Genomic DNA, 163,984 nt, shown 5'->3' on the forward strand with positions numbered 1-163,984 from the left:
GCTGCCCCCCCACCCCCCGCCCGCCGGCCGGGCCCCTCGGCGTCCGGGCCGACCTGCCGGGCGTCCGAGGGACCACGGAAAGCGGGGAACATGAACGGGAAGCGGTGTGTGGGGACGGTCGCCGCGGCGGCGGCCGCGATGGTGGCGGTGTCCGCGCCGGCGGGCGCCGAGCCGGCCGGCCTGACGTACGGCACCAGCACGTCCGTGGGCGTCCACAACGCCTACGACAAGGAGAAGTACCCCTACTTCGCGGACGCGCTGGACTCCGGCGCCGCACTGCTCGAACTCGACCTCTGGACCAACGGTTTCGGCCGGTCCTGGCGGGTCAGCCACAGCAACCCGATCGGCAACAACAGCAACTGCGAGGGCGCGGCGAACGCCTCCGAGCTGCGCACCAAGGACGTCAACAAGGACTTCGCCGGCTGCCTCGCCGACATGAAGGCCTGGCACGACGCGCACCCCGGCCACCGCCCCATCCTCGTCAAGGTCGAGCTGAAGGACGGCTTCAACGCCAAGGGCGGCCGCGGCCCGGCCGAGTTCGACGCGCTGGTGCGCCAGAAGCTCGGCGACGCCGTCTACGGCCCCGGTGACCTCACCGCCGGCCACGCCACGCCCGACGAGGCGGTCCGGGCCGGCGGCTGGCCCGCACGCGACGCCCTGGCCGGAAAGTTCCTGTTCGAGCTGATACCGGGCACGCTCGAGGAGAGCAACCCGCTCGACAAGCTCTGGACCGACGTCGAGTACGCCACCCACCTCAAGGACCTCGCCGCGCAGGGGAAGCTCGCACAGTCGGTGGCCTTCCCCGCGGTGCACGGCGCGACCGCCGGCGACCCCCGCGACCGCTACCAGGACCCGGCGCTGCGGCCGTACTTCGTGGTCTTCGACGGCGACGCCGCGACCTATCTGAACGGCACCATCGACACCGCCTGGTACGACCGCCGGCACTACCTCCTCATCATGACCGACGCGCACAACGTGCCGCCGGCCATCGACGCCACCCACCCCACCGAGGCACAGGCGCTGGCCCGGGTCGGCCAACTGGCCGCCGCGCACGCCAGTTTCGCCACCGCCGACTGGTACCCGCTGCCGTCCGTGCTCAAGGCCGTGGTGTCGCGCGGGGCCTGACGCCCGGCGTGGGGCCCGGCTCCGCGGTGGCCCGCCGGTAGAGCGCGGCCACGTCCGCACCGAACCGGCTGCTGTACGAGACGAAGTCGTCGCCGCCCTCGTCGAGCCCGCCGATCACCCCGATCAGCGCCCCGGTGCCGGTGGCCGGATCGACGTCGGTGAGCAGCGGCCCGCCGCTGGTGCCGTTCGGGAACCCCGGGCAGGGGAAACGCAGTTGGGCCGGGCCCTGCGCCTCGGTGGTGTGCCGGCAGCTGACCGGGGCGTCCCGGTCGGCGGGATAGCCGGTCAGCAGCGCCGGGAGCCCGGCCGGCGCACCGAACCGGATCCGTTCGGCGCCGGTGAGGTCCGCTATCCGCCCGCCGCCCTGCCCGGCCCTGCGCACCCGCAGGAACGCCACGTCGTGGTCCGGGTCCCGGTCGCTGATCCACCGGGGATCGACATGGATGCGGGTGGGCACCCACAGCCCGTACGGCGCGATCCCGTCGTGCAGCCCGGGCACGAACACCAGCCGGGTGCGGAACCCGCCGTCGTGCACACAGTGCGCGGCGGTGGCGACCAGGTCGGCGGCGGGGGAGCGCACCACGCTCGCCGTGCAGTGGTGCGCCGGATCGCCGTCGTCGCCGGGTGAGAACAGCGCACCGATCGCCGGGGACGGGGCCGCCGGGGCGGCCACCAGCGGCCGGGACGCCGGCAGGGCGGCCGTCGCCCCGCCGCCCGTCCGGCCGCCGCGCGGGACGGTCACCGGCGGCCCCGGCCGCTCCCGGTACGGTCCGGCGAGCAGCGCGGCGGCGGCCTGGTCCCCGTCCGCGCGGGTGGCCAGGTACGAGCCGGTGGCGCTGTCCCCGGCGGCCAGGAACGGGTCGCGGGTGGGCAGGCCCAGCGTCAGCGCCGTACTGCCCACGACCACCGTGAGCAGCCCGAGAGCCACCGGCAGCCGCTGGGGGACACCGGGCCGTCCGGAAGGGGACATGTCCCTCAGTCTGCGGCAGGACGGCCGGCGGGACGCCTACCGCTGGGCCGGTCGGGTGAACCGCAGGCCAGGGTTGTGCCGGATCAGCGTCTCGGCCAGGCCGAACTCGTTCGGGAAGTCCATCGGGACGATGCCCAGGCCCGTCCAGCCGCTGCCGTCCGCACCCTCCAGCAGCGTCTTGACCTGCGGGTTGAGGCGGTCCGCGGTGGACCGGGGCGGGAGCAGCGCGGCGGTGCTGACGTAGTTGACGAAGAGCTTGCCCGGCTGGCTGACGGCCTTGCGGAACTGCGCCTCGACCTTCGGGTACTTCCCGAACGGCTCCGCCATGTAGTCGTCCTGGATGTCGAACAGCTGCGGATCGCCGTAGCGGACCCCGCCGAGCCCGTCGGAGTCCGCCAGCAGCACGACCCTGCCCCGGGCCTCGCCCAGTGCGGGCAGCCCGGCGTCCAGCCGGAACAGCGAGCGGTAGCCCTTGTCGTCCAGGTAGACGGCGAAGATCCGGCGGAACTCCTCGGCGGAGACCTCCGAGTACTCCTGCTTGACCCGCATCAGCACCGTCTCGGACGGATGGGCGGCGAGGAACGCCCGGCAGGCGTTGAGCACGTCACCGAACATCAGCTGCTGGTAGAACGCGCCGTGATGGATGGCGAAAACGTTGTCAACGGCCCGGCAGCGGATGTCCAGGAAGCGGATCCCGCCGGCCAGCTGGGCGTCGATCGGAGTGTTCTGGCAGGCCACCCAGGGGCCGCCGAACCGGGACCCGGAGTCGTGCGTGCCGGGGATCGTCAGACGGGTCAGCGGTGTGGCGTCCGGGAGCGTGGACATCCAGTCCGGCACGGAGAGCGCGCGGCGCCCGGCCGTCCTGCGCCCGGCCGCACCGGCCGTGAACTGTCCGCTGCCGGCGCCCGCCAGCACCCCGGCGGCCGACAGTCCGGCCGCGCCCCGGAGGAACCCCCGCCGGTCGATTCCCAGCCCCATGCCGCCACCCCTGCCCGTCGAACGGAACGTGCGTCCGGGGCATGGAACCACACCGCCCGCGCGGACGGCACCCGGCCGGCGCACCCCAGGGGCACACCGGCCGGAACCGTCCTCGTACGTACCCGCCCCTACCGGGCCGTATCAGGCGCGGAACGCGAGCGACAGCGCGAAGCGGTCCGCGCTGTCCGTCCACCAGTTGGTCAACTCCAGCCGGGCAGCGGCCAGTTCGGCCCGCACACCCTCCTGGCGGAACTTGGCCGAGACCTCGGTGCGGATGTCCTCACCGGCCGTGAAGGGCACGGCCAGGTCCACGCCGGGGATCTTCACGGTCAGGTCCCGGCGTGCCCGCAGCCGCATCTCGATCCACTCCTCCGCGGCGTTCCACCGGGCGACGTGGTCGAAGTCCGCCGGATCGAAATCGCCGTCCAGCTCGCGGTCGATGACCTCCAGGACGTTCTTGTTGAAGGCGGCCGTGACGCCCTGCGGATCGTCGTACGCGGCGACCAGCGTCGCCTCGTCCTTGACCAGGTCGGTGCCGAGCAGCAGGGCGTCGCCCGGGGACAGCAGGTCGTGCACGGAGGAGAGGAACGCGGCCCGCTCCTCGGGGAGGAGGTTGCCGATGGTGCCGCCGAGGAAGGCCAGCAGCCGCGGGCCGGGCGTCTCGGGCAGCGTCATGTCCTGCTGGAAGTCGGCGACCAGGGCGTGCACGGTCAGGCCGGGGTGCCCGTCGAGCAGCGCCTCGCCGGCCGCGCGCAGCGCGGACTCGCTGACGTCGACCGGCACATAGGTGTGCAGCCCGGTCAGTGCGCCGATGAGGTGGCGGGTCTTGTCGGACGACCCGGAGCCCAGCTCGATCAGGGTGCGGGCGTGGGTGGCCGCGGCGATGTGGTCGGCGCGGGTGAGCAGGATCTCCCGTTCGGCGCGGGTCGGGTAGTAGTCGGGCAGTTTGGTGATCTCTTCGAAGAGTTCGCTGCCGCGGGCGTCGTAGAACCACTTGGGCGGCAGGTGTTTGGGGGTGTCGGACAGGCCCTGGATGACGTCGGCGCGCAGCGCGGCCGCGGTGGCGTCGGCAGGGAGGATGCGGGTGATGTTGAGCGGGCTCACGTGGCGGGCTCCTTGAGCGGGGTGAGGTGGACGTCGGTCCGGGTGGCGCGCAGCAGGGTGCGGTCGGGGACCTCGGTCCAGTGGGGGGAATCGTCGTAGGGCTCGGCGGCGACCACCCGGCCGCCGCCCGGAAGGGCCAGGTGGTAGAGGGTGTCGCCCCAGGAGGTGGCGGCGATGGTGGTGCCGTCGGTCAGCAGCAGGTTGAGCCGGGAGCCCGGCGCGGCACCGGCGACCGACGCGACGGTGTCGGCCAGCGCGTCGCCGAGTTCGTCGCCGCGGGTCAGCCGGTGCCGCACCAGCGCCCAGACGAACGCCGCGTCGCAGCGCGCCTGGAGGCGCAGCAGCTCCTCCGGGGCCAGCCCGGCGGCCAGCGGTGCGACCGAGTCCGGCCAGCCGGCCACCGCACCGTTGTGGCTGAACAGATGGCCGTCCCCGGCGAACGGCGCGGCCGCCGCCTCGGCGTCCGGCCCGGCGACGGTGGCGTCCCGTACGGCCGCCAGCAGCGCGCCGGTGCGCACCACCCGGGCCAGGTCGGGGAGTTGGTCGTCGGCCCAGATCGGGCCGGCCCGCCGGTAGCGCGCCGGGACCGGGTCGCCCGGCGCGTACCAGCCGACGCCGAACCCGTCCGCGTTGACCGTGCCGTGCTTCTGGTGGCGCGGCGCCCACGACTGCCGGTACAGGCCGTGCGGCGGGTCCAAAACGATCTCGCCGAACGGCACCGGAGGCCCCACGTAAGCGATATGACGGCACATCAGGACACCGCCTCCCCGGCCGCCCGTCCCGCCGGCCTCATGCGTCCCCCTCCGGGCCGGCGTCCCGGGCGGTGCGGAACCCGGAGAAGATCTGCCGCCGGACCGGCAGGTCCCAGTTGCGGAAGGTGCCCCGGCAGGCGACCGGGTCGACCGCGAAGGAACCGCCGCGCAGCACCTTGTGCCCGTCGCCGAAGAACACCTCCGAGTACTCCCGGTAGGGGAAGGCGGCGAAGCCCGGGTACGGCAGGAAGTCGCTGGCCGTCCACTCCCACACGTCGCCGATCAGCTGCCGGACGCCGAGCGGTGACGCGCCCTCGGGATAGCTGCCGACGGCGGCGGGCCGCAGATGCCGCTGGCCGAGGTTGGCGCGCTCCGGTGTGGGGTCCTCGTCACCCCAGGGGTAGCGCATCGACCGGCCGGTGGCCGGGTCGAACCGGGCGGCCTTCTCCCACTCCGCCTCGGTCGGCAGTCGCCGGCCGGCCCAGCGGGCGTAGGCGTCCGCCTCGTACCAGCTGACGTGCAGCACCGGCTCGTCCGGCGGGACCGGCTCGGTCACCCCGAATCGGCGGCGCAGCCACTGGCCGCCGTCCCGCTTCCAGAACAGCGGGGCGCGCAGCCGGTGTTCCTGGACCTGCGCCCAGCCCTCGGGCGCCCACCAGCGCGGCTCCCGATAGCCGCCGTCCTCGATGAACCGCTGGTAGGCGCCGTTGCTGACCGGTGTGGTGTCGATCAGGAACGCCGGCACGAGACGGTGGTGCGCGGGCCGTTCGTTGTCCAGCGCCCAGGGCTCGGCGGAGGTGCCCATGGTGAACCGACCGCCGGGGACCAGGACTTCGGACGGCAGCAGGTCATCGGGGGCGGGCGGCGGCTCGGGCGCGGTGAGCACGGCGGGGCCGCGGCGCAGCTGGTGGGTGATGAGCATGGTCTCGTCGTGCTGCTGCTCGTGCTGGGCGATCATGCCGAAGGCGAAGCCGGCGTCCAGCAGCGGACCGCCGTGCAGCGGGGTGTGCTCCAGGACGTCCAGCACCCGGCCGCGGACCTCGGCGACATAGCCGTGCGCCTCGTCGGGCGGCAGCAGCGGCAGGGCGGGGCGTGCGGCCCGCGGATGCTCGAAGGCGTCGTAGACGGAGTCGATGTCCGGCCGCAGCGCCTCCCGGCCGCCGACGGTCCGCAGCAGCCACTGCTCCTCCTGGTTGCCGATGTGGGCCAGGTCCCACACCAGCGGGGACATCAGCGGGGAGTGCTGGGCGACGAGGTCGGGGTGCTCGACGCAGGTGGTGAGCAGACGGGTGCGGTCGCGGGCGGCGAGCAGCGCCGAGGCCGCCCGTTCGCGCAGGAGTTCGGGATCGGTGGTCACTGCCGGCCTTCCTTCCCCTGGAGGAGCTCGCCCTCCGTGGCGTACAGGGCGTCGAGATGGTCGTCCGCGGGGCAGCGCCCGCGTGCCACGTACCGCTCGGTGAACGCCGCGACCGCGGCACACACCTCGGGCGGGGCACCGATCCGGGGCAGCGCCTCCTGCGCGGCGGCGAAGCAGGCCACCGCGGCGGCGTGCAGCTCCGGGTCGGTCAGTCCGGCGCGGGCGGCCCGCCGCCACAGCGGATTGCGCGGCGCGGGGCGCGAACCGGCCGTCTCCGCGAGTGGTTTGACGATGCGGTAGGCGCGCTCGGCGGCCTCCGGATCGTCGAACAGCGCGACCGTGACGGCCAGCGGCACGGTCCACCCGGTCTCCCCGGGCTGGGCGTCGATCATGCGCAGTTCCAGGTGGCCGCGCGGTCGGACGGGCGGGAAGAGGGTGGTGACGTGGTAGTCGAGGTCTTCCCGGGTCGGGGGTCTGGGCACGCCGGTGCGGACCCATTCGCGGAAGGTGAGCCCCGCCGGCGCGTCCCAGGGCCCGTCGTCGGCGCGGATGCACATCACCGGCGCGTCCAGGACGTACGCCGCCCAGGCGGTGCGCGGGTCGAGGTCCGGCGGCGGGGCGAGGGTGCGGGCCGGGTCGAGCTGGGACCACACGACCTGGCGGGTGGTGCGGTAGCCGGTCGGACACCCTTCGCTGGTCGGCGAGTTGGCGAACGCCGCGGTCAGCACGGCGCCCAGCAGATGGGCCAGCAGCCAGCGCCGGCCGAGCCCGAGCGGGCCCGGCTCCTCGTAACCGGCGTCCACGCACACCTGCACGGAGGCGGTGCCGCACATCATGGACCGGCCGGCCGGGCCCCAGCGGTCGAAGTACGCCTCCATGGCGTCGTAGCGGGGGTCGGTCAGGATCCGGCGCGGCGGGTGCCAGGGGTTGTGGCCGTGGCCGGCCAGCCCCAGGCCCAGGGCCCGTACGGCCGGGCGGACCAGTGCGAGATCGGCCGACACGGCCTCGATGCAGGCGCCGAGGGAGGTGGCGGGCAGCGAGCTGAGCTCCAGCTGTCCGCCGGGTTCGAAGGTGAGGAGGGAGGTGAGGGGGAGCTGTCGCAGGGTGGCGGCCGCGTGCCGCAGCCGGTCGGGTTCGACCGGACATCGGGGGCGGTACGCGTCGTGGACCAGCCATTCCAGCTCGACGCCTATGCGGCGCGGTGGACCGGTCTTGAAGCAGATGCCGTGCAGATGCGCTTCGAGCTCCGCTTCCGAGAGCGCGGGACGAACGGGCATGGAATCCCCTCCCTTGTCGGGTGGCGGCACGATTGCCGCCCTCCACCTAATCGGCTGCGGCCGACGGGCTCAAGAGCGCGTTCGATTCCGTGCGCCGGTGCCGCGGGGCAGGACGGCCCGTCACCGGGCGTCCGGGCCGTCCGGACCGACGGCCTGCCGGACGGTGCCGGGCCGCCCGAGCGGCGCCGGGAGGCCCTTCCCGCCGCTGGCCACGGCCCCGGCCCGGACCGGCGGGCGGTGGACGGCGGCGGGGGAGGGGTGCCGCCGTTCGGGTGAACCGGGGGCCGCTCGCCGGCCCCCGGCGTCACTGGCGGTATCCGGCCAGGAAGCGGCCGATCCGGCGGATCGCGGCGTCGAGGTCGTCGGCGTGCGGCAGGGTGAGGATGCGGAAGTGGTCCGGGCGCGGCCAGTTGAAGCCGGTGCCCTGGACGACCTGGATCTTCTCCCGCAGCAGGAGGTCCAGCACGAACTTCTCGTCGTCGTGGATCTGGTGGACGGCCGGGTCGAGGCGCGGGAAGGCGTAGAGCGCGCCCCGGGGTTTGACGCAGGAGACGCCCGGGATCTCGTTGAGCCGCTCCCAGGCCACATCGCGCTGTTCGCGCAGCCGGCCGCCGGGCAGCACCAGGTCCTTGATGGTCTGCCGGCCGCCCAGCGCCGCCTGGACGGCGTACTGCGCGGGAGCGTTCGGGCACAGCCGCATCGAGGCGAGGGTGCCCAGGCCCTCCAGGTAGTCGGCGGCGTGCTGGGTGGGGCCGGAGACCACCAGCCAGCCGGAGCGGAAGCCGGCCACCCGGTAGGACTTGGACAGCCCGCTGAAGGTCAGACAGACCAGGTCGGGGGCGAGCGCCGCGGCGTGGTGGTGGACCTCGTCGTCGTAGAGGATCCGGTCGTAGATCTCGTCGGCGAAGACCATCAGCTGGTGGCGCCGGGCGAGGTCGAGCATGCCCTCCAGCAGTTCGCGCGGATAGACCGCGCCGGTCGGGTTGTTGGGGTTGATGATGACCATCGCCCGGGTCCGGTCGGTGATCTTCGAGGCGAGGTCGTCGAGGTCCGGCAGCCAGTCCGCCGATTCGTCGCAGAGGTAGTGCACGGCCTTGCCGCCGGCGAGGGTGGTGACGGCCGTCCACAGCGGGAAGTCGGGGGCCGGGATGAGCACCTCGTCACCGTCGTCGAGCAGCGCCTGGACCGCCATCGACACCAGCTCCGAGACGCCGTTGCCGAGGTAGATGTCGTCGACGTCGACGTCCGGCAGGCCGCTTTGCTGGTAGTGCTGGGCCACCGCGCGGCGGGCCGAGAGGATGCCCCGGGACTCGGTGTAGCCGTGTGCGCGGGAGAGGTTGCGCATCACGTCCTGCAGGATCTCCTCGGGGCACTCGAAGCCGAACAGCGCGGGATTGCCGGTGTTCAGCCGCAGCACGCTGTGCCCGGCCTCCTCCAGCGCGTCCGCGTGCTCGATCACCGGTCCGCGGATCTCGTAGCAGACGTCGGCCATCTTGCTGGACTGCTTGAACTGCATGCGGCGGCCTCCCGGTCCTCGCCCGCCGCGCGGTGCGGCAGCACTCGTCGTCATCAACCGTACTTGGTTTTACCAAGTGGCGACTTGGAAAGTCCAACTTCTGTCTATGCTGGAGCCATGCCGCGCCGAAGCTATGACCAGTACTGTGCCGTCGCCCGGGCCCTGGACGCCGTGGGTGACCGCTGGACGCTCCTGATCGTCCGGGAACTCCTCGGCGGCTCCCGGCGCTACACCGACCTGCACGCCGACCTGCCGGGCGTCAGCACGGACATGCTCGCCTCCCGCCTGAAGGACATGGAACGCGACGGCCTGGTCACCCGCCGCCGGCTCGCCCCGCCCGGCGCCGCCTCCGTCTACGCCCTCACCGACCGCGGCCGCGCCCTGCTGCCCGCCCTCACCGCCCTCGCCGCATGGGGCGCCCCCGCCCTCGACGAGAAGCGGCCGACCGACGCCGTGCGCGCCCACTGGTTCGCGGTCCCCCTCCTCACCCGCCTCGCCGCGCACTTCACCGACGGCACCGACGTCATCGACATCACCCTCGACGAGGGCCGGTTCCACGTCCTGCTGTCCGGCGACACCGGCCCCGGCTACGCCGACGGCCCCGCCGAACACCCCGACGTCCGGCTCCGGATGGACGCCGCCACCTGCGCCGACCTCGCCCACGATCGCCTCTCCGTCGCCCAGGCCATCGCCTCCGGCCGGATCGCGCTCACCCGCCCCGGAGCCGGCGCGGCCGACGGCACCGACCCGGCCCCCCGGCAGGAGGCGACCACGGCATGACACCAAGCCCCCTGGCCCACTTCGCCCTCGACCACACCTCCCTCAGCTGGCCGGGATGCCCCCACGCCGACACCGCCCATCGGCAGCACCGGCCGCGACGCGCCTGAACGGCGGGCCGGGGGGCTTGACCGCCGCCGCGGCGAACCCAACCGGAGCCCGCCCCGCGCCCGTTCGCCACCAGGGCCGGCCCGGCCCGTCCCGGCTCCGCTCCCGTTCGGCCGCGCTGACGGTGCGTCAGTGAAGCCGCCGGGTGAGGCTCGGGGCATGGACCATGTCTCCGGAAACCGGGCCCGCGGCTGGCTCGCGCTCCTGCTCGCGGCCGTGACACTCACCGGACCGCTCACCCCCGCGGCCGCCGCCACCCCGTCGGACGCCACCGAGGCCCGCGGCCGCACCGTCTCGGCCTGGCTGCCGTACTGGGGCGACACCGACGCCGCCTACCGCGACGCGCTCCGGCACGCCTCCCAACTCCACACCGTCAGCCCGTTCTGGTACCAGGCGTCCGACGACACCACCGTCACCGGACACGAGGGCGCCGGCCGCCGCGGCGTCATCGACGGACTGCACCGCGTCGGCATCAAGGTCGTCCCCACGGTCACCGAAACCCTCGACGCCGACCGGATGTCCGCCCTGCTGCACGACCCCGAGCGGCGGAGGGCGCACCTCACCACCCTGCTCGACCTCGTGGCCAGCCGCCGGTACGACGGGATCGACCTGGACTACGAGACCATGGCGGTCACCGGCGACCGGCAGGCCCGGGAAGAGGTGCGCACCGGATACCGCACCCTGGTACGGGAGTTGTGCGCGCGACTGCACGCCCGCGACAAGGAGTGCGTGGTCACCGTCCTCGCCCGGGCCAACGGCACCGGCACCGCCTTCGACTACGCGCACCTCGGCCGCTCCGCCGACCGCATCCGCATCATGGGCTACGACCTGCACTGGTCGGGCGGCGAAGCCGGACCGCTGTCCTCCACCGACTGGTACGACGCGTTCCTGCGCTACGCCACCGACACCGTCCCGCGCGACAAGATCGAGGTCGCCTTCCCCGGCTACGGCTGGGACTGGGTCACCGGCACCACCGGCCACGCCGCCCACCTGACCTGGAAGGAGGCCGAGGCGCTGCGCACCCGCGAGGACGCCGACTACCTCTTCGACACCGCCTCCGGCACCCCGCACTTCACCTACCGCAAGGACGGCACCGAGCACCAGGTCTGGTACCAGGACGCCCGCGGCGTCCGGGCCCATCTGCCGCTGCTGCGCAAGTACGGCGTGCGCGGCACCGGCCTATGGGCGCTCGGGTTCGAGGACCCGGACGTCTGGGCCGCGCTCCGCGGCGAGTAGCCGCAGCGCCGCCTCGGACGGCGACCCCTCCTCCGCCGTATACATCAGCACGCCCTGCCCCGAACCGTCCGGCGTCCGCATCATCTCGAAGTCCAGCACCATCTCACCCACCAGCGGATGGTGGAACCGCTTGGAACCGAAGGTGCAGTTGCTCACCCCGTGCCGGGACCACAGCGCGCTGAACTCCGTACTCTTCATCGACAACTCACCGATCAGCGCGGTCAGTTGCGGATCGTCCGGCCGCTGCCCGGCGGCCACCCGCAGCGCGCACACCGCGCGCCGCAGCTCCGCCTCGCGGTCCGGGTACAGCTCCCGGGTGTGCGGATCGAGGAAGAGCATCCGCTGCGTGTTGGGGCGGTCCAGCGGACGGCCGGGACTGTCGACGTCCAGATGCCCGGCGATCAGCGCATGCCCGAGGCGGTTCCAGGCCAGGACCTCGAAACGCGGCCCGACCGCCACCGCCGGTACGTCCGCCATGGCCGCGAGCAGCCGCCGCACCCCGGAACGGGCCTTGTCGTGGCGGACCGCCGGCCGCCGGCGTGCCCGGGCCGGCCGGGCCAGCTCCCGCAGATACGCCTGCTCGTCGGGGGACAGCCGCAGCGCCCGGGCCAGCGCGTCCAGCACCCCCTCCGAGGCCTGGTGGCTCTGCCCCTGCTCCAGCCGCGTGTAGTACGCGACGCTGACCCCGGCCAGCTGCGCCAGCTCCTCCCGGCGCAGGCCCGGGACCCGTCGCCGCCCTCCGTAGGAGACCAGCCCGACGTCCTCGGGGCGGAGCCGGGCACGGCGGGTGCGCAGGAAATCGCCCAGCTCGGCGGGCTGGTCCAGGGCGGGTACGTCGATCGCGGGTACGTCCATGCCCGCCAGTCTCCGCCATCTCGCGGGCCGCAGCCTGTCCCTGTGGGTACCAGGCTGAGACCGTTCCCTCACCGGGCCGATTTCCTGTTCCCACGGGGTATACCGACCGCTTAGTATGCCCCTGGCGAGGGCGCCGGTGCGTCCCCCCGCCCCACCCGCGTACCCACATCTCTGGAGGCCCCAGGTGAAGGCATGGCGCGTACACGCGAACGGCGAGCCGCGTGAAGTGATGCGGCTGGAGGAGGTGCCGGACCCCCAGCCGGGACCGGGGCAGCTGCTGCTGCGGGTACGGGCCGCCAACGTCAACTTCCCCGACGCACTGCTCTGCCGCGGCCAGTACCAGGTCCGGCCACCGCTGCCGTTCACCCCCGGCGTGGAGATCTGCGGCGAGGTGCTCGCCGCAGGGGAGGGGGCCGACGCCAAGCCCGGCACCCGGGTGCTGGCCCAGCCGCCGCTGCCGGCCGGCGGCTTCGCCGAACTCGCGGTGGCCGACGCCGCGACCGTCCGCCCCGCACCCGAGGCACTGGACGACGCCGAGGCCGCCGCACTGCACATCGGCTACCAGACCGGCTGGTTCGGCCTGCACCGCCGGGCCCGCCTCCAGGCCGGCGAAACCCTGCTGGTGCACGCCGCGGCCGGCGGCGTCGGCAGCGCCGCCGTACAGCTCGGCAAGGCCGCCGGCGCCCGGGTCATCGGCGTCGTCGGCGGCGCCGACAAGGCCCGCACCGCCCGGGCACTCGGCTGCGACCTGGTCCTCGACCGGCACACCGACGACATCGTCGCCGCCGTGAAGGACGCCACCGGCGGCCGCGGCGCCGACGTCGTCTACGACCCCGTCGGCGGCGACGCCTACACCAAGTCCACCAAGTGCATCGCCTTCGAGGGCCGCATCCTCGTCGTCGGCTTCGCCGGCGGCACCATCCCCGCCCCCGCCCTCAACCACGCCCTGGTGAAGAACTACGCCATCCTCGGCCTCCACTGGGGCCTCTACAACACCAAGGACCCGGCCGCAGTCGACGCCTGCCACAAGGAACTCACCGAACTCGCCGCCCAGGGCGCGATCAAGCCACTGATCGGCGACCGGGTCCGGCTGAGGGAGGCCGCCGACGCCGTCCAGCGGGTCGCCGACGGCACCTCCGTCGGCCGCCTCGTCGTCGTCCCCACCCCCGAGGAGGCACGATGACCGACGCCGCGGACCTCCGCCGCCGCACCGCCACCCTGCTCGCCGCACACCCTCCCGCCACCACCGACCGGCTGGACTTCCTGCGCGCCCGCTTCGACGCCGGACTCGCCTGGGTGCACTTCCCCGAGGGCCTCGGCGGACTGGACGCCCCCCGCGCCCTGCAGGCCGTCGTGGACGCCGAACTGGCCGCCGCCGGCGCCCCCGGCAACGACCCCGGCCGGATCGGCATCGGCCTGGGCATGGCCGCACCGACCATCCTCCGCTTCGGCACCGACGCACAGAAACAGCGCTTCCTGCGCCCCCTGTGGACCGGCGAGGAAGTCTGGTGCCAGCTGTTCAGCGAACCCGGCGCCGGCTCCGACCTCGCGGCACTCGCCACCCGCGCCGTCCGGGACGGCGAGGACTGGGTGGTCGACGGCCAGAAGGTGTGGACCTCCAGCGCCCACCTGGCCCGCTGGGCGATCCTCATCGCCCGCACCGACCCCGACGTGCCCAAACACCGCGGCATCACGTACTTCGTCTGCGATATGACCGACCCCGGCGTCGAGGTGCGGCCACTGCGCCAGATCACCGGCGAGGCCGAGTTCAACGAGGTCTTCCTCACCGGCGTCCGCATCCCCGACGCGCACCGCCTCGGCGAGGTGGGAGAGGGCTGGAAGGTCGCCCAGACCACGCTGATGAACGAACGGGTCGCCATCGGCGGCAACCGCATCCCCCGCGAAGGCGGCATGATCGGCGTCGCCGCCGCCGACTGGCGCGCCCACCCCGAACTGCGCACCCACGACCTGCACCAGCGGCTGCTCACGCTGTGGGTGGACGCCGAGGTCGCCCGGCTCACCGGCGAACGGCTGCGCCAGCAGCTCACCAAGGGCCAGCCCGGCCCCGAGGGCAGCGGCATGAAACTGGCCTTCGCCCGGCTCGCCCAGGAGATCAGCGGCTGGGAGGTGGAGTTCCTCCGCGAGGCCGGACTGACCTACGACGACTGGACGATGCGCCGCCCCGACGGCGTCGACTTCACCGGACGCGAGGCCGGCTACCGCTATCTGCGCGCCAAGGGGAACTCCATCGAAGGAGGCACCTCCGAAGTGCTGCTCAACATCGTCGCCGAACGCGTACTGGGCCTGCCGCCCGAGCCGCGCACCGACAAGGACGTCGCGTGGAAGGACCTCCCCCGATGACCACCGAGACCCGCTCCGCCACCGCCCCGGCACCCGACCCCGACCTCCTCTACTCCGAGGACGAGGACGCCCTGCGCGACGCCGTACGGGCCCTGCTCACCGACCGCTGCGATCCGGCCACCGTGCTCGCCGCCATCGAGTCGGACACGCCGTACGACGCCTCGCTGTGGCGGTCGCTCGCCACGGAGATCGGTACCGCCGGGCTGCTGGTCCCCGAGAAGCTCGGCGGCGCGGGCGCGAGCGCCCGGGAGGCCGCCGTCGTCCTGGAGGAACTGGGCCGCGCCGTCGCCCCCGTCCCCTATCTGACCAGCGCGGTCATCGCGGTGACCGCCCTGCTCGGCGCCGACCACGAGGACGCGGAGGTGGCCGGGGCCCTCACCGCACTCGCCGCCGGCACCACCGTCGGCGCGCTCGCCGTCCCGCTGACCACCGCGCCGGCCGGGCCGGCCGACCTGCCCGAGCCGTCCGTACGCGCCACCGCGGACGGCACGCTGACCGGCCGGGTCACCTCGGTCGCCGACGCCGCGGCCGCCGACCTGCTGCTGGTCCCCGCCCAGGGGCCCGACGGCCCGGCCCTGTTCGCGGTCGAGGCCGCGGCGGACGGCGTACGCACCGAACGCGTCACCCCGCTCGACCTCACCCGGCCGCTGGCCCACCTCACCCTCGACGGCGCCCGCGGCCGCCTGCTGGCCGGCGGCGACCGGGCCCGGGAGGCCGTCGCACGAGCCCTGCTCGCCGGGGCCGGACTGCTCGCCTCCGAACAGCTCGGCGTCGCCGAGTGGTGCCTGGCCGAAACCGTGCGGCATACGGCCGAGCGCACCCAGTTCGGCCGCCCGGTGGGCTCGTTCCAGGCGCTCAAGCACCGCATGGCCGCCCTCTGGCTGGACGTCGCCTCGGCCCGCGCCGCGGCCCGCAACGCCGCGGACGCCCTGGCCACCGGCAGCCCGGACGCCCCGGTCGCGGTGGCCGTGGCCCAGGCGTACTGCGCCCCGGTCGCGGTCCGCGCCGCCGAGGCATGCATCCAGCTGCACGGCGGGATCGGCATGACCTGGGAACACCCGGCCCACCTCTTCCTCAAGCGGGCCAAGACCGACGAACTCGCCCTGGGCACCCCGGGCCGCCACCGGGAGACGCTGGCGGGTCTGGTCGATCTGGGGGCGCCGTAGGGGAGGGGTGGGAAGGGACGGGGCTGCCCTTGGGGTGCGGGGCTTGTGTTCGTTGGGGGACCGTGTCTGGGGTGCGGGGCTTGTGTCCGTTGGGGGCCGTGTCGGTGGGGGCCGTGTCCGTGGGGCCCGTGTCCGTGGGGCACATGTCCGTGGGGCACGTGTCCGTGGAGCCCGTAGGGGGCGGGCGAACAGATCCCGTAGGGGACGCACGCCCCCCTTTGGGGCCCGCAACGCCGGGTGGGTGGGGGAAATTCCCGGTCAGCCGGTGATGGCGAACGTCTTGCTGTAGGCATGGACCGCGCCGTCACCGGCGGTGGTCACCTCCAGGAAGTAGTGCGGCCCCGGCGGCACTTGCGGCAGCGTCACCAGCGCCTCGCCCGTCGGCCCGTCGCCCGCCTTGGGCGCCACCACAGCCAGTCGCTGCGGAGGCCGGCCGTGGCCCATTCCGGCGTTGAGCCAGACGTCCACCTGTCGGCCGGTGCTGTTCTTCCAGGCGACCGGGAGGCTGCCGTGGGGGCGGTAACTGAGGCCGGCCGGCGGCGCGGTGACCTCGATCCGCCCGGTCACGACCCCCGCATCCGCCCCGAGCCCCGCATCCGCCTCGGCCGCCTCATCCGTCCCGGCCGGCCTGGTCGCTTCATCCGGCCCGGCCGGCCCGGAGGTGCCCGGGTGACCGGTGCGCATGCCGAGGGCGGAGGTGGCGGCCCGCGCCGCCGAACCGCTCGCCCCGGCCGCGACGGCCTGTCTGCCCACGGACCGGAACCGGCTCGTTCCGTCGTCCGGCTGCCCCGGCGCCAGCGTGACCACTGTCATGCAGCCGACGGCGGTGGCGGCAACGGCGACGGCGAGGTTCGTGGCTATCGAGATCGCCCTGGACATCGTCTCCTCGTTTCCTCGGGGGAGGGACGAGCCGGAGCATCCCCGGCACTCCGACCGCCAAAAACGACGCGCGGAGCGACCACCCCGATGGCCATTCCCGGCGCGACAGACCCCCGGCGGCACAGGAGAATCCCCCCGACCGGACCCGATCCCGGCACCTCGACCGGCCCTGATCCGGCACCTCGACCGGACGCGATCCCGGTACCTCGACCGGACCCGACCACCGCCCCTCGACCGGACCCGATCACCGCCCTTCGCTCGGACCGATCACCGCACCCTGACCGGTGACGTCGGGAACCCGGCGAGTGACGTCCGAGACCCGGCGGGCGACGACCGGGACCCGACGGGCGACGTCCCGAACCTGACGGGCGACGTCCCGAACCCGGCCGGCGATGTCTTGAACCCAACCGGTGATGTCCTGAAAGTGCGGTTCGGGTAGCGTCGAACCCATGAACACCGCAACTCGTCGTGCGCTGATCGGACCCGTTCTGCTGCTGGTGGCCGCGCTGCTGGCGGTGGCCGCCGTGCTGGCGCCCGGCGCGCATGCCGCGGGCGGTCTGGACGAGGCCGCGACCGCCCTGAGGAAGGGCCCGGTCTACGTCGATCCGCGCGCCGCGGGACAGTTCTCCGCGGCCGACGCGGACGCCCTGGCCAAGAAGATCAAGGACGCCGACAAGCCGGTCTTCGTGGCCGTGCTGCCGCGCACCGCGGACTACCCGCCCAGCACCCTGCTCCGTGATCTGCGGACCAAGGTCGGCATCGCCGGGGTCTACGCCGTCGAGCTCGGCAACGGCTTCAACGCCGGCGCCGACCCGCGGGTGATGTCCCGCAGTGCGGTGCAGAACCTCGTCGGGTCGGTGAAGCGCACCACCTACCCGACCGTCGGCGAGCGGCTGAACAGCTTCGTCGACACCGCGAACCAGTCCGCCCGCGGCCACGCCCCCGACTCCTGGGGCGGCACCGGCGGCGCCGGCTTCGACTCAGGGACCGCGATCGGCCTCGGCGTGCTGCTGGTCGTCGGCGGCGGAGGCGCGTACGCCATCACCCGCCGCAACCGCCGGCGGCGCCAGGAGGAGGAGCGGGCCGCGCTGGAGCAGCTGCGGACCGTCGTCGACGAGGACATCACCGCCTTCGGCGAGGAACTCGACCGGCTCGACTTCCGGCCCGACGAGCCCGGCGCCGACGACGCGATGCGCGCGGACTACAGCCATGCGCTGGACGCCTACGAGAACGCCAAATCGGCGATGGCGGCGGCCCAGCACCCCGGCGACGTACAGGGCGTGACCCAGGCCCTGGAGGACGGCCGGTTCGCGCTGGCCACACTCGCCGCGCGCCGCGAGGGCCGGCCGCTGCCCGAGCGCCGGCTGCCCTGCTTCTTCGACCCGCGGCACGGCCCGTCCGTCGTCGACGTCGCCTGGGCCCCGGCCGGCGGTACCGAGCGCATCGTCCCGGTCTGCGCCGCGGACAAGAGCCGGCTGGACGACGGCCGCGAGCCGCTGACCCGCACGGTCCGCACCGAGAGCGGCGACCGCCCGTACTGGGACGCGGGCCCGGCCTACGCCCCCTGGGCCGGCGGCTACTTCGGCAGCGGCCTGCTGCCCGGCCTGCTCGTCGGCACGCTGCTCGGCAACGTCATGATGTCGTCCCCCGCCTACGGCGCCGACTTCGGCGGCCCCGCGGGCGTCGAGGGCGGCGACTACTCCGGCGCCGACTTCAACCCCGACGACTTCGGCGGCGGGTTCGGCGACGGCGGTGGCTTCGACGGGGGTGGCGGGTTCGACGGCGGCGGCTTCTGACGGACGTGGCGCGGAGCGGGTCCCGACCCGCTCCGCCGAGTTTGCAGCGGCGGCCAGGCGGCGGCCGTATGCTCGCGCGCGGCCCGCGCCAGATTGCCCGACCGGCCCGCCCCCTGCTGCCCGGCCCGCCCCCTGCTGCCCGACCCGCCTGGTGTACGAGCCCGATCCCCGCGCCGCTCACCCGTCCGTCGCCGGGCCGCGTGTCCGTATCCGTTTGACCCCCAGGAACCGCGCGTACCGCGCCCGTGCCGCGAAGTCCGCATAGCGCCAGACCGCGGGCCGGCCCACCTCCCGGCACAGGTGCAGCACCGCATCGGGACCCAGATGTACGCCCACATGGGCTCCGTACCCCTCGGGCCGTTCCTCGACCGGCCCGGCGTCGAACAGCACCAGGTCCAGCGGCCGCGGACGCCCGGCCCGCCGCGTCGCCCGGACGTCCGCCCACAACTCCGCCGAGCGCAACGGCGGGACCCACAGCCCGAAGTGACGCAGCACGGCGTAGGCGTAGCGCTGACAGTTGGCGCCCCCTGCCAATTCGGCGAAACCGCCCGAGCCATCCGTGCCGCCGGAGCTGCCGGAGTCGCCAGGCCCGCCGGAGCCGCCAAGTCCGCGGCCGCCACGACCGCCCGAGCCGCCAGGACCGTCCGAGCCGCCCGAGCCATCCGTGCCGCCGGAGCCGCCAAGTCCGCCGGAGTCGCCAGGACCGCCCGAGCCGCCAAAGCCGCCCGAGCCGCCAAAGCCGCCCGAGCCGCCACGATCACCGGAGCCGCCCGCACCGCGCCCTCCACCCGCCCCCCACCACTCCCTGTATGACGGACATTCAGGTGTCGCGGCTCCCGGATGGCGGGCGCCCGAGTAGGTCACGTTGCGCAGCGCGGGCGGCAGGTCCCCGAACGTCACCGGGCCGTGAACAGCGGGGACTTGGCGGCTGGGGTCGGTGGTCATCCGACCATGATGCGGGCGATCTCCTCGTGCCGCCCGCGCCGGTGTCCCGCACGCTCGCCCCATCGGATCCGACGTGCACCCGACACCGCGAGGAGACCCCCGATGGAGCCCCGCTTTCGCAAGGCAGCACTACGGTGCGCGGCCGTCGCCGCCGTCATGGCGGCCATCGGCCCGCTCGGCCCGGCGCACTCCGTACCGCTCCCCACGCCCACGCCCCGGCCCGCCCCGCGCGGCCTGCTCGACGCGATGCGCCGGGACCTCCGGCTGACCGCGGGAGAGGTACGTACCCGGCTCGCGCAGGAGGCCGACGCGCACCGTGCCGCGGCCGCGGTCCGCCGGGCGCTCGCCACGCCGCCCGCCGGGATGTGGTTCGACAAGGCGAGCGGCAAACTCGTCGTCGCGGTGACCGCCCCTGCCGACGCCCAACGGGTACGGGCGGCCGGTGCGATCCCCAAGACGGTGCGGCACAGCCGCGCCGTGCTGACCGCGCTGGTGCGGAAGATCGCCGTCCGGGTCGGCAAGGGCGTTCCCGGGGTCACCGGCTGGGGCGTGGACGAGCGGGCCAACGGTCTGGTGATCCGCATCGACCGCACCAAGCACACCGCCCGGACCGACGCGTTCGAGAAGAGCGTCCGTGCCCTCGGCACCCGCGCGAAGACCACGGTCACCGTCGAACGCAGCAACCAGACGCCGCGCCAGCAGGGCGGCACGGTCGTCGGCGGCGAGCGCTGGATGCCCGGCAACGAGGGCATCTGCTCGATCGGCTTCTCGGTGACCGGCCCGCAGGGCTTCGAGGGCTTCCTGACGGCCGGCCACTGCACCCTGACGCCCGATCAGGCCGCGTACGGCAAGGACGGCACCCGGATGGGCACCTCCAACCCGGGCGGCAACCACAGCGTCAACGGCCACGAGGGCGACTTCGGACTGGTCCGGGTCGACCAGCCGGGGTGGACCGTCGGCTCGGCGGTGGCCGGGCAGGGCGGCGCACCCGTCGCCGTGACCGGCTCGCAGGAGGGCCTGGCCGGCATGTCGATCTGCCACTCCGGGCAGTCGAGCGGCTGGCACTGCGGGGAGATCACCCGGATCGACCAGACCGTGGACTACGGCACCACGATCATCGACGGGCTGGCCTACACCAACGCCTGTTCCGCGGCCGGGGATTCGGGCGGCTCCTACGTCACCCAGCCCAACGCCCCGATGGCGGTCGGCGTCCACTCCGGCGGCGGCGCCGCGACCTGCGGCAACTTCGGCGGCGACACCGTCACCATCTTCCAGCCCATCTCCAAGCCACTCGCCAAATGGAACCTCCGACTGAAGACGGGCAGCCCCTGACGCCCCCGCCCCACCCCACGGCCCCCATGCCCCCCGACCCCACCGCACGGCCCCGCAACCTCGCCCCGCCGCACGGCCCCGACGCCCAAGCCGCACCGCACGGTTCCGACGCACGGCCCGCCGCCCCGCCCCGCCGCACGGCACCGCCTCCCAAGCCTCGCCGCACTGTCCCGACGCACGGCAGCAGCCGCCGCGGCCCCGGGCGGATCCGTTGGCGCATCGGCCGCGGCCCCTCGTCCGTCGGCGCGGAGAAAGGCCCGTGACGTCCGTCGGTGCGAGAAGAGGTCTGGGACGTTCGCCGGCGCAGGAAGAGGTCCCCGACGGCCGTCGGTGCCGGACAGAAAAGCCCTTCGGGGCCGATCACCCGCACCTACGATGGGACACCGATGGCCATAGCCATGGCCACGGTATCGCGGGGAGTGGCAATGGCCGTGGGAGTGGAAGTGGGAGCAACGGCGACGGGAGCGGGGGAGCCGGTGGGCGGCGCGGAGGCGGCGGAGCCGTTCGCGGTGCGGATCACCGTACGGGGGTACGAGACGGACACCCAGGGCCATCTCAACCAGAGCGTCTACCTCCAATACGCCGAGCACGCCCGCTGGTCGCTGCTCCAGGCGAGCGGCATCCAGCAGAGCGCCATGGTGGACCGCCGCATCGGGCCGGTCACCCTCGAAACGACCATCCGCTACCGGCGGGAGCTGCGGGCCGGTGACGAGGTCGACGTGACCTGCGCGTTCGTATGGGGCGAGGGCCGGACCTTCCGGATCGAGCAGACCGTCCGCAGGACGGACGGAACGGTGGCCGCCGAGGTGAGCGCGGTCGGCGGAGTCCTGGACCTCACCGAGCGCAAGCTGCTGACGGACCCGCGGGCGGCCCTGCGCGAGCTGGCCGAGGACCCGTCGCTGATGGGCCTGGCCGGGTAAGGATCCGGTCCGCCGGGGGCGCGGCTTGCCACGCGGGTGGCGGGGCCTGCCTGCCACGCGGATGGCGGGGCCGCGGCCCGTAGGGGTGAGCCGAACAGATCCCGTAAGGGTTACGCGCGCCCCCTGCTGGGGCCACAACGCGGGGAGTTGGGGAGGTATTCCCTGGACAGCGGGAAGTCGGGAAGGTCTTCCCGGACCGGGGAGGTCTTCCTGGGTCGGGGAGGTACTCCCCGCACGGGGAGGCACCCCTGAACAGGCGCCCACCCGTAGCGAGGCCCCTGAACAGGCGCCCACCCGTAGCGAGGGCTCTCCGGAGCGAGGGACATGACGGGCTCCCTACCCCCTCCCCGCCACCACCATCACCTCCGTACCCCCCGCCCGCACACGCTGTATCTGCTCCGGCGGCAAGCCGTCGTCGACGATGAGCAGGTCGAAGTCGGTCAGGGGGGCGAGGGCGTACAGGCCGCCCTTGGCGAACTTGGTGTGGTCGGCGACCAGGATGCGGCGGCCGGCGCTCTCCATCATGGCGCGCTTGACCTGCACGGTCTCCGGTGAGGTGTGGTAGCAGCGGCCGTTGGTGACCGCCGTGGTCGACAGGAAGAGCACATCGGCGCGGAACGCCCGTACCGCGTCGGCCGTGTACGGGCCCATGAAGGCGTCGTAGGCGGGGAAGTAGGCGCCGCCCAGGGTGATCAGGGAGATCCCGGGTTCCTTGGCCAGGGTGGTGATGGCCGGCAGGGAGTTGGTGATCACGGTCAGCGGGGTGTGCTCGGCGAGCTGATGGGCCAGCAGCAGACACGTCGTGCTGTCGTCGAGCAGCACCGTCTGCCCGGGCACCAGCAGCGTCGCGGCGGCCCGCGCCAGCTGCTGTTTGGTCTGCGCCATGGTCGCCATCCGCTCCGCGACGCTGCCGTGGAACTGCGCGGACGGCAGCCCGGTCGCCCCGCCGCGGACCTTGCGCAGCCAGCCCTGCGCCTGCAGCGCGTCCAGATCGCGGTGCGCGGTCATCAGGCTGATGCCGTACTCCTCGGCGAGGTCCGCGGTGCGCACGAATCCGCGGGCGATGACGGTGTCGCGCATCCGGCGGCGCCGCTCCTCCTGGGCCTCGACCCGGTCCATGGCTCCGCTCCCTTTCATGCCAGCTGCGTACCCGCGGCACCCGCCCGGTTGCCTACCCGCCGCACCCGCCCGGTTGCCTAAACGCGGCGCCCGCCCGGCTACGTACCCGCCGCACCCGCCCGGTTGCCTATCCGCCGCCCCCCGGCTACGTACCCGTGCCCCCGCCCGACTGCCTACCCGCCGCCCCCGCCCGGCCGCGTCCCCGCCGTCCCCGCCCGGCCGCGTCCCCGCCGCCCCCGCCGGGTGAAAAGCGCCGCGTTATGTTCGCACGGATTTCACACTGCACGCGCGCCGGGCGCGGTGTCCACATGCGGTTCCGCGAGGACGCAACATGGCTGGTCGGGGCGGTGATGCGAAGATTCCGGCGGCCATTGACGGCCCTTTCCGCACGGCGGTTCCATCGCTGCGTCCACCCCCCTTCGCCCTTCTGAGCCGCCGCAGAAAGGGAGATTCGATGACGAACTCTCCGTCGCGTTCACTGATCACCCGCCTGGGCATTCCGCCGACCCTCGCCTGGGGCTACCTCGGGCTGCTGCTCTTCATGATCGGGGACGGCGTCGAGTCCGGGTACCTCTCGCCGTACCTCCTGGACCAGCATCTCTCCGAGTCCCGGGTGGCCCTGCTGTTCACCGTCTACGGGATCGCGGCCGGCATCGCCGCCTGGCTCTCCGGAGTGCTCTCCGACCTGTGGGGCCCGCGCCGGGTGATGTGGGCCGGTCTGGGCATCTGGGGTGTCTTCCAGCTCCTGTTCCTCGCCGTCGCCCTCCCGACGGGCAGCTACCCGCTGATGATGTTCGGCTACGGCCTGCGCGGGCTGGGCTATCCGCTGTTCGCGTACGGCTTCCTGGTCTGGATCGCCGGGGTGGCACCGCGGGCCCGGCTCGGCACCGCCATGGGCTGGTTCTGGTTCGCCTTCACCGGCGGGCTGCCCACCCTCGGCTCGCTCGTCGCCAGCGGTCTCATCCCGTACATCGGCGCCTACGCCACGCTGTGGGCCGCGCTGGCGCTGGTCGCCGTGGGCGGACTGATCGCGCTGCTGCTGGTCCGGGACGACCACGGCGGCAGACGGCCGCGCGGGGACGGCGAGGGGCCGGTGGCCACCCTCGTCGGCAGTGTCACGGTCCTGTGGCGCAACCCCCGGGTCGGGGTCGGCTCGGTCGTCCGGGTCATCAACACCGCGTCCCAGTTCGGCTTCTTCGTGATCCTGCCGATCCACTTCACCCGGACCGTCGGCTTCACCCTCACCCAGTGGCTGCACCTGCTCAGCGCGATGTTCGCCACCAACATCTTCGCCAACCTGCTGTTCGGCGTGATCGGGGACCGCTTCGGCTGGCGCCGCACCATCGCCTGGTTCGGCGGCGCCGGCTGCACGCTCAGTACCCTGCTGCTCTTCTACGTCCCGCACGCCGCCGGCGCGAACTTCCCGCTGGCCCTCCTGGTCGCCGCGTTCTACGGCGCTACGCTGGCGGGTTATGTACCACTTTCGGCGCTCGTGCCCACTCTGGAGCCGCGGCACCAGGGCCAGGCACTGGCCGCCCTGAACCTCGGCGCGGGCGCCAGCACCTTCGTCGGCCCGGCGGTCGTCGCGGCCTTCGTCGGCCCGCTCGGCGTCGAAGGGGTGGTCTGGATCTTCGCGGGGATGTACGCGGTGAGCTGGGCGCTGGCCCACTTCCTGAAGCTGCCGGACGAGCCGGGTACCGCGGACGCCGCGCGGCGGGGCCCCGAGCCCGCCGCCGCCCCGGCCCCGGCATGAGAGGGACGCACTGATGTCCGTACTGACCATCGACGTCGGGACCACGGTGATCAAGTCCGTGGTCTTCGACGACCAGGGCACCGAGATCGCCGTCGCCCGCCGGGCCACCGAGGTCCTGCGCCCGCACCCCGGCTGGGCCGAACAGGACATGGACGCCGTCTGGAGCGCGGTCGTCGACACCGTCCGCATCGTGCTGGACGGCCTGGCCGACCCGGTGTGGCTGGTGTCCTTCACCGCACAGGGCGACGGCGCCTGGCTCGTCGACGACCGCGGCCGCCCCACCGGCTCCGCCATCCTGTGGTCCGACGGCCGGGCCGGCGACCAGCTCACCGCCTGGCAGCGGGACGGCGTCCTGGAGGCCGCCTTCCGCCGCAACGGCTCGCTGACCTGCGCGGGCATGCCCAACGCGATCTTCAGCTGGCTCGCCGCCCACGACCCGGACCGCCTCGCCCGCTCGGCCACCTCGCTCACCGCCGCCGGCTGGCTCTTCCTCCGCTTCACCGGCGTCCGCGCCAGCGACGAGTCCGACGCCTCCGCCCCCTTCCTCGACCACGCCACCGGCACCTACGACCCGCGGATCATCGACCTGTTCGGCCTCGGCGCGTACGAACGGCTGCTGCCCACCGTGCTGGCCGAGGACCGGCGGATCGCCGAGCTCACCACCACGGCCGCCGACGAACTCGGGCTGCCGGCCGGCCTGCCGGTGGTGATGGCGCCGTACGACATCGCCGCCACCGCCCGCGGGGTCGGGGTGGTCAACCCCGGCCAGGCCTGCAGCATCCTCGGCACCACCCTGTGCACCGAGATCGTCACCACCGGCATCGACACCACCGGGGAGCCGTCCGGCATCCACATCGCCTACCGCGGCCGGGAGCGGGTGCTGCGCGCCTTCCCCACCCTCAACGGCGCCGAGGTCCTCGGCTGGGCGGCCCGGCTGCTCCACCTGCCGGGCCCGCCGGAACTGGCCCAGCTCGCCTTCGAGTCGCAGCCGGGGGCGCGCGGGCTGATGTTCCTGCCCTACCTGTCCCCGGCGGGCGAGCGCGCCCCGTTCCTCGACCCGGCCGCCCGTGGCTCGTTCTGGGGCCTGTCCCTGGAACACACTCCCGCCGACCTGGCCCGCGCGGTCTTCGACGGGCTCTCGCTGGTCCTGCGGGACTCGCTCGCCGCCGCCCGCACGGACATCAGCGAACTGCGGCTGTGCGGCGGCGGCGCCAACAGCGACGCCTGGTGCGCCCTGATCGCCGACGCCACCGGGGTGCCCACCGCCCGCTCCGGTGACACCGAACTCGGCGCCAAGGGCGCCTTCCTCACCGGCCTGGTCCGCACCGGCGCCGAGACCAGCATGCACAGCGCCGCCGCCAAGTACGTCCGGATGCAACGGAGTTGGGAACCCGAACCGGAACGCGCGGAGTTCTACGCCGCGCTGTACGAGGACTTCCTGCGCTGGCGCGAGCTGGCCCGCGACGCCGGCTGGCGCGGCACCGCGGCCTGGCACGGCAGCACCACCCGCCCCGCCGAGGCCCCCGGCCGCCCGACCGAGGCCCCCGCCCGTCCCGCCGGCACGACCGGAGCCGCCCCCGGAGGCACCCTTGTCTGACCCGCACCACCCCGCCCCGGCCACCGCCCCCCACCCCGACGGCGTGTGGCTCGGCCTCGACCTCGGTACCCAGAGCGCCCGCTGCGCCGCGGTCGACGGCACCGGACGGGTCCTCGCCACCGCCGCCCGCCCGCTGACCAGCCGGCGCGACGGCAACCGGCACGAACAGGACCCCGAGGAATGGTGGCAGGCGCTCGCCGCGGCCTGCCGGGAGGCACTCACCCGCCTCGACCCGCGCCGGATCCGCGGCCTGGCGATCGACGGCACCTCAGGCACCCTCCTGCTCGCCGACGCCCACGGCCGGCCGCTCACCCCGGCCCTGATGTACGACGACGGCCGCGCCGCCGCGCAGGCCACCGCCGTCAACACCGCCGGCGCCGCGGTCTGGCAGGAACTCGGCTACCGCAGCATGCAGCCCTCCTGGGCGCTGCCCAAACTCGTCGCCCTGCTGGAGCACGGCCCCGCCCTGCCGCCCGGCGCCCGGCTGCTGCACCAGGTCGACCTGATCACCTGGCGGCTGGCCGGCCACCAGGTCGCCAGCGACGCCAGCCACGCCCTCAAGACCGGCTACCATCTCGTCGAGGAACGCTGGCCGGACCAAGTGATGCAGCAACTCGGCGTCCCCACCGGGCTGTTGCCGCAGGTCGTGCGCCCCGGCACGGTGCTCGGCACGGTCTGCGCCCGGGCCGCCGCGGCCACCGGCATCCCCGAAGGCACCCCGCTCGTCGCCGGGATGACCGACGGCTGCGCCGCACAGATCGGCGCCGGGGCGCTGGCCCCGGGCGCCTGGAACTCCGTCCTGGGCACCACCCTCGTCCTCAAGGGCACCAGCCCGCACCTCGTCCGTGACCCGGCCGGCGTCGTCTACTGCCACCGCGGCCCGGACGACACCTGGCTGCCGGGCGGCGCCTCCAGCAGCGGCGCCGGCGTCCTCACCCGGCACTTCCCCGGCGAGGACCTCGACGCCCTCACCGCACAGGCCGCCGCCCTGGACCCGGACACCGCGGACGCGGTCGCCTACCCCCTGGTCTCCACCGGCGGTGAACGCTTCCCCTTCCGCGCACCGGACGCCCGGCCCTTCGTCCTCGGCGAACCCGCCACCCGCGCCGAGGAGTTCCACGCCCACCTGCTCGGCGTGGCCTGCCTCGAACGGCTCTGCTTCGACTACCTCGACCACCTCGGCGCACCGGTCGACGGGCCGCTCACCCTCACCGGCGGCGGCGCCCGCAACGCCTACTGGTGCCAACTGCGCGCCGACGTCCTCGGCCGCCCCGTACGGCTGCCGCAGCAGGCCGAGGGCGCCGTCGGGATGGCCGTCCTCGCCGCCACCGCCGACGGCATCCGCCTGGCGGACGCGGCCGCCGCGATGGTCCGGATCGACCGCGAGCTCCGCCCGGACCCCGCCCGCACCGCCCGCCACCTCCCCGTCTACCTCCGCTTCGTCGACGCACTCACCCGCCGTGGCTGGCTCGGCCAGACCGTGGCCGACCACGCCCGCAGGAGGGCCGCACCGTGACCCACTTCATCCTCGTACGCCACGGTGAAACCGTCTGGCACGCGGAGAACCGCTACGCCGGCCGCACCGACGTGCCGCTCACCGACCTCGGCCGCGAACAGGCCGCCACCCTCGCCACCTGGGCCGCCGCCGCCCACCTGACCGGCATCTGGAGCTCCCCGCTCTCCCGCGCCCGGCTGACCGCCGCCCCCGCCGCCGCGGCCTGCGGGCTCACCCCGCACCTCGACGAACGGCTCTCCGAGCTCGACTTCGGCCAGGGCGAGGGCCTGACCCGCGACGAGATGCGCACCCGCTTCCCCGACCGGGTCGCCGCCTTCCTCGCCGACCCGGTCGCCCACCACCTGCCCGACGGCGAACACCCGCGGCAGGCCGCCGAACGCGCCGCCGACTGTCTGGCCGACCTCGCCCGGACCCACCCCGACGGCCGCATCCTGGTCGTCGCCCACTCCACGCTGCTGCGGATCCTCCTGTGCCACCTGCTGGGCATCCCGCTCGCCGACTACCGCCGGGTCTTCCCCCGGCTCCACAACGGCGCCCTCACCGAGATCCGCCACGGCCACGGCCGCACCGCGCTGCTGAGCCTCAACGCCCCGGCGCTCGCCCAGGCCCCCGCCCTCCACTGACCACCCGCCGTACGCACATTCGCCCGGCACGCATCCCGCCCGGCACGCACCCCGCCCCAGGAGAAGAAGACCCATGAGCACCACCGTCCTCGCCGCCGGCAACCACTTCATCCGCCCGGGCCTGTTCGCCGAGGCCGTGCGCGCGGCCGCCGGGGACACCCCGCTGGACATCCGCGAACTCCGCTACGACTGGCCGCACACCCCCTTCGGCCCGGTCGGCGAGGTCATCGAGGCCTCCGGCACCGAGGACGAGATGATCGAGGCGCTGCGCGGCGTCGAGATCTGCGTCACCGAGCACGGCCCGCTCACCGAGCGGATCCTCGCCCACTGCCCCGACCTCAAGCTGTTCTGCACCAGCCGCGGCGGCCCGGTCAACGTCAACCTCGCGGCCGCCACCCGGCACCGCGTCCCGGTCTGCCACGCCCCCGGCCGCAACGCCACCGCCACCGCCGAGCACACCCTCACCCTGCTGCTGGCCGCCGCCCGCGGCGTCGGCGACACCCACACCGATCTGCGCCGGGGCGTGTGGCGCGGCGACTACTACGACTACGACCGGTGCGGCATCGAGATCGACGGCGCCACCGTCGGCCTGGTCGGCTACGGCGCCATCGGCAGCCGGGTCGCCAAGGTCCTCGCCGCGATGGGCGCCCACGTGCTGGTCCACGACCCGTACGTCCGCCCCGAGGCGCTGGCCGGCATCGCCGAACAGGTCACCCTCGACGAACTGCTCGACCGCTCCCGCATCGTCTCCCTGCACGCCCGGGTCACCGACGAGACCCGCGGGATGATCGGCCGTCAGCAGATCGCCGCGATGCGCCGCGGCGCGATCCTGGTCAACTGCGCCCGCGGCGCGCTCCTCGACTACGACGCGGTGTGTGACGCCCTGGACGCCGGGCAGCTGGCCGGCGCCGCGTTCGACGTCTTCCCCGAGGAGCCGCTGCCGGCCGGCTCCCGGCTGCTGACCGCCCCCGGTGTGGTGCTCACCCCGCACATCGCGGGCGGCAGCCAGGAGGTCGCGCACAAGGCGGCCCGGATCGTCGCCGAGGAGGTCGGCCGCCACCTGCGCGGCGAACCACTACTGCACTGCGCCAACCCCGAGGTTTTCCAGGCGAGTTGAGCCCGCCCCGCGGTGTGCGAGAAGGCCACCACCCCGAGGGTGGTGGCCTTCTTGCGCTTCCCGCGCCGGATCCGGCTCAGCGCCGCCGGACCAGCGGGAACGGCAGCGTCTCACGGATCGACAGCCCGGTCAGGAACATCACCAGCCGGTCCACGCCGATGCCCAGACCACCGGTCGGCGGCATCGCGTACTCCAGGGCCTGGAGGAAGTCCTCGTCCAGCTCCATCGCCTCCGGGTCACCGCCGGCCGCCAGCAGCGACTGCGCGGTCAGCCGCCGCCGCTGCTCGACCGGGTCGGTCAACTCCGAGTAGGCGGTGCCCAGTTCGGTGCCGAACGCGACCAGGTCCCAGCGCTCGGCGAGCCGCGGGTCCTTGCGGTGCTGCCGGGTCAGCGGCGAGACGTCGGTGGGGAAGTCCTTGTAGAACGTGGGGAGCTGGGTCTTCTCCTCCACCAGGCGCTCGTACATCTCCAGCACGATGTCCCCGCGGCCCATCTCCGGCTTCACCGGCACCGCCGCGGCAGCGCACAGCCGGCGCAGCCGGTCCGCCTCGGTGTCCGCGTCGACCTCCTCGCCGAGCGCCTCGGAGATCGCGCCGTAGACGGTCTTGACCGGCCAGATCCCCGAGATGTCGTGCTCGACGAGCTTGCCGTCGGCGTCCGCCTTGCGGGCGGTGGCGCTGCCGAACGCGGCGATCGCGGCGCCCTGGATCAGCTCCCGGGTCAGGTCGAGCATCACGTCGTAGTCGGCGAACGCCTGGTACGCCTCCAGCATCGTGAACTCGGGGTTGTGCTTGTAGGAGATGCCCTCGTTGCGGAACGTCCGCCCCATCTCGAAGACCTTCTCCATACCGCCCACGCACAGCCGCTTGAGGTACAGCTCCGGTGCGATGCGCAGGTACAGGTCGAGGTCGTAGGCGTTGATGTGGGTGTGGAACGGGCGGGCGTTGGCGCCGCCGTGGATCTGCTGGAGCATCGGGGTCTCGACCTCCAGGTAGCCGCGGTCGATCAGCCCCTGGCGCAGCGCCTGCACGGCCGTGCTCCGGGCCCGTACGGTCTCCCGGGCGTCCGGCGAGACGACCAGGTCCACATAGCGCTGGCGGACCTTGGCCTCCGGGTCGGACAGTCCGCGCCGCTTGTCCGGCAGCGGCCGCAGGCACTTGGCGGTCAGCCGCCACTGCGTGACGAACACGGTCAGCTCACCGCGGTCGCTGGCGCCGATCTCGCCCTCGGCCTCGATGTGGTCGCCGAGGTCGATGTCCGACCCGAAGCGGTCCAGCAGTTCCTTGCCGGTGCCGTCCCGGGTCAGCGCGATCTGCAGATCGCCGGACCAGTCGCGCAGCTCGGCGAAGAGCACACCGCCGTGGTCACGGGTGCGCAGCACCCGGCCGGCGATCCGGACCGACTTGCCGGTCCGGGTCCCGGCCGCCGGGTCCGGGTGCTCGGTACGGACCTCGCCCAGGGTGTGCGTGCGCGTGACGCCCACCGGGTACGGGTCGGTGCCGTCCGCGCGCAGCCGCTCCAGCTTGCGGTGGCGCACCCGCACCTGCTCGGGCAGCGCGGCCAGCTCCCGCTCGTGCAGCTCCTCCTCGGTGGCCGGCGGCGCCTGGACCAGACCGAGCTCGTCCAGCGACGGCAGGCCGGCGGTGCTCGCCGGGGCCAGCATCCGCTTCTTGTGGCCCTTGCCCCACAGCTTGCCCAGGCTCGGTACGGCCACGAAGCCCTCGGCGATACCGGAGGCCAGACCGATCCGGGCCAGCGCACCGGTGTCCGCGTAGCACAGGAACCGCGGGTACCACTCGGGGTTGTACTTGGCGTTGGAGCGGTAGAGCGCCTCCAGCTGCCACCACTTGGAGAAGAACAGCAGCAGCCGGCGCCAGAACTTCAGCACCGGGCCGGCGCCGATCCGCGCGCCCTCCTCGAAGGCGGAACGGAACACCGCGAAGTTCAGCGAGATCCGGCGCACCCCGAACGACCCGGCCTGGGCGCACAGCCGGGCCACCATGAATTCCATGACGCCGTTGGGCGCGGTGCGGTCGCGGCGCATCACGTCCAGCGAGATGCCGTCCGGGCCCCAGGGGACGAAGGACAGCAGCGCGATCATGTTGCCGTCGCCGTCGAACGCCTCGGCCAGCAGGCAGTCCCCGTCCTCCGGGTCGCCGAGCCGGTCCAGCGCCATCGAGAAGCCGCGCTCGGTCTCGGTGTCCCGCCAGGCGTCCGCCCGGTGGATGACCTCCTGCATCTCCTCGTCGGTCAGTGCGGAGTGCCGGCGCACCCGGAAGGTCGCGCCGGTCCGCTCGACGCGGTTGACGGCCTGGCGGGTCACCCGCATCTCCCGGCCGTCCAGGTCGAAGTCCTTCACGTGCAGGATCGCCTCGTCGCCGAGCTGCAGCGCGCCCAGCCCGCTGCGGGCGAACGCCTTGGCGCCGCTCTCGCTCGCGCCCATCACGGCCGGCTGCCAGCCGTACCGTCCGGCGACCTCCAGCCAGGCCTCGATCGCCTGCGTCCACGCCTCCCGGTCGCCGACCGGGTCACCGCTGGCCAGGCAGACGCCGGCCTCCACCCGGTAGGTGACGGCGGCCTTGCCGCTGGGGGAGAAGACGACGGCCTTGTCGCGGCGGGTGGCGAAGTAGCCGAGCGAGTCCTGGCTGCCGTAACGGTCCAGCAGCGCCCGGATCCGGGCCTCCTCGTCACCGTGCAGCGCGGCCTCCATGCGTTGCGAACGGAACAGCGCGGCCGCGGCGTTGAGCAGGGCCAGCGCGCCCAGCAGCCCCAGCACGGTGCTGGTCCAGTGCGGCGGATGGCCCTCGACCAGCCGGCCGCCGACCAGCCCGCCGCAGACCCGGTTCGCCGCCCACAGCAGGCGGTTGCCGCCGCCGGCCTCCAGCGTGCCGGGCGCCAGCGTCACCAGCCCCCAGCCGAGCAGCACCGCCACCGCGAGCCCGCCGATCAGCACCCCGATGGCGCGCAGGAACGCACCGCGCCGGGTGATGGCGTAGAACTCGCGGTGCGAGACGAGCAGCAGCACCAGTGCGCCGGCGCACAGCACCAGCGAGATGGCGAACTCCCAGTAACCCGCGGCCAGGAACAGCGCGTCGGCGAGGGTGACCAGCACCATGTAGGCGACGACGAACCACAGTGCGACGCGTTTGCGCGCGGTCATCGCCGCGCCCAGGAGGAAGAGGAACGCCGCGTAGGCGAAGTTCGGCGCCACCGGGATCGTGAGCGTGTCCAGCCAGTAGATCACCGGATGGAGTCCGCGCCGGAGGGGCCCGATCAGCGCGGTCAGGGCGCAGAAGAGCCCCAGCACGCTGAAGATGATGGCGAAGCCGTTCGGGACGCGGCGCCGGAAGCGCCGCCACCCCGTGAGTTGATCCTGGTCCTGCACGGTGCTCATTCCGTCACACTAGGCTCTGAAAGGGGTCAGCTGCTCGACGCGAGGGCGCGGATTCCCGCCCACCGGGAAGGGGCTCGGCATACCGGTCTCCGATCCCGATGGTCGTATCGTCTTTCCCTCGTACGGAGGATGCGGTGACTGTAGCGGGTTCACCCACCCGGACCCTGCCACAATCCCGCGCCGGAGCCGAGTCGGTGCATGTCCGTCCGGTCGGGAAGTCCGGGGCATCGTCCTCCGCGCCGTAACGGCCGCCGCCGGGGTCCGCCCCGTTCGGCTCGGCCACCGGTCCGTCGGGCCGGGCCGCCGTCGCCGCGGTCGGTGACTCCTGGGCCCTGCGCCGCGGCGTCCCCGGCCCCGGTGGGCGTGCCCGCGCCGGCGACCCCGGCCGGGGCGAGGGCGGCGCGCCACGGCCTGCGGCGGCGGGAGGGGCGAAGGGGCATGGGGGTCCGTCTGGGGTCAGGGAGGGTGGTGATGTCGGCCGCTAAGACGGCCGGGGCCGCGACTCCGTTGCGGGGAGTGAAGTGATCCACGTCACGATCGCCGGGCGTCCTTCCCGGCCGGTGACCCGTAGTGAACACCCGAATGGAGCATCGGGCCTCGAACCGGACATACCCCGAAATACGCCAAACTGGCCACCCATTGCCGCCCGTTCGGGCGGCGGTTGAGGAGGTGTGCGTCCCATGGCTATTTCCATCTCGGTCGTGCTGCTGCTGCTGGTCCTGACCGTGATCTTCCTGCGCAGCGGAAAGCTCAAGTTCTCGCACGCCCTCGTGTGCGCCCTGCTCGGCTTCTACCTCGCCAGCAGCAGCCTGGCCCCCGACATCCACCAGGGGCTGGCCGGCGCCGCCGACGTGGTGAGCAGCGTGCGCCCGTGACCCTGGCGGCCTACCGGAACCTCGCGGTCGCCACCCTCGGTTTCACTGCCACCTTCTGGGCGTGGAACCTCATCTCCCCGCTCGGCAACGCCTTCAAGAGCAGCCTCGACCTGACCGACCTCCAGGTGTCGGCCCTGGTGGCGGTGCCGGTGCTGGTCGGCTCCCTGGGGCAGGTCCCGGTCGGTGCGCTCACCGACCGCTATGGCGCCCGGGTGATGTTCCCGCTGGTCTCGACGCTGACCATCGTGCCGGTGCTGCTGCTGATCCCCGCCAAGCACTCCTACGCCGCGCTGCTCGGCACCGGCTTCCTGCTCGGCCTGGGCGGCACCGCCTTCGCCATCGGCATCCCCCTCGTCAACGCCTGGTTCCCGCCCCGCAAGCGCGGCCTCGCCCTGGGGATCTTCGGCATGGGCATGGGCGGCATCGCCCTCTCCGGCTATCTGACCCCCCGCATCCACGACTACGACGAGAACCTGCCCTACCTCGTCGTCGCCGCGGCGCTCGCCCTCTTCGCCGTCGTCGGCGCCCTGATGATCAGCGACCATCCGGCCCGGCCGCTGCCCGAGGCCTCGCTCGCCACCCGGCTGGGCCGGGCCGGCCGGCTGCGCGTCACCTGGGAGCTGGCCGCGCTGTACGCGATCGGCTTCGGCGGCATCGTCGCGTTCAGCGTCTACCTCCCGACGTACCTGGGGACCTGGTACCACCTCGACGCCGCCGACGCGGGCACCAAGGCGGCCGGCTTCGCGCTGGTCACGGTGGCCTTCCGGCCGGTCGGCGGCTGGTGCTCGGACCGGGTGCACCCGGCCGTCGTCACCGCCTGGGCGCTCGGCACGGTCGCCGTGCTCGCCGTCGTCCAGGCCTTCGACCCGCCGCTCGCCCCGCTCGGCACCGTCGACTTCCTCGTCATGGCGGCCGGCCTCGGCGCGGCCAGCGGCTCGGTCCTGGCGCTGGTCTCCCGGGTGACGCCGCAGGCCAGGGTCGGCAGCGTCACCGGCATCGTCGGCGCCACCGGCGGTCTCGGCGGCTTCCTCCCGCCGCTGGTCATGGGCGCCGTCCACAGCGCCAAGGGCAGCTACTCGATCGGCTTCATGCTGCTCTCCGACCTGGCGCTGGCCGGCTGTGTGTACGCCGTCGGCCGGATGCGCACCGCGGGGCCGGCACCCGCCCGGAGGACATGACCGCCCGGGAGGCGTGACCGGTGGCGGACCCGGCGCGGGGCGCGGCGCCCGCGTCCGCCCGCCCCGCCCGCCGCTCAGCCGAAGGAGAAGATTCCCACGCCGTTCGCCACCGGGCGCTCCGCCCCGCCCGACGGATGGTTGCGCACCACCACCCCGTCGCCGGTGCCATCGTCGGTGACCAGCGTCGAGGACCCGCCGCCGTCCAGGTTCATCGCCTCTTCCGACCCCAACTCGGCCATCAGCACCGCGAGTTCACTGACCGTCAGGCCCGTCTGACCGCGCGCGCCGTCCAGCGCCATCAGCTGCAGCACCCGCCCGCCGGGCGCGATCCCCGCGGCGGTCCGCACCGCCACCGCGACGGTGTCCAGCCCGGCCACCGGCCGCGCGTCCCGGACGATGGGGAAGCCGCCGACCGCGAACCGCAACGGCACCGGCCCCTCGCCGGACAGCCGGTAGCCCACCCGCACCGGCTCGCCCAGGTGCAGCTTGCGCAACTGCCGCGCGCCCTCCTCCCGGCCCACCAGCACCACGCTCCCCGCAGCCACCCCACCGGCGCCCGGCTCGTCCTCGACCGCCGTCACCCGGCCGTACCGGACCGTGACCTCCGCGGTGTCCGTGCTGCACGGCGCCGCCCGCTCGGTGTCCGTCCCGCAGACCGCCCGCTCCCGGGACGCGGGGCCCCACTGCGCGGTGTACGCGCCGATGCCGTCCACCGGCAGCGCGTACTGGTTGAGCCCGCGCAGCGGCAGCGTGCCCTCGGGGGTCAGCACCACACCGTGCAGGGCGAGCCGGTCCAGCCGCGCCCGGCGGTCGTAGCCCACGCCGAGGACGTCCTCGGTGGTGGCGCCGGGCGGCAGTACGGGCCCGAAGCGCTGCCCGTCGGGCACCGCCGCCTTCAGCTGCCGGCCGGAGACCACGGCCGGGCCGTCCGGGGCGCCGGTGGCCTCCACGCCCGGATGCTGGGTCTCGGTGATGTGGAAGAAGTCGCCGTTGACGGCCGCCACCGCACCCCGCGCCGCGGCCAGCCGGGACACCGGCGCCCGGGCACCGACCACCCCCGGGTACAGCAGGTCCACCGACACCCGCGGATCGCCCAGATCCACCGTCAGCAGATGCCCGTGCACCACCCCGCGCGGCAGCGTCATCCGGAATTCGCCGTACGCCACACCGGGCGCCACCGCCAGGGCATCGGAGCGGCGCAGGGTGGTGACCGCGGCGGTGGCCGGGGCCCCGCCCGCCATCCCGCCGCCGGCCAGCACGCCCCACACCACCAGCACCGTCAGTACCGCGCGAACCCGACCGAATCGCTGCTTCACGATTGCCCCTGACGTCACGTCAACTGCACCGGGTACCGGAGACGTTCACCGCGCCACGTGCACGCGGCACGCCCCACTATGGACCGCTCACTATGACCTGGAGATGTCATGAATCCGTACACCCGCAGAACGGCCGTCGTGTCGCTGGGCGCCGCCCTGCTGACGGGTCTGACCGGACCCGCCGCCGCCCGTGACACCACCTCCCGCGGTCCCGCCGTACGCCCCGCCGCCACGGTGCCGCTGCCGCGCGCCCACGCCCACAACGACTACGCGCATCCGCGGCCGCTCCTCGACGCCCTGGACCACGGTTTCGGCAGCGTGGAGGCGGACATCTGGCTGGTCGACGGCCGGCTGCTGGTCGGGCACGAGGAGGGCGACCTCGATCCGGCCCGCACCCTCCGGTCGCTCTACCTCGACCCGCTGCGCCGACGGATCCGCGCCCAGGGCGGCACGGTCTACCGCGGCTCCGCCCTCTCGCTCCAGCTGCTGATCGACATCAAGACCGCGGGCGATCCCACCTACCGGGCGTTGGCCCGGGTGCTGTACCGCTATCGCGATCTGCTGAGCGTGTGCCGGGACGGCCGGGTGCGGCGCGGCCCGGTCACCGCGGTGATCTCCGGGGACCGTGCCGCGCGGGCGCCCATGGAAGCCGAACGGGTGCGCCACGCCTTCTACGACGGGCGGCCCGAGGACCTCGGCACCACCGTCCCGGCGTCCTTCGCCCCGCTGGTGTCCGCGTCCTGGACGGACACCTTCGGCTGGCAGGGCGTGGGGCCGATGCCCGCTCATGAGCGCGAACTGCTGCGGCGGTTGGTGGCCGCGGCGCACGCCGAGCGGCGCCGGCTGCGCTTCTGGGCCACGCCGGACGCCCCCGGGCCGGCGCGCGAGGCGGTCTGGGCGGCGCTGCTGCGGGCCGGTGTGGACCATCTCAACTCGGACGACCTGGCCGGTCTGGAGCGCTTCCTGCGGACCGCGTAGCGCGCGCCGGGTCATCTGCGGTGCCGCCAGGACGCCTCGGTGACCAGCTGCAGGTAACGCGCCCAGTCCCAGAACTCCCCGGGGTCGGTGTGGTCGGAGCCGGGGACCTCGATGTGGCCGATGATGTGCTCGCGGTCCTTGGGGATCCCGTAGCGGTCGCAGACGGCGGCGGTGAGCCGGGCGGAGCGCTCGTAGAGCGTGTCGGTGAACCACGTCGGGTCGTCGATCCAGCCCTCGTGCTCGATGCCGATGCTGCGGGTGTTGAAGTCCCAGTTGCCGGCGTGCCAGGCGACGTCGCGCTCGCTGACGCACTGGGCGAGGTGGCCGTCGGCGGAGCGGACGACGTAGTGGGCCGCGGCCTTGTGCCGGGGGTCCTGGAACAGCCGGAGGGTGTCCTTGTAGGTCTCCTGCGTCACATGGATCACGATCATCTCGATCGGGTACTGGTCCGGGCGGTCCGCGGCGGTGAAGTTGGACCTGCTGGCCGGCACCCATTCGACCGGGGGGTAGCCGTCGCCGCCGTGCGGTGTCCGGCGGCGCGGGCCGGCCAGTGCGGCGGACGCGGTGAGCGGGGCGAGGGCGGCGGATGCGGCGAGTGCGGCCGCGCCGGTGATCAGACGTCGGCGGGCGGTGCGGGGGTGGCGGGGCTCCATGTGGACTCCTGACAAGGACCGAGGGTGGTCGCGTACATGTCACGCACATGCGATGCGTTCATCATGCGCAACCGGACAGGTCCTGCCAAGGGCATGGCCGGGCCGCCAATGGCTCGACCAAAGACGACAACGGTGCAGGTCACGAGCCGGGACATACCTGATCGGTCGTCACCCGGGTGCCGCGTCCGGGCCCCTGGAGGGACGGGCCCGGACGCGGCACCGGACGGCGGCACACCGCAGGTCAGTGACCGATCTCGACGTCCTCCAGGATGCCCAGTGCGTCCGGCACCAGCACGGCCGCCGAGAAGTAGGAACTGACCAGGTAGTTGATGACCGCCTGGTCGTTGATGCCCATGAAGCGCACGGACAGGCCCGGCCGGTACTCGTCCGGGATGCCGGTCTGGTGCAGCCCGATCACGCCCTGGTTCTCCTCGCCGACCCGCAGCGCCAGGATCGAGCTGGTCCGGTCCCGGGTGATCGGGATCTTGTTGCACGGCAGCAGCGGAATGCCCCGCCAGGCCCGGACCTCCCCGCCCTCGAACGGGACCGTGCTCGGATAGATCCCCCGGGCGTTCCACTCCCGCCCGATGGCGGCGATGGTCCGCGGATGCGCCAGCAGGAACTGCGTCTTGCGGCGCCGGGAGATCAGTTCGTCGAGGTCGTCGGGGGTGGGCGGTCCGGTGCGGGTGTGGAGGCGCTGCTTGAGGTCGGCGTTGTGCAGCAGTCCGAACTCGCGGTTGTTGATCATCTCGTGCTCCTGGCGCTCGCGCAGCGCCTCCACGGTCAGCCGCAGCTGCTGGTCCAGCTGGTTCATCGGCCCGTTGTAGAGGTCGGCGACCCGCGAGTGCACCTTCAACACCGTCTGCGCCACGCTGAGTTCGTACTCCCGCGGCGTCAGTTCGTAGTCCGCGAAGGTGCCCGGCAGCACCGGCTCGCCGACATGGCCGGCGGCCAGCTCGATGGCCGCCTCCCCGTGCTTGTTCTGCGCCGGCACCAGCGCCGTACGGAACGCCTCGATATGCGCCCGCAGGGAATCCGCATCGCCCAGCACCGCCTCGAAGTCGCTGCGGTACAGGGTCAGTGCGGTCACCCGGGTCACCGCACGCACCGAGTGCTCCCACTCCGCGTCCGCGGACAGCAGCGCCGCGGCGCCGATGGCGTCACCGTCGGCCAGCGTGCCCAGGGACGTCTCCTCGCCGTACTTGCCGGTGGCGAGGCGGTCCAGCTTGCCGTGCGCGATCAGGATGACCCGGTCGGTCGGGGCGCCCTCGCGGGCCAGTACGTCACCGGGGGCGAACTCCCGCTGTACGAAGCGGCCGGCCAGCGCCTCCAGGGTCGCGGCGTCGGTATAGCCGCGCAGCGGCGCCAGTTCGCGCAGCTCGGCCGGGATCACCCGGACGTCGGTGCCGGTCGAGACGAACTCGATCCGCCCGTCGCCGAGGGTGTGCGTCAGCCGGCGGTTGACGCGGTAGGTGCCGCCGGAGACCTGGGTCCACGGCAGGATGCGCAGCAGCCAGCGGGAGGAGATCCCCTGCATCTGCGGCACGGTCTTGGTCGTCGTCGCCAGATTGCGGGCCGCGGCGGTGCCCAGGCTGGACGGATGCTGCTCGACCTCGGAGGGCTGCGGGCCGGACGTCGGGTCCACCGATGTGGTCATGGAAGAAGCTCACCTGTTCTGTCGGTGCTGGCTGTGCCGATTGCTGCCGGGGCGTGCGGTGACGCGTACTGCCCGGCTGTTCCTGCGGCGGCCGTTCACTGGCCGATCTGCACGTCCTCCAGCACGCCCAGCGCATCGGGCACGAGAATGGCCGCGGAATAGTAGGCGCTCACCAGATACTTGAGGACCGCCCGGTCGTCGATACCCATATAACGCACCGACAGGCCCGGCTCGTATTCATCGGGAATTCCGGTCTGATGCAGACCGACCACACCCTGCTTCTCCTCACCGGTACGCAGCAGCAGAATCGAGCTGGTGCGTTCCCTGGTGACCGGAATCTTGTTGCACGGGAAGATCGGCACCCCGCGCCAGGACGGCAGCGAATGCCCCATGAAATCCACCGCGGTCGGATACAGGCCGCGGGCACTGCATTCCCGGCCGATGGCGGCGATGGTCTGCGGGTGGGCGAGCAGGAAACCCGGGTCCTTCCACACCGTCGCGAGCAGTTCGTCGAGGTCGTCGGGGGTCGGCGGTCCGGTGCGGGTGTGGAGGCGCTGCTTGAGGTCGGCGTTGTGCAGCAGCCCGAACTCGCGGTTGTTGATCATCTCGTGTTCCTGGCGCTCGCGCAGCGCCTGGATCGTGAGCTTCAGCTGCTCCTCGACCTGGTTCATCGGGTCGCTGTAGAGGTCGCCGACCCGGCTGTGCGTGCGCAACACCGTCTGGGCCACGCTCAGTTCGTACTCCCGCGGCGTGGCGTCGTAGTCGACGAAGGTGCCGGGCAGGGCCGGCTCGCCCTGGTGGCCGGACGCCACGGACACCGCCGACTCGCCGCTGGCGTTCGTCGGCCGGGCGGCGGACCGGTCGGCCGTCGCCAGGTGCTCGCGCAGCCCGGGGGAGCGGTCGATCACCTCCAGGCCCGCCTGGCGCGGCAGGGTCATGACCGTCACCCGGGTCACCGCGCGGTAGCTGAACTCCCAGCTCCCCTCGTCGGCCTCGAGCGGACCGGCCCCGAAATGGTCACCCCCCGCCAGGGCTTCCAGCACCGTCGAGTCGCCGTATTTGCCGGTGCCGATGCGGTCCACCCGGCCGTGCGCGATCAGCACCAGCCGGTCGTCCGGAGTGCCGGCCTCCGCGATCAGCTCGCCCGGCGCGTACTCGACCTGGGTGAACCGCTCGCCGAGCGCGGCCAGCACCTCCTGGTCGGTGAACTCCCGCAGGGCGGGCAGTTCCCGCAGCTCCTCCGGGATGACCGAGACGTCGCCGCCGTTGATGTCGAAGTCGATGCGCCCGTCGCCGACGGTGTAGGCCAGCCGGCGGTTCACGCGGTACGTGCCACCCGACACCTGCACCCAGGGCAACAATCGCAGCAGCCAGCGGGAAGTGATTCCCTGCATCTGCGGCGCGGTTTTGGTGGTGGTCGCCAAATTCCGTGCGGCGGTGGTACTCAGACTGGAATTCTGGGATTCTTCCGCACTGCTGGGAAGCGATTCGTCGGCAATCGTCACAAGGCCACCTGTCTCCTGGGAGGGTGCGATGCGGTACTGCCCCGGAACCGATTTCACGGCGGTTTCGCGGCAGCCCGCCGAACCGACGGTAGTGGTGCGCTTTTTATCGGCACAATCGCTCAATGGGGTGGCATGGAAATCTCTTTCCATGGAAAGGTTTAGCGGGTTCGGTCCGGGGGAGGGTCAGCCGGGGCGCGGGAAGGGAGGGGATCGTCGAGGACGCCCCGCAGCGCCGCGTGCGCCGCCCCCAGCAGCGGCCCGTCCGCCCCCAGCCGCGACACCGTCACGGACGGCCCGCCGGCCCGCCCCGGATCCGCCGCCACGGCCGTCCGCAGCGTCAACTCCCGTTCCAGCGACGGCAGTACCCACGGCGCGAGTCCGGCCAGCGCACCCCCCAGGACGACCGCCCGGGGGTCGAGCAGGTTCACCGCCCCGGCCAGCGCGATACCGAGCGCCGTCCCCGCCTCCGCAAGGGCCCGTACGGTGGCCGGGTCGCCGTCGGCCGCGCGGCGCGCCAGCCACGCGATCCGGGCCCCCGGGCCCGCCTCCCCGGCCGCCGCCCCGCTCGCCCGCAGCACGGCCGCTTCCCCCGCGTACTGCTCCAGGCACCCGCGCCCGCCGCAGTCGCACCGGCGGCCGTCCGGATACACCGGCACATGGCCCAGCTCCCCGGCGAACCCCCGGGCGCCGCGCAGCAGTTGGCCGTCCACCACGACGGCCGCGCCGATCCCGGCCTCGGCCGAGACATGCACGAAGTCCGGCGGCGGCCCCGGCCGTTCGCCGTCCCCAGCGGCCATCCGCAGTTCGGCCAGCGCCCCCAGGTTCGCCTCGTTCTCCACGGTCAGCGGCACGGCCGGGGAGTCCGGCGGGGCGGTCACCGGGGCCAGGCCGGGCGCCAGATCCGCCGCCCGCCAGCCGAGGTTGGGCGCGTGCACCACGGTCGTCCCGCCGCGGGCCACCAGCCCCGGCACCGCCACCGTGAGCCCGGCGGGCCGCAGCCCCTCCGCGCCGATCCGCCCGGTCACCTCCGCGAGCAGCTTCCCGAGCCGCTCCAGTACGGGCCCGGGCGCGCTGTTCCGGTTCGCCGCGCCGACCGCCGCCCGGGCGCGTATCCGGCCGCGCAGATCGACCGCGCACACCGCCAGATGGTCCACGCCTATCTCCGCCCCGATCCCCGCCGGGCCGCGGTCGCTGACCACCAGTTCGCTCCCGGGCCGGCCCCGGCCACGGGGCGCCGCCGGCCCGGACTCGGCCAGCAGCCCGGCCCGCAGCAGCTCGTCCACCAGCGGTGCCACACCCGCCCGGGTCAGCCCGATCCGCGCCGCCACCGCCGGCCGCGACAGCGGCCCGTGCGCCGCCACGGCCCGCAGCACCCGGGCGAGGTTGCGCCGCCGGATGCCGGCCTGGGTGTCGTTGCCGGGCGGGGTCACGGGTCTCCTCGGAGATGCCGGGCCAGGGGGGGTGTCCCTGGCGGGTGATTGGCTGATGGGTGATGTCCCGTCGCGGGCGGTGCCGGGTTACGGGGGGCGTCCGGGTGGCCGTGGGGCGGCCGCGCCGGTCCGTACGGGCGGGCCCGTACGGGCGGTTCGTGTGGACGGGTTCGTGTGGACGGGGGCGTGCGGACGGGGGTGTGCGGACCGCGGCGTACGGACCGGACCGGGCCTCAGCGTCGCAGCAGGGCCTCCGCGTCGGTGAGGGTCGCCGCCAGGCGCTCCAGGGCGGCGTCGTCCCGGGGCTGGGCCTCCCACTCCGCGCCGCGTGCGGTGCCCCAGCGGCGGGCCACCGCCGCCGGGTCCTCGCCCAGCAGCAGCCCGGCCGCCTGCGCCGCCGCGCCGAGCGCGACCAGCTCCTGGGCCTCGGGTACCACCACCGGGCGGCCGGAGAGCCGGCGGACCGTCTCCCGCCAGGCCCGGCCCTTCGCGCCGCCGCCGATCAGCAGCAGCGGCGCCCCGGCCGCGGCGTCCGCGTCCAGCACCTGCTCCAGCGCCTGCAGCAGCGCGAACACCGCACCGTCGTAGGCGGCCTGGAGCAGCTGGCCGGCCGTGGTGGCGTGCCGCAGCCCGTGCACCAGGCCGGACGCCCCGGGCAGGTTCGGCGTGCGCTCCCCGTCGAGGAACGGCAGCATCACCACCTCACCGCCCGCCTCCACGGCCTCCCGGTCGCGGCCCAGCAGCGCCGCCACCCGGTCCACGGCGAGCGTGCAGTTCAGGGTGCAGGCCAGCGGCAGCCAGTCGCCCCGGGCGTCGGCGAAACCGGCGACCGTGCCGGTCGGATCGGCCGGGCGGTGGGCGGAGACCGCGTAGACCGTCCCCGAGGTGCCCAGGCTCAGTACCGGCTGTCCGGGGCGCAGGCCCAGCCCGAGCGCGGCCGCCATGTTGTCGCCGGTGCCCGCGGCCACCAGGGCGCCCCGGGGCAGCGGCAGCTCGGCGGCGTGCACCGTCCCGGCGGCCTCGCCCGGCCCGGCCACCCGGGGCAGCGCCTCCGGCGGCAGCCCGACGTGCGCCAGGATCTCGGTGTCGTACGCCCCGGTGGCCGAGGCCCACCAGCCCGTACCGGAGGCGTCCCCGCGATCGGTGACCGCCTCGCCGGTCAGCCGCCCGGTGAGGTAGTCGTGCGGCAGCCGCACCGCGGCGGTGGCGGCGGCCGCGGTCGGCTCGGTCTCCCGCAGCCAGGCCCACTTGGCCACCGTGAACGCCGGCCCCGGCACGCTCCCCACCCGGTCGGCCCAGGCCCGGGCACCGCCCCGCTCGGCGATCAGCCGCTCGCTGTGGCCCGCCGCGCGGACGTCGTTCCACAACAGCGCCGGACGCACCGGCTCGCCCGCCGCGTCCAGCGTGACCAGTCCGTGCTGCTGCCCGGCGACCGACACCGCCGAGACCTGCCGGGCGGCGTCCCCGCACTGCGCCAGCGCCTCGCCCAGCGCCCGCCACCACTGCCGGGGGTCGCTCTGCTTGCCGGGGCCGCCGACCGTGTGCGGCGCCTGCCCACGCGCGACGACCACGCCGGTCTCCGCGTCCACGACCAGCGTCTTCGTGGACTGCGTCGAGCTGTCCACGCCGAGGACGAGCGGTCCCGCTGCCTGTGCGCCCATCGTGCTCTCTCCCTTGGCGGCCCGCTGCCACACGGGTGCGGAACCTTCTCGCACGGTCTGCTTCCAGGGGGTTCCCCGGTGTGCCGCCGCATATTAGTTTGGCCACCGCGGAATTTGTAAAGAGCCTTGACGAAATGACTGAGGGAGTTGCGATGCGCTGCCGGCCGGTGCCCGAGGACAAATTCAGCTTCGGTCTGTGGACCGTCGGCTGGCAGGGCCGCGACCCCTTCGGGGACGCCACCCGCCGCGCCCTGGACCCGGTCGAGACCGTCCACGCACTCGCCGAGCTCGGCGCGTACGGGGTCACCTTCCACGACGACGACCTGATCCCGTTCGGCGCCGACGACATCCAGCGGGAGACGGCCGTCAAACGCTTCCGCCGGGCACTGGACGCCACCGGCCTGGTCGTCCCGATGGCGACCACCAACCTCTTCACCCACCCGGTGTTCAAGGACGGCGCCTTCACCGCCAACGACCGCGACGTCCGCCGCTACGCACTGCGCAAGACGCTGCGCAACATCGACCTCGCCGCCGACCTGGGCGCCCGTACCTACGTGGCCTGGGGCGGCCGGGAGGGCGCCGAGTCCGGCGCGGCCAAGGACGTCCGTGCCGCCCTCGACCGGCTCAAGGAAGCCTTCGACCTGCTCGCCCAGTACGTCGTCGAGCAGGGCTACGACCTGCGGTTCGCCCTCGAACCCAAGCCCAACGAGCCGCGTGGCGACATCCTGCTGCCCACCGTCGGCCACGCCCTGGCCTTCATCGAGCGCCTCGAACGCCCCGACCTGTTCGGCGTCAACCCGGAGGTCGGCCACGAGCAGATGGCCGGCCTGAACTTCCCGCACGGCATCGCCCAGGCCCTGTGGCAGGGCAAGCTCTTCCACATCGACCTCAACGGCCAGAGCGGCGTCAAGTACGACCAGGACCTGCGCTTCGGCGCCGGCGATCTGCGTGCCGCGTTCTGGCTCGTCGACCTGCTGGAGACGGCCGGCTACGACGGGCCCCGGCACTTCGACTTCAAACCGCCGCGCACCGAGGACCTCGACGGTGTCTGGGCCTCCGCCGCCGGCTGTATGCGCAACTACCTGATCCTCAAGGAGCGCGCCGCGGCCTTCCGGGCCGACCCGGCCGTCCAGGACGCGCTGCGCGCCGCCCGCCTGCACGAGCTGGCCCGCCCCACCGCCGAGGACGGCCTGGCCGGGCTGCTCGCCGACCCCACCGCCTACGAGACCTTCCGCCCGGAGGCGGCCGCCGCCCGCGGGATGGCCTTCGAGCAACTGGACCAGCTGGCCCTGGACCATCTGCTCGGCGCGTCCTGAACCGGCCCGGGCGGCCGGCCGGCCCGGTCAGCCCAAGAGCCGCCGGACGAAGCGGAGTTCGGCGGCCCGCTGGTCGGTACCGCCGGTTTCGTGGGCGTTGAAGCGCCACACCTTGAGTTCCTTCTCGCCGGCGTAGTGGTGGTACGCGGCGAAGCCGGTGGACGGCGGCACCACGTCGTCGCGCAGTGCGGTCGCGAAGAGCGCCGGAGCGGTGGCGCGGACCGCGAAGTTCAGCCCGTCGAAGTGGTCCAGGGTGTCCAGCGCGGTGTCGACGTGGTCCCGGGCGCCCGCGAAGTAGCGGCCGAGCTCGCCGTACGGGCCGGCGTCGGTGATCTCGACCGCGCGGCGGACATGGGTCAGGAATGGTGCGTCGATCAGCGCCCCGGCGAGCCCCCGGACCAGGCCGGTCATGGCCAGGGCGAGCGCCCCGCCCTGGCTGTGGCCGGCGACCACTATCCGCTCCTCGTCCACCTCGGCGTGGCCGCGGGCGGTCTCCACGGCCCGTACGGCATCGGTGAACAGCCGCCGGTAGTAGTGGTCGTCGGGATCGAGCAGGCCCTGGGTCAGCCGGCCGGGGACGCCCGGATTGCGGTAGCCGGCCGGGTCGGGGGTGTCACCGGGGCGGTTCGGACCGCTCTGGCCGCGGGCGTCCATGACCAGGGTGGCGTACCCCGCCGCGGGCCACAGCAGCCAGTCGTGCGGCCGCAGCCGGCCGCCGCCGTAACCGAGGTACTGCACGATGCACGGCAGTGGCCCGGCCGCCGCCCGCGGGATCAGGAACCAGCCACGGATCCGGTGCCCGCCGAAGCCGGAGAACTCCACGTCGTAGGTGCGCAGCAGGGTCAGCCCGGCGTCGAGTGCGGTGAACCGCGCGGCCAGGTCATGGGTGCGGGCCTCGGCGAGGGTGCGCTCCCAGAACGCGTCAAATCCGGGCGGCTCGGGCAACGGGGGGCGATAGGTGCGCAGTTCGTCCAGGGGCAGGTCGGTGAACACGCGGAACCTCCGGGCCGTAGGGTGGCTTGCTGCCTGTCGCCAACGGTGCCCAGCGGACGGACATATCAGACCCGACGTGTTCCAGCTTGGTCACCGCGTCCCGTGAAACCCAGTAAAGAAGCGATCATTTCCGTTATGAGTTTTCCGCCGCCGCCCGGCCAGCCGCACCCGCCCAACCAGCCGCCCCCCGACAACCCGAGCGGCTTCGGCCCGCCGGCCGGCGGCTACGGCCCCGGCGGCCAGGCCGGCTACGGCTCCGGCGGCCAGGCCGGATACGGCTCCGGCGGCTACGGCCCGCCCCCCGGCGGCAACCAGCCCCCCGGCGGCTTCGGCCCGCCCGCGGGCGGCTACGGCCCTCCGGGACCGGGCGGCCCGGGCGGCCCCGGCGGCTGGCAGCAGCCGCCCGGCCCGCCCAACGGCGGCGGCAACGGCAAGCTCATCGCCGCCATCATCGGCGGCGGCGCGGTCGTGCTGGCCGCCGTCATCGCCGTCGTCGTGATCGCCAACAGCGACGACGGCAGCACCAACCGCGCCCGCCCGTCGGCCAATTCGAGCACCTCCGCCACCCCGTCCGAGAGCGCCTCCGCCACGCCCTCCGACGACCCCTACGCCTCGCCCAGCAGCGACTCCGGGAGCACGACCTCGCCCTCCTCCGGCAAGATCCCCTTCTACCTGCAGAAGGTCGGCGACTGCTACGACCTGGGCCCGGACGGCGACGGTATGAACGAGGTGGCCTCCTGCAACGGCCCGCACGACGCCGAGGTCGTCGCCACCCACCGCCTCGGCGCGGGCCTGACCAGCGAATCCGACATCCAGGACAAGGCGTCGTCGCTGTGCCGGGACGAGCTGGAGCGCAAGGCGTCCCGGCAGCCCGCCGGCACCGCCGAGGGCACCTACGTGCAGTATCCCAACCCCAAGGGCTACAAGCTCGGCTACAAGACCGTCAGTTGCAGCCTGATGGGCAACCGCAGCAACACCAGGAAGCTCACCAAACCGCTGTCCTGAGCAGCCCCGACCGGTGTCAGTGGCCGAGGCCGGCCGCCAGCTCCGCGATGGCGTCCGGCCCCACCCGGCAGCAGCCGCCGATCAGCCGGGCGCCGTCCGCGACCCAGCCGGCGACCCGGTCGGCGCTGAACTCCGCTATGCCGCACCAGGTCCGCGCCTCGGCGTCCCAGCGCTCCCCGCTGTTCGGATACACCACCACCGGCTTGCCGGTGACCCGCGCGGCCAGCGGCACCGCCCGGTCCGCGTCGTCCGGCGCGCAGCAGTTCACCCCCACGGCGATCACCTCGTCCGCCTCCGCCGCGAGGGCGAACGCCTCCGCCAGCGGCTGCCCGGCACGGGTCGTGTCCCCGGCGACGCTGTACGACAGATACGCCGGCACGCCCAGCCCGCGCACCGCCCGCAGCAGCGCCCGGGCCTCGTCGGCGTCCGGCACCGTCTCCAGCGCCAGCACATCGGGCCCGGCCGCCGCCAGCACCTCCAGCCGCGGCCGGTGGAATCGCTCCAGCTCCGCCACCGACCGGCCGTACCGGCCGCGGTACTCGGAACCGTCCGCCAGCATCGCGCCGTACGGACCCGCCGAAGCGGCCACGTACAACGGCCCGGTGGCGCCGCCCGCCCGTGCCCGGCCGGCCGCCTCGCGGGCCAGTGCCACGCTCCGGCCGAGCAGCTCCGCGGCCTCCTCGGCGCCGATGCCGCGCCGCGCGAACCCCTCGAACGTCGCCTGGTAGCTGGCGGTGATCGCGACCTGCGCCCCGGCTTGGTAGTACTCCAGATGCGCCCGCAGCACCGCCTCCGGCTCCTCGGCCAGCAGCCGCGCCGACCACAGCTCGTCGCTCAGGTCGTGCCCGGCGGCCTCCAGTTGGTTGGACAGCCCGCCGTCGAGGACCACCGGCCCCGCGGCGAGGGCGTCGGCGAGCGTCGGGGCCGTGCTGACCATGGTGCGAACCCTCCTCGTGTGCTGCCGGGCGGATCTTTTCCCAGCTCCTTCGGATCGTAGCTCCGCCCACTGACAACGCCCCTGACACCGCCGCCGACAATGCCTCTGACCAGGCCCCCGGCCGGCGAATGGACGGCGAGGCCGCCGGCCGCTCAGGGCAGTGACGCGAAGACGAACGAGAACCGCGCCGGGGCGGCCGTCAGTCGGTACCGCGGCAGCACGCCCGGCCCGCACGACTGGCTGCCGATGCCGTGCTGTGCATGGTCGAGATGCAGCCACAGGTGATCGCCCGGCCGCAGGTCCGGGGTGTGCCGGGCCGCGGTCAGCTCCTCGTCGGACCAGCGGCGGGCGGCGAAGGCGAAGTCCGGGTCCCCCTCGACCCGGAGGCCGGAACCGTCCGACCGGGTCAGCCGCAGCCAGCGCACCCCGGGCCGGGAACCGTTCTCCTGCGGCCGGACGTAGGGCGTCTGCAGCTCCTCCACCGACCGCGACCAGCGGCCGGTGCGGGCGGCCGCCCGGGTGTCCGGATAGCCCTCGCCCGGCCCGTCGCCGTACCACTCCGCCCGCCCCAGGCTCCCGCACACCGCCATCCGCACCCCCAGCCGGGGCAGCGGAACCGGCCAGTCGCCCTCCGGATCCACCGCCAACTCCAGCCGCAGCAGGTCGCGTCGGGCCGTCCAGCGGTAGACCGCGCGCAGCGCGAGCGGGGAACCGGCCGCGGCCATCCGGGTCCGCACCACCAGCGCGGGCCCGTCCGGTTCGACGGCGTCCACACGGTGGTGCATCCGGTGCAGACCGAGCCTGCGCCACTCGGTGGCCGGCCGCGGCCCGGGCTGCCAGGGCGCGGCCTCGTCGTTGTCGGTCGGCGCCCGCCAGACGTGCAGCCGGGGGCCGCCGATCCGCACCCCGTCCAGATAGCCCAGCGTCCCGGTCGTGGCGTCGAACGTGCCCGGCCCGAGCACGATCACATTGCCCTCGCCGCGGCGCGGGGTGGCGGTGGGCTCCGGAGGCACATACGCCGGACGCGGTACGGCCGGGAACTGGCCCCACGCGACCTCGTGCCCGGCCGGCGCCCAGGCGGTGTCCCTCGCCAGTACGGCCTGCACCGTCCAGAGGGCCTCCCGGCCCTCGTACCGCTCCTCCGCCATCTCCGGCAGCGTCGTCACGACCGACCCGCCCGGTGGCGGTGTGGGCATCTCCAGCCACCCGCTGCCGCACGGGACGCCCTCCACCTCGTAGGTCCACAGGAACGACAGATGCCCGAGCCCGGAGAAGTCGTACAGATTGCTGATCCGGACCGTCCGTCCGCCGTCGTCACCGACCGGCCCGGCCTCGATCCGCACCGGCTCGACGACCTTCTTCAGCTCGGCCAGTCCCGGCGACGGTGTCCGGTCCGGCAGCACCAGGCCGTCACAGACGAAGTTCCCGTCGTGCAGCTCCTCACCGAAGTCGCCGCCGTAGGCGTGGTACACCTCGCCTTCCGGTGTCCGCTGCCGCAGCCCGTGGTCGATCCACTCCCACACGAAGCCGCCCTGGCAGCGCTCGTACGTCTCGAACAGCCGCTGGTACTCACGAAGGCCGCCCGGCCCGTTGCCCATCGCGTGTGCGTACTCGCAAAGGATGAAGGGGAGTTGACGGCGCCGGGCGTCCAGTGCGGGATCGTCCAGCGGGCCCTCGGTGCGCCGCCCGATCCGCTCCACCTCGGCGTGATCGGCGTACATCCGGGAGTAGACGTCGGTGTCGGCGCAGCTGCGGTCGCCCTCGTAGTGCAGCGGACGGGACGGATCGCGCCGGCGCATCCACGCGGCCATGGCGGACAGTCCGCGGCCGGTCCCGCACTCGTTGCCCAGCGACCACAGCACGATGCTGGGGTGGTTCTTGTCCCGCTCGACCATCCGGCGGGCCCGGTCCAGCAGCGCCGGTTCCCAGCGCGGGTCGTCGACCGGATTGTCCCGCCAGTCCTGCTGCCCGAACCCGTGCGTCTCCAGATCGCACTCGTCGACGACCCACAGCCCCAGCTCGTCACAGAGGTCCAGGAACGCCGGGTGCGGCGGATAGTGGCTGGTGCGCACGGCGTTGATGTTGTGCTGCTTCATCATCAGCAGGTCCTGGCGCATCACCTCGGGCCCGACGGTCCGCCCGTACCGCGGATGGAATTCATGGCGGTTGACGCCGCGCAGCAGGATCCGGCGGCCGTTGGCCTTCAGCAGTCCGTCCTCGACGCACACCGTACGGAACCCGATCCGCAGCGGGACGGTCTCCCCGGCGGTGACCAACTCCCCTGTATAGAGCCGGGGTTCCTCGGCCGTCCAGGGCTGCACCGGCACCGTCGCGCTCTCCCCGGTCGCCAGGTCCAGCCCGAGCTCCGGTACGGTCACCCGCCCGGCCGGAGTGCACTCCACGCGCAGCGTGCCCCGGCCCGTACGGTGATCGAAGCCGGCATGGACGAAGTGGTCGGTGACCGACCCTTCCGGGCGCCGGTGGACCGAGACGTTCCGGAAGATCCCGGGCAGCCACCACTGGTCCTGGTCCTCCAGATAGCTGCCGGACGACCACTGGTGGACCCGCACCGCCAGCACATTGCGGTGCCGCCGTAACAGCTGCCCGACCTCGAACTCGTGCGGCAGCCGGCTGCCCTTGAAGTGCCCCAGCTCCTGCCCGTTGAGCCAGACCCGGGCACAGGACTCCACCCCGCCGAAGTGCAGCACGGCCGGCCCCTCGCCCCAGCCCTCGGGCAGATCGAAGACGTGCCGGTGGTCACCGGTCGGGTTCTCGTCCGGCACCCGCGGCGGGTCCACCGGAAAGGGATAGGCGGTGTTGGTGTAACCGGGGGCGCCGAATCCCTTGAGCACCCAGGTGCCGGGCACCCTCAGCTCGTGCCACTCCGTGTCGTCGAAGTCCGGCCGGGCGAACGCCTCGTCCTCGGCGTCGGCGCGCGGCGAGAGACGGAACCGCCAGGTGCCGTGCAGCGAGATCCGGGGCGCGTCCGAGGACGGGTACCAGGCGCGCGGCGGCAGCGCGCCCCGGCCCGGCGAGCGGTCCTCGTAGTACGGGAGCCGGGTCTCCGACGGGTCCGGGCGGCCCGGCGCGGGCACCGCCCGGCCGGAGATCGGGGGCGGGTCGTGCGGCGCGTGCGGTGGCGGCTGCGGGGACGTCCCGGTCACTGGTCCTCCTGCTGCGGGCGACGTGCCTGGCGTTGGGGGGATCGCCCTCAGCGAATCACGCGCGGGGGCCCGGCGCAGCCGGATGACCGGATTCGGGCGGCCGGGTGCTCCGCGCGCGCCCGGCCGCCCGCGGATCAGTCCTCCGCCGCCTCCGCCGACGCCTCCGCCAGCGCCGCCGCCGGGTCGTCCGAGGCCGGGCCGGCCGGCACCCACTGCCCGCGCTCCTTGCGGTACGGCCACCAGCGGCCGTCGCGCCCGTACCGTAGTTGGGCGGCGCCGCCGGTCACCGTCCAGCGGTTGCCGGTGACCCGCAGCCGGGGCCGGGTCCCGTCGTCGTCCCAGGCGGCCGCGAGCCGGTCGGTGGCCCGGGCCAGCTCCGCCGGATCCGGGGCCCACTCCTCCTCCAGCACCGCCAGCCCCGCCGTACCGCCCAGTTCCCAGGCCCGTACGGCCCGCGCCAGGCCGCGGGCGTCCCGCCCCGAACCGGCCGCCAGCCGCGCCGATATGGCCCGGTCCGGACCGGCCGCCGCCAGCCGTACCGCGTCCTGTCGGGGCGTCAGCGCGGGCGGCGGCGGGGCGTCCGCATGCCAGGGGGAGAGCGCCTCCGCCAGCAACCGCTGGGCGCGCGCCGCCGCGTCGGCGATCAGGAACTCCAGCGCTGCCACGTCCACCCCCGGCTCGGGCGGGACGCCGCCGCCGAGCACCGGCGCGGCGCCCGGCCCGTCGACCGGCGGGGGCGGCGCGGGCAGCGGCGGCAGGATGTCCCGTGCCGCGTACGCCTCGGCGGCCGCCACGCCCGCGCCGGGCCCCGCCACCGGATCCCCGCCCGCCGCGGGCCCGGCCGCCCGGGCCGCACTGCGCGCCTGCAACTCCCCGAGCAGCTCCCGCTCACCGCGGCCGCGCACCAGCAGCAGCACGAACGGGTCCTGGTCCAGCAACCGCGCCACCTGATAGCACAGCGCCGCCGAATGCGCGCAGTGGTCCCAGGCGCCGCAGCTGCACTCCGCCTCCAGATCACCGATGCCCGGCAGCAGTTCGACGCCCGCCGCGGCCGCGTCCTCCACCAGCACCGGCGGCATGTCCCGGTCGAGCAGCGCGGCGATGTGCCCGGCCCGGTCCGCGACGAGATCCAGGAAGCGGTCCCATGCGGCGTCGTCCAGCTGCTGCAGCAGCACATCGGACCGGTGCCGGGTGTGGTCCCGGTCCTGGACGATGGCGGTCAGCCGGCCCGGGCGCACCGACACCGCACCGACCGCACCGGCCCGGGCGTGCCGCCGTCCGAGCTTCAGCTGTTGCAGGTCCAGCGCGGTGTCCTCCAGCGCCTTGAGCCATGCCTGCCCCCACCACGTACGGGCGAAGCCCCGGCCGCGGGCGGGCGGCAGCGCGGCGAAGGTCCGCTCGGCGTCCGGGCCGTCCCCGTGAGTGCCTGCCCCGTGAGTGCGTATCCCGTGGGCGCCGTCCTCGTAGGCGCCGTCGCCGTCCTCGTCCCGTCCGGTCATCGTTCGCTCCCTCGCAGTGCCACCAGGTCCGCCAGTTCGGCGTCGGTGAGTTCGGTCAGTGCGGCCTCGCCGGCGCCGAGCACCGCGTCCGCCAGCTGCTGTTTGCGGGAGAGCAGATCGGCGATCCGGTCCTCGATCGTGCCCTCCGTGATCATGCGGTGGACCTGCACCGGCCGGGTCTGCCCGATGCGGTACGCGCGGTCGGTGGCCTGCGCCTCGACGGCCGGGTTCCACCAGCGGTCGAAGTGCACGACATGGCCGGCGCGGGTGAGGTTCAGCCCGGTGCCGGCCGCCTTCAACGACAGCAGGAACACCGGGACCTCGCCGTCCTGGAAGCGGCGCACCATCTCCTCCCGGCGGGCCACCGGCGTACCGCCGTGCAGGAGTTGTGACGTCACGCCGCGCGCCGCCAGATGCCCCTCCAGCAGCCGCGCCATCCGCACGTACTGGGTGAACACCAGCACGCTCGCCCCCTCGGCGAGGATCGTGTCCAGCAGCTCGTCGAGCAGCTCGACCTTCCCCGAGCGGCCGCCGATCCGCGGCTGCTCCTCCTTGAGGAACTGCGCGGGATGGTTGCAGATCTGCTTGAGGGAGGTGAGCAGCTTGACCACCAGCCCACGGCGGGCGAAGCCGTCCGTGCCGGCGATCTCGTCGAGCCCCTCGCGCACCACCGCCTCGTAGAGCCCGGCCTGTTCCGTGGTCAGCGCCACCGCACGGTCGGTCTCCGTCTTGGGCGGCAGCTCCGGCGCGATGCCCGGATCGGATTTACGCCGGCGCAGCAGGAACGGCCGCACCAGCCTGGCCAGCCGGTCGGCCGCCGCGGCCGCCTCGGGGGAGGCCGCCGGACCGCCCTCGACGGGCCGCGCGTACCGGGTGCGGAACCGCCCCAGCGTCCCCAGCAGCCCGGGCGTCGTCCAGTCCAGGATCGCCCACAGCTCGGTCAGGTTGTTCTCCACCGGGGTACCGGACAGCGCCACCCGGGCCCGGCCCGGCACGGTCCGCAGGGCCCTGGCGGTCGCCGAGAACGGGTTCTTGACGTGCTGCGCCTCGTCCGCGACGACCAGCCCCCACGCCACCTCCGCCAGCTTCCCGGCGTCCAGCCGCATCGTCCCGTAGGTGGTGAGGACGACTTCGCCGTCCACCAGGTCGGCCAGGTTGCGGTGCCCGCCGTGGAAGCGGCGCACCGGTGTGCCCGGCGCGAACCTCTCGATCTCCCGCTGCCAGTTGCCCATCAACGACGTCGGGCAGACCACCAGCGTCGGGCCGGCCGACGCGGAGTCGGTCTGCCGGTGCAGATGCAGCGCGATGAGGGTGATCGTCTTGCCCAGTCCCATGTCGTCGGCGAGACAGGCACCGAGCCCCAGCGACGTCATCCGGTGCAGCCAGCCCAGACCGCGCAGCTGATAGTCGCGCAGTGTCGCGCGGAGCGCGGGCGGCTGGACGACGGGGCCGGTGGCGGTGCCCTCCGGGTCCGCGAGCCGGTCGCGCAGTCCGGCCAGCCACCCGGTCGCCTGCACCGCCACCCGGTCGCCGTCGCCGTCCTCGGCGCTCCCGGTGAGCGCGGCACCGAGCGCGTCGAGCGGGGTGACCTTGCGGTCCCGCCGGTCCCGGGCGGCCCGTACGGCCTCCGGGTCGATCAGCACCCACCGGTCGCGCAGCCGGACCAGCGGCCGCCCCGCCTCGGCCAGCCGGTCCAGCTCGGCCCGGTCCACCTCCTGGCCGCCCACCGCGAACCGCCAGCTGAAGGAGAGCAGGGCGTCCGCGGACAACAAGGAGGGCGGCCCGGACTCCCGCCCGTCCACGGGGCCTTCGGCATCGGGCGGCCCCACCACGGCGCGGCTGGTCAGCGTGCGCGCCAGCTGCTTCGGCCAGTGCACCTGCACCCCGGCCGCGGCCAGCGCCCGGGAGGCCGGGCCGAGCAGTTCGGCGACCTCCTCGTCGGCGAGGTCCAGCGCGCCGGGCACCGCCGCCGACAGCAACGGGCCGAGCGGCGCCCAGACCTCGGCCGCCCGGCGCAGCGTGCGCAGGGTGTCCATCCGCGCCCGCGGACCGAACGCCTGCCCCGCCGTCGACGCCCCCGCCCACACCTCGGCGGCATCCGCCACCAGGGCGGGGTCGGTGAGGCTGTGCACCTGGAGGACCGCGCGGAAGGTCACCTCGCTCCCGGGGGAGGACGGCGCGGCAGCGTCCACCGGAACGTCCACCGCCGTGTCCGCGTCCAGGCCGGGCACCTCCACCCGCAAGGAGATCCGTACGCCCGCGTCATGGCCGGCGGCGACGTCCGCGGCCCAGTCCCGCTGTTCAGGGATGTGCTGCGGCGCGGCCGCCGCGAAGGCCGGCGCCCCGGTGGCCAGCGCCGCGGCGGGGGAGCGCGGCAGACCGTCCGCCACGGCGTCGAGGAACGCCCGTAGGTGCCGCTCCGGTTCGGGCAGCTCCACCGGGTCCGTCCCCGGCAGCGGGGTGGCGTGCGCGTACGGCGGCATCGCGGCGGCGAGTTCCCGCAGCCGCTCGACGTCCGCCGCGTCGAGCGGGCCGATCCGCCAGGCGTCGTACCCCTCGGGGCTCACGCCGGGCAGCAGCCGTCCGCGGGCCGCCAGCTGCAGCGCGAGGACCGCCGCGGCGCCCCAGAAGGCCGCCGCCGGATGGGTGGACCGGCCGGCCCGCAACCGGGTGAGGACGGGCATCGCGCCGGCCACCGGCAGCACCAGCGCCGGCACCTCGCCGACCTCGACGCCGCCGTCCTCCGCCGGCAGTACGACGTCCAGCCGCTCCACCACGGGCCCGCGCCCGTCCGCTGCGCCCTCCTCGGTGAGGGTCGCCGCCACCGGCTCACCATCGGGCCGCCAGAAGGCGATCCGGCCGGCCCGGGGCGGATCCGACGGCAGGAAGACCGCCGGACAGCGGGCGAGCCCGGTGAGCTGAGCGGGGGTGACGGTTGGCGTGAAGGTCACGGGTTCCCGAACTCCTCAAGTTTGACTACTGGCGCCTGGAGCGCCCGAGGGTACCGGACACCGGGCCCGGACCAAGAACGCGCGCACCCCTTGGGCGGCACCCGGCCGCACCCGGCAACCCGGGCGGCACCGGAGGGAACCCACGGCGCGAAAACGGCGTTCAATGGAGTACGACAGAGCGCGGCACCGGCCGCGGAAGGGGCGTGAAGGATGTCCACACAGGCGAAGGTCGCGATCGGCGGCGTCGCGGTGGGAGTGGTCCTGCTGTGGCTGCTGCCCCTCTGGGCGGCCCTCTTGGTCATGGTCGGAGTCCCGGCCGTCGCATATCTGGCCCTCGACTCCTCCCAGCGCCGCCGCCTCCGCAGGGCCGGCCGCAAACAGCTGGGACGCTGACACCGGCAGGCGGGGCCGGGACGGCCCGCCCGGAGCCCGGCCGGCTCAGACCGGCCGGGCCGCCAGCTCGTCCAGCGAGGAGAGCAGCCCGGGCAGTTCGGGCCCCCGGCCCACCGGATGCACCTCGCCGGGCTCCTCGTCCAGCAGCACGAACGCGATGTCGTCCGTCCGCGCCACCATGCTCCAGCCCGGCCCGTCGACCCGCAGCGTGCGCGCCTCACCCGCCGCGAACGACGACCGCACCCGCCCGGGCGGCGGAGGATCCGCCAGATAGCCGCGGGCCTCCTTCAGCACCCGGCGCACCCCCTCGTGCGCCTCGTCCCCCGGCTCCGCGAACGTCACCTCACCGTCCACCTGCTCGCGCCACAGCGCCCACTGCAGCGCGATCTCGTCCGCGCCCAGCCGCCGTTGGGCCGGCCCCCACTCCTCCGCGTCCGGAGGACACAGCGGCACCGGCTCGCCCTCCTGCCGCTCCGGATCATGCGGCGCCGGCACCCCCGGCGCGGATACGGCGAGCGCCAGCGGCCAGCCCGGGAGCGCCGCGACGATGCTGCTCTCCCCGGGCGAGAGGTCGTACTCCATCCCGCAGTCCCACGCCGCGATGGCACAGGCCACCAGCGACACGTCCTCGGTCACCACGGTCCAGCGGGCGCCACCGCCGTCCTGCCCGAGGACCAGCCCGTAGCCTTCGGCGTACGGTTCGAGCCCGAGGCCCGCGCACACCTCGGGGTAGTCGTCGCCGAGCACGCTCGGGAACTGCCCGGGCGTCAGCAGCACCGCCGTCAGCACGAACAACTGGTCGTTGTCGGCGCTCTCGGTCGTGGGCACGCGGACCTCCCCTTCCCAACTTCGCGGAGTATGTCGGCGCACCTTAATTGCCCCGTCGGGAGCTTGTCACCACTCCTACGCTGCGCTTATGCCTTCCTACAGTGTCCGGATCACGTGGTGTGCCCGGTCTGCCGGGCCGCCGGGCCCGCTCCTAGACTGGGCGCTCCGGCGAGGGAAGGACGTTGTCACGTGCGGCGCTACGACTGGCTCAAGGAGATCCGCAGGCTCGACCCCGAGCGCGACTTCTTGACGATCTACCGCATCATCGCGACCCACGAATTCCCCTGGGACCTCACCCGGGCCCTGGAACTGGCGCTCTACCGCACCTACGCCGTGCCGAGCATCGGCCGGCTGCTCGCAGAGACCGCCGAGCTGACCGACCGTACGCAGAAGCGCTACGACGACACCGCCCTCCTCCTGGACGCCGTACTGGAGCACGGCTTCGACGGCGAGGACGGCCGGACGGCCATCCGCCGCATCAACCAGATGCACCGCAGCTACGACATCTCCGACGAGGACATGCGCTATGTCCTGTGCACCTTCGTGGTGATGCCCAAGCGCTGGCTCGACACCTACGGCTGGCGGCGGCTGACCCCGCACGAACAGCATGCCGTCGCCGCCTACTACCGCACCCTCGGCCGCCACATGGGCATCCCCGAACTCCCCGAGACCTACGAGGACTTCGAGCAGTACCTCGACGCCTACGAGGCGGCGCACTTCGGCTGGGACGAGGGCGCACGACGGGTCTCCGACGCCACCTTGGACCTGATGGCCGGCTGGTACGGCCCGCTCGCCCCGGTGGTGCGCCGCGCGAGCATGGCCCTCCTGGACGACTCGCTGCTGGATGCCTTCCGCTACGACCGGCCCGCCCCGGCGCTGACAAAGACGGTGCGCGGCGCCCTGAAGCTGCGCGCGAAGGCCGTCCGGCTGCTGCCGCCCCGCCGCACCCCGCACTACGCCCGCCAGAACCCCGAGATCAAGGGCTACCCGAACGGCTACCGGGTGGCCGAGCTCGGCACCTTCCCGGCCGCCCGGCGCCTCGGCGGCTGCCCGGTCCCGCACGGGGAGGACCCGGTGGCCTCCTGACCCGGATCCCGCGGGGCGGGCCGCGCCGTCAATCCTGGCGGACCGCCAACGCCAGATAGCGCGCGTCCCGGTCCTCGTACCGGATCAGCTCCCAACCGCAACGGGCCAGCAGAGGCCGTAGGTTCGGCTCCGCCCTGAGGTCGTCGGAGGTGACGGCTCGCCCCTTGCGCGCGGCGAGGGCGGCCCGCCCGATGGGGTGGAAGAGCGCGAGCCGGCCACCGGGGCGCACGACCCTGGCCAGCTCGGCGAACCCCGCCTGTGGATCCGGCAGATGGGAGATCAGCCCGGCCGCGAAGACCGCGTCCAGCGCGGCGTCCGGCAGCGGCAGCCGGGTCACGTCCGCGAGCAGCAGCGGCGCACAGCGGTCCCGCCCGGCCCGTACGGCGGCCGTCAGCATCTCGGGCGTCAGATCGGCCCCCAGCACCGTCCCCTGCGGCCCCACGGCCTCCCGCAGCGCGGGCAGCGCCCGTCCCGTGCCGCAGCCGGCGTCCAGGACCGTCTCGCCCCGCCGCAGCCCCAGCTCGGCGACCCCGGCGGCGTAGGCGGGGCCGTCGTCGGGGAACTTGGCGTCCCAGCCGGCGGCACGCGGCGCGAAGAACGCCCGTGCCTCGTGCGGCCGTTCACCGTGGTGGTCGGTCATCGGTCTCCTCCAGAGGTGTGACGACGGGCGCCGAGCGACGCGGTGCAGGCGTACAGCACCCCGGCGACGGGCAGGGCCACCACGACGCCGAGGTTCATCGCACCCAGCGGGCCCCGCGCGGCGGTGTCGGTCAGCAGGAAGCCCACCACCTCGGCGATGTGCGGGTCGGCGGAGGTGATCAGCCCCAGCCCCACGACGGTGCCCACGACGAGCGAGAACCCGGCCGGCCGGCCCAGGGCCGCCACCCGCACCAGGTCGAAGCCGGTGTGGCGGCGGCGCCACTGTTCCACCAGGAACACCGCCGACCAGGCGGACATCGCCACCCCGATGATGGCCAGGAACGCCTGGAACGTCGCGAAGAAACTGGGCGACACGAACAGCACGTACCAGCCGCCGACGGCCATCAGCACGCCGTCCACCAGCACGGCGAGATGCCGCCGGACCGGAATGCCCAGGGCCAGCATCGACATGCCCGAACTGTAGATGTCCATGATCGCCCCGGAGGCGAAGCCCCCGATGGCGGTGAGCAGGTACGGCACCAGGAACCAGGTGGGCAGCTCGGCCGCGAGCGCCCCCACCGGGTCGGCGGCCGCCGCCCCGGCCAGCTTCGGATCCCCGGCGTTCAGCACCACCCCGAACACCAGCAGCACCAGCGGCGGCAGCACCCCGCCGAGCGTGGTCCAGCCGGTGATCGCCCGGCCGCTGCTCGCCCGCGGCAGGTAACGGCTGTAATCGGCCCCGCAGTTGACCCACCCCAGGCCCAGCAGCGTCATCGCGAACACGATGCCGCCGACGAACGTGCCGAGGCCGCCCGCCCGTCCGTGGCCCAGGGCGGACAGGTCGACGCGGTCGGCCATCAGCACCAGGTACACCAAGGTCAGCGCGGTGATCGCGGCGGTCAGGTACTTCTGCACCCGCATGATCAGCGCATGCCCGTAGATGCCGACGACCACGACCACCACGGCGGTCACCGCAAAGCACAGTGCCTGCGCCGTAGTTGTCGGCGTCCGCGCGTCGGACCGGGCGAAGACGCCGGGCGCGACGCGCGCCAGGATCGCCGCGCCGCCCAGCGAGGACAGCGCGACCAGGACGGTCTCCCAGCCGACGTTGGAGACGTAACTGAACAGCGTGGGCAGTTTGTTGCCCTGCAGCCCGAAGGCGGCCCGGCCGATCGCCATGGTGGGCGCGCCGGTGCGGGCCCCGGCTATCGAGATCAGCCCGACCAGGAGGAACGAGAGCACATAGCCGAGCGCCCCGGAGGCGACCGCCTGCCAGGGGCTGAGGCCCAGTCCCATGAGGTAGACGCCGTAGGCGATGGACAACAGGGAGAGCCCGGACGCGGCCCAGGGCCAGTACAACGACCGGGGGCTGCCGTGCCGCTCGGCGTCCGGCACCGGATCGATGCCATGGCGTTCGACGGTGCGGGCCGAGACGTCCGCCGCGACGGACGGTACGGTCCGCTCCTCCGACTGCTGCTGCGTCATACGGACATGATCCCGCACCGGCCCCCACGGTGGCGGCCCGGTCCGTCTATCACGAATACGGGGGCCGCCGGGCTTCCTGATCGCAAGACTGAGCGGCTTTGGCAATTTCGGGGACAGCCCGATCAACGGGCGGTACGGTCCTCGCCATGGATTTCGGACGGCGCTCTGCCGCCGAAGGCTCCCCTCGTCGAGCCGTGCATCCGCATTCCCCGTGACGCGCAGGACCCGCATCCCTAAGGAGACGGCCGATGAACGCCGCACCAGGGGCCCCGGAGGGCGCAGCCCCGGACCCCGGCCCCGAACTGGCCCTGAAGATCTTAGTCGCGGGCGGTTTCGGGGTGGGCAAGACCACCCTGGTGGGCTCGGTCAGTGAGATCCGCCCGCTGCGCACCGAGGAAGGGCTCAGCGAGGCCGGGGAGGGGGTGGACGACACCGGGGGAGTGGTCACCAAGGCCACCACCACCGTGGCGATGGACTTCGGCCGCATCACCATCCGGGAGGGGCTCTCCCTCTACCTCTTCGGCACCCCGGGACAGGACCGCTTCTGGTTCCTGTGGGACGACCTCTCCGAGGGCGCGCTGGGTGCCGTGATCCTCGCCGACACCCGCCGGCTGCAGGACTGCTTCCCGGCGGTCGACTACTTCGAGCGCCGCGCGATCCCGTTCCTGGTCGCCGTCAACTGCTTCGCGGAGGCGCGGTCCTACGGGGCGGACGAGGTGGCCCGCGCACTGGATCTGGACCGCGGCACCCCGGTCGTCCTCTGTGACGCGCGGGACCGTGACTCCGGCAAGGAGGTCCTGGTCCGGCTCGTCGAGCACGCCGGCCGGCAGCGCTCCCCCCGGACACCGGCCCCGGTGGGATGACCTGCCGACGACCGGCCCCGGTGGGATGACCTGCGGACGGGCGAGGCGCGGACGCCGGACGGCCCGCGCCCCGCACCGGGTCAGTCCGCGACCGCCGCGAGGCCGATGACCTTGTCGATCCTGACCCGCACCACCACCTCGCCCGGTACGCCGTTGCGCGCACCGTATTCCTCCGCGCGGTCCTCGCCCATGTAACGGGCCGCGATCCGCGTCGCCCAGTGCCGTACGTCGGACAGTTCGTCGCTGATCTCCGCCGAGCCCTGCACGGTCACGAAGGAGAACGGTGGCCGGTCGTCGTCCACGCACAGGGCGAGCCTGCCGTCCCGGGCCAGATTGCGGCCCTTGACCGTGTCCGTACCGGTATTGAACACCACCTCGTCGCCGTCCAGGAGGAACCAGATCGGGGCGAGGTGCGGACTGCCGTCCGCCCGTACGGTCGCCAGCTTTCCGGTCCGGGTGCCTTCGGAGAGGAACCTGCGCCACTCGTCCTTCGTCATCTTGTGTGCCATGCCGACATCCTCTCCGCGCGTCGGCGCGGGCGCCGCCTGGCACGCCGGGCCGCGGGCCGCTTGCCGAGACGGCGGAGGTGGGACAGGCTGGCACGGCAGTCCGCGGAGGGACCATGGGCTGCCGTCCGGCCAGGACCACGGCCGGGGACACGGGGAGGAAGCGTCACATGGCATTGAGCAGCGGACTGGACTGGCTGCTGGACGACCTGACCAAGCGGGTGGAGAAGGTACGGCACGCGTTGGTGCTCTCCAGCGACGGGCTGGTGACCGGCGCGAGCGAGGGACTGGGCCGCGAGGACGCCGAGCATCTCGCGGCGGTCGCCTCGGGACTGCACAGCCTCGCGAAGGGATCCGCGCTGCACTTCCGCGGCGGGCAGGTCCGGCAGACCATGGTCGAGTTCGACGAGGGCGTGCTGTTCGTGACGTCGGCGGGGGACGGCAGTTGCCTGTGCGTGCTGGCCGGCGCGGACGCCGACCTGGGACAGATCGCCTACGAGATGTCGCTGTTGGTCAATCGCGTCGGTGAGCACCTGGGCGTCGCGGTGCGCCGGCCGGAGAGTTATCCACAGGCCTGAGGCGGGGGTTGACGCACTGTCACCGCCTGCGGCTATGGTCGTGACTGTCAGTGATCGACGCTGACCGACCGAGTTGCGGGGGAACGACATGACAGTGATGTGCGACGGGCAGCAGACGCTCCCGAAGGGCCGGGCGGCCCGCCAACTGGAGCTGCGCACCGGCGAGTTCGAGCTCGCCGTCCAGCTCGGAGAAGTACGTACGGTACCGCCCGGCGGCGCCGACCGCCCACCGGGCGCCGGAGTCCTCGGCGGACGCCGGGTCCCGGCGGAAGAGATCGCCCGGCTCCAGGCCGAGCCCGGCTTCCCGGAGGCGCTCCGCGAGCGCATCCGCACGGTCGGCACGACCGAGGCCGCCCGGCTGATGGGCGTCGGACCGGGCCGGGTGCTCCGCCTGACCCGCGCCGGCTGCTTCCCGCCCTGCCGGTTCTACGTGAACCGCTACGGCGCCGTGGTTTGGCTCTACCTCGCGGCGGAGGTCACCGACTTCGCCGACCGCGAACCCGACCTGCTCCAGGGCAACACCCCGGCGGCGATGCGGGTGATGCTCGACGGCGGACAGGACTGGCGGGCCCGCCAGTGGCGCAGCCGCCGGGTCGCGCAGCTCCTGGGGCAGACCGACGACCCCTGGGAGTCGGCCGCGGTGATCGCCGCGGTACTGCCCCCGGAGGAGCTGGCCTCGGTGGCCGGCAACCCCCTGGAGCGGTCCGTGTTGCGCCGCCTCCGGCCCACCCTCGCGACCGTGATCACCGCCACCCCGGCGGCCCGGGAAGCCTACGAACGGGTCCTGACGGCCGACGAGTTCGACGAGGTCCTGTGGTACCGCGTCCATCTCGCCCGGGCCCTCGAAGAGGCCCGCCGGGAAGATCCCGGACGGGTCCGCCGGATGTCCCCCATGGAGTTGGCCGTCCGGCCGGGTCAGCCACCGAGCTTGCGGAACAACCCCTCCTGGACGACCGAGACCAGCATCCTGCCCTCCCGGTCGTAGATCCGCCCGCGAGCCAGGCCCCGGCCACCGGTGGCGATCGGGGACTCCTGGTCGTAGAGGAACCACTCGTCCGCGCGGAACGGACGGTGGAACCACATCGCATGGTCCAACGAGGCCATGTCGAAGCCGCGCGGACCCCAGAGCGGCTCGATCGGGATGCGGACCGCGTCCAGCAGCGTCATATCGCTGGCGTAGGTCAGCGCGCAGGTGTGGACCAGTGGATCGTCGCCCAGCGGACCGACCGCCCGCATCCACACCGCGCTGCGCGGTTCCGCGCCCTCGATCTCGTCCGGTGTCCAGCGCAGCCGGTCGACATATCGGATGTCGAACGGCTGCCTGCGGGCCATTCGCTCCAGCGCCTCGGGCAGCCCGCCCAGATGCTCACGGACCTCCTCCACGACCGTCGGGAGGTCCTCCGGGTCGGGCACCGCGCGGCGCATCGGCAATTGATGTTCGAAGCCGGGTTCCGGCTTGTGGAAGGAGGCGGTCAGATTGAAGATCGTGCGTCCCTCTTGGACCGCGACCACCCGGCGCGTGGTGAAGGAACGCCCGTCCCGCACCCGCTCGACCTGGTACACGATCGGCACCCCGGGCCGGCCCGGGCGCAGGAAGTACGCATGGAGCGAGTGCACCGGGCGGTCACCGTCGGTGGTCCGTCCGGCGGCGACCAGCGCCTGGCCCGCGACCTGTCCGCCGAAGACCCGCTGGAGGCTCTCCTGCGGACTGCGGCCGCGGAAGATGTTCACCTCGATCCGCTCGAGATCCAGCAGGTCGACGAGCTTCTCCGCAGGATTGGTCATGACCGATGGCCCTCCCTCGCATGCACCGGCGGCCTCGGGCGAAGCCGTCGCCTCACAACTGACCCACATCCGTGACCCGCACGACCGCGCGCCCCTCCTCGTCCGAGGCGGCCAGATCCACCTCGGCGGAGATGCCCCAGTCGTGATCACCGTTCGGGTCGGCGAAAGTCTGCCGCACCTTCCACAGCCCGTGCTCGGCGTCCTCCTCGATCTGCAGGAGTTTCGGGCCGCGCGCATCCGGACCGGTGCCCAGCTCCTCGTACTCCTCCCAGTAGGCGTCCATCGCCTCGCCCCAGGCATCCGCGTCCCAGCCGGACTCGGCGTCCATCTCACCGAGTTCCTCGACCTTGTCCAGCGCCGCCAGCTCCACCCGCCGGAACATCGCATTGCGCACCAGCACCCGGAAGGCCCGCGCGTTGGAGGTCACCGGCCGGACCTGATCCGCCCGCTCCTGGGCCTGGTCAGCCGTCTCCTCCTCCGGGTTGGCCAGCTGCTCCCACTCGTCCAGCAGGCTGGAGTCCACCTGCCGCACCATCTCGCCCAGCCAGGCGATGAGGTCCTGGAAGTCCTCCGACTTCAGATCGTCCGGCACGGTGTGGTCCAGCGTCTTGAAGGCACTCGCCAGGTACCGCAGCACGATGCCCTCGGTGCGCGCCAGCTCGTAGAAGGAGGTGAACTCCGTGAAGGTCATGGCGCGTTCGTACATGTCACGGATGACCGACTTCGGCGACAGCGGATGGTCGCCCACCCAGGGGTGGCTCCTGCGGTACAGCCCGTAGGCGTGGAAGAGCAGCTCCTCCAGCGGCTTGGGGTACTCGACGTCCATGAGCCGTTCCATGCGCTCTTCGTACTCGACGCCGTCGGCCTTCATCTGGGCCACCGCCTCGCCGCGCGCCTTGTTCTGCTGCGCGGCCAGGATCTGCCGCGGATCGTCCAGCGTGGACTCCACGACCGACACCATGTCCAGCGCGTAGGACGGCGACTCCGGGTCGAGCAGGTCGAAGGCGGCCAGCGCGAACGTCGACAGCGGCTGGTTCAGCGCGAAGTCCTGCTGCAGATCCACGGTCAGCCGGACGATCCGGCCCTCCGCGTCCGGCTCGTCCAGCCGCTCGACGATCCCGCCGTCCAACAGCGACCGGTAGATCGCGATGGCCCGCCGGATGTGCCGCAGCTGGTTCTTGCGCGGCTCGTGGTTGTCCTCCAGAAGCTTGCGCATCCCCTCGAAGGCATTGCCCGGGCGGGCGATCACCGACAGCAGCATCGCGTGGGTCACCCGGAACCGCGATGTCAGCGGCTCCGGATCGGACGCGATCAGCTTCTCGAAGGTGTTCTCGCCCCAGTTGACGAAGCCCTCCGGCGCCTTCTTGCGGACCACCTTGCGCCGCTTCTTCGGATCGTCGCCCGCCTTCGCCAGCGCCTTCTCGTTCTCCACGACGTGCTCGGGCGCCTGCGCCACGACGAACCCGGCGGTGTCGAAGCCGGCCCGGCCGGCCCGGCCCGCGATCTGGTGGAACTCCCGCGCCCGCAGCGTCCGCACCCGCGATCCGTCGTACTTGGTCAGTGCGGTGAACAGCACCGTCCGGATGGGGACGTTGACGCCGACGCCGAGGGTGTCCGTACCGCAGATGACCTTCAGCAGACCCGCCTGGGCGAGCTTCTCCACCAGCCGGCGGTACTTCGGCAGCATCCCCGCGTGGTGGACGCCGATGCCGTGGCGCACGTACCGCGAGAGGTTCTTGCCGAACTTCGTGGTGAACCGGAAGTTGCCGATCAGCTCGGCGATCTGGTCCTTCTCCGCGCGGGTGCACATATTGATGCTCATCAGGGCCTGCGCCCGCTCCACGGCGGCGGCCTGCGTGAAGTGCACGATGTAGACGGGGGACTGGCGGGTCTCCAGCAGCTCGGTGAGCGTCTCCGTCAGGGGGGTGGTGCGGTACTCGTACGACAGCGGCACCGGCCGGGTCGCCGAGCGCACCACCGTCGTCGGCCGCCCGGTGCGGCGGGTCAGATCCTCCTCGAACCGCGACATGTCGCCGAGCGTCGCCGACATCAGGACGAACTGCGCCTGTGGCAGTTCGAGCAGCGGAATCTGCCAGGCCCAGCCGCGATCCGGCTCGGCATAGAAATGGAACTCGTCCATCACGACCTGGCCGATATCGGCGTCCTTACCGTCCCGCAGCGCTATCGAGGCGAGGACCTCGGCGGTACAGCAGATGACCGGGGCATCGGCGTTCACCGACGCATCGCCGGTGAGCATGCCGACGTTCTCGGTGCCGAAGAGCTTGCACAGATCGAAGAACTTCTCCGACACCAGCGCCTTGATCGGGGCGGTGTAGAAGGTGACCTGATCATGGGCGAGGGCGGTGAAGTGCGCACCGGCCGCCACCATGCTCTTCCCGGAGCCGGTGGGGGTCGACAGGATCACGTTCGCCCCCGAGACCACCTCGATCAGCGCCTCCTCCTGGGCGGGGTAGAGCGAGATCCCCTGCTGCTCCGCCCAGCCCGAAAAGGCTTCGAAGAGGGCATCGGGGTCGGCGTCGTTCGGCAGATGATCGATGAGGGTCACGCCCCCATACTGCCTGCCTTCACCCCGGATCAGGGAACCGGTAACCCATACGGAGATCAACTGCCGCCCCCGGGGACGGTCCGACGCGCACCCGTCACATTGCGTGAGGGCGCCCCTCCCCGCGGGCCGTACTCCCGGGCCGGTCCCGCGGCCGGGGCCCCGCCTCCGTACGGAGATCATCTGCCGCTACGCTGAGTCGCCGACCCGGCGTCAGCAGCGCGGACGGTGAGCGTGCCGAGCACGCCCCACCGCCCGGGCACGACGCACGGCAGCCGGGCACGGCGGACGTACGGGCAGCACGCACGACCGGGCCAGAACGTCCGCACGAGGTATGAGGGTGTGCCGGGCGTGACGAACGGGTCGGGTGTGACGTTCGGGTCGGCGTGACGGTCGGGTCGGGCGTGAGGCATGCGCTGGGCGCGACGAAGGGGTCGGGCATGGCGTACGGGGCCGGTGCGAGGCGTGCACCGGGCGCGATGAAGGGGTCGGGCGTGACGATCGGGCCGAGTGTGACATGCGGGCTGGGCGTGAGGCATGCGTCGGGTGCGAGGCACGCGCCGGGCACGAGGCGCGAGCTGGGCACGAGGCGCGAGCCGCACAACGGAAAAACCGAGCAGGGACAACGACAACAACCGCGCGACAACAACCGCGCGACAACAAGGGGTGGGGAACAACCATGATGGGACCGGCGCACTCGCTCTCCGGGGCGGCGGCCTGGCTGGGGGTGGGCGCGGCGGCCGCAGCCGCGGGACATCCGATGCCCTGGCCGGTGCTCGTCTGTGGGGCTCTGATCTGTGCGGGAGCGGCGCTCGCCCCGGACCTCGACCACAAGTCCGCCACCATCTCGCGCGCCTTCGGGCCGCTCTCGCGGATGGTGTGCGAGGTCGTCGACAACATCTCGCACGCCGTCTACAAGGCGACCAAGATGCGCGGCGACGCCAACCGCTCCGGCGGACATCGCACCCTGACCCACACCTGGCTGTGGGCCGTGCTGGTCGGCGGCGGCATGGCGCTGCTGGCGATGCGGGGCGGGCGCTGGGCGGTGCTCGGCATCCTCTTCGTTCACATGGTGCTCGCGATCGAGGGGCTGTTGTGGCGGGCGGCCCGGGTCTCCAGCGATGTGCTGGTGTGGCTGCTCGGCGCCGCCTCGGCCTGGATCCTGGCCGGCGTCCTCGACCAGCCGGGCAACGGCGCGCACTGGCTGTTCACCGAACCCGGCCAGCAGTACCTCTGGCTGGGCCTGCCGATCGTGCTCGGCGCGCTGGTCCATGACATCGGCGACGCCCTGACCGTTTCCGGCTGCCCCATCCTGTGGCCGATCCCGATCGGCCGGAAGCGCTGGTACCCGCTCGGCCCGCCCAAGGCCATGCGGTTCAAGGCCGGCAGCTGGGTCGAACTGAAGGTACTCATGCCGGTGTTCATGCTGCTGGGCGGCCTCGGCGGGCTGGGGGCACTCGGCTACATCTGAGTGCGGAGGAGTGCGGAGGGGTGGGGAGGGGCGGGGGCGGGGCGGGGACCGGGGGAGAGCGCAGGGGAAGAAGCCGGGGGCTGGAGCCGGGGCGCAAGCCCGTCCGGCGGCCTCGTGGCCGACCGCTCCACCGGCCCGGCAGCCTCGTCCACCACCCCACCCCACCCCAACCCACTGACCGGGCGCCCGCCCCGCCCCACCGACCCGGCGCCCGCCCCACCCCACTCCGCCGACCCGGCAGCCTCGCCCACCCCCCTGACCCGGCGCCCGCCCCGCGCCACCGACCTGGCGCCTACCCCGCCCCCCCCGCACCCCAGCCAACGCACCCCGCCCCGCCACCCCCCGCCCGGTCACATCGCACGCCGCCTGTCGCCCCGTCCTCCGCTGGTCCAGGCGTTTGCCCGCCGTGCCGTTGCCCCTGCGGCCGACTCGGTGCTCCAGCCGCTTCAGCAGTCGGCCACTATCCGTGCCACGACCGCCGATCCATGCCATGACTGCCTATCCGTGCCATGACCGCCACAGTGCCGCGTATGGGCCGTCTGCGGTGACCAGTTCGTGGTGGGTGCCCAGTTCGCTGATCCGGCCGTTCTCGACGACGGCGATCACATCGGCGTCGTGAGCGGTGTGCAGACGGTGGGCGATGGCGACCACCGTGCGGCCGTCCAGCACCTTGCCGAGCGAGCGCTCCAGGTGGCGGGCGGCCCGCGGGTCGAGGAGTGAGGTGGCCTCGTCCAGGACCAGGGTGTGCGGGTCGGCCAGGACGAGCCGGGCCAGTGCGATCTGCTGGGCCTGGGCCGGGGTCAGGGTGTGGCCGCCCGAGCCGACCTCGGTGTCCAGGCCCGCGTCCAGGGACCGGGCCCAGCCGTCGGCGTCCACGGCCCCCAGCGCCGCCCACAGTTCGGCGTCGTCGGCGCCGGTGCGGGCCAGCAGCAGATTGTCGCGTAGCGTCCCCACGAAGACGTGGTGCTCCTGGTTGACCAGTGCGACCTGTTCGCGGACCCGTTCGGCGGGCATCGCGGAGAGTTCCGCACCGCCCAGCGTCACGCTGCCCGTACGCGGCCCGTAGATTCCCGCGAGGAGTCGGCCCAGAGTCGACTTGCCGGCACCGGACGGGCCGACCAGGGCCAGCCGGCTGCCGGGCCGGATCCGCAGGGAGACCTCGCGCAGGACGTCGACGCCGGTGCGGTAGCCGAAGCTCACCCCGTCGGCGTGCACCTCACGGCCGTCCGGCAACCGTTCCGTGTCCGCCGTCTCGGGCTCGATCTCCCGGACGCCGACGAGCCGGGCGATGGACACCTGCGCCACCTGCAACTCGTCGTACCAGCGCAGGATCATGCCGACGGGATCGATCATCATCTGGGCGAGCAGCGCACCGGTCGTCAGCTGGCCCGCGGTGAGCCAGCCCTGCATCACCATCGCCCCGCCGAGCAGCAACACCGCGCCCAGCAGCACCACATGCGTCAGGTCGACGACCGGGAAGAGCACCGAGCGCAGGAAGAGGGTGTAGCGCTCCCACTGGGTCCATTCGCGGATCCGGCGCTCGGAGAGGGCGATGCGGCGGGCGCCCAGGCGGTGCGCCTCGATCGTGCGGCCGGCGTCCACCGACTCGGTGAGGACGGCGGACACCGCCGCGTACCCCGCGGCCTCCGAACGGTAGGCGGCCGGCGCCCGCTTGAAGTACCAGCGGCAGCCGACGACCAGGAGCGGGAGCGCGACCAGCACGGACAGGGCGAGCGGCGGCGCGGTCACGGTCAGGCCGCCCAGCAGCAGCGCCACCCACACCACACCGATCGACAGCTGTGGCACGGCCTCGCGCATCGCGCTGGAGAGCCGGTCGATGTCCGTGGTGATCCGGGACAGCAGATCGCCGGTGCCGGCCCGCTCCAGGACGCCCGGCGGCAGTGCCACGGACCGTACGAGGAAGTCCTCGCGCAGATCCGCCAGCATCCGCTCGCCGAGCATCGCACCGCGCAGCCGGACCATGCGGACGAACACCGTCTGCACGATCAGCGCGAGGGCGAACAGGCCGAGGGTACGGCCGAGTTGGAGGTCGCGGTCACCTGCGGAGAGCTTTTCGACGACCCCGCCCAGCAGGTAGGGACCGGCCATCGAGGCGATCACCGCGGCGGCGTTGACGGCGACCAGCACGGTGAACTCCCGGCCGTGCCGCCGGATCAGCCCGGCGACGTAGCTCCGTACCGTGGCGGGGGAGCCGACGGGGAGTGTGGTGAGCGTCTGCGGGGCGTCCGGATCGTGCTCCGGCGGCGCCAGGCCGATCATGCGGTCTCCTCCCCTTGTCCTCCAACCGTGCCCTCGATCATGCGGTCTCCTCGACCTGAGTGGTCGTCAGCACGCGGGTACCGTCCTTGCCTCGGGCCGCTACGGGATCTCTCTCCGGAGCGGCTTCCGTATGCGTGGCCATGTCTTCGGCGGCCTCCGTATCCGTAGCCAGGTTCTGGGTGGCTTCGGTTTCCGTTGGCATGCCCTCGGCGGCTTCGGTTTCCGTGGCCGGGGTTTGGGTGGCTCCGGTAACCGCGTCCCGAACGGCTGCGGTATCCGGGTCCCGAACGGCTTCGGGTTCCGGGTCCCGGGTGACGACGGCGCGGTAGGCGGGGTGGCTGTGCAGCAGTTCGCGGTGGGGAGCCTCGGCGACGACCTTGCCCTCATGGAGGAACGCGACCCGGTCGGCGCGGTCCAGGAGCAGCGGACTGGAGGTCAGGACCACCGTCGTACGGCCTGCCCGGATCTTCCGTAGGCCTGCGGCGATCCGGGCCTCGGTGTGTGCGTCCACGGCGCTGGTCGGTTCGTCGAGCACCAGCACCTCCGGGTCCGTGACCAACGACCTGGCCAGCGCCAGCCGCTGCCGCTGGCCGCCGGAGAGCGACCGGCCGCGCTCGGTGATGTGGGTGCGCATCGGGTCCCCGGAGTCGTCGAGCGAGGCCTGTGCCAACGCGGTCAGCACATCGCCGCACTGGGCGGCGGTGAGCGCCTCATCGGCGGCCAGTCGCCCGGAGGACGGCACGTCGAGCAGTTCGCCGAGGGTGCCGGACAGCAGCATCGGGTCCTTGTCCTGGACGAGCACGGCGGCGCGGGCGGCGTCCCGCGGCAGGTCGTCCAGAGGGGTGCCGCCCAGGGTGACCGACGGCAGGCCCACATGCTCCGCATGCGCCCCCTGGTCCACCGGCGCATGCCCGCCGAGCCGTTCGGCCAGTCGGCCCGCCGTATCCGGGTCGCCGCAGACCACCGCGGTCAGGCGGCCGGCCGGCGCGGTCAGGCCGGTGACCGGATCGTGCAGGTCGCCGGTGGGCGGCGGCCGGTCGTCCACGGCCGTCCGTCCGCCGGCCGGCCGGTGCTGGGCCAGGACGCGGGCGGTGCGCCGGGCCGACGGCCGGGCGAAGGACAGCGCCTGGGCGATCTCCTCGAAGTGCCGGAGCGGCACGAGCAGGAACGTCACCGCGCTGTAGATCATGACGAGTTCGCCGACCGCGACCGTGCCGTCGAGGGCGAGCCGGGTGCCGTACCAGACCACCGCGATCAGCAGCAGGCCCGGCAGCGCCACCTGGACGGCCGCGATCAGCGACCACATCCGGGCGCTGCGGACGGCGGCCCGGCGGACCTCCTGGGAGGCGGCGCGGTAGCGGCCGAGGAAGAGTTCCTCGCCGCCGATGCCGCGCAGGACGCGCAGTCCGGCGACGGTGTCGGAGGCGAGTTCGGTCGCCAGGCCGGCCTTCTCGCGCTGGGCGTCGGCCCGCCGGGCGGCGGGCGGCAGCAACGGCAGTACGGCCAGTGCCAGGACGGGCACGCCGAGCGCCACCAGCGTGCCGAGGTGTGGTTCGCGGACGACCAGGGCGACCGAGACCGCGATCGCGGTGACCGCGGCCGCGCCGAACCGGGAGATCGCCTCGACGAACCAGCCGATCTTCTCCAGGTCACCGGTGCTGACCGCGACGATCTCACCGGCCGCCACCCGCCGGGTCATGGCCGAACCCAGTTCCGTGGTCTTGCGGGCGAGCAGCTGCTGCATCCGGGCGACGGTGGTGATCCAGTTGGTGACCGCGGCGCGGTGCAGCATCGTGCCGCCCAGCGCGATCAGCGCACCGAGCACCAGGATCAGCCCGCCGGACAGCGCCAGCCGCCCGCCGTCGCGGTCGACCGCGGCCTGTACGGCCAGGCCCACCGGCAGCGGGAACGAGGCGATGGCGCCGAAGTGCACCAGGCCCCAGGCGAGGGCTTTGAGCTGGCCGCCCAGCTGCTGCCCGTAGAGCCAGCGCAGGAAGCTGCCGCCCGTACGGACGTCGGGGACGCCGGGGTCGGGATGCGGAAGGTCGCGGATCTGCATGATGCCCCAGGCGAAGTCGTGGCGGAGTGTCGCGGAAGCCGTGGTGGAGGAGTGGTCGCGGAAGCCGTAACGGAGGAGGGGTGGTCGCGGAAGTCGTGGAGGAGGGGTGGTCGCGGAAGTCTTGGTGGAGGGTTGGTCGCGGACGTCGTGGCGGAGCCGTTGCGGTGGGGGGCGTGTGCCGTCACCGGCGCCGCGCCCAGCCTTTTCCGGCAGGCGAAATGCGCCTCGTACCCGCCTCGTTGGTGCGAAGGTTCTGGAAGACTGGCCCGGACAGCGGGCCGGTTTCAATCGATTTTTCCGCTGCGGGCACGCGTTCCGGACAATCGTCCCGGGAAGGCGCGCCGAGGAAGCGGGCGCTGAACGCACGTCAGCCGGGCGGTGCGACCATGGGGGTATGCGACGTGCGGGTGGTGTGATGCGGAGGGCGGCGGTGGCCGCTGCGGGACTGGTCCTTCTGGCCGGCTGTGGTGGCGCGGGCGGCCACGACGGCAAGGACGACGGTGCGGGCAACAAGGGGGAGCGCCCCGGTGGCCCGGCCCGCGGCGCGTCGGCCACCACCCACCTCAAGCACATCCCCGGCATCGGCACCGCCCTGCGGTCCCGGATCCCGGCCGGCTCGCAGCAGGTCGTCGCGGTGTACGGCAAGGCGGCGGACTCCGCCGAGGCGACCCTCGTCCTCTACGAGAAGGGCCCCCAGGGCTGGGACCGCAAGGGCAGCTGGCCGGCCCACAACGGCCGGCGCGGCTGGACGACGGACCACCACGAGGACGACAAGCGCAGCCCGGTCGGGGTGTTCACGCTGACCGACGCGGGCGGGGTGCTCGCCGACCCGGGCGCCAAGCTGCCGTACACCCACTCCACCGCCTTCACCCCGCCGTCGTACTGGTCCAAGAACACCCGCCATGACTTCGATTACGTCATCGCGATCAACTACAACCGGGTGAAGGGCACCTCGCCGCTGGACCCGACCCGTCCCGGGGGACAGTCCAAGGGGGGCGGGGTCTGGCTGCACCTGGACCACGGCAGTGGCACCTCCGCCTGCGTCAGCGTCTCGAAGTCCGCGATGCAGACGCTGCTGCGCACCCTCGACCCGGCGCGGCAGCCCGTGGTGGTCATGGGGGACGCGGCGCATCTGTCGGCCTGAGAGCCGGTGCCGCAAGGCTCACGACCGGCTGACCGGCTGACCGGCTGACCGGTGGCGGGCTGACCGGCTGACCGGCTGACCGGTGGGCGGGCTGACCGGCGGACGGGCGTCCGCTGCCGCGTGCGGCCGGTGCGGGACGAGTGCCGCACCGCGGGAGGAAGCGGGCGCGGCCGTCGCTCCCGCGCAATTGCGTACGGGTCGTACGTACCGCCTTGGACCAAGCTCCAAGATTTTCCCGGAAGTTACAGCGAACTCTTTCGTGGGGAACACTAGGCGGCCATAGTGACGGATCGCGGAAGTCCACTTCCGCATAACAGAATTCGTCCTTGGAGGAGTGCCCGTGCCGCACGCCACCGGAACTTTCGTCCGCCACGCAGGCCGTCTGCTGCGCACCAGTCTGTTCGCGCAGGTACTCGTTGCCCTCGTCGTCGGTGTCGTCGTCGGGCGGTTGTGGCCGCAGGCCGGATCGTCGCTCCAGCCGCTCGGGGACGGTTTCGTCCGGCTGATCAAGGCGGTGATCGCGCCGTTGGTCTTCTGCGTCGTCGTCGCCGGCATCACCAAGGCGGGCGACCTCAAGGCCTTCGGCCGTATCGGCGTCAAGGCCCTGATCTGGTTCGAGGCGGCCACCAGCATCGCCCTCGTCATCGGCCTGCTGGCCGGCAACGTCTTCGCCCCCGGAGCCGGGATGCATGTCGACCCGGCGTCCCTCGACAAGGGCGCGGTGGACGCCAAGACGGGTGGCGGACAGCTGCCGTCCGCGGCCCAGTTCGTCCTGGAATCGCTCCCCAACAGCGCGGTCGGCGCCTTCGCCGAGAACTCGCTGCTGCAGGTCCTGGTGCTGGCCTGCCTGGTGGGTGCGGCCCTGCTGCACCTCGGCCGCCAGAAGGTGCCGCAGTTGCTGCCGCTGATCGAACAGGCCCAGGACGTCGTGTTCACCATCGTCGGCTACCTCATGAAGCTCGCCCCGCTCGCGGTCCTCGGCGCCACCGCCCACCTCGTCGGCGAGTACGGCCTGGGCGCGATGTCCACCTACGGCAAGCTGATCGCGGTCTGTTACGGCGTCGCGCTGGCCTTCCTCGTCCTGCTCGGCCTGGCGCTGAAGGCCGTCACCGGGCTCAGCCTGTGGAAGTTCGTCCGCTACACCCGCGAGGAACTGCTGCTGGCGCTGGGTACCGGATCCAGCGAGACCGTGATGCCGCGGATGATGGAGAAGCTGCGGGCCGCGGGCTGCCGGGACGATGCGGTCGGCCTGGTGCTGCCGACCGGCTACTCGTTCAACCTCGACGGTGCCTCGATCTACCTCTCCATCGGCACCCTCTTCATCGCCCAGGCCATCGGCGTCGATCTGTCGCCGGGCCAGCAGATCACCGTGGTGCTGGTGCTCATGCTGACCAGCAAGGGCATGGCGGGCGTCCCGGGTTCGGCGTTCCTCGCGCTGTCCGCGACCGCCTCCGCGCTGGGCGTCATCCCGGCCGCCGCGGTCGCCCTGCTGCTCGGCGTCGACCGGATCATGGACTCGATGCGGGTGGCGACGAATCTGCTCGGCAACTGCGTCGCGGTGTTCGCGGTCTCCCGCTGGGAGGGGGCACTGGACCGGGTGACGGCCAAGCGGGTCCTGAACGGCGAGCAGCCCGCCCAGCCCACCGAAACGGCCCCCGCACAGCACCTCGGAACCACCCAGCCCACCGAAGCGGCCCCGCCCGCCGAAACGGCCCCGCCCACCGAAGCCGCACAGCGCACGCACGACACCTGAGACGGAAAGCTGAGACGTAACACCCGAGGCGAAACACCTGAGAGGGGACAGCTGAGACGTAACACCCGAGACCGGACGGCCCGGCGGACACACGCTCCGCCGGGCCCGTACGTCATCCCCCCCAGCTCCCCCAACTCCCGCTACTCCTCCGGCTTTTCCGAGTCCATCCCCGGCCGGGCCTTCTTCCACAGCCCGCGGGTGAAGTCCGGGATCTCCTGCGGCGCGCCGTTCGCCTTGATGGAGCGGTCGCTCAGCGGCACCGGCGCCGTCCAGGTCGCCGCGTCGTAGACGTCGAAGTCCGGTACCAGGCCCAGCCGCATGCACTGGATCAGCCGGAAGACCAGCATGTAGTCCATCCCGCCGTGGCCGCCGGGCGGGTTGGCGTGCTCCTTCCAGAGCCAGTGGTCCCACTCCGCGTACTTTCCGAAGTCGCCCCACTGGTCGTTGTTCTGGTCCGGCTCCAGGTAGATCCGCTCCGGGTAGTCCTCGAAGAGGCCCTTGGTGCCGCCGAGGCTGTTGATCCTGCTGTACGGGTGCGGGGTGGAGACGTCGTGCTCCAGCCGGATCACCCGCCCCTTGGCGGTCTGCACGAGGCTGACCGTCCGGTCGCTCTCGATGTACGACTCCTTCCAGCTGGGGTCGTCCGCCGGCATGTGTTCCTTGCGGTACGCGGCGAGTCCGCGGGCCGGGGAGCCCATGCTGGAGATGCGCACCGCGCGGTCGCCGCGGTTGAGGTCCATGTAGTTGGCGACCGGCCCGAAGCCGTGGTTGGGGTAGAGGTCACCGCGCAGCCGGGTGTGCCAGAGCCGGCGCCAGGGGCCCTCGTAGTACTTGGGGTCGAACATCAGGCCGCGCAGGTCGTGGATGTACGCCCCGGCGCCGTGCAGCAGCTCCCCGAACAGCCCGGCGTGCGCCATCCGCAGCACCCGCATCTCGTTCTTGCCGTAACAGCAGTTCTCCAGCTGCATGCAGTGTCTGCGGGTGCGTTCGGAGAGGTCGACGAGTTCCCACAGCTGGTCCAGGCGGAGCGCGATCGGGCACTCCACACCGACGTGTTTGCCGTTCAGCATGGCCGTCTTCGCCATCTCGAAGTGCCAGTCCCAGGGCGTGGCGACGTAGACGAAGTCGACGTCCCCGCGCTTGCAGAGCTGCTCGAAGTCGTGGTCGCCGTTGGTGTAGACGGCGGGTGCGGGCTGACCCGCGGTGGTGACCTTGTTGGCGGCCCTGGCGGTCTTCTCCTTCACCGGGTCGCACAGGGCGACCACCCGTGCGCCGGGCATCGCCAGGAACAGGTCGATCATGCTGCCACCGCGGTTGCCGAGGCCGATGATGCCGACGCGGACGGTGGAGCGCCGCTCGAACGGCACCCCGATCATGGTTCTGCCCTTGGCCGCCGGTGCCGCGGCGGCGCCGTTCGTGGCACCGGCCGTTCCGGGCGCGGCCGCGGCGGCCTGAGGTGCCGTCAGCCCGCCAAGTCCCAGTCCCGCGCCCGCCGCACCGGCGGTCCACAGGACGGAGCGGCGGCTCGGGGCGGCCTCGACGTGGCTGTGGTCGTGGTCGTGGTTCTGCGATCGTGCCTCGTTCATCGGTCCTCCAGGGATCGGTGGTGCGCCGGGGCATACGTGAACCTCGGTCAGGACCTTGTCGGCCGACGGCCGGAGGCACAAGAGGGCCGGACGGTGCCGCAACACCGTGGAAGCCGCAGCCAGCATCTTTCGCAACCCGCTGAAAAGTCTTGCAGAAAGCCTTGACGTGTTAACGACATGAACGGCAGGCTCCGGTAGCGGACAACCCCCCATGGCGGCCTGGCGCGTGGCTGCTCTCGTGGGCGCGGTACGGCACGGCCGTGCCCCATGACGAAGGAGCCACACCATGCAGCAACGTTCCCGTGTGCTGGGCGGGACGCTCGCCGGAATAGTGGCCGCGGTCGGCCTGGCCACCGTCGCCCCGTGGCCCTCCCAGGCCACCCCGCCCGGCCACAAGACCGTCACCGCCACCCTCTTCGAGCGCAAGTACGTCGACGTCGCCAAGGCCTGCACCGACCAACTCGGTCCGGCCGGCTACGGCTACGTGGAGGTCTCGCCGGCCTCGGAGCACATCCAGGGCGGGCAGTGGTGGACCTCGTACCAGCCCGTCAGCTACAAGATCGCCGGCCGGCTCGGCGACCGCGACGCCTTCGCCTCGATGGTCCGCGCCTGCCACGCCGCCGGCGTCAAGGTCATCGCCGACGCGGTCATCAACCACATGGCCGCCGGCTCCGGCACCGGCACCGGCGGCACCCGGTACACCAAGTACCACTACCCCGGCTTCTACCAGGACTGGGACTTCCACGGCTGCCGCAAGAGCATCTCCGACTACACCAACCGCGACGACGTCCAGAACTGCGAACTGGTCGGCCTCGCCGACCTCGACACCGGCAGCGACTACGTCCGCACCACCCTCGCCAGGTACCTCGACGACCTGCGCTCACTGGGCGTGGACGGCTTCCGCATCGACGCCGCCAAGCACATCTCCGCCACCGACCTGGCCGCCGTCAAGGGCAAGATGAAGGACCCCGGATTCTGGGTGCAGGAGGTCATCTACGGCGCCGGCGAGGCGGTACGGCCCGACGAATACACCGGCACCGGCGACGTCGACGAATTCCGCTACGGCGCCCACCTCAAGAGCGCCTTCCAGAGCGGCAACATCGCCCAGCTGAAGTCGATCGCCGACGGCAAGCTCGGCAGCGACAAGGCCCGCACCTTCGTCGACAACTGGGACACCGAACGCAACGGCTCCACCCTCACCTACAAGGACGGCGCCGCCCACACCCTCGCCAACGTCTTCATGCTCGCCTCGCCCTACGGCTCACCCAACGTCTACTCCGGCTACGAGTGGACCGACAAGGACGCCGGACCGCCCAGCGGGACCAGCGGCTGGACCGACGAGCACGCGAAGCGGGAGATCACCGGCATGGTCGGCTTCCGCAACGCGGTGGGCGCAGCCGAGCTGACCAACTGGTGGGACGACGGCGGCAGCGCCCTCGCCTTCGCCCGTAGCGGCAAGGGCTTCGTCGCCCTCAACAACGGGGACGCCGCGCTGACCCGGACCTTCGCGACCTCCCTGCCCGCCGGCACGTACTGCGACGTGGTGCACGCCGCGCCGTCCTCCTGCGACGGGCACACGGTCACCGTCGGCGACGACGGCAAGGCACAGGTCACCGTGCCCGCCAGGAGCGCGGTGGCGCTGCACGTCGGCGGCTGACCCGGTCAGTCGGGACGGGTCGCCCGCTCCAGCGCCAGGAGGGCCGAGCAGTAGCCTCGGCCCTCCGTGGCCAGGTCCATCCCGATCTCACACATCCGGTTCGCCGACAGATACAGGTCGAAGGGGCGCGCGGTGACCTCCGCCGCCTCCTTCGCGGTCGCCGCCCCGGTCAGTTCCCGGTGCAGCATCCCGCGGTCCCCGGCGAACGCGCAGCACCCCGCGTCGGCCGGCACCACCACCTCCCGCGCACACGCCTCGGCGACCCGCCGCAACTGCGCCTCGTCCCCCAAGTGCCGCATGGAACAGGTGGGATGGAGCACCGCGGAGCCGGCCGTCCGCCGTACGTCGAGGCGCGGCAGCAGCTCCTCTGCGGCCCAGACGACCGAGTCGACGACGGTCAGCTCGGCGTGCAGCGCGCGGTTCTCCGGCGTCAGATACGGCACGACCTCACGGGCCAGGCCCAGCGCGCATGAGGACGCGTCCACCACCAGGGGCAGCAGCCCGCCGGCGGTCCAGCCCCAGGCCGCCTCGACGACGCGGTTGGCCATCAGCGCCGTGCCGCGCTGATAGCCCTTGGAGTGCCAGATCGTGGCGCAGCACGTCCCGGGCACGTCCCCGGGGATCCACACCGGCCGGCCCGCCCGCCCGGACACCGCCACCACCGCCTCGGGCAGCGACGGCCCCCGGTGCCCCTCGGGCTCCCCGAAGATCCGGTTCACACAGGCCGGGTAGTAGACCGCGGCCGCGCCCGTCCGCCGGGTCACCGGCAGCCGCCGGGCCGCCGGGCCCGGGATCCGCGGCAGCCACTCCGGCACCAGATCGGGGCGGACGGCCCGGCGGGCGGCCCGGGTCAGCGCGGCCGCCGGCCGGTCGCCGAACCGGTCCGCGGCCGCCACCGCCAGCCGCGCCGCCCGCTCGACCGCCCCGAACCGCCGGGCGGTCCGCTCCGCGAGCCACTCCTCGCGCGGGGAGTGGCGCCGGTGCCGGAAGTCCTTCATCAGCCTGCCGGTGTCGATGCCCACCGGGCAGTCGAGCATGCAGGTCGAGTCGCCGGCGCAGGTGTCCACCGCGTCGTAGCCGTAGGAGTCCAGCAGTGCGCCGGTGACCGCCGATCCGGCCGGCTGGCGGAGCATCTCGCGGCGCAGCACGATCCGTTGCCGGGGCGTGGTGGTGAGGTCCTTGCTGGGGCAGGTCGGTTCGCAGAAGCCGCATTCGATGCACGGGTCGGCGATCGCCTCGATGCGGGGGATGGTCTTCAGCCCGCGCAGATGCGCCCGCGGATCGCGGTCGAGCAGGACGCGCGGGGCCAGAATGCCGGCCGGGTCGACCAGTTCCTTGATCCGCCACATCAACTCCGTGGCCCGCGGCCCCCATTCGAGCTCCAGGAACGGGGCGATGTTGCGGCCGGTGGCGTGCTCGGCCTTCAGCGAGCCGTCGAAACGCTCGACGGTCAGCCGGCAGAAGTCCGCCATGAACGCGGCGTAGCGCGCCACGTCGTCCGGCTCGGCCGCGTCGAAGGCGAGCAGGAAGTGCAGGTTGCCGTGGGCGGCGTGGCCGGCGACCGCGGCGTCGAAGCCGTGCCGGGCCTGCAGCTCCAGCAGCGCCGTACACGCCTCGGCCAGCCGCGCCGGCGGCACCGCGAAGTCCTCGGTGATCAGCGTCGTCCCGGCCGGCCGGGAGCCGCCCACCGCGGTGACGAACGCCTTGCGGGCCTTCCAGTAACCGCCGAGGACATGCGGGTCCCGGGTGACGGCGTTGGTGACGGAGGCGACCGGCGCGACCAGGTCCAGCCCGGCCAGCACCCGCGCCGCGGCCTCCTCGTACTCCCCGAGCGCGGCCTCGTCGGGCGCCCGGAACTCGACCAGCAGCGCCGTGGTCTCCTTGGGCAGCGCCGCCCAGTCCGCCGGCACCCCGGCCACGGCCACCGACGCGCGCAGGGTGTTGCCGTCCATCAGCTCCACCGCCCGCGCGCCGGCCGCGGTGAAGTGTGGTACGGCCGCGGCCGCGGCGCCCAGCGACGGGAAGAACAGCAGCGCGCCGGCGGTGTGCCGGTCCAGCGGCAGGGTGTCGAAGACGGTCTCGGCGAGGAAGCCCAGGGTGCCCTCGGAGCCGACCATCAGCCCGCGCAGGATCGCCACCGGCGTCGCGCCGTCCAGGAACGCGTCGAGCCGGTAGCCGTTGGTGTTCTTGATCGCGTACTTGGCGCGGATCCGGGCCACCAGCGCGGAATCCGCCTCGATCTCCGCCTTGAGTGCCAGCAGGCCCGCGCACAGCGCCGGTTCGGCCCGGGCCAGTTCCGCGTCGGCGTCCGGGTCCGCGGTGTCCACGATCGTGCCGGACGGCAGGACGACGGTGGCCGACGCCAGCGTCCGGTAGGAGTTCCGGGTGATGCCGGCCGTCATCCCGGAGGCGTTGTTGGCGACCACCCCGCCCACGGTGCAGGCGATCGCACTGGCCGGGTCGGGGCCGAGCAGCCGCCCGTACCGGGCCAGGGCCGCATTGGCGCGCAGCACGGTCGTGCCCGGCCGGATCCGGGCCCTCGCGCCGCCGTCCAGCACCTCGACGCCGGTCCAGTGCCGCCGCACGTCGACGAGGATGTCCTCGCCCTGCGCCTGCCCGTTGAGGGAGGTACCGGCGGCCCGGAAGACCACCTTCCGGCCCTTGCCGTGGGCGTAGGAGAAGACCGCGGAGATGTCGTCGACGTCCTCGGCCACCACCACGACCTGCGGGACGAAGCGGTACGGGCTGGCGTCGGAGGCGTAGCGCACCAGGTCGGAGACGGTGTGCAGGACCTTCTCCGGGCCGAGCAGCGCGATGAGGTCACCGCGCAGCGGCTCGGGGGTGCCGGACGCCAGGTGGCCGGCCACCCGGTCGGGCGCCGGGCGGCCGCCGGCGGTGGGCCGCAGGGCCCCGGGCTTCGGCTCCAGCAAGGGCATCGCGGGCACTCCTCCGCTTGAGGGGGCGTCAGGTCAGTGCGGGTCACCCGGCCCGTCGACCAGGGTGGACAGCAGTCCGCCGAGCACCTCGCGCTGATCGGCGGTCAGCGGAGCCAGGATCTCCTCCGCGGCGGCCCGGCGCGCGCTGCGCAACGCGCGCAGCGTGGACCGGCCGGTGTCGGTCAGTTCGATCCGCACCACGCGCCGGTTGGCCGGATCCGGCACCCGGCGGACCGCGCCGTTCGCCTCCAGGGCGTCCACCAGGGTCGTCACCGCCCGGGGTACGACCTCCAGCCGCTGGGCGAGATCGGCCATCCGCGGCGGGGTGTCGCGGCAGTGGTCCACGATCCGCAGCACCCGGGACTGGGCGGGGGTGAAGGCGATGTCCAGGTGCGCCATGTGGCGCTTCTGCGCGCGGTGCATCCGGCGGGTCAGCCGCACCAGTTGTTCGGCGAGGTTGCTGCTGACCGTCGGCTCAGGGGAGGGCATGCCCCGAGAGTATCAGGACCTCGTTCATTGTGAGTATAGGTAACAATGAGCTAGGCTCAGTGAAGTCCCGCTGTCCCGTACCCCTCGTAGGAGCCCATGCACCGCGACGAACCCCAATGGACACCGCCCCCCAAGGACCCCGACGCACCGGTCCAGCTCCGGCGGATCCTCGCCCTCTTCCGCCCCTACCGCGGCCGGCTCGCCCTCGTCGGGCTGCTCGTCGGCGCCTCCTCCCTGGTCTCCGTGGCCTCGCCGTTCCTCCTCCGCGAGATCCTCGACGTCGCCATCCCCGGCCGCCGCACCGGACTGCTCACCCTGCTCGCCCTCGGCATGATCGCCACCGCCGTCACCACCAGCGTCTTCGGCGTCCTGCAGACCCTGCTGTCCACCACCGTCGGCCAGCGCGTCATGCACGACCTGCGCACCGCCGTCTACGCCAAGCTCCAGCGGATGCCCCTGGCGTTCTTCACCCGCACCCGCACCGGCGAGGTCCAGTCCCGGATCGCCAACGACATCGGCGGCATGCAGGCCACGGTCACCTCCACCGCCACCTCCCTGGTCTCCAACCTCACCTCGGTCACCGCCACCGTCTGCGCCATGCTCGCCCTCGACTGGCGGCTGACCGTCGTCTCCCTCCTGCTGCTCCCGCTCTTCGTCTGGATCAGCCGCCGGGTCGGCGACGAACGCAAGAAGATCACCACCCAGCGGCAGAAGCAGATGGCCGCGATGTCCGCGATGGTCACCGAATCCCTCTCGGTCAGCGGCATCCTGCTCGGCCGCACCATGGGCCGCGCCGACTCCCTCACCAAGAACTTCGCCGGCGAATCCGAGCGCCTGGTCGACCTGGAGGTCCGCGCCAACATGGCCGGCCGCTGGCGGATGGCCACCATCGGCATCGTCATGGCCGCCATGCCCGCCCTCATCTACTGGGCCGCCGGCCTCGTCCTCCAACTCGGCGGACCCGTCTTCTCCATAGGAACCCTGGTCGCCTTCGTCTCCCTCCAGCAGGGCCTGCTGCGCCCGACCGTCTCCCTGCTGTCCACCGGCGTCCAGATGCAGACCTCCCTCGCGCTCTTCCAGCGCATCTTCGAGTACCTCGACCTGCCGGTCGCCATCACCGAACCCGCCGACCCGGTCCGCATCCCCGCCCCGCGCGGCGAGATCCGGTTCGAGAACGTACGGTTCCGCTACGACCCCGACGCCGCCCCCACCCTCGACGGCATCGACCTGACCGTCCCCGCCGGCGGCAGCCTCGCCGTCGTCGGCCCCACCGGCAGCGGCAAGAGCACCCTCAGCTACCTCGTCCCCCGCCTCTACGACGTCACCGAGGGCCGGGTCACCCTCGACGGCACCGACGTCCGCGACCTCGACTTCGACACCCTCGCCCGCGCCGTCGGCGTGGTCTCCCAGGAGACCTACCTCTTCCACGCCTCGGTCGCCGACAACCTGCGCTTCGCCAAACCCGACGCCACCGACGACGAGATCCACCGCGCCGCCAGGGCCGCCCAGATCCACGACCACATCGCGGCCCTCCCCGACGGCTACGACACCCTCGTCGGCGAGCGCGGCTACCGCTTCTCCGGCGGCGAGAAGCAGCGCCTGGCCATCGCCCGTACCATCCTGCGCGACCCGCCGGTACTCGTCCTCGACGAGGCGACCAGCGCCCTGGACACCCGCACCGAACACGCCGTCCAGCAGGCCATCGACGAACTGTCCGCCGGCCGCACCACCCTCACCATCGCGCACCGCCTCTCCACCGTCCGCGACGCCGACCAGATCGTCGTCCTGGACGGCGGCCGGATCGCCGAACGCGGCACCCACGACGAACTGCTCGCCGCCGACGGCCGCTATGCGGCACTGGTCCGGCGTGACGCACGCCTCACCCCGCCCGGCGAGCAGATGATGGCCGAACAAGTGACCCGTGGGTAACATCCGGGGTGGCGGCGGCCGGTTGACCGGTCGGGGCGGCCGCCGCCCCCACCCCTGCCCGTCCCGGGCCCTTCCCGGCCACCCCGCCACCCTCACAGCGCCGCGAGATCGACCGCCTCGGCCATCACCCGATACCCCTCGTCACCAGGGTGCTTGTGGTCGCCGCTGTCGAAGCGCGCCGCCAGCGCCTCCGGATCGCCCGGGTCCGCCAACGCCGCCGCGAAGTCCGCGACCGCGTCGAACTCGCCCGAGGCCCGTATCCAGTCGTTCACCTTCCGCCGCTTCGCCTCCGCACCCGGAGTGTGGTACTCCGCCCCCTTGAACGGCAGGATCGTCCCCCCGACGATCCGCACCCCGGCCGCCCGCGCCCCCGCGATCAACTCCCGGTAACCGGCGATGAGCTCGTCCGCGGACCGGTCCGGATTCGGCTTGTACGTCGGCAGATCGATCTCGCTGAACCCGATGTCGTTCAAACCCACCAGGACCACCACCGAACGCACACCCGGCCGGTCCAGCACATCACGCCGGAACCGCCCCGCCGCCCGCTCCCCGAACCACGCCGAATCGCTCAGCAGCAGATTCCCCCCGATGCCCTGATTCAGCACCGGCCGCACCCCGCCCCGCTCCGCGAGCCGTTCGGCCAGCGCATCCGCATAGCGCCCGTTGGCGTCGATCGTCGAACCGAAACCATCGGTGAGCGAATCACCGAAAACCACCACCGTGTCCCGCCGCGCCGGCCCGTCGTCCGCCAGCTCCACCGCCGCGAGGAAGTACCACGACACCGTCGTCTCCCCGAACGCCGCCGGGCCCGTATCGGTCAGCCGGTCCCCGGCGGCCCGGTACGCCGTGGCGTACGCCTGGGCGTGGAAGGTCGCGGGACCCGTCGGCCGCGCGAAATACAGCGACACGGTCAGCGACTCGAACGGCGCCACCGCCACCTCGACGGCATCACTGCGCACCTCCCCGCCCGCCGGAATCCGCACCCCCGCCGCCCCGCCGAACAGGAGCCGCCGCACCGTCCCCGCCCGTACCCCGGCACCCTCCCCGGTACGGGCCAGGGTCGCGCCGGCCACTTCCAGCGGCTCGGTCCCGTACCGGTTCGAGAGCACGATCCGGGCCGCCGTACCGGAACCGGTGACCCGGACCACCTGACGCACGGTCTGGTCCGCGAAACCCTCCAGCGCCCAGTTGTCGTGGAACCCCACACTGGGACGCTGCACGGACGCCGCCCAACCGGGCTGCCAGTCGAGCGCGTTGCCGTTGTTGCCGCTGTTGCTGGCGTTGTTGTCGTTGTCGTTGTCGTTGTTCCCATTGTTCCCGTTGCTGTTCTGATGCACGGTCTGCCGCATGATCTGTCTGCCTGCCTCTCTGCCGATCGCCCGGTGGCGACGACAGCGAGTCTGCTGGCCGGCGCCCGGCCCACCCAGCCCTCTGAGCTGCGTACGCACCGGCCGCCTACGCATGCCAGGGTCACCCTCGAAACGGCCCCCCTCCCTGGTTCCTGCTGCAGGATTCGGTGGCCGATCCACGGGTACCCGACGACGGAAATACGGCGATGCGGTGACCACGGAAATACCGCGAGGCGGCGTCACGGCCCAGCGTCGCCCCCCCGTGGACCGGTACCTGACGAGCCGGGCGCGGGCCGGCTCGCGGCCCGCCGCGGACGTCGAAAGCACGCGCCGCCAATACGAGCCCGACGCACGCCAGTTCACCGTTCGCCACGCCGCCGCACCCGGTCCACCCCGTAGCACCGGCCGGTACGGTGGACGTCCGCCACGGGCCTGCCGCCCGTCCTCTCGGATCACGAGAAGTCCGGGCCGCCCGTCCTCTCGGAATGCGAGAAGTGCGATGAACCAGACAGCAGCCCCTCCCCGTCTCGCCGCGGCGGTGGTGGTCCACAACGGCCGCGTGCTGATCGTCCGCCGCAGCTACCGCGAGCGCTTCCTGCCCGGCGCATGGGGCGTCCCCTGCGGCAAGCTGGAACCGGGGGAGACCTCCGAAAGCGGCGCCCTACGGGAGCTCAAGGAAGAAACCGGGCTCCTCGGCGCCATCGTCGCCCACACCGGATCCGCCAGCTTCCTCAGCGACTACCAGGGCCGGCGGGTCCGCAACCACCAGGAGAACTTCCTCGTCCGGCCCCTGACCCTCGACGTCGTCCTGCCCAGCCCCGACCAGGCATACCTCTGGGCCCGGCCCGCCGAACTCGCCGAGGCCGGCGTCGACGCCTACAACCTCGGCGTGATCCGCCAGGTCTTCGGCGGCCGGCTGGACGCCTCCGGACTGCGCACCATGACCGCCCGCTACGGCTACCAGGGCCTCGCCCCCACCCCCTTCACCAGCCCAAAGACCGTGCCAGCGCGTCGAGTTCGGCAAGATACACGGCCGGTGCGAGGGGAGTCTTGGGCGGCGGAACGGCCCGCCCCGCCCGCCCGGCGCGGTCGTCACTGACCCCGCCGGCCCGGCCGCGCACCCTGACGTACACATCGGTCACCGAGCGCTGCGGGGCGGTCTCCAGGAACAGCGTCACCGTCGGCTCCTCGCTCACCACCCGGTGCAGCGTACGGGCGTCCAGCCCGTAACTCCGGCCCGCCCCGTACCGCTCGTCACGCACCAGCCGGAGCCGGGCCTCACCGACCCGCCGCAACCGCCAGGCCCCGCCCGGCCCGTCGATCGTCTCCCGGTACACCACCGCCGGCACTCCCTCCGCCGCCGGCTCGTAACACTCCATCCGCACCCGGCCCCGCACCACCGCCGACGCGATCGCACACCGGTGGTTGTGGATGTCCTCCGGCTCCGCACCCACCGGCCCGGGCCAGAAATGCACCCGCAGCATGAACCGCGGCGCCCCCGACAACAACACCAGCTTGTCGAAACCCAGCACATGCCGGTACGACAGCCGGGTGCACTCCGGAAGGTCCACCGCACCGGCGGATAATCGGCGCGTCAACGGACCCAGCACCTCTGGCCGCGCCAACTCGGCAACCACCGCCCGCGCCGACTCGGGCGACGGCGGCCGCGGCCCACCGCCCAGCCGGTCCACCAGCAGCCGCCGCACCTCCTCGATCTGCATCTCCGCCTCCCGTCCACCCGCACCGGCACCGCCCACCGACCCCGCCACGCGCCGTACTCCACCGGCACCGCCCACCGGCCCGCCACGCGCCGTACTCCACCGGCCCCGTCCACCGGCCGGCCACGCCACGTCGGCGCCGGCCCGTCACGCCGCGTGGGCGCCGGGCCGTCACGCCGCGTGGGCGCCGGCTCGCCATGGCCGGTCGGCGGCCCGCACTCACCGCCTCACGGCCGGTAGGACATCAGCGCATACCGCCGCAGCACCGACAGCCCCTGATACGCCATCCACACCGGATTGCCCATCGGCCCGTCGTCCCACCGCCACACCCCGCCACGCTGCATCCCCCGCACCCGCGCCACCGCGGCCGCCAACTGGGCCTCCCACACCGCCGGCCCCACCCCCTCCGCCGCCACCTGCCGCGCCCCGTCGGTCATCAGCGCCCGCGCCACCCACGCCGCCCCGAAATGCCTCACCGACAACAGCTCCTGATGCAACGGATCGTCCTGACCAGGCCGCCGCACCTCCTCCTGACAGTTCGCCAGATCGGCCGCACCCGCCCCCGGCAGCGCCGCCCCCGCCAGCAACCAGCGCAGCCCCTCCTCCCGCACCGCACGCTGCCGGGCATCCTCCCCCAGCACCCGCGCGGCCCGGTCCAGCGTCACCACCGCCCGCGCCGTATGCACCGCCGACGGCGCCGGATTTCCCCGACCCGTCGCCAACGCCGCACCCCAACAACGGTGATGACCCCGCGCCGGATCACCCGTGGCACCGCCCACCAGCACCGCCCGCAGCCCGCCCAGCGACGCCGACCCCGGCGCCGCACGCAACAGCCCGCGCAGCACATTCGTCACCACATACGTGTTCGCCAGCCCGAACGCATCATGATCCGGATCCAGCAACGCCTCGCACGAATGGATCTCGGCCTCCAGCAACCGCGGATCCGCACCCGCCCGGGCCAGCGCACCCAGCACCACCGCGGTCACCTCCGGACGCGCCCCACTGCCCTGCGAACGCGCCGCCCAGCCACCACCCGGAAGCCGCAGCCGCCACAACGTCTCCGCCACCTCACCCGCGCGTATCCGCCCGTCGTACGGCGCGATGTCCAGCAGCAGATGCAGCCCGTACGCCGTACCGAACGCCGTCGGATGCACCGGCGGTTCGCTCTCCGCCAGGGAATGCGGCCAGCCCGTCAACGGCCCGTGGCCGGGCACCTCGACCACCGACAGCCCGCGCCGCAACGCCTCGTACGCACCGTCCATCAACTCCGGCAACGAACCCGCCGACGACGCCACCGGCCCCGGCGGCGCCACCCCACGACCCGCCGCGGCCGCCGCCCGGGCCCGCACCAGCGCCGCCGACAGCCACACCACCGCACCCACCCCGACCCCGGCCGTCGCCGCCAGGCAGTACCGCGCCGCCTCACCGGCCAGATTCTGCGGCAGGATCCCCACCAGCGTCTGGAACACCGCGAACGCCGCCGCCGGCACCCCTAACCGCGCCAGCCACGTCAGCAGCCGGGACGGGGCCGACGGCGGACCGTCGGCCGAGGACGGCGGCCCCGGAACGGGCGCGGGCCCGCCCCCGGCCACGCCGGAACGCCGTGCGCCGACCTCCTGCCGCAGCATGGTCCGCTCCCTCCCCCCGGGCGCCGGCCCCGCACCGAGCGTGCGAAAGACATCCCGATCAGTGTAGGAATCCCCACTGACAACGGGGTCGCACACCTGGCGCGGTCGCCCTCCGGCCACCCGCCGGACCCCGCCTCAGCCCCCGCTCACCACCCCACCCCCGGCCCCCTCCACCAGGACCACCTCCAGCGTCCGCGGACCGTGCACCCCCTCCACCCGGTCCAGCTCGATGTCACTGGTGGCCGAGGGCCCGGAAATCCACGTCAGCGGCCGCCCGGGAACCAGCCGCTCCAACGCCTCGGGCACCGACCCGACCACCTGCCCCGGCACCCGGACCACACACACATGATGATCGGGCACCAGCGTGATCCGCCGTCTGCCCTGGTCAGGGCCCGCATCCAGCACGAGCGTGCCGGTCTCCGCAATCGCCACCGCGCACCCCGTCACCACACTGTCCACGCCATCCAGTTCCCGCGCCGTCTGCTCCGCACGGTCCTCGACCACCTCCGCCCCCACCGCGGCCAACCACCCCCGCTCCAATCCCGGCGGCACCACCACACTCCGCGCCCCCCGCTCCGCCAGCAGCCGGCCGATCAGCGCCGGCAGCCCGGCCACATCACCGCGGTGCACCAACGCCCGGTAATCCGCCAGGTTCTCGGCCAGCAGATCCACCGTCTCCGCCGCCGTACGCGCCCCGTGCACCCGCCGGTAGTCCCGCACCAGAGGCGGCTCGCCCGCCTCCGCACCACCCGGCCCCGCACCCCGCGGCACATCGGAAAGCGCCCGCCGGACCCGCGCCAACACCACATCCCTGCTGCTCACTTCGCCTCCCCCTCCCCACGGGACGACTGCCCCTCACCTCGCCCTTCCCCATAGGACGGCTGCCCGGCCGGCCCGCCACGGGTGCGCCGCCACCAGTCACGGAACGACTCAGCCGGCACCACCGGCAGATCACGGGCCTGCGACCACGCCCGCCCCGGCCCCGGCAGCCGCCGCGGATGCAGCCCCCGCGTCCGCGCCGCCAGCCGCATCCCGCGGCGCAGCACCCCCGGATGATCGAACGCCCAGGCCGCCGCTCGCATCGCCGCCCGCTCAGCGGCATGTCCTTTGGCCGGTTTCAGTACCACCCGCGCCCCACCACGGACCCCAGGACCACCCTCCACCACCCGCTCGCGCAGATGCACCAGCACCTCCGGGATGTCGATGGCGACCGGACACACCTCGTAACACGCCCCGCACAACGACGACGCATACGGCAGCGACTCCTCCAACGGGCCGGACAGCCCCCGTAGTTGAGGAGTGAGAATGGCGCCGATCGGCCCCGGATACGGCGACCCGTAGGCATGCCCGCCGGCCCGCTCGTACACCGGGCACACATTGAGACAGGCCGAACACCGGATACAGCGCAGCGCCTGCCGCCCGACCGTATCGGCCAGCGTGTCCGTCCGCCCGTTGTCCAGCAGCACCAGATGAAACGTCCGCGGCCCGTCCCCGTCCACCGTCCCCGTCCACGTAGAGGTGTACGGATTCATCCGCTCCGCGGTGGACGAACGCGGCAGCAACTGCAGGAAAATCTCCAGATCCCGCCAGGTCGGCACCACCTTCTCGATCCCCACCACTGAGATCAGCGTCTCCGGCAGGGTCAGACACATCCGCCCGTTGCCCTCCGACTCCACCACCACCAGCGTGCCGGTCTCGGCGACCATGAAGTTCGCCCCGGAAATCCCGACCTTCGCGGTCAGGAACTTCTCCCGCAGATGCAGCCGCGCCGCCTCCGCCAGCGCCGCGGGCGCATCGGACAGGCCCTCCGGCGCCGGACGGCCCCAACGCCCCATCTCCCGCCGGAAGATGTCCCGGATCTCCGCACGGTTGCGATGGATCGCCGGCACCAGGATGTGCGACGGCAGATCCTCCCCGAGCTGCACGATCAACTCCGCCAGATCCGTCTCGTACGCCCGGATCCCGGCCCGCTCCAACGCCTCGTTGAGCCCGATCTCCTGTGTCGCCATCGACTTGACCTTGACGACCTCCCGCTCGCCGGTCTCCCGCACCAGCTCCGTGACGATCCGATTGGCCTCCGCCGCGTCGGCCGCCCAGTGCACCCGGCCACCCGCCGCGACGACCGCCGCCTCCAACTGCTCCAGATAACGGTCGAGATGCCGCAGCGTACGGTCCTTCACCGCGGCACCCGCGGCCCGCAACTGCGCCCAGTCGTCCAGCTCCGCCACGGCCCTGGCCCGCTTGTCGCGGATGGTGTGGGTGGCATGCGTGAGGTTCGCGCGCAACTGCCCGTCCCGCGTCGAGACGGCCGCGGCCCGCGGAAAGGCCGGCATACCCAAGTACGTCCCACTCATCGCCCGCACCCGCCACTTTCCGTGCCACGCCCGCCGGCCTCTGTGCCGGCCTCCGTGTGGGGGCTCTCCTCCGCACCGGCCCTAGCCCTACCGCCCGTATGGGGCCTCTCCTCCGCGGGGCCCGAGCTTGGGCTCTCCTCCGTACTGGCCAGGATCTCCGCGAGGTGCACCGGGCGGACCGCCGCCCCCTGCCGCGCCAACATGCCGCCGATGTGCAGCAGACACGAGTTGTCGACCGTACACACCGCCTCCGCCCCGGTGGCGACCACATGCCGGACCTTGTCGGCGCCCATCGCCACCGAAACCGCCGGGTTCTTCACCGCGAACGTGCCTCCAAAACCACAGCACTCCTCGGCCCCCGTCAGCTCCCGCAGCTCCAGCCCCTTCACATGCCGCAGCAGCCGCAACGGACGGTCGCCCAGCCCCAGCATCCGCAACCCGTGACAGGTGGGGTGATACGTCACCGTATGCGGGTAATACGCGCCGACGTCCTCCACCTTCAGCACGTCCACCAGGAACTCGGTCAGCTCGTACGTCTTCGGCACCGCCAGCGCCGAGGCCTCAGCGAGCTCCCGGCCGCGCCCCTCGGCCAGTGCCTTCGCCCCGATCCGCGGGTAGTTGTCCCGCACCATCGCCGCACACGAACCGGACGGCGTGACCACGTAGTCGTACTCCCGGAACGCCCGGTCGAAGCGCCGTACGAGCGGCTCGGTGGCATGCCGGTAGCCGGTGTTGAACTGCGGCTGCCCACAACAGCTCTGCTCTTCGGGGAAGCCGACCTCCACCCCCAGCCGCTCCAGCAACGTCACCACCGCCCGGCCCGTCCGCGGCTGCAGCAGATCGTTGATACAGGTGACGAACAGTGCTACGCGCACGTTGCCATCTCCTTTCGGCCGCTCCGGCCTCTGGCGGCCATCCGCTTCCGCGGTACATGATCACCTGTCGGCTCATCCTGCCCCAGCAGCCGGCCGAGGAGAAGAACCGAGCGGAGGACCATGTCGAACGCCGAAACCCTGACCGCGGACCGGGCGCCGGACGACGGCCGCCCGGCGTCCCGGCTGCGCCAGCTCGCCGCCGCATCCATAGGCAACGCCGTCGAGTGGTACGACTGGTACGCGTACTCCTTCCTGGCCGTCTACTTCGCCGACCAGGTCTTCCCCAAGGGCGCCGGCAACTCCCTGGTGCCGCTGCTCTCCACCTTCGCCGTCTTCGCCGTCGGCTTCTTCATGCGGCCGGTGGGCGGACTGCTGATGGGAGCGGTCGCCGACCGCCGCGGCCGGCGGACCGCGCTGACCGTGACCATCCTGCTCATGGGCGGCGGCAGCCTGCTCGTCGCCCTCACCCCCACCTACGCCGCCACCGGCCTCCTCGCACCCGTCGTGCTGGTCCTCGCCCGTCTCGTCCAAGGCCTGTCCGTCGGCGGCGAATTCGCCGCCTCCACGACCTTCCTCGTCGAGTCCGCCGGCCCTGGCCGCCGCGGCCTGTTCTCCAGCTTCCAGTACGTCTCCACGACCCTCGGCCAGCTCCTGGCCTCCGGCACGGCGGCCCTCCTCGCCGGGCTGCTCACCGAACGGCAGATGGGCCAGTGGGGCTGGCGGGTGGCCTTCCTCGGAGGCGCGCTGCTGAGCCTGCTGGGCCTGTGGATCCGGCGCGGCGCACAGGAAACCCGCAGCGCCGAACAGCAGGCCGCCCCCCGCCCCGGCCTCTTCGAGGCCCTCCGCCGCCACCCCCGCCAGTCCCTGCTGATCTGCGGCATCACCGCCGGCGGCACCATCGCCTACTACACCTGGACGACCTACCTCCCCACCTACGCCCAGGTCAACGCGGGCTTCGACAAGGGCGATTCACTCATCGTCGGCACCCTCTCGCTCGCCTTCTTCGCCCTCCTCCAGCCGCTCGGCGGCCTGCTCTCGGACCGCATCGGCCGCAAACCGCTGCTGCTCGCCTTCTCACTGGGCTTCACGGTCCTCGCGGTGCCCCTGCTCCACCTGGTCACCGACGCGTTCGCCTCCCTGCTGCTGGTGCAGTGCGCGGGCATGGTGCTGCTCACCGGCTACACCGCGATCGCCGCGGCCGTGAACGCCGAGGTCTTCCCCGCCCGGGTGCGCGCCGCCGGCATCGGCTTCCCGTACTCCCTCACCGTCGCGCTCTTCGGCGGCACCGCGCCGTACGTCGGCACGTGGTTCAAGCAGGCCGGCCACGCGAACCTCTTCCCCTGGTACGTGTCTGCCCTCTGCCTGGTCTCGTTCGTCGTCTACCTCACGCTCCCGGAAACCGCACGGGAGGGGTTGGAGCGGTAGGGGCGGAGGGGGTGGGGGTGGAGCGTTGGCGGGCGGAGCAGTTGGGGATGGAGCGGTAGGGCGGCTTGGGGCGGTTCTCGGCTGGTTGGCGGCTGCTGCGAGTTCTCGGTTGTTGTGGTTTCGGGCTTGCGCGGTGTCGGCCTTGCGCGGTGTCAGCCTCCGTTTCCCCCGTGCGTCAGCTCGTGCGGTGTCGGCCTCCTTCCTCCTCCGTCCTCCTCTTCCCGTGTTCAGGCTCGCGTGGTGCCTGCCTCCGTTTCCTCGCCTCTTGCCGCCTCCTCATACCCCGGCAACGATTACGGAGAGTGATTAGTTCCCGACTCTATCACTCAGCGTGAGGGGGAGGGGGTGGTGGTGAGTGGTGGGGAGGGCGGGGGCTGCGGGGGGGGGCTGAGCGCGCGGTTCGGGCGTGCAGACGCGAGGAGTTGGCGGATGTCGCGTGCGGCGGCTCGGCCGGCGCGGTTGGCGCCTATGGTGCTGGCGGAGGGGCCGTAGCCGACGAGGTGGACGCGGGGGTCGCGGAGCGTGCGGGTGCCGGCCATCCGTATGCCGCCGCCCGGCTCTCGTAGTTTCAGTGGGGCGAGGTGGTCGATGGCCGCGCGGAACCCGGTCGCGTAGAGGATCACGTCCGCTTCCACCCGCTGGCCGTCCGTCCACACCACACCGGTCGGAGTGATCCGTTCGAAGAGTGGGAGCCGCTCCAGTACGCCGCTCTCGCGGCCCCGCCGGATCGCCTCCGTCATCGGCAGTCCGGTCACGCTCACCACGCTTCGCGGTGGCAGCCCCTGCCGGACCCGTTCCTCGACGAGTGCCACCGCCGCCCGGCCCTCCTCCTCGCCGAACGGTCCCTCGCGGAAGACCGGCGGCCGTCGCGTCACCCAGGTCGTGGCCGCCGCGACCGGCGCGATCTCCAGCAACTGCTGCACGGCGGAGGTTCCACCGCCCACCACCACGACCCGCGCGCCGCGGAACTGCTCCGGCCCCTCGTACTGGGAACTGTGCAGCTGTCGGCCGCCGAACGTCTCCTGTCCGGGAAAGCGCGGCCAGAACGGCCGGTCCCAGGTCCCGGTCGCATTGATCAGCGCCCGCGTCGCGTACCGCCCCTCCGACGACTCGACCAGCAGTCGCCCGTCCTCGCCCTCGCGAACCGCCAAGACGCTCACGGGGCGGTGTACGCGTAGCCCGAAGGTCTGCTCGTAGCTCTCGAAGTACGCGCCGATCACCTCGGACGACGGGCGGCCCGGATCGGCGCCGATGAGTTCCATCCCGGGCAGCGCATGCATCCCGTGCACCTTGCCGTACGTGAGGGACGGCCACCGGAACTGCCAGGCGCCCCCGGGGCGGGGGGAGTGGTCGAGGACGACGAAGTCCCGGTCGGGCCGGTAGCCCACTCGCTGCAGGTGGAAGGCGGCAGCGAGGCCGGCCTGGCCGGCGCCGATCACTGCGATATCGACCTTGTCGATCTTCCCGATCCCGGTGCCGATCCCGGTGTTGGTCTCGGGGTCGGTGTCGGGGTCGGTGTCGGCGTGTGGGGCGAGGGCGGCGGATGGGGTCGATGTCGGGAGCGTGGCCACCCCTGTGTAGTTCATGTTTCTACTAACGGAGGGGGGAGGGTGATCTCTTCCCGGCCGTCTCTTCGCCCGGTCTCTCCGTCGGGACCACACACTTCGGTGCGGAGACGGCAGGGGAGAGAGGAACGGGAGGAAGGGGAAGTGGGACGCAATGGGGCTGGGAAAGCAGGGAGAATCGCGCCTCGGCTGGTGGGCCCTGGTGGACCTTTGTTTCTACGAGGTTGAAGTGGCATTGCCACCCGCGCCCGCCGCCTTGCCGACCGGCGCGTCCGTTCCGTACGAAGATGAACGCATGAGCTCTGCATTCACCAGCCGCACCCTGGACATCACCACCGGCTCGACGGAAACCGTCGCCGACCTCACCGCCGAGTGCGCCGCCTTCCTCCGGGACGTCGCGGACGGCCGTGACGGCCTGCTCAACGTCTTCGTGCCGCACGCGACAGCCGGCATCGCCGTACTCGAAACCGGCGCAGGCAGCGACGAGGACCTCCTGGCTGCCCTGCACGATCTGCTCCCCGCCGACAACCGCTGGCGCCACCGCCACGGCAGCCCCGGCCACGGCCGTGACCACGTCCTCCCGGCCCTGGTCCCCCCACACGCCACCCTCCCGGTCATCGCCGGCCGTATGGCCCTGGGCACCTGGCAGTCCGTCTGCCTGGTCGACACCAACAAGGACAATGCCAACCGTCAGGTGCGGTTGAGTTTCCTGGGGTGACCGGGGTGACCGGGGTGACCGGGGCGACCGAGACTTCCCTGGGCGCGGCCGCCCGACTCTTCTCACGCGCCGGTGAAACGGGAGAAGGGGCGGCGATGCCTCCACTGCGGTGCCGCCGAGGGAATGGGCGCGCTGGGCCCGCTTCTTGCCGGTCGTGGCGTTGAAGAGGACCTTGGTGGCACCGAGGTGTCAGGACCGTCTCCCCGCCGGTGTCGCGGCGGACGGGAGGCCGCCGCCGGTGCCGTCTACGTGCGGGCCGGACGGAACCGGCCCGACCAGTGAGACGAATGCCTGCACCCAACGTCTCCAGGGAGGCTGGGCAACCTCGATTTCGACGCGGACGGCGTCCTGATCGGCATTGAGGTGTGGACGCCCGCTCCGAGCCGCCGCTCCGCCCCCGTCAGGGTCAGCCGGACGGTGTGGCAGACGACCGGGCGGCATGCTCACACCCATCGGGTTCGCACTGAGGACAACCCCCTCGACCGCCTGGAAGCCAGCAACTTGACTCCACGCAAACTGGGGCACATCAAAGCCTCCATCGGACCCGGAGCGGTTCCATCAGCGCCCGGAGCCGCGCCTTGTCGCCGGCCCCGGTCGATTTCTTCGCCGCGACACCACGCAGGAATAATTCGGAAGAGTGCCGTGCCTGCAACCCCCGAACGCTCCGTACGACGACAAAGGTGAACATGATGGGCAGTGAGCCGCTGAATCTCGACGCGTCGGGCGAGTGGGCGGGCTTGTGGTGGCTGCCGGAAGACCCTGGGGACCAGGTGCCAGGTGTGCTCCGCTACGAGCCCGAGTGCGGCCTGACACTCTCTTTGATCGGCGCGTTCGAGGACCGGGTCACGACAACGCCTGCTCCCGGTGTGCTGATGGTCCATGAGGGCCGTCGAACGTGGGGTGTGATCCATGGTGTCGCCGATCAGCGCGAGATCAGCCTCCTCGGCTGTTTTCCGGCCGGCGGCCGGCGGACCTTCGGTGCGCGGGTGAAGACCCCCGACAAACAGACCGTCGTGGCAACGACGGCACTCATCGGGGCGCACGTCGGCAGTGAGGACGAGGCGGCGTTCTCCACGACAGAGGTGTCGGTGGAGGACCTCGGGCATTGGGCGGCATCGTCAGTGCTCGAGGGGTTCCTGGGTGCGTCCGGCGGGCGTCCTGATGGGAGTGGCACCCTCTCCGTCAAGCCCGTGGAGGTGCGGTCGGTCGACGTCGACGGGACGGAGTTCGTGCTTGCGCACCGCTACACGCTGCCGTTCTTCGATCAGCGTCGGGGCGGCACCGTTGGTCGCATGCGGGATACCGCGTACCTGCGGATCACCCGGCGCGAGGCGTCCTCATTGAGTGAGGCGATGGGCTATGCCCGGTTGATACAAGACCTGATCGCCCTTGCCACTCACCGTGCTGCAGGCATGATCTGGGTACGCCTGAAACTGGCCCCGGACGACGCCGTGTCGGAGTCCGGCGGGCTGCGCCCGGAGCGGAATGTCGACGTGCTGTACTCGCCCTCTGTGGTCGGGAAGCACGATGCGAAGGCAGCCGCTCATCATCGTGTGTTCTTCACGTGCGAGGCGCTGCCCTTCGAGGAGATCATCCCCCGCTGGTGCGATATGCACGAGCGGCTGCAGTCCGCCACGAACATGGTTCTGGGGCTTCGGTACGCGCCGGCACGGTACGTCGAGAACAATCTTCTGACGGCGGTGGGAGCGGCTGAGGTGCTGCACCGTGGCTTTGACATCGACGAACCGCCGATCCCATCGGAGGATTTCCAACCGATGAGTGAAGCGATGCTTGCTCAGGTGCCCGAGGAGCACAGGAAGCGGATCCGCGGCTCACTGCGCAATGACCCGACACTTCGGGATCGGTTGTACGCACTCGCGGCCCGCCCCGACCAGGAGGCGCTGTCCACGCTCGTGCCTGACGTGGACCGGTGGGCCAGGCGGACGACCCGAGCGCGAAACGACCTGGCCCACGAGGGGCGAACCCCCCACCACAAGCTCGAGGAGCTGATCGCCATTGTGGACGTCACCACTGCGGTGGTCATTCTGAATCTGCTGAACGAACTCGGGTTGCCGGCCGAACGCCAACGAGAGGTCGTGCGTGACCACCCGCAGTTGCGCGCTACGGCCAGGAGTGCACGGGACTGGCTGACTCCGTCCGAGGCGGACTCCTAAGTCGGATGGTGAAGAACGGGACTGGATCCGCGCCCGGCACGCTGACCGGCTTTCCGCCCCTTCGGCCGGCCTCTGACGATTCTCCTGACTGCTGTTTTCTTGTTCGGGAATGCCGGCGCTTGATCTGGCGTGACCAACCGGGCAAGCCGGGGGTCGGCAGGGCGTAGTGCCGCACCAGGGGCGCATCGGTATACCTCGGACCTGGCGAGGGGGCGGGGTGGGCCGGACATCGCCGCGCCAGTAGGGTGCCGCCATCTGGGGGCGGCGACCGGAGGAAGCGGACAACCGCATGGCCTATTGCGTTGGATGCGGGAGCTATCTCGATGGGGCGGAGCCGTGCCCGGCGTGTGGCCATGCCCACGGTGGCGTAGCCACCGGGTACCCCCCATCACGGCCGCACCCCCTCTACCGGAGCGGCGTCCCGCTGGTGCCCGAGCCGCCGGTCTACGAGCACACGGGAACGTACGGGTACGACGAGGGCCTCGGGCCGCCCCTGCACACCTATGAGCAGACGCAGGCGTACGCGCCTCGGGAGTCGTACGAGCCTCTGGAGTCGTACGAGACAGGGCCCGTTCCCGAACAGGGCGGCGAGCCCAACGGACCCGGCCTGGCCGACGGAGGCTTCGACCCCGGCACGGCCACCGGCTTTGACGCGGCTGCGGCTGCGTCTGCGGCTGCCGGTCCCGGTGACGGCAACGAGGCGTACGTCTCCCACCGGTCGTCGGCGACGCGCCGCCGCGGCAGCGGCCCGCGCCGGGCACGACGCCGCAAGGGCGGCAAGACCAAGATGGCCCTCGGCGTCGCGGCCGGGGTCGTACTGGTCGGCGTCGTTGCGACAGGCCTGTCGGGGGAACTGCTGCCCACTGGTCCGACACACGGGAGGCACACGGAGTCGGAGGCGTCGCCCACGCCCGCCGACACGTCCGCCACCGCGGAGCCGGCACCGAGCCGGACCGCGGGAGAGCCGGCTCGTCCGTCGCACGCCGCGAAGCCGTCGGCATCGGCATCGGGCATCGCCGTCTCCCACTCTGCGGTTCCCGCATCCGCGACCACGGCACCGCCCGTCGCCACCCGACCCACTGCCGAGGAACCGCCCCGACCAAAGCCGTCACCCACCAACACGGGGGCGAACCGGACGCCCGCACCACGCCCCACACGGTCGCGGACCTGCTTCCTCTTCTGGTGTTCCTAGGTGATCGATGCCCAGGGGACGGGACGGGCGCCGGAACCAGGAGCGGCACCAGGTTCGGGCGACCTGTTGAGGCAACTCCGTGCAGAAGGGGGCGATGGGGCGGGGAAGGCCGTGGCGTGCCGGTTCCCCGCACCGGCATGGAGCCTCACGGGATGACCCCGGCCGGAGGCGGCGAGAGGGACTGTGCCTCCCCGGGCGCCGGTCGATCGGGCAATCGAGGAAGGAGCCGAACTTACCGCCCGTTTACGCCTGTTAAGGGCACGATAGGTGCGCTGTCACTCCAGGGGAAGGACACGTGCCACCTTGCGCGTAGCGATACACATGGGCGCTTGCCGGCCCGTCAGGGGCGTCGGCTGTTCGCGCGGTGGGTGGGGGAGACAGAGGCATTGTCGAGCCTATGAGTGGTCCACTGCGTGCGGTGGCCCGCGCGCGGACATGCGAGGGACGGTCATTCCGGCGTACGGCTCCAGCGACCGGGCTTACGGTCATGGCTCGTCATTCTGAGGCGCACCACTCGGTGCACCCGTCGGGGCCGAAACGCTCCCCGCACCAGGGGCAGCAGCCCTGGTGCCGGCATGACTCCGCCGCGGACTACTCGCGGCTGCGCCCCACGATCCGGATGAGATTGACGCTGCTGTACGGCGGCATGTTCCTGGTGGCCGGGATCGTGCTTCTTCTCCTCATCTACTTCTTGACCGCGCAGGCATTGCGCAACAGCGGCACTGCTTTTCACCTCCTCGGTGGCATCGATCTGAGAATGGCCAGTGATGTGTGCCAAGAGCTCCATCAGGCCCAGAGCGTGGGCGAATTCAACGGTGCTCTCGACGCCTGCCTCGACGATCAACGCGATGCTGCCCTGAACTCGCTGCTGCATCGTTCCACGCTGGTTTTGATGGTCCTGACGGTGTTGGCCTTCGCTCTCGGGTACGTCTTGTCGGGGCGGGTGTTGTCGCCACTTGGTCGCATCACCCGCACCGCACGCGGTGTGGCCAGCTCCGATCTCGACAAGCGCATCGAACTGGGCGGACCTGACGACGAGTTGAAAGAACTCGCGGACACTTTTGACGACATGCTCGAACGGCTGGACCGGGCCTTCAACGCGCAGCAGCGGTTCGTCGCGAACGCCTCGCACGAGTTGCGGACTCCGCTCGCGATCAATCGCACGGTGCTCGAGGTGCAGATGTCCGACCCGAATGCCGAGCCGGCGCTCGTTCAGTTGGGAAAGACGCTCCTGGCCACCAACGAGCGTAGTGAACAGCTCGTTGAGGGCTTGTTGCTTCTTGCTCGAAGCGAGAATGAGGTCTTCGAGCGAAAGAGCGTTGATCTTGCCGAGAAGGCCTCTCTGGCCGTCGATCAGGTCCGTGCGAAGGCGGATGCGGTCGGCGTGGAGCTGAGGGGTGAACGTCAGCCTGTCCACACCCTTGGCAATGGTGTCCTGCTCGAACGTGTCGCGTTGAATCTGCTGCAAAATGCCGTGCAGTACAACATTCCCCACGGGGGCTGGGTAGAGGCGTCGACCTCAGCTGATTCCGGCTATGTCTCGCTGACCGTGGCCAACACCGGCCCGGTCATCCCCGCGTACGAGGTGGACGATCTCTTCGAACCCTTCCGGCGGCTGCGCAGCGCACGCGCGGGCAGCGGTCAGGGGGTCGGCCTGGGCCTTTCCATCGTCCGGTCCGTCGCACGCGCGCATGGCGGAACGGTGAGGGCGGAACCACGCGAGGGTGGCGGCCTGAACGTCCACGTGAAGATGCCGGCACAGTGACCACCGCCCGACGCCCGCACGGAAGCTGCGATTGCTGCTGACGCGCGGCTCTTGGGATGGCAGGGGGGCAGGGGTGCGTGGCGTGGGAGTCAGTTCGCGGGCGGGGCGGCGCAGCTGTCGCGGCGGATCACTTGTCCGTAGCGTTCTCGGCCCGGGACAGGGCGACTTCCAGGACGACCAGGAGGGCGTCCCGGACCGAGCCGGTGTTGCGGGCGTCGAAGACGGTGAGGGGGACGTGGTCGGAGACGTCGAGGGCCCAGCGGACCTCGTCGAGGTCGTGGTGGATCTCGCCGTCGAAGGCGTTGACGGCGACGGCGAACGGGATGTTCTTGTGCTCGAAGTAGTCGACCGCGGCGTAACAGTCGTCCAGCCGGCGGGTGTCCACGATGACCAGGCCGCCGAGGGCGCCTTCGACCACGTCGTCCCACATGAAGCCGAAGCGGTCCTGGCCCGGGGTGCCGAACAGGTAGAGCTTCAGCGTCGGGTCGATGGTGATGCAGCCGAAGTCCATGGCGACCGTGGTCGTGGTTTTGCCGGGGGTGTGGGAGAGGTCGTCCACCCCCGCCGCGACCTCGGTGATGGCGGCCTCCGTGGTCAGCGGCCGGATCTCGGAGATCGCGCCCACGGCCGTGGTCTTGCCGACGCCGAAGCCGCCGGCGATGACCAACTTGACCGGTACCGGCGGCGCTTCAACCGCTGTCACGGAGCGTGTCCCGTGAGTCGGGGACGGCACGGAGACCATCGATAACCCTTCGCAGTACGGAGATGTCCTGGGTGGTGCCGGCGTGCGGGACGTGGACCGCCAGATGCCCGGCGGCGCGCAGGTCCTCCGCCAGCACCCGGACCACGTTGAGGTGGAGGCGCAGCCGCGCGGCCAGTTCCGCCACCGACTGCGGCTGTCGGCAGGCGGCGACGATGTCGTGTTGTTCGAAGGCGAGGGAGCCCAGGACGGATATCCCGGACGCGGTCGCGACGATCTGGGTCTCGACCGGCAGTGGCGGGCCGGTGCCGCCCCCCGCCACCCGGCCGGCGGTCAGCAGGAAGGGCCGGATCGCGGGAGCACGGCCGGCCGGCTCCGACGGGCCCGGGGCGCTGCCCGCCGGCTCGTCCGGTGAGGCGTTCGGCTCTGGTTCACCGGTCACCATCATGATCCTCTTCTCAGCGCCCGCAACCGCAACGATCCTCTTCTTGTGCCGGCCAAAAAACGACCCTGTGCCCAGAGCCGGCATGGCCCTGTGCTCAGAGCCGGCAATGGCCCTGAGCACAGCCCCGGCGCGGACAGCACGCCTTCTGCTCGCTCCGCGGCGTCCGCACCCTGCCTCCGCCGCTGGGAGGCAGGCAGGTCAGCGGGTCGGGGCGGCGCCGGCGGTTTTCTTGAGTTCCAGCACCAGTTGGGGGGTGAGCGCGCTGCCGGCCCGGTTGGCGAAGAGGGTCATCTCGTAGGCGATGTTGCCGAGCTTCGCCTCCTTCGAGGTGACCACGCCGAGGACGGCACCGCAGCCGATGGCCGACACCAGCACATGGCCGCCCTCCAGGTCGATGATGACCTTGTTGAGGCCGCCGAGGCCGTAGTTGCCGGACGCGCCGGCGGCCAGGCTCGTGACGCCCGACACGATCGCTGCGAGCCGCTCGGAGTCGGCCTGTTCGCGCAGTTGGGAGACGGCGATCAGCAGGCCGTCCGACGACACCGCGATGGCGTCGACGACGCCGGCGGTCTGCGTGGCGAACCGGTCGAGCAGCCAGGTGAAGTCGGCCGCGGCGGCTGTCAGATCGGTGGGTTCCTGCCGTTCGGAACCGCTGTTACCTGTCGGCGTGCTCACTGCCCGACTCCTTCCGGGGTTGCTGGTGTGGCGATGGCGCCGGTTCGCCCGTTGCGGGCGCACTCTCTTGTTCCGCCCTGCGGACGGCGGCCTCGAATTCGTCGAGTTCCGACCGGACCGCGTCGGCGTCGGCGGGCCGGCGCACGTCCTGTGCCGTTCGGTCGGCCGCCGGGGTGGTCATGTCGAGCGTCGCTCCCCGTACCCGCCGTCGCAGCGGCCGGACGGACCGGCCGGGGCCGTTCGCGGACGCGGGGGTGGCCGGCTCCGCGTCGCCCGGGGTGGGGCGCGGGAGGCGCCGGGGGAGCTTGTCCTCCCGGGGTGGCCCGTCCGGCTGCCGTTCGGGCGCGGTGGGGAGGGCCCGCACGGGCAGGGGCGTGGCGGAAGAGGGGGCGGCGGAGGCGGAGTCGGCGCTGCCGGGGGCTGTGTGCTCGGCGGCGTTCGCCACGGGGTCGGGCGCGAACTCGTTCGCGGCGTCGGACTCGGCATCGGACTCGGGCCCGGCCGTGTCCGCAGCCCCGGCCCGTTCCGTGACCCCGGCCGCCGACGGTATGTCCGGCGACGTCGGCGTCGGAGCCGGGTTCACGGCCGGGAGCAGCGTCGACGGGAGCCAGACGGTGCTGGTGACCCCGCCGCCCGGGGTGCGGCTCAGGGTGACCCGGATGCCCGAGCGCCGGGCGAGGTTGCCGACCACGAACAGGCCGAGGACCTTGGTCGGTACGAGGTCGAGCCGTTCCCGGCGGACCAGCCGGGCGTTCTCCTCGGCGAGGCGTTCCGCGCTCATGCCGAGGCCGTGGTCGATGACCTCGATCAGGGCGCCGCCGTCCGACGTGACGTCGGTGCCGGGCCGGACGACCACCTCGACGGGGGTGTCGGACGGGGAGAACGAGACCGCGTTCTCCAGCAGTTCGGCGAGCATCAGGGTCAGGTCGTCGACGATGTCGGGTGCGACGACGACCTCGGTCTCGGCCCGCAGCGACACCCGCTGGTAGCCCTCGATCTGGCCGAGTCCGGCCCGGATGACGTTGGCCAGGCCGGTCGGGCGGGCCTCCATCTCGGGGTCCCGGATGCCGGCGAGCAGCATCAGGCTGTCGGCGTTGCGCTGGAGGCGGACGGCGATGTGGTCGATGCGGTACATCCGCTCCAGGACGTCCGGGTCGGTCTCCTCGCGTTCCACGGCGTCGATGAGCATCAGTTGGCGCGAGGTGAGGTTGCTGACCCGGCGTCCGACGTTGCCGAACATCTCGGCGACGTTGCGGCGGCTGAGCACCTGACGTTCCAGCAGCGCCGCGGCGGTCACCTGCACCTGGTTGAACGCCTCGGCCAGGTGGCCGATCTCGTCGTGGACCGGGACGGGGATCGGCCGCGGCCGCAGCGGGGTGCGGTCCGCGGAATCGTCGTCCTCGACCCTGGCGAGCTCCTCGCCGGCCACGTCGACCACCTGCTGGGCGGCGCCGGTCAGGGCCGCCAGGGGGCGGACGACCGAGCGCCGGACCAGGACGGAGAAGGTCAGCCAGGAGGCGAAGCCGAGCAGGGCGAGGCCGAGCATCGTCAGCGCGTTGTGCAGGGCGTCCCGGGAGAGGCCGTCGGCGCGGGCGGCGATCTGCTCGGTCAGCGACCGGGTGACGGCGAGGCGGGCCTCGGCCTGCCGGGTTCCGGCGGCCATGGCCTTGCGCAGCTGGTGCGGGGTCTGGCCCTGCAGGGAGCCGGGGTCGATCTGGAGCTCCGCGAACTGGGCCTCGATGCCGTTCTCCTCGGCGTCCCGCTCGATCCCGCCCAGCGCCAGGACCTGCTCGGGGTCGGCGATCCGGCCGAACCGTGCGGTCTGCTCCTCGTACAGCTTGTGGGCGCCGACCGCGCGGGTGTACTCGGTGAGCGCGTTGGCGTCCCGGGTCTGGGCGGAGAACACCCCGCTCTCGAAGGCCGCGTGGGCGGCGTCGGCGCGGAGCACGGTGTCGAGGAGGTTGGTGACGGAGGACGACGAGGTGCCGACGTAGCGGTCGAGGCCGATGCCGTCGATCAGGTAGCCGACGGCGGCGGCGTAGGCGGGGTCGATGGTGGCGGCCGGCACCGAGCCGCGTTCGACCTTGTCCCGCAGCACGGTGAGCCCACGGATGTACGCAAGGGCCCGGGCCTCGTCCTTCGGCAGGCCCGGTCCGAACGCCGTGTGCACGGCGGTGACCTGCTTGTCGGTGTGCTGCTGGGTGCGGCGGTAGGCGGCGGTGGACGGCAGGGCGCCGCCGGGCCGGACCGACTCCTGTTCCACGGACAGCAGGAGCGCCTGCCGGTGTTCGGCCTGTACGTCGTTGATCAGCCGGGTGACCTGCTCGCTGTCCCGCACCAGTTCCGCGCTGCGGCCGGCGTCCTGGGCCTTGCCCACCTGCGTGGTGACGCCGACGCCCAGCAGCACGCCGACGACCGCGACGGGCGCGATGACCAGGACGTTGAGCTTCCGCCGGAACGGCCATCGGTCGAGGAGCGCGTCCGCCTGCTGACGGAACGGCGGCCGCAGCGGCGTACGCCGGGACGGTTCGGGTTCGTGTTGTGGCGGGTCCACTGCGTCCACGGACACCCGGGCCTCCTTACGACGTGCTGCTGAGCGGTGACCGAGGGGGTGTTCCGACCGTCGACGACGGGGACGTGACGACGGGGAAACACGGAGATTGCGAGGTTTGCACCTCAATGCGAGCGAAAAGATTCCGCCACACGGTCAACCGGCCGTGAACACTACCGGTTGTGCACGGGCATGCAACCTGTGACGCATCAAGGCTTCGCAGTATTCAACTGTTCGTCACCTTTGGTCCGTTAAGGCGGAGGTGGAGGTCCTGTTCGCGGTCGGTCGATGCCCGTCGGGGAGCGGAATCAAGGGGAACGAAGGGGTGGGAAGGGGAGGGAAGTGGCGCGAAAAGGGAGCGAAGGCGAGCGCGAACGCGAGCACGAACTGGCGCGATTTCAACGGGTCCGGCACAGGCGGCATACACGGCATCTCCGACGGTGGGGGCATCTCCCGCAGGCGGATGCCGCCCGGACCACCGCCACCCGTAACCTGTCTCCCCCCACCCCGGCCCGTACCCTCATCCTGCGCTGCGAGGACACCCGTGCACCCCACCCGCAAGGCGGCCGTGACCGCCGCCGCACTCCTGGTCATGGCCACCGCCGGCTGCGATTCCGGCGCCGGCACCACCGACTCCGCCAAGAGCTCCGCCAAGCCCGGCTGCCCCACCGCCCTCTCCCGGGCCGAGCAGGCCGTCAAGAAGGCCCAGGAGGTCAACGCCCCCTGGAAGGGCCCCACCACCGGGCCCAAGGCCGTGCACGGCAAGACCGTCGTCTACATAGCCCAGACCTTGACCAACCCGGGCGTCGCCGGGGTCGCCCAGGGTTTCCAGGAAGCCGCCAAGATCCTCGGCTGGCACGCCCGCACCCTCAACGGCCAGGGCACGCCCGACGGCCAGCGGGCCGCCTTCCGGCAGGCCCTCGACCTCAAGCCGGACGGCATCGTGCTCAGCGGGTTCGATCCCGGCATCGTCGCTAAGGACCTCAAGAAGGCCCGTACGGCCGGGATTCCGCTGATCGGCTGGCACGCCGCCCCCGCCCCCGGCCCGAGCAAGGACCCGCAGCTCTTCAGCAACATCACCTCCCGGGTCGAGGACGTCGCGAAGATCAGCGCCGACTGGATCATCGCCCGCTCCCACGGCCACGCCGGCGTGGTGCTGTTCACCGACGCCACGGTGCCCTTCGCGAAGCACAAGTCCGACCTGATCAAGAAGGAACTCGCCACCTGCTCCGGGGTGAAGCTGCTGCGCTACACCAACATCCCCATCCCCGAGGCCAGTAGGCGCTCCATCGGGGAGGTCCGCTCGCTGCTGTCCCGTTTCGGCCGCAGGTGGACCTATTCCGCGGCCATCAACGACCTGTACTTCCAGCACGCCGCGCCCGCGCTGCGCGCCGCGGGCAAGGACGGCGCCGGCGCTCCCTTCAACATCGGTGCCGGCGACGGCGATCCGTCGGCCTTCCAGCGCGTCAACGGCAAGCAGTTCCAGGCCGCCACCGTGCCCGAGCCGCTCTCCGAACAGGGCTGGCAGATCATCGACGAGTTCAACCGCGCCTTCGCCGGCGCCCCGGACAGCGGGTACGTCGCCCCCGTCCACATCGCCACCCCCACCAACAGCGGCGGCGCCCTGTCCTGGGACTCGGAGGGTTACCGGCAGGCTTACCGGAAGATCTGGGGGGAGTGAGGAGCTGGGGAGGCGGGCGTCGGTGGGCAGCTGATCCCGGCGCTCGCTCCGCGCCCGTGCGACCGCCCCTGGCCGATGACCCGCCCGTCCGCCGCCAGGCATAATCGGGGTCACCGTGCCGGGCGCCGGTGTGCGTGCGCATCTGCCCGGAAACCGGTGGTGGGAGCTGCGCGGTGCGATGGGGGAGTGGTGGGAAGCGAAGCCCGTCCGGCGGGGTCGGCCTATGACGCGTTCATCAGCTACAACGCCGACAAGGATCGCGCGGTGGTGCACCGGCTCGCCGAGATGCTGCACGCCGAGGGCTTCCACGTCTTCCTCGACGACTGGTATCTGGTGGCGGGCGAGCCCTGGCAGGAGCGTCAGAACGAGGCGCTGGCCAACAGCCCGTGCTGTCTGGCGATGTACGGCGCACACGGCCTGGGGCCGTGGCAGAACGAGGAGGTACGCCTCGCGGTCGCGGCCCGGGTCAACGGCCGCTCGATGCGGGTGATTCCCGTGCTGCTCCCGGACGCCTCGGACGCGGCGCTGGCGCATGCGGACTTCCTGGACCGGTACACCTACTGCGACTTCCGCGGCGGACTGGACCACCCCCAGTCGTTCACCCGGCTGTGTGCCGGGATCCGCGGGGAGCCGCCCGGGCCGCCGCGGCCCGCGGTGTCGGCGTTACGGGCCGGACAGCCACCGCCCGCGGAGAGTTACCGCTCGGCCTTCCACGCCCCGGCAAGTGGCTGGCAGCGCAGCTCCGCCGTGGCGGCGGCCCGCGCCGCGCTGACCGCGGGTGGGGCACCGGTCGTGCTGTGCGGACTTCCCGGCATCGGCAAGACCCATGTGCTCTGCGACACCGCGGACGGTCTCCGCACCGACCGGACCGTGCTCGCCCTGCCCGCGGGCGGGACCACGACCGCCGAGCCGCGCTACCTCGTGGAGGAGGTCAACGCCTGGCTGGACCGGACCTTCGACCGCGGGATGACCGCCGAAGAGCTGTATCTCCATGACTGGCCGGAGGCGCTGGCCGCCCTGTTGGCGCGCGTCGCGGAGGAACCGCTCCTGGTGCTGCTGGACGATCTCGGCACGGACCGGACCGGGAGCACCGTGCTGCGCGCCTTCGCCGGGCACCCGGACTGCCTGGTCCTGGCCACGGCCATCGAGCACCTCGTCGATGCCGCCGACGTCCGCCACGTCCTCGTCCCGCCGATGTCCCGGGCCGAAGGCACCGACTTCATCGCGCACATGGCGGAACGCACCAACCTTCCCGTCGATCCCGAGGAATTGGCGGAACAGCTGCCGGCCGATGTGCTCTCCCATCCGCTCGCCCTGCGCACCTTCCTCGCGCACACCGCCTACGTTCCGGCGGCCCTGCTGGTCCGCCCCGACCTCCCGCCGGACGTCCGCTCCGCCCGGAAACTCGTGTCCACGGCCGTCGCCCGGCTGCCACCGGTGCACCGCAAGGCCCTCGCGTACGCCGCGGTGCTCGACCGGGTACCGCTCGCGGACCTGCTCTCGGCCGGGATGCCGCTGCCTTCGTGGTTCACCCTCGCGCTGTCCGATCTGGTCCCGCGCTGTCTCGTCGTCCGGGTGGCCGGCGGGGTCGAGGTGCCCCAGCTCGTCGTCCAGGCCCTGGACGACGAGGAGCCCTCGGCCCGGCCGGCCGCGCTGCACGAGATCCTCGGCGAACTGGCAGGTCTGGCGGCCGGCGCGGAGAACGACGCGCTGGCGTCGCTCGCGGGGGTGCTGGCGCCGGTGGCCCTCGTGTCCGTGGCAACCGGCGAGTGGCGGGCCCTGCGCGAGGCGGTCCCGGACCGGTTGCTGGACCGGCTGAACGCGCGTGGCTTCTGGAAGGAGTACGTCCTGCTCACCAAGGCACTGATCGAGGCGTCCGACGGCCGCGGGGACACCGCGGACCGGGTGCGCCTCCGGGTCCGGCTGTCCCGCAAGATCGCCCAGCTCGGCGACACCCGCTCCGCCTGGCAACTGGCGCGCGAGTGCGAGGTGCTCCCCGGAGCCGCCGACTCCCCGGCGCTGCGCGCCGAACTGGCGGGGCAGCGGGCCTTCCTGTCGTACCTGCAGGAGGACGACCGGTCGACGCTGCACGAGCTGGGCATCTGCGTCGCGCTGCGTGGCCGCGAGGGCGATGCCGCGGGCCTGCTGATCGCGCACAAGCTGGCGGGCAACGTCCATCTGCGGCGCGGGCGGTACGAGGAGGCCGCCGCGGCCTATCGCACCGCGCTGGCGGCCGGCGACGGGCGCGCCGACGCCCGGCACCGGCTCGACACGGAAGCGAGCCTGGCGATGTGCGAGGCACGCCTTGGCTCACCCGAAGCCGCGGCGCGGAGCCTGGAACGCACGGTGAGCGAGATGCGCGCCCTGTCCCTGACCATCGATCTGCCGCGCGCCCTGCACGGACTCGCCCTCGTGTACGAGCGGTTGGGACTGCCGGCCCGGGCGCTGGAGCTGGTCCGGCAGGCCGCCTCGGAGCCGGCCCGGGACCCCGCGGTGCGCAAGGCGGTCGACCGGATGCTGTGGCGGCTGGAGAACCTCCAGCAGGCCACCCGGTCCGCGGCCGGCGGCCGGACGGCGGAGGACGAGACCCGGTGATCGGACGCAGGACGCCGGTGCGGGTGATGCGGTCGACGCTCCGTGCCGCAGAGCTGCCGGACTATCTGCACGAGGCGTTCCTCCAGGCCGTCCCCGCACGGATGAGCAAACGGACCGGGGTGCTGCTGCGCGGCCGTCTGCGCCTGCTGGTGCACGCCTCCCGGTCGGCCGAAGCGGTGCCGGACGGCGGGGAGGCCTTCGCCGAACTGTGCAGCCGCTGGGCCGCCGAGGGCGGGAACACCACGGAGCTGCTGCGGCTGGTCAGAATGGTGACCTACCGGGCCCACGCGCTGCATGCGCCCGTGGCCGGTGAGCCGGGCGAGGAGAGCGGCCCCGCCGCGCTCGCCGAGTTCTGGGCCACGAGCGGCCACGACATCCAGGAGCTGTCCGGGTTCCTGGCCGAGGTCGACCAGGAAGCCGCCGATTGGCTTCCGGGATGACCGGCCCGCCCGCGCCGACGGCGCTCGCCGAACTGCTCGACCACGCCCGCCGGCACGTTCCCCATTACCAGACACTGATCCCGCCGGGGCCGGTCTCCGGCGAGAACGCGCCGGCCACCCTGCGCCGCCTGCCGCTGCTGCGCCGTACGGACGTCAGGACCGAGCGGCCGCGCCTGTGGTCGGCCGAAGGGGACGCCCGCCGGTGGCGGCGGGTGCACACCACCGGAACGACCGGCGCGCCCCTGGAGGTCGTCGTCGACGAGGCGGCGCAGCAAGCGGAACTCGCCGCCCTGATCCGGCACGTACGGCGCCGCCTGGGCGCATCCGTCGAGCCGTCGATCATGCATCTGACCCTGCATCTGGCGTCGACCTCACGGGCCTCGGTCGCAGCGGACCCGTCCGGTGTCCGGCTGGTCAAGTGGAACCTCAGTCGGGCCTGGCAGTTGCCGGACGAGGAATTCCGTTCCGCGGCCGAGGCGTTACGGGGGCAGGTGATCACCGTGATGCCGAGTGTGATGGCGGCGCTGTGTGATCGCCTCGGCCCGTCGAGCGGGGTCGCACCGCGGCTGGTCGTGCTGTCCGGCGAGCAGTTCACCCCGGAGCTGCGGACACGCATCCGGGAGACCTTCGGCTGCCCGGTCACCGCCCTGTACACGCTCGCCGAGGCCGGCATCGTCGCGCACGAGTGCGGGGAGACCGGCACCTACCACGTCGAGGAGTCGGGGGCGTTCCTGGAGGTGGTGGGGGAGGCGGGGGAACCGCTGCCGCTCGGGGTGGCCGGTGACATCGCGGTGACGCCGCTGGTCAACCGGGCGATGCCGCTGCTGCGCTACGTGAACGGCGACCGGGGCCGCTGGATCGACGGCAGCTGCGGCTGCCGGCGGCCCGGCCCGCGGCTGCAGTTGCTCGACGCGCGCACCCAGCACGCCCTCCTTGCGGAGCCCGACGGCCGCGGCGTACGGCGCATCGATCTGGCCAAGCTCTGCAGACAACTGGACCTCGGTGTCACCCGGGTCGCCCGGGACGGGGACGAGATCGTCGTGGAGCACGACGACCCGTACCCGGCCACGCCCTTGCAACGGACCACGATCGCCGCGGCGTTGCGCTCGATGCTGGGGGCCGGCCGGACCGTGCGGCTGCGCAGGGCGGAGGACGAAGCCTCCGGCACCGCGCGGCCGGTGGCCGATCCCGGCCGCGTCCGGCCCGCGTTCCTGCCGCCGGCGGACATCGCGGCCTGGGCACGCGACGTCCTGCACGGCCGGCCGGGTGTGCTGGCCGCCGTTCTCACCGGGTCGGCGCTCGACCCGGCGGCCGTCAGCCGCTTCAGCGACATCGACGTCACCGTCGTCATCGACGGTGACGCGTGCCAGGAGCGCTGGTACGCGCTGGCCGCGGCGATGAACCGGCATCTGGCCACCCTGCGCGTCAATGTCACCGAGCCGGCCGGGCCGGCGCGCGCCCCGCTGGTCGCCTGCCGTCTGCTGGCGGAACGCCACGCGATCGTGGGCACGCTGGAGGAGGCCGGGCTGACCTGGCCGGCCGTCCGGGAGCTGGCGGGGGAGGCCAGGTTCTGGGCGCAGAACGCGGAGAGCGTGCTGTGGACCCGGTTGACGGCGGCCGACCGGCAGCGTACCGACCCGGTGCGGGACGCCTGGCTCGCCTCCCGTTTCTGCCTCGACGCGCTGCGCTACCGGCTGCTGTGTGAGGGTGCGCGGGTGACGGCGGCCCGTGAAGTCCTGTATCACGCAATGGAGTTGGGCGTGCCGAACGTCCCGGCCGTCCGGCACGCCTTCGCCGTGGGCCGGGAGCACCGGCCGCCGCCCGCGCCCGGGTCACCGGAGGCGGACGAGTTCCTCCGGGTCGCCCTGGCCTGTGTGCGGTGGCTGGGTGGGACCCTGTGATCCTTTCGACGGCGAGCGGGTACCCGGAGGGGGCGGGCGGATGAGTACGAGCGAAGCGGACGGTGCCGGCCGGGATGCCCTGGGGCAGCCGGGGGCGGTGTCCGGCGTCCCGCAGGCACCGGGCGGAGTGCACAACACCGTCTCGGGAGGCGTGTTCCACGGCCCGGTGATCCAGGGCGGGCAGGTGACCGTCACGGTCGCGCAGCAGCCCGTGGGTACGCCTTCCAGCGCGCTGCCGTCGCCGTCGGCGGTCCATGTCGGCCATGAGGAGGAACTGGCGTCCCTGGTAGCGGCCCTGGGCACCGGGGACGGCTCGGCAGGCCCGGCCGTCAGCGTGGTGACGGGCCCGGGCGGCGTGGGCAAGAGCGAGCTCCTGATCCAGGCCGCCCACACAGCGCTCCGGCAACGGCGGTTCCCCGGCGGCGTCCTCTACGTCGATCTGCGCGGACACGACGCGGGCGTGCCCCCGCTGACACCCGCAGAGGCACTCGGGCGCCTGCTCCATCAACTGGGTGTCCCAGCAGCGGCGGTTCCGGTGCATGCCGAGGACCGCGCGGCCGTCTACCGCCGGCATCTGACGGAGCGGCCCGTGCTCGTCGTGCTGGACAACGCACACGACAGCGCTCAGATGCGTCCGATGCTGCCGCCACCCGGCGGGAGCAGGGTGCTGGTGTCGAGCAGACGGCGGCTCCCCGCGGTGGACGAGGCCCACCGCCTCACCCTCGACGTCCTGCCGCACGCCGCCGCCGTGCGGCTGCTGCTGGAGGTGTCCGCCCGGCCCGGGGCAGGGGCGGGCGGACCGGCCGCCGAGGAGGTGGCCCGGCACGCGGCGCGGATCGCCGAGCAGTGCGGTGGGCTTCCGCTGGCTCTGCGCATCGCGGCGGCCCGGGTCCGCGGCAGACCGCCGGGCGCCTTCGCCGACCTGGCCGGTTGGCTGGCGGACGAGCAGAGCAGACTGGACGAACTCGACGACGGGGAACGGCGGATGGCCTCGGTGCTGACGGTCTCGTACCGCGATCTCGACGACGACCAGCGGCGGCTGTTCGCACTGTGCGGTGTCCACCCCGGCCCCCGGCTGGGCGTGCATGCCGCCGCCGCTCTCGTCGATCTGCCGCTCGCCCGGGCCCGCCGTCTGCTGGAGGGCCTGTGCGCCGCCCACATGGTGCACGAGGAGGACCGCGGGCGCTATCGGCTGCACGGCCTGGTCCACGACTACGCCCGGGAACGGGCGCAGGAGGACCTTACGGCGGCGGCACGGGAGGCCGCCGTCGACCGGCTGGTCGATCACTACCTGGCCACCGCCGACCGCGCCGACCGGGTGCTGTCGCCGCACCGCTACCGCCTCCAGGACGAGCACGGCCTGCCGCCCGGCACCGCCCTGGAGGTCTCCTCCCGTGCCGACGCCCTGTCCTGGCTGTCCGCGGAGCTGGACAACCTGGTCGGCGTCTGCCGGGCCGCTGCCCGGTCCTCCGCGCCGGCCCGCAGCTGGCTCCTCGCGGATGCGCTGCGCGGCTACTTCTTCCTCGCCAAGACCTGGGCGCCGTGGCAGGCCACGCACCAGGTGGCGCTCACCGCCGCCGAACGGGCCGGCGCCCGCCGCGCGCAGGGCATCCTGCACAACAGCCTGGGCCTGGCACTGCTGGAACAGCGGGACCTGCCCGGTGCGTCGGCCCACTACACGGCCGCCGCCGGTCACTTCGAGGCGGCGGGGGACGCACACGGCAGCGCGAACGCGGTCGAGAACCACGCCTGGGTGCGGCACTACTCCGGGGACTACGCCGGGGCGCTGGACGACCATCTGCGGGCACTGCGGCAGTACGAGCGGCTGGGGGCCGAGCGGAACCGTGCCATCACCCTGCGGGGGATGTCACTGGCGGAGCTGGAGCTCGGCCGGACCACGGACGCCATCGGCCACCTCCAGGAGGCCGGGCGGATCTTCGACGCACGGGACATGCACCTCGACGCCGCGATGACCCTCAACGGGCTGGGCGAGGCGTACGCCAAGGCCGATGACCCGACGTCGGCCCGGCGCCACCTGCTGCGGGCGCTGCGCCTGAGCCGCTCCTGCGGCAGCAGGTACGAGGAGGCCCGGGCGCGGCGCGGTCTCGGATCGGTCTGCCGGGCCGGTGCGCCGCGGCTTGCCCTGCACCACTGGGAGCGCGCCCTGCACCACTACACCCAGCTGGGCTCGCCGGAGGCGGAGGTCGTGCGGGCCCTGATCGCGGAGGTGTGTGGGTAACGCCGGGGCGATCGCGTGCGGCTGCCGGGACCAGGGCTCAGCCTGTGGTGGTGGCTCGTCGGTCGCGCCGCTGCTTGAGGTGGCCGGCGGCGGCCAGGGTCGCGACCACGACGGCCGTTCCGGCGAGTTGGTGGCGGCCGTCCGTCGAGGTGGCCATCACGGCGAAGACGCCGAGGATGGCGGCGAACGCCAGCCAGGTCAGGTAGGGGAAGCCCCACATCCGCACGGAGAGCAGCTCGGGTGCCTCGCGCTCCAGACGGCGGCGCATCCTGAGCTGGGTGAGGCAGACGAGGCACCAGACGACCAGCACCGCACAGCCGGCGATGTTCAGCAGCCAGGCGAACACGGTGGTCGGCCAGATGATCCCGGCGATGACGGCGGCGAAGCCGAAGGCGCAGGACGCCAGCACCGACGCGGCCGGCACGCCCCGGGTGACCCGGCCGAGGAAGCGCGGCCCGAGACCCCGGTTGACGAGGGAGTACGCCATCCGCGACGAGCCGTAGATGTTGGCGTTCATCGCGGAGAGCAGCGCCACCAGCACCACGATCTGCATGATCGTGCCGGCGGCCGGGATGCCGAGCCGGTCGAGCACGGTGACGTACGGGCCCTGTGCGGCGACCTTCGGGTTGTTCCACGGCACCAGCGTGACGACCACGGCCATGGAGCCGATGTAGAAGACGGCGATGCGCCAGACGGCGGTGCGGACGGCACGGGCGACGTTCCGGCTCGGATCGTCGGACTCCGCCGCCGCGATGGTGACGGTCTCCAGACCGGCGAACGCGGAGATGGCGGTCAGCAGCCCGGAGGCGAGGCCGGCGGCGCCGGTCGGGAAGAAGCCGCCGTGGCCGGTGAGATGGGTGGTGCCGGGCGGGTTGCCGAACACACCGAGGATGCCCAGGACGCCGAGGACCAGGAAGGCCACGATCGTCGCGACCTTGATGGCGGCGAACCAGAACTCGAACTCGCCGAAGTTCTTGACCGCGGTGAGGTTGCTGGCGCAGAAGAACGCCATGAAGATCGCCACCCAGCCGTAGGCGGGGAGGAACGACACCCAGGTGTGCATGATCGTGCCCGCCGCGGTGGCCTCGGCGGCCACACCGGCGCAGAGCATCAGCCAGTACATCCAGCCCGAGGTGACCCCCGCCCAGGAGCCGAGTTCCTGCTCCGCGTGCACCGAGAAGGAGCCGGTGGAGGGCCGGGCGGCGGACATCTCGCCGAGCATCCGCATGATCAGCATGACCAGCGCGCCGGCCCCGACGAAGAGCAGCACGATGGCCGGCCCGGCCGCGGCGATACCGGCCCCGGAGCCCACGAAGAGCCCCGCGCCGATGACGCCGCCGAGCGCGATCATCGACAGATGACGCTGCTTGAGTCCGTGCGACAGCACGGACTCGCCGTCCTGTCCGGTCTGCGGGGAGCCCTCGGGGGGCCGGGTGTCTGTCCGACTCATGGTCGTGCCTGTTCATTGCGTGAGACGTTCGGTGAGCCGGAAGAGTCTGGGTGCCGGTCCTGCCCGTACGACGTGAACGCCCACTATGCGGACCGTTCGCCTACGGGGGGTGAAGGTGCTGACACATCAGGTTCGTGAGGTGTCGCCGCATGGCCGGATGTCGCCGGAAGTGCGGCGTACTGCTGTGAGTTGCGTCACTGGTTGACGCGAAGAGGTGTAGACCCCCGTCAACCGCCCGCCGGGAAGTGGCAGCTCACGGTCCACTACCGCTGGGTAGGTCATTACGCTGCGCAGCGCATGGTGATCAATGGGTGATATTCGGCCCCGCGGGCATGCGTGTTTTTCCGCTCCGTCGGGTTGAGTGGGCGTCATCAGCGGGTGGCGCGACCGGAGTTGTCGTTCGCCCTTACGTTCCACGCCTCATCGAAGAGGACCCATGACCGAAGATGTCCATGCGGAGGACGGCAGCCCGGTGGCGGAGGCGGTACTGCCCCTGCCGTTGGAGTTCGAGGCGCTCTACCTGGCCAACCAGGGTGCGTTCCACCGGTACGCGCTGCTCCACCTCGACGGTAACGACGCCGCCGAGGAGGCGGTGCACCGGGCGTTCCTGGAGATCCTGCGCCACTGGGACGCCCTGCTGGAGGAGAGCAACCTCCAGCAGCAGACCTGGGCCATCCTGCGCCGGGTCGTCATATCGGAGCAACTGGGCGGATTCCGGAGGAAGTTGGGGCTGCTGCGCGGCGAGACCGGCCTGTACGCCGCGCTGTGCAGCCTGCCGCCGCGGCAGTTCGACGTCATCGTCCTGAGGTACGTGCTGCAGTGCGAGACCAGCGAGATCGGCTGGTACCTGGGCGTGACCAACAGCACCGTCGACTACCACTGCCGCAAGGCGAAGGAGCGCCTGGAGCGGGCCGTGTCGTCGTACATCAGGGGAGAGGGGGACCCGAAGTGAGCAGTGTGGAACGGCTCCTTGCGGAGGCCGGAGGAAAGCTGCGCGTCAGGCGGCGCGCCTTCGACGTGGGAGCGGGGTTGCGGCGGCTGGCGGAAGACGCCGGCTATGTGCCGCCTGCCGTCGACGTACCGCGGGTCAGTGGCCTACCACCGGCCGGCGTCGAGGTGCCGTCGGTGTCGCGGGCGCGGCAGCAGCTGTCCGTGGTGGTGCGCTGGGTGCTCGACCAGCCCGGTGCCGCCGTGCACGTCGAGCGGCTGGCGGAGGCGATCGGCAGGAAGGGCGGCGCGGAGGACGGTGGTGAGGACGGCGCGGCGGGCGGCGCCGAGGACTGCACCGCGCTGTTGGTGAACGAGGACGACCTGGAGGACCTCGATGTCGACGGCGCGCAGGTCTTCGCCTGCATGCTCTCCCTCGCGGACCATCCGGAGAGCGCCCAGTTCTGGTGGCAGTTCGCCGCCGGTGCCGGTAACAGAGCCGCTGCCTACTGTCTGCACCTGCACCACCTCGGCCGGGGTGAGGTCGCCGAGGCCGAGCACTGGATCGATCTGCTGCAGAACTGCCTGGACGGCCCCGACGACGCCTTCATGGAGGGCATGGGCCTGTTCGCGACGTACGTGCGGCGCAACTGCCCGCCCGTACGGGTCAGGGCGTCCGGCCTCACCGCCGAGGTCGAGCGTCTGGCGACCCGCGAGGAAACGGACGACGTGCTGGTGTGCCGGCCGGATCGGGAGATCGCCCGCCGGCTGCAGGACTGTGCGCAGCACCGCTGAGACGAAGGACATCACATGAGGAAGCCCAAGCCCCCGGCCCAGGACCCGGAACCGGCCCCGGCCCTGGAGACGGCCCCGGCCCTGGAGTCGGCCCCGGATCTCATGGCCGGGCCGGGGGAGCACATCGAGCCCGTGACGCGGGCGCCCCGGGTGGCCCGGACCGTCCGTCTGCGGCAGTGGGTGCGCCGCCACCGCCACGACGCGGCCGCCCACCTTCTGCGCGGCACCTGCTACGGCCTCGGTACGGGCGCGGTCGGCCTCGCCTTCTGGTGGATCCAGCAACAGCTGTAGGCGGAAGGCGACGACGCGCATCGGCGCGAGCGCCGGTGCGCACGGCGGGAGTGGCCGGTGTCGCTCTCAGGCGCCGGCCGGGCGGTGCGGCTCGCGCCACATCGCCCACAACTCCGGTCCGCCGTCCGGCAGTTGGAGCCTTTCGCGCACGGTGAAGCCGAAGTGCTCGTAGAAGGGCAGGTTGGACGGTTTGGAGGACTCCAGGTAGGCGGGGAGACCCGCCGCGTCGGCCTTGGCCAGCCCCGAGCGCAGCAGGGCGGCCCCGTGACCCTGTCCCTGGGCGGCCGGGTCGGCGCCGATCAGGGCCAGGTACCAGTGCGGCTCCTGCGGCGTGTGCCGGGCCGCGGTCTCGATGGTGTCCCTGAACAGTGCGGCCCGGTCGCCGAGGATCTCCCGCAGCTCCTGCACGGTCTCCGCGTCGGGAACGGTCTTGGCCTGCGCCTCCGGCGGCACCCAGAACGCGGCCGCCGCCTCGGTGTGCTCGCAGACGGCGTGGTGGACGTACTGCCGGGTGAGGAGCGTGGCGAAGTAGCGGCCCAGTTCCGCCTCGCGCGAGGCGTCGTCGGGGAAGAACCGGCGCATCATCGGGTCGTCGTCGAAGGCGCGCGCCAGCGTGCGGCTGATCAGCGGAGCGTCGTCGATCGTCGTCGCCTGCGGAATGTTCGTTATCGACATACGGGTCATTCTGGACCCCGATGATCTTCGTCCGTGGCGCGGGGGGCGCGAGGTGGCCGCGCGGGAGTTCCGCGCGGCCACGGCTCGTGGGGGATGACGGGTGTCAGCAGGTCGGGCGGTGGGGGTGGGCCGGGTCGAGGGCGTTGAGGGTGAGGGTGGTGGCGGTGGGGTCGTAGCTGATGTTGACGTGGTCGGTGAGGTCGGTGGGGCAGACGTCCTGGACCGTGAGGTTGGTGACCTTCGGGGCGGCGGTGAGATAGGCCGAGGTGTAGGGGGTGATGACCTCGTCGTAGCGGCTGGTGATGACCGTGTAGGTGACGTCGGGGTGGGTTTCGCCGCCCGCGTTCAGGTCGTTGAGGAATGCCGAGCCGGTGACCTGCTGGTGGCAGGCCGGGCAGGAGGACTCCATCATCGCGTCACCGCCCGGGAAGAGGTGGGCGAGCAGGCCGAGGCCCCAGAGCGAGGTGCCGTGGTTGGTCGGGGTGAGGGCGATGAGCTTGTCCACCTTGGTCGCGCCGCCGAGGTTCTTGAGGTAGTAGCGCGGCAGCAGACCGCCCTGGGAGTGCCCCACCAGGTCGACCTTCGCGGCTCCGGTCGCGGCCCGGACCCGGTCGACGAAGGACGCCAGTTGACGTGCGGAGGCGGGGATGTCGCCGGTGGCCCTCAGCGGCCCTGCCGAGTCTCCGCCGTAGTTGAGGGCGTAGACGCAGTAGCCGGCATCCTTGAGCTTCGGTGCCAGTCCGGCCCAGTTGGCGTAGCGGTTCTCGAACGTGCCGTGCACCAGCACGACGGGCCGCGGATGGGCGGCGCCCGGGCGGCAGCTCCAGTCGTTGGCGCCGGTGGGCACGGCCGTGGGGTGCAGTGCGGAGTACGCGAAGGCCGGCAGGAAGCCGTCCTGGCGCGGGCCGACCGGGTCGTTCGCCGCGGTTGCCGAGGGGGAGTCGCCCGCGGACGGTGTGGCCTGGGTCGGGGCGGCGCCGGCGAGGCCGAGGCAGGTGGCGGCGGCGAGCCCGGTCAGGGCCGCGGTCAGCGGCCGCAGGCGCGGAGCGGGCCGGGATCTGAAGGTGCGCATGGGGGATCTCCTCTGCCGTGCTCTGGAGGGGCGCGGCAGAGGTCCCGTGACACCGGAGTCCCTTGGCCGAGGGGGCCGTGCGGAGCCTGTGCCCGGTCCCGTCCTCGGCCCCGTGCTTCTTTGTCACAAGGGCGAGACACGGAAGCTACCGCCGCGTAACGTCGGATCCACACTGGCGCCGTGCGCGGGAGCCCTACCAGGCAGAACGGGCGCGGAGCCGAGAAGATGTCATCCGCGTGACATCTTTCGCCGGCGCCGCCTCACCGCGTGGAGCCCGTGCGCCGGCCGCCCCTGCCCCGCCCCGTAAGTGTCCTCTCCCCGCCCTTCTCCCGCCGCCCGAGACGGAGTTACGCGATGGCGTCATCGGCCGAGACGTTCCGGCGCGAGCCCTGGCACGAGCTGCCCGTGGCGCTGGCCGCACTGATCCGCCCCCGGATCGACGCCATCGTCGCCGACATGGTGGACGCGATCCGCGAGGAGGTGTCCGCGTACCGCCGGCCGCTCGACTCCGCCGTGGGCCGCGACCTCGTCGAGTCGATCCGCCGCGCCCTGCGGCAGTTCGCGGAGCTGACCGAGCACCCCGACAGCGCCCAGGACCACCACATCCGCCACTTCCGGCACCTGGGCCGCGTGGAGTTCCTCAACGGCCGTACCACGGACGGCCTCCAGGCCGCCTTCCGCGTCGGCGCGCGGGTGGGCAGCCGGCGGTACGCCGAGCTCGTCCAGGAGGCGTCGCTGCCGCCCCAGATCGTGGTGCCGCTGCACGAAGCGGTACTGACCCACATCAACGCGCTGTCCAACGAGGCGGTGCAGGGCTTCCTCGCGGCACAGCTGCGCTCGGAGGACGAGCTGAAGCGGGCCCGCCGCACGCTGGTGGAGCGGCTGTTGGAGCAGCCCGGAGGGGGAGGGGTGGAGCAGGCACCACTGGGGCCGCTGGCGGCACGGGCCCGCTGGGCGCTGCCGCACACGGTCGCCTGCGTCGTGGTCCGGTCGGCGGGCCGGTTCGCCGTACCGGGCGCCGATGCCGAGCTGCTCACCGTCCACCGGGGCAGCGACACGGTGCTGATCGTCCCCGAGCCGGAGACCGGCGGGCTGATCGAGCGGGTACGCAACGCCGCCCGGGGCCGCGTCGCCGCCGTGGGCCCGGCCGTCGCCCCGCACGAGGCATGGCTCTCGCTGCAGTGCGCCCGTCTGGCCCTCGACCACCGTGCCGAACGGGCGCCGGGCACCGAGCCCGACGGCGGGCTGTTCGTGCACGCCGACGAGGAACTGGCCGACCTCCATCTGCTCCGGAGTGCGCACATCGGGCTGCTGCTCGGCCGGCGGGTGCTGGGCGCGTTCGCGGACCTGCCCCGCGGCCGGGCCGTGCGGCTCGCCGAGACCCTGGACGCGCTGCTGATGTCCTGGGGCCGTACCGCGCCCGAGGTGGCCCAGGCCCTGGGCATCCACCCGCAGACGGCCCGCAAACGGCTGCGCCAGCTCGACGAGCTCTTCGGCGACCGGCTCGGCGACCCGCACTTCCGGTTCGCGGCCCAACTCGCCCTGCGCACCCATGCGTTGCGGCGCCATGCCACCGCTCGTCCACCGCACACCGGAGCCCGGGAGGTAGCGTCTGCCCCGAAGCGGCCGCCCGTGCCGTGAGGAGGTACGTGATGGCAGGGACGGTGCCCACCGGCCGGCAGCCGGAGCTCGTGCGGCGTCTCGGTACCGGGGACGCGGTGGTGATCGGGCTCGGCTCGATGATCGGGGCGGGGATCTTCGCGGCCCTCGCCCCGGCCGCGGCGGCGGCCGGCTCGGGCCTCCTGCTGAGCCTGGCGGTGGCGGCCGCGGTCGCGTACTGCAACGCGACGTCCTCGGCGCGGCTGGCCGCACGGTATCCGGCCTCGGGCGGCACCTACGTCTACGGACGGGAGCGGCTCGGCGCCTTCTGGGGATACCTCGCCGGATGGGCGTTCGTGGTCGGCAAGACGGCGTCCTGTGCCGCGATGGCGCTGACCGTCGGCGCGTACCTCTGGCCCGGACAGGCGCATGCGGTGGCGGTCGCCGCCGTGGTGGTGCTCACCGCCGTCAACTACACCGGGGTGCAGAAGTCCGCCTGGCTCACCCGGGTGATCGTCACCGTCGTCCTCGCCGTACTGGCGGCCGTCGTCGTCAGCTGCCTCACCAGCGGCGCGGCGGACCCCAGCCGCCTCGATGTCGGCACCGACGCCCACTGGACCGGTGTGCTGCAGGCGGCCGGCCTGCTGTTCTTCGCCTTCGCCGGATACGCGCGCATCGCCACCCTCGGCGAGGAGGTCCGCGATCCGGCGCGCACCATCCCCCGGGCGATCCCGCTCGCCCTCGGTCTCACCCTGGTCGTCTACGCGGCGGTGGCCACCGCCGTCCTGACCGTCCTCGGCCCGGACCGGCTGGCGGACACCCCCGCACCGCTCACCGCCGCGGCCACCGCGGCGGGTCCATGGGGCCAGGCCGGTGCGGGCTGGCTGGTGCCGGTGGTCCGTGCCGGGGCGGCGGTGGCCGCGCTCGGCTCGCTGCTCGCGCTGATCCTCGGCGTCTCCCGTACGACCCTGGCCATGGCCCGGGACCGCCATCTGCCGCACGCCCTGGCCGCGGTGCACCCGCGCTTCAAGGTCCCGCACCGCGCCGAGCTGGCGGTGGGCACGGTCGTCGCCGTCCTCGCCGGCACCGCCGACCTCCGGGGCGCGATCGGCTTCTCCTCCTTCGGCGTCCTCGTGTACTACGCCCTCGCGAACGCCTCCGCCTGGACCCTGACCCCGGCCGAGGGACGCCCGCCGCGGCTCGTGCCCGCCGTCGGACTGACCGGCTGTCTGCTGCTCGCCTGCACCCTGCCGGTGTCCTCGGTGATCTCCGGCGCGGCGGTCCTCACCGTCGGCGCCGCGGCCTATGCGCTCCGGGCCGGCCCGCGACGCTGAACAGCTCCCCCGTTTGCCCGTGCTCCCGACCGCGGAAGGTGACCATGTACGCGATGTCCCTCGGTGACGACGGCGCCGAACTGCGCCCGCTGGAGCCGTGGCGGGCCGGGGAGTTCCTGGCCCATGTCGACCGGGGCCGGGAGTTCATCGGGCAGCACAACGGCCTCCCGGACGTCGTCACGGACCTGGCCGCGAGCCGGGCGTTCCTCCAGGGGTACGCGGAGAGGACCGCGAACGACACCGGGCGGATCCACGGCATCTGGACGGACGGCACGCTGGTCGGCGCGGTCGTCCTGCGGACGATGGACGTCGCGCGGGGCACCGCCGAGGCGGGCTGCTGGCTGGAACCGTCGGCGGTCGGCAAGGGGTTGGTGACCCGGGCCGCGCGGGTGCTCATCGACTGGGCCGTCGAGGAGCGGGGCATCCACCGGGTCGAATGGTGGGTCTCGTCGGCGAACACGCCCAGCATCGCGGTGGCCCGGCGGCTGGGGATGACGCGGGACGGCGTACTGCGCGAGAGCTACCTCTACCGGGGGCAGCGGCACGACGAGGAGATCTGGTCGGTGCTGGCGCCGGAGTGGAGGGCGGGGAAGCGGGGCGGCGGGTAGCCGAGCCGGCGGCGAGCACTCGCCCCCCGGTGCCACGCGCGCGCACGGACCGCGGTCCTCCGGAGCGGCGGTCCTCTAGAGCGGCACCGTGTCCGCGTAGATCACCTGGAACCCGAGCGGGCCGAAGAGCTCGCTCTCCGCGAAGTCCGAACCGCAGACGGCGCTTTCGGTCACCAGCAGCCGCAGCGGGCCCGCGGGCAGCGGTGAGGGCAGGGCGAACTCGCCGGCGTAGGTCTGGTCGGGGCGGGAGGTGTCCTCCGGGTCGAGCAGGATCTCGGTGTCGTCGAGTTTCCGCCAGGCGACCGCATCGTCCGGGATGTCCGGGTCCCGCTGCAGCAGGGACACGCTCACCTCAGGGCTGACGCCTCCGCCGACGGTGAAGTCGGTGAGGTAGTTCGGTCCGGAGAGCCGCACGGTCAGCGGGTCGGTGCCCTCGACGGTCAGCACCCGGTCGGGCAGCGTCCGCAGGACCGGTGTGTGCACGATCGGGGACAGGTGCTCGCCTTCCAGCGAGTCCGGCTGGAAACGGGCGACGGCCAGCCGGACGAACGGGAGATAGCCGTCCCCCGTGTCGATGTCCAGGTCGCAGACCCAGCGGCCGCTGTCCTCGGCGAACCGCGGCCGGTAGCCCACGGCCGTGACCGTGAAGCCGGGGAAGAAGGCGTCCGGGTCGGGTAGCACCAGGCCGGACCTGACATGTTCGGCGCCGGGGAAGTGGGCCGGTGTGGGCAGCGTGACGGGCGCGGACCGGTGCGCCGGGTCGCGGCCCATGAGGGTGAGGAAGGGGTACGCGCCCTCGCTCGGCTCCTCGCCCTCCTCCGGGACGAGTACGGCGAGCAGTTCGCCGTTGCCGGAGGTGAACCACGGCCGGGCGAGGTAGAGGCGCAGCCCGCCGCCGCGGCGGTGCCGGGTGAGGGTCCCGGGCAGGCCGCCGGACGTCTCGAAGGCCATGGTGGGGAGGCAGTCGAGCACGGTGGGCGCGGCGGGTTTGCTGCTGCTCAGCACGGTGTGCGGCACCGGCTCGCCCCACTGCGCCAGCAGTTTCTGCTCCGGGTCGTCGGCGAACTCGGGCGGGAAGCAGTCGCCGAACGGCGTGGTGGCCAGGGGCCGGTACGTCACCTGCCGGTGCTTGGTGTCGCCGAACTCCTGCCGCTCCGGCGGGGGCGCGACGCCTCCCGGGTCGTTCGCCGCCGCCGCGGCGGCAGCGGCCGTGCTGAAGAAGAGCTGATTCCCGTCGAGGGTGCTGGGAACGTTGTTGATGTCGACGTCCGGGCCGAACGGAACGGCCAGTGCCGGCGGCAGACGGAAGACCGGAGCGGTGAGCTCCCGCGTCCGGGGTCCCGGCTCCGTAAGGTCGTCGATCTCCTCGGTCCAGTGCGCGATGAGGTCGATCCGCTCGGTGCTGGGCGGGTCCAGCAGGACGAACCCGGCCAGGTGTTCACCGGTGTCGCCGAGGTCGCGGCCGGTGATGTCGAAGAAGGTCAGGGCCGGGGCGACCAGCGGGCGCTGGACGGCGTGGGTGAGGGTCAGTTCGTGCCAGGGGGTGGTCATCCAGTGCCGGTTCGCCCGGGCGGCGGCCATCACCTTCTCGAACTGCTCGCCGTCGCCGAGCGCCTCCCGGCACCAGTGGAGCATGCCCAGGATCTTCTCGTTGGCGACTGCTTTGGAGCAGACCCGCACGGTGCGCACCGCGGCCTTCGGCAGCGCGACGGTCAGGACCCGGGCCGCGGCGTCCAGTTGAGGCGGGCCGGTGCCCTCGACCAGGCGCAGCCGCAGGGACTTCGGTGTGGACCAGTCCGTGCCGGCCCAGGACACCTCGAAGGGGTCGTCCTCCGGCATGCCCGGCAGTCCGCGGAAGACCACGCCGAGCGACAGCGGATCGGGCAGGTAGGGCAGTGCGATCCGCTCCCCGGTGTGCACGACGTAGCGCTGCGGCGGGTTGTCCTCCGCGGGGCCGTCCGACGGAGGGCCGGGCTCCGGCACGGCGAAGTCGACGAAAGCGACGCCGTCCAGCGACGGGTCGTCCAGCCGACCGTCCTCCCGTACGGCCAGCTGGTACACCGACCGGCGGACCTCGGGGTCCGTGGCGCCGATCGCCGCGTCGAGCAGGCCGTGCCGTTCGACGGCCTCCAGCGAGGCCTTGGGGGCGACCAGGTGCCGCTCGTCGACCGCCCGGTACGGCGGATGCGTGCCGCCGGCCACCGGCGGCCGGGAGTTGGCGTCGTCCGCGTACTGCTGGGGGGACTGCTCGGCGGTGCTGCGGATCACCAGCCGGTGGGCCGAATCGCCCTCGGTGAACGGCGCACGCGGCAGCAGGGTGGGCGCGGCCACGCACTCGTAGCGGCGGAAGAGCTCGCCCCCGGAGGACGGCAGGGCCAGGAGGTCCTGGTCCATGAGCCGTTCGGCCTCGTCGAGGGTGGGGCCGTTGCCCGCCAGGTCGACGGTGCGGATGCGCAGGCGGTAGGAGCGGCCGAACCGCAGCCGGGACAGCGTTCCCGGCCGGGCCTCCGCCTCGATCTGCAGCGGCAGGGTCGTGGTGGCCCGGTTGGTGATGCGCCGCGGCCCGGCCGGTCCGCCCGCGCCCTCCTCGCCGTCCGGCCCCTCGTCGACCAGCGCCATGCCGGGACGGGGCGCGGACAGCGTCCAGCCGTCCCAGCAGACGACGCGTTCGTGCACGTGGAGCCGCTGGGCGGCGCCCTCGGGCCGGGTCACACCGGGCTGGAAGAAGCCCTCGTCCGTCACCGTGGCGATCGGTTCACCGCCGTCCCCGTCCGGCGGGTTGTAGTGGACGATGCGCTGATGGAGCGAGAACCACCGCTGCCGGCTCTCGTCGAAGACGTCGATCCGATGGCCGCGCACCAGGTCCTCGGCGGTCAGCACGGGGGAGCCGCCGTTGCCGAGGGCGTCCTGGTGCGCCGCGGCACGCCGGAAGCCGGACTGCAGGGCCTGGGCGCGGCCGCCCTGGACGACGGCCAGGCCGGCCGTCCGCAGGCTCGGCGGCGCCGAGCGTTCCGGTGTCGTCCCGTCCGGTGAGAGGTCGTCCGGCACCGCCGCGGCGGCCGAGGCGGCGAGCAGCTTGAGGTTCACCCCGTCGATGTCGGCCTGCTCGATGGCGTACTCCGACTCGGGCAGCGCCAACAGGCCGCGGGCCGGCGGCCCCAGCGGGTCCCCGCCGGTGGCGGCGGCGCAGAAGTCCTCGCCGGGGACCAGCGCGTACCGGGTCGCCGGGGTCAGGTCCTGGGAGGCCGCGTCGGGCACCAGGGAGGCGAACCGTGGGGCCATCGCCAGGCCCCGCTCCCCGCGGGCGGGCGTCAGCCGGCCGACCGGCAGGGTGAGGTCCACGACCAGGCCGAGCCGGCGCATCAGCGCGGGGTGGTCGCCCAGGGCGGAGAGCATCTGGTGGAAGTCGATCGCCGGTGGCGTCGGGCGGGGCGGGGGCTCGGGTGGCGGTTCGTCAGGGGGCCGGGGCCCGGCGAACGTGGCGAGGTGCTGCTCCTGCTGGTGGAAGGCGAGGAAGGCGTCCTGCGGGCCGAGTTCGGGCTCGGCCGGACCGTCGGGCCGGTCGGTGGCGAGCTGGTCGGCGGCGGCGAGGGTGGCCGCGATCTCCTGCAGCCGGGCCGGCATGTCCTCGGCCGGTGCGAAGCCGGCGAACTGGCTCATGCCCCCGGCGGCCGGGAGCTCCTCCGGTGAGGCCGCCGCGGCGGCGGCGAAGGCGCCGCGCGTGGTGTCCGCGAGCCCCTTGGCCGGGTACGACACCTTGACCGACGGCCGGAAGTCGTCGAACTCGAAGGGCGTCACGGGGGTGTGCGGCGGGAAGAGGCGTTGCCACAGGGCCGATTCGGCGGCCGGGCCGGAGACCGTGAGCGGCCCGATCTCCGGGTCGGACGCCGTACCGTTCCCGTCGGTGGTGACGACGAAGAAGCTCGCGGTGGCCAGCCGTGCGGGCCAGTCCAGGAAGTCCGGGAAGTCGGCGAGGGTGACCGCGCGGTCGGCCCCCAGTCTGGGGGCCACGAAGAGCGAGAAGCGGGCCTGACCGCCGTCGGGGCTCAGACCGGCCGGCAGCAGGACCCACTGGATGCGCTGGTCGATGGTCACGGCCCGGTCCCGTCCTTCCGCAGCTGCCGCCCGGCCGCCTCAGGGGGCGAAGGCCAGGCAGTACCGGTCCCAGTCGGCCGGCTCGACACAATCGGCGAAGCCGGGGTCGGCGGGCGATCCACCGAACCGGCGCTGGAGGCTGAGCGTGACCGACCTGCTGAAGAAGGCCACCCGCACACTGACGCAGAGACTGCCCGCACCGAACACCTCCGTGGTGTGCCTGTTGCTGTCCTTGACGTAGGTGAGCTGCAGAGAGAACTCCACGGAGACGCTGACCACCCCGAGGACGGAGAGGTAGCCCCCGCAGCGCAGATAGCCGGTGAGGGTGACGGACTGCCCGGTGAGGGCGAAGTAGATCCCGCCCATCACATGGACGCCGCCGCTGGCGACACCGAGGTCGAGGGAGGCGTTGCCGCCGAACTCCAGTGAGCCTTCGACCAGTTCGACCTGGCGGGTGCTGACGATGACGGAGAAGAATCCGCCGCCGCCGAAGAGCGAGACGCTCAGGTTGAACGGCTGGTGCCGCTCGGAGACCGCGAAGCGGAACGAGACCGGACGGTCGTCGAAGGGGACTGTCAGTTCGGCGGTGAGGGTGACGTTGCTCAGCGCGAAGACGCCGAGCTGTACGGCCGGAACGGCGAGCGTGTAGCCCGCGCTGATCCCCGTCGGCGAGGGCTTGACGAAGGCGCCCTTGCCGAAGACGTCGGCCGGCAGCAGGTCCTTGAGCGCGTTGACGAATTCCAGGGCGTCCTGGAGATGGACCTTCAGGCCCTCGGCGGTCAGGTCGGGGCGGCTTCCCGGCCGGGCGGTGAACGCGAGCCGTCCGATGTCGACCCGCACGATGCGGGCGAAGTCGAGCGCGAAGCCGGTGAGTTCGCCGTGCACCGTCGACCGCTGCAGTGCCTGGGGTGCGCAGACGGTGGTGGCCTCCATGGTCAGCGCCGCGTTCCTGAGATCGAGGGTGAAGACGCCGGCCACGATGTCCACCGGCTCGCGCCGCAGCCGCGGCTTCCAGAGATAGCGGACCTCCCGGCCCTTCGCCAGCTCGCGGGCCCGCATGATCGGTACGGGCAGCAACGCGTCGGCGCCGCCTTCCAGCCTGCGCCGGATCTCGTCGTCGTCCAGCACGGCCAGCTCCCGCACGGCGGAGCCGTCGACCTCGTCGAGCAGGGTGAACAGGTCGAGGACGCCGAGCAGTTTGGCGCCGCCGAAGATCTGCCGGAGCTGGTCCGTGCCCAGCCCGGTCGCGGCCGCCCGCGCCTCGGCGAAATCGGCCGGCAGCAGGCCCGCCGTCGCGGTGACCGCCCGGACCGCGGAGTCCGGGCTCGCGACACCGCCGCCCTTGCCCGCACCGAAGCGCACCGGCACGTCCTCTGCCAGGGAGAGGAACGCCCCGGCCGCCTGCCCGGCCATGCCGACGCTCAGATAGGCGTCGTGCAGCCTGACCTCGGACTCGGTGGCGAGCCCGGTCAGCTGCTCCACGGCGGGGACCCGTACCTGCGCCGACTGCAGGACGGGCAGGGCGCCCAGCGGATGGCCCGGCGCGTGCGACATCACCAGCTTCAGCGCACTCACGGGCAGTGCGGTGGTCCCGGGCGCACCGCTGGGCGGCCGGGCCAGGGCCGCCGTCCGGCCGTTCAGCGCGATCGTCCTGCGGTCCTCGAACAGCGGGTCGTTGTAGTCGAAGATCCGCAGGCTGCCCACCGCCCGCGCGTCGACGAACATCAGCGGCATCGTGAAGCTGAGGTCCCGGCCTTCGCCGTCGGTCCCGACGACCGTGAAGCGGTAGGGCTCCGCGCTGCCTTCGAGGGTCACCCAGAACTGCTCTTCCCCGTGGTCGACGACCGGCGGCGTGGTGGTGTCGAGGATGCGCAGCGACCGGAACGGCATCTCCCGCCCCTCATGGGGAAATCCCACGTTCTCGTAGGAGACCTCGGGCTCGCTGACGCTGATGCGGGTCTCCTGCTGCAGGTAGGCGACGGAGCTGCCGTCCCCGGTGTCCGAGAACTTGCGCTCACTGGTACGGATCAGCAGGGCCCGGTGCCCGGTGCTGAGAAAGCCGCGCTGGGCGACCTGGACCACCTGGTCACGGCCCAGCTCGGCGACGTGGTGGTAGGACGCCAGACTCGTCCCCGGCACCGGCTCCCAGGCACCGGCCATCCGTACGGACGCACCGAGCGGGGTGAGCACGAACCGCTCGGCGCGCAGCGGTCTGCGCACCGGGGCACCGTCCGGACCGACCAGGTCCACGTCGTGGGTGAAGGCGACGAGATCGGTGCGGTTGTCGTCGGTGAGGGGGAGATCGGTGCGCGGCGGCCGGTCGCGCGGTGCCGCGAAGGCGCGCAACAGCGCATCGCCGCCGTTCTCCCCGCGCAGCTCGGCGTGGAACAGCTCGCACCGGCCGTCGAGCGTCACGGCCTGACGCGGTGTCGACCACTCGACGGCGCCTTCGTGGCCGAGCAGCACCCGGGTGGGGAATTCGATGGCCGTGCGCGGCACACCGCCGAAGACGTTGACGGTGGACGGGTCGGGAGGGTCGTCGGGCACGGTCAGGGACTGCAGGTGGTTCCAGTCCAGGAGGGCCGCGGCGGAGAGCTCGATGGCGTCCGCACCGTCGGGGAGCCGGAACACCAGGGTCGTGCCGCCGGACACGAACGCGGGCACGGTGTCGGGGAAGTTGCCCGGCGCCGGGTGCACCACGGTCTCGCTGATGTGCTGCGCCGGAAGGCCGAAGATCAGCAGCGCCTCGGCGGCCGGGTCCTCCCGCACCAGATGGGTGCCGTCCCGCCGGAGGTTGATCACCTCGACCCGGAGCTGCAGCAGATCCTCGACCCGCAGCACGGAGAAGGGCTCGGCGGTCATGGGAGCCGCCTTCCGATGACGTCGGAGCATGCGCGCGGAAGCGCGTGGGCGGGGATCAGGGACGTCACATGCCGTCACGCATCACATACCGTCACGCATCACATGCCGTCACACGTCGCACCGCGCACGGAGGCGCTTCCGTCCTCTTCAGTGTGGCGAACGGGTGACCGGCACGCATCTTTTGCCGGCTCTCCTGCGCACGCGCCCACCCGCCGCTCGGGTGCTCCCGCCGCTCACTTGGTCAACACATTCGCGCCGATGATGAACAGCCCGATCAGCGCGTCCACGCACCCGACCCGGCACGACGCCGGCCAACTCCGCCCCGCCGCCCGGGCGCTCCACAGGCCCCAGCCGAACAGCGCCACCGTATTCATCGTCAGGGCCACGTCGATCGCGCCCTCCTCGCCCCACCATCGCAGGTAGGAGCCGAACAGTGCGGCGACCGTCGGCAGTGCCGCGACCACCAGCGGCCACTCGGTGAGCATCGACCGCACCGCGCTCGTGGTGACCGAGGCCGCGTCAGCCGTGCGGTGGGCGATGGCGTGCGCGTAGCCGTGGGCCGCGGCCGACGCGATGCAGGCCACCAGCACCCACGCCGCGTCGTACCCGGGGTCCAAGGGCCCGTGCTCGCCCCCGAGGGCGGCCGCCAGCGCACTGGCGAGGACCGATCCGTAGACCCCGCCGAACAGGAACCGCTGCAACGGCTCCGCGCGGCGGGCAGGCGGGACGGACGGCATGACCTTGTCGCTCAACTTGCCACCTCGCGGACGGACGGGGGCCGGTGCTGCCACGGTCCCAAGAGATGTCACCGCACGCGAGGCGGGAGGATCGGCACAGACACCGTCGGAGTACGGGCAGCCGTCGGCGGCCGGCGTGCGGAAAACCCGCTTGGGCGACGCGGCGGTCGGCTAGAAAAGGGACCGTGAACCAGTCATCCAACGACTTGAGCGGGAACGTCACCGGGCCGGTCGTGCAGGCCGGCCACGTGGGGCAGTTGCACCTCACCCACCCGGTACCCACCGCACTGGCGGGGCTGCCCCCGGCACCGCCGGAGTTCACCGGCAGGGAGGAGGCCCTGCGCACCCTGACCGCCGCACTGCGCCCCGGCCCCGGCTCCCCGGCGGCGACGGCGTCCACACCACCGGCCACATCACCGGCCATATCCGCCCCGCCCGTCACGTCCTCGCCACCGGCCGCGGCCACGCCGCTGCCGGTGTCCACGCTCGTCGGCACCGCCGGCGTCGGCAAGACCGCGCTGGCCCTGCGCGCCGCGCAGGACGCCGTGGCGGCGGGCTGGTTCCCCGGCGGCGTGCTCTTCATCAACCTCCAGGGCTACGACGAGCACCGCTACGTCCGGCCGGACCTCGCGGTCTCCGTCTTCCTCAGCGCGCTCGGCGTCCCCGACGAACTCTTCCCGCCCACCTTCGAGGGCCGGCTGTCGCTGTACCGCTCGAAGCTGGCCGAACGCGCCGCCCGGCACGGCGCCGCCCTCGTGGTGCTCGACAACGCCTCCTCGACGGACCAGGTCGGCCCGCTGCTGCCCGGCTCCCCGGCCCACCGGGTCGTCGTCACCAGCCGCCGCACCCTCGGGGACCTCCCCGGCTCCCGGATCCTCGACCTCGGCGTCCTGGCCCCGGCCGAGGCCGCCGCCCTGATCAGCCGCACGCTCCGGATGCGCCGCCCCGACGACACCCGCGCCCAGGACGAGCCCGACGCCGTACGCGACCTCACCGCACTGTGCGGCCACCTCCCCCTCGCGCTCGCCGTCGTGGCCTCGATACTCGCCGGTGACCCGGAGCAGTCCGTCGGTGAGCTCACCGCGGCCCTGCGCGACCGTGCCACCCGCCTGGAGGAGCTCTCCTACGGTGACCGCCATTCGGTGACCGCCGCCTTCGACCTGTCCTACGCCCGGCTCGCCGCCGACGAGGCCCGGATGTTCCGGCTGCTGTCGCTCAACCCGGGCCAGCAGGTGAGTGTCGAGGCGGCCGCCGCGCTCGCCGGGGAATCCGTGCCCCGGGCCAGGAAACTGCTGCGCGCGCTCCGCGACGTCCACATGGTCGAGCCCGGCAAGCCCCGCGGCTGGATCCGCTTCCACGACCTGCTGCGCCTGTTCGCCGAGCGGCGCCGCGACGAGGAGGAGGACGCGGCGGGCGTCGAGGCCGCCGTCGACCGGCTGCTGGCCCACTACCGCGACGCCACCCGGGACGCCACCGAACGCATCGTGGCGGCGGCCCGCGCGCGCCGCCGGGACGACGCCGCGGAGGACTGGCTCGACACCGAGCGGCTGAACCTGCGGTCGGCCCTCCATCTGGCGCAGCGGCACGGCCGGCCCGCGGTGGTGCTGCCGCTGGCGCACGACGTCAGCTGGTTCCTGCGCCGTCAGCAGGACTGGGCCGCCGGCCTGGAAGTGTGCGACACGGCCGTGGAGTTCGCGCGCACCGTCGCCGACCGTGCCCAGCAGGCCCTGGCCCTGTACGACAAGGGCGACTTCCTCAAGCACAAGCAGGACTTCGACCAGGCGCTGTCCCTCTTCGCCGAGGCACTCGACCGCTACCGGGCGCTGGGGGACCGTACCGGCGAGGCCCGTACGCTGCACAGCATGGGCACGGCCGCCCGCCGCCTCGGCCGGTACGCGGAGGCGGAAGGCCATTACGCGGCCGCCCTCCCCCTCTTCCGGGCGCTCGACGACCACCAGGCCACCGCCCACACCCTCTTCAACCTGGCGTTCACGGCACGCCTGCAGGGCAGCCGGGTGGTGGCCGACCAGCACTACCGGTCGGCACTGGACCTCTATCGCCGGCTCGGCAACCCGGTCGGACGGGCCCGCACCCTGCAGCACCTCGGCCATCTCGCGGTGGCCGCCAACCGGCCGGCCGAGGCCCGCACTTACTGGGAACGGGCCAGGTCGGCGTACGAGGAGGCCGAACTGCCGCTGGCCGCCGAGGAGGTCACGGAGCTGCTGGGCGGGCTGCCGGCGTGAGGGCGACGGGCCGGGGCGGCCGGAACGACGGCTGCCCGGGCGCTCACCCTCCGCGGCCCGTCCCCGACGGCCGGTAGCGGCCCGCCCGTACCCCAGCGGACGCGCCGCACGCCCGTCGGGCGCATCATGGGCCCAGGGATGATTCCGTTCCCGGTGGGAGTGGCGATGCGACTTACTTTCCTCGAACCGCTCTACAAAGAAGCCGGCCCGTTCGCCTCGGTGTACCTCGACACCTCGCGCGACAGTGCCATTGAGGACCCGGATTCCGCCATCGCGCTGCGCTGGCGGCATCTGCGTGACGACCTGCTCGCCGAAGGCGCGGACCCGGCGTCCATCGCCGCCGTGGCGGGCACCGTCGGCGACGACGTCGGGGTGCCCGGCCGGCACGGGCAGGCGCTGTTCACCGCGCACGGGAAACTCGTCCTCCAGGACGAACTGCCCCGCCCGCCGGTACAGGACACGGCCCATTTCGGCGCGCTGCCCGACACCATGCCGCTGATCGCCCAGCATGCGCCCGAGATCGCCTATCTGGCGGTACGTGTCCACTACACGGGCCGCCACTCCACCGACGCCGAGGGCAACGTCCGCATCGACACCGAGGCCGGGACCTGGCCGCTGACCAAGGTGACGCCCGGGGACCGGCTCCACATGGAGGTCCCGGTGGCCGAATGGCAGCACCTCGCCGAACGGCTCGGCCGGCAGCTGGAGACGCAGGCCCGCCGCCGTGGCGCCGAGACGCTGGTCCTCGCCGGTGACACCTGGGCCCGGGGCATCCTGGCCCGCCGGCTCCCCACGTACCTGCGCAGCCGGCTCGCCACCGCCGAGGGCGGCGGTGCGCCGCAGCCGGGACGGGCGCTGCTGGAGGGGCAGCTCGACCGCCTGTTCAGCGGGCGGATGGCCGCCCACGACCGCAGCCTCCTGGAGTCCTTCCTGGCCCGCCGGGCCCACGACGGGGCCTGTGCCGAAGGGCTCGCGGCCGCGGTCTCGGCACTGCAGCGCGGCCAGGTCAGCGCGCTCTTCCTCAACGACCACCCGGAGTCGCCGCTGCGCCTGTGGGTGGGCCCGGAGCCCGGTCAGCTCGCCCTCACGGAGAGCGACCTGCGGGTCTACGGGGTGGAGACCGTACGCGAGGAGCGCGCCGATGCCGCCCTCACCCGCGCCCTGGTGGGCACGGGCGCGGAACTGGTCCTCGTCCCCGAGGAGCAGCTGAGGCTGCGCGAGGGGGTCGGGGTGCTGCTGCGCTACGTCGATGCGGTGCGCTACGGCGACCAGGTGGAGGCGGCCTGAGGGACGGCCGGCGGCTCAGTCGCCGAGGCCCGGCTTGCCGAAGAAGACGGCGTAGCCGGAGGGCAGCTGGCTGAGGACCTGGTTCAGCTCCCCGCCGGAGACGGCGTCGGCGACGGTGGAGAGGACGGCACAGGCGTCCCACTCGGCCGTACGGGTCCGGGCACCGGCGCGTTCGGCCACCCGGCGCAGGAATTCCTGCCGGCCGTAGCTCTCGGTCCGCCCGTCGGTACGCAACGCCTCGTCCAGCGGCGCCGGCAGCTGCGACGCCAGGTCCGCGGCCTCACCGGGAGTGATCCGACCGGCCAGCACCTGCAGCACGGCCCCGGTGACCCGCTCGGCCTCCTCCCGGCTGCCGTACTCGCCGCGCTCACGCACCTTCGCCAGGAACTCATCGCTCTTCATCAGTGCCCCACCTCATCTCCCACGTGGGCGTCTTGACTGTCTTGGGCGGCTTGGACCTCGTGGATCCCTGGGCCCGGGGTCTCCTGAGCGCGTGCCCGATGTGGCGTGGGGATATCGCGCGTGGTCCGGGGAATTCCGGGCCGCCGTCGGTGCGGGATGCAGCCGGAGGCACGACTCCGTAAGCTCGAAGCAGAAGTGGGGAGCCGTCATGACCACACCGCGGGACCTGCTGATCGTGGCCCTGGGCGAGCCGGCCGGACGCCGTCCCGCGCAGGGCGATCTGTCGCTGGCGCTCGCCGGGGCCGAGCTGATCGACCTGCTGCGGGCGCAGTCCGCCGCGCTGGACGGTGAGCGCATCGTCCCCGGTTACCGCCCGGCCGTGACGGATCGCCTGTTGGACGAGGCGGCGGGAGCGCTCGTCCAGCAGGAGCCGTACGAGTTGGTCGAGGACTGGTTGTGGCGCAGGGGCCGCGGCCTGTATACGGCGTATCTGACGGCCCTCGAAGCCGACGGCCAGCTCACCCGCGAACGCCGGGGGCACTGGAAGCCCTTCCGGGCCGGTGAGTTGGTGCTGACCGAGTCCCCCGCGCGCCGGGCGGCGGCGGACCGCTGGGCGGCGGACGAACCCGTCCTCGTCGCCCTCGCGGCCGCCCTCGGCATCGGTGCGGAGCCGGCCGGAGACCCCCGGTCCGAGGGTCTCCGGGACGACGGGCCACCGGCCGGCGAGGCGGTGGAGACGGTGCTCGCCGCCGTCCATGACGCGCTGAGCGAGCTGGGGTACCAGCGGCAGCGGCACGCCATCGACCAGGCCGCGTTCGACAACATCTGGCGGGGCGGCGACGGTTGACGCCCGGACGGGCCGGTTCAGCCGAGCGTGCGCCCGAACAGGTCCAGCAGGTCGCGCCAATGCCGGTCGTCCGCCGCGCCGTTGTAGGCGGCGGTGTCGGTCTGCGTGTAGCCGTGGGGGGCGCCTTCGTACAGCTCGCTGCGGTAGCGCACGCCCGCGGTGTCCAGGGCCTGCTCCAAGGCCTTGATCTCCTCGGCCGGCATCGAGGCGTCCTGGTCGGCGTGCCCGAAGTACAGCTCCGCCGTGATCCGGTCGACGAGCCGGTGCGGACTGTCCTCGGCGTCCGTGACCAGATGGCCGGCGTGGAACGAGGCCGCCGCGGCGATGCGGTCGGGATGGGCCGCGGCGGTGCGGAGCGCGAGGACGCCGCCCAGGCAGTAACCGGTGGTGCCCACCGGGCCGTCGGCCACCAGCGGCGAGGCGGCCAGCCAGTCCAGGTACGCGCCGGCGTCCCGCACGGCCCGCTCCGGGGTGAGCTCCTGAATGATCGGGAAGAGCTGCTCGAAGATCTCCGGCCGCTCGGCGGGGACGATGAAGTCGGGAAGCTCCACCACAGGCGCCCGCCCGGTCCGGTACAGGACGTTGGGCACCAGCACCGTGTAGCCGTGCCCGGCCAGGCGCCTGGCCATCGCTTCCAACGACGTGCGCAGACCGAAGGCGTCCATGTACAGCAGGACCCCGGGGTGCGCACGGCCGTCGTCGGGGTGGGCGAGATAGGCGTCCACGACGCCGTCCTGGGTGGGAATGTCCAGGGTCGTACCGTGCACGGTGGTCATGTCCGTACCTTTCCTCGGGTGGCACCTTCCTACAGCGTCGGCAGGCCCTGATCCATTCCGCGGGGCAACGCGGCGCGAGTCGGCACCACTCCGTTCGGCGACACCGGCCGGCGTCCTGAACCCACCGCCATAAGCCGCCCTTTAAGAAACACAAAGCAGTGGGATGAGGGGAAATCAGGTCGTCTGTGCAGCAACGTGCTGTGCCTGTTGGGGAGTTCGGGATCAGGTGGCCGGGCGGCGCCGCGGCCGCTCGGTAATTCCCCGCATGGTCATGGCGATATGACGGCCCGTGGTCGTACGCCCATGCGGGCATGAGAATTCAGAACGCCGAGCAATTCCGGCCGGAGACCGGTGGACGGTTGGTTGCGGCTGCGCGACGCCCGCCCGGACGATCGGGATGTTCCCGCATGTCGTCCGGCCGTACGCCGGCCGTCCGGCATGCCTGTGTGCGAGGAGGGGTCCCGTGACCGACCAGTTGAGCCTCAGCCCGGATGCCGCACGGCAGCTCGCGACAACCACCAAGACCAGCCCGCAGATGCGTGGCATCACCCCGCGCTATCTGCTCCGTGCACTGCCCTGGGTCGACGTCGAAGCGGGCGTCTTCCGCGTCAACCGTCGGCGCACCTACGTCCTCGGCGACGACCGCATCAGCACGCACAGCGACGGCGGTTCGCCCCGGGTCATCCCGGGCGACCTGCGGGAACTGCCGTACCTCAGGGAAGCCGACGACGCCCTGCTGTCCGAACTGGCCGGAGCCTTCACGGAAGTGCCCTTCGAGGCCGGGCAGCTGCTGGCCCAGGACGGTGAGGCGCACGACCAGCTGTGGGTGATCGTCCAGGGCCGCGCCGAGAAGCGGGTGAGCGGCCGCTACGGCGAGGACGCGGTGCTCGAAGTGATCGGCGACGGCCAGTTCTTCGACCTCGACTCCTGGACCCGCGGCGAGCCCATGCCGTACCGCGTCAGGGCGCTCACCCCCGGCGTGGCCCTGTGCGTCGAGCGCAGTGTGCTCGCCGGGCTCTCCGACCGCGACGCGACGGTGCGCGGAGCGCTGGACGCCTACGTTTCCACGGACGGCGTGCTGCCCGGCACCGAGGTGCCGGTCGACCTCAGCTCCGGCCACGTCGGCGAACCCGACCTCCCGGGGACGTACGTCGACTACGAGGACACGCCCCGTGAGTACCACATGACCCTCGCGCAGACCGTCCTCCGCGTCCACACCAGGGTCTCCGACCTCTACAACGGGCCCATCGACCAGATCCGCGCCCAGTCCAACCTCACCGTCCACGCCCTGCGCGAGCGGCAGGAGGCCGCACTGCTCAACCACCCGGAATTCGGGCTCTTCCACAATGTGGCGCCCGGGCAGCGGGTGCAGGCGCGCACCGGCTCGCCGACCCCCGACGACCTGGACGAGCTGCTGACCCGGGTCTGGAAGCAGCCCGGCTACTTCCTGGCCCACCCCAGGGCGATCGCCGCGTTCGGCCGGGAATGTACGCGCCGGGGTGTGCCCCCGATCATCGACACCCGGTTCGGCAGCCCCCTGTTGACCTGGCGCGGAGTGCCGCTGCTGCCGTCCGACAAGGTGCGGTTCTCCGGCGGTGCGGGCATCGGCACCACGGAGATCCTGCTGATGCGAGTGGGCGAGGCCGAACAGGGCGTGGTGGGCCTGCGCCCCGCCAAGATCGAGGACGAGGTGGAACCCGGCCTGTCGATGCGGAACATGGGCGTCGACCAGAAGGGCATCACCTCGTACCTGATGACGGCGTACTTCAACACCGCGGTACTGGTGGAGGACGCCCTCGCGGTGCTCCAGAACGTCGAGGTCGCCAACTACCATGACTACTCCTGACGTCCTCCGGGGCGCCTGGCCGAGCGCCCCGGCTGCGAGCACGACACCGGTCACGGCACCTGCCGCGGCAGGGATTGCCGCGCCCGTTGCGGCACCGGATGCCTCGGCCGTGACGGCGCCGGCCGAGGCGGGCCTGGCCGCCCCGGTGACGACGCCGACCGCCACGGTGCCGGCCGCCGGCCCGGCCGCCGGTCAGGTCGCCGGTCCGGGCACGCCCTCCGTACCGGATCCGGCCCTGCACCCCGTCATGGATCCCGTCACGAACCCCGTCATGGACCCCGTCGGCGCACAGGCCGCCACCGATGCCGCCGCCCCGCCGTCCGCCGCCGTCCTCCCGGGCCAACCGACCGGATTCTCACCGGAGTTGGCGCGGAGGGACATCCCGATCCTGCACCGGACGGTGAACGGGCACCCCCTCGTATGGCTGGACAACGGAGCCACCACCCAGAAGCCGCGCCAGGTCATCGAGGCGCTGGCCGGCTTCTACGGCTCCACCAACTCCAACATCCACCGCGGCGCGCACACCATGGCCCGGGAGGCCACCGAGGCGTACGAGGCGGGCCGGGCGGCGGTGGCCCGGTTCCTGGGCGCACCGTCCCCGGACGACATCGTCTTCGTACGCGGCACCACCGAGGCGATCAACCTCGTCGCCCAGAGCTGGGGACGGGCCAACCTCGGCCCCGGGGACGACATCCTGGTGTCCACACTGGAGCACCACTCGAACATCGTGCCCTGGCAGCTGATCGCCAAGGAGACCCGGGCCCGGGTGGTGCCCGTACCGCTGCAACCGGACGGGCAGGTCGACCTCGACGCGTACGCCGATCTGCTCTCCATGCGCACCCAGCTCGTCGCGCTCAGCCAGGTCTCGAACGTGCTCGGCACCGTCGTGCCGGTACGCGAGATGACCGCGCTGGCGCACCGGTACGGCGCCAAGGTGCTGGTGGACGGGGCGCAGGCGGTGGCGCACTTCCCCGTCGACGTCACGGACCTGGACGCCGACTTCTACGCGTTCTCGGGCCACAAACTCTTCGCCCCCACGGGCATCGGCGCCCTGTACGCGAAACCGGAGGTCCTCGCGAAGATGGCGCCGTGGCAGGGCGGCGGCAACATGATCGAGTCCGTCGACTTCACCCGCACCACCTACGCGCCCGTGCCGCACCGTATGGAGGCCGGCACCGGGCACATCTCCGGAGTGGTCGGTCTGCTGGCCGCGCTCAACTGGCTGACCTCCTTCGACCGGAACGCCATCGCCGCCCATGAGACGGCGCTGACGGCCCATGCCCAACAGGCGCTGTCCACGGTCCCGGGACTGGAACTGCTGGGTTCCGCGCCCGGCCGGGTCGGCGTGCTGACCTTCACCCTCGCCGGCCAGGACCCGTCCGGGATCGCCGACTGGCTGGACCGGGACGGCATCGCCATCCGCGCCGGCCACCACTGCGCCCAACCCGCCCTGGCCCACTACGGATTGACCAGCGCGGCGCGCGCCTCGCTGGCCCTCTACAACACCCCGGAGGAGGTGGACAAGCTGGTGGCCTCGCTCCAGCAACTGCAACTACAGCAGGGGGGGTGACGGAGCGTCCGCGGGCTGTCTGGGGGCCGTCCGCGGGCCGCCGGTGGGTGGCTGCCCTCGCCCCGCTGCCGCCCTCGTCGTCCCGCCGTCCCGTCCGCATCACGGATGGCGACGGCGGGACGCCGGTCAGCGCCTGCTGGCCCATACCGGCGGGTCAGCCGGAGGCGCTCGCCCGTTCCGGGTGGCCGAAGAGGAGGTCGTATCCCGGGGGCAGCTGGAGCAGCGTGCGCTGCAGGAGGTCTTCGCCGGCGGCATCGGCGACGACGCTGAGCACGGCGCCGACGTCCCACTTGGCGGTCTCCTCGGTGGCGCCCTCGATCCAGGCGGCCGTGGCCCGAACGAACCGTTCCGGATCGAGTGGCTCGGCGGCCGGTAGAGGGTTCAGGAGGATCAGGGCGTAGGTCTCCGGCAATCGGGCGGCCAGCTCGGCACGCTCCTCGCCGACCAGATGGGCGCCGAGCAGCGCCAGGACGACCCGAGCCGCCCGTTCCGCTTCCTGCTGTGTGTCGTATTCACCGCGTTCCTGGACGTACGCCAGAAACGCCTCCGCTCGCATGGACACCGTTCGCTCTCCTCGTCTACCTCTGCCTTCTTCTTTGTGTGGCGTAATCCGTGTCATCTATATGATGACACGGGAGGCGTCGTCTGGAGGGTGACGCCCGGGACGCGCCTCCGCCCGGCGCCGGAGCGCCGCCCGTATCGCGGCCACGACGTCCTGCGCCTGCGGTGTGGTGACGGCGATACGGGCGAAGGCCGCGGCCGCGGGCTGCTGTGGCGACGGGCCCGGGTGCGGCGACGGGCCCGGGCGTGCGGGCGAGCGCGGGTCTGAGGGGGAGTGGAGGTCGACCTGGACCACCGGTCCTCGCCGCGGGGCGATGGCCACGAAATCCTGGCCGTCGCGGTGCTGCCATACGCCCAGGCAACGGTATTCGGGCACGCTGAAGCTCCGGCCCCGGACCGGGGACCCGCGCAGCGCCCGCCACCAGTCCTCCTGGACCGACACGCCCGTCACCGCCTGCAGCGGAACGGTGACCGCTGCCCGCCGGACCGCGATCTTCTCCCACCACGCCGGCCTGACCACCAGCGCGTCCCCTTCCACGTCCAGCCGAGCCATGGCACGTAACGGGGTGGGGCCACTGGGGCCACTGGGGGCACTGGGGGCACTGGGGGCGCCGGCGCAGGGGAACACCCCGTGTCCCGCCGCCAGTTCCGTGCTCACGACAGCCGCCTCCCTCGGAGAAGCGGGGTGCCGCAGGCGGCCTGCGCGATGACGTCGTGCATGGGGTGTGTGACCGCCTGCGAGCGTCTTCAGGACCTGACGCATGCCGCGGGCAGGGGCCGCAGCGATCGTCAGGTGGTCAGCCGCAGCTGCGTACTCAAACGCTGCCCCTCCTCAGCCGTATACCCCGAAGGGGCCGCTCTTGACAACCGGCCCCCGGCCCCCTATCGAGGAACTCAGGGCTCTTTCCGAGTGCCCCTACAGGTCCCATGCCCCATGCCCCATGCCCGAGACCTGCTGAGAGCAGGAGGTGACGGTGATGCCGGGACCGCAGCACGACCACTACGCCGTACTCGGTGTCCCGCCCTCCGCCTCCGCGCGCCAGATCACCACGGCGTACCGCCGACTGGTCCGCAGCCTGCACCCGGACACCGGTCCCGCCCGTCCGGCGGCGGAGCAGGAACTCGCGGAGGTGCTGACGGCCTACCGCGTACTGCACGACCCGGAGAGCCGGACCCGTTACGACGCGGACCGGGCCCTCGCCGAGCGGAACCGGCGCTACGCGGAGCGGCAGCGTCCACGCGGCGCACCGGGCCGCGGGGGCCCCGGCCGCTCGGTCCCCGTCCGGACCGACGGGACACGACCGCCGGGCGAAGCCGACACCGTGCTCCGGCTACGGTTCGGCCCGGTGAGCATCGAACTGCTCGGCGTCCGTCGCACCGAGGACGACGCCCCGGCGACCGATGGGCTGGAGTCCCTGGAGTGGCTCCTGCGCCCGTTGTGGGGGCGAGGCCGTCAGGGACGGTAACGGGGGCGGGGGCGGGGGCGGGTGCGGCCCGCGGCGCGTGAGTACGGGCGCTACCCGCGCGGGGGGCCGGCGCGACGCGCGTGGGGGCCGCGGCGCGACGCGCGCTCACTCCGGGGTCGGAATTTGCCCCTCCGGGTACTTCTTCACCCAGGTCGCGCCGCATTCGGCGCAGGAGGAGTACTCGATCAGCTCGCCGTCCTCGGTCACGCCCAGGCTCTGTATCAGGCGAACGTGTACATGTGTACCCATGTGGGTTCCTTTCCGCTGTACCGCAGAAATTTCCGCAACAAGGCGAAGAACGCGGAATGCCGAACATCCTGGACATAGGGCCCGTCGGGGTGTCAACGAAGTGGTCGCACTCTGAGACGAGTCGGGCAGCCTGATGACTGTCGGTGACTGGCGCGGCCGCTCGCAGGGCCGATCCATGCCCTCAGCGCCGCTCACCTCGGCCACCGCGAACTCGGTTCTTCCCACCGTGTCCCGGCCGAGCACCCCTCGTTGACCGAACGACCGGCCACTACTGCTGGCCACTACTGCCCGTCACTACTACCGGTCGCTACTGCCGGTCACCACGGCCACCACTGACCACGATCACTTCGGAGGAACCTGTGCGCGTGCGCAACACGACCCTGACCCTCGCGGCCACCGCCGCGGCCCTGGCGGGACTGGCGGGGGCCGTGCCCGCCGCCGCTGCCGACACCGGCACCCAGCTCCCGGTCGCCGAAACCACCGACAGCGCGCAGGACATGGGGTCGGCGGTGGCGCAGGGGCTCGGCCTCGACCTCGGTAACCCGAACCCGCACCATCAGGTCTGGTAGCCGTCGGTAGCCGGTGATGGATGGCGAGCGAACGGCCTGGTGGCTCCCAACGGCCTGGTGGTTCCCAACGGCCCGGTGGCTCCCGGGGGCACGCGCCGGTTACGTGCTGGGGCTGGGGAGGTGGCGGCTACCGGAGGAGGCCGGAGCTCCGGTGCGGAGGCCGTCCATGACGATGTCGAGGAGACGGCCGGCGCGGGACTGCCAGTCGCTGTGCGGGTCGATCTGCCAGAGGCCGGCGATGGCGAGGGAGAAGTCGTCGGGCGTCATGCCGGGGCGGATGGTGCCGGCCTCTTCGTTGGCCTTCAGCAGGAGGGCGACGGCCGATGTCACCGGCCCGTGTCCGGAGGCGGCCAGGCTGCCGTGCGCGGTCGCCTTGCGGAGCGCATCGGCCAGACCGGCCTTGGCCATGGCGTACTGGGCGAGGCGGTCCATCCACTCCCGCAGGGCCTGGTCGGGGGAGCGGGTTTCGAGCAGCTGGGCCGCGGTGTCGGCGACCTGTTGGACCTCGTAGCGGTAGACCTCGAGGACGAGCGACTCGCGGTTGGGGAAGTTGCGGTAGAACGTCGCCTGTCCGACGCCGGCCTTCTTCGCGATCGCGCTCAGCGGGGCGTCGGCCGCGCGCGTCAGCTCCTCCAGGGCGACTTCCAGGATGCGCTCGCGGTTCCGTTGCGCGTCCGAGCGCAGTGTGGCGTCCTTCTTCTCCCGCACTCGTCCTCCTCCGGAAATCACTGCCGGAAACAACTGCCAGAAATGACCGTCGGATCAGTCTTGCTAACCGGACAGGTGTCCGGTAGATTCCAGGTAATCGGATAGCTGTCCGGTTAGCTCCACCATAGCGGCAGAGGCGGGTGGTGGGGACAGTCGGTGGTCGGCCGCAACCGACTTCTCACCTGCGGGTCCTGTGGTCCCGTGGGATTGCCCGAGCCTCTGTAGTTGCCACGTTGCCCTTCCGCACTTCTCTGATACTTGCTACGCGTTCACCTCGTCGCCTCTTCATCACGTTTCGCTACGTTCGCTACGTTGCCGTGCTCACCACACGTACTGACCTCACTTGCACCGCACCCGATGTCTTCCCTGACGTACTGATGCACTGATGCACTGACGTACCGACGCACTGCCGACGTACCGACGCACCTGTATGCAGTGCCCCGCCTGAAGTGCCTTTCGTGAAGGTGCCCTACCTGGAGGTGCCCCTCCTGAAGGTGCCCTCGGCGTTCGCCGGAACGGAACGTCGGACCCGCGACCTACAACCTGCCCTGCCACGCCGTGCCCTGCCCTGCCCTGCCCTGCCCTGAGTTCCTAGCCCTTCCTGCCCTTCCGTCCCTTCCTGACCTTCCTGACCTTCCTGTCTTCCCCCGTCCCTCCCTCCTGTTTCGCGCCTCGCATACGTGAAAGCCACCCGCGAAAGAAGGCTGATCATGGCCCTATCGACGTCCAGTGCCATCACTTTGAACATCAACGGCGAGAAGCATGCGCTGCCCGTCGACCACCGCACCACGCTGCTCGACGCGCTGCGCGAGCGGCTCGATCTCACGGGCACCAAGAAGGGCTGTGACCAGGGTCAATGCGGTGCTTGTACGGTGCTGATCGACGGGCGCAGAGCCGTCTCCTGCCTTCAACTCGCGGTGGCCGCCGAGGGGCGGGAGATCACCACCATCGAGGGCGTGGCGGACGGTGAGACGCTCCATCCGGTGCAGCAGGCCTTTCTCGACCTCGACGGCTATCAGTGCGGGTACTGCACACCGGGGCAGATATGTTCCGCCATCGCGGTGATCGAGGAACACGCGGCCGGCTGGCCGAGCGCGGCGAGTGCCGATGTACGGCCGGAGGCTGGGGTTCCGGCCCTGACGCCCGAGGAGATCCGGGAGCGGATGAGCGGCAACCTGTGCCGCTGCGGGGCGTATGTGTCGATCGTCCAGGCCGTCGCACGGGCGGCAGCCGCGCACGAGGCCGGACCGGCGCAGGGGACCGATCCCCAGGGGACCGAGACCCCGGGGGTCGAGACCCGGGACATCGAGACCCAAGAGAACGAAACGCAGGGGCGCGCAATGGGCGCGGCGGGCGGGGAGATGACGGCATGAGGGAGTTCGGTTATCAGCGGGTGTTCGATGTTCCCGGCGCGGTCGCGCTGCTCGGGGCCGATCCCGAGGCGCGCTTTCTCGGCGGTGGCACCAATCTCGTCGACCTGATGAAGGCCGGGGTCGAGCGGCCCGGACTGCTCGTCGACGTACGGGAACTCCCGCTGGGCGAGATCGAGTTCACCGAGGGGGTCGGGCTGCGGATCGGGGCCACGGTGACCAACAGCGATCTGGCCGCCCACCCCGACGTGCGGCGGCGCTATCCGGCGTTGGCGCAGGCGGTGCTCGCCGGTGCCTCGGGCCAGTTGCGCAACATGGCGACGGTCGGCGGGAACCTGCTGCAACGGACGCGCTGCGGGTACTTCACGGACCTCGCCCGGCCGTGCAACAAGCGGGTGCCCGGCAGTGGTTGCTCCGCCATCGAGGGCGAGCACCACAACCACGCGGTCCTCGGTGCTTCCTCGCACTGCGTCGCCGTCCACCCCTCGGACATGGCGGTGGCGCTGGCCGCCTTCGACGCCGTCGTCCACTACGAATCGGCGGACGGGCCGGGGGAGTTGCCGCTGGCGGAGTTCTATCTGCCCGTGGGGGACACCCCGCACCGGGAGACCGCACTGCCGGCCGGCGCGCTGATCACCGGCGTCACCCTGCCGCCGCTGCCGGTCGCCGCCGCTTCGCGCTACCGCAAGGTGCGGGAACGCGCGTCGTACGCCTTCGCGATCGGCTCGGTCGCCGCCGCCCTCGACGTCCGGGACGGAGTCGTGCGCGATGTCCGCCTCGCCTTCGGGGCGGTGGCGTCGCGGCCCTGGCGGGCCCTGGCGGCCGAGCGGGCGCTGACCGGGGGACCGGCCGGCGCCGAGGCGTTCGCCGCCGCCGCGGACGCCGAACTCGCAGCCGCCGAGGTGCTGCCCCACAACGGATACAAGGTGACGCTGATGCGCAATCTCGTCGTCGCCGTGCTGACCGAGCTCGCCGAGGAGGCCGCGCGATGACCACGACGACGACGGAGACCACCGCGGCGCGGGGAGCCGTCGGCACCGCGCACACCCGCGTGGAGGGCCTGGCCAAGGTCACCGGCGCGGCGCGCTACGCCGGCGAGATCCCGTTCGCCGAACTCGCCCACGGCTGGCTGGTGCTGTCCACCATCGCCCGCGGCCGGATCCGCTCCGTGGAGTCCGCGCCCGTCCTGGCGATGCCCGGTGTGCTCGCCGTGCTGCACCACGGCAACGCCCCGCGCGTGGACACCGACTACGTCGGCATGCTGGGCGTGCCGGACCCCACCTGCGCGGTGTTCCAGCACGACCGGGTGCCGAGCCTGGGCTGGCCGGTGGCGCTGGTCGTCGCCGAGACGTCCGAGCAGGCCAGGGAAGCCGCCGAAGCGCTGGTGGTGCAGTACGACCAGGAGCCGCACGACATCGCCTTCGCCGGCGGGCACCCGGACGCCTACCCGCTGGACGGCCATATGCCGGCGGTGACGGAGAAGGGCGACCTGGAGGCCGAACTCACCGCGTCCGCCGTCGTCCTGGACGCCGAGTACACCACCCCGGAAGAGCACCACAACCCCATGGAGCCCCATGCGGCGACGGCCCGCTGGGACGGCGGCCGGCTGGAGCTCGTCGACTCCAACCAGGGCGCCACCTGGGTCGTGGGCGAGCTCGCGAAGCTGTTCTCGCTCGACCCGTCCGCGGTGCGGGTGCGGTCCGAGCACGTCGGCGGCGGCTTCGGCAGCAAGGGTGTGCGCGCCCACCAGGTGTCCGCCGTGATGGCCGCCACCGTCCTCCAGCGCCCGGTCCGCGTCGTCCTGACGCGCCGTCAGATGTTCTCGCTCGCCGGATACCGCAGCCCCACCAGCCAGCGGATCAGGCTCGGCGCCGACGCGGACGGACGACTGCGCGCGCTGGAGCACCGCGCGCTGAGCATGACCTCGACCGTGCACGAATTCATCGAGGCGAGCGCCGGGGTGGCCCGGGTGATGTACGACGCGGACGCCCACCACACCGCCAACACGGTCGTGCGGCTCGATGTGCCGACGCCGACGTTCATGCGCGCACCGGGTGAGGCGCCGGGGTCGTTCGCGCTGGAGGCGGCGCTCGACGAGCTCGCCGAGAAGTGCGGGATCGACCCGATCGAGCTGCGCCTGCGCAATGAACCCGAGAAGGGCCCGGTCTCCGGACTGCCGTTCAGCAGCCGTAATCTGCGCGCCTGCTTCGAGGAGGGCGCCCGCCGGTTCGGCTGGGCCGACCGGGACCCGCGTCCGGGAATCCGCCGTGACGGCCGCTGGCTGCTCGGCACCGGCACGGCCGCGGCCTCCTTCGGCGCGGGAGCCGCCCCCTCCACGGCGGTCCTGACGGCCGAGGCGGACGGCACCTTCACCGTGCGGATCGCCGCGGCGGACATCGGCACCGGGGCGCGCACCGCGCTCACCCTGGTCGCCGCCGACGCGCTGGAGGTGACGCCGGACCGCGTCCGGGTGCGGATCGGGGACAGCGACTTCGGCCCGGCGATGATCGCGGGCGGCTCGATGGGCACCCGCTCCTGGTCCTGGGCGGTGATGGCCGCGGCGGGGGAGCTGCGCGAGCGGCTCGCACTGAGCGCCGACATCCCGCCGGAGGGCCTGACCGTACGGTCGGACACCACCGCGGCGATCGGTGCCCTCGCGCAGAAGGAACGGCACTCCTTCGGCGCACAGTTCGCCGAGGTCGCCGTGGACGTCACCACCGGCGAGGTGCGGGTCCGGCGGATGCTCGGCGTCTTCGCGGCGGGCCGGATCGTCAATCCCCTCACCGCGCGCAACCAGTTCGTCGGTGGCATGATCTGGGGCATCTCCATGGCCCTGCACGAGGAGGCGGTCCGGGACCGCGTCTCGGGCGGCCACGTCGGCGCCGACCTCGCCGGCTACCACGTCGCCACGCACGCCGACGTACCGCTCGTCGAGGCGGACTGGGTGGACGACCCGGACCCGGACGACCCGGTGGGCATCAAGGGCATCGGCGAGATCGGCATCGTCGGCGCCGCGGCGGCCGTCGCCAACGCGGTCTGGCACGCGACCGGTGAACGGCACCGGCACCTGCCGATCCGGCCGGACCGGGTCCTGCAGGCGGGGACCGGACGAGGAAGCGTGGGAGAGCGGGATGCTGGACATCGCCGATGAACTGAACCGGTGGACCCAGGAGGGCCGGGAGTTCGCCGTCGCCACGGTCGTGGGCGTCGGCGGCAGCGCCCCGCGCAGCCCCGGCGCCGCCCTCGCCGTCGACAGCCGGGGCACGGCCATCGGTTCGGTCTCCGGCGGGTGCGTGGAGGCGGCCGTCTACGACCTGTGCGCCCAGGCGCTGCAGGACGGCAGGACCGTCCGTGAGCGCTTCGGATACAGCGCCGAGGACGCCTTCGCGGTCGGCCTGACCTGCGGCGGAACGATCGACGTCCTGGTCACGCCGGTGACCGCCGACGCCCCGGACCGGCCGGTGTTCGCCGTGGCGCTGGCGGCCGCCGCCCGGGGCGAGGCGGCGGCCCTGGCCCGGGTGGTCCGGGGCCCGGCCGACCTCCTCGGCCGGGCGCTGCTCGTCCACCCCGACGGCTCTCACGAGGGCGGTCTCGGCGGCGGCGCGGACCTGGACCGGACGGCGCTGGGCGAGTCCCGCGCCCTGCTGGACGCGGGCCGCACCGGCAGCTTCGACGTCTCGGCGGGCGGCACCCGCTGCGAGGCCGAGCTGACGCTGTTCGTCGAGGCGAACGTGCCACCGCCCCGCATGATCGTCTTCGGCGCGGTGGACTTCGCCGCGGCCCTGGTGCGTACCGGCAAGTTCCTCGGCTACCACGTCACCGTCTGCGACGCCCGCCCCGTCTTCGCCACCCGGGCCCGCTTCCCCGAGGCCGACGAGATCGTGGTCGACTGGCCGCACCGCTACCTCCGGCGCACCACGACCGACAGTCGGACGGCCCTGTGCGTACTGACCCACGACGCCAAGTTCGACATCCCCCTGCTGGAGGTGGCGCTCCGGCTGCCGGTCGCCTTCGTCGGCGCGATGGGGTCCCGCCGTACCCACGACGACCGCGACCGAAGACTCCGCGAGGCCGGCCTCACCGACCGCGAGCGGGCCCGGCTGCACTCACCGATCGGTCTCGACCTCGGCGCCCGTACGCCCGAGGAGACCGCGCTGTCCATCGCCGCCGAGATCGTCGCGGCCCGGCGCGGCGGTACGGGCCGGCCGCTGACCGGCTCCGGAACCCCGATCCACCGCGACCCCGCCGGTCCGGGCACGGGCCCGCCCGGCTCGACCACCGCCGCCTGAGCCCCCTGCCCACAGCCCCCTCCCACAGCCCCCGACCACTCGGACGAAGAAGGAGTTGACACAGCCGACAAGGAACTGCCACACACGGGACGGAATGCCCGCCCAACTCGCCCTGTTCCCAGCTGACATGACCGTGGGAGTAGCACTCAACGCGACCGACCCCGACAACCAGATCGACGCCACCGTGCGGCTCGCCACGGAGGCGGCGGACGCGGGGCTGAGGTCCGCCTGGTTCGGCCAGACCTTCGGGGCGGACTCGCCCCAGCTCGCGGCGATCGTCGGGCGCGAGGTCCCGGGGCTCCAGGTGGGCACCTCCGCGATCCCCGTCTTCGGACGGCACCCGCTGGTGGTCTCCGGCCAGGCACTGACCGCCCAGGCGGCCACACACGGCCGCTACCACCTCGGACTCGCCCTCGGTACCAAACTCCTCACCGAGTCCGGCTTCGGCCTCCCCTTCGAGCGGCCGGTCGCCCGGCTGCGGGAATTCCTCACCGCGCTGCGCCAGCTGACCGGGACCGGCACCGCCGACTTCCACGGCGAGCTGCTGACCGCCACCACCCCGATCCCCGCGCGGGTGCCGGGCGCCGACGCGGGCGTGCCGCTGCTCGTGGCCGCGATGGGCCCGCAGGCCCTGCGGGTCAGCGGTGAGCTGGCCGACGGCATCCTGCCCTACCTCGCCGGCCCCCGCGCACTGGCCGAGCACATCGTCCCGGCCGTCACCGCGGCGGCCGAGGCCGCCGGCCGGCCCGCGCCCCGGATCGTGGCGCTGGTGCCCGGCCTGGTCACCGACGACGCCGACGCGGTGCGCCGGACGTTCACCGAGCAGCTCGCCTTCTACGAGCAGATCCCGTCCTACGCCCGGGTCATCGAGCTCTCCGGCGGCAAGCGGGCGGCCGACGTGGCCGTGATCGGCGACGAGCGGACGGTCGCCGCGGAGGTGCGGCGCTACCGGGACGCCGGGGCGACGGAGGTGATCTTCTCCGCGACGGAGATCGCCGGGGACGCCGACCGGCGCCGTACCTGGGCACTCCTGGGGCAGCTGGCGGGCTGAGACCGGCAGCCGGGCGCCCGGAACGCCCCCGCTCGGACCGGGTCACCGCCGTACAGTCATGCGATACCTCAGCGTGGTGCGTACCGGCCACCTCGCTGCGCGAGGTACATATGGAGCATGGCCCGTTTTTCCGGCCGCTTTCCGTGGTTCGCTCCGGGGCGCAGGCGCACCGGTCGGAACCCGGGCGGCAACGGCCGGCGGGCGCGGGACGGCGGCCCGCCGAAGCCGCTGACCCAGCGCCTGCGCGGCCTGGTGGACGTCCACAGCGTCGCCGGGCAGATGTTCCTCCTGCAGGTGCTGATCGTGCTGCTGCTCGTCGTGGCCGCGGTGATCACACTGCTGGTGCAGGCGCGGAGCGACCGGTTCCAGGGCGCCCGGGACCGTTCGCTCGCCTCCGCCGAGTCCTTCGCGCACGCCCCCGGCCTGCCCACCGTGCTGAAGAAGGGCCATCCGGGCGCGAGCGTGGTGCTCCAGCCGCTGACCGAGGACGCCCGCAAGCGCGGCGGCGTGGACTTCATCGTCGTCATGGACCGCAACGGGATCCGCTACACCCACCCGATCCCCAACCGGATCGGCAAGAAGTTCGTCGGCACCATCAAGCCGTCCCTGGCCGGCCGCACCACCATCGAGAGCGTCTACGGGCCGCTCGGCCACGAGGTGCAGGCGACGGTCCCGGTGCGGGACGCCAAGGGCCATGTGGTGGCCCTGGTGAGCTCCGGTATGCGGGTGAGCCGGGTCAGCAGCGCCGTCGACCGGCAGCTGCCGGTCGTCCTCGGGGCGGGCGGTGCCGCGCTCGCCCTCACCACGGCCGGCACCGCACTGGTCAGCCGCCGGCTGCGGCGCCAGACCAGGGGCCTCGGCCCGTCCGAGATGACCCGGATGTACGAGCACCACGACGCGGTGCTGCACGCCGTGCGGGAGGGGGTGCTGATCCTCGACGCGGACGGGCAGGTCCTGCTGGCGAACGACGAGGCCCGGAAGCTGCTGGGCCTGCCCGCGGACGCCGAGGGGCGGTCCTTCACCGACCTCGGCCTCGATTCCCGGCTCACCGAGCTGCTGACGTCAGGGCAGGCCACCTCCGACGAGGTACTGCCGGTCAACGACCGGCTGCTCGCGCTGAACATCCGGTCCACCGACCGCCAGGGCGGCCCGCCCGGCAGCGTCGCCACGCTGCGGGACTCCACCGACCTGCTCGCCCTCGCCGGGAAGGCCGAGGTCACCCAGAGCCGGCTGCGGTTGCTGTACGAGGCCAGCGTGGCCATCGGCACCACCCTCGACGTACGGCGCACCGCCGAGGAGCTGACCCAGGTCGCCGTGCGGTGGTTCGCCGACTACGCCACCGTCGACCTGGCCGAACCCGTGCTGAGCGGCGGGGAGCCACCGGTGGGCTCGTACCGCGAGGCGCCGGAGCTGCGCCGGGTGGCGGTCTCCGGGATCCGCGACGACCACCCCCTCTACCGGCCGGGCGAGGTGCACACCTACGTCTCGTTCACCCCGATGGCCACCGGGTTCGTCAGCGGCCGGTCCGTGCTCGTGCCCGATGTGCGGTCCGCCGGCCAGTGGTACCCCGACGACCCGGGGCGGCTGGAACTGGTCGCGAGCCACGGCTGCGAATCCCTGATCACCGTTCCGCTCCAGGCCCGCGGTGTCCGGATGGGCATCGTCAACTTCTGGCGCTCCCGGGAGCGGCCCTTCGAGGAAGGGGAGCTGTCGCTGGCCGAGGAGATGGCGGCCCGGGCCGCCGTGTGCATCGACAACGCCCGCCGCTTCACCCGCGAGCACGCCATGGCCGTCACCCTGCAGGAGAGCCTGCTGCCGCGCGGTCTGCCCGAACAGAGCGCCCTCGACCTCGCCCACCGCTACCTGCCCGCACAGACCGGGGTGGGCGGCGACTGGTTCGACGTCATCCCGCTGCCCGGCGCCCGGGTCGCGCTGGTCGTCGGGGACGTCGTCGGCCACGGGCTGCACGCCGCGGCGACCATGGGCCGGCTGCGTACCGCGGTGCAGAACTTCTCCACCCTCGACCTGCCGCCCGACGAGCTCCTCGGCTTCCTGGACGAACTGGTCAACCGCATCGACGACGAGGCCACCGCGGCGAACGACGACGCCACCGTCGCCGGCGCCACCTGCCTCTACGCCATCTACGACCCGTCCTCCGGCCGCTGCACACTGGCCCGCGCCGGCCACCTCCCGCCGGCCCTCGTCCACCCGGACGGCACCGTCGAGTACCCGGACCTGCCGGCCAGCCCGCCGCTCGGCGTCGGCGGACTGCCCTTCGAGTCGGTGGAACTGCAGCTGCCCGCGGGCAGCAACCTGGTGCTCTACACCGACGGCCTGGTGGAGGACCGCAACCACGACATCGACACCGGCATGCACCAGCTCGCCACGGCGCTGGCGCACGGCGACCGGACACCGCAGGAGACCTGCGAGGCGGTGCTCGGCGCCCTGCTCCCCGACCGCCAGCGCGACGACATCGCCCTCCTCGTGGCGCGCACCCGGCTGCTGCCGCCCGACCGCATCGCCGAGTGGGAGGTCCCCTCCGACCCCGCGGCCGTCGCCGAGGCCCGGGCGAACCTCACCCGGCAGCTCCTGGAGTGGGGTCTGGAGGAGGAGGTCTTCACCACCGAGCTCATCCTCAGCGAGCTGGTCACCAACGCCATCGTCTACGCCTCCGGCCCGATCTGCGTCCGCCTGCTGTACGACCGCACGCTGATCTGCGAGGTCTCCGACACCAGCAGCACCGCCCCGCATCTCCGGTTCGCCGCGGGCGAGGACGAGGGCGGCCGCGGGCTGTTCCTCGTCGCCCGGATGGCCGGGCGCTGGGGCACCCGTTACACCCCCGAAGGCAAGATCATCTGGGCGGAACTGACCCTGCGCTGACCGGCCGCGGCCCCGCGCGGAGGTGGATTTGCGTCCGGCCCGGGGCGGTGTGCAACAGTGGGCCGTCCGGCCGGCCGGGCCCGCCCCGTGCGCTGCCGCCGCCGGGCTCCCCCCCACCCCTCACGGACGGTTCCGAACGCGCCCCGGCGCGGGTTCCGGCGCCGTCGCCCTCCCGTGTCCGTACGTCCCCCTGAGAGCGATGCTGGCAACGACCCTCGTCCCCCGGGCCACCGATCTGTTCGACCAGGGCCTGGAGCGCCGAACCGGCTCCGCCCTGCTCCGCTTCGGCGCCGCGCGGCAGCGACCGGACGGCCGGCCCGGCTGGTCCGGCGACGGCGCCGTGGCCTGGCTCGACGACACCCGCGGACACGTGTGGAGCGTCGGCGGACCGGAGGCCGCGGCCGGACTCGTGCTGCGCGCCGCGCTGGGCCTGCCCGACCGGGTGCGGGAGTTCACCGGCCCGCGCGGCACGGACGCCCTGGTCGGCCGCCACCTCCCGGTGACCGACGTCGTCGAGTGGGTCTTCCGCTGGACCCTGGAGGAGCCGCCCGTCCAGCGCGGGGAGGAGCGGGTGGTCGCGCTCGACGACACCCACCACGACGAACTGCTCGCCTTCCTCGGCGTGCACAGCCCGGCCCACTCCACCGGGCCCGGCTCCGCCACCGTCAGCCTCTGGGCGGGCATCCGCGACGCCGACGGGAACCTCGTGGCCTGCGGCGCCATGAGCAGCCTCCGGGACACCGGCGCCCCGCTCATGGCCTCCGTCGCCACCGACGCCGCACAGCGCGGCCAGGGCCTCGGCGCGGCACTGACCGCCTGGCTGACCCGGTACGCGGTGCGCCGGCACGGCCTCTGCACGCTGTGGCAGCTCGCCGACAACGCGCCCGCCGACCGGCTCTACACCCGCCTCGGCTACCGCAACGAGGACCCCTGCGTGTCCGCCCGCCTCGCCACGCACTGACCCGCGACACCGCCGGCCGGGCCCGCGCTCACCGGTCGGCCGGCGCCGGGTCCGGCAGGAACCGCAGGAGCACCGAGAGGGCGACGGCCAGCGCGAGGTCGAAGAGCAGCGCCGCCGTCAGGGCGTGCCCGTAGGCGCCCACGTCGTGGTGTGCGGCGTGGCCCAGCGTCCCGTAGAACAGGACGCCGACCAGCGCGACCCCGGCCGAGCCGCCGATCTGCTGGCCGGTGGAGAGCACCCCGGAGGCCATCCCGATCTCCGCCGGCCGGATCCGGGCGAGCACGGTGTTCAGCAGCGGCGTGACCAGCACGCCGTTCCCCAGGCCCACGACGAGCAGCGGCAGCGCCAGCGACGGGGCCGTCAGCGTCCGGCCGGCGAGGACGACGACACCGAGCGACACCGCATGGCCGAGCCCGAGGACCAGCGCACCGGCCTGCAGCAGCCGCTTCCCGTACCGGGCCAGGCGCCCCGCCACCAGGCTCCCGGTGAAGAACCCCGCGGCGAACGGCAGATAGAACACCCCGGCGCCCAGGGCGTCCAGCCCCAGCCCGTCCTGCACGGTCAGGGACAGCACCAGGAAGAAGGAGTTGATGCCCGAGTACGCCAGGAGCACCAGCACCATCCCGACCGCGAAGGCCCGCTCGCGCAGCAGCCCCGGCCGTACGAGCGGCGACCGGCCGCGGGCCTCGACCCGGCGTTCCACGGCACCGAAGGCGAGCAGGGCGAGCACCCCCGCGGCCAGGCTGACCCACGCCCATGCGGGCCAGCCGGCCTCCCGGCCCTCCACCACGGGCACGACGAGGAGGAACAGCGCCACGGTCAGCACCGCCACGCCCGCCAGGTCCACCCGGCGGCCCTCCGGGGCCCGCGACTCGGGCAGGAAGACCGCCGCGAGGGCCAGCGTCACCAGGCCGACCGGAACGTTGACCCAGAAGATCGGCCGCCAGGACGCGCCGAACAGGTCGGCGGAGAGCAGCACGCCGCCCAGCAGCTGGCCGGCCACCCCCGCCGTGCCGATCACCGCCCCCAGCACACCGAAGGCCCGCGCCCGCCGCCCGGGCGGCAGCAGCACCTGGATCATCGAGAAGACCTGCGGGAACATCACCGCGGCAGCGAGCCCCTGGACGAGCCGGGCCGCGATCAGACCGCCGGCCCCGGGCGCGGCCGCGCAGCCCACCGACGCGAGGGTGAAGACGCCCGTCCCGAGGAGGAAACAGCGCTTGCGGCCGAACCTGTCACCGAGCCGGGCACCGGTGATCAGCGCGACGGCGTAGGTGAGTTGATAGCCCGCCAGGATCAGCTGCACATCGGCGTCCGAGGCGCGCAGATCGTCCTGCAGGGCGGGCGCCGCCACCAGCACGATGAAGGTGTCGAGCACGGCCATGAAGACGCCGGTGAGGACGACGGACAGGGCCCGCCACGGAGCGGGCGGGGAAGCCGCCGCGGCGTGCGGGGCGGTGGTGGATGTGGACGGTGCCGGATCGGCCGGCGGCCTCAGAGACGTCATGGCCCGACCCTGGCCCGGGCCGCGGAAGCCATACAGAGGCGAATTATCCTGGTGGCAGCGGTACCGGTGTCGGCGGAACGACCGCCTCAAGGCTTCGCCGCCCGGCTCCGCGGTACGGGGAAGCGCTGGGCGCACGGCACGGTGCGCGGGGGAGAGGATCCGATGGCCGACCGGGAACGGCGCCGGGTACTGGCGGAGTTCCTCCGCTCACGACGCGAACGGGTCCCACCCGGCGACGCCGGACTCCCGGCCGGGCCCCGCCGCCGTACGCCCGGACTGCGCCGCGAGGAGGTCGCCGTCCTCTCGGGTGTCAGCGTCACCTGGTACACCTGGCTCGAACAGGCCAGGGACATCAGCGTGAGCCGCCAGGTGCTGCACAGCCTGGCCCGGGCCCTGCGGTTGTCCCCCGCCGAGACCCGCCACCTGTTCGCCCTGGCCGGGCAGCCGCTGCCCGCACCGGCCGGCGACCACCCCGGCGGGCCGGAACTACAGCGCCTGGTCGATGCGCTCGACCCGCACCCCGCGTATCTGCTCGCCCCCAACTGGGACCTGCTGGCCTGGAACCGCGCCGAGGCCGGTCTCATCGGCGACCCGGCCCACTGGGACCCCGCGGACCGCAACCTGATGCGCCTGGTGTTCACCCGGCCCCGGATCCGTACGCTGCTGGCCGACTGGGACGGACAGGCCCGGGCCCTGCTGGAGCAGTACCGCGCCAGCGCCGACCGCCACCCCGACGACCCGGACTTTTGCCGGCTGACCGGCGAACTGTGCGAGCACAGCGAGGAGTTCAGGACCTGGTGGGCCACCCATGACGTCGCGGACTTCCGGCCGGCCCGCCGGGAGTTCGACCATCCGTCGCTGGGCCGGCTGACCTTCGACTACGTCAAGCTCGCGGCCGTGGACGCGCCGGGCGTCACCCTCGTCTCCTGTCTGCCCTCCGACGCGGCGACCGCCGCCAGACTGCCCGAACTGGCCGCGCTCAGCCCGGCGGTCGGCCCCCGTCGGACGGGATGACCCGCAGCGGCAGCGACTTGAGGCCGTGGATGAAGTTCGACACCAAATACCGTGGCGGGGCGGCCAGTTCAAGGGTGGGTAGCAGACGGCGGGTCTCCTCGTAGAGCACCCGCAGCTGCAGCCGGGCGAGATGGGCGCCCAGGCAGACGTGCGGACCGTCGCCGAAGGAGACATGGGGGTTGGGGGTGCGGGCGAGGTCCAGCCGGTGCGGGGCGGTGAACACCCGCTCGTCGTAGTTGGCCGAGCCGTGGAGGACGACCACCTTGTCACCGGCGCGGATCGGACGGCCGGCCAGTTCCGTGTCGCACGCCGCGGTACGGCGGAAGCTGAGCACCGGTGGGTGCCAGCGCAGCAGTTCCTCCACGCACGAGTCGGTCGGCACGGCACCGGTGCGCAGTGCGCGGTAGGCGTCGGGGTGCCGGGCCAGTGCCAGCAGACCGCCGGGCGCCGCGCTGCGTACCGTGTCGTTCCCCGCGATCGTCAGCAGGAAGAAGAACATCTCCAGCTCGGACGTGGCCAGTATGCGGTCCGTGGCGAGGACCGTCAGCACATCGTCGCCGGGGTGCCGGCGCTTGTGGGCGGCCAGCTCCCGCGCGAACGCGAACATGTCCTGCAGCATGGCCGGTGAGCGCGGGTCGGCCGGACGGCCGTCCGGGCCGGACGCCGGCGGACCCGATTCGTCCGGATCCTGGTAGCCGATGACGCGCCGTGTCCAGTCCAGCAGCAGCCCGCGTTCCCCGGGCGGTACGCCGAGCACGTCGGCGAGGTTGAGCAGCGCGTAGTCGTCCGTGACGGTGGTGACCAGGTCGACCACACCGCTACCGGTGCGCGCGGTGTCGACTGCCGCGGTCAGCAGCCCGCGGGCCCGGTCGCGGACCGCCGTCCTGAAGCGGTCGATCCGGCCGCGGGTGAAGGCCCGGCTGACCAGCCGGCGCAACCGCCCGTGCCCCGGAGGATCCTGATTGAGCATCATACGGCGGATGAACGGCAGGTCGGCGGGGTCCGGATCGCGGATCTGGGTGGCGCCCAGGTACGAGGAGAAGGTGCGGGCGTCCTTCAGGACCCGGACGACGTCGGCATGCCGGGTGACCGCCCAGAACCCGGGCCCGGCGGGCCAGCCGAGGACCTCGTGCTCCTCCTGCCAGGCCACCGGATGCCGGTCGCGGAGCAGCCGGTAGGCGGTGTGCGGCAGCCCCTGCGCATAGCCGCGGGGGTCGAAGACGTCGGGTGTCCGGGGAGCGTCGGCCGCCGGAGGGATCATCCGGCCTCCGGCCCGCCACAGGCCCCGTCACCGCGGCCCCGGTCGCCGCCCCCGCCCCCGTGGCCGTTCCCGTCGCCGTCCGCGCGCAGGAAGTCCTCGACGGCGCGGATCAGCTCCAGCGGCGTCTCGTCCATCGGGTAGTGCCCGGCCGCCGACAGCTCGATCAACTGGCTGTTGGCGTACCACCGCAGCCATGTCCGGCGGGTGAGTTCGGAGGTGAGCGCGGGGTCCAGGGAGCCGGTCACCGCCAGCGCCGGCACCGGCGAACCGTCGACGGCGTCGGCGAAGCCCTCACCGGCCCAGGACTCCAGCCAGGTACGGAACGCCGTCGGGTTGCTGCGCTCCAGCGACCGCCGCACCATCCGGTCCAGCCAGGCGTCGGGGCGCCGGCCGCCGGAGGTGAGGTCGATGATGGCCCGCCGGCTGTCCGGGGCGTGCGCCGCCGAGGAGAACAGTGCCCACTGGTCCGGCGGCAGCGGAAACCCGGAGGCGGGCACCGGCGAGATGCCGACCAGCCGCCGCACCCGCTCCGGGGCCGCGGCCAGCACCCGCTGGACGACGCTGCCGCCCATCGAGTGGCCGATCACCGAGAACCGGTCCCAGCCCAGCCGGTCCGCGAGCGCCAGCACATCGGCCGCGCCCTCCGTCGTGGTGTACGCGCCGGCCGCGTCCTGCGCCTCGCCGTAGCCACGGAGATCGACCAGCGCGTACTGGAAGGCGGCGCGGTCCAGATCGGGAAGGAGGGGCGCGAAGGCGGACCGGTCGGCGAACCACCCGTGGACGGCGATGACCTTGTGCGGTCCCCGGCCGTGCAGGGCGTGGGGCAGGACGAAGGAAGTCACGGGCCCCACACTGACCGTCACCACCGCCCTCCGCAAGGGCGTCCCGGCGCGGACGGGGGCGTGCGGCCGGCGGGGCACCGAGGGGCCCCTGGGAGGAGCGCTGAGGGGAGCACCGCTGGGAGCGCCGGGAGGAGCACCGGGAGGAGCGCTGATAGGCCGCGCGCACCAGCGGGCAGGCATCCGGACATGACCGTCCTGCTCGGAACCTCCGGATGGCAGTACAAGGACTGGCGCGGTGTCCTCTACCCGCCGGACCGGCCGCAGCGGCTGTGGCTGGAGGAGTACGCGCGGGGGTTCGCGACCGTCGAGAGCAATGCGGCCTTCTACCGGCTGCCCGAGGAGAAGACCTTCGCCGACTGGCGGCACCGGACGCCGGACGGCTTCGTGATGGCCGTCAAGGCGAGCCGCTATCTGACGCACATCAAACGGCTGCGCACCCCCGAGGAGCCGGTGGACCGGCTGATGACACGGGCCGCCGCGCTGGGGCCGCGGCTCGGGCCCGTACTGCTCCAGCTGCCGCCCACGCTGCGGCGGGACGCCGGGCTGCTGGACGCCTGCCTCGGCTGCTTCCCGGCCGGCACGCGGGTGGCCGTCGAGCCGCGGCACGACTCGTGGTGGACCGACGAGGTCCGGTCGGTGCTGGAGCGCCGGGGTGCGGCGCTGTGCTGGGCGGACCGGGGGTCCCGTCCGGTGGCCCCGCTGTGGCGGACCGCCGACTGGGGGTACGTGCGGTTCCACGAGGGCCGCGCCGCACCCTGGCCGCGCTACGGCCGGCAGGCGCTCGCCACCTGGGCGCGCCGGATCGCCGACACCTGGCCGGACCGGGCCGATGTGTACGCGTACTTCAACAACGACCCGGGCGGCGCGGCCGTGCACGACGCGATCGCCTTCGCCCGGGCGATGGCGGCCACCGGGCACACGGTCACCCGTACGCCGTCCGGGCGTGGCACTGCGGGATGACCCGGGGCGCGGCGCATACATGACGGGACAGCAGACGTGACGAGAGGTGAGGACGGATGATCCGCAGGCGCGTGGTGGTCTCCGGGACCGTGCAGGGGGTGTTCTTCCGCGACACCTGCCGGCGCACGGCCGAGGCGCAGGGCGTGGCCGGCTGGGTGCGGAACACTCCGGACGGGACGGTGGAGGCCGTGTTCGAGGGCGACCCGGAGAGCGTGGACAGGCTGGTGGAGTGGGCGCACCAGGGGCCGCCCGCGGCCGTCGTCGACGCGGTGTCGGTGACGGAGGAGCAGCCCGAGGGGCTGCCGGGCTTCCAGGTCCGGTAATCGCGCCGGACGCCTGAATGTACCGATCGCCGGAAGGTGCCCACCGCCTGAAGGTGCCGATTTCGTCCGGCCTGGCCAATTGCGGGTGCCGTCGGGTCATACATCCCGACATCTCTGGTCATCCCGGCACCCGCGCCACGCGTCGAAGCGTAAATGCAGATATGTCCAGTAGCGGGCGGGTGCGACGGTTTTTCATTGGGTGCGGCGGCTTTTCGTAATTGCCGAGTGGTTGCTTCCGAGGGTGTGCGGTTCGCTGGATTAGTCACCCGGTGACTGACAAAGCTGCACTTCAGCGGGGTTGTGAGGGCGAACGTGAACATCCGGAAAGGAAACCGGGCGGCAGGTTGCCTGACGCTTGATCGACGTGATTGCATCCTTCCGGTGCGGGAGATGATCACCGCGGCCCGGATTATCGGGCGGCGAGGACTGCTGCCCGCAGGACCGTGCGGAATTTTTCTTGCATGTGGTGTGCATGAATTCCGTGCGGTGTTCGCCAGGAAAATTGAGAGTAATGAAGGAAGGGCACGTCATGCGTGACATCGTCGAGACCTGCGAGATTGCCGACAACGAGCTGGACAACATTTCCGGTGGTCTCGCCAGCGCCGGTGCCGAGGTGGCCGGCCACGGTGGTTCGGTGGCCATCGGCGACGTCGTCGGCACCGCCCAGTCGCTCGTCCCCGCCCTGCCCACCGGGCAGCTGGCCGGTCTCGCCACCGTGCAGACCAGCGACGTCTGAGACGTCACGGCAGACCTGCGGAGGCCGGCGCGGCCTGCGTCGGCCAGGACCCCGGGACCCATGGTCCCGGGGTCCATCCGTTGCCCGGCATGGACGGCAGGACGGGTGTAAAGAGGAGTTATGCGCCTCCGGCACGCCCCCGCCCGGCCCGCCGGCTTCCGGCGGTGGAGCCCGGGCCTGCTGGTCGTCCCGCTGGCGATCATCGTGGCCGTGACGCTGGTGGACATCAGCTCCCCGACGAGCATCCACCTCGGGCCGTTCCTGGTCGCCGCGCCCGCGATCACCGCCTCCTTCGCCGGGCCCGGCCTCACCGGCGCGATCGGCGCCCTCGCGGTGACGGCACAGATCGTGGTCGCCGCGCTGCACGGCGGTCTGACGACCCCCAATCACCAGGCCCAGATCGCCGCGCTGCTCCTCATCTCCGTGCTCGTCACCCTCTTCCGGTACGTCCAGGACCGGCACCAACGGCGGCTCAGCCAGGTGCAGTCGGTGGCCGTCGCGGCGCAGCAGGTCCTGATGCGGCCGCTGCCCGCACGCATCGGCCCGCTGCGGGTCGCCTCCACCTATCTCGCCGCCGAAGCCGAGGCACTGATCGGCGGCGACCTGTACGCGATGGTGCCCACCCCGGGGGCCACCCGGCTGGTCGTCGGCGATGTCCGCGGCAAGGGACTGTCCGCCATCGGCGAGGCGGCCGTGCTGATCGGAGCCTTCCAGGGCTCCGCCTACCGCAACCTCTCCCTGCCGGGCCTCGCGGCACACCTGGGGAACTCCGTGTACTGGAACACCGCGCACCTCACCGCCGGCGATCCCGAACCGACGGAGTCCTTCGTGACCGCGCTGGTGCTGGACGTCCACCATGACGAGCCGTTCCTCACGATGGTGAACTGCGGGCACCCGCCGCCGCTGCTGCTGCGGGAGGGGAAGGTCCGGGCCCTGGAGGTCGCGGAGCCCGCGCTGCCCCTGGGGATCGGCGCCCCTTCGCCGAGCGACTACCGGGTCGAGAGGTTCCGCTTCGCACCCGGCGATCTGCTCGTGCTCTACACGGACGGGGTGATCGAGGCCCGGGACGCGAGCGGCGCGTTCTACCGGCTGACCGACCGGATCGCCGCCTGCCCCTCGCGGGAGCCGGAAGCGGTGGTGGCACACCTCCGCGACGACCTGTTGCGGTACGTCGGCGGAACGCTCAGCGACGACGTCGCCCTGATCGCGCTCACCAGGACGGACGGGCCGGAGCCGCGGGCGGCTCACCCGTGACCGACACCTGCGCGGGACGGAGCAGATGGTCCCCGACGCGGTAGCCCGGCCGCAGCACCGCCGTACAGACGGCACCCACCGGGTTCTCCGGATGCCGCACGGCCGTGAAGGTGACGGCCTCGTGGATCACCGGATCGAAGGCGTCGCCCACACTGCCGAAGGACGCCAGGCCCAGCGCGGTCAGCTCGGCCACCAGCGCCCGGGCGACCCGCCCGAAGCCACCCGTGACCTCGCCCTGTCCGGCCGCCTCCTCGACGGCGTCGAGCACGGGCAGCAGCCGGCCCAGTACGTTGGCCACGGCGATCTCGCCGACCGCCAGCCGGTCGCGGTGCACGCGCTTGCGGTAGTTGTCGTACTCGGCCTTGAGGCGCTGCAGATCGGCCGTGCGCTCCTGCAGTTCGGCGGTGCGCTGCCGCAGTTCGGCGCGGAGCACCGCCTCCTGCGCGGACATGCCGGCCTCCTCGGACGTGCGGGCAGCCGGCGGGCCGCCGTCCCGGTCGGGCCGCTCGGTCCGGGGCGGCGGGGAACCGGGACCGCTTCCCGGGCCGGCGTCCGGCCCGCGCCGCCCGAGCTCCGGCCGGTCCGCCCGGTCCGTGCCGCTGCCGACTATGGCCAGCGGCGGCCGGGAGGTGCCGCGAAGCCGGGTCGGGCGGTTCATGGCGCGCCTCCCTCCCGCTTGTCGTCGTCGACGATCTCGGCGTCCACGACGTCGTCGGCGGCGTCCGACCGGCCCTGCTCACCCGCGTCGCCCCCGGCGCTCCCGGAGCCGCCCGCGGCGGCCTGCGCGGCCTGGGCGTCGGCGTACATGGCCTGGCCGAGCTTCTGGGAGACGGCCGCGACCTTCTCGGTGGCGGTGCGGATCTCCGCAGTGTCCTCGCCCTTGAGCTTCTCCTTCAGCTCACCGATGGCCGTCTCGACCTCCGTCTTGACGTCACCGGGGACCTTGCCCTCGTTGTCCTTGAGGAACCTCTCGGTCTGGTAGACCAGCTGCTCGCCCTGGTTGCGGGTCTCGGCGGCCTCACGCCTGCGGCGGTCCTCCTCGGCATGGGCCTCGGCCTCGCGGACCATCCGGTCGATGTCGTCCTTCGGCAGCGAGGAGCCGCCGGTGACGGTCATCTTCTGCTCCTTGCCCGTGCCCAGGTCCTTCGCGGTCACGTGCATGATGCCGTTGGCGTCGATGTCGAAGGAGACCTCGATCTGTGGGACGCCACGCGGGGCCGGCGGCAGGCCGGTGAGCTGGAACATCCCGAGCTTCTTGTTGTACGCCGCGATCTCGCGCTCGCCCTGGTAGACCTGGATCTGCACGGAGGGCTGGTTGTCCTCGGCGGTGGTGAAGATCTCCGAGCGCTTGGTCGGGATCGTGGTGTTCCGCTCGATGAGCTTGGTCATGATGCCGCCCTTGGTCTCGATGCCGAGGGACAGCGGAGTCACGTCGAGGAGCAGAACGTCCTTGACCTCACCCTTGAGGACACCGGCCTGCAGCGCCGCCCCCACGGCCACGACCTCGTCGGGGTTCACGCCCTTGTGCGGGTCCTTGCCGGTGAGCTCCTTGACCAGGTCGGTCACCGCGGGCATTCGGGTCGAACCGCCGACCAGGATCACGTGGTTGATGTCCGAGAGCTTGATCCCGGCGTCCTTCACCGCGTTGTGGAACGGCGCCTTGCAGCGCTCCAGGAGGTCCGCGGTCAGCTGCTGGAACTGCGAGCGGGTGAGCTTCTCGTCCAGGTGCAGCGGGCCCTCGGCCGAGGCGCTCAGATACGGCAGGTTGATCGTGGTCTCGGTGGCCGCCGACAGCTCGATCTTCGCCTTCTCCGCGGCCTCCCGCAGCCGCTGGGTGGCCATCTTGTCGTTCGACAGGTCGATGCCGTACGCGTTCTTGAACTGCTTGGCCAGATGGTCGACGATCCGCTGGTCCCAGTCGTCGCCGCCCAGATGGGTGTCGCCGTTGGTGGCCTTGACCTCGACCACGCCCTCACCGATCTCCAGCAGCGAGACGTCGAAGGTGCCGCCGCCGAGGTCGAAGACCAGGATGGTCTGGTCGTTCTCCTTGTCCAGGCCGTACGCCAGCGCCGCGGCGGTCGGCTCGTTGACGATCCGCAGCACCCGCAGGCCGGCGATCTCCCCGGCCTCCTTCGTGGCGGTGCGCTGCGAGTCGTTGAAATAGGCCGGAACGGTGACGACGGCGTCCGTCACGTCCTCGCCCAGGTAGTCCTCGGCGTCGCGCTTGAGCTTCTGCAGCACTCGCGCGGAGATCTCCTGGGCGGTGTACCGCTTGCCGTCGATGTCGCCGCTGGCGGGGAAGCGCCAGTCCGACTCGCCCATGTGGCGCTTGACCGACCGCGCGGTCCGCTCGATGTTGGTCACGGCCTGCCGCTTGGCGATCTCCCCGACCAGCACCTCGCCGCCCTTGGCGAACCCCACCACCGACGGGGTCGTGCGGGCCCCCTCGGCGTTGGTGATCACCGTGGGCTCGCCGCCCTCCAGCACACTGACCACCGAGTTCGTCGTACCGAGGTCGATACCCACTGCACGTGCCATGGTCTCCTCCTCACCTAGCGGCCCTGGGCGCCCGCCGCGGCAATTGTCCCATATCGCCCCACGTGTCCGTCTGCGGCGCCGCGGTTCTTGCGGCGCCGCACGTACCTGGCTTTCCCGCCGCGGGGCGTCTCGCCGTTGCGCTTTGCGGCGCGCCGTACGCACCCGTCTGCGGCGCCGCGGTTGTTTCTCGCCGTCGCGCTTTGCGGCGCCCCGTACGTACCTTGCCGTCCCGCCGCGGGGCGTCTCGCCGTTGCGCCTGCGGCGGGCTGGGTGGTGTCGGGTGCGGTGACGGTCCTCCGGGGCCGGTTGTGTGGACTG

Annotated in this window: 125 protein-coding genes and 1 pseudogene; 64 read left to right on the top strand and 62 right to left on the bottom strand. The window is 72.9% G+C overall.

All coding sequences use genetic code 11. The features are described from left to right. Window positions 1–90: 90 nt before the first annotated feature. Entirely contained in the window at window positions 91–1,125 is a 1,035-nt protein-coding gene (locus tag ACFV1J_RS15815; protein WP_385858277.1) for a phosphatidylinositol-specific phospholipase C domain-containing protein, read from the top strand. Here ACFV1J_RS15815 and ACFV1J_RS15820 read toward each other — a convergent pair. The 7 genes from ACFV1J_RS15820 to ACFV1J_RS15850 form a co-directional block, all read right to left on the bottom strand. Beyond that, a complete protein-coding gene (locus ACFV1J_RS15820) occupies window positions 1,097–2,095 on the bottom strand; it encodes a trypsin-like serine peptidase (RefSeq protein ID WP_385858281.1) in 999 nt (332 codons plus the stop codon). The two genes, ACFV1J_RS15815 and ACFV1J_RS15820, sit on opposite strands and share 29 nt — an antisense overlap. Before the next feature lie 36 nt (window positions 2,096–2,131). Then, the gene (locus ACFV1J_RS15825) at window positions 2,132–3,073 is read right to left on the bottom strand and encodes a phosphatidylinositol-specific phospholipase C domain-containing protein (protein WP_385858284.1); all 942 of its coding nucleotides are present in this window, start codon (window positions 3,071–3,073) and stop codon (window positions 2,132–2,134) included. A gap of 141 nt (window positions 3,074–3,214) precedes the next feature. Further along, window positions 3,215–4,177, bottom strand: coding sequence for an L-histidine N(alpha)-methyltransferase (gene egtD, locus ACFV1J_RS15830; protein ID WP_385858286.1), 963 nt, complete (start codon window positions 4,175–4,177; stop codon window positions 3,215–3,217). Next, window positions 4,174–4,929: an ergothioneine biosynthesis protein EgtC gene (egtC, locus tag ACFV1J_RS15835; RefSeq protein ID WP_385858288.1), complete on the bottom strand. Its 756-nt coding sequence runs from the start codon at window positions 4,927–4,929 to the stop codon at window positions 4,174–4,176. The genes egtD and egtC overlap by 4 nt, the downstream gene beginning before the upstream one ends. Window positions 4,930–4,966: 37 nt before the next feature. After that, complete coding sequence (gene egtB / locus ACFV1J_RS15840; RefSeq protein ID WP_385858290.1) at window positions 4,967–6,286, bottom strand: ergothioneine biosynthesis protein EgtB; 1,320 nt, start codon at window positions 6,284–6,286, stop codon at window positions 4,967–4,969. Beyond that, window positions 6,283–7,563 carry an ergothioneine biosynthesis glutamate--cysteine ligase EgtA gene (gene egtA, locus ACFV1J_RS15845; protein ID WP_385858293.1) on the bottom strand — a complete coding sequence of 427 codons (1,281 nt, stop codon included), beginning with the start codon at window positions 7,561–7,563 and terminating at the stop codon, window positions 6,283–6,285. The genes egtB and egtA overlap by 4 nt, the downstream gene beginning before the upstream one ends. Before the next feature lie 304 nt (window positions 7,564–7,867). After that, the gene (locus ACFV1J_RS15850; protein WP_385858295.1) at window positions 7,868–9,079 is read right to left on the bottom strand and encodes a pyridoxal phosphate-dependent aminotransferase; all 1,212 of its coding nucleotides are present in this window, start codon (window positions 9,077–9,079) and stop codon (window positions 7,868–7,870) included. A gap of 117 nt (window positions 9,080–9,196) precedes the next feature. On the opposite strand from ACFV1J_RS15850, the gene ACFV1J_RS15855 reads away from it, so the two are divergent. Together ACFV1J_RS15855 and ACFV1J_RS15860 are read left to right on the top strand one after the other, a co-directional pair. Beyond that, window positions 9,197–9,859 carry a winged helix-turn-helix transcriptional regulator gene (locus ACFV1J_RS15855; protein WP_385858298.1) on the top strand — a complete coding sequence of 221 codons (663 nt, stop codon included), beginning with the start codon at window positions 9,197–9,199 and terminating at the stop codon, window positions 9,857–9,859. A 264-nt stretch (window positions 9,860–10,123) separates the two neighbouring features. Then, the gene (locus tag ACFV1J_RS15860) at window positions 10,124–11,200 is read left to right on the top strand and encodes a glycosyl hydrolase family 18 protein (RefSeq protein ID WP_385858300.1); all 1,077 of its coding nucleotides are present in this window, start codon (window positions 10,124–10,126) and stop codon (window positions 11,198–11,200) included. On the opposite strand, the gene ACFV1J_RS15865 is transcribed toward ACFV1J_RS15860, so the two are convergent. Further along, window positions 11,144–12,055, bottom strand: coding sequence for a helix-turn-helix transcriptional regulator (locus tag ACFV1J_RS15865; RefSeq protein WP_385858303.1), 912 nt, complete (start codon window positions 12,053–12,055; stop codon window positions 11,144–11,146). The genes ACFV1J_RS15860 and ACFV1J_RS15865 overlap by 57 nt on opposite strands. Window positions 12,056–12,239: 184 nt before the next feature. On the opposite strand from ACFV1J_RS15865, the gene ACFV1J_RS15870 reads away from it, so the two are divergent. The 3 genes from ACFV1J_RS15870 to ACFV1J_RS15880 are packed head-to-tail and all read left to right on the top strand — an operon-like array spanning window position 12,240 to window position 15,582. Then, complete coding sequence (locus tag ACFV1J_RS15870; RefSeq protein WP_385858306.1) at window positions 12,240–13,238, top strand: NADPH:quinone oxidoreductase family protein; 999 nt, start codon at window positions 12,240–12,242, stop codon at window positions 13,236–13,238. After that, window positions 13,235–14,416: an acyl-CoA dehydrogenase family protein gene (locus ACFV1J_RS15875; protein WP_385858308.1), complete on the top strand. Its 1,182-nt coding sequence runs from the start codon at window positions 13,235–13,237 to the stop codon at window positions 14,414–14,416. Before ACFV1J_RS15870 ends, ACFV1J_RS15875 begins: the two co-directional genes overlap by 4 nt. Next, window positions 14,413–15,582, top strand: coding sequence for an acyl-CoA dehydrogenase family protein (locus ACFV1J_RS15880; protein ID WP_385858310.1), 1,170 nt, complete (start codon window positions 14,413–14,415; stop codon window positions 15,580–15,582). The genes ACFV1J_RS15875 and ACFV1J_RS15880 overlap by 4 nt, the downstream gene beginning before the upstream one ends. 258 nt (window positions 15,583–15,840) lie before the next feature. Here the strand turns inward: ACFV1J_RS15880 and ACFV1J_RS15885 are convergent, their stop codons facing one another. Next, window positions 15,841–16,461: a hypothetical protein gene (locus ACFV1J_RS15885; protein WP_385858313.1), complete on the bottom strand. Its 621-nt coding sequence runs from the start codon at window positions 16,459–16,461 to the stop codon at window positions 15,841–15,843. 449 nt (window positions 16,462–16,910) lie between these two features. Between ACFV1J_RS15885 and ACFV1J_RS15890 the strand changes: the two genes are divergently transcribed. After that, window positions 16,911–18,257 (top strand): hypothetical protein, encoded by a 1,347-nt coding sequence (locus tag ACFV1J_RS15890; RefSeq protein ID WP_385858315.1) that lies wholly within the window; start codon window positions 16,911–16,913, stop codon window positions 18,255–18,257. A gap of 177 nt (window positions 18,258–18,434) precedes the next feature. Here ACFV1J_RS15890 and ACFV1J_RS15895 read toward each other — a convergent pair. Next, window positions 18,435–18,791, bottom strand: a pseudogene (locus tag ACFV1J_RS15895) (cell wall hydrolase); the annotation flags it as partial. 513 nt (window positions 18,792–19,304) lie between these two features. On the opposite strand from ACFV1J_RS15895, the gene ACFV1J_RS15900 reads away from it, so the two are divergent. Together ACFV1J_RS15900 and ACFV1J_RS15905 are read left to right on the top strand one after the other, a co-directional pair. Then, window positions 19,305–20,534, top strand: a complete 1,230-nt coding sequence (locus tag ACFV1J_RS15900) for a S1 family peptidase (RefSeq protein WP_385858318.1) — start codon at window positions 19,305–19,307, stop codon at window positions 20,532–20,534. A 425-nt stretch (window positions 20,535–20,959) separates the two neighbouring features. Continuing rightward, a complete protein-coding gene (locus tag ACFV1J_RS15905) occupies window positions 20,960–21,454 on the top strand; it encodes an acyl-CoA thioesterase (RefSeq protein WP_385858320.1) in 495 nt (164 codons plus the stop codon). Between the two features lie 336 nt (window positions 21,455–21,790). Here ACFV1J_RS15905 and ACFV1J_RS15910 read toward each other — a convergent pair whose 3' ends face one another. After that, complete coding sequence (locus ACFV1J_RS15910) at window positions 21,791–22,573, bottom strand: DeoR/GlpR family DNA-binding transcription regulator (RefSeq protein WP_385858546.1); 783 nt, start codon at window positions 22,571–22,573, stop codon at window positions 21,791–21,793. Window positions 22,574–23,027: 454 nt separating this feature from the next. Here ACFV1J_RS15910 and ACFV1J_RS15915 point away from each other — a divergent pair, with 454 nt between their 5' ends. The 5 genes from ACFV1J_RS15915 to ACFV1J_RS15935 all read left to right on the top strand — a co-directional run bounded on the left by ACFV1J_RS15915 (window position 23,028) and on the right by ACFV1J_RS15935 (window position 29,179). Continuing rightward, entirely contained in the window at window positions 23,028–24,326 is a 1,299-nt protein-coding gene (locus ACFV1J_RS15915; protein ID WP_385858322.1) for an MFS transporter, read from the top strand. A 13-nt stretch (window positions 24,327–24,339) separates the two neighbouring features. Further along, window positions 24,340–25,923: an FGGY family carbohydrate kinase gene (locus ACFV1J_RS15920; RefSeq protein ID WP_385858325.1), complete on the top strand. Its 1,584-nt coding sequence runs from the start codon at window positions 24,340–24,342 to the stop codon at window positions 25,921–25,923. Then, a complete protein-coding gene (locus tag ACFV1J_RS15925) occupies window positions 25,916–27,439 on the top strand; it encodes an FGGY-family carbohydrate kinase (RefSeq protein WP_385858327.1) in 1,524 nt (507 codons plus the stop codon). The genes ACFV1J_RS15920 and ACFV1J_RS15925 overlap by 8 nt, the downstream gene beginning before the upstream one ends. After that, window positions 27,436–28,062, top strand: coding sequence for a histidine phosphatase family protein (locus ACFV1J_RS15930; RefSeq protein WP_385858329.1), 627 nt, complete (start codon window positions 27,436–27,438; stop codon window positions 28,060–28,062). Before ACFV1J_RS15925 ends, ACFV1J_RS15930 begins: the two co-directional genes overlap by 4 nt. 73 nt (window positions 28,063–28,135) lie before the next feature. Next, window positions 28,136–29,179 carry a 2-hydroxyacid dehydrogenase gene (locus ACFV1J_RS15935; protein WP_385858330.1) on the top strand — a complete coding sequence of 348 codons (1,044 nt, stop codon included), beginning with the start codon at window positions 28,136–28,138 and terminating at the stop codon, window positions 29,177–29,179. Window positions 29,180–29,255: 76 nt separating this feature from the next. Here the strand turns inward: ACFV1J_RS15935 and lysX are convergent, their stop codons facing one another. Continuing rightward, a complete protein-coding gene (gene lysX / locus ACFV1J_RS15940; RefSeq protein ID WP_385858332.1) occupies window positions 29,256–32,573 on the bottom strand; it encodes a bifunctional lysylphosphatidylglycerol synthetase/lysine--tRNA ligase LysX in 3,318 nt (1,105 codons plus the stop codon). Window positions 32,574–33,253: 680 nt separating this feature from the next. Here lysX and ACFV1J_RS15945 point away from each other — a divergent pair. Both ACFV1J_RS15945 and ACFV1J_RS15950 read left to right on the top strand, forming a co-directional pair. Next, window positions 33,254–33,448: a hypothetical protein gene (locus ACFV1J_RS15945; protein WP_385858335.1), complete on the top strand. Its 195-nt coding sequence runs from the start codon at window positions 33,254–33,256 to the stop codon at window positions 33,446–33,448. Next, a complete protein-coding gene (locus ACFV1J_RS15950) occupies window positions 33,445–34,626 on the top strand; it encodes a nitrate/nitrite transporter (protein ID WP_385858337.1) in 1,182 nt (393 codons plus the stop codon). The genes ACFV1J_RS15945 and ACFV1J_RS15950 overlap by 4 nt, the downstream gene beginning before the upstream one ends. Before the next feature lie 74 nt (window positions 34,627–34,700). Here the strand turns inward: ACFV1J_RS15950 and ACFV1J_RS15955 are convergent, their stop codons facing one another. Then, the gene (locus tag ACFV1J_RS15955) at window positions 34,701–35,942 is read right to left on the bottom strand and encodes a phosphodiester glycosidase family protein (RefSeq protein WP_385858340.1); all 1,242 of its coding nucleotides are present in this window, start codon (window positions 35,940–35,942) and stop codon (window positions 34,701–34,703) included. A gap of 108 nt (window positions 35,943–36,050) precedes the next feature. Between ACFV1J_RS15955 and ACFV1J_RS15960 the strand changes: the two genes are divergently transcribed. Further along, window positions 36,051–36,920, top strand: coding sequence for a phosphatidylinositol-specific phospholipase C/glycerophosphodiester phosphodiesterase family protein (locus ACFV1J_RS15960; RefSeq protein WP_385858342.1), 870 nt, complete (start codon window positions 36,051–36,053; stop codon window positions 36,918–36,920). Between the two features lie 11 nt (window positions 36,921–36,931). On the opposite strand, the gene ACFV1J_RS15965 is transcribed toward ACFV1J_RS15960, so the two are convergent. The 5 genes from ACFV1J_RS15965 to xylB all read right to left on the bottom strand — a co-directional run bounded on the left by ACFV1J_RS15965 (window position 36,932) and on the right by xylB (window position 43,826). After that, window positions 36,932–37,573, bottom strand: coding sequence for an N-acetylmuramoyl-L-alanine amidase (locus ACFV1J_RS15965; RefSeq protein WP_385858344.1), 642 nt, complete (start codon window positions 37,571–37,573; stop codon window positions 36,932–36,934). A 241-nt stretch (window positions 37,574–37,814) separates the two neighbouring features. After that, the gene (locus tag ACFV1J_RS15970) at window positions 37,815–39,230 is read right to left on the bottom strand and encodes a family 2B encapsulin nanocompartment shell protein (protein ID WP_385858346.1); all 1,416 of its coding nucleotides are present in this window, start codon (window positions 39,228–39,230) and stop codon (window positions 37,815–37,817) included. A gap of 95 nt (window positions 39,231–39,325) precedes the next feature. Further along, entirely contained in the window at window positions 39,326–40,735 is a 1,410-nt protein-coding gene (locus tag ACFV1J_RS15975) for a family 2B encapsulin nanocompartment shell protein (RefSeq protein ID WP_385858348.1), read from the bottom strand. A gap of 158 nt (window positions 40,736–40,893) precedes the next feature. Continuing rightward, the gene (locus ACFV1J_RS15980) at window positions 40,894–42,165 is read right to left on the bottom strand and encodes an ROK family protein (RefSeq protein ID WP_385858350.1); all 1,272 of its coding nucleotides are present in this window, start codon (window positions 42,163–42,165) and stop codon (window positions 40,894–40,896) included. A gap of 233 nt (window positions 42,166–42,398) precedes the next feature. Next, window positions 42,399–43,826, bottom strand: a complete 1,428-nt coding sequence (xylB, locus tag ACFV1J_RS15985) for a xylulokinase (RefSeq protein WP_385858353.1) — start codon at window positions 43,824–43,826, stop codon at window positions 42,399–42,401. Between the two features lie 152 nt (window positions 43,827–43,978). Here xylB and xylA point away from each other — a divergent pair, with 152 nt between their 5' ends. Then, window positions 43,979–45,142 carry a xylose isomerase gene (xylA, locus tag ACFV1J_RS15990; RefSeq protein WP_385858548.1) on the top strand — a complete coding sequence of 388 codons (1,164 nt, stop codon included), beginning with the start codon at window positions 43,979–43,981 and terminating at the stop codon, window positions 45,140–45,142. A 27-nt stretch (window positions 45,143–45,169) separates the two neighbouring features. On the opposite strand, the gene ACFV1J_RS15995 is transcribed toward xylA, so the two are convergent. Further along, window positions 45,170–46,135 carry an acetylxylan esterase gene (locus ACFV1J_RS15995; RefSeq protein WP_385858355.1) on the bottom strand — a complete coding sequence of 322 codons (966 nt, stop codon included), beginning with the start codon at window positions 46,133–46,135 and terminating at the stop codon, window positions 45,170–45,172. A gap of 135 nt (window positions 46,136–46,270) precedes the next feature. On the opposite strand from ACFV1J_RS15995, the gene ACFV1J_RS16000 reads away from it, so the two are divergent. Then, window positions 46,271–47,140, top strand: a complete 870-nt coding sequence (locus ACFV1J_RS16000; protein WP_385858358.1) for a hypothetical protein — start codon at window positions 46,271–46,273, stop codon at window positions 47,138–47,140. A gap of 16 nt (window positions 47,141–47,156) precedes the next feature. On the opposite strand, the gene mmuM is transcribed toward ACFV1J_RS16000, so the two are convergent. From mmuM to ACFV1J_RS16020, 4 genes are all read right to left on the bottom strand, one after another. Next, window positions 47,157–48,077, bottom strand: coding sequence for a homocysteine S-methyltransferase (mmuM, locus tag ACFV1J_RS16005; RefSeq protein WP_385858360.1), 921 nt, complete (start codon window positions 48,075–48,077; stop codon window positions 47,157–47,159). A 152-nt stretch (window positions 48,078–48,229) separates the two neighbouring features. Continuing rightward, complete coding sequence (locus tag ACFV1J_RS16010) at window positions 48,230–51,187, bottom strand: glycoside hydrolase family 2 TIM barrel-domain containing protein (protein WP_385858550.1); 2,958 nt, start codon at window positions 51,185–51,187, stop codon at window positions 48,230–48,232. Window positions 51,188–51,375: 188 nt separating this feature from the next. Next, window positions 51,376–52,740 (bottom strand): SWF or SNF family helicase, encoded by a 1,365-nt coding sequence (locus ACFV1J_RS16015; protein WP_385858362.1) that lies wholly within the window; start codon window positions 52,738–52,740, stop codon window positions 51,376–51,378. Beyond that, the gene (locus tag ACFV1J_RS16020; protein ID WP_385858365.1) at window positions 52,737–55,691 is read right to left on the bottom strand and encodes a DEAD/DEAH box helicase; all 2,955 of its coding nucleotides are present in this window, start codon (window positions 55,689–55,691) and stop codon (window positions 52,737–52,739) included. The genes ACFV1J_RS16015 and ACFV1J_RS16020 overlap by 4 nt, the downstream gene beginning before the upstream one ends. Window positions 55,692–55,901: 210 nt before the next feature. Between ACFV1J_RS16020 and ACFV1J_RS16025 the strand changes: the two genes are divergently transcribed. After that, complete coding sequence (locus tag ACFV1J_RS16025) at window positions 55,902–56,084, top strand: hypothetical protein (RefSeq protein WP_385858367.1); 183 nt, start codon at window positions 55,902–55,904, stop codon at window positions 56,082–56,084. Between the two features lie 45 nt (window positions 56,085–56,129). Here the strand turns inward: ACFV1J_RS16025 and ACFV1J_RS16030 are convergent, their stop codons facing one another. Next, window positions 56,130–56,912 carry a hypothetical protein gene (locus ACFV1J_RS16030; RefSeq protein ID WP_385858369.1) on the bottom strand — a complete coding sequence of 261 codons (783 nt, stop codon included), beginning with the start codon at window positions 56,910–56,912 and terminating at the stop codon, window positions 56,130–56,132. Between the two features lie 189 nt (window positions 56,913–57,101). On the opposite strand from ACFV1J_RS16030, the gene ACFV1J_RS16035 reads away from it, so the two are divergent. Then, entirely contained in the window at window positions 57,102–57,998 is an 897-nt protein-coding gene (locus ACFV1J_RS16035) for an oxygenase MpaB family protein (RefSeq protein WP_385858371.1), read from the top strand. Between the two features lie 28 nt (window positions 57,999–58,026). Here ACFV1J_RS16035 and ACFV1J_RS16040 read toward each other — a convergent pair whose 3' ends face one another. After that, window positions 58,027–58,638, bottom strand: a complete 612-nt coding sequence (locus ACFV1J_RS16040; protein ID WP_385858373.1) for a class I SAM-dependent methyltransferase — start codon at window positions 58,636–58,638, stop codon at window positions 58,027–58,029. Further along, window positions 58,635–60,122, bottom strand: a complete 1,488-nt coding sequence (locus tag ACFV1J_RS16045) for a purine-cytosine permease family protein (RefSeq protein ID WP_385858375.1) — start codon at window positions 60,120–60,122, stop codon at window positions 58,635–58,637. The genes ACFV1J_RS16040 and ACFV1J_RS16045 overlap by 4 nt, the downstream gene beginning before the upstream one ends. 248 nt (window positions 60,123–60,370) lie before the next feature. Here ACFV1J_RS16045 and ACFV1J_RS16050 point away from each other — a divergent pair, with 248 nt between their 5' ends. Then, a complete protein-coding gene (locus ACFV1J_RS16050; protein ID WP_385858376.1) occupies window positions 60,371–60,985 on the top strand; it encodes an ATP/GTP-binding protein in 615 nt (204 codons plus the stop codon). An 80-nt stretch (window positions 60,986–61,065) separates the two neighbouring features. Here ACFV1J_RS16050 and ACFV1J_RS16055 read toward each other — a convergent pair whose 3' ends face one another. Continuing rightward, window positions 61,066–61,494 (bottom strand): PPOX class F420-dependent oxidoreductase, encoded by a 429-nt coding sequence (locus ACFV1J_RS16055; protein WP_385858378.1) that lies wholly within the window; start codon window positions 61,492–61,494, stop codon window positions 61,066–61,068. A gap of 167 nt (window positions 61,495–61,661) precedes the next feature. Between ACFV1J_RS16055 and ACFV1J_RS16060 the strand changes: the two genes are divergently transcribed. Further along, window positions 61,662–62,069: a roadblock/LC7 domain-containing protein gene (locus tag ACFV1J_RS16060; RefSeq protein ID WP_385858381.1), complete on the top strand. Its 408-nt coding sequence runs from the start codon at window positions 61,662–61,664 to the stop codon at window positions 62,067–62,069. An 88-nt stretch (window positions 62,070–62,157) separates the two neighbouring features. Continuing rightward, window positions 62,158–63,054, top strand: a complete 897-nt coding sequence (locus ACFV1J_RS16065) for a DUF6397 family protein (protein ID WP_385858384.1) — start codon at window positions 62,158–62,160, stop codon at window positions 63,052–63,054. On the opposite strand, the gene ACFV1J_RS16070 is transcribed toward ACFV1J_RS16065, so the two are convergent. Continuing rightward, window positions 62,985–63,854: an acyl-CoA thioesterase gene (locus ACFV1J_RS16070; protein ID WP_385858386.1), complete on the bottom strand. Its 870-nt coding sequence runs from the start codon at window positions 63,852–63,854 to the stop codon at window positions 62,985–62,987. The genes ACFV1J_RS16065 and ACFV1J_RS16070 overlap by 70 nt on opposite strands. 52 nt (window positions 63,855–63,906) lie before the next feature. Next, window positions 63,907–66,420 carry a DEAD/DEAH box helicase gene (locus ACFV1J_RS16075; protein ID WP_385858388.1) on the bottom strand — a complete coding sequence of 838 codons (2,514 nt, stop codon included), beginning with the start codon at window positions 66,418–66,420 and terminating at the stop codon, window positions 63,907–63,909. A 676-nt stretch (window positions 66,421–67,096) separates the two neighbouring features. Here ACFV1J_RS16075 and ACFV1J_RS16080 point away from each other — a divergent pair. Further along, window positions 67,097–67,888 (top strand): metal-dependent hydrolase, encoded by a 792-nt coding sequence (locus ACFV1J_RS16080; protein WP_385858390.1) that lies wholly within the window; start codon window positions 67,097–67,099, stop codon window positions 67,886–67,888. Between the two features lie 498 nt (window positions 67,889–68,386). Here the strand turns inward: ACFV1J_RS16080 and ACFV1J_RS16085 are convergent, their stop codons facing one another. Then, the gene (locus tag ACFV1J_RS16085; RefSeq protein WP_385858393.1) at window positions 68,387–70,168 is read right to left on the bottom strand and encodes an ABC transporter ATP-binding protein; all 1,782 of its coding nucleotides are present in this window, start codon (window positions 70,166–70,168) and stop codon (window positions 68,387–68,389) included. A 37-nt stretch (window positions 70,169–70,205) separates the two neighbouring features. Then, on the bottom strand, window positions 70,206–72,227 hold the full coding sequence (locus ACFV1J_RS16090) for an ABC transporter transmembrane domain-containing protein (RefSeq protein WP_385858395.1): 2,022 nt from the start codon (window positions 72,225–72,227) through the stop codon (window positions 70,206–70,208). Between the two features lie 394 nt (window positions 72,228–72,621). Between ACFV1J_RS16090 and ACFV1J_RS16095 the strand changes: the two genes are divergently transcribed. Both ACFV1J_RS16095 and ACFV1J_RS16100 read left to right on the top strand, forming a co-directional pair. Next, a complete protein-coding gene (locus tag ACFV1J_RS16095) occupies window positions 72,622–73,371 on the top strand; it encodes a hypothetical protein (protein ID WP_385858397.1) in 750 nt (249 codons plus the stop codon). A 340-nt stretch (window positions 73,372–73,711) separates the two neighbouring features. Further along, window positions 73,712–75,124 carry a cation:dicarboxylate symporter family transporter gene (locus ACFV1J_RS16100; RefSeq protein ID WP_385858399.1) on the top strand — a complete coding sequence of 471 codons (1,413 nt, stop codon included), beginning with the start codon at window positions 73,712–73,714 and terminating at the stop codon, window positions 75,122–75,124. A gap of 140 nt (window positions 75,125–75,264) precedes the next feature. Here the strand turns inward: ACFV1J_RS16100 and ACFV1J_RS16105 are convergent, their stop codons facing one another. Further along, on the bottom strand, window positions 75,265–76,710 hold the full coding sequence (locus tag ACFV1J_RS16105) for a Gfo/Idh/MocA family protein (RefSeq protein ID WP_385858401.1): 1,446 nt from the start codon (window positions 76,708–76,710) through the stop codon (window positions 75,265–75,267). 286 nt (window positions 76,711–76,996) lie between these two features. Between ACFV1J_RS16105 and ACFV1J_RS16110 the strand changes: the two genes are divergently transcribed. Then, a complete protein-coding gene (locus tag ACFV1J_RS16110) occupies window positions 76,997–78,367 on the top strand; it encodes an alpha-amylase family protein (RefSeq protein ID WP_385858404.1) in 1,371 nt (456 codons plus the stop codon). A 5-nt stretch (window positions 78,368–78,372) separates the two neighbouring features. Here the strand turns inward: ACFV1J_RS16110 and ACFV1J_RS16115 are convergent, their stop codons facing one another. Beyond that, a complete protein-coding gene (locus ACFV1J_RS16115) occupies window positions 78,373–81,303 on the bottom strand; it encodes an FAD-binding and (Fe-S)-binding domain-containing protein (RefSeq protein WP_385858406.1) in 2,931 nt (976 codons plus the stop codon). A 33-nt stretch (window positions 81,304–81,336) separates the two neighbouring features. Continuing rightward, window positions 81,337–81,792 carry a MarR family winged helix-turn-helix transcriptional regulator gene (locus ACFV1J_RS16120; RefSeq protein ID WP_265364392.1) on the bottom strand — a complete coding sequence of 152 codons (456 nt, stop codon included), beginning with the start codon at window positions 81,790–81,792 and terminating at the stop codon, window positions 81,337–81,339. 96 nt (window positions 81,793–81,888) lie between these two features. Here ACFV1J_RS16120 and ACFV1J_RS16125 point away from each other — a divergent pair, with 96 nt between their 5' ends. After that, complete coding sequence (locus ACFV1J_RS16125) at window positions 81,889–83,721, top strand: ABC transporter ATP-binding protein (protein WP_385858409.1); 1,833 nt, start codon at window positions 81,889–81,891, stop codon at window positions 83,719–83,721. Between the two features lie 92 nt (window positions 83,722–83,813). On the opposite strand, the gene ACFV1J_RS16130 is transcribed toward ACFV1J_RS16125, so the two are convergent. Next, a complete protein-coding gene (locus ACFV1J_RS16130; RefSeq protein WP_385858411.1) occupies window positions 83,814–85,070 on the bottom strand; it encodes an SGNH/GDSL hydrolase family protein in 1,257 nt (418 codons plus the stop codon). 499 nt (window positions 85,071–85,569) lie between these two features. On the opposite strand from ACFV1J_RS16130, the gene ACFV1J_RS16135 reads away from it, so the two are divergent. Continuing rightward, on the top strand, window positions 85,570–86,169 hold the full coding sequence (locus ACFV1J_RS16135) for an NUDIX hydrolase (protein ID WP_385858413.1): 600 nt from the start codon (window positions 85,570–85,572) through the stop codon (window positions 86,167–86,169). Here the strand turns inward: ACFV1J_RS16135 and ACFV1J_RS16140 are convergent. From ACFV1J_RS16140 to ACFV1J_RS16160, 5 genes are all read right to left on the bottom strand, one after another. Then, window positions 86,054–86,839, bottom strand: coding sequence for a hypothetical protein (locus ACFV1J_RS16140; protein ID WP_385858415.1), 786 nt, complete (start codon window positions 86,837–86,839; stop codon window positions 86,054–86,056). The genes ACFV1J_RS16135 and ACFV1J_RS16140 overlap by 116 nt on opposite strands. A 176-nt stretch (window positions 86,840–87,015) precedes the next feature. Next, window positions 87,016–88,416, bottom strand: a complete 1,401-nt coding sequence (locus ACFV1J_RS16145; RefSeq protein ID WP_385858417.1) for a hypothetical protein — start codon at window positions 88,414–88,416, stop codon at window positions 87,016–87,018. A gap of 135 nt (window positions 88,417–88,551) precedes the next feature. Beyond that, window positions 88,552–89,238, bottom strand: a complete 687-nt coding sequence (locus ACFV1J_RS16150) for a lactate utilization protein C (protein ID WP_385858420.1) — start codon at window positions 89,236–89,238, stop codon at window positions 88,552–88,554. Further along, window positions 89,235–90,770 carry a lactate utilization protein B gene (locus tag ACFV1J_RS16155; RefSeq protein ID WP_385858422.1) on the bottom strand — a complete coding sequence of 512 codons (1,536 nt, stop codon included), beginning with the start codon at window positions 90,768–90,770 and terminating at the stop codon, window positions 89,235–89,237. The genes ACFV1J_RS16150 and ACFV1J_RS16155 overlap by 4 nt, the downstream gene beginning before the upstream one ends. Further along, window positions 90,767–91,645, bottom strand: coding sequence for a (Fe-S)-binding protein (locus ACFV1J_RS16160; protein WP_385858425.1), 879 nt, complete (start codon window positions 91,643–91,645; stop codon window positions 90,767–90,769). The genes ACFV1J_RS16155 and ACFV1J_RS16160 overlap by 4 nt, the downstream gene beginning before the upstream one ends. 120 nt (window positions 91,646–91,765) lie before the next feature. On the opposite strand from ACFV1J_RS16160, the gene ACFV1J_RS16165 reads away from it, so the two are divergent. Then, on the top strand, window positions 91,766–93,070 hold the full coding sequence (locus tag ACFV1J_RS16165) for an MFS transporter (protein WP_385858427.1): 1,305 nt from the start codon (window positions 91,766–91,768) through the stop codon (window positions 93,068–93,070). Window positions 93,071–93,396: 326 nt separating this feature from the next. On the opposite strand, the gene ACFV1J_RS16170 is transcribed toward ACFV1J_RS16165, so the two are convergent. Next, window positions 93,397–94,656, bottom strand: coding sequence for an NAD(P)-binding domain-containing protein (locus tag ACFV1J_RS16170; RefSeq protein WP_385858430.1), 1,260 nt, complete (start codon window positions 94,654–94,656; stop codon window positions 93,397–93,399). A gap of 274 nt (window positions 94,657–94,930) precedes the next feature. Between ACFV1J_RS16170 and ACFV1J_RS16175 the strand changes: the two genes are divergently transcribed. The 3 genes from ACFV1J_RS16175 to ACFV1J_RS16185 all read left to right on the top strand — a co-directional run bounded on the left by ACFV1J_RS16175 (window position 94,931) and on the right by ACFV1J_RS16185 (window position 100,484). After that, window positions 94,931–95,353: a secondary thiamine-phosphate synthase enzyme YjbQ gene (locus ACFV1J_RS16175; RefSeq protein WP_385858432.1), complete on the top strand. Its 423-nt coding sequence runs from the start codon at window positions 94,931–94,933 to the stop codon at window positions 95,351–95,353. Between the two features lie 686 nt (window positions 95,354–96,039). Then, entirely contained in the window at window positions 96,040–97,527 is a 1,488-nt protein-coding gene (locus tag ACFV1J_RS16180) for a HEPN domain-containing protein (RefSeq protein ID WP_385858552.1), read from the top strand. Window positions 97,528–99,206: 1,679 nt separating this feature from the next. Then, on the top strand, window positions 99,207–100,484 hold the full coding sequence (locus ACFV1J_RS16185; RefSeq protein ID WP_385858434.1) for a sensor histidine kinase: 1,278 nt from the start codon (window positions 99,207–99,209) through the stop codon (window positions 100,482–100,484). A gap of 127 nt (window positions 100,485–100,611) precedes the next feature. Here the strand turns inward: ACFV1J_RS16185 and ACFV1J_RS16190 are convergent, their stop codons facing one another. The 4 genes from ACFV1J_RS16190 to ACFV1J_RS16205 all read right to left on the bottom strand — a co-directional run bounded on the left by ACFV1J_RS16190 (window position 100,612) and on the right by ACFV1J_RS16205 (window position 104,873). Next, window positions 100,612–101,226 (bottom strand): ATP/GTP-binding protein, encoded by a 615-nt coding sequence (locus ACFV1J_RS16190; RefSeq protein WP_385858436.1) that lies wholly within the window; start codon window positions 101,224–101,226, stop codon window positions 100,612–100,614. Then, a complete protein-coding gene (locus ACFV1J_RS16195; protein ID WP_385858438.1) occupies window positions 101,174–101,632 on the bottom strand; it encodes a DUF742 domain-containing protein in 459 nt (152 codons plus the stop codon). The genes ACFV1J_RS16190 and ACFV1J_RS16195 overlap by 53 nt, the downstream gene beginning before the upstream one ends. A gap of 195 nt (window positions 101,633–101,827) precedes the next feature. After that, entirely contained in the window at window positions 101,828–102,304 is a 477-nt protein-coding gene (locus ACFV1J_RS16200; RefSeq protein WP_385858440.1) for a roadblock/LC7 domain-containing protein, read from the bottom strand. Continuing rightward, window positions 102,285–104,873, bottom strand: a complete 2,589-nt coding sequence (locus ACFV1J_RS16205; protein WP_385858442.1) for an ATP-binding protein — start codon at window positions 104,871–104,873, stop codon at window positions 102,285–102,287. Before ACFV1J_RS16205 ends, ACFV1J_RS16200 begins: the two co-directional genes overlap by 20 nt. 526 nt (window positions 104,874–105,399) lie before the next feature. On the opposite strand from ACFV1J_RS16205, the gene ACFV1J_RS16210 reads away from it, so the two are divergent. The 5 genes from ACFV1J_RS16210 (at window position 105,400) to ACFV1J_RS16230 (ending at window position 113,711) form a co-directional block, all read left to right on the top strand. Beyond that, the gene (locus tag ACFV1J_RS16210; RefSeq protein ID WP_385858444.1) at window positions 105,400–106,536 is read left to right on the top strand and encodes a substrate-binding domain-containing protein; all 1,137 of its coding nucleotides are present in this window, start codon (window positions 105,400–105,402) and stop codon (window positions 106,534–106,536) included. A 189-nt stretch (window positions 106,537–106,725) separates the two neighbouring features. Then, a complete protein-coding gene (locus tag ACFV1J_RS16215; RefSeq protein WP_385858446.1) occupies window positions 106,726–109,131 on the top strand; it encodes a TIR domain-containing protein in 2,406 nt (801 codons plus the stop codon). Further along, window positions 109,128–109,571, top strand: a complete 444-nt coding sequence (locus ACFV1J_RS16220) for a hypothetical protein (protein WP_385858449.1) — start codon at window positions 109,128–109,130, stop codon at window positions 109,569–109,571. The genes ACFV1J_RS16215 and ACFV1J_RS16220 overlap by 4 nt, the downstream gene beginning before the upstream one ends. After that, the gene (locus ACFV1J_RS16225; protein WP_385858450.1) at window positions 109,568–111,472 is read left to right on the top strand and encodes an AMP-binding protein; all 1,905 of its coding nucleotides are present in this window, start codon (window positions 109,568–109,570) and stop codon (window positions 111,470–111,472) included. Before ACFV1J_RS16220 ends, ACFV1J_RS16225 begins: the two co-directional genes overlap by 4 nt. Before the next feature lie 40 nt (window positions 111,473–111,512). Beyond that, a complete protein-coding gene (locus tag ACFV1J_RS16230) occupies window positions 111,513–113,711 on the top strand; it encodes an ATP-binding protein (RefSeq protein ID WP_385858452.1) in 2,199 nt (732 codons plus the stop codon). Window positions 113,712–113,748: 37 nt separating this feature from the next. On the opposite strand, the gene ACFV1J_RS16235 is transcribed toward ACFV1J_RS16230, so the two are convergent. After that, complete coding sequence (locus tag ACFV1J_RS16235; RefSeq protein WP_385858454.1) at window positions 113,749–115,161, bottom strand: amino acid permease; 1,413 nt, start codon at window positions 115,159–115,161, stop codon at window positions 113,749–113,751. 436 nt (window positions 115,162–115,597) lie between these two features. Here ACFV1J_RS16235 and ACFV1J_RS16240 point away from each other — a divergent pair, with 436 nt between their 5' ends. From ACFV1J_RS16240 to ACFV1J_RS16250, 3 genes are read left to right on the top strand one after another with little or no spacing between them, the layout of a single operon-like run. Next, on the top strand, window positions 115,598–116,113 hold the full coding sequence (locus tag ACFV1J_RS16240; protein ID WP_385858456.1) for an RNA polymerase sigma factor: 516 nt from the start codon (window positions 115,598–115,600) through the stop codon (window positions 116,111–116,113). Beyond that, window positions 116,110–116,883 carry a hypothetical protein gene (locus ACFV1J_RS16245; protein ID WP_385858458.1) on the top strand — a complete coding sequence of 258 codons (774 nt, stop codon included), beginning with the start codon at window positions 116,110–116,112 and terminating at the stop codon, window positions 116,881–116,883. The genes ACFV1J_RS16240 and ACFV1J_RS16245 overlap by 4 nt, the downstream gene beginning before the upstream one ends. Window positions 116,884–116,898: 15 nt before the next feature. Further along, window positions 116,899–117,174, top strand: a complete 276-nt coding sequence (locus ACFV1J_RS16250; RefSeq protein WP_385858460.1) for a hypothetical protein — start codon at window positions 116,899–116,901, stop codon at window positions 117,172–117,174. A gap of 66 nt (window positions 117,175–117,240) precedes the next feature. Here ACFV1J_RS16250 and ACFV1J_RS16255 read toward each other — a convergent pair whose 3' ends face one another. Both ACFV1J_RS16255 and ACFV1J_RS16260 read right to left on the bottom strand, forming a co-directional pair. Further along, window positions 117,241–117,849 carry a GNAT family N-acetyltransferase gene (locus ACFV1J_RS16255; protein ID WP_385858463.1) on the bottom strand — a complete coding sequence of 203 codons (609 nt, stop codon included), beginning with the start codon at window positions 117,847–117,849 and terminating at the stop codon, window positions 117,241–117,243. Between the two features lie 103 nt (window positions 117,850–117,952). Further along, entirely contained in the window at window positions 117,953–118,921 is a 969-nt protein-coding gene (locus ACFV1J_RS16260) for an esterase/lipase family protein (RefSeq protein WP_385858465.1), read from the bottom strand. 354 nt (window positions 118,922–119,275) lie between these two features. Here ACFV1J_RS16260 and ACFV1J_RS16265 point away from each other — a divergent pair, with 354 nt between their 5' ends. From ACFV1J_RS16265 to ACFV1J_RS16275, 3 genes are read left to right on the top strand one after another with little or no spacing between them, the layout of a single operon-like run. Further along, window positions 119,276–120,562: a helix-turn-helix domain-containing protein gene (locus tag ACFV1J_RS16265; RefSeq protein ID WP_385858467.1), complete on the top strand. Its 1,287-nt coding sequence runs from the start codon at window positions 119,276–119,278 to the stop codon at window positions 120,560–120,562. 11 nt (window positions 120,563–120,573) lie between these two features. After that, window positions 120,574–121,854 carry an APC family permease gene (locus ACFV1J_RS16270; protein WP_385858469.1) on the top strand — a complete coding sequence of 427 codons (1,281 nt, stop codon included), beginning with the start codon at window positions 120,574–120,576 and terminating at the stop codon, window positions 121,852–121,854. Window positions 121,855–121,898: 44 nt separating this feature from the next. Next, a complete protein-coding gene (locus ACFV1J_RS16275; RefSeq protein ID WP_385858471.1) occupies window positions 121,899–122,462 on the top strand; it encodes a GNAT family N-acetyltransferase in 564 nt (187 codons plus the stop codon). A gap of 75 nt (window positions 122,463–122,537) precedes the next feature. On the opposite strand, the gene ACFV1J_RS16280 is transcribed toward ACFV1J_RS16275, so the two are convergent. The 3 genes from ACFV1J_RS16280 to ACFV1J_RS16290 all read right to left on the bottom strand — a co-directional run bounded on the left by ACFV1J_RS16280 (window position 122,538) and on the right by ACFV1J_RS16290 (window position 130,171). Beyond that, on the bottom strand, window positions 122,538–126,557 hold the full coding sequence (locus ACFV1J_RS16280) for a hypothetical protein (RefSeq protein WP_385858474.1): 4,020 nt from the start codon (window positions 126,555–126,557) through the stop codon (window positions 122,538–122,540). 39 nt (window positions 126,558–126,596) lie between these two features. Next, window positions 126,597–129,419 (bottom strand): hypothetical protein, encoded by a 2,823-nt coding sequence (locus tag ACFV1J_RS16285; protein WP_385858477.1) that lies wholly within the window; start codon window positions 129,417–129,419, stop codon window positions 126,597–126,599. A 233-nt stretch (window positions 129,420–129,652) separates the two neighbouring features. Further along, on the bottom strand, window positions 129,653–130,171 hold the full coding sequence (locus ACFV1J_RS16290; RefSeq protein ID WP_385858479.1) for a hypothetical protein: 519 nt from the start codon (window positions 130,169–130,171) through the stop codon (window positions 129,653–129,655). A gap of 170 nt (window positions 130,172–130,341) precedes the next feature. Between ACFV1J_RS16290 and ACFV1J_RS16295 the strand changes: the two genes are divergently transcribed. Both ACFV1J_RS16295 and ACFV1J_RS16300 read left to right on the top strand, forming a co-directional pair. After that, window positions 130,342–132,399 carry an ATP-binding protein gene (locus tag ACFV1J_RS16295; protein WP_385858482.1) on the top strand — a complete coding sequence of 686 codons (2,058 nt, stop codon included), beginning with the start codon at window positions 130,342–130,344 and terminating at the stop codon, window positions 132,397–132,399. A gap of 165 nt (window positions 132,400–132,564) precedes the next feature. Continuing rightward, window positions 132,565–133,686, top strand: a complete 1,122-nt coding sequence (locus ACFV1J_RS16300; RefSeq protein ID WP_385858485.1) for a hypothetical protein — start codon at window positions 132,565–132,567, stop codon at window positions 133,684–133,686. 15 nt (window positions 133,687–133,701) lie between these two features. Here ACFV1J_RS16300 and ACFV1J_RS16305 read toward each other — a convergent pair whose 3' ends face one another. Then, complete coding sequence (locus tag ACFV1J_RS16305) at window positions 133,702–134,088, bottom strand: DUF2267 domain-containing protein (RefSeq protein ID WP_385858487.1); 387 nt, start codon at window positions 134,086–134,088, stop codon at window positions 133,702–133,704. 208 nt (window positions 134,089–134,296) lie between these two features. Between ACFV1J_RS16305 and ACFV1J_RS16310 the strand changes: the two genes are divergently transcribed. Continuing rightward, complete coding sequence (locus tag ACFV1J_RS16310; RefSeq protein ID WP_385858489.1) at window positions 134,297–134,935, top strand: GPP34 family phosphoprotein; 639 nt, start codon at window positions 134,297–134,299, stop codon at window positions 134,933–134,935. 17 nt (window positions 134,936–134,952) lie between these two features. Here ACFV1J_RS16310 and ACFV1J_RS16315 read toward each other — a convergent pair whose 3' ends face one another. Continuing rightward, entirely contained in the window at window positions 134,953–135,711 is a 759-nt protein-coding gene (locus tag ACFV1J_RS16315) for a dienelactone hydrolase family protein (protein ID WP_385858492.1), read from the bottom strand. 463 nt (window positions 135,712–136,174) lie between these two features. On the opposite strand from ACFV1J_RS16315, the gene ACFV1J_RS16320 reads away from it, so the two are divergent. Then, complete coding sequence (locus tag ACFV1J_RS16320; protein WP_385858494.1) at window positions 136,175–137,557, top strand: family 2B encapsulin nanocompartment shell protein; 1,383 nt, start codon at window positions 136,175–136,177, stop codon at window positions 137,555–137,557. Between the two features lie 109 nt (window positions 137,558–137,666). Then, window positions 137,667–139,127, top strand: a complete 1,461-nt coding sequence (locus ACFV1J_RS16325) for a SufS family cysteine desulfurase (protein WP_385858497.1) — start codon at window positions 137,667–137,669, stop codon at window positions 139,125–139,127. Between the two features lie 154 nt (window positions 139,128–139,281). Here the strand turns inward: ACFV1J_RS16325 and ACFV1J_RS16330 are convergent, their stop codons facing one another. Further along, window positions 139,282–139,683 carry a DUF2267 domain-containing protein gene (locus ACFV1J_RS16330; protein WP_385858554.1) on the bottom strand — a complete coding sequence of 134 codons (402 nt, stop codon included), beginning with the start codon at window positions 139,681–139,683 and terminating at the stop codon, window positions 139,282–139,284. 63 nt (window positions 139,684–139,746) lie between these two features. Beyond that, window positions 139,747–140,241 carry a hypothetical protein gene (locus ACFV1J_RS16335; protein ID WP_385858500.1) on the bottom strand — a complete coding sequence of 165 codons (495 nt, stop codon included), beginning with the start codon at window positions 140,239–140,241 and terminating at the stop codon, window positions 139,747–139,749. A 424-nt stretch (window positions 140,242–140,665) separates the two neighbouring features. On the opposite strand from ACFV1J_RS16335, the gene ACFV1J_RS16340 reads away from it, so the two are divergent. Next, complete coding sequence (locus tag ACFV1J_RS16340; RefSeq protein ID WP_385858502.1) at window positions 140,666–141,154, top strand: J domain-containing protein; 489 nt, start codon at window positions 140,666–140,668, stop codon at window positions 141,152–141,154. Between the two features lie 105 nt (window positions 141,155–141,259). Here ACFV1J_RS16340 and ACFV1J_RS16345 read toward each other — a convergent pair whose 3' ends face one another. Further along, on the bottom strand, window positions 141,260–141,403 hold the full coding sequence (locus tag ACFV1J_RS16345; RefSeq protein WP_385858504.1) for a hypothetical protein: 144 nt from the start codon (window positions 141,401–141,403) through the stop codon (window positions 141,260–141,262). 365 nt (window positions 141,404–141,768) lie between these two features. Here ACFV1J_RS16345 and ACFV1J_RS16350 point away from each other — a divergent pair, with 365 nt between their 5' ends. Continuing rightward, window positions 141,769–141,972, top strand: a complete 204-nt coding sequence (locus ACFV1J_RS16350; RefSeq protein ID WP_385858506.1) for a hypothetical protein — start codon at window positions 141,769–141,771, stop codon at window positions 141,970–141,972. Window positions 141,973–142,071: 99 nt separating this feature from the next. Here the strand turns inward: ACFV1J_RS16350 and ACFV1J_RS16355 are convergent, their stop codons facing one another. After that, window positions 142,072–142,680: a TetR/AcrR family transcriptional regulator gene (locus tag ACFV1J_RS16355; RefSeq protein WP_385858508.1), complete on the bottom strand. Its 609-nt coding sequence runs from the start codon at window positions 142,678–142,680 to the stop codon at window positions 142,072–142,074. Between the two features lie 710 nt (window positions 142,681–143,390). Here ACFV1J_RS16355 and ACFV1J_RS16360 point away from each other — a divergent pair. The 7 genes from ACFV1J_RS16360 (at window position 143,391) to ACFV1J_RS16390 (ending at window position 153,231) form a co-directional block, all read left to right on the top strand. Beyond that, window positions 143,391–144,053, top strand: a complete 663-nt coding sequence (locus tag ACFV1J_RS16360) for a (2Fe-2S)-binding protein (RefSeq protein WP_385858556.1) — start codon at window positions 143,391–143,393, stop codon at window positions 144,051–144,053. Beyond that, complete coding sequence (locus tag ACFV1J_RS16365; RefSeq protein WP_385858511.1) at window positions 144,050–145,042, top strand: FAD binding domain-containing protein; 993 nt, start codon at window positions 144,050–144,052, stop codon at window positions 145,040–145,042. Before ACFV1J_RS16360 ends, ACFV1J_RS16365 begins: the two co-directional genes overlap by 4 nt. Continuing rightward, window positions 145,039–147,201: a xanthine dehydrogenase family protein molybdopterin-binding subunit gene (locus ACFV1J_RS16370; protein WP_385858513.1), complete on the top strand. Its 2,163-nt coding sequence runs from the start codon at window positions 145,039–145,041 to the stop codon at window positions 147,199–147,201. The genes ACFV1J_RS16365 and ACFV1J_RS16370 overlap by 4 nt, the downstream gene beginning before the upstream one ends. Then, complete coding sequence (locus ACFV1J_RS16375; RefSeq protein WP_385858516.1) at window positions 147,182–148,339, top strand: XdhC family protein; 1,158 nt, start codon at window positions 147,182–147,184, stop codon at window positions 148,337–148,339. The genes ACFV1J_RS16370 and ACFV1J_RS16375 overlap by 20 nt, the downstream gene beginning before the upstream one ends. 127 nt (window positions 148,340–148,466) lie before the next feature. After that, window positions 148,467–149,390, top strand: a complete 924-nt coding sequence (locus ACFV1J_RS16380; protein WP_385858519.1) for an LLM class F420-dependent oxidoreductase — start codon at window positions 148,467–148,469, stop codon at window positions 149,388–149,390. A gap of 117 nt (window positions 149,391–149,507) precedes the next feature. Beyond that, on the top strand, window positions 149,508–152,270 hold the full coding sequence (locus ACFV1J_RS16385; protein WP_385858521.1) for a SpoIIE family protein phosphatase: 2,763 nt from the start codon (window positions 149,508–149,510) through the stop codon (window positions 152,268–152,270). Between the two features lie 199 nt (window positions 152,271–152,469). Further along, window positions 152,470–153,231 (top strand): GNAT family N-acetyltransferase, encoded by a 762-nt coding sequence (locus ACFV1J_RS16390; protein WP_385858523.1) that lies wholly within the window; start codon window positions 152,470–152,472, stop codon window positions 153,229–153,231. A gap of 28 nt (window positions 153,232–153,259) precedes the next feature. Here the strand turns inward: ACFV1J_RS16390 and ACFV1J_RS16395 are convergent, their stop codons facing one another. After that, the gene (locus tag ACFV1J_RS16395) at window positions 153,260–154,738 is read right to left on the bottom strand and encodes an MFS transporter (RefSeq protein WP_385858525.1); all 1,479 of its coding nucleotides are present in this window, start codon (window positions 154,736–154,738) and stop codon (window positions 153,260–153,262) included. A 162-nt stretch (window positions 154,739–154,900) separates the two neighbouring features. Between ACFV1J_RS16395 and ACFV1J_RS16400 the strand changes: the two genes are divergently transcribed. Beyond that, entirely contained in the window at window positions 154,901–155,752 is an 852-nt protein-coding gene (locus tag ACFV1J_RS16400; RefSeq protein WP_385858527.1) for a helix-turn-helix transcriptional regulator, read from the top strand. On the opposite strand, the gene ACFV1J_RS16405 is transcribed toward ACFV1J_RS16400, so the two are convergent. Both ACFV1J_RS16405 and ACFV1J_RS16410 read right to left on the bottom strand, forming a co-directional pair. Further along, a complete protein-coding gene (locus tag ACFV1J_RS16405) occupies window positions 155,718–157,013 on the bottom strand; it encodes a cytochrome P450 (RefSeq protein WP_385858529.1) in 1,296 nt (431 codons plus the stop codon). The two genes, ACFV1J_RS16400 and ACFV1J_RS16405, sit on opposite strands and share 35 nt — an antisense overlap. Next, complete coding sequence (locus ACFV1J_RS16410; protein WP_385858531.1) at window positions 157,010–157,855, bottom strand: alpha/beta fold hydrolase; 846 nt, start codon at window positions 157,853–157,855, stop codon at window positions 157,010–157,012. Before ACFV1J_RS16410 ends, ACFV1J_RS16405 begins: the two co-directional genes overlap by 4 nt. Before the next feature lie 186 nt (window positions 157,856–158,041). Between ACFV1J_RS16410 and ACFV1J_RS16415 the strand changes: the two genes are divergently transcribed. The 4 genes from ACFV1J_RS16415 to ACFV1J_RS16430 all read left to right on the top strand — a co-directional run bounded on the left by ACFV1J_RS16415 (window position 158,042) and on the right by ACFV1J_RS16430 (window position 161,128). Beyond that, window positions 158,042–158,815 (top strand): DUF72 domain-containing protein, encoded by a 774-nt coding sequence (locus tag ACFV1J_RS16415; RefSeq protein ID WP_385858533.1) that lies wholly within the window; start codon window positions 158,042–158,044, stop codon window positions 158,813–158,815. A 56-nt stretch (window positions 158,816–158,871) separates the two neighbouring features. Beyond that, window positions 158,872–159,138 (top strand): acylphosphatase, encoded by a 267-nt coding sequence (locus ACFV1J_RS16420; protein WP_385858535.1) that lies wholly within the window; start codon window positions 158,872–158,874, stop codon window positions 159,136–159,138. A 529-nt stretch (window positions 159,139–159,667) separates the two neighbouring features. Beyond that, window positions 159,668–159,874: a hypothetical protein gene (locus ACFV1J_RS16425; RefSeq protein ID WP_385858537.1), complete on the top strand. Its 207-nt coding sequence runs from the start codon at window positions 159,668–159,670 to the stop codon at window positions 159,872–159,874. Window positions 159,875–159,994: 120 nt separating this feature from the next. Beyond that, complete coding sequence (locus ACFV1J_RS16430) at window positions 159,995–161,128, top strand: PP2C family protein-serine/threonine phosphatase (protein WP_385858540.1); 1,134 nt, start codon at window positions 159,995–159,997, stop codon at window positions 161,126–161,128. Here ACFV1J_RS16430 and grpE read toward each other — a convergent pair. Both grpE and dnaK read right to left on the bottom strand, forming a co-directional pair. Then, complete coding sequence (gene grpE, locus ACFV1J_RS16435) at window positions 161,085–161,786, bottom strand: nucleotide exchange factor GrpE (RefSeq protein ID WP_385858542.1); 702 nt, start codon at window positions 161,784–161,786, stop codon at window positions 161,085–161,087. The genes ACFV1J_RS16430 and grpE overlap by 44 nt on opposite strands. Then, a complete protein-coding gene (dnaK, locus tag ACFV1J_RS16440; protein ID WP_385858544.1) occupies window positions 161,783–163,666 on the bottom strand; it encodes a molecular chaperone DnaK in 1,884 nt (627 codons plus the stop codon). Before dnaK ends, grpE begins: the two co-directional genes overlap by 4 nt. Window positions 163,667–163,984 lie beyond the last annotated feature (318 nt).

Origin of the sequence: Streptomyces sp. NPDC059649 (assembly GCF_042734445.1) — a bacterium.
Lineage (GTDB): Bacteria > Actinomycetota > Actinomycetes > Streptomycetales > Streptomycetaceae > Streptomyces.

Coding starts and splice junctions, on each gene's coding strand:
- ACFV1J_RS16405 (WP_385858529.1), bottom strand. CDS start 157,013: ATGATCCCTCCGGCGGCCGACGCTCCCCGGACACCCGACGTCTTCGAC.
- lysX (WP_385858332.1), bottom strand. CDS start 32,573: ATGAGCACCGTGCAGGACCAGGATCAACTCACGGGGTGGCGGCGCTTC.
- ACFV1J_RS16385 (WP_385858521.1), top strand. CDS start 149,508: ATGGCCCGTTTTTCCGGCCGCTTTCCGTGGTTCGCTCCGGGGCGCAGG.
- ACFV1J_RS16250 (WP_385858460.1), top strand. CDS start 116,899: ATGAGGAAGCCCAAGCCCCCGGCCCAGGACCCGGAACCGGCCCCGGCC.
- ACFV1J_RS15970 (WP_385858346.1), bottom strand. CDS start 39,230: ATGACCACATCGGTGGACCCGACGTCCGGCCCGCAGCCCTCCGAGGTC.
- ACFV1J_RS16130 (WP_385858411.1), bottom strand. CDS start 85,070: ATGCGGCAGACCGTGCATCAGAACAGCAACGGGAACAATGGGAACAAC.
- ACFV1J_RS15860 (WP_385858300.1), top strand. CDS start 10,124: ATGGACCATGTCTCCGGAAACCGGGCCCGCGGCTGGCTCGCGCTCCTG.
- ACFV1J_RS16425 (WP_385858537.1), top strand. CDS start 159,668: ATGCGTGACATCGTCGAGACCTGCGAGATTGCCGACAACGAGCTGGAC.
- xylB (WP_385858353.1), bottom strand. CDS start 43,826: ATGGGCGCACAGGCAGCGGGACCGCTCGTCCTCGGCGTGGACAGCTCG.
- ACFV1J_RS15945 (WP_385858335.1), top strand. CDS start 33,254: ATGGCTATTTCCATCTCGGTCGTGCTGCTGCTGCTGGTCCTGACCGTG.
- ACFV1J_RS15905 (WP_385858320.1), top strand. CDS start 20,960: ATGGCCGTGGGAGTGGAAGTGGGAGCAACGGCGACGGGAGCGGGGGAG.
- ACFV1J_RS16080 (WP_385858390.1), top strand. CDS start 67,097: ATGATGGGACCGGCGCACTCGCTCTCCGGGGCGGCGGCCTGGCTGGGG.
- ACFV1J_RS16255 (WP_385858463.1), bottom strand. CDS start 117,849: ATGTCGATAACGAACATTCCGCAGGCGACGACGATCGACGACGCTCCG.
- ACFV1J_RS16185 (WP_385858434.1), top strand. CDS start 99,207: ATGGCTCGTCATTCTGAGGCGCACCACTCGGTGCACCCGTCGGGGCCG.
- ACFV1J_RS16380 (WP_385858519.1), top strand. CDS start 148,467: ATGACCGTGGGAGTAGCACTCAACGCGACCGACCCCGACAACCAGATC.
- ACFV1J_RS16330 (WP_385858554.1), bottom strand. CDS start 139,683: ATGCGAGCGGAGGCGTTTCTGGCGTACGTCCAGGAACGCGGTGAATAC.
- ACFV1J_RS15815 (WP_385858277.1), top strand. CDS start 91: ATGAACGGGAAGCGGTGTGTGGGGACGGTCGCCGCGGCGGCGGCCGCG.
- ACFV1J_RS16095 (WP_385858397.1), top strand. CDS start 72,622: ATGCGACGTGCGGGTGGTGTGATGCGGAGGGCGGCGGTGGCCGCTGCG.
- ACFV1J_RS16025 (WP_385858367.1), top strand. CDS start 55,902: ATGTCCACACAGGCGAAGGTCGCGATCGGCGGCGTCGCGGTGGGAGTG.
- ACFV1J_RS15890 (WP_385858315.1), top strand. CDS start 16,911: ATGAACACCGCAACTCGTCGTGCGCTGATCGGACCCGTTCTGCTGCTG.
- ACFV1J_RS16195 (WP_385858438.1), bottom strand. CDS start 101,632: ATGATGGTGACCGGTGAACCAGAGCCGAACGCCTCACCGGACGAGCCG.
- ACFV1J_RS16180 (WP_385858552.1), top strand. CDS start 96,040: ATGATGGGCAGTGAGCCGCTGAATCTCGACGCGTCGGGCGAGTGGGCG.
- ACFV1J_RS16105 (WP_385858401.1), bottom strand. CDS start 76,710: ATGAACGAGGCACGATCGCAGAACCACGACCACGACCACAGCCACGTC.
- ACFV1J_RS15820 (WP_385858281.1), bottom strand. CDS start 2,095: ATGTCCCCTTCCGGACGGCCCGGTGTCCCCCAGCGGCTGCCGGTGGCT.
- ACFV1J_RS16145 (WP_385858417.1), bottom strand. CDS start 88,416: ATGCTGCGGCAGGAGGTCGGCGCACGGCGTTCCGGCGTGGCCGGGGGC.
- mmuM (WP_385858360.1), bottom strand. CDS start 48,077: ATGGTCAGCACGGCCCCGACGCTCGCCGACGCCCTCGCCGCGGGGCCG.
- ACFV1J_RS16315 (WP_385858492.1), bottom strand. CDS start 135,711: ATGACCACCGTGCACGGTACGACCCTGGACATTCCCACCCAGGACGGC.
- ACFV1J_RS16365 (WP_385858511.1), top strand. CDS start 144,050: ATGAGGGAGTTCGGTTATCAGCGGGTGTTCGATGTTCCCGGCGCGGTC.
- ACFV1J_RS16395 (WP_385858525.1), bottom strand. CDS start 154,738: ATGACGTCTCTGAGGCCGCCGGCCGATCCGGCACCGTCCACATCCACC.
- ACFV1J_RS16165 (WP_385858427.1), top strand. CDS start 91,766: ATGTCGAACGCCGAAACCCTGACCGCGGACCGGGCGCCGGACGACGGC.
- ACFV1J_RS16285 (WP_385858477.1), bottom strand. CDS start 129,419: ATGACCGCCGAGCCCTTCTCCGTGCTGCGGGTCGAGGATCTGCTGCAG.
- ACFV1J_RS16230 (WP_385858452.1), top strand. CDS start 111,513: ATGAGTACGAGCGAAGCGGACGGTGCCGGCCGGGATGCCCTGGGGCAG.
- ACFV1J_RS15885 (WP_385858313.1), bottom strand. CDS start 16,461: ATGTCCAGGGCGATCTCGATAGCCACGAACCTCGCCGTCGCCGTTGCC.
- xylA (WP_385858548.1), top strand. CDS start 43,979: ATGCGCTGCCGGCCGGTGCCCGAGGACAAATTCAGCTTCGGTCTGTGG.
- ACFV1J_RS16430 (WP_385858540.1), top strand. CDS start 159,995: ATGCGCCTCCGGCACGCCCCCGCCCGGCCCGCCGGCTTCCGGCGGTGG.
- ACFV1J_RS15865 (WP_385858303.1), bottom strand. CDS start 12,055: ATGGACGTACCCGCGATCGACGTACCCGCCCTGGACCAGCCCGCCGAG.
- ACFV1J_RS16055 (WP_385858378.1), bottom strand. CDS start 61,494: ATGGCACACAAGATGACGAAGGACGAGTGGCGCAGGTTCCTCTCCGAA.
- ACFV1J_RS15915 (WP_385858322.1), top strand. CDS start 23,028: ATGACGAACTCTCCGTCGCGTTCACTGATCACCCGCCTGGGCATTCCG.
- ACFV1J_RS16300 (WP_385858485.1), top strand. CDS start 132,565: ATGCGACTTACTTTCCTCGAACCGCTCTACAAAGAAGCCGGCCCGTTC.
- ACFV1J_RS16240 (WP_385858456.1), top strand. CDS start 115,598: ATGACCGAAGATGTCCATGCGGAGGACGGCAGCCCGGTGGCGGAGGCG.
- ACFV1J_RS16135 (WP_385858413.1), top strand. CDS start 85,570: ATGAACCAGACAGCAGCCCCTCCCCGTCTCGCCGCGGCGGTGGTGGTC.
- ACFV1J_RS16275 (WP_385858471.1), top strand. CDS start 121,899: ATGTACGCGATGTCCCTCGGTGACGACGGCGCCGAACTGCGCCCGCTG.
- ACFV1J_RS16175 (WP_385858432.1), top strand. CDS start 94,931: ATGAGCTCTGCATTCACCAGCCGCACCCTGGACATCACCACCGGCTCG.
- grpE (WP_385858542.1), bottom strand. CDS start 161,786: ATGAACCGCCCGACCCGGCTTCGCGGCACCTCCCGGCCGCCGCTGGCC.
- ACFV1J_RS15875 (WP_385858308.1), top strand. CDS start 13,235: ATGACCGACGCCGCGGACCTCCGCCGCCGCACCGCCACCCTGCTCGCC.
- ACFV1J_RS16235 (WP_385858454.1), bottom strand. CDS start 115,161: ATGAGTCGGACAGACACCCGGCCCCCCGAGGGCTCCCCGCAGACCGGA.
- ACFV1J_RS16310 (WP_385858489.1), top strand. CDS start 134,297: ATGACCACACCGCGGGACCTGCTGATCGTGGCCCTGGGCGAGCCGGCC.
- ACFV1J_RS15910 (WP_385858546.1), bottom strand. CDS start 22,573: ATGGACCGGGTCGAGGCCCAGGAGGAGCGGCGCCGCCGGATGCGCGAC.
- ACFV1J_RS16085 (WP_385858393.1), bottom strand. CDS start 70,168: ATGATCGGCCTGGCGCCGCCGGAGCACGATCCGGACGCCCCGCAGACG.
- ACFV1J_RS16170 (WP_385858430.1), bottom strand. CDS start 94,656: ATGAACTACACAGGGGTGGCCACGCTCCCGACATCGACCCCATCCGCC.
- ACFV1J_RS16370 (WP_385858513.1), top strand. CDS start 145,039: ATGACCACGACGACGACGGAGACCACCGCGGCGCGGGGAGCCGTCGGC.
- ACFV1J_RS15965 (WP_385858344.1), bottom strand. CDS start 37,573: ATGGAGCCCCGCCACCCCCGCACCGCCCGCCGACGTCTGATCACCGGC.
- ACFV1J_RS15850 (WP_385858295.1), bottom strand. CDS start 9,079: ATGCAGTTCAAGCAGTCCAGCAAGATGGCCGACGTCTGCTACGAGATC.
- ACFV1J_RS16305 (WP_385858487.1), bottom strand. CDS start 134,088: ATGAAGAGCGATGAGTTCCTGGCGAAGGTGCGTGAGCGCGGCGAGTAC.
- ACFV1J_RS16040 (WP_385858373.1), bottom strand. CDS start 58,638: ATGACCGACCACCACGGTGAACGGCCGCACGAGGCACGGGCGTTCTTC.
- ACFV1J_RS16015 (WP_385858362.1), bottom strand. CDS start 52,740: ATGACCGGACGGGACGAGGACGGCGACGGCGCCTACGAGGACGGCGCC.
- ACFV1J_RS15880 (WP_385858310.1), top strand. CDS start 14,413: ATGACCACCGAGACCCGCTCCGCCACCGCCCCGGCACCCGACCCCGAC.
- ACFV1J_RS16115 (WP_385858406.1), bottom strand. CDS start 81,303: ATGCCCTTGCTGGAGCCGAAGCCCGGGGCCCTGCGGCCCACCGCCGGC.
- ACFV1J_RS16335 (WP_385858500.1), bottom strand. CDS start 140,241: ATGGCTCGGCTGGACGTGGAAGGGGACGCGCTGGTGGTCAGGCCGGCG.
- ACFV1J_RS16070 (WP_385858386.1), bottom strand. CDS start 63,854: ATGACCAATCCTGCGGAGAAGCTCGTCGACCTGCTGGATCTCGAGCGG.
- ACFV1J_RS16110 (WP_385858404.1), top strand. CDS start 76,997: ATGCAGCAACGTTCCCGTGTGCTGGGCGGGACGCTCGCCGGAATAGTG.
- ACFV1J_RS15900 (WP_385858318.1), top strand. CDS start 19,305: ATGGAGCCCCGCTTTCGCAAGGCAGCACTACGGTGCGCGGCCGTCGCC.
- dnaK (WP_385858544.1), bottom strand. CDS start 163,666: ATGGCACGTGCAGTGGGTATCGACCTCGGTACGACGAACTCGGTGGTC.
- ACFV1J_RS16045 (WP_385858375.1), bottom strand. CDS start 60,122: ATGACGCAGCAGCAGTCGGAGGAGCGGACCGTACCGTCCGTCGCGGCG.
- ACFV1J_RS16190 (WP_385858436.1), bottom strand. CDS start 101,226: ATGGTCTCCGTGCCGTCCCCGACTCACGGGACACGCTCCGTGACAGCG.
- ACFV1J_RS16260 (WP_385858465.1), bottom strand. CDS start 118,921: ATGCGCACCTTCAGATCCCGGCCCGCTCCGCGCCTGCGGCCGCTGACC.
- ACFV1J_RS16270 (WP_385858469.1), top strand. CDS start 120,574: ATGGCAGGGACGGTGCCCACCGGCCGGCAGCCGGAGCTCGTGCGGCGT.
- ACFV1J_RS16390 (WP_385858523.1), top strand. CDS start 152,470: ATGCTGGCAACGACCCTCGTCCCCCGGGCCACCGATCTGTTCGACCAG.
- ACFV1J_RS15855 (WP_385858298.1), top strand. CDS start 9,197: ATGCCGCGCCGAAGCTATGACCAGTACTGTGCCGTCGCCCGGGCCCTG.
- ACFV1J_RS15825 (WP_385858284.1), bottom strand. CDS start 3,073: ATGGGGCTGGGAATCGACCGGCGGGGGTTCCTCCGGGGCGCGGCCGGA.
- ACFV1J_RS16225 (WP_385858450.1), top strand. CDS start 109,568: ATGACCGGCCCGCCCGCGCCGACGGCGCTCGCCGAACTGCTCGACCAC.
- ACFV1J_RS16420 (WP_385858535.1), top strand. CDS start 158,872: ATGATCCGCAGGCGCGTGGTGGTCTCCGGGACCGTGCAGGGGGTGTTC.
- ACFV1J_RS16090 (WP_385858395.1), bottom strand. CDS start 72,227: ATGCAGATCCGCGACCTTCCGCATCCCGACCCCGGCGTCCCCGACGTC.
- egtA (WP_385858293.1), bottom strand. CDS start 7,563: ATGCCCGTTCGTCCCGCGCTCTCGGAAGCGGAGCTCGAAGCGCATCTG.
- ACFV1J_RS16375 (WP_385858516.1), top strand. CDS start 147,182: ATGCTGGACATCGCCGATGAACTGAACCGGTGGACCCAGGAGGGCCGG.
- ACFV1J_RS16000 (WP_385858358.1), top strand. CDS start 46,271: ATGAGTTTTCCGCCGCCGCCCGGCCAGCCGCACCCGCCCAACCAGCCG.
- ACFV1J_RS16340 (WP_385858502.1), top strand. CDS start 140,666: ATGCCGGGACCGCAGCACGACCACTACGCCGTACTCGGTGTCCCGCCC.
- ACFV1J_RS16400 (WP_385858527.1), top strand. CDS start 154,901: ATGGCCGACCGGGAACGGCGCCGGGTACTGGCGGAGTTCCTCCGCTCA.
- ACFV1J_RS16345 (WP_385858504.1), bottom strand. CDS start 141,403: ATGGGTACACATGTACACGTTCGCCTGATACAGAGCCTGGGCGTGACC.
- ACFV1J_RS16265 (WP_385858467.1), top strand. CDS start 119,276: ATGGCGTCATCGGCCGAGACGTTCCGGCGCGAGCCCTGGCACGAGCTG.
- ACFV1J_RS16125 (WP_385858409.1), top strand. CDS start 81,889: ATGCACCGCGACGAACCCCAATGGACACCGCCCCCCAAGGACCCCGAC.
- ACFV1J_RS16155 (WP_385858422.1), bottom strand. CDS start 90,770: ATGAGTGGGACGTACTTGGGTATGCCGGCCTTTCCGCGGGCCGCGGCC.
- ACFV1J_RS15920 (WP_385858325.1), top strand. CDS start 24,340: ATGTCCGTACTGACCATCGACGTCGGGACCACGGTGATCAAGTCCGTG.
- ACFV1J_RS16360 (WP_385858556.1), top strand. CDS start 143,391: ATGGCCCTATCGACGTCCAGTGCCATCACTTTGAACATCAACGGCGAG.
- ACFV1J_RS16065 (WP_385858384.1), top strand. CDS start 62,158: ATGACAGTGATGTGCGACGGGCAGCAGACGCTCCCGAAGGGCCGGGCG.
- ACFV1J_RS15960 (WP_385858342.1), top strand. CDS start 36,051: ATGAATCCGTACACCCGCAGAACGGCCGTCGTGTCGCTGGGCGCCGCC.
- ACFV1J_RS15935 (WP_385858330.1), top strand. CDS start 28,136: ATGAGCACCACCGTCCTCGCCGCCGGCAACCACTTCATCCGCCCGGGC.
- ACFV1J_RS16120 (WP_265364392.1), bottom strand. CDS start 81,792: ATGCCCTCCCCTGAGCCGACGGTCAGCAGCAACCTCGCCGAACAACTG.
- ACFV1J_RS16050 (WP_385858376.1), top strand. CDS start 60,371: ATGAACGCCGCACCAGGGGCCCCGGAGGGCGCAGCCCCGGACCCCGGC.
- egtC (WP_385858288.1), bottom strand. CDS start 4,929: ATGTGCCGTCATATCGCTTACGTGGGGCCTCCGGTGCCGTTCGGCGAG.
- ACFV1J_RS16415 (WP_385858533.1), top strand. CDS start 158,042: ATGACCGTCCTGCTCGGAACCTCCGGATGGCAGTACAAGGACTGGCGC.
- ACFV1J_RS16060 (WP_385858381.1), top strand. CDS start 61,662: ATGGCATTGAGCAGCGGACTGGACTGGCTGCTGGACGACCTGACCAAG.